Below are 171,428 nucleotides of genomic sequence, written 5' to 3'. Positions count from 1 at the left end.
CAAGCAGAAGAACGTCGGGAACGAGAGCGTCAGGAGACACAGGAACGTGAACGCCGCCAAGCAGAAGAACGTCGGGAACGAGAACGTCAGGAAACACAGGTTCGAGAACGTCGTCAAGCAGAAGAAAGAAGTACTCGAGAACGCCAGAGTACTCAGAGCAGCGGAAGTTCAGATAGACAGTCAAGTGGACGTATAAGACGATAATATATTACTAACTAAAATATTAAGATCATGAAAAAATTGTTACTATCAATTATTACTGTCCTGTTTTTGGTTACATCATGTGAAGGTCCGACAGGTCCAATGGGGCCAGAAGGTCCTCAGGGCGAGCCCGGCGAAAATGGCACAAGTTGGTTTACCCGCTCATATACTATTAAAGCCTCTGATTGGAAGCTTTCAGGTAAACAAGGAGAGCTTAACTCGTTTTATTATGCTAGTATTCCCATTTCTGAACTTACTAAGTTTATATATGAAAGTGGAACTGTGCTGGCTTATATCGAAACTGAGCCCGGAGTAAAAAATAGCTTGCCTTATGTTTCACATCGTGGAGGTGTTGATAGTCAGGGTGAATTTCTTTGGACTCAAACGTATGATTTTGATTTTCAGGTAAAAGAGATCACATTTTATCTTACTTACTCCGATTTTAATACACAGATAAAGCCGGAACAGGAAATCGTTCATGTTATATTTATGTGGTAAAGAAAAGATTTATAAAAAAATCCGATTAGATATTCTTCTTGATAAATTAAAATGAATCAGCCATAAAATACTGATGTCAAAAAGTTTGTTTAATCATAAAATTTTCTACATTGCACATGCATTTATATACACTAAAAAAACTTTACTTATGAAAAGAATTTACAAACTAACACTTGTTGCACTAATTGCATTCAGTTCAACATCATTATTTGCTCAATCTCCTGTCAAATTTGGAATCGATGCAGGGGTGAACCTATCCAATTCATCATTAGATGATAGCGGAGTTGATAAAAAAGCAAAAGTAGGTTTTCAGATTGGAGTGGTTGCTGAATATGAATTTGCTCCTGATTTCTTTTTGCAATCGGGTTTATCATTCACAACAAAGGGCTCTAAATATGAAGAGAAAGTTTCGTCTCATGATGAATCTGTGACTTTCAATCAAATGTATCTTCAATTGCCTATTTACGCGGCTTATAAGTTGGAAGTAACGCCCGATATGAAGATTGTATTCAATGCAGGACCGTACATGGCTTATGGTATTGGAGGTAAAACAAAGTGGAAGAATCCTACCATTGGAGGAGATGCTGTTTATACCGGAACCTTGAAGGAAGATACTTTTGGTGATGATGGTCTTAAGAGATTTGATTTTGGCTTGGGAGGCGGAGTCGGAGCTGAGTTTAGTCAAATATTCGTAGGTCTTAAATATGAATTGGGACTTGCTGATATAAGCCGAGGACAAGCTAGTTACCGTAACAGAAGTGCTTCTCTTACTGTTGGATACAGGTTTTAATAGTTGTTTAAAGATATAACTAGCCAGCCGCAATGGGACAACCTGTTGCGGCTCTTTTTTATTATTATTTGTGCAAATTGATGCTGTTTGTTTATATATACTATCTGGATGATTGTAATTTATTTTTGGTTTTTTCAATAAATATTTATTGTTTTTCGATAAATAATTTGTGAAATACAAAAAATATTTATTCTTTTGTCATTGTATTGAATATAACAAATAGATGTGATATGAATATATTTACTGCTCTTTATGCTATTGTAATAGTTTATGTATCTGCTTTTTTATTTGAAAACTATCAGAAGATAGAAACTGCAGCATTGGCTGTTGTTTCCGAACTGGGAGCATTGCAGATTGCCAATTTATGGGCATATGTGATGTTGGGAGTTGTTTATCTCAATATTGTTTATGTATTCTGTAAAGTTATGCTGCGCCGTGGGCAAACGGCGGATAAAGCTAAACTCGAACAGGTGTAATATTTTATCCAGCTGATCGTGCAACTCCTTTGGATTGACGATGTTTAATTGTTGTATCAGATCTAACGTTATCGGAAAGATGAATAAAAAAATACGAACTTATTGTTTTATACTTGCCATCATATATGTATTTGTGGTGATGTATACTATTTTTACGCAAATAGCCAGTTTTAAAGCCGGATTCAGAGAGGGTGTGAGAGGTGTTCCCCGTGAGATACTCCATGTGAACTTAATGCCTAAAAACGGAACGTATTCTTTTCCTGATAAAGCTTCTGATATCTCCGGACGGCAGGACGTTTTGATTGAGATGAATAATGCCAAATTGATGGTCTTGAATCCCGTGGAGCTGCCTAAGAGTATAGTTATCGGGTATTATGTCGTATTATGTTCGGCGTTTATTCTTTTAGGATGTACTATCTGGCTGCCTTTTTTGTTTTTCAGAGTTATCAGAGCTGCTTCGAAAGGTAATCTTATTGACCTTAAAGTGATCAAGCGGATACGTAAGATCGGTATTATCCTGATCCTTTTTTATATAGCTGATATCCTCGCGAATACTATTGATACATTAAAAGCCGAATATCTGGTACATTTCGAAAACTATAATTTTTTCATAGACTTTTCGGGTTTCGGAACGCTTATTCTGGGTATTGTGACGTTGCTACTGGCTGAGATACTTCATATGACTCTGAAGATGAAAGAAGAACAGGATTTAACCATCTAAGGTTTTATCCCCTTTTGTTATTTTGGGAAGTGCCGGAATAGCGATAGATGTGTAGAAAGATGCTTGTTGCAAGTTTATAGTTACTTAAAAGAACAGAAATATGTCAATTGTAGTAAATCTGGATGTAATGATGGCTAAACGGAAAATTTCATTGAATGAACTTTCCGAAAAAATAGACATTACTCCGGCAAACCTTTCGATTTTGAAAACGGGAAAAGCTAAAGCAATCCGTTTTTCTACTCTGGAGGCTATCTGTAAAGAGTTGGATTGCCAACCCGGAGATATTCTGGAGTATGTTGAAGAATAGAGGAAGGCTTGTGATTAAGCAACAGAAAGTCTTTGATGTTCATTTTAAAAGGATAACGGTTCGTTACACTTATGTTTACAAAATAAATAAAAAGGTCTGAGGCCTTGAAATTTCTATAACTTATTTATACACTGCTTATGAAAAACTTTTTCAAAATGCTGTTTGCTTCTACACTAGGGGTAATAATCGGGTCTATAGTGCTTTCGTTTTTTTCGATATTGATTTTTGTCGGAATTATTGTAGCATTGAGTTCGTCTCCCGAATATGTGTTGAAAGACAAAACGGTTTTAGTACTCGATCTTGATGGCGTCCTGAATGAAAGGTCTGCTTCGAATCCTTTCGCAAAAATATTGGGAGAGTCCGAAAGTCTTGGTCTTGACGATATTCTGGAGTCTATAAATAAGGCTGCGGACAACGATGAAGTAAAAGGTATATATTTGAAAGCCGGTAATTTTGATGCAGGTATAGCAAATGCGGAACCCATCCGTCAGGCTCTTCTTGATTTTAGAAAGACCGGTAAGTTTGTGGTTGCATACGGCGATTTTTATATGCAGAACACCTATTACCTGGCTTCGGCTGCCGATAAGGTTATTTTGAACCCGAAGGGAGGTGTTGATTTTCATGGTTTAAGCTCGAATCTGATCTTCACGAAAAATATGACGGATAAGCTGGGGATAAAGATGCAGGTGTTTAAAGTCGGAACATTCAAATCGGCAGTAGAGCCTCTTATTCAGGAAAAGATGAGTGATGCCAACCGTTTGCAGCGTACTTCTTATCTCAACGATATATGGTCGCACTGGTTGAAAGGTATTTCGGACAGTCGTAAGATCTCGGTCGAAAAACTGAATCAATATGCTGATCAGTATTTGATGTTAACCGAAGCCGATTCGCTCGTTGCTTATCATATGGTAGATACTTTGCTGTATACTCCTTCGGTAAATAAGTACTTGAAGACATTGGTTGGTATTGATGAAGATGAAGATCTGCGGTTGGCATCTATCAGTGATTTTGTAACTGTAAAATCGAAAGAAAAACATAGCAAGGACAATGAGATTGCTGTATTGTATGCCGAAGGCACGATAGTAGACGATGCTCAGAACAGTCTCTTTGGAGGTAGTAATAACATAACAGCAAAAGAATATGTAGATGAATTGAATAAATTACGTGACAACGATAAAGTTAAAGCGGTTGTGTTTCGTGTAAATTCACCCGGAGGGAGTGCTTATGCTTCGGAACAGATATGGAATGCAGTAAAAGAACTAAAAGCTAAAAAACCGATTGTCGTTTCGATGGGCGATTATGCCGCTTCGGGAGGGTATTATATATCATGTGCAGCTACGTCTATCGTGGCTGAGCCGACAACTCTGACCGGATCAATTGGTATTTTCGGGATAATTCCCGACGGAGAGGAGCTTGCCAAGAAAATCGGGTTGTCTTTTGATGAGGTTAATACAAACAAGCACAGCTCGTTTGGAGGTACTCCTTATTCTATACCGTTTTTGCTGACCGCATCTTCTAGAGGTTTTAATGACGAAGAGGCTCGTATGCTTCAGAAATACATAGAGAAAGGCTATGATTTGTTTACTGAACGTTGTGCTGATGGACGTGGCAAAACTCAGGCTCAGATAGATTCGATAGGGCAGGGGCGTGTTTGGACGGGTTCGCAGGCTGTAAAACTAGGGCTGGTTGATAAAATCGGCGACCTGAATACAGCTATTGCACTGGCAGCACAGGAAGCAAAGCTGGCCGATTATGGTACCGCTAAATATCCGGTTAAAAAAGATGCATTTACCCAATTGTTAGAAGAATCGTTAGGCAGTTCTGAGGTTAAAGTTGTCAAATTCTTTATGGGAGCCGATAGTTATACCGAGAGCGCAATTAAGCGTCGTCTTCAAACATTTGATATACAAGCTGCGATGATGGGTGAGCGAGTAGTTTATTGATAAGCTGACAGGAAACTTATATTTTACTTAACAAGTTGATAAAAAGGTCGAAAGATCTATATTTACTCTTTCTTAATAGACTTTACTAAGCAGAGCCGACCTGATCAGGTCGGCTCTGTCTTTTTTTTCTTTTGTTATCGATATCCGAAGTTATTAACAAGGTTATTGACAATAAAAATACTGTTATTAACAGCCAATATTTAGGTTATTAACAACAAAAACGATTATAGGCACAGGTTCTTTGCTTATAATGGTAAACGATCCTTTATCAGTACTTTGAAAGATTGTCATTCACAATCAATTCACAACTGATTGGGGTTTTATCAACAGGGTGTAAAGAATTATTGACAAGTTTTTGACAACTTGTTAACACGTTTATCAACATTCCACTTATTAACATTGGAATGGAGCCTGTTTACCACTGTTTGAGTTATCTTATGTTTGGAATACAGGAGGTATATGTTACATCAAATATTCCAGACAAGTATATATGCTTAAATTCCAGCGAAAACAAACGGCGTTGCATTTACCAACGATGAGGCGGCATTGCCTTTGTATGTTTCGTTATTTTCCAGATTTAGTTTTTTTACCGATGCATTTTCCGAGAAATCAATGTCTTTCAGTTCCAGCCAGAATGTGTTTGGTGTAAGAACCGATTCATAAAAATAGACCAGATTTTTATGATCCGATACTGTTCTCCATCGGGTGGAAGATATATTTGGCTGATCGGGTGTGCTGATCCCGAAAGGTACAGAACAATTTCGGATAACACTGAATACACTCGCTACACCTATTCTTGTATCGGATGTTTTAGGAATGGCGTTTGTGTAAAATGAAGCTCTTACAAAACGGTCGGCAGCCCTGTTTGTTCCCGGAAGCATAACGGTTCCTCCTATTTCTTTCCAGTATTCGTTGAGGGCTAGCTGCTTATCGAATATAGGAGAGTTGGTCATTACCTGATACGATTTGTCGTGATGAATAACGAGCTTTCCTCCGATATATTCAAAAATGGCATTGTCTCCCAATGCATCAGATATCGAAAGATGGAGTGTTGCCATACGTGATCCGTCGGGCATTTTATCAGATACGATTTCGAATGTTTGCTTTTCGAGAGCCTTTACAGCTTCATCTACAGTGGCGAAGCTGTCCAAAACATATTGAACCCATGCTGCGATGGTGAGCCCCGGTGTTTTTTGATTCCATGTTGGATATTCCGACTCCGCAAGCCATAAGAGATTAGCGACCAATCCTTTTTCGTTGATGCCGTCTGTGCTTGAAATATCATATGCCGAAGTGATGACACTTCCGTATTTCGATTTCCATTTCAAAGAGTTAGGACCGACGGCTCCATCCCTGTCCATTCCTCTGGGGAATACCCATATATTACTTTTGATGTCTTCTTTCCAGTCCATTGAGCGGGCTGTGAGGATCAAATTGTCTTCTCCCTTATAAACTACGCGTGTACATGCATTGGTTGTGAAATAGCCTATCCCTAAAATAGCTAGTAGTAAAAATGTCTTTTTCATAATCATAGATGAGTATTTTTATTCTAACAAGATAGAAGAGGAAATGTTTGCTTATTGATGTGTTATTTTTCTAAATTTGCTTTTTATCTGAATGCAACTTTTAATAAATAGAGAATGAGTTTATCAGTTAAGCGGATTAATTTGGTGATTGATTGTGAAGATGCAGGAGTGATGGCTGATTTTTATAACCGGCTGTTAGGGTGGGAAAAGACGCATCCTCATGCTAATGGATGGGCGGCACTTACATCTCCTTCGGGGGCGGTACTGGCTTTTCAGGAAGTGGAAGGGTATGAGCCTCCTGTGTGGCCTTGGGAGGGAGATAGACAGGCACAGATGCTTCACTTCGATTTGTGTGTGGATGATCTGGAGGAAGCTGTGTTATATGCCGTACAATGCGGAGCGCGAATTGCAGACACTCAATATTATAAAACATCGAGAACTCTATTTGATCCGGCAGGACATCCTTTCTGTATTGATACTGATGAATAGGAATGAGTTATTTTAGAGTTTTAACTTCATCATTATATTGCATCTGTCGTAAGCAGCATGTGAGATTGACACTTCTTCAAATCCTAATTTTCGGTATAGAATGATGGAAGCTTCGAGTTGTGTATTGCCTTCAAGAAAAATTTGTTTTATGCCTTTTGATTTTGCGTATTCTATAATGGTTTCGCCAAGTTTTCGTCCTAGTCCCAAGCCTTGAGCCGAGGGTGATACCGCCATTTTTGCCAGTTCGTATGTATCTTTTTCCGGATGATGAATGAGTGAACAGCATCCTTTTACCTGACCGTCTACGAGAGCGAAGAATACTTGTCCTCCTTGGTCGATGATATATTCCTCTACATGGTTTAGTGTATATATGTCTGAATCTTCGAGACGGAAGAAGGTGGTTATCCATTCGGTATTTAACCTGATGAAATCTTCTTTATACTCAGCTTTGTATAGTTTTATTTCGATTTGTTCCATGTCGTTTGTCTTTGTTGATAGGGGAAGTATCTTGATTACAGGATCATGGCTTGAGGAAAAGCAGAAGAAAGTCCTGTCTATAACCTGAAAAACGGAGTCATTATTACAATCATGTATATGATGCAGATAAATATTCCTGCAAATGATATGTAAGAAAGTACTCGGGCAGTTTTGATATAGCCCGAACGGGCTAAAACAACTCCCGTTATCAATGCGATAAGATTGATAACGAAGATTGTTTTAAATATATTTGCGCTTATCAGTAAAATCATATTCTCTGATTAACCTTTATATCCTTGTTGAGGGTTGCGGTTCAGCAGTCGTGTTTTAGCCATCTGCTCGTATTCTGTACCCGGGCGTCCGTAATTACAATACGGATAAATACTGATGCCTCCACGGGGGGTAAATACTCCGATCACTTCAATGTATCTCGGATCCATTAGTTTTATAAGATCTTTCATTATGATATTCACACAATCTTCATGAAATGCCCCATGATTACGGAAACTGAACAGATATAACTTTAACGCTTTACTTTCTACCATCTTTATGTCCGGCAGATAGTTGATATGTATGGTAGCAAAGTCGGGTTGACCGGTAATAGGGCAGAGGCTTGTAAATTCGGGACAATTGAAAGCTACCCAGTAGTCGTTTCCGGGATGCTTATTATCGAATGCCTCCAGTACCTCAGGTGCATAATCGTCTTTGTATTCGGTTTTTCCGCCTAAATGGCTCAGTCCTTCTATGTGATTTGTACTCATTGTTTCTTTTGGTGTATTAAGTAATAGAAAGTATTTAATGATACATTCTCAAGTTATAGTAAGCTCAAATTTTTATACTTACCAAAGTAATAACTAGGTCTGTGACCTTTTTTTTCTTTTGTATGTATACGTCCTTCGGCTGGCTTAGTCAGTAAAGCATTGAGGGCCTGCCATTCCTCCTTCGTATTTCAATACTATATTTTTCTTGTAATACTTATATTGGCATCCATCGTTATACTCTTTAATCTGTGGGACTGTGAGCATTTCGGTAGGGAAAATCAAGTAAGAATATTTACCTAAACCGCTGCGGGTGAATCCTATTTCAACGGGATTCCCGTTTTCGATCGAACAGCAGTTCGCCATCTGCATCATGTTGCGGAAATTGCTGAATGTCATTGCATCCCACTTTAATATTCTAAGTAATTGATCGAGACGTTCCGAACCGTATTCCATATCGAATTCTCCGTCTATCAGTTCAGGTTTTCCGTCTTTACCCTTTTTAGATATCATGAGGTCTATTCCCAATATCGAGCGTAAGGGATCGTTGTCTAATTCGATACTCAATGATACAGTGTATCCTTTAGGAACTGCCTTTGCAAACTCATTCTGCAAATTATTGATATCCTGTATATGAGTTTCGTAATTATCGATAGCTTCTTTCCTGCTGCTCATAGGCATAGAATAGACCCTGAGCATAATGATCTTTACGGTGTCATTCGCCGATTGATATTCTTTCAAGGCATTGTCATATGCTTCGGGGGAATATTTTTGTTTCAGCTTTTCGAATACTTCAGCTTCAGTAATCGATTGGGCTTTGGCCGTTAAGATAAAAGACAATAATCCTAAAATGAGTATAAAACGGTTCTGCATATAATGTTTAGAGTAAGCAACAGATAGTACTTCAGCTATACCTTCTGTGGTGTATGTACTTGTCTCGCCAATGAAATCAGGCTTGAGACCTTAAAAAAACAGGTTGCAAGATAATATTTTTTTCTTGTATTCGGATTTTCGAGGTCTCAGACCTTTTATTTGCCTTCCCTTATTTTTAGATATTCGTCTAATCCGTGTTTGCGAAGTTTGCACGAAGGGCATTCTCCGCAGCCATCAGCGGGGATTCCGTTGTAACAGGTGAGGGTTTCGTTGCGGATTAGGTCAAATGCTCCCAGTTCGTCGGCTAGCTGCCATACTGCTGTTTTGTCTCTCCACATCAGCGGAGTGTGTATCTGGAAGTGTTCGTCCATTGCCAGATTGATGGATGCGTTGGCTGACAATATAAATGTGTCGCGGCAATCGGGATATCCACTGTAATCGGCTTCGGATACACCTGTGACAATGTGTCGGATGCCATGGCTTCGGGCTATAACTGCCGCAAATGTAAGAAACAACAGGTTACGACCCGGTACAAAAGTGTTTGGGTAAGCATCTGCCGGTTTTTCTTTATCCATGACTACATTGCTGTCGGTGAGCGAATTGCTCGATAATTGACTGATGATAGATGCATCCAGTTTTTGAAATGGAACACCTGCACGGCTTGCTATTCCTTCGGCTATTTCTACTTCTTTGGAGTGACGTTGTCCGTAAGTAAAGCACAATGTGCGAACTGATGAAAAGTGTTTAAGTGCCCAGAAAAGGCATGTGGTGGAGTCCTGACCACCTGAAAATAGGACTAAAGCTGGTTCTTTAGAGTTCATTTTATCTCTGTTTTTTACGTGGTTAATCGAAGTTACACGGAAAGGGTTCGTTTCCCTTTTCGGGGGCAAAGGTAATTATTAGAAATAGAATTAAAGAGGAATGCTGAATATTTATGTATTTTTGCTGATGGAATTATCTGCATAATTCTTGTTATTTAATATACAAATTTACTGTATAACTAACAGAAAACATGTAATGACTTGTTCTCAGGCGATAATACTTATTGTTGCTGTTATGCTTGCAAATTAATAAATAGGTCTGCGACCTTAAATGCTTTTCTTATGAGCCGTAAGTTTCAGGATAAAATAAACTCAGACAGAGAAATCATCGATCTGAGAATGCAGTCGGAAGAATTGATTAATGCAATGGAAAGAATGACCGAAGATGAATTTCGGAAGGAGTCTCAACGTATAGCCGATGCAATAGATGCACGGATAGAGTGTTTGTTCAGGGAGTCTGAATCTTTATAGATATTACATTATTCTTATTTGTTTCGTAGCTTATATGTAACAATCTTATAGTTTCTTTGTATTAGAAAATTAAAGGAAGTGTTTGGTATAAGATTGTTTATGGGTTGTTTATTTTAGGTTGTTATCCATATATGTATAAAATATGGAATTATAGTTTGCCTTGTAAAGGGTAGACTATTTTTTTGTCATTTTCGAGATGCTCTTTTTTGTGAAAAAAATATTTCGAGAAAAAACCTTAGTAAACAGGTTTATAACTTAAGCTGTGTGAAATTTCGAGACGAAAAGGCTTTGATGTGTTTGGATGTAAAAAAATATCTACTATCTTTGCATCGCAATTAAGCATTGGGCAGTTACCAGAGTGGCCAAATGGGGCTGACTGTAACTCAGCTGACTTACGTCTTCGGTGGTTCGAATCCATCACTGCCCACACATTTTAAGTTGCGGAAGTAGCTCAGTTGATAGAGCATCAGCCTTCCAAGCTGAGGGTCGCGGGTTTGAACCCCGTCTTCCGCTCTCAATCAGAAAAGCGACCACTTTACAGTGATCGCTTTTCTTTTTTGTAATGTAATAGGGATGGATGGACGTATTTGGATCATAAGTGATCGTAATATCGGATGTTCTGTAAGATATTTGAATTACAAAGGGTTATTGTCTGTTGTGTGAACTGATATAATTAAATTATGGGTAAACAAGGTATTAATAACTTAACGGAAGGTAAAATTCTGTCGGGTTTATTGCGTTTGGCCTTGCCGCTGATGGGAACAAGTTTTCTGCAGATGGCATATACGCTGATGGCGATGTCGTGGGTAGGGCGTTTGGGCTCTGATGGACATTCTGAGGTCGCGACCCGTGCCGAAGCGGCTATCGGATCTATCGGTATGCTATTATGGCTTACTGCTTCTATAGCCTATTTAGCGATGATCGGGGCGGAAGTTGCCGTCGGGCAGTCGATCGGAGCAAAGAAGATACGTTTGGCTAAAGCTTATGCTTCACACACAACAACTGTCTCTATTTCTATAGCGGTGGTATGGGTATCTTTGCTTTTGTTTTTTGCTGAGCCCATATTGTCTTTCTTTAAACTTGATCCGGAGATTACTGCCGATGCCGCACTTTATTTGCGGATATTGACAATTTGTCTTCCATTTCAGTTTTTATCGTATAATTTCTCCGGAATTTATAATGGGGCAGGACGTAGTTTTGTTCCGTTTCGGAACAATGCTTTTGGCTTGGTGCTGAATATGATTCTCGATCCTATTCTCATGTTTACGTGTGGTTTGGGTTTGCATGGTGCGGCTATTGGTACAGCCATATCCCAACTGTTTGTATTCGGGCTGTTTTATTATCAGATCAGATATGCAAATCCGATCTTGGGATATTTCAGATTTTTGATAAAACCCCGTAAACTGTTTCTGAAACGAGTTTTTTATCTGGGTACTCCTGTATCGATAATGAATTCGCTGTATGCGGTTATTAATATGAATCTGGCTCGTGCCGCTTCTATATATGGAGGTCATATAGGGTTGATGACTCAGACTACAGGTGGTCAGATAGAAGGAGTAACATGGAATACTTCGCAGGGCTTTTCGACAGCATTGAGTGCCTTTATGGCTCAGAATTATGCAGCAGGACATATCGAACGGGGACGTAAAGCCTACATTTACGCATTGAGGATAATGATCTCTTTGGGTGTCGTGGTAAGTATTATGTTTATATTGTTCGGCGGTCAGATTTTCGGGCTTATTGTGCCTCAGGAAGATGCTATGAAAGCCGGAGCTCAGTATCTGCTGGTGATGGGTATGGTTCAGATATTTATGATGTTTGAGCTTACGACTCAAGGTATGTTTAACGGTATAGGACGTACTGTAGAGCCAGCTGTAATCAGTATTGTGTTTAATGCTCTTCGGATTCCTTTGGCTTATATTTTGGCATCGCAAATGGGTATAATCGGAGTTTGGTGGGCTATCACTATTTCCTCGATGTGTAAAGGGATAATTTTACCTATATGGTTTACTGTCTTATATAGGAAAGAACTGCGTAAGCAAAAGCGATAGGTAGAAAAGAATTAAGGATAATATAAACAACCTATCAATTGATAGGTTGTTTTTTGTTGTCGTTCAAATACCTGCCATTGTATTATCAATAGCCCTTTAAAATTGCTTGGAGCAATATTTTATTAAATACAAAATTATTGAAATATAATTTAACACAAAGGTTTTTACTGAAAAAAAGAGGAATTAACCAGTAGTCCTTCTATTCTATATATGAGGATTTGTTCTTTTAAGTAGACATAAGTACTTAATGATGTATTTTGAATCAAGAACTAGTTGTTGCTGCCATGCTTACAGTGTCAACAACAGGTCTGTGACCTTAGTATTGTCCGTCGCAGATATAATATAGGATATAATCGCCCACTGTATCAGTATCGACAAATATCCATTGGACTTTCTTTTCGTTTGTTTTTGTTTTTACGATCCTTTTATCTCCGGACGTAAAATCTTCGACTTCCAGTACTTTGAATCGCTTATTAGAGCAATCGTATATTCCGTAAGTAATGTTATAGCTGAATCCTTCCCATTTTTTTATTTTCTTATCAGCATCTTTTTTGTAGATGTTTTTTATTTTATTGATATATGCCTGACGAGAACTTTCTGTCGTGTAAGCAGTTTTAACACGGGCTGATATTTGCCCTTCATTCGAGAGCACACTTGCTGAGTCGATATATATTTCCGTGTTTTCGGTTACTGCCAGATTTTTCCAGACATTTTGAGCCACTAATGAAGACGAAGCCATTATGAAAAATAGCAAAACAGATAAATATTTCATATCGATATGTTTTTAAGTTTTCGAACTTACTTAATATAATTCTTTCTTATACAGAATTCTAAACCTAAAGTTAGCATTTAATTCGATTTTATATGTCTTGAATAGTGAAATAAAATTAAGACTAAGCTAGCCGAAAACTTGGATTTATTATAATATTATATTATTTTCGCATCCGATTTCGGGATGTAGCTCAGCCCGGTTAGAGTACACGTCTGGGGGGCGTGTGGTCGCAAGTTCGAATCTTGTCATCCCGACCATTGAGCAGAAAGCACTTGCAGCAATGTAAGTGCTTTTTTTTATACCCTTTGATAAAAACTAATAAAACGATTTATGAAACTAAATGATGCTCCTAAATCAGTATTTGGAATAATAGCTGTTGTATTCGGTATAATTGTACTGGCCTTACTTGTGTTGCTTGTTTTGTGATTTTTATTCATTATTTCGTCATTAAACCGTAACTGTATCGAAAACAAAAAAGAGTATCTTTGGATATCTTAAAAATGAAATAAAGAATGAAAAGTATTGCAGTATATTGTGGATCGAGCGAAGGCTCAGACAAAAATTTTATGATTAAGGCTCATGAACTGGGTGCTGCCATAGCAAAACAACACCTCAATCTGGTATACGGAGGTGCGCGTGTTGGTCTGATGGGAGCAGTTGCCGATGGCGCTTTGTCGGTAGGTGGAACTGTTACCGGGGTATTACCTCGTTTTCTGGCTGAAAAAGAACTTCAGCATATGTCATTGACCGAAATATTTCTTGTAGATACAATGCATCAGCGCAAAGCTATGATGAGTGAACTTGCTGACGGATTTATCACTTTACCCGGAGGATTCGGTACGATGGAAGAGTTGTTCGAAATGCTGACATGGGCGCAATTGGCGCTTCATAAGAAACCGTTGGGGTTATTGAATGTTGATGGCTATTATGATTCGCTTGTTCAATTTGTCGGAGACATGAGTAAGAATGGATTTCTGAAAAAAGAACATGCCGATTTGCTTATCGTTAGTGATGATATTGAAGACTTGCTTCGCCGTATGAAAGAATTTGTTCCGTTGAAAGACGAAAAGTGGGTGGTAAATACAAGTCGTTAAAACTGTATATAAGTCACAGTAGGTGTTTAATGTCTTGTTTTAAGGTAATAACTACCTATTGTAGTTGTATTTGGATGGTCAATAAATAGATCTGTGACCTTAATTATTTTTTCAGAATGTATTGGTATGCCGTTTTGGTGTGCCTTTTTTTATATAAAAAACGACAACCCATCAGGGTTGTCGTTTTTCTGTTTTATCAATATTCGATTGCCTGATCATAGGATGCTTCTTCCACATCTCCATCCATGTGTTTCGAAAGCCATGATGGATAACCGTTATCGGTATATTTATAAGCAAAATTAGTTGTAATATTCATATTCTCACTTGAGTGCTTAAATGATAGCTTAGTAAGGTTATTGGTATAGTTCAAAAACATAAAGTTGAGATTATATGAGTCTTCCCTAAAGATATAAAACCAGCCTGGCAATCCTGTTTTGCTCATTATTCCCGGTTTGGAGTCGTACGAATAGTTGTATGTCGTCATCAACTGGTTGGTTTTGGCATCATAGATCCTTTTTTCAATAAGATTCTTCCCTGAATCATCATACGTATATAAAATATATGTGGGAGCTGCCATAATCAGATCTTTACCCTCGGGGCCGGGTTCTTTTAAGCTTTTGTCGGAGATTTTTGCAGGTAGACCATTGTCCCCTAATTCTATCTCTTGAGTATAGGCATAGAAGCTCGGTTCTCCACTGCTTTTTGCGGTGATGATGTTGCCTTCTCGAGAAAAGGTTGTAATGCTATTTCCATCTGCTACATTTTTGTCTGTAGGAGAGTAGGTTACTTCTATTAATTCATTGCCGTTGTATTTGAAATTAGAAGTAGAGCCTTTATCTTCTTTTATCTTGATAAGCTTATCGGATTGATAATAGAAGTAAATTGATCCATTCGTTGAAGATGTTATTTTGCTGGGGCGTCCTTCTAGTTTTGTTTTTTCCCAATTGTCGTTGTCATCATCACTGCAACCTGCAAATATAGATGCAGAGATTAATAGAGCCGTGATTGTCAGTAAATTGAGGTAGCTGTATCCTTGGGAATAGTGTTCCGTGTGATGTTTTCTCATTTTCGTAAGGTTTTAATAAATTAGTTAGTGTGTGTATAAAAACATAGAATCTGAAAAGTACAAAAAAAATTGTAAACTATCTTTATGAATCAGATAATTTACAATTTTGTATGCGGCTAGAGTCTAGCGTATGTCTATCTTTTATTGAGAATTGCGTCTGCTGAAGTCTACCATTTTTAATGCTGCAATCGCACATTCATCTCCTTTATTTCCATGTTTTCCTCCTGCACGATCCAATGCCTGCTGCATATCATCGGTAGTAAGCAAGCCGAAGATAAAAGGAATTGAGTGCATAACATTCAGACGTGCTATTTCCTGAGTTACACCACCGCAAACGTAATCGAAATGGGGAGTATCACCTCTTACCACACTGCCTAGTACAATAATAGCATCCAATTCGTGTACATCGGCAAAAGTCTGCGCTCCGTATATAAGTTCAAAACTTCCCGGGACATAGTCAACCAAAATATTTTCGGGCTTAACTCCATTTTTCAAGAGAGTATTGCAAGCTCCGTCACGAAGTGCATAAGTTATATTGTCATTCCATTCGGCTACAATAATGCCGATTTTCATATCTTCGCCCGAAGGAACAGTTGCCGGGTCGTATGATGATAAATTATGATATGCTGTTGCCATAATTATATATTTGTTTTTTAATGATTATTCTGACTGTAAAGATAGAGAGATTTATTCAAAAAAATAAAGTTTTGCCATTGCTGACAAAACTTTAGGATTTGTATTTTTTGAAAGACTTGATATCTTAGTTGCCACCCTTCAGGATATTAGCTTCTGCAATGTATTTATCGGCTTCTGCTGCTTCGGGTGATGCCATATAGTTATTTTTTATTTTAGTAAATAAGTCTATAACCTTGTCATATTTTTTAAGATCGCGGTAGACGATAGCTGCTTTTTTGTAGAAAATAGGACTCAGTAAAGCATCGTCCGCATCTTTAGCTGCACTTTCGAAATACGAAATTGCATCTTCTGCTTTACCTGTATTTACAAGGCAATCGCCGATAGCTCCTTTTACAGCAGGTGTAACCATATCATCACCGCCGCTGAAATCTTTAAGATAGCTCAAAGCCTGTTCGTATTGACCTAAACGAGCATATGACAGTCCTGCATAAGCTTTCGCCAAATCTCCTGTTTTGGTAGAACCGTATTCGCTGATGATTCCGATGAATCCGATATATCCGTTGCCGTCGCCGTTAAGAGCAAGTGAATCCATTCCTGATTGGAAATATTGTTCACCTTTAAATAATGCTACTTGCGCATCTTGTGTTTTAGGCTCAACGATGAAAACTTTGTAAGCCCAGTATCCGCCAATAATGACTATTAATGCGGCTACAGCTATTATAAGTTGCTTTTGGTATTTAAAAAGGAAGTTACCCGACGATATTACAGCTTCGTCAATTTTGTTCCAGTCTTTCTCTTCATTCAACTCGCGTTCTTTTCTGCTCGACATTTTCTATAGTATATTTTTAATTTAGTATCAGTGTCAATTTCATCGAAAATAAAGGGCAGACGCCCTCATCCTAAAATTGCTGTCGCAAAAATAAACCTTTTCCTTGATATTCAAACAAAAATCTCCCTGCTTTTTTTATTTTGAGTATTCTTACCTGACACAAGAGGCGGTAATTGTTATATATTCAGGCTTTTATTTACCTTTTATGATACCAAGGGATTCCCTTGTTTTTCAAGCTTTTGTTTTTTTACTCAGCGAATACTTATTGCATTGTATATATTTGTGTATAATTTAGTATCGGTTTAATATTTGCTCTGTTCAAATTAAACCGTTGCTCAACCATAATATAAATCTGTGACCATGATTCGAATTATATTTACCATATTATTTATATGTACTGTAAGTATACACTTGTATTCTAAGAATGAGGCTGATTCGGTTTTTTCTATTTTAAATAGGGAACTCAATAATAAGGCAGTATATATAGATAAGAAAGAGCAGAAGATAAACGGACTTAAAGAACTGCTGGATACACCGAATCTGCTCAAGGCTCAGGAATACGATATCAATATGAAGTTATCGGCAGAATATAAGAAATATAAGATAGATTCTGCGATTTTTTATGTGGAAAAGAATCAGGAGATAGCAGCTATTCTGCACGATAAGGATATGATAGACGAGACCAATCTGAAACTTTCGTTGTTATATTCGGCTTCCGGAATTTATTTGGAGTCTAAGCAGATACTGAATACCATAAACAGACAGGCTTTAAGCGAAAAATTACTTCCTCTTTATTTTGAAGCTTACAGCCAGTTTTACGGGCATTATGCCCAGAGTAACAGCCGGCATACTTATTTTCAGAAGAATGAGGCTTATCGTGATTCTTTATTGACCATACTTGATCCGCATTCATTTCAGTATCGTATAGCATATGCTGAAAAGATTTTATATCAGGGGCAGTTAGAGATTGCGACCAACAGGCTCACGCTTTTACTAAAAGATGTATCGCCCGACGACCCTAATTATGCGATGGTTACTTATTTGTTGGGGACTGCTTATAAAAACAAGCATAATCTGGAGTTACAGAAACAGTATTATGCTATGTCCGCAATTTGTGATATACGGAATGCTATTAAGGATAATGCTTCGTTGCAAAGTCTGGCTTCTACTTATTATGAAGAAGGAAATATCGATCAGGCATATAAACTTACAAAATCGGCAATAGAAGATGCTGTTTTTTGTAATGTAAGATTCAGAACTATCGAAATATCCGAGTTCTTTACGATTATAAATACAGCTTATTTGGCAAAGGAATACAAGCAAAAGAGCGAACTGAAAAGATTTTTGATTTTTACCAGTATTTTGGTTTTATGTTTGGTCGTTGCTGTTATATATGTATATAAGCAAATGAAGCGGGTTTCGAGAATAAGAAAGGAACTGTATCGAGCCAACGTCAAGCTTATAGATATGAATGAAGACATGACAAATACCAATAGTCAGCTGAATGATGTGAATTTGCAGTTGTCGGAGGCCAATCATATCAAAGAAGAATATATAGCACATTTCTTTGATTTATGCTCTACCTATGTCGGAAAGCTAGAAGATTACCGGAAATCATTGAATAAAAAGGCTGCGAATAACCAGCTCGATGAGCTTTTCAAAATGCTTAAATCTACCACCATTGTAGATAATGAATTGGAGGAACTGTACAAACAGTTCGATAATATCTTCTTAAACCTTTATCCCGGGTTTGTTGAGGGCTTCAACTCTTTACTGATAAAAGAAGAACAAGTGCAGCTTAAACCGGGAGAACTGCTGAATACCGAATTGCGTATTTTTGCGCTTATACGTCTTGGTATTACCGATAGTGTGAAGATTGCCGGATTTCTCAGATACTCTTTGAGTACAATATATAACTACCGCACCAAGGCAAGGAATAAAGCCGCTGTATCGAGAGACGAATTTGAGAATCAGGTTATGAAAATAGGGATTATTCAAAAAATTAGATAAGCCTGTCTTTTTTTTAACTTTTTTTTATTGCTTTGGTTAGTAAAACAGCCAGAGCTTATCTGTGCTAAATGTATATCATTAAATGCTCTCATTTTATTTAAAGTTATTTAAATTCACTACTTTTTAGTTCTGTTTTTTTACATGTAAATATCTTATTGTTAATTGTTTAATTGTTTGTGTTTACTACTTTTTTTATTTAAGAAGAAGGAGGAGTGGTTTGTGCGGGTAATTTTGAGATATTAAGCAACGTATGCTTACCTTAAGATCTCAGACCTTTTTATTGCTTTTATAAGCATAGGTGCAACAGGAGGTCAAAATGAAATAATATATCATTAAATAGGATTTTCTACTTAGTCTATTTTAAACTCAAAAAACCAGAAAGAACATGAAATGATGAACCAGAATTAACCTTACAAGAAAAGAGGTACGGATAAGGGGATAATCTCATCCTTGATTTATGACAATCATAAAAAGGCATGAGTCCTTAAGAATAACTTACATTAAAACTAAATCATTAAAATCTAAAGAAACCATGAAGTGTAGAAGTAAACAATTCTTGTACAAGATTTGTCTCGTTGTTGCTTTGCTGCTTCCTCAGATTGTTTTTGCCCAAGGCAATATCAAAGTTGAAGGAACGGTAACTGATGCATCGTCAGGTGAAACCCTTATCGGGGTATCGGTTAGCCTGAAAGGTGGGGCTAATGCGACAATGACAGACATCGACGGAAAGTATTCACTCAATAATCTGCCGCAAAATTCTATCATTGTATTTACATATATGGGATATGAGCCTGTGGAAATACAGGCAAAACAAGGCACATTGAATATGTCTCTTAAAGAATCCTCAAAACAACTGAATGAGGTGGTTGTAATCGGGTACGGTACGCAACGTAAGGCCGACCTTACGACTTCGGTAGCAAGCGTATCTGCTGATGATTGGGCAGACCGTCCTATTATTTCGGCACAACAGGCTCTTCAGGGCAAAGCTGCCGGTGTACAGGTGGTGCAACCATCGGGCAAACCCGGAGTCGGTCTTCAGGTACGTGTGCGTGGAGCTACTTCTCTGAATGCCGGTAATGATCCGATCTATGTGGTAGACGGAATCATTACAAATGATATTACTAATGTTTCGCCAAACGATATCGAAAGTATGCAGATTCTGAAGGATGCGTCTTCAGCTGCAATATACGGTAGCCGTGCGGCAAATGGGGTAGTGCTTATTACTACCAAAAAAGGAGCAAAAGGACGTACTCAGATAGATTTATCTATGTACGCAGGCTTTTCGAATGTTGCAAAGCAAATTAAGACACTAAATACTGCGCAGTATTACGATTTGATGGATGAAGTTGGTTTCAGTATGGATCGTACCAACCAAAACTATATCAATTGGGCGAAAGAAATGTATGGAACTGGTGTGCAGCAGAATTATCAGGTTTCTCTTTCTGGTAGTACCGATAAAGTAAATTATTATGTTTCCGGTGGTTATCAGAAAGAAGATGGTATTATCAAACCTGCTACTTACGATAGGTATTCTTTCCGTACAAATTTGAGCAGCGATATCAAACCTTGGTTCAAAGTTACGTCTAATCTTAGCTTTGCACGGAATGCCCGTCGGGATGTGACCGACAATGCGAATGCCGGTCGCGGTGGTGTGATTATGTCTATCTTGAATACTCCTCCTAATATCCCGATCTGGGATCCAGATAATGAGGGGCAGTACAAAGCCGACCCAAACCAGTCGTCGCGCGAAAACCCTTATGGACAAACCGATACTTATGATATGAATAGGGAATACCGTTTTATGGGTAATCTCGAACTGGACTTTACAATTCTTGAAGGTTTACACTTCAAACCTCGTTTTTCGGTTGATTACACAGATCATTCGTGGGACAAATTTATTGATCCGGTTAAAACTCAATACGGTCGTCAGGCCAATGGTCGAGGTGAACATGCAGATGATAATTACCTGACATGGCAAAGTGAAAATATCTTATCATACAATAAGAAATTCGAAGGAAAGCATAATTTCAGTGCATTAGCCGGTATTACTATGCAAAGATACAGGCACGAAAATGCATATATGTCTCTCGAAGATTTTGTAAAAGGTACAACATACAAGACCATGACTTTAAACATGGCTAATAAAATTAATAATGCGAAAACCGAAAAGAATGGAAACTCGCTGATGTCATATCTGACCAGAGTACAATATGATTACGAGAGCCGTTATCTGTTTACTGCTAATTTCCGTGCCGATGGCTCTTCTAAGTTATATCATAAGTGGGCATATTTCCCTTCATTGTCTGCCGGATGGCGTTTCTCTAGTGAAAAGTTCTTTGAGCCTCTTACAAAAGTAGTGGATGATGCCAAACTTAGAATCGGCTGGGGACGTAATGGTAATCAGGGAGGAATCGGGGATTATGATTCTTACGATAAATACACCATTACCAGAAGGGAAGAAACCGGTCAAGGGCCTGCTGTAAAACCGGGACGACTGGGAAACCGCGATCTGAAATGGGAGATTACGACACAATACAATGCCGGATTGGATTTCACTCTCTTTAATTCGAGATTGACAGGAGAATTTGATTTGTATTATAAGAAAACGACCGACCTATTATTGTATATCACCTTGCCTGCAACAGTAGGTGTAGATCTGCCAATGAGAAATGGCGGAGAGATGGTGAACAAAGGTTTGGAATTCAATCTTAACGGACAAATACTGACCGGAGCATTCAAATGGGATGCCAGTGTGAATATGTCATTTAACCGTAATAAATTGACAAAACTAGGTCTTACCAAACAATTTACTGCAGCTAATATAGAGACCAATGGAGATGATGTTATTATGATCAGAGAAGGTCTGCCTTTAGGATCCTTTTATGGATATATAGCTCAAGGTGTTGATCCCGAAACCGGTGATATCGTTTATAAGGATTTGAATAACAATGGAGTGAATGGAGTAGATGCAAATAAAGTGGCTGATCCCGGTGACCGAACAATAATCGGTAATGCTCAACCTGATTTTACTTTCGGTATTACTCAGAATTTTTCATTCAAAAACTTCACACTGAGTGCATTCTTTAACGGATCATACGGTAACGATATCTTCAATGCTTCCCGAATAGAGTTGGAGTCGATGAGCGATTCGAAAAACCAATCGACAGCCGTATTGAACAGATGGCAGCGTCCCGGAATGATTACAGATGTACCTCGGGCTGTTGTGGGATCTTTCAATGTATTGAATTCGACACGTTTTGTTGAGGATGGTTCTTTTATCCGTTTAAAATCGTTGACATTGTCTTATGCTTTCGATCAAAAAGTACTTAATACTCTAAGATTATCGAAACTGAATATATACGGAACTGTAAATAACCTGTTTACTCTAACAAAATACAGAGGGTATGATCCCGAACTAAGCTGGACAGGAAGTAATGCGGCTCAATTAGGTATCGATTACGGTACATACCCACAGTCCCGTTCATTTATTTTCGGGCTTAATCTGACTTTTTAAGGTTTATCAATACTAAAAGAAGCTAACAATGAAATACAATATAAAATATCTACTTTGTGGAGCAGTAGCATGTCTGGCATTAAGCTCATGCAGCAGTTTCCTTGATGAATCACCCGATTCGGAACTTACCAACGAAAATTGGGGGTCGGGAGATAAAGACCATGCAACCGAGTATACAACTGCTACTCAGATGGAACAATTGTTGACCGGAGCTTACAGCGATTACGGATCGGAATTCTGGCAGCTCGACTGGTATATAATGAATGATGCTCAAGCGGATAATGCTTATGCCGGAGAACCAAAAGATCAGACTATGCAGTTTGACGAACTTCGTATCGCTGCATCTAATGGCGGAGTGAAAAGAGATTGGGGCTACATGTATTCTCAGATATCCAAAGCTAATACAATTATCGAATGGATTCCTAAAATCAAAGATTCTGCATTGACCGAAAAACGCAGAGGTGAAATCAGCGGAGATGCCCACTTTATGAGGGCGTTATGTTATTTCAATCTGGTAAGGATTTACGGAAGTGTACCTTTAATTACTCAATATATCCCTGAAATAAGCCTCGATAATATCGATGAGATATATCCGCTGCTGTATCCGGCTAAATCATCAACTGATAGTATTTATGCACAGATTGTAAGCGACCTCGAAGTTGCCGAATCGGGTGTAATGGATTATTCGACTGATAAGTTTAAGATAACCAAAGCATTTGTGCATCTGATACAGGCGCAGGTGTATGCGACTAAAGACGGTGTGGCTAATACCGACTGGAATAAAGTGAAACAATATGCTCAGGCAGTAGTGTCGGATACTCGTTATGGTTTAATGGATAATTATAATGATCTGTTTGCTGTAGCCGAAACGCCTTCGAATGGAGTATTGCCAAGTGTAAATCTTGTAAATGAACATACTAAGGAATCGATATTTGAAGTCGATTACAACAGTTGGTCTACATTGGGCAACTGGGGGGCTCAGATGTTTTATGGTATCGACTGGAAAAAGTTTAATACACCCAGTCAGGATCTTTACAGAGCTTTTACTTCGGCAAAAGATACAATACGTAGAGATGCATCAATTATGTTTGGTGATGTTACAGGTAAATGGACTGACAAGTATTGGCCGTCTAACAAATACCCTTATTGCTATAAACTGAGATCGCAGGAAGCCGGAAATATTGTGCTGTTCCGTTTGCCGGAAGCTATTTTACTATTGGCTGATGCCGAAAACGAATTAGGAAACCTGAGTGAGGCTAAAAGATTGGTAGATCTGGTACGTACACGTGTTAAGCTGCCTAATACTACAGCATCCAGCAAAGATAACATGCGTTTGGCTATCGAAAACGAGAATCGTTTCGAATTTGCATTCGAAGGTAAAAGATGGATGGATCTGAAACGCAGAGGTCGTTTTATTCAGGTGATGCAGGCTTGTACCGATCATCAGAATACATATGCTTCTCGCTTGAGTGAAAATAAACTGATATGGCCTATCCCTCAGAGTGAACTCGATCTGAATGTAAATCTTACCCAGAATCCGGGTTATTGAGGTCACAGACCTATTTATTAGATCAGTAAACTCGTTTACCGAATATCAATAAGAATAAAAAGGTCTGAGACCTTAAAAGCAAAAGATTATGAAATATATCTATAAAAATATAATATGGGGCTTATGTGCCGGAGCTTTGCTTCTGTCTTCGTGCGAAGAAGAAGATTCCCGGACTGTTTATCCTCATTCGACTCCTGTTATAGAGGATGCTGCGATCAATCCCGGAACATTTACATACGGAGATTCGGTTACTATCACAGCTAAAGTGGCAGACGAAGCAACTCCTCTTTCTACATTGGAGATGAAAATGGTTGTGAATGACGTACTCGTTGCTCAGCAAACCATCCGTACTGCAGGAAATAAAGCTGAGGTTTCTGCAAAGTTCAAAGTTGCGTATGCAGCCGAATTACCCGATAATGCCGATATTGAAGTATTACTTACTTTGACTAATGTGGAAGGTGATCAGACTCAAGGAAATATTTCGGGTCTGAAAGGCAAGAGAACCTATTACAGCAAACTGTATCTGGTATTGGATAATGGTGAGGTGTATCCATTGACGGCTCAATCCGAAAAGTCTGACAAATACGAGTCGGCGGAGGTGAAAATCAAGTCAAATAATATCCGTTACCGTATTGCCGAAAAGCTGACTGATGATAATCAGATCGACTTCTCAGGACGTGTATGGGGTTTAAAAGGCGGTGCTGTTCAGTTAGTGGACGAAACCGGTGATTATATTACGATAACATCAGAAGGCGTTGATTATATCACTCAGATAGTTTTTGATAATTATAAGTTCGCAACAACCCTTGTTGGGAGCAAATTAAATCCGAATGATCTTATTCTCGATAATTTCGGTGATGTAACAGCAAGCAATGAGGCGTTTAAAAAACTTACCCGTACATTCGAAAAGAATCAGGAAGTAACATTGTTCGATGAATTGGCTTCAACTGATGTGGTTTATAATATGGATTATTTTGAACGTACTGCTGATGATAAAGTGAAATTTACAGGCGATGCAGGCAGCTATGACTTGTATTACAGTCCTACCCGGAAAGTAATGCTTGTTGAACCTCAGGACAGAGCTTATCCTAATATCCTGCTGACATGCGGCGAAGGGTTGGGATATCCGTCTAAGGTGAAACCCGAGGCGCATACAGCATGGGATTTCAATGCTCCGCTGCAAGCGATAATATTCCGTAAAGTAGCTGCGGATACTTATCAGGCGACTGTTTATTTTGATGCATCAAAAGCAAACTTTAAACCTTTCGAGAACAGAGACTGGGCGAATGAAAAGAAATCATCCACATTTACTATGCCTGCACTCATCGCAAAAGACACCGATCTGGGTAAAAATGATGGAAACTGGTATCCTGCAGAAGGAGCTGTATCGGGGAACTATAAAATAACCATCAATCTGGCAACTAAAGTCGTTACTGCCGAAAAGGTAACTCTGCCTTGATTAACGAATCTTATAAACAATGACCGGACTACTCACCCGAAAAGTAAGTAGTTCCGGTACTTAAAGACTCAAAAGAATATGAAAAAATATTTGATTCCTATATTCTCCTTGCTTTTGGCAACCTCTTGCATCGATTATAATACCGATTCGGGATTTTCGGATGATAATGAGCAGAATCCGACCGAAAACAATGAGGTGAGAATGTGGCTTACAACACAATCTAAAATATACCTGAACAAGGAACTGTCTATTGATTATACGAATGACATAACCGATGTGGTTGTACGTATAGATCCTTCGACTAAATACCAGACCATAGATGGTTTTGGGGGTACATTAACCGGATCGTCGGCTTATCTGCTGCAACAAATGTCGGCAGAAAAGAGAGCACAGGTATTGAAAGATCTGTTCGATACAAAAGAAGGAGCCGGACTCGAAAGTATCCGTATTGCTATCGGAGCTTCAGACTTTTCGATGGATCTTTATACATATTGCGATAAGCAGGGCATTGAAAACTTTGCCATCCCTGAGATAGATAAAAGGGACTTGATTCCTGTTCTGAAAGAGATTCTGGCTATTAACCCCAATATTAAATTAATAGCCAGCCCATGGTCTCCACCTGCATGGATGAAAAGCTCGGGTAAACTCAATCTTGGTACTTTGAAAGGACCAGAAGTGTATGACGATTATGCGACTTATTTCGTAAAATACGTTCAGGCGATGAAAGCTGAAGGCATAACCATAGATGCTATTACCTTACAGAATGAGGCTGATTTCGAATCGGGTGTTCACCCTTCTATGAAAATGTCGTGGCAGGAACAGGCCGAAATTATCGGTAAGTATATCGGGCCTAAATTTAAGGCGGCAGGCATAACTACCAAAATATTGGTTCTCGATCATAATTTTGATATTTATAACTATGCCATAAATGTATTGAGTGATGCTGTGGCAAATCCTTATATCGATGGAACGGCTTTTCACGGATATGCAGGGAAACCTTCGGCTATCAATGAAGTGAAAACCGCATTTCCAACGAAGAGCATATACGAAACCGAACTATCCGGCGGTGATTGGAATACAGGAACCGAAATGGAAACTATGTTTTATTATATCTCGGATTTTATGGTTCCATGTATGCAGAACGGATCGAGCAACTTTATGATGTTTAATATTGCATTAAACTCTCAGCATGGCCCTGTAACACCCGGAGGGACTTTCTGCGAAGATTGCCGTGGTATTGTTACCATTGATGGTGATGATGCCAAAAAAGAACTGGAATATTATATGTTGAGCCATTTCAGTAAAGTATGCCGTACAGGAGCGAAAATGATTTCGACATCGTTTACCGGAGCATTTCCTGAAGGAGCTACAGCAACAGCATTCCTTAATCCTGATGGTAGCAGAGGGCTTGTTGTTGTAAACGAATCGGGAAATAATATAAATATGACAGTCAAAGATCAAACCAACGGAAAACGTATTGTGTATAGTGTGCCGAATTCGTCGGTAGCATCTTTCCTGTTGAAATAAATATAAATGCAAAGGAGACCGCATAATAAACTAATTATGCGATCTTCCTTTTTAATAAAAGCAAGTATTAATGACATATATACAGGTGTATAGAGTTCTGTCGTTTTTATACTTTGTGAATCAATAAATAGGTCTGAGACCTTCAGATAACGAGAACCTCATGAAAAAAATCTTTTATCTTGCGATAAGCTGTTCACTATTATTTGCATGTACCGAAAAGTCTGTTGTGGATATATATACCACTACTGCCGATAAAACAAAGACCATGCAAAAAGACTCGGTTATGCTTATGGCAAAATCAGATGTCGAGTCTACGGATAATATTATAACATTGCATCCTGAAGAGAAATATCAGGAAATGGATGGTTTTGGTGCTGCAATAACCGGATCAAGTTGCTATAATCTGTTGAAGATGGCTCCGGCAGATAGAACTGCCATATTAAAAGAAACTTTCGATCAGAAAGACGGATACGGATACAGTTATATTCGTATATCTCTCGGAGCGTCCGACTTTTCGTTAGATGAATACACTTATTGCGACAAACCGGGATTAGAGAATTTCGCGATTAACGAATATGATAAGCGAGACCTTTTCCCTATCCTGAAAGAAATAAAAGCAATCAATCCCGAAGTGAAAATAATGGCATCACCTTGGTCTTGTCCGAAATGGATGAAGGTAAATAACCTGAAAGAACTGAAGCCTTTCGATTCGTGGACAAGCGGGCAGCTCAATCCTAAATACTATCAGGATTATGCCGCTTACTTTGTAAAATACATTCAGGCTATGGAAAAGGAAGGTTTCAAGATTGATGCGACGACTATTCAGAATGAACCTCTCAATCGGGGTAATTCGATGTCTTTGTATATGACATGGCAGGAGCAGCGTGATTTTGTCAGAGACGCTCTGGGCCCTGCTTTCGAAAAAGCCGGTATCAAAACAAAGATTGTAGTGTATGACCATAACTACAATTATGATAACGATAAATCAGAGAATTACGACCAGGGACAATATCCGGTAAAAATATATGAAGATGCTAATGCCGCGAAATACATTGACGGAGCTGCGTACCATGCTTATGGAGGTGAAAAAGAAGAACTGCTGACTGTGCATAATGCTTATCCCGATAAGAACCTGTATTTTACCGAAATGTCTATCGGATTATGGGGTGAAGGGTATTCTTTTGCTAAAGATCTGATGTGGAATATGCGTGAGGTTTGTATAGGCAGTATCAATAACTTCAATAAAGCTGTGATCATGTGGAATTATATGCTCGATGATAACCACGGACCGGACCGTCCCGGAGGATGTGATATTTGCCTGGGTTGTATAACTATTGATTCTAATGATTATAAGACTATGGATAAGAACAGCCATTATTATACGATGGCTCATCTTTCGAAAGTTATTAAACCCGGAAGTTTCCGTATAAAATCGGAAGGAAAAACAGATGAGAAGATATATTATTCGGCGTTTGAGAATCCCGATAAAAGTTATTCTGTTGTTTTGCTGAACGAAAATCAGGAGCAAAAAACGGTAACGGTAGCACTTGGCGATAAAGCGTTCAGCTATATTGTACCTGCTCAGTCTGTTATATCTTGTATCTGGAAATAAGAATCATCCGCCTTGTGTGTTTTATGTGTAAGTTGAGAGGTTTTTGTGAGGTCGGTATGTGCTGTTGAGTACTTATATATCGGAGGTTTTATTGTATTTTTGTTTACAGATATACTACAAACCGAATACAAGAGAATCTTTTTGAGACCTCGAATAGGCATAAACTCGGTCATCAGTTTGCAATCCATGAAAAATAATCATAAATACAGATCTTATGATCTTTAATCTCAAATAACTAAATCATGCTAAATCAAGTGAAATTATTATTGAGTTTTCTCTTTATGGCTTCGGTTGCTATGCCTGTGATAGCGCAGAATTCCATTCCGGTATATCTGGATGAGAGCAAACCAATAGAACAGCGGGTAGAGGATGCTCTTTCCCGAATGACTCTGGAAGAAAAAGTGGCGATGTGTCATGCTCAGTCTAAATTCAGTTCGGCGGGTGTCCCTCGCTTGGGAATACCCGAAAACTGGATGACAGACGGCCCTCATGGTATACGTCCCGAAGTATTGTGGGACGAGTGGGATCAGGCAGGATGGACTAACGATTCTTGTATCGCTTTTCCTGCGCTTACAGCTTTGGCTGCCACATGGAATAAAGATATGTCGGCTCTGTACGGAAAATCGATAGGAGAAGAGGCCCGTTACAGAAACAAAAATGTATTACTGGGTCCCGGTGTAAACATTTACCGTACTCCATTAAACGGACGTAACTTCGAGTATATGGGAGAAGATCCGTTTTTAGCTTCAAAAATGGTTGTACCTTACATTCAGGGCGTACAGGCCAATGGTGTTGCCGCATGTGTAAAGCACTTTGCCCTGAATAATCAGGAGGTGGACCGCCACACTGTAAATGTAAATGTAGACGACCGTACTTTGTACGAAATATATCTGCCTGCTTTTAAAGCTGCTGTGCAGGAAGGAAAAGCCTGGGCTATTATGGGTGCTTATAACAAGTACAAAGGTCAGTGGGCTTGCCATAATCAATATTTGCTGAATGACATTCTTCGCGGCGAATGGGGTTTTGATGGAGTTGTTGTGTCTGACTGGGGTGGTGTAAACAGTACTCAGGAAGCAATTTATCATGGCTTGGACATGGAATTCGGTTCTTGGACAAATGGTCTGAGCGAAGGAACAAGCAACGCTTATGATAACTATTATCTGTCTAAACCATTTTTGAAATTATTGAAATCAGGCGAAGTGAAAGAGGAAGAAGTAGACAAAAAAGTCCGCAATATTCTTCGTCTTGCATTCCGTACAACAATGAATACAAAACGTCCTTGGGGATCGTTTGGTACTGATGAACATGCCTTGGCAGGACGTCATATTGCAGAAGAAGGAATTGTACTTCTTAAAAACGATAATGCAGTATTGCCTCTCGACCTCAATAAGACTAAAAAAATATTGGTTGTAGGTGAAAATGCCATCAAAGCGATGACTGTCGGCGGAGGAAGTTCTTCGTTGAAAGCCAGATACGAAGTATCTCCTTTAGACGGAATTAAAAAGCGTGTAGGATCTCAGGCTGAGGTTGTTTATGCAAGAGGATATGTAGGTGATGCCAGCGGAAATTACAATGGTGTACACTCGGGACAGGATTTGACTGAAACTCGTTCCGAATCGGAATTGATAGCCGATGCTGTAAATCAGGCTAAATCTGCTGATGTGGTTATCTTTATCGGAGGTCTTAATAAAAGTGATAATCAGGACAGCGAAGGGCATGACCGTAAGTCTTTGGGCTTACCTTATGATCAGGATAAATTGATCTCGGAACTGGTTAAAGCAAATAAGAATCTGGTAGTGGTGAATGTGTCGGGTAATGCTGTTGCAATGCCTTGGGTCAAAGAAGTACCATCTATCGTTCAGACTTGGTATAACGGAACAGAATCGGGTACAGCATTGGCTTCTATCCTGCTTGGTGATGTAAATCCTTCGGGTAAACTGCCGTTTACATTTCCTGTAAAATTGGATGATGTTGGTGCTCATAAACTGGATGCTTATCCCGGTGTAAATAAAGAAGCTGATTATAAAGAAGGTATCTTTGTCGGTTACCGTTGGGTTGATAAAGAAAAGATTAAATCATTGTTCAGTTTCGGATACGGATTGAGCTATACTACGTTTGAATACGGTAAAGTAACAGCCGATAAAAAAGAAGTTACCCGTGACGGAAAGATCTCATTTACCGTGAAAGTGAAGAATACAGGAGCAAGAGACGGAGCTGAGATTGTTCAGCTTTATATAAGTGATCTGAAAAGCTCATTGCCCCGTCCATTAAAGGAGTTGAAAGGTTTTGAAAAAGTATATCTGAAAGCAGGTGAAGAAAAAGAAGTTACGATGTCTATCGATAAATCGGCTTTAAGCTTTTTCGATGCAGCTAAGCATGAATGGGTTGCCGAAAACGGAGATTTCGAGGCTCTGATCGGTGCTTCGTCTTCGGATATAAAATCAAAAGTGAAATTTACTTTGAAATAAGGATTCTATTTTTGAAATAAGGAAAAAATCCTGTTACCCAGATTTATTCGGTAGCGGGATTTTTTTTTGAATTATTTTTATTCGGATAATCTGATATATATCAGTGTGATATTAAAAAATATCAGTTTTTCTTAAAAAAAAAACGAACACGCCGATAAACAAAATATAAGTCTTATATGTTTCCATAGTCTCGAGCTTATATCAGAAAGATCATTTCATAATCTTTTTTCTATATAAAATCGTAAAAAGAAAGATATTTTATATTGAAAGAAATCAAAGTTTTCTTCTTGGATATTTTTCTGTATATCAGTTCAATGTAGCTGATGATATATAATTAAGTGTTTGTTATAAGAATATAGAGAGTAATTATTTTAAGAAGACCTGAAGTGCTGCTATAGTTGTGTTGGCCGCTGCACTCGATGGTTCAATTCGTATTTCTAATTTATTCTGACGCTGAGATAGAAAATGAATACTTTAGATAGATTCTATTTAAATAAAAGTGGTTATCCGAGGACATAAGATCTTTGGTGTCCCCAAGAATTCCCAGAATAACTCTAACTCTACTTTCTCATTAGTCTATGGTGGGTCTATAAGGGGCTTGTTCAAGCACATTCCATTTTAATCTTAAATAAAAATACTAGGCATACCGGGAAATCAACTATTGCACGAAAGGCTTGTTGCGTGTGTGTCTATGTAAATAAAAAGGTCTGAGGCCTTTTCCCGGATCAATAAATAAAGAACATACAAAGTTATGGTAAAGGATGTTACTCTAAACTACTTAAAGGTATTGGACGATAAGTTTGGTTATGATCACGATATAATCCAGACTTTTATTGTCGACCAGGGTGAAGTTCTAGAAATTGCACCCGGTGACTCTAAAATACTTTTTATCCGAAACGGTAGAGTGAACTTCTCTATGTCGAAATATTATGAAAAAGAACTGGACAGAAACCAAATGCTGGTAATACCATTGGGTTCTAACTTTACGGGGGTCGCACAAGAGAGATCCGAAATGGTACTGCTTAAGATTCCTTATAATATCAATCTTTCGGGATGTTTTCAGGGGCAAAAATCACGGACTGTAAGTAATATGGCTTCGGCTTATTCGCATAAAGAGCTGAATGAGAAAAAGCAATCATCCGACGAATTGTCGGTGCTTGATATGAATAATCTGTTGATATTGTATGTGTCGTTATTGAGCCAGTGCAGTGATGCCGGATTATGTACACCGCAGTATATGGAAATAAAGGTGCAGGAGTTTATCTGCATAATGAATATAAGCTATACAAGCCAGCAAATCGAAAATTTCTTTAAACCGATATTATCAAGCGACAGAGTGTTTTCTGATTTTATATATAATGCGTATCGCAAAGTAAAAACCGAGCAGGATCTGGCCGATTTGGCATATTATAGTTTGTCAGGCTTCAAAAAGCGTTTCAAAAAAGTTTTTAATATGGCTCCCGCCCAATGGCTTAAAATGAAAAAGGCCGAAGATATATATTATGAGCTTAATCACGGACAAAAATCATTCAAGCAGATATGTGAAGAATACAATTTCTCATCGACATCTCATTTTAATACATTCTGTAAAAAATATTTGGGTGCAACTCCCGGAATAATACGTTCGTCGGGTGCGGTTAGATGATGAAAATGATAGAAAGAATGATCAAAGGTCTATATATGACATAAAAGTGATTATTTATGAAACAGTTGGTATTTACAAATGACCTATTTTTGTAATAGGATAAATCAATATGATAGTTAAGTGGATTTTATTGAATCATATTGTTTCGAAATGGTTAATGTAGAGTGTGTAACTAATAAAAGTAATAGATAGAGATTAAAGATTGTTTAGCGTTTTGCTATATTTTATCCTGATGCTGAGATAGGAGAGGGGTTTCAATAATTTTCTGAATAAATAAAATAAAGATCGATACAGGGTTAAAAAATTCTGGTGTCCCCAAGGTACGTCCGATCCGAACTATGTAATAGCAGTGTTTGATGAGGTGTTTCATAGTGGTAACATGCTGTTATATTTATGCTTGTCTAATTAATAAATAGGTCTGAGACCTTAATTTATAGAAAGAAGTTTATTTATCTCAAATTTTTTTGAAAGTGAAAAATACTGAAATCGTATGGCATGTAATGCGTATACCATACAACAGAGAAATGTTGTTTAAAAATCATCTGGATACGATTGATATCGAAAATTTTATTCCGATGCATTACAAGTATGTAGAGAAAAAAGGACAGAAAATCAAAGTGTTGGTTCCGGTTGTAAACAATCTTGTTTTTGTCAAGACATCAAGAGCTGTTCTGAATAAGGTAAAGACTGAGGTGGAGTTGCGTTTTCCGGTACGTTATATGATGGATAGAGTCCGCAACGAACCGATGGTAGTTCCCGAAAATCAGATGAATAATTTTTTGAGCGTAGCTAAAACTTATGACGATCAATTGATATATCTCGATTCGTCTGAAGTTCTTTTACGCCGGGGTGACAAAGTCCGTATTACCCAAGGGCCTTTAGCCGGAGTTGTCGGCGAATTTTTACGGATCAGAGGAGACAGGCGTGTTGTTGTATCTGTAGATGGTCTAATGTCTGTTGCCACAGCTTATATTTCTCCTTATCAGCTGGAGAGGCTCGAAGAACCGAGGATGTATGAACAGACGATATTGTGCGAGACAGAGGTTTAAAGTTTTCTACCTCTAATTATATACAAACTGACGATAAATTATAGAGATAATTTTCGAACCAAACGATATAAAACATGCACCTCTGGTTTTCTGAAATATACCAGAGTTCTTGAAAATTTACGGCATATGCGATAATGTTTTACTGAGAAGGGAAGTAAACCGAGTACGTGCAGCTACCGTATCCATATAACGATCTTCCCCCATTTAGTAGACCTGTGTGTACAAATTAATAATAGTGTCATATTAGAGAATATTATAACAGAGTCCAAGATACGAATCAGTGGTTGATGTAGGTATACTTGCAGACGTATTCTTTTTCCGTTCGGAAGTACGATAATCGAGATTAGAACACAAGAAAGATTGAAGGAGAGCTTATTCTTCTCCGGTTATCCTTTACAAACGGCTCGTCTGCAAGGCACACCTACTATTTTTAGTTTTTTTGAAATATCATTTTTTGATATCAGAAAATATTCACTTTTACTTAAAAGACAATAGCAACCTATCATCTAACACAAACGATACTCTTATGAATCAGTTTTTTAAACTAAACAGATTTGCAACTTTTTGGTAGCCAGTATAATCACTAGAGAAAAATGTTCTGCCAATCAGTGTTTAGTCTTAAGTTAAACATTTAAAATTTGAAAGAAAATGAATAATGCTTTAAGTAAAAGTACATACTTTAGGATTTCGACTCAATTTGTTGATCTACTAGTTCTCAATATTTGGTGTGTTGCGTTCTATTTTTTATTGGGTACGGAACGGAGAATCGAAGCCTTTGATTCTTATGTATTTCAATACTGGCTTATCTGCAATATATCGTATATCATGAGTTTGTTTATAGCCGGGGCTATATTGCAAAAGCGGATAGTACGTCCTGAGGTTATAGTATCTCATGTATCGAGAATTATTATAATAGCTTTTTTCCTGTTTTTATCGGGGCTTAGCATTGCTATGCTTCCTGCTATACATCTCAAATATGTTGTACCGTTTTATCTCGTGGCTTTTGCTTTTATTGTATTAGCACAGCTTTCGTTAAGACTTTGGATATTGAATGTTCGAAGTTATGGTAGAAACAGCAGATCTGCCGTGGTTGTGGGAGATGGTGGAAATATGCTGGAAATAATTCAAACGTTGAAACAATCCGAGATGGGATATAATCTGTTGGGAGTCTTTTCTTTTAATGAAGAATTGGAAGGTTTTCCCGAAGGTGTGTCGTGGTTGGGATATCCGGAAGATGTAGTGGGGTGGTTATCGAGCAATAAGGTAGATGATGTCTTCTGCGGATTACCTTCTAAACATAGGGATGAGATATTACCGATTATTAATTATTGCGAAAATAACCTGCTGCGTTTTTACAGTGTTCCCAATTTACGGAATTATCTGAAACGTAAAATGACGGTGGATAAATGTGGTGATGTATTAATACTTGCCATTCGCCGTGAGCCTTTGGGCAGAATAACCAATCGGGTTATAAAGCGTTTTGTAGACTTTTCGGTATCAACCGTATTCTTATGCACTGTATATCCTTTTCTGTACCTGATAATAGGAAGTATAATTAAAATATCGTCTCCGGGTCCGATTTATTTTCGTCAGCAAAGAACTGGTCTGAACGGCAAAAGCTTTGGCTGCTATAAGTTCAGAAGTATGAAGGTCAATAATGATAGCGACAAGGTACAGGCTACGCTGAATGACCCAAGAAAGACCAAAATAGGGAATTTCCTCAGAAAAACCAATCTCGATGAGCTGCCTCAGTTGATTAATGTATGGCGGGGAGAAATGAGTCTGGTGGGGCCTCGTCCGCATATGTTGAAGCATACAGAAGACTATTCGAAAATAATCAATAAATATATGGTTCGCCATTTGGTAAAACCCGGTATTACAGGCTGGGCACAGGTAAATGGCTATAGAGGAGAAACCAAGACTCTTCCTGAGATGGAAGGCCGTGTGATATATGATATCTGGTATCTTGAGAATTGGAGCTTCTGGCTTGATATCCGCATCATGGTTTATACAATAACCAATATGCTGCAAGGCGAAAAGAACGCATATTGATTATCCTTTGGATAAAAATAGATAAAATCTAATACCACTTTACAGGAGGTTGTTACATAAATTTGTAGCAACCTTTTTTTTTAGATAAGGTATTCCGATGTATTGAGATACTTATTATCCGAAAATGTTTCAACAACAATTCTGTTTAGGTATTTCTTTCGTCTGAACTCAATCGTACGCTCTGTTATCGGTTTTGTACTTAGCAGGTTACAGGACATGTAGCCATCTTGTATTTCGAATTCGAATCTGATGTCAAAAGGGTAGGGGTTTACTACTCTCAGGTCTTTATATCCGTATACTACTGTTGCATCGGCTCCCAGTGGAGTAAATCGTTCTTCTTCGGTATAAATATCCACCGTATGGTTATAACGCTCATTTATACTAAGTCCTGCTTTCAGCGCACACAGGTAAATGATGCCCGATAGCTGACACAGTCCTCCACCGTAGTCAGCCTTGAGTTTGCCATCTATCAGGTTGCGACCCATCTTAAAGCCTTTTTCTGGAGATGGGTTTCCTATTGCCCGCCAGAATGAAAAAGTTTCTCCTGAAGTTATGATAATCCTTTCTATTAGATTGGTTCCTAGTCTTATATTGTCGATCTTATTCTGATAATACTCAGACTTTCTGATCTCTTGTGTTTCTGAAATAGAATGTTCGAACGGTGATTCCGTTACTCTGAAAGAGGCGAAGATTACTCCTTTGTTCCGGTCTTCTGTATAACGTTTGATCAGTTTGTATCTCAACCGCAACGATGAGGGGATCAGCTTCTTTATTTTCATGTTCTTTCTAAAACAACGATGGTGTATGATGCGTATTTTTTCAGGCATGAGCGGCATATCCAACGGTCAAGTCGTCTGATGTATCTCCGCCATGATGATGGGAAGCGATGTATCGGAAAAAACATCAATCCGTAGGATTTTCTCAGTATCCATTTTGTAGTCATTGCTTGCACTTCCATTGACGAAAGAGAGTTGGATGCGTGCCAACCCTTTATCTTGTAATTGATGATCTGGCGACGGTATTTAGACGGAAAGTCAAAGATAAGCCGTGCACCTTGTTTTGCGACACGTGCGGTTTCTGTCAAAAACTGACGGGTATCATCTTTATCCAAATGCATAAGTAGATGGAACGAAAAAATAGTCTCGAACATATTACTTTCGAAAGGCATTTGTAAAGCACTGCCTTCAAAGAGCATACGGCTCGGATATTTTTGTTGAGCCTGTTGCAGCATCTGAGGGCTGATGTCTAATCCATAACGGGCATATCTGAGAAAACGGCCTGTTCCGCATGCAACATCCAGCGTTTTATCCTTGTTGTTGTTTAACAGTAATTTATGCAGGATCTTCTTTTCCTGATAATCGATGTATTTTCCGTACGAATTGGCGAACCTGTCGTTGTCATATTCCGAAGCCAGTTCGTCATAGTACGATTTTATAGAGTGTTGCATATATAGATTGTTTGTCTTTACCGAAAGTGTATGTGTAATAATCCCTATCGTTTTACTTTTCAATAATAATACGGTATAAAGCCGAGAACTTATGCTGAACAGCCAGCTTGTTCATTCGGTCTTTTTGGCTGAACTCTCCTGAATATCCGACTCTGTCGCAACGTCCATACCAAGGCTCTATGCAAACGAATGGGGAGTCTTTGTGCGGAGGTTCCCATAACCCGACTAACGGCGAATCAAATTGTAAGCTGATATATGGCTTACGGTTTGCGTCCAACAGCGAAACTTTGCTTATCTGGCTGTTTTCGAATATCAGCGCATCGTTGTCAAATGTGTGATTTGTTATAGGCAAAAGGTTATCGGTCAGTTGCAGATCGTATTCTTTGGTAGTATCCGCACATCCTTTTTCGGCAATAAGTATATATTTCAGATCGTTATTGCGGTCGAATGTAAAATAGCCTTTGATAGGGCTTGCTGAACTATGCTCCGGATAATTGAATGCAGGATGCGCGCCTATCTGAAAGTATAAGTCGGACTGTCCTGTATTGATAACGTCCCAAATCACAATAACGCTATTTCCTTCCAGTTTATAAGCTATCTCCAATTCGAAGGCAAATGGATATATTTGCTCCGTTTTGCTGTCATTCGTGAGTTTATACCGTATCTCGTTAGCCGATTCGTATATCAGTGAAAATTCTTCATCCCGTGCAAAACCGTGTTGAGACATGGGGTAAATCTGTCCATTATGCGTGTATTTATTATTCCATAATCCGCCTACTATGGGAAAGAGTACCGGCGAATGCCGTTTCCAATAGGCTGGATCGGCCTGCCAGAGGTATTCATGTCCATTATCGAGACTGACGATGCTGGAAAGTTCTGCTCCTAAAGGCTTTACTTTTATTGATAATTTGTCGTTGATCAGGGTTTTCATATATTGAGTACTTTATCTTATCGGTTTTTTGAAGACTTTAGTCTTTTAGTTCGGTTATTTCTTTTATTCCTTCTCTGTTGAACAGTAACCTGAATTTTCTGTAATAGAGGTTTTCATGTCCTTCGCACCTTAGTATAAAATGCAGAGCATATACTTTTTCGCTCGAGAACCGGATGTATCCGTCTTGTTCATCAGGCAGGTAAATAGGGACTTTCGGGTTATCCATTTTAAGGATATAGTGAGTGATATTGAATCGTGTTATATCATTTATTCCTATAAACTGGTATCCTTTATAATTACTTATTTTTGAAGATTCCAGATTTACCAGCTTTTTATAAAGTATTATTTGTTCGTTATATATCTGATTTTCGGCTTCAACCAATGGAGACCGCTTGCGCATATTCAGAACTTCTCCCGGAACTTTCGATTCGATAGCAAAATCAAATGCTTCTTTTGTCCATCCTATCGGGTTGCGTTGTATATCGAGTTGACGTTTGGTGTCGAAGTATTTTTTACCCAATTGTGTACTGAAGTAAAAACGCATAAGGTCTTTAATGCGGTCTTTGAATATATAGCTGATCACAAGAGCAAAAAACAAGGGAATGGTAAAATTACCGTAATGCAGTTGTGCCGAAAACGAAACAACCGTGGCGAATATCATCGAAGTACCTGCCGCTATTCCGTAATAAAATTGTTCGGCCAAGGCTCCGTCTTTTGTCTTTTTTGTGATGAGGAATAAGTCGCTTTCAATAAACTTTTTAAGTATACCCCGTCTCATTACTACCAGGTAATTGTTGCTCTCATCTTTCGTATCGAGCATCGAATAGCCTTGTTCTCTTTTATACGAATCTTCGTTTGCAACGAGTTGATACAGCTTATCTTTCACCTGTTTGTAAGGTGATCTGTTTTCGAGCCCTCTCATCAGTCGGAAAGTTTGCTGCTGCAAAATATTGCCTATAAAGTCGTCGCCAAAACCATAGTATTGCTTGTTGTCTTCCGATATCGAGTCATTATTGATAATCACCCATAAATCGCGGTAACGCTGTATAATATGCGAAACATGAAGTATATATTCATCTACCAGTTCCTCGATCAGATTATTGTCTTCTTCTTCGATAATATAGAAGGCTCTATCCCGTGATGCACTTTTGAAGATGGATGAAAGCATTCTTATCTGAAAGATGTAATTCTTTTGATATTCTTCGTTATCAGGTGATTCGGAGAGCTTTTTAGCCGCATCTTTCAATCTGCCCAAAGGACCGTTGTCTCCCATATATATTTCCTGTAAAGTATATACGGGCGTAATAAGCCTTACGTTTGATTTGGTGTCTTTGTAAAATTGATCTTTGCTGTATGTACCACGATTGATATCAATACTATTGGGGACAAACAGCCATGTATTGATGCTAAACTCATTGATGTCACTATCAACCGTTTTGCGGGTTGCTATAAATGATGTTTTGAATTCAAATGAGTAATTGTCGTGTATTTTTACCTTAATATCGATCATTCAGCCAAAGATAATGGTTTTGGGTTTAAGTAACAGTAAGTATTTAATGATATGCTACATATAGTAAAGCTGTCTACTCGTTTACTAATTTAATAAAAAGGTCTGAGACCTAGACCTTATTTCCATCCCTTATAAGGTTTTTTTATCAGTTGTGAGTTGTAATATTTCCGGTCTCCCGTCACTTCTTCTCCGAGCCAGTCGGGATGTTCGAATTCTTCGTTCTCTTCATTGAGTTCGATCTCAGCCACAGTTAATCCTTCGTTTTCTCCATAAAATTCATCGACTTCAAACGTATGGTTTCCTGCTTTTACCAGATAGCGGGTTTTATCTATTACTCCCGGATCGCAAAGTTTTAATAATTGTTCGGCATCTTCGAGAGAAATCTCTTTTTCCCATTCGAAACGGCTGATACCGTTTGGTGTTGTTCCGCCCTTGATGGTTATGTATCCTTTTCCTCCCCTGATTCGGATGCGTACACTACGGCCACCTGTATTAGATGCCATATAACCTTGTACTACTCTGTCGTGTGAAAATGACTGTGATTTGTAATCTCCTTTTACCAGAAATTTGCGCTCGATCTCGGTGTTATTATTGTTCATATGGATAAATGAAACAGGCATATAAAGGATATGCCTGCACTATTTGTTTTATATTAATGGTGTTTTGTATTTATCTAAATTATTGTATGATCTGTTTGATAGCTCCTAAGTCGGGATAAAAAATAACCTTGATAGGCTGTTTATTATTATCGAACATCTGAGGAGTAAGCACATCCTGTGTACCGAATTGCACAATATCGCAGCTTTTGCTTACCCAGTCTTTGTTGCCGAATTCAACCTCAAGAGTTGCCTTGCCCGGAACATTAAATATGATTCCTTTTGAGAATTTTTTCTCCAATTCTTTTTCTTCTTTTGGGCTGAGGATCGGTGCGTCCCTTAGGGCTTCCTTACTTGTCAGATTCAAATAAGCCGGAGCTCCCGATAAATCGTCACTGCGGACAAAACCCAAGCGGCGAGAGAAACGGAAGATAACTTGCTTTTCTATATTTTTTCTTTCGGGAACAATAGTATATTCGGAGCTTTCTATATTTTCCACACTTTCCGATCCGATGAACAATGATGTCAGGGCTTTTTCCTGTGTGTCTAATCTTTCCATTACCAGCTTATAGGCGTTTCCATCCGGAGGCATATTGTCGGCTTCGCCGGTGAGTATGCTGTTGCGGGTTTCACGCAATGTAAAGATTTGCTTGGCAATAAGATCCGCCTGTCTTGATTTAGAGCCTGCCCGCAGAGTTTCTTCCGATAAGAAAGAATTGGGATTGGGCAGCGGTTTTTCGGGTTCTGCTGATGTCGTATTGCTTGCACTGCTTACATTATCGAACTGTGCATCGGCATTGATAGCACATATAAGCCCGCTTTTGGTCAACGTGACATACGGTGCAACAGTATTACTCCTGAATTCGACCTGATAACTCTTGTCTTTATCTGGAATTCCTTGAGTTTCGGCCGAAATATCGGTAAGAGTGTATATTACTTCGTCTTGAGTTATCGGGTTTGGTATATTCAGATATTGCTGAGCGTATTCGTAAAATTCTCCGGCTTTACGTGTTGTTTTGGTTGCTTTTGCTTTTACCGTTATAGAAGTTTTGGGCAAAGAGTATACCACACCATAATCGTTGCTGCGTACAGCACTCATCTTTACAGTATTCTGAGCCGATAATCCTCCTATTATTAATATTGATAGCAGACCTGTGTATAATCGTTTCATATATTTATAGTAAAAAAGTATTTATGATATACTTTTAGTTTATAACAGGCTTTGATTGTTTGACCAGTCAAAGCGATAAATACATAGGTTTTGACCTTTGTACGAAATACAAATCTAATAAATTTTTTTAGTAGTATACAAAGTGTATAGGATAAAAGGAAAAGCCGGAAGGCTCTAATTATTAAGTAATAGAAAGTCTGATGTATTTAAAAGCAATAACACCCTGTTGCTATTATGCCTGCAAAGGCGGAAACTATGGTTTCAAACCTTAGTTTCCGCCTTCTGTCTATCACTTTTAATTTTTAGGTGAATCTAGTTCTCTCATTTTCTCAAACTTATCCATCTGATGCAGGTTTACTGTGAGCGAATCGCTGCTCGATGAACTTTCGTATATTGTCAATCCGAATACCTTTACATTATAAATAAGATGGTTGAAAACTTCGCACATGATTCGTTCAAACTCAGCCCATACCGTTGTGTTGGTAAATGCGTATACTTCTATAGGCAGTCCGTTTGAAGTAGGAGCTAATTCCCGAACCATCAATGTCATTTCCTGATGAATATTGGGGTTGTTTTTCAGGTACCAGATAGCATAGCATATAAAAAGATCGCAGTTGGTTATCTGGAAGCCATTCAATAGAGATGCAGCATCGATATTCAGATTTTTGTTGAGGATCTCATATTCCTCCTGTTTCTTCTTTATATATGGGGCTAAAGCCTCTGTTTTTTTGTATACAGCAAGTTCTTCATCAGTCAGGTTACGTATATCCGACTGTTTGATAACCAGTGACCGTTTGATACGTCGTCCACCGCTCTCCTGCATTCCACGCCAGTTTTGGAACGAATCGGATGTCAGTGAATATGTCGGGATAGTAGTTATGGTTTTGTCGAAATTACGGACTTTTACCGTTGTCAGATTTATTTCTTCGACAGTACCATCGGCTCCATATTTGTTCATGGTGATCCAGTCGCCGATCTGTACCATATTATTGGTCGAAATCTGTATACTTCCTACAAATCCCATTATCGTATCTTTAAACATTAACATCAGTACAGCCGATGCGGCTCCCATGGCGGCGAAGAAAGCGGTTGCCGATTTGCCCGTTAATATAGAGTAAATGACAACGGCTCCGAATATAAAGAATATAATCTGGATGACCTGTATATAGCTTTTCATCGGTTTGTTCTGAAAAGCCGGTTTTTCCTGTATCATATCAGCTAAGGTGCGCACCACAGACATAATAGTCCAAATGATCATGAAAACCATGTAGATATCAGTCAGTTTGATAGCTGGTTTGATCACTTTATGGTAATCGGCAAAAATGGTTGGTATTGCCGATATTATAAATGAGTAAGGTATTACCAATGCCAGAAAGTGAGGCAGGCGGTTATTCCGGGCATAACTGAATATATTAAGGTTTGTGATTTTTTCAGCTTTTTTGAATAAGAATATCAGGATCATTCGGGTTATTTTCTGAAGAAGATATACAATAATCAGGGCTGCTGCCATTACAATAATCAGGTTCAGTATTTTGATCCAGTTGTCAGCGATCCCTATGTCGGAGAGGAATGCCTGAATATGATCGGTAATAAAATTAGCTGAGGTTGTAAATTCTGTTTCTTGCATAAGTGTAGTATTTTTGATATTTTTTTGAGTGAAAACGAAAGTAAAGTTACATAAAATACATTTTCCGGTAAAGGGAAAATATTTATATTCTAAATCAATAAGCTACTTAAATAAAACCTTTGCGAAAAAAAGTATATTATAGATGTGCATATTCATCTAATTATAGTACTTTTGTAAGCTTAAAAGTTTTAAGCATTCAATTATGAAAAGCGTAAAGGTAAGAGATAAAGAATTTGAATTGTTTATCCCTGAGGCTGAGATAATTCAGGCTATAGATAGGATAGCCGAGAAAATGAATATCGATTTGGAGGGTAAAGACCCTTTGTTTGTATGTATACTTAACGGTTCTTTTATGTTTGCCGCCGAGTTGATGAAAAAGGTAACTGTAGCCAGCGAGATTTCATTCGTGCGTATGGCGTCTTACCAAGGAACAAAATCGACCGGGAAGATAAAAGAAATCTATGGTCTTGAAGAAGATATCGAAGGACGTACGATCGTGATTATCGAAGATATAGTAGATACAGGACATACAATGTCATTGATATTAGATCAGTTGGCGTGTGATAACCCGAAAGAAATAAAAGTAGCAACCTTATTGTTTAAACCCGAAGCACTGAAAACAGAAGTCAAATTAGACTATGTCGCTTTAGAAATTCCCAACGATTTTATTGTAGGTTTTGGTTTAGATTATGACGGCTACGGACGTAACTTAGCTGATATTTACAAAATAAAATCATAATATAGGATGTTGAACATTGTTATTTTTGGAGCTCCGGGCTCAGGGAAAGGTACTCAAAGCGAAAATCTTATCAAGAAGTATAATCTGGCTCATATCTCCACAGGTGATGTTTTGCGTGCCGAAAAAGCAGCAGGAACAGAATTGGGTAAATTGGCAGACAGTTTCATGTCGAAAGGGCAATTGATCCCCGATGATCTGATGATCGATATACTTGCCAGTGTTTTTGATCAGAAAATCAAAGCGGGAGACTGCAAGGGTGTAATCTTTGACGGATTTCCCCGTACAATTCCACAGGGAGTAGCGTTGTCTGAAATGTTGGAAAAACGAGGACAGGCAATCTCAGCTGTCGTAAGTCTTGATGTTCCCGAAGAAGAACTGATCGAAAGACTTATTAACAGAGGTAAACAAACCGGACGTAATGATGATAATTACGAGACTATCAAGGCTCGTTTGGATGTATATTACAATCAGACAACCCCATTGAAAGAACTTTTCGAAAAAGAAGGAAAGCTTTATTCTATCGAGGGTGTAGGTAGTGTCGAAGACATCTTCAGCCGCATATCGTCTGTTATAGATAAGGTAAAATAAAATATAAAATATGTGCAGGAAAGCTGTTGGCTGGAAAGTCAATGGCTTTTGCCGTCAATATAATAATATGCCTGCGTTGAGCCGGCTTACTAGTTAAGGTCTCAGACCTATTTTATTCAATTATATTAATCGTTTATCGCGATTTGGCAAAGTTCAAGAAACCTAGACTCTGCTCTCACTGCTTTAAACGTTGCTTTGGTAAGTAAGATAGCCAAAGCCTGTTATAAACTAAAGTATATCATAAATACTTTTTGTTATTTAAATATATGTCAGATACAAATTTTGTTGATTACGTAAAAATATACTGCCGCTCAGGAAAGGGTGGGAGAGGTTCTACTCACTTCCGTCGGGAGAAATACATCCCTAAGGGAGGGCCTGATGGTGGAGATGGTGGAGATGGTGGACACATCATACTCAGAGGAAACCGTAATTATTGGACTTTGCTGCACCTGAAATTCAAGAGGCATTTATTAGCTGATCATGGGGAAAGCGGATCAGGAAAGCTGTGTTCAGGAAAAAAAGGCGAATCTGTAATTATAGACGTGCCTTGCGGAACAGTTGCTTACGATGCCGAAACAGGTGAATACATTTGTGATGTAACGGATGACGGACAAGAGATTATCTTGTTGAAAGGCGGTAGGGGCGGACGTGGAAACAACCACTTCAAGACTCCGACTAATCAGGCTCCACGTTATGCGCAGCCTGGAGAACCTTTCGAGGAAAGGCGTATTGTTTTGGAATTGAAAGTGTTGGCTGATGTCGGTTTGGTAGGTTTTCCGAATGCCGGAAAATCGACATTGCTATCGGTGATGACTGCGGCTAAACCTAAAATCGCAAATTATGCTTTTACGACACTCGAACCCAATCTGGGAATTGTGAGCTATCGAGACCATCGGTCTTTCGTGATGGCTGATATACCGGGTATTATAGAAGGTGCAAGTGAAGGTAAGGGATTAGGATTGAGATTTTTGCGTCATATCGAACGTAACTCTTTGCTGTTGTTTCTGGTTCCGGCTGATGCAGATGATATTCATGCCGAGTACAGAGTATTGTTGAACGAATTGGCTCAGTATAACCCCGAATTGTTGGATAAACGCAGGGTGTTGGCTGTCTCTAAGTCTGACATGCTTGATGATGAACTGATTGAAGCACTTAGCAAAGATTTACCGGATATTCCTCATATATTTATTTCTTCTGTTGTAGGATTGAATATTCAGCAATTGAAAGACCTTCTGTGGAATGAATTGAATGCAGACGGAGCATACGTGAAAGCTGCCGATAATCAGATCAAGCACCGCAAACTGGATATCCGTGCTATTGAGCTTGATGATGATGACGATGACTTTATTCCGGAAGATGATTACGAAGAAGAAGATTGGGATGAGGAGGATGAAGACTTCGATCCTGACTTTTACTACGGAGAGGATGTTGAAGAGGACGATAACGAATCGAAAAAATAGAGAACTGCAATGCCTGTCGAGCTGATACATTCTCAATTGTTGGATAAGTATAAGGCGCTTTGTCATTTTACTACTACTACATATGGAGGAGTAAGTGAAGGGAATTATGCTACATTTAACTTAGGGCTGTACTCTGGCGATTCTCCTGAAAATGTGATGGAGAACCGTTCTCGATTAGTTTCTGCTATCGGCTTACCTCTTGAGAATCTATTCTTACCATACCAGACTCATGGAGATAAGGTTTATGTGATAGACAAAGAGTTCTTACAATATCCATCGACAAAGCAGGTGCAATTACTTTCGGGTGTTGATGCGGTGATAACTGATATTCCGCTGATCTGTATTGGTGTGACTACCGCCGATTGTGTGCCTGTTCTTCTTTTTGATCCCGAGAATAAAGTGTTTGCTGCTGTTCATGCCGGTTGGCGAGGTACAGTTGCAAATATTGTAGGTAAGACCATTGAAGAAATGATTCGTGTTTTTGGATCAGTACCTCAAAATTTAGTTGCCTACATTGGTCCGGCTATATCACAGGCTGTTTTCGAAGTTGGGGAAGAAGTTGTTTTAGCATTCGAGAATGCAGGTCTTGACTTGGAGCGGATAGGTAAAGTTAATGATATGACTAAAAAAACACATATTGATTTATCTTTGGCTAATCAGATTTTACTACAAAAATCGGGGCTTAATTATGAGAAAATAGATGTTTCTGGTATATGTACCTATAGAGATAGTTTATGTATGTTTTCAGCTAGAAGACAATCTGTTAAATCGGGTAGGATTGTTTCCGGAGGCTATTTGTATTGATGTGTATTCTATTGGTATAATTTAGTGGTTTTTATTTGTTTTGCTTCTTTTCCACTTGCGAAGAATGATGAATATAAGTCGGAAATTCTTCGGGATTGATTATCTTTGATAAGTTAATCAATTTAAAACTGGCTAAAGCCGAATCTTGTTTCGACAGCGTGAAGGTGAGTCAAATAGGTCTGAGACCTTTAAAATATAATTATGAGATGAAAAAAAATCTGTTTTTATTTTTGCTTATTACTTTTGCATATAATGTATCCGGACAAACTATAGCGAGTGACACTATCACATATAAAGGAGAGAAGGATTATGTGGCAAATGATACGATTCAAGATTGGAGTCTCGATTATCAGGCTTTAGAACCTCAGGTGAAAGCCGATATCGATTGGCTGAGTTATACTCCTCTTGGTGTTAATCAAGATGTGAGAGACGACAAGAATAGTTTTGTGTTGATGTGGATGTCGGGTGTTCCTTACATGAAAATGAATTTGGACGAACGTATCGTTACATTTTTAGCCGGAGAGCCTTGGCTGATTATGTCTTATATGACAGGATGGACTAAATATTTTCTTGAAAATAATTATTCTCAAAATCAGATTCAGTTGTCTATAGCCGGAGTAAAAAATGTAATAAACTTTTACCAAAGGAATAAGAGACATTTACAGAAAAATAAAGAAGTCGAATCTTATATAAAACTAGATAAGTCGGGCAAGCTGGAAGAGTATATCGCCAGTGTGCTGATGAGTAATTGATTTTTTTTAGAATATAGAATAATTTGAAAGCAGGTTTATCCTGCTTTTTTTTATCTATATAGAAAAGGAAGTATAGTCTTTCTTGTTTATAAAAACGTTCTTTCAATCGTTGGCTGGAGTTTAATCAGAAAACTTGAAAAGGTGCAATGAAGTAACAAAAGAAAGAGTGTTGTCTTGCTGTAACTTTTGTTACCTTTTTGAAAAATGACCACAAACTCCTGAAGGGGTTTTTTCGGGCGTCAGCTAAATACCTTTAGGTGACAGAGGGGAAAAGTATCACTCTAAAAACGAATGTGAAATGTGTAACTTTTGTAACCTTTTTAGTGTTCATTATTAGTTTTTTTCTTTTCGACTGTTGTTATGTTTAAAAAATCAATTAAAAGGTTTGAGACCTTAAATAGTAATGTGTAGTTTTAAAAACTGATTTCTTTTTCGGATCTTGATTTACTAAAAAACGGAATATGAAAAATATACTTAGATTTGGTATTATAGGAACCAATTTTATTGTAGATACTGTACTGGAGGCTGCCTTGTCAGATCCCAGATTTCAGGCTGCAGCCGTTTATTCCAGAAGTATAGAAACGGCGAATGTTTTTGCCGATAAACATGGTATTGCTCATAAGTTTACCTCATTAGAGGAAATGGCTCAGTCTGATTATATTGATGCCGTTTATATTGCATCGCCGACAGCTTTTCATGCAGAACAAAGCATCCTTTTTATGAAACATGGAAAGCATGTGCTTTGTGAGAAACCATTTGCTTCTAACGCTAAAGAAGTGGAAGCAATGGTTGAGGCTTCCAAGTGGCATAATGTTGCATTAATGGAGGCTATGCGGTCGACTCTTACCCCTAATTTTAAAGAGGTTATCGGTCATTTACAGGACGTAGGTGTAATAAGACGGTATTTTGGGTGTTATTGCCAGTATTCATCCCGATATGACAAACTGAAGCAGGGAGTCGTTCTTAACGCTTTCAATCCCGAGCTGTCGAATGGGGCGATTATGGATTTGGGTGTATATACTATTTATCCTATGATTGTGTTATTCGGGAAACCTCGTTCGATACAGGCATCCGGAGTGATGTTAAGTACGGGAGTAGATGGTCAGGGAGCTATTAATTTCGAATATGAAGGGATGAATGCTACTGTTATGTATTCGAAAATTTCAGATTCGCTATTGTCATCTGAAATTCAAGGCGAAGACGCTGTTATATCAATGGACAAGATCGACTTTATCTCGAATCTCAAATTGTATAAAAGAGGAGGTGAAATGGTGGATTTGACAGTTCCTAACCAGAGAAATCAATATTATTATGAGATCGCCGAATTTATTGATCTGGTGAAGCAGGGGAAGAGAGAGTCCGATATAAACAGCCATGCTAATTCTTTGGCTGTGATAGAAGTTGTTGATGAAATAAGACGGCAGTTAGGGATTGTTTTTCCTGCTGATAAATCAGAGGCTTTTTAAACTTTTTTTTACTCTCTGCATCCGATTATTTTTGTTAATTTTGTACTATAAAGGTTTCACCCCTTTTTGTGGAGTGAAAATGATCAACCAGATATTTCAACTATAAACTAATCAATATGGCAACTCCAGCATTTAAGTATCAGGAGGCTTTCCCTATGGGCAAAGATACTACCGAGTACTATTTACTATCAAAAGAGTATGTTTCTACAACTACATTCGACGGTCAGGAAATATTGAAGGTCGCACCCGAAGCTTTGACTTTATTGTCTCAGCATGCTTTCCGTGATGTCGAGTTTTTATTACGACCCGAACATCAGGAACAGGTCGCAAAGATTTTATCAGATCCTCAGGCCAGTGACAACGATAAATTTGTAGCATTGACTTTCCTGCGTAATGCCGAGATTTCGGCAAAAGGTATACTTCCTTTTTGTCAGGATACGGGTACAGCAATTATCGTGGGTAAAAAAGGTCAGGGAGTATGGACAGGTGCTAATGACGAAGAGGCTTTGTCTTTGGGCGTTTATAATACATTTACACAGGAAAACCTGCGTTATTCACAAAATGCACCTTTGAACATGTATGACGAGGTGAATACAGGTTGTAATCTTCCTGCTCAAATAGATTTGTATGCAACAAAGGGTAACGAGTACAAGTTTTTATTTATAGCAAAAGGTGGAGGTTCGGCAAATAAAACCTATTTGTATCAAGAAACAAAGGCTTTGCTTACTCCCGGTAAATTAGAGGCTTTTCTGATAGAAAAGATGAAATCTTTGGGTACAGCGGCTTGTCCTCCTTATCATATCGCTTTTGCTATTGGAGGAACATCTGCCGAAACGAATCTGAAAACTGTAAAACTGGCTTCTGCCAAATATTATGATAATCTGCCAACTAAAGGCAATGAAGGTGGTCAGGCTTTTCGTGATTTAGAAATGGAGGCTAAGCTATTGAAAGCTGCTCAGGAATTAGGTCTCGGAGCTCAGTTCGGAGGTAAATATTTTGCACATGATATACGTGTTATTCGTTTACCTCGTCACGGAGCATCATGCCCTGTAGGAATGGGCGTTTCTTGTTCTGCTGACCGTAACATCAAAGGAAAAATTAATAAAGATGGTATCTGGTTGGAAAAAATGGAAGATAATCCTGCTCGTTTAATTCCTGCTGAATACCAACAAGCCGGAGAAGCCGGAGGTGTGAAGATTGACCTGAATCGTCCGATGCCCGAAATTTTGGCTGAATTGAGTAAATATCCGGTATCGACCCGTTTGTCTCTCACCGGTACTATAATAGTGGGACGTGATATTGCTCATGCCAAATTACAGGAGCGTTTAGATAAAGGCGAAGGACTTCCTCAATATATCAAAGATCATCCGATCTATTACGCAGGCCCTGCAAAAACTCCTCAGGGATATGCAAGTGGATCTATGGGACCTACTACAGCCGGGCGTATGGATTCGTATGTGGATAATTTTCAGGCAGCAGGCGGCAGCTTAATTATGATTGCTAAGGGTAACCGCAGTCAGCAGGTAACAGATGCTTGTCATAAACATGGAGGGTTCTATTTGGGAAGTATCGGTGGCCCGGCTGCTATTTTGGCTCAAACCAATATCAAGAGTCTGGAATGTCTTGAATATCCGGAGTTGGGTATGGAAGCTATCTGGAAGATTGAAGTGGAAGATTTTCCTGCATTTATCTTAGTAGATGATAAAGGAAATGATTTCTTTAAACAGTTGAAACCGAATACAGGTTGTACTGCTTGTTGATCTGTAATGATGATAAAAAGAAATCTCTTGCTATATTTAGCAAGAGATTTCTTTTTTGTATATGTATCAATTAATTTTCACAAATGAACCTCCTGTACGGTGTGCCTCAGGAGGGAGGCCTCCATTGCCCCATGATGTAAATATATTTCCGTCAGCAGTATAGTTTGTATTGAAATATTCTAAGATGAGGTATGCTCTTAAAGCACCTGCTGTTATTTCGATCTCTTGACATAATATAATCCGATTCTCATTTCTTGCTGAGCGATTACTAACAAGAACAGGAAATGCACCTGAATATGATTCCGGATCGGAAGGATTGGAGCTGGGTTTTAAGTATCCGAATATGGCTTGTTCTGTCCCTGTTCTATTGGTTTCAACTTTTGCTCCAATTGAGATCAGATATTTTCCGGGCACGGGAAAGTCTATATACAAACCCGAGTATATGTATATACTACCGAGACCAGGAGGTATTGAAAATGTAACTTCTTTTCGTTCGTAGGGTATGATTGTGTATCCGGTGAAATCTACAGGTACCCACGAGGCGAATCCATTAGCGTCTGATGTTAATGCTCGATTTGGAGCTTCTGATCCGTCTTGTAGCCTAAATCCGGCTATGGGCAGGGTAGGATTGCTTTTACTTCGGCTGTCGATATGTAGTTTATTAGTAGGGTTCAGTATTCCTAATCCAACGTTCCCTGTATTGGTTATTACTATATCGTCCGCAATCTCTTCGTCACTGTCGGTTGTTGACGTTGTTGTGTTCTTTTTGCCATCGATATGTAAAAGTTGTAAGGGATTGTTGGTATTTATCCCTACTGATTGAGCAACTGTCAAACTTGTATATGACATCTGTGCTATTATTATGGTTGCGATAAATCTTAATGTTTTCATCCTTTTCTTTAATTTATTTTACTCTGATGTAAGTTCCATTCCATATTGTAGTCAGAGTTCCTGTTGTTGCTATAAATTGTCCCGATATTGAATATTCGAGTCGGGCTATTAAGCCTGTGGCAGCGGTAACTTCTATATTTTGATTAATGTACGCTTGATGATAAGGGGTGCTTGATATAGGAGTTGCCAATATCTGAGCCGAACCAAGATAGTCATTTGCGGTTGTTGCCGAGACAAGCTGAACCCTTATAATTGGAGTTTCATTGGCACTTCGGTTTAATATAAGCCGAGTAATTATAGAAACGGAATATGTACCGTATCGAGGGAAAGTTAGTCTAAATCCCGGATCGTATTTGTATGTATTTCCTGCAAATGTGGTTGTTGGGGATGTGACAGAAGGGATTATGGTAAATTGGCTGACTTCTGACTCTGTCCAATAAGCATTACCATTGTTGTCGGATACCAGTATATAGTTGCTTCCCTGACTTCCGTCTTGTAGAGCAAAGCCTTTGCCTATCGATGACGATACGATGTGTAACTTAGTAGTGGGGTTGAGTGTTCCTATACCCAGATTACCATTTTGAGTTACAATGATGTCATCATCAGAATTTGTATTTCCGGATGTGTTATCTTTAGCATCAATATGTAAAATACCCTGAGGATTTTTAGTATTAATACCAACTTGAGCTAATGTAGGGTAAGCAATAGCCAGAGATATTAGTATATATAATAATTTCATATTGTTTGTTTAATTGATTTTTATAAAAGAGCCCGATGTTTCATTCGACGAATCGCCATTTGGTGTGGGATTTGTAGTTGATACTCCCCACGAAAAGGTAATTAAATCGGTGGGTGAGGGGAGGCTGCCTGTCATACAGAGATAAATTGTCTTATGTGTTTCGGTGATCTCAATGGTTTGATTGAATGTGAAGTATGCACTAGTGACAGTGCCTGAGGGTGTAGATGTATATATGTATCTATTGCTTGATAAATATATTTCGTAGCCACCATCAAATCTAGGTGAAGAATCTCCCCAAACTGTACTGATATTTGAAGATATTGGCAATAATTGTGCCCAACGGACAAATGCGTTAGTTTGCTTATTTATAGAACATTTAGTTGTAATAGAGATGGAATATACACCGACCTTCGAAAAGGTATAGCTCAGACCTGTGTAGAATGCAGCACCTTGTCCAATAATATCTGATCCACTGAGTGTAATATGGCCGAAGGGAATTGTGCCGAAGTTGCTGAAAACAGCTTCGCCCCATTGACCTCTACCTGTTGCATCTTTGCACATTAGTATTTTTTTATTTCCTTGATTTCCATCCACTAATCTGAATGCCGGACTTGAATTGCTGACGATATGCAATCGAGCTTGAGGAGTAGTTGTTCCAATTCCCATATTTCCATTATAGTCAATGGAAATATCATCTTGGTATTTTAGTAAACTCGAAGATGAATTATTGCCCAGAGGATCAATATTTAATAAGGTTCCGATTGCCGGAGCATCTGTGTTGATAGCTATTTGAGCATGTATTAATCCAAAGGAGAATATTCCTATCAGTAAAAGAAATTTTTTTTTCATTGTTGTTTGATTGTTATGGTCAAAGACCTTGTTGTTTATATTTTGAAGAATTGTTTGCAACGAATGAAGCAGTAAAGTGCACTCCCTGCACTTTACTGCGTAGGTCAACCGGCTGTCGAACAAGTATATGCTTAAAGCAGATTCAGAACGACAACAAAACAACAACAAGACTGCCTTGCATAAGGTGTCGAGCCGGTTTACTAAAAAATTGATATGTATTAACTGAGGTATATATGCAAGAAAAACTACTCCGTCATTTTGACACAATAGAAATTTTGTTTTGTTGAAAAAATGATTAGTTACGCCAGGTGCGTCTCTCTCTCTCTCTCTCTCTCTCTCTCTCTCTCTCTCTCTCTCTCTCTAATATTTTACACGATATTGTCAAACCTAATTTGTTAAAATTTAGATTTGCGAATAGATTTATATCAGTGAAAGTAAAAGCCATTATATATTGCTTATTGTAATAATTTAAACTACCTATCTTTAATACTTATTCAATGATATTGGATAGAGATATATCTTATTTGACAAAGATATGTAATTATTTTTACATTTGTATAATTACCTGTGTTTGCTAGGTAAAATTTAAAGTAAGTGTTAAATACTTATTCTGATATAGATAGAGTCTTAGCCATTTTTTTTGCAAACTATATGAATAAACTATTGTTATTTAAGTCTTTTCGTTCTCTCAATATCTTCTTTGGTCAGAATAATATTTGATATTATTATTCTAAGGGGTAATTTCGTCAATGATTATCTAATTAATTACTAAAGAGATGAACAGAATATTTGTGTATATTTTTACTATTATAGGAATAACAGTTATAGGATGTCGCGAGAGTACCGTTTCTGGGTTTAAAATCAATCATACTAGATAATTAAACTCTTAAATGAATGATTACTTATCCATTAATACTAGTGAATAAAAAATTATATATGAAGGAGGTTTCTCAATATTGGGATATCTCCTTTTGGATGTTATGTCATTCTATATTCAATGTTTTACAAACCTATACAAAAAAAGAAAAGGTTGTCATCACGACAACCAATCTCCAATTGTTAACCTTAAAATCTAATACCATGAAAAAACACATTGTAAAATTAGACTTTTCGGAGTATATCTGCAAGCAATATGATATTATTAATTGTTTTTTAACAATAATGTGATAACTTGAATGTCTTTTAGGGTTTTATAAACATTACAAAAGCACAATTCTTTAAAAAGAATTAATTTTAGAGCCTTTAAGTAGCGAAATGTCTTACTTTTGTTTTTGGCAAATATTGATAATGTATGAGATTTATAGATAAAACGGTGTTAGCCAAGTATATTTTTATAACAATCGCAGTTGTACTGGCTGTTAGTTTTTTGGTAATGTCTAACAGGATGTATAATGATATGGCTAAAGAAGAACGCCAGAAAATAGAGTTATGGGCAAAAGCAGTTCAGATGGTTGCTTCGGGTGATGATAATACCGAGCTCGATCTTACATTGTCGATACTATCTGGAAATAAAACTATTCCGGTTATTCTGTGCGATGAGTCGGATATAGTGCGAATGTCTGTAAATATCGATATTCCGATACAGGATAGTGCAGCTTTTCTGAAAGAAAAAATCAACTCTTTTAAGAAAACCAATTCGCCGATAATACTTCAGAATCCGAATTTTAGGCAGGTGGTCTATTATGGAGATTCTTCTGTTTTGCAAAGGTTGCAGTATTTCCCGTTTGTCCAGATCGGAGTCTTAACCGTTTTTATTTGTGTTTCGTTCTTAGCTTTACTTAGTACAAAGAATGCAGAACAGAATAAAGTGTGGGTGGGTTTGTCGAAAGAAACGGCACATCAATTAGGAACTCCTATATCTTCGATGTTGGCATGGGTAGAATATCTCAAAACTAAAACGACAGATTCTTCCGCATTACAGGAGATGGAAAAAGATGTTGCTCGCTTGCAGGTCGTGGCGGATCGCTTTTCCAAGATAGGTTCAAAGCCGGCTCCCGAGCGTAAGGAATTTTGTACAGAAGTCCGCTTGTCGGTTAGTTATTTGCAGACTCGCATCTCTAAGAAAGTTATATTTAACTTTAACTTACCGGATAAGCCAATTCCTGTGATGATAAGTACTGCTTTATTTAGTTGGGTAATAGAGAATCTGATCAAAAATGCAGTCGATGCAATGGAAGGGCAGGGTGTTATTGATATTGTGGTAGGAGCTAAATATAATATGGCTTACCTGGATATTACCGACACAGGCAAAGGAATGCCTAAATCAATGTTTAAGCGTATATTTAGCCCAGGATATACAACTAAAACAAGAGGGTGGGGACTAGGCTTGTCTCTAACCAAACGTATCATTCAGGAATATCATAATGGTAAAATATATGTCAAGAGTTCCGAACAGAATGTCGGCACGACTTTCAGAATTGAGCTCCCGATTGCTTAACCTACCAGATACAAGAGATATATACATATAAAAACGCCCCGAGATTAAATGTATCTCGGGGCGTTTTTATATGTATGTTAAAGATTCACACCTTAATTTTTAGTTGATGTGTGTCTTTTATTCAAAAGTTCAATCACTTTATCTGTGATATTATATTTTTCCTTAGCATAAAGGACATTGTCTAAGCCTGAATTGCTGAGTATCATGTGGTAATTAGCCGTTTTGTTGAATTCTTTAATACATATTCTTACAGAATCGGCCAATTGATTGTTCACTTTTATTTGTTCCATTCTTAGTTCATCATCCAAACGGGTTGCCATTTGTTCAAGATCAGCAGTCAATTTCTGGATACGGCCATATTCTTGCTCGGCACGTTCCTGGCTTAAAAAGGCATTATTTTGCATTTTGCGGTTGAACTCTTGTTGCTCGGTAGCTACTTGCTTTTGTTTTTGAGATATCGATGCTCTGGATGATTCGGTCTTTTTTATTAAAGCATCACTGGCTTCCTTTGCGTAGTTATAATGAGTCAGTACACTGTCTATGTTGACATAGGCTATAGGCAATGTGGCTGTTGTATCATTTTCAAATTTTAAAGAAGGTGTGTCTACAGTGTCTTTTTTAGATGTAAAGAAAAGGATAAAGAGGATGATGATAGCTACAGCTAAAACGCCATTTATCGCATAGGAAAGATTTTTCATAAAAATAATATTGATGACTAAAAATAACTTTACTAAAAAATTCAATTCTTCAACAAAAATAGAACCAATTTTTAAGATTTTACTATTTCTTGACGAATAAATAAACTTTCGCCCGAAATTAGCTGTTATAACAACTAAAATCAGGACTTCGACAAAGATAGTTTTATTAGTTGATTTGCAACTTTGGCTTTCTATAAAAGATGTGAAAAAGTTTGTTTGAACTTCTTTATTTCTCTACTTTTATATAAAGAAAAGCCAAGAATATATCTGTTCTTTAAGGCTGTTTTTCTGAAGTTATCGGACGAAAGATTCTTCTTTTTTGAAGTAAATTTGTAACAACTGAATTTTATTGACTTTATACAGTAAATAAGATCAAAATGTAATTGGTTTACTTATAAATTTATTGAATTGAATATTAATAAATTAGGTCTGTGACCTTAAAATAAAAACATATGACTATAAAAGATTTGGAGCCTTCTATTGTTTGGAAATATTTTTACGAAATTACTCAGGTTCCCAGACCTTCTAAAAAAGAAGGGAAAATAATAGCTTACCTTCTTGATTTTGCTCAAAAGCATAATTTGGATGTGAAAAAAGACGATGCCGGCAATGTTTTGATTACTAAACCTGCGACAAAAGGATACGAAAACCTTCCGACAGTGATTTTACAAGGTCATGTAGATATGGTTTGTGAAAAAAACAATGGCACGGAACACGATTTTGATAATGATCCTATTGAAACCTATGTGGATGGAGATTGGTTGAAGGCAAAAGGTACTACTTTGGGAGCCGATAACGGACTGGGTGTTGCTGCTTCTCTTGCTATTTTGGCATCGGATGATATCGAACATGGAAAACTGGAATGTTTGTTTACCGTTGATGAAGAAACAGGTCTTACCGGAGCTTATGCATTAGGTAAAGACTTCTTGACCGGAGATATTCTGATCAATCTTGATACAGAAGAAGAAGGCGAATTATATATCGGTTGTGCCGGAGGTAAAGGTACTAATGCAACATTTACTTATGAGCAGACAGATGTGCCCATGAATCAGTTTTGGTTTAAACTTGAAGTAAAGGGTTTGAATGGCGGTCACTCGGGTAGTGAAATTCATAAAGGACTAGGTAATGCGAATAAAATATTGAACCGTTTTTTATGGATTCTGTCTCGTAAGATACATGTTTATCTGGCTTCTATACAAGGAGGAAACCTGCATAATGCTATTGCCCGCGAAGCATCGGCTGTAGTGGGGATACCTATTCGTGATAAAGACGAAGTTGTGGCTATGTTGAATGTTTTCATTGCTCAGATTGAAGATGAACTGAAAGTGGTAGATCCTAATGTGAAAATACAGATAGAAAGTACCGATCAGCCCGAATTTGTTTTTGACGATAAAACTACCGCAGGACTTATCAATTCGATTTGTGTATGTCCGCACGGAGTTTTGGCTATGAGCCAGGATATTCCCGGACTGGTTGAAGCGTCTACGAATCTGGCATCGGTAAAGATGAAAGAAAATAATACGATTGTTATAGGTACAAGTCAGCGCAGCTCTACCGAATCATTGAAAAATTATGCGGCAAATATGGTGAATGCTGCATTTACAATGGGTGGTGCAGTGGTTGTGCATGGCGAAGGATACCCCGGATGGAAACCAAACCCTCATTCGCCAATTCTGGAAGTAGCCAAAGAGTCTTACAAGAAGTTATACAGTGTAGAGCCGGAAGTGAAGGCTATACATGCCGGATTGGAGTGTGGTTTGTTTCTTGAAAAATATCCCCATCTTGATATGGTTTCGTGTGGTCCTACCATTACGGATGCTCACTCACCCGCCGAACAGGTAAATATTCCTTCGGTTGCTAAATGGTGGCCTTTCTTGTTGGATGTATTGAAAAGCATACCTGCTAAACAATGATCAATGAAACAGTAAACAGAAAAATGGAAAAAATGAAGATAGAGATATGGTCAGATATTGCCTGTCCGTATTGTTATATAGGAAAACGTAAGATGGAAAAGGCTCTGAGCCAATTTCCTCATGCAGACGAAATTGAATTAGTCTGGCACAGTTATGAGTTGAACCCTGCTTTACCTAAGAAGGCAGGGACAATATCATATTACGAGTATATAGCTAAGCTGCATGATTTTACTGTGGATGATGCCAAAGAAGACCTCAAAGAATTGAAGAGTCTTGCCGAAACCGTAGGGCTCGTTTACAACTTCGATAACTTGGTTGTGGCTAATACTTCGGATGCTTTGCGGTTGATCAAATTGGCTAAAAAGTTTAATCTGGCAGATCAGGCCGAAGAAGTTCTTTTCAGAACATACTTTACCGATGAAAAAGACATAAGCGACAGAGATACTTTGGTTGCATTGGGTAAAGAAATCGGACTTGCCGAAAAAGATATTAACGATTTACTTGATAGTGATGAGTTTTTATCGGAGATAGAATCGGATATACGTCATAGCGAAGACGATTTGGATTTGGAATACATCCCATTCTATTTGTTTAATAATAAGGATGTAATACAAGGATCTTTGGCTGATGAAGAGTATCTTTCGGTTCTGGATAAAGCATTTCAGGATTGGAAAGCCAATGGCGTATCGACCGAGAAAGGCGACCGCTTGAAAGGAAGAGCCTGTTCTGCTGATGGGGTATGCAGTCTGGACTAAGAAAGACGGGATATTTACGTAACAGACAACACTGAATTTTTTAAAAACTATTTATGCGTATATTGGCTTATATCTTAGTATTAACGGTTGCGATACCTTTGTTTTTCGCCTGTGATAATGATGATAAGTTTTCAGGAGACAGTAATCTTCGACTGAATTTTTCATCGGATACAGTTCGTTTCGATACAGTTTTTACGGGTATCGGCACTGCGACCAAACGGTTGAAGATTTATAACAGGAATAAAAATGCTATAACTATATCCGGTATAGAATTGATGAGTGCCGGAAAAACCGGATTCAGGATGAATGTTGACGGCGAGAGCGGCAATAAAGTATCCAATGTTGATATTTTGGGTAAAGACAGTTTGTATGTGTTGGTCGAAGTTACGGTAAATCCTTTGGATAGGAACAGTCCGTTGTTGATCGCTGATTCTATCCGTCTGAAATTCAATGGTGTTACACAGTATGTGAGGCTTGAAGCTATAGGGCAGGATGCTGTGCTGTGGAAAGCCAAAAAGATAGATAAAGATACTACTCTGACCGCAGGAAAACCGTTTCTTATATATGATTCGCTGCGAATAGAGAAAAATGCTAAGTTGACTATAGATAAAAACGTCAAACTGTATTTTCATAGTGGTGCAGGGTTGTCGGTGCAGGGTACGCTTGATGCGAGAGGTACGGTTGACGAACCGATTGTGTTTAGGGGAGACCGTACTGATAATATGCTGGATGTACCGACGTTGCCTTATGACAGAGTTCCCGGACAATGGGAAGGAATAACCGTTGCGGGAGACAGTTATGGAAATGTATTCGAGAATGTTCGAATTCGAAACAGTGTATACGGTATTCTTTTTTATCCGTCGGATACAATCCAACAAAAAGCGAGTTTCTTAAATACGATTATACAGAATACAACCAAGGAAGGTTTATGGGCTGTAAACGCAAAGGTATCCGCAAAGAATTCGTTATTTGCCAATTCGGCAGTAAATGCAATCCGTCTTCTGGGCGGGAGCTATGAATTTATTCATTGTACCATAGCGAATTATATGTATGGTGTTTTTATTACTATACGGAAACCTGCTATGGTAATAGAGAATTCAGGAACGGATATGAGCGGAAAATCTCAAACTTATGCTTTGGGAAGATGTGATGTGTTTAACTCGATAGTATCGGGCAGTACAATCAATAATAATTTGGTTTTAGAAGAAAAAGCAGATGTTCCATTCAGATACAGTTTCAGGTATTGTCTGTTGAAGGAAAAAGGAACGGATGATGCTTTTTTCGTTAATACGATCTGGAACGTTGATCCTGCATTTGAGTTCATATATTCATCCGAAACAGCATCTGATAATACCGATAAAGCATATTTTTTTAATTACGAGTTGGGCAGCAGTTCGCCGGCAATCGATTTTGCGTCGAGAGTATATGCTGCAGGCTTGCCTGAAGATATCAGAGGGGTATCCCGTAGAACGGATGGAGCTCCCGATATTGGTTGCTATGAATATCAAAAGTAAGGCTATATTAACAAATAAAACAGCTATATGTCAAAAGGGTTTCTGTATATCGAAACTCTTTTGTATTTTTATAGAGTTACATAATATTTGAAGGTTGAAGGCCTTTTTTTAATAATCTAAGGGGAATATCAGCAGATGATCATTATTTTGAGGTGTATCATTAAATAGTTTCTGTTACTTATTATGTAATTTTGTGTGTTTAAGGTCTCAGACCTTTTTATTCAATTAATACTTTATTTTACTTAGTAAGGAAGTAAACAGGTTTGATACCTTAATCGTTTTTTTTTATGGAGGCAGATAAGCAGCATTTGTTAGATATCAGATATCTTCGCATGGCGATGATTTGGGCAGAAAATTCATATTGTAAAAGACGTCAGGTAGGAGCACTTATCGTCAAAGATAAGATGATCATTTCTGATGGATATAATGGAACACCTGTCGGTTTCGAAAATGTTTGTGAAGATGAGAATAATCTTACAAAGCCATATGTGCTTCATGCCGAGGCTAATGCTATAACTAAAGTAGCCCGTTCGCACAACAGCAGTATGGGGGCTACGATGTATGCTACTACTTCGCCCTGTATAGAATGTTCTAAATTGATAATACAGGCAGGTATCCGCAGAGTGGTTTATTGTCATCGTTATCATAATATGGATGGCTGCGACTTGTTGGAAAGAGCCGGTATCGAAACTGTTTTTATTCCGTTGGAGTGAACCTGATTCGATATTTGACTTGATTTACAATAGATTAATAAAATCAATAAATAAGGTCTGGAACTTAAAATCACTAAATATTAAATATACTAACATCTGATTTCAATGAGATCATATTCAAATAAAAAGAGGTATTTCGTTTGGTTGCCTTTATGGATTGCGTTGGGGATAGTACTCGGTCTTTTCATCGGAAGTAAGTTTTCTGTATTTAATTCTACCCGAAGCCTTTTTCGCGGAGGCAGCAAAGTTGATGCTGTTTTACAGTATATCAACGAGGCGTATGTCGATAGTGTGAATACTCAGGAATTGATAGAAAAAGCATTACCGGGATTAATTGCCGAATTAGACCCTCACTCGGTATATTTTAGTGCCAAGGATATGGAACTTGTCGGTGATGAACTCGAAGGGCATTTCAGTGGTATAGGTGTACAATTTGTATTACGTAATGATACTATTACCGTGGTAAATGTTGTACCGGGAGGACCGTCTCAGGCTGCCGGAATTTTGCCCGGCGACCGTATTGTTTATGTCAATGATAGTTTATTCGCCGGTAAAGGCATGACTAATGATAAAGTCATGAGAAGCTTACGAGGTGAAAAAGGGTCGGATGTAAGATTAGGAATTAAGCGTCTGGGGAAGGCAAGTACTGTAAATATTATTGTTACACGTGGTGATATACCCGTCAATACCGTAGATATAGCATATCAGCCTGCTAAAAATATAGGAATGATAAAGGTTAATAAATTCGGAATGACTACTGTCAAGGAATTTATTACGGCTATTTCGAAATTAAAGAAACAAGGAAGTACATCATTTATAATTGATTTGCGACAAAATACAGGGGGATCTTTGACTGCTGCCATCCAGATGGTGAATGAATTTCTGGCAAAAGGTCAGCTGATTGTCTATACGGAAGGGCGTGCTTATCCCCGTGAGGATGCAGTTGCTGACGGATCGGGTACAACTAAGGCCGATCAGTTGGTTGTTTTGATGGATGAAGGCAGTGCTTCTGCCAGCGAAGTTTTTGCAGGAGCTATACAGGATAATGACCGAGGATTGATTATTGGACGTCGTTCGTTCGGAAAAGGCTTGGTTCAGAATCAGCAGGTATTTAAAGATGGGTCGGCACTTCGTTTGACTATTGCCCGTTATCATACTCCTTCGGGACGATGTGTGCAAAAACCTTATGAGTTGGGTAAATCATCTGATTACAATCAGGATCTGATGAACAGATACCTGAGAGGTGAGTTTGATTCGCAGGATAGCATTAAGCAAACAGGAGAACCTTTGTTCCATACCGTAGGAGGACGTCCTGTTTATGGCAATGGAGGTATCATGCCCGATGTATTTATACCTCGTGATACAATCGGTATCAATTCGTATTATATCAATGTAATGAACAACGGACTTGTTTACGAGAGTGCATTTTTGTATACCGATAAAAACCGTCAGAGATTAGAATCGTTCAAAACATGGGAAGAACTTGATGCTTACTTATCATATCAGCCGCTGGTGCAGAATTTGGTTAGTTTAGCAGAAAACAAAGGTATTCGTCACAGGCCGTATCTGGTTGCAGAATCTCGAACATTACTGATGTCTCAGCTGAAAGCCAATATTGTCCGTAATATGTTTGGGGATGAGGGATTCTTCTCTATAATACTGAAAGATGATATTGTATTGAGAAGAGCAATTGAATTGATCGAGCAAGGAAAAGCGAGCCCTGTTTCAATCAGGTCTCAAGCATATAAAAAGTGAGAATGTTTTTGAAGATAACAGGTTAATGCTGTTATGCTTGTAAAGTGAACGAGAACGATGAACAATCGCCGGAGAGAAGTCGAGGTAAATAGGTCTGAGACCTTAAAATATATAAGATTGAAAAGAAATATAGATTCAGAAAAAGAAAAATTAAGAAAAGAGATTGCGGATAAGAAACGCGAATTTACACAGGAAGATCTCCTCCGAATGTCGGAGGAGGTTTTTTCGGTATTGGAGATAACAGGTTCGTTCAGGGATGCGTCTACTATTTTTATCTATAATTCGATGCCCGATGAGGTTGCGACACGTGATTTTATCGAAAAATGGAAACACGAAAAGAATTTCTATTTTCCGGTTGTTGTAAATAATAATCTGGTCTTTCGTCATTTTACCGAAAATACAACATATACCAAAAGCAAGATAGGGGTAGATGAGCCCTCAGGTGTTGATTTTCTTGATTTCGGAAAGATAGATATGGTTATCGTACCCGGAGTTGCTTTTGATCGTAAGGGAAACCGTTTAGGAAGGGGAAAAGGGTATTATGACCATTTTCTTTCCGGAATAAAAGCACCTAAAGTAGGTGTTTGCTTCGATTTCCAGTTATATGATCAGATACCTGTATCTGACAACGATGTAAAGATGGACGTTATTGTTGCCGAAAACGACCTTATCTGGTAGGTGTTTCGGTTTATTTTCTAAACTTATATGAAGATGGTACATGCGGCATTTATCAAAATAAATGTTTTATCATTCTTGCTGATGCTGGCAGGAATGTACTCATGCTATCAGGCTTCCGATATTCCGCCAAGGCCTTATGGTTCTTTGCCCTCAGATGAACAATTGAGCTGGCAGAAGATGGAATACTATATGTTGGTTCATTTTGGTTTAGGTACTTTCTCCGATAATGAACAACAAACTCCACGTTTATCTGCTTTCAATCCTGTAAATGTCGATTGTCGCCAATGGGCTGCAACAGCAAAGGCTGCAGGAATGAAAGGTATAATCATAGTCGCAAAGAGTGATGATGGTTTTTGCTTGTGGCCTAGCAATTTCAGTAAATATACAGTACGAGAATCTTCGTGGTTAAACGGGCGTGGAGATATATTGAAAGAATTGTCGGATGCCTGTAAGGAGTATGATCTTAAATTCGGATTGTATCTTTCACCAATTGACAATAATCATCCTACTTATGGTACAGCCGAATACAACCAGATGTTTGCCGGAATGCTTACGGAAGTAACGAGTAATTATGGTCAGATATTTGAGCAGTCATTCAATAGAATGAAGGAGCAAAATACTCATGCCAAGTTGCAGTTGTATGATTGGGATCTTTTCCTACGTATTGTTATGCGTAATCAACCTTCGGCAGTTATAGCAAGTGATATTGGTCCCGGAGTGCGTTGGAGCGGTAGTCTACAGGGAATTGCGGGAGAAACCAACTGGTCGACTTTGAATGTCGATGGCTTTGGGCGTGGCGAAGCCGATGCTCCTTCTCTTGATACGCTAAGTCGGGGTAACCGTTTGGGGGAGAATTGGATTCCATCAGAATCGGATGTCTCTATTCGTCCGGGATGGTTTTATAGTCCCGATACCGATGACCGGATAAAATCTCTGGATGAACTGATGAATATATATTATACTTCTGTTGGTCGTAATTCTAACTTATTGCTGAATATGGCTCCGGATCGTTCGGGACGTATTCCCAAAAACGATTCTATCCGTCTTATGCAATTCCGAAGAGTTATTGATGAGGCTCTGGGTGCAGATATCATGGAAGCTGCAAAAGTAGAGGCCTCAAGTGTAAGAGGTAATTCGGATCGTTTTATCGAGCAGAATATGCTGGATGCCAACTATGACAGTTATTGGGCTACAGACGATACGGTAACTCAGGCTACTCTGGATATATCTTTTCGCAGAGATAAGACTTTCAACAGGCTGCTTTTGCAGGAATATATTCCCTTGGGACAACGAATTGAACGTTTTAGTGTCGAATATATGAAAGACGATCAGTGGAAGCCTTTGGTGTCGGGTACGACTATAGGTTATAAGCGTATATTGCGCTTTCATTCGGTAACATCCCGTCAGATAAGAATAAACATCGAAAAAGCTTTGGCCAGCCCCGTGATAAATAAGCTTTCGCTATTCTCAGCAAAGGAAAGTTTAAGTAATCCTGTCATCTCACGGGATAAAGCCGGAAAGGTTAGTATATCATGCACTACCCCTGACCCTATTATTTATTATACGACCGATGGCAGCCGTCCAAGCAATAAATCTCTCGAATACAATAGGTCGTTGTTGTTGCCTAAGGGCGGTCATATTCGTGCTATTGCAATGATCAATCAGGGTAAGGATAAAAGTAAAATTGTATCTGAGAGATATGATATTGCTCCGGTTGAATGGAAAGTCGTTTCTCCGACCTATGAAGATATGTCTGCAATAGTCGATGGAGATGAGAATTCGTTTGTGAGTATCTATAAAAATCATAGTGTATCGATCGACTTTTCGGACGAACTCATGCTCAAAGGCTTCACTTATACACCGTCTTATGACGAGAGTGCCAGTAATATTTTCAGGTATAATTTGTATACCAGCCTCGATGGGCGTAAATGGGATAAGGTGATAGACAATGCATCTTTTGCCAATATGAGAACTAAGCCTGCTAAACATCGTGTTACATTTGGAAAAACAGTAAAAGCCCGTTATCTCAAAATGATGAGTTTGGAAGCGGTTAAACGAGGTTCTAAATATTCAATTGCCGAGTTAGGTGTAATAACACGTTGAATGATTTCAATTAAAAGATAATGAAAGCGGATAAGATCAAAAATCTTATCCGCTTTTTATATGAAACGAAATATCTTCGGATATTTATTCCTGTTCCCAAACGAAACATCCGTCGAAATGATGTTTCAGATCTGTTTTTTTGTTAAAGATAGCATATACCGATGAACCCGATCCTGTCATAGAGGCATAGATAGCTCCAAGTGCATAAAGTTTCTCTTTGATATGTTCTATCATTGGGAATTTCGGGAAGATGCTCTTTTCAAAATCATTGAACATCAGATTTTTCCATTCTTCAATAGGATGTTTTACAATATCCTTTAGATTCTTTGATGGTGTGGCAGGTTTAATCGCTGAAAAGGCATCCTTGGTCGAAACAAAAATTTCGGGTTTTACCAATATCAGATAATAATTCTCGAACGAAATTTCTACTTCCTCCAATTTTTCTCCAATTCCTGATGCAAACATCGGTCTATTGTAGATAAAGAATGGACAATCTGCACCTAGCTTCGCAGCCATATCGGCTAATTCTTTAGATGATGCACCTAAAGAATATTTACTGTTTATCAGTTTTAGCATAAAGGCAGCATCGGCTGATCCTCCTCCGATACCCGCACCGAACGGTATTTTTTTCAGCAAGTGTACTTCTACGGGAGGTATTTGATATTGAGAACGTACCAGTTGCAATGCCTTCATTACTAAATTGGAGTCGGCATTTGTACCTGTTTTTATTCCCGATTCTATAAAAATATCTGTTTCAAGATTAGGTGTTTCTACTATCTCCAGAGCGTCTTTTATCATAATTGGATAAAAAATCGTTTCGAGGTTATGATAACCGTCGTTTCGTTTTGAGATAATATTCAGACCCAGATTGATCTTTGCGTTTGGAAAGCAAATCATCTTAAGATTGTTATGTTAAACTAGTTTTTTGATAAGAGCTTCTTTGTCCCCGTAAATATAATCGATAATAGGTATTTCTATCATAGTATATGCTCCGGGAGATTGACGAAGAGATGCACGTGCCGATGCTACTAATACCTGAGCGGTAAGAGCCGGATTGTTTATCTTCATATCGAATTCTAAAAGCTGGTTTTGAGTATTGCCTGATACTCCTTTGCGTACCATATTTACTCCGTGACCCATATCTTTTAATGCGTCAACCGATTCTACCTGAGTTACGTGGGTTTCATCGTGAGCAAAATAATCATCTGTTTTTATGGCTTTAGCCACATCTTCGAATTTGTGACCTTCTTCTACCTCAATATATACCATACGGCGGTGTATGCTTGTTCCCAAAGGTATTGTCATCGATAATGCGGCTTTTACGCCCTTTATAGCTTTTACGGCTACTGTATGTCCCATACTCATGCCCGGACCGAAATTAGTGTATGTTACACCTTTGGGCGCCATGAATTCGAACATAGAACGTATCATAGAATCTGTACCCGGATCCCATCCTGCCGAAATAACCGATACAGCCTTGTATTCTTTTGCTGTTTTATCAAGATTGCGGCGAAGTTCTACGATGCCTCCGTGTATGTCAAAACTGTCTACGGTGTTGATTCCTAAAGCCAGGCATTCTTTAGCATATTCTTCAACACTGCGTGTGGGTGTACAAAGTACGGCTACATCTACATCTTTCAGATCTTTGACAGATGCTACCACTTTGTAGGCCTTTAGTTCAGAGGGAATGTTATCGGGGTTGCGGCGAACAATACCTGCAACCTGAAAATCAGGGGAACTGATAATCGCTTCGAGTACATATTTTCCTATATTGCCATAACCGATGATGGCTGCGTTTATTTTTTTCATGAGGTTCTGTTTATGAGGTTCTAAGGTCGCAGACCTATTTAATATTTTTAGATGTATAAAAGCTACAACTTATTATAATTAAATATTGTTGCTCAAAGTCATTCTTTTGACTTGTATATGTATTGTTCTGCATCGATTTTCAGGAACGAGCCTACAAAAGTACATAAATTTTGTGGAAATCATTCTCTTTTTTAAGCTGAGGTATCGGCTTTCAATAAAAAAGATTTTGTTATATTCGCATTTTACTGGTCGAAAACCTTTTTTGATGGAGTTGCTAAATACTCCGGTCGATTGTATTCAGAAAAATATATGTATTTAAGTAAGGCAAGGTTTTCTGTGAATAATTATCTGTCGTTACATGATTGAGAATTAATAAACAGGTCTGAGACCTCAGTATAGCTAAGAAAAGTATAAAAATGAAATTAAACATACCCGCTTTCCCCGTTGATGAAATAGAAAATATTGTTTTTGACTTCGGTGGAGTTATAATGGATATCAATATCGGTCGTACATTAATCGCATTTAATAATCTTAAGATTGAAGGGCTTAATTCCGATGATATTATTTCAGGACATAAAAAATTCTTATTGGATCTGGAATTGGGATTGATAACTCCCTCTCAGTTTATTGATGCCGTTCATACTGAATATCCTGATGCGAAAAATGTAAACGAAAAGGAAATCTGGGATGCTTGGAATGCTTTGTTACAGCCTTATGACAGAGTGAGGATAGAAATGCTGGAGAAGATAAATAAAAATTACAGGACATATCTGTTAAGCAACACTAATTTTCCCCACCGTGTGAAATTCAAAGAAATGTACAGAAAACAGTTCGGCGAAAATTTCGATGACTTGTTTATACAATGTTTCTATTCGGACGAAATGCATTTAAGAAAACCCGACCAAGCCATTTATCGGGAAATGATGGATGCAATCAGGCTGAATCCTCAGAAGACGTTATTTATTGATGACAATGAGGCGAATATAACCGGAGCTCGTGAGTTTGGATTGCATGCTTATCATCTGACAGGTGGCGAAAGAATTACCGACCTGTTTATACCTGCAATAGAATAATAAAAGAAAAAAGGACTTTAAGTAAAGTCCTTTTTTTATGATAGAATTAAAGAATCACTCATTCTTAAAGAAATCGTACAGCCAATGTAGCGATTCGAAATCTTCGGCAATAATTTTTGCAAATTTCTCAGTGTGCACATCTTTATTTATCGGTTTTTGTTTGACAACATATACCGATTTTCGTTGAATCCAAGGTTGGAAGTATTCGGGAAGATCATTTGGTATAAGTCTTTTGTATTCTTCTCCCTGAATTGTAAAACCCCGATCCAAAACCTGTTGCGATTTCACTTTGAATTCTTCTGCATCATAAGCAATACTGTCTCTGAGGCTGTCCATCGTTTTCTTTTTCGGAGCAAATAGTCCCATGCCGTATAAATAATGATCGGCACTGAGTTCCATAAAGTATCCGGGGATATTTTCCCATTCGGTTGAAGGTGTTAGGAAACTCATCCACAAGCATGTCTTATAAGGATCTTTGTTTTTAGAGAAACGTGTATCCCTGTATATCCGCGAGAGTACCCTGTGCGGGCGTAATTCGAACTGAGAATCTATATTATACATGGTTGGAGACAATACGGCTATAAGCTCTTTGAACGGAGCTTGTACTTCTTTTACAAAGACATCTTTGTTAGCTTCGAACCATTCTTTATAATTATTTTCTTTTATATCTCTGAAAAACTGAAATGTTTCTTCTGTAAATCCTTTAAATGCCATAAGTCAATGTTATATAATTTGCTGTAAGATCTGCGATTTTTTTTCTTACGATAAAGCAAAATAAATAGGTCTGCGACCTTTATTTTCTTCCGAAGTCGGCAGGTATCTCTCCCCATTCCTTAGTTTCCCATTTTATAATACGGGTAGTGAATGTATTTTCTCGCAGCCATTTTTCGGCTCGCTCTATCATATAGAACAACGACATATTGGTTGGAGTTCGCTCCAGCTTAGTCTTGCACTTCTTATCCTTGATCCATTTGATTGCATTTACGCTATCGGAGTAAATAGGCATCGAAAGATTCTTTTGCTTCAATAAAGCCAAACCATGTACCAAAGCCAAAAATTCGCCTATATTATTAGTGCCTTGTTCGTAAGGTCCCTGATGAAAGATTTGTTCTCCGGTAAGAACATATACTCCACGGTACTCCATTAAACCGGGGTTACCGCTGCATGCAGCATCTACTGCAAGGCTTTCTTTTATAATAGCAGGATTATTTATATTGTTATTCTTTGGTGTGGCTTTAGCCTGCTTTCCTACATATAACCAAGGATTTTCATCAAAAGCTTTTTTTGCTTGATCCAAAGTCGGGAAAGACTTATATATTGCGCCGTCGTATCCCGAAACCTGAGCTTTGCATTCATCCCATGAATTATAAACACCGGGTTTGATTCCGTTCCAGACAACATAAAAATTCTTTTTAGCCATAAAAAAGTGACAATAGCAATTAAATCTTATTTTCGAGAACAAGGGTTGTCTTCCCCTTGCCGGTCGAATATTATATCATTAGACAAAGATAATATTTAATCTTGGTAAGGAGTATGCTCTATGTTTGAAGAAGTTAAAATGTTAATAAATATTCTGTATTTAGAAAATTTGACTACATTTGCACCGAACATCAATTGTTTCCTCTATTCTAATGGGATATATTTTCACACATATAAATTCTTTAGCTTATCTGAATTTTAACAATTTAGGCTTGGCTATGTCGCGTGAAATATTAGAGAGAGAGAGAGAGAGAGAGAGAGAGAGAGAGAGAGAGACGCTGTCCGTGCGTAACTAATCAAATTTTTAATATAAAAAAAATAACATTGCGTCAAAATGACGTGATGATTTTTCTCGTATACATACCTCGGGTAATATATATCAATTTTTTAGTAAACCGGCAGGACGAACTGCATAGGGCAGTTTTGTTGTTGTTTTGTTGTCGTTCTGAATCTGCTTTGAGATTATACCAGTCCGCCGGCCGGTTTTGTCATGCAGTAAAGTGCAGCGAATGCACTTTACTGTTTCTTTTACTGCTAATTAGAACTCTGAATATAAACAACAAGGTCTGTGACCACAACATTCAAACAAATAATGAAAAAGAAATTTCTTTTAATAATGGGGATATTCTCCTTCGGGATTATCCATGCGCAAGTTGGTATTAATACTCAAAATCCGTTAGGGGCATTTCATATTGATCCGAAAGCTAATACTACAGGAACTAGTATTGCTCCGGCTAATGATTCCGATGATTTTATTGTTACCGGCACTGGTGTAGGAATCGGCACAGCTGCACCTACAGCAAACCTTGATGTTAGAGGTAGTGTACGGATTGCCGATGGCACACAGGCTACAGGTAATATTTTTACTACAGACGGAACAGGTTTGGGATATTGGGATGCTACTTTTCAGTTTAAGATATTGCAATCGACAGTTTACAACGGATTATTATTACCTGTAGGCTCGTGGTTAACTGTCACTCCTGAAATAGAACTGACCGTTGGAAAATGGATGTTGATCGCCAGATTAGTAACCAAAAATACTTGTGCATCAACCTATTTTACATGGATCCGTTTGCTTGATCTCAGTACGAGTAATGCGATAAATGCTGCAGGATCTCGTCCTTCGTATGATGGAGCTTATTATGATATAGTTGAAACAACAGGAGTTATAGAAATAACCAGTGGCAGTAAGAAGGTTGTGTTGCAGGGGCAGAACTGGTCTAACTGTACTTATACCTCGCCGGATATGGGCGGGTCATATGTATATGCGATAAAATTATCATAATTAAGTAATGGCAAGTGTTTAATAATGTGTTTTAAAATGATAACCAGCTACTACTGTTATACTTGCAAAGTCTATAAATAGGTCTGAGAACTTAAACTAAATTATTATTACAATGAAATCAGTATTTATAAAAATATCTATCATATATTGTTTTATGCTGTGTGGAGGCCTGTTACAAGGTCAAGTTGTCCAGATAAGCAATATATCATCAAATATCCGTATGCAGATTGATCCATTGAGTAATTCGAGTGGAACTTCCGGTATTTCGGACGACTTGGTTATTACTCAGGATGGAAGTGTTGGCTTTGGAACAATAGCTCCTCGAGCTAAAGTAGAAGTGAATGGTAAACTGCGGATTGTAGATGGAAATCAACAGGCTGGAGCTTTTTTCGTATCCGATGCTACAGGTTTGGGTTCTTGGTATGATGCCGATCTGATTGGTCGCAAAGTATTGTTGGGCACAGTAATGTCTGCTGCTAATTTAAGCTCGTCTTATACAAATATAACTTCTGCACCTATCACTCTGAAAGGCGGATTATGGATGATTGTAGGGCGTGCCGATATCGTAGGAGGGGGGACAGGCTCTGAAGAAAGACCTCAGTTTGTCTGGCTAAAAATAGAGGAAAGGACTACTGATACCAATAGCGTGGTAACTACTAAAACAATAAGTGAAGCCGGGTCGCCCCATATGATCCGTTTGGGTGTATATACACAATATTACTGCACACCTATGGTTATGGGTTTTGTATCTGTTCCGATAGAAGGAGCATTGCAAAAGACAAGGCAATACTACATTTATGCGAAAAGTCCTTCGACAACTTATACTTCGCCCAGATTGACAGCTAACTTATCGGGTGCATATTTTTATGCAATCAAACTTCAATAAGGTCTCAGACCTTTTTTATGAGTCTTTAAGTGTAACAGCAACAGGTTATAACTGTTCTGATATACGTCATTAAATTCTTTCTTTAACTTAATAAGTTTCTAAATACTTAAACATAAGCTTGAGATATGAAACAATATATAATAATATTTATAAGCATTTTTTGCGTTAATATGGTCGGTTTAAAAGCTCAGATAGGGATTTATACTGATAACCCGAAATATTTATTTCATCTGGATGCCAAAGGTAATAATCCTTCAAGTGGAACCGTGTCAGCCGCTATGCTGAGTGACGACTTTGTTGTTGATAGTAATGGTAATGTAGGAGTAGGTGTTACACCCACTACAAAACTTGATATAAATGGGAATCTCTTTTATTCAGGAACAGGACTCAAACAAGACATGAGATTAGTGTCTGATGCTCAGGGATATGCTTCGTGGAAGGAAATTAACGATATGCTAAATCCCATTGAGAGTGTATTGAAAGGACTTCTTTATGGAAATGCTGATGGTTTGGCAGACCCAAATCAGGAAGATGCGAGCAGATCTATTACTGTACCTAAAACCTGGACTAACCTCACGAGGACTACAATTAAGGTCACACCGGGCATCTGGCTTATTTATTCATCAGTGGGAGCCAGCGGAGTTGCTAATAAAACGGGCCCTAACTTCTTTTGGATACAACTGAGAAATAAGACAAACGGACAGGTTTTGGAAACGGTTGGCAGTCTTCATGAATATGAAGGTGGATATTGGGCTAAACCCCAGTTTGTAAAACTTATAACATTCGCAGCTAACGCAGAACTGGAGGTTTGGGGTATTTCGGATGTTTCTGTAGTTATTAACAACCGTTATGGCGGAACACATTTTGGTGCGGTAAAAATATTAAGCAATTAATATACATGTACTCTTTCGGAAAAGGTCTCTTGCATTATCATAATGCAGGAGACCTTTTTATTTAGGCATACTACTTTTATTTATAATGATTATAGTTACCTTTGTTTGTTGTCCATCGAGGCATGGCTGCCATAAGTAGTTATTACTTAATTATGCGACATTAAATACTTGCTGTAACTTAAATAAAAGGAACCAGTTTTGAATCTCGAACTATTTATCGCCCGAAAAGTATATTTCGGAGAAAGTACAAAACAGAAAGTGTCGTCTCCGGCAATTAAAATTGCTGTGGCAGGTATTGCTATCGGGTTGGCTGCTATGGTATTGTCGGTATGTATAGTCGTCGGATTTAAGAAAGAGATCAGAGATAAGGTTATTGGTTTCGGGTCGCATATTCAGATTACCAGTTTTGCCAATACTGCATCTTATGATACTAAGCCAGTCAGATTATCTGATAGTTTATTATCGGTTTTGCAATCGAACCCCAATATTGAACATATCGAATCGTATGCAACTAAGCCCGGCATAATCAAAACAGATACCGATTTTCAGGGTGTGGTACTGAAAGGGGTAGGAGAGAATTACGATTGGTCTTTCTTTAAAGATAATATGATCGAAGGAGATGTGTTTCAACCTTCGGATTCGACAGTCGCTAATCAGGCCATAATATCTAAATATATAGCAGATCGTCTGCACCTGAAGTTAGGAGACTCCTTCTTTAGCTACTTTATACAAGATCCGCCTAAAGTAAGAAAATTTACAATAACGGGTATATACAGTACCAACTTCGAAGATTACGATAAGCTTTTTATGATCGTTGGTCTGAATACCGTTCAGCGGCTTAATAGCTGGGATGCAAATCAGGTGAGCGGGCTCGAACTACGTGTAAAAGATTATAGCTGCTTACAGGAAGTTAAAGATGATCTGTTTTTCCAGATGGCAGGTTCTCACGATGGTGATGGGAATGCTTTGTTTACACGATCCATAGAAGATATAAACCCCATGATATTCAGTTGGCTGTCGTTGCTTGATATGAATGTGTGGGTAATAATAATACTGATGCTTGCAGTGTCGGGATTTACCATGATTTCAGGATTACTCATTATTATTCTAGAGCGGGCAAATATGATCGGGATATTAAAGGCTTTAGGATGCCGAAATACTGATATCCGCAAAATATTTCTTTATATATCTTCATTCTTGATTATAAAAGGGATGATATGGGGAAATGTGATCGCCCTCGTTATTTGTATTCTCCAGAAAATGTTCGGGATTATAAAACTCGATCCCGCAACGTATTATGTGACAGAAATGCCTGTATATCTTAATCCTTTATATATAATTCTGATCAATATCGGAGCTTTGCTTATATCTTTGGCTATGATGATAGGCCCTTCATACCTTATTGCCCGTATTTCTCCGGCTAAGTCAATAAAATTCGAATAGTATTTTATTTCTCCAGATTTTCTCCAGAATCACATTATACATTTGTAACAAAATTAAATGTATAATTAGTGGATATTATGAGAAAATTATTAAGTATTAATTTGTTAGTGGCTTTGTTTGCTTTAGCTTTTATGGCTGTATCATGTAGTGATGATGACGACGATGTAAATATTCCGGTTGAAGCATTGCCTGAGGCGGGGAAAGCTTTTGTTGCTACACATTTCCCTAGTGCTACAATTAGCAGGCTTGAAAAAAATAAAGGGATGGACGAAGATGGAACTTTGTTTGAGGCTTATTTATCCAATGGTTTTGAGGTAGATTTTGCTCCCGATGGAACATGGACAGGTGTTGACGGTCGTTTGACTGCTGTGCCGGTGTCAGTTGTTGCTCTGTTGCCGCAAGAGTTGCAAACTTATCTAACGGCAAATTATGCAGGGGTTGCAATTGTGGAGATTGAGAAGAAGGCTTATGGCTTCAAAATTGAATTATTAAATGATTTGGATCTGATGTTTAAGTCGGATGGAACATTTATCGGAATAGATAGATAGTACCTCTTAGACGAAAAAAAAGCCAATAGTCGTGAGATACCCTTACGACTATTGGCTTTTTTTAGAATAAAAGTTTACTTTTGCCTATAACTAACTGATAAACTAAGGTCTCAGATCTGTTTTTTGACTTTGCAAGCCTAATACCTAGAGTTGGTTGTCGCTTAAAATAGTCATTGAATACGTTCTGTTGCTTAAACACACACACACACAACAATGAAAAAACAACCATTCTTATTCGTTTATATCGTATGTATTTGGGCTTTCTCTTTAGTTTCGTGCAGCGATAATGATGATACACCACCCGTAAAAACAAAGGTAGATCTACCTCTGGAAGCCCAGTCGTTTCTTTCGTATTACTTATTGGACTTTACTGATCCTGAAATCAAATTGGTGGATGATAGTGTATACACTGCTTATTATAAGGATCAGGACTTATCAGTAAATTTCGACAAGAATGGAAAATGGATGCTTGCTGAAACATCGAAAGTGCTTCCCAAAACGTTGTTGGATTGTCTACCTCAGAAAATTAGAAAAGCGACAGAAACATTTCACGAAGCAGATACTATAAAAGGGATGCAGGTGAAAGAGTATGGTTATATGCTCAAATTGCCGAAAACACAACTTGCATATAATAGTACCGGAGAGTATCTCGGTTATGATGAAGAATCTAAAGCTGACAAACTTTCCAATGTTTCCAGAAACTTTATTAAACAATATTGGGCAGAGTCAGAAGTTACTTCGGTGATATTCAATGGCGAGAATTACAGCAAAAGATATTATCTGGTATACTTATCTAATAACACTATCTTGCGCCTAGACTATAATAAAGGTACTTGGCAAAAAATTGATGGAGGTACAGAACCTTTATCAAAGGACGTTTTAGCTCTTATGCCAGAAGATATTATTATAAATGCCGAGAATGTAGGTAAAAGTCCGATAGTGTCTATGGAGATAGAGCAGGTTGGACTATATAATTTCCGGTTTGCAAATGGTTATGGCTATATTCTTATAACGGAAGACTATAAGGGAACTCCTGCTACTTCAGAAGAGGTGTATACTATCGTTAAAGAGTTCATTAATTTACATTGGAGTGAAGAGGAAGATGTTAGTATTATCGGCTTTTCGTGGGGAAGTCTGGAACCTGACGAATATAGTTACTTCTTAAGCAATGGCTTTCACTGTATTTTCAATCCATATAAAGAGTGGACTCTTATTGATGGTGGAGACCAGGAGATTCCACTGTCGATACAAAAAGAATTACCTAGTGCCGTTCTGGATTGTGTAAATGAAGGTTTTTGGGGATACAAAATAGTGAAGATCGAGAAAGTGACAGAGGAAACCACTAAACTGTATTATTACATCAGCCTCGATGCAAATAATGTTATTCTTAAAATAAACAGTAAGGGAGAATTAGTTGGCTATTGGGATCGACCATGATGAAGATAATAAATGATAGAAAAAATCCCAATGAAGAAATTCATTGGGATTTTTTTATGATGGAGTTATTCTCGGAATTACTCTACAGTAAGGATAGTTACACCCTCAAGGATAGAATCTCCTTGGTTTACATTGATCGAAACAACTTTACCGTCTTTAGGAGCATTGATGGCATTTTCCATCTTCATAGCTTCCAACACGGCTACTGTTTGTCCTTTCTTCACATCATCACCAACATTTACATTGATACCTACAATGATACCGGGTAGTGGCGATTTGATAGCTCCTGCACTGTTACCGCTTGCAGGTTTGTTAGGTGCTGCGGCTGCTACAGTTTTCTTAGGAGCAGGTGCTGCAGGTGCTGACTTAGCAACAGGATTAGCAGTAAATGTAACTTCCTCCTCGTTGTTAACTAACTCTACTTCATAGTTGCTGCCGTTTACGGCAACCTGTGCTACAGAGTTCTCTAATTTATTTACGGCAACGATATAATCTTGACCGTTAATTCTATATATGAATTGTTTCATGATAAAATTCTCTGATTTTTATTTTCTTACTGGCATTTGAAGCATCATTGCACTTCTGTCAACCCAAGGAAGATTAGCGTTAGATTCATGCTTAATGGTTAGTACATTACTTTCCACATCGTGTTGGTGCTGAAAGTCATATATAGCCATGGCAATAGCTGCTAAAACATCTGTAGGTATGTTTTTATCACTCATAATCTCAAGCTGTTTAATATTTTTATTATTCGCTTAATTATAGAGGTAAGTTATCATGCTTTTTAGCAGGATTTACCACGTTTTTAGTTCTCAACTGCTCTAGTGCACGGATTACACGGAAACGTGTATTGCGTGGTTCGATTACGTCATCAATATAACCGTAGCGTGCTGCATTGTAAGGATTGCAGAATAGTTTGTTATATTCTTCTTTCTTAGCTGCGGCTGCTTCTGCTTGTTTAACAGGATCCGGATCTGCTTTGATTTCTTTAGCATACAATACTTCTACAGCACCATCAGCACCCATAACTGCGATTTCGGCAGTTGGCCATGCGTAGTTGATGTCGCCACGAAGTTGTTTACAGCTCATTACGATGTGAGAACCTCCGTAAGATTTACGTAGAGTAACAGTCACTTTTGGTACAGTTGCTTCGCCGTAAGCATAAAGAAGTTTTGCTCCATGAACAATTACACCGCCATATTCCTGACCTGTTCCAGGAAGGAATCCCGGTACGTCTACCAATGTAACCAAAGGTATATTGAAGGCATCACAGAAACGTACAAAACGTGCAGCTTTGCGTGAAGCATTAATATCCAATACTCCGGCCATGTATTTAGGTTGGTTGGCAACGATACCGACAGATTGTCCGTTGAAACGAGCGAAACCTATAATTATATTCTTGGCATAAGCCGAATGTACTTCAAGGAATTCGCCATTATCGATAACTGCACCGATTACTTCATACATATCGTATGCTTTATTCGGATTGTCAGGTATGATATCATTCAATAAGTCATCCATTCTGGCGATAGGATCAGTACATTCTCTGCGAGGAGCTTCTTCTCTGTTGTTTGAAGGAAGGAAGCTCATCAAGTTACGAATCAAAGAAAGACCATCGTCTTCATTTTCAACTGAGAAATGAGCAACCCCAGATTTGGTGGTATGTACACTTGCACCTCCAAGTTCTTCTTGAGTAACGTCTTCACCTGTAACAGTTTTTACAACTTTAGGTCCTGTAAGGAACATATAAGAAGTGCCTTCTGTCATGATATTGAAGTCGGTCAAAGCCGGAGAGTATACAGCACCACCGGCACAAGGTCCAAAAATTCCTGAGATTTGAGGAATTACACCGGAAGCCATGATATTGCGTTGGAAAATTTCTGCATAACCGGCAAGAGCATTAACACCTTCTTGGATACGTGCGCCACCCGAGTCGTTGATACCGATACAAGGTGCACCCACCTTCATAGCCATGTCCATTACTTTACAGATTTTCATTGCTAGAGTTTCTGACAATGATCCTCCGATTACAGTAAAGTCTTGAGCGAAGATGTAAACAAGACGTCCGCCAATTGTTCCGCATCCGGTTACTACACCGTCACCAAGGAATTTGGTTTTTTCCATTCCGAAGTTTGTACAACGGTGTTCTACGAACATATCGAATTCTTCGAAGCTGCCTTCGTCCAATACCATTGATATACGTTCGCGAGCTGTGTATTTTCCTTTTGCATGTTGACCATCGATTCTTTTCTGACCACCGCCTAGGCGTGCCTTTTCACGAAGTTCAATAAGCTCTTTTACTTTTTCAAGTTGGCTCATGTTATTATTTTTTGATTCTTAAATTTTTAATTATGTGTTATCTTTCTGTTCATAACGGATAGGGCAAATATGAGAATATCTCTTATTGCGCAATGAACAATAAAAAAAGGTCAAAGACCTTTATTTTTCAGGATGTTCACAGAGTTCAGTTAACACACTGCAAGTTGATTTTGGGTGAAGGAATGCTATATTCAAACCTTCTGCACCACCACGAGGAGCTTTGTCTATCAATTGTACGCCTTTGCTTTCGGCTTCGGCCAATGATGCGGCAACGCTGTCTACTGCAAATGCAATGTGGTGTATACCTTCTCCTTTTTTCTCGATGAATTTAGCGATAGTACTATCAGGGCTGGTTGGCTCAAGAAGTTCAATTTTAGTTTGTCCTACTTTGAAGAACGCAGTTTTCACTTTTTGATCTTCTACCACTTCAATGTTATAACATTTCAAGCCTAAAACGCCTTCGTAATATGGAAGACTGTCTTCGATGCTTTTTACAGCAATGCCAAGATGTTCGATGTGCGAAATATTCATGTTTCTCTATAAAAAAGTTAGTAAATTTTTATTGTTTACAAAATTACTAATTTAATTATAATGAGAAAGAATTATTTAAGATAAAAAGAGGTTCTGTTTATCTGTGATAGGTTTTGTCGATGTTGTAAGTGCAGGGAGGTGACAAAAAGTAAAAATCTAAGTAGAACGATAATTCCATAGTTTATGCTTGTGTTGCACATGTGGTATTACTCTGATAGATAATAAGAAGCAGATATAATACCCGTATGAAAATTATAACGGTATTATATCTGCTTCTTATTTAATGCTTTATATGTGTTTCTTTTAGTACGGGTTTATACCGCTTATTGCAGCCTTTTTTATAGCCCACGATAGAGCATTTAATTCTAAAGCCGAATTATATACGTATTTGCTTGGCGCACCACTTGGTTGCGGATAGTTTCCATAAAATTTACTGGAAGGAATTCCACTGATATAACAAGAGGGATAGTCATTCTGATATCCAGTAGAGGTTCCGATGGTAGCTACGCAATCTCCAAAGTATACAAAATTTTTACTGTCGTTATACCATACTATTGAATATTCCGGATTTACCGATGGTTTTCCATAAGGATTATATGCAGAGCAAATTTGTACTGAATTGGAAGGTAGTGATGTTAAGATAATAGAATTGTTACTGTCATTATCTTCTCCCCAGTCTTTTCCGGCTATATTGCCAAAAGGTCCATTGATTATCGGATCATCGGGCAGGTTATTAATAGGGTAGGGGTTGTCGTATATGGGATTTCCTGCAATTTGATTCTGAGCTGTTTCTATTCCAAATACACCATTTAATAGAATATTGACGGCTGAGGCTGTATTATCAGAAGACCCATAAATGACACATCCTCCTTTGTTTATGTAATCAACAAGAGCATTGGTTACGGCAAGATTGGGAGATGCTCCGTATGCGAAATAAAGAACGACATCGGGGAAACTCCCATCAGAATATCCGTTTGTTAACCACGATGCCGCAGTTGTAACATTTGTTGTGGACCAAAGTTGGGTAAAGCTTTTTATTTTGACTTTACCATTTGGGCTAAAACTTCCATTACTAGAATTTAGAGCCGCAGTTCTTTCCGGAGAATCAGTAGACCAAGAGTATCTTCCATTTCCTATGACAGCAAATTTCATAGAAGGCAGTATTATTGGTATTGTCGTTGTACACTGACTATTACCTTCTGTGGTATTGGTTGTAATTGTGATTTCAAAATTTTCATTAACAGTTGGAGTACCTGTCCCCATTAGTTTTACCGATTTAGTTCCTTTACCGTCAAAAGCTCCTTCGGCTGAGAATTGTATTCCGTTTACGGAGTTTGATGTAATACTGTAAGTACCCGGATTAGAAACATTCACATTGACTGATATATAGTGAGTTGAGTTTAATTGTTCGTTTTTATAATAGTCTCCAGATACGACAATGCTCGAACAGTTAATTGTATAAGTTGCAGTGGGAGCTTTTACTATAATTTCGGGTTGACAGTTATTTAGGAGCGTTATTCCCGTTAGGTTAACATGATCGGTTTGTGCTTGATTTGGCATTCCTTGAGCGGGTACATAGATAGTTAGTGCTCCTGTCTCAAGAACAGTTCCCGATGTCGTAAAGAAGTAGCCGTTACCTGTTGTTCCGTTAATTGTATAATTTCCTGTTTTCTTTACATTAACCCTGATAACCAGGTAATTTGAAGCATCTACGCTTTTGTCCTGGATATAAATCCCCTTTACCGTAATATCATTACAATCAACAGGATCGAATTGGGCGTTTCCCAATTTTCCACAAAGACTTTTCCATTCTTTATCTTCTTTAGAGTAGTAATTGTAACAATCTTCATCGATATTATAAATAAATAATCCGTTAGCAATACTCTTATCTGTGACATCAATCTGATCTCTTAGTTTTTGAGTAATACGGGGAACCATTATACCTTTGGGTATCGTATCTGTTCCGTTTACAATGTTCTGAACATCTAATTCAGAAAGCCGATTTGGCGATTCTGTATTGATGCCTACTTGAGAATAAAGATTCTGAGTAAAGAAGACAAGGCAGCATAATACTGTAAATAATGATAATTTTTTCAGTTTAGTTTTCTTCATTGTTGTTAAAATTCTGTTGTTCGTAAAATAATATATCTTTTATTTTGATTGATTGAGTATTTATCAATTGATGCTTTATCCCTGGTCTCTTCCGAGTAATTAAAAAAAACAAAGTGTTTTATTGACACAAAAATAACGTAAAAATACGATTGTAGCAAAGTATAATATTTCTTTTTGAGTGTATGTGTGAAAAGGCAGTAAAGTGCAGAGAGTGCACTTTGCTGCCCAAAGTTGGTCTGAATGAGATGAACTGTCAGGTTCAGAGATTAAACAACAACAATGACAACAAAATATCTCTGTCTGACATGATATGCCGAGCCAACTTATTTTGAAATTGGTATATAGTTTTTTGTAATTAAGTGATAATGAAATGAGTATATGGATCTTCCCGATTCTCCATAACAAGAAGGAAACAGGCTGATCTCGTAAGGGAGATTTATAATTTGCCCGTATTTGTGAGCACTGGTGAAGAATAGATACGACAAAACCCGAAGCATAAAAAAATACCCCGTTATTTTGACTCAATAGAAAATTTTGATTATTTGTTACGCCAGATGCGTCTCTCTCTCTCTCTCTCTCTCTCTCTCTCTAATATTTCACACAATACAGCCAAATCCGAATTGTTAAAAATCCGACAAGTATTGAAGTTTTTATATGTGAAATATTTACCCATATAATGATGATTAGTGTGACAAATATAAACAATGTTTTTTTAATGCCAAAACTGCAATATTACGATTAGATTTACTTTGCTAAATATACGAATGTTAAATAACTAGTTTGTGTGAACGAAATATGTTATATAATGTTTAAATTATAGATGATCGAAAGTTTTTAAATGAAAGGCTTTCAATCAAAAAGAGCTGAGGCTCTGACCTTAAATTGATTTTTAAACTTATAGAATTATGGAAGGCAAGAAAAGACGTAAAGTTATGACCGTTTTAGGTCTGTGTTTGGTTGTTTTCTCTCTGTTTTTCTTTGTACAGATTGGTGCACAAAGAGAAGCTGCAGGAATGGAAAGAGGTAATCTTTTCATGCTTTATGGCATGGGGACTGCTATTGCTGGCATGGTGCTTTGTTTACTGGGATTCCTTAGAGGGCACAGCCATTCTGAATGAATCGAAATTCTCGTTTTTAAGGGTAATAAATCTAAGAAATTATTCGTGAGTCGGTGGTTGAATGATTTCTTAGATTTATTTTATAATTTAAGTTATAGAAGGCTCCTGTTGTTATACTTGTCGAAGTAATAAATAGGTCTGCGACCTTAGTATATTTCGAACAGGTATCCGATATTAACTCCGTAACTGTAACTTCCTCCACGTTTTCCGCTCCAGGGTTTAATGACTCCATATTGGAAACTACTGCCCAGATACAAACTGCCAACCATTACACTAAAACCAACCTGAGGGCCAAAGTTGAAACGCTTGTGTGAATCGAAGATATCAGGTTTGATTCTTCCTTCAGCAGAGTCTGTCCAGTAACTGCCGGAAAAAGCATAACGGGCAAATCCTCCAAAGTCGAAACCTACACTCACATCTTCGTCTCCACCTCTAATAGAAAACATCAAGGGTGTTTCTACTGAATAAGTTGATGCCGAATACGAAGGTTTATATTTGTCTGCTGATTTTGATCCGTCCAAAGAAAGTAAAATAGCAGGTTGGAAATACAATTTATCAGAAACGGGAGTGCTTAGCATACCCCCAACTTTGAAACCGAAGCGACTGGCAGCGTCAGCTGTTGATAGCGATGTTATTTGCCCAGAGCCTCGTAATCCTAAACGTGTTTGAGCCGAAGCCAAGTTGTATCCCAATAATATAACGAATAATAATAGTACCGATTTTTTCATGTATAAAAGTTTTTTACAAAAATAGTTTCTTTTTCAAGAAACCCAAAACAATAGGCTATTAACAACGAAAGAGACTCTAAGCAGAGTCTCTTTCGTTTATATAATCTGATTGTAAATCAGATTGATAATACTTTTAATGTATTGATCAGATCTTCATTTACAGGCTTGTTTTTCTTAATTGCCTTTGAGAATGGCACATATACGATTTTATCATTCTGTATACCGATCATAACATTTCGCTGATCGTCAAGAAGCGCATCTATAGCAGCAGCTCCCATACGGCTAGCAAGGATACGGTCGGCGGCAGTAGGAGATCCTCCTCGTTGAACGTGTCCCAGAATAGTTACACGCACATCGTATTGGGGATATTCTTTCTTTACACGTTCTGCCATAGCCATAGCTCCTCCGGTGATATCACCTTCAGTAACAAGCACCAGGCTACTGTTTTTGCTCTTTCTGAAACCGTTGGAGATAAGCTCGCCCAACTGGTCAGATTCGAATACTCGTTCGGGAATAATAGCTGCTTCTGCTCCTGTAGCCAAAGCTCCGTTTAATGCTAAGTAGCCGCATTCGCGTCCCATTACTTCGATAAAGAATAAGCGTTCGTGCGAACTTGCTGTATCTCTGATTTTATCGACAGCTTCCATGATAGTATTCAATGCAGTATCGTATCCGATAGTCATATCTGTACCATTCAGGTCATTGTCTATTGTTCCGGGAAGGCCTACAATGGGTATATTGTGCTCTTGCGCCATTATGCGGGCTCCGGTTAACGAACCGTCTCCTCCGATTACGACCAAGGCGTCAATTCCTTCGCGCTGCATAGCTTCGAAAGCTACCTGACGTCCTTCGGGAGTCATGAATTCTTTGCAACGTGCTGTTTTCAGGATAGTTCCACCCTGTTGGATAATATTACTGACGCTATTGGTTTTGAAAGGGATAATTTCATCAAAAATCAAACCTCTGTAACCTCTCATAATGCCTTTTACCTCGATATTGTTATAAATAGCAGCACGGGTTACGGCGCGAATAGCTGCGTTCATTCCAGGAGCATCGCCTCCAGAGGACAGAACGCCAATACACTTAATGTTTGCCATGATTAATTCAACTTATTTTGTTATACAGATTTCACCTTCAGAGACGAAATTTCGGCGACTTTCTTTTCTACCTCCTCCATTTGCCATTTCGGGGTTGATGTTGCACCGCATACTCCTATTGAAAGACCCTCCTTAATTACATCAGGATCGATTTCGTCGGGTGAAGATACAAAATAAGAGTTAGAATTGTACTTTTTACATTCTGAAAAAAGCACTTTTCCGTTTGAACTTTTTTTACCGGCTACGAAAAGAATTAGATCGTGTTTAGTTGCAAAATCCTTTATGTTAGGAATTCTGTTCGAAACCTGTCTGCAAATGGTATCGAAATACTCGAATTGAGCGTCGGGGCTGATTCGGGCTGATATTATGTCAATAACTTCTCTGAAGCCGTCAAGAGGCTTTGTCGTTTGCGAAAACAGGCAGATATTCTTTGTGAAATCTAGTTTTTCGAGATCTGCTTTATTTTCAATAACAATGGCGTTAGAATCCGTCTGACCCATAAGTCCGTTTACCTCGGCATGTCCGATTTCTCCGTAAATAACGATCTGTGTATCATTTTCCACTTCGTTATTATGTTTGTCTTTGATGCGTCGTTGCAAGCGTAATACTACAGGGCACGATGCATCTATAATCTCTATGTTATTGCGTTTCGCAGTTTCGTATGTGCTGGGCGGTTCGCCGTGTGCACGAAGCAATACCTTTACATTCTTTAATTGACCGAATTCTTCATGATTTATAGTCCGAAGCCCTAGTCTGGCAAGTCTTTCTACCTCTAGATTATTGTGAACAATATCTCCCAGGCAATATAAGACTCCACCTTTAGCCAATTCTTCTTCCGCTTTTTTAATGGCGTTTACCACTCCAAAGCAAAACCCTGATTTTGAATCTATTTCAACTGTGTTCATTGTGAAGTTAAATAATTGAATTTATCGAGCAGCCATTGCATTTGCTGCTCTTTTGTAAGCTGCGAATTGTCAAGAACCAAAGCGTCTTCGGCTTGTCTCAGAGGGCTTTCGTCTCTGTTTTGGTCTATATAGTCGCGTTGCTTTATATTTTCTAATACCTCTTCGAATGTTGTGTCGAAATCGTTTTTAGACCGTAGTTCATCCAGACGCCTTTGGGCTCTGATCTGAGGATCGGCTGTTACGAATATTTTCAACTCGGCATCCCGAAACACCACTGTGCCGATATCTCTGCCATCCATTACAATTCCTTTTTCAGCACCCATTTGTTGTTGTAAATGTACCATCTCTTTGCGGACAAAACCAACAGCACTGACCAAGCTAACTTTGCTCGCAACTTCCATTGTCCTGATTTCCTTTTCGACATTTACGCCGTTCAGATATACTTCGGGTAAAGAAGTTGTTTCGTTCAGTCTGAAATATATTTTTATATTCCGGATAGCTTCTTCAAGTTTCACAAGATCAAGATCATCTCCTTTAAATAAATTATTTTGTATGCAGTATAAAGTAACGGCTCTGTACATAGCTCCGCTGTCTATGTAAATGTATCCGATTTTACGGGCCAGATCTTTGGCCATTGTACTTTTACCACACGAAGAGAATCCGTCAATTGCAATTGTAATCTTTTTCATTCGAGTTATATTTACAACAATAGTGTATATAAAATGTTCGTTAATTCAGGTCTCTGACCTTTTGTATTGCTTAATTATAATAAGATGTTGCTTGTTTTTTGTGATTTAGCTATCTGTAAGCTGATGTATAGTGCTTGATCTATGAGTGATAAATATTTGTTATAATCAGCATGATAAATGATACTAAAACTTAGAGATATCCATACCTAAACTGAAATGGAATGAGGTTGCCGAAGGATGGTATTTAGCCAGAGAAAACCCGACACTGAATTTTTGTATTTTGATTCCGGCTCCGGCATTTAATCCTCCGAATTTGTTTCCTTCCTGTAATTTCAGGTCATAATGGACTTTGGGATTGAATCCGATACCTATCCAGAAATTTTGAGACGGGATAATGTCTATTCCGAATATTGCGTGCTTGAATAACGTTTTGGTAAAATTATCGCCACTGCTGTCTATTCCGTTGGCTTCATCGACTCTCGAGAATTTCCATTGTGTGAGATATACTCCTGTAATCGAAAATCGTATCGGAGCATTTCTCAATTGTTTGCTGATGCCTATATTTATGTCCCAGGGCAGGCTTACCCGTTTGTCGTTGTATGATGATAACTGGCTACCTATATTTTTTAAAACCAGACCGGCTGAAAACTCACGGTCTTCGTTGTAATAGCTTAATCCGACATCAAAGCCTATGGCTGTAGATGAATAATCTGCGTAAGATGATGATATAAACTTACCTGTTACCCCTCCTCGCAGCCTGTTGGTCAGCATATGGCTGTATATTCCGTTTACCACAATGTCTTTAGCTCCGAAACTTCCGAGCTCTTCATTGTTCTCATTTGTTTCTTTAAAATTACCATAATCGATATAGTTGACTCCGACTGCAAAAGAATTTGCATCCCGTATGGATTTTCCAAAGATGGCACTTCCGACTTTTACATCTGCAATGTACGACATGAAGTTGACGTTGGCATTCATATCCATTTCTTTACCCAATGCCGCCGGATTCTGAAAAACAAGTGAGATGTCGTTTTCTATAGCCGATACATTGGTTCCGCCCAAAGCATCAGACCTGACTGAGTTCGGTAAGTCCAGAAAACGGAATACTTTTTCCCCATCCTGAGCATTTACACCAGATACAGAGGCTATACATATGAAAGCTGTTATATACGTCTTTATTCTTTTCATGAATGTATTCTAAACAGAATGTACTGTTTAGTATTAGCCTTGCAAAGATAATATAATCTGGAACTTTATCAGAACTTTACTTCTATTTCGGCTGTAGTATTGCCGGCTTTCCACTTTGGACCATCTTTCAAGAGGCGGATAGCTTCCTGATCAAGTGATGGACAAAGACTTTTCTTTACAGTTATATTTTGGGGATGTCCACTGGTGTTAACCGAAAGTTGCAAGATTACTTTACCTGTTATCTTTTCGCATGAAGAATCAGACGGACGGACTAAATTCCGTTCGATATATTTTTGATACTCTTGCATTCCACCTATAGGTTCAGGTGTAATTTTAGAAACTTTATTTTTAGAAAAACTCTTATCATATACAGATGAAACAGAGCCTGTCATGCTGCTCTTTTTTTGAGAAGCATAGCCTGTTACTACAACTTCGCTAAGAGTTTGGTTGTCTTCTTGCATAGCCACTACTTTTGTGTTTTTCGGATCGGGTATCTCTAATTTCTCGTATCCTATGAAATTTGCAATCAGAGGTGCGGTTTCCGAATCAATGTTTAGCTTGTAGTTGCCATTTAGATCTGTAAAAGTTTTATTGTTTGTTCCTTTTTGCTCAACAGTTGCTCCGATGATAGGTTCGTTGTTATTATCTACAATTTTACCTTCGAGGGTCACTATTTTCTTAGGTGCAGGTGTATTCGGCTTAGTTGCTACCGACCGAGTTGTCATTACGCCATTTGCACTCTGAGACAGGAATATTTTGGTATTACCGATATTTTCATCCGGATCTTTAGATTCATTTGAATCGGAAATTGCAGGTTCCGATATTTTTTCGGATGCCTCATACTGTTCGGCAAGTATTGGCATATCAGCTGATAAAACCTCTTCTAATTCAGAGCGAGTTATAGTTTCTCTTTTAGGAGTCAGTTCTCTGGTTTCTCTTTGGTGCAGTTGAGCATAACTGTCGGGCAGATATACTCGTAGAGGTTCTACCGGAGCTATAATTTCGTGCAGATTACTGATATTGGCAACCGATGTGGCTATGACCTCTTTTTTCGGGTTTTCTTCCTGAATGGCCGTTAATTCTAATCGTTTTTGTTCTACGTAGTCTTCCGGAACATACAGGTCTATATATCCGCCGCCCGACTCATGAGCTGTAAGCATAGACGACTGATGATTCATCAGAATGAAGTATCCGCTGGCAACAACTATTAAACCTACAGCTGCTACAGCGACTTTCCATGCTCCATGCGGTTTTTTTCGAGCAGAACGTGCAGTTATTGCAGATCGCATACGAGCAATACGTTCGGCATGATTTCCGGGAATGGAATCATATCCTTCTATTGCATCAGCCAAAAAAGGATCCTCCATCGCATCTTTTTCGATACGGTGGGCTTCTTTTCCTTTTCTGTTGCCATGTATGTAATTAAGAAACTTCATTGTTTAATCTGCTTTCGATACATATTTTTAAATTCCGCTTACCATTCTGGATATAACTTTTTACATTTTTCATATCATATCCGGTCACTTCCACTATGTCGGCATACGACATATCTTCATAGAAGAATTTGGTTACCGATATACGTTGAGGTTCCGATAACTTAGCCATACAATAGTTCAGAGCCTCTTCTTGCTCGTTATCAACCTCTTCACCTAATAGAGTCATAACACTCTCGGATTCCATAAGGTTCGAGTCGAAATCTACTGTAATTTCACGTTTATTTTCTTTTAACTGATGAAAACAGTGGTTTTTAGCTACACTGTATATCCATGTTTTGAACACTTTTATTTCGTATCCGCATATTTTAGGTAGAAGATTTTCGAATATTTCCATAACAGCATCCTGAGACTTATCTTCATCTTGCAGGTATTTCAGACAAAGACCATATATCAGAGGAATATACCTGTTGTAGAGCTTACCGAAAAGTTCGGTATCACCTGTTTCTCTATACTGACTCAAGAGTTCTTCGTCTGTATATTCGGTTGTTTTCTCTTTATTTAATTTGAAAAATCTCAATATACGGTTTATTCTGTTTTTTTGTTAGCTCAACAAAGCTACATGATTTTACAAAAGATTGCAATACTTATAAAAAATTATCTTCTGTTTATGGAATTTCGATATATATATTCTCTATGCAAATAGAAACAATCAAATAACGAGTAATAAATAAAAAAATTGAAGCAACATGAGAACAAAAATCAACATTCTAATCATTATTATGCTGATGTGTGTATCGGCAGTTTCCGCACAAAATGTACGGATAAGCGGTGAAGTGAAGGATCCGGCAGGTGATCCTATTATAGGGGTATCTGTTGTAGTGAAGGGTACAACAACCGGAACGGTAACCGATATTGACGGTAAATACACTATAGATGTTCCACAGAAAGGAACTCTTGTTTTTGCTTTTATAGGATTTAATACTAAAGAAGTGAAAATAGGTTCGAAAACTGTAATTGATGTAGTATTGGAAGAATCGGCAGCTTTGTTAGAAGAATGTGTAGTTGTAGGATATAGTGTTCAGGAACGACGTTCCGTAACAGGATCGATAGCTAATGTTTCAACGAAGAAGGATAAAAATAAGAATATTAGAGAGACTCCGCCTTCTCCTCCAATGAGTTCACCGTCTCCATCGGTAGCGTATAATATGGGGAGTAAAGTGTCGGGGGTAGAGGTAAAACAGGCAGATAGAGCTTATGTCACTCCTGTTACTTATGGTAGCGAAGAATACGGATCATATAAAGAGAATCGGTTTATTTCTCCTTTGTCGGAAGCATTATCTACTTTTTCGATAGATGTTGATACAGAATCATATACTAATTTCCGCCGTTTTATAAATCAAGGACAGAAACCTTCGAAAGATGCGATACGTATCGAGGAGTTTATCAATTATTTCAAATATAACTACGATGAACCAACCAAGGCTGATCCGGTTAAAGTGACTACCGAAGTAGGAGAGTGTCCGTGGGATTCCCAGAATCGGCTGGTACGTATCGGTGTGAAGGCAAAAGAGATCGCAAAAGAAGACTTACCTTCCAGTAATCTGGTTTTTCTTATTGATGTATCAGGTTCAATGTCGGGAGCAACTCGTCTCGAATTGGTGAAGTCATCTATGAAAATGTTGGTAAATACACTAAGGGATAATGATCGTGTGGCGATAGTTGTATACGCCAGTGAGGTAGGTGAAAAGCTGGCTTCGACTCCGGGGAGTGATAAACAGACTATAAAGAACGCAATTGATGCCTTGAGTGCTTATGGCTCAACAAACGGAGCCGGAGGTATCCAGAAAGCATATGAAATAGCAGAGAAGAATTTTATAAAAGGTGGCAATAACCGCATTATCCTTTGTTCAGATGGCGATTTTAATGTCGGAGCATCAAGCCCTCAGGCTTTAGAGGAAATGATCGAACAGAAGCGTCAATCGGGAGTATTTCTTTCGGTATTGGGCTATGGCATGGGCAACTATAAGAGTAACCGCATGCAGGTATTAGCCGAAAAGGGTAATGGTAATGCCTTTTATATTGATAATATTCAGGAAGCCAACCGTGTATTGGTTCAGGAGTTTAGCGGTACATTGTATACAATAGCTAAAGATGTAAAACTTCAGCTTGAATTTAATCCAGCTAAGATACAGGCCTATCGATTGGTAGGGTATGAAAGCCGTTTACTCGCGAAAGAAGATTTTAATGATGATACCAAAGATGCTGGTGAAATGGGGGTCGGACATACTGTTACCGCTTTGTATGAAATTATTCCTGTTGGAGTTAAATCTAATATGTATGGAAAAGTGGATGATTTGAAATATCAGGCTCCGGCTAAACCGATATCAAATATGGGTTTGACTGATTCCCCCGAATTATTGACCGTAAAGCTGAGGTATAAGCAGCCCGATGGTGATAAAAGTGTAAAAATGGAGCTGCCGGTTGTTGATAATAGAAAAAATGAAGTATCTTCGGACATGCGTTTTGCTTCGGCTGTAGCAATGTTCGGACAACTACTGAAAGGTTCGGATTTTAAGGGTAGTGCTACTTATCAGAAGGCGATTGATCTGGCTCGTTCGGGCATCAGTAATGATAAGGACGGATACAAAGCCGAATTTGTACGTCTTGCAGAGGCCGTTAAAAACATGAATTGAGATTGAATTAGACCTTAACTCCTTAAAAGTAGAAAATAATGAAAGCTAAACTTGGTATATTTTTATTAGTATTGTGTGTTATCTCTTTCTTCTTATACGATCATAAAGGAGCAAAGAAGGATGGGAATACCGAAAAATTAATGAAAGGAGTGGTGCTGAGTGCTGTTGATAACAAGCCTGTATCGAATGTGCATATTGGTATTGCCGGCAATAATCCGGTGACCATTACCAATAGTGCCGGAGAATATATGATATTAGCTAAGCCGACAAACGAACTTATTTTCAAACGAGACGGTTATCGTTCGGTAACTTTGGTTGCCTCGGATGCTCAAACCGTAAAGATGGAGATTGTAGATTCTACTTTTATAAATAAAACAAAAGACGGATTCTCTGAAAAAGAATGACTCTTTTTTATCCTAAAAGAAACGTGCCGATTTTATTAAAAATCGGCACGTTTCTTTTATTGCAATCATTAAAGAACTATCTTAATATTAGTCAAACATTTTTCTGAAATGACTGAATATTTTTTCTTTAACAGACGGTGATGGCTGGAAATTCGGTGAGTTTTCAAGTCCGCTGAGAGTTTGTTTCTCAGTATCGCTCAATTTTTCAGGGATATATACGCTGATGTTGATCAAAAGATCACCTGTTCCATAACGGTGTACACTTGGTAATCCTTTGTTTTTCAGACGTAATACCTTACCCGGTTGGGTTCCCGGTTCTATTTTTACTTTTGCCTTGCCGTCTATCGTTGGTACTTCTACGCTGCCGCCTATCGCTGCAGTGGTAACACTCAACAGTAGATTGTAAACAACATCGTTGTCATCCCTGAATAATTCGGGATGCGGTTCTTCTTCTACCAATATAAGCAAGTCTCCATTGACACCTCCATGTCGTGGAGCATTTCCTTTTCCGCTCATCGAAAGCTGCATTCCTTCGGCAACTCCGGCAGGAATATTTAAAGTAATCACTTCTTCGTCGCGGATAATACCTTCACCCGAGCAATGAGGACATTTTTTAGTTATTGTTTTTCCTTCGCCGTTACAAGCCGAACATGTTGTTTGTGTTTGCATTCGCCCCAGCATCGTATCTACAACCCGTGTTTGTGTACCAGATCCGTTACATGTTGAACAGGTTGTGTATGCAGTTCCGTTTTCGGCTCCTGTTCCTTTGCAGTGTTGGCAGGATATGTATTTCTTTACCTTGATTTTTTTCTCTACGCCGGTCGCAATTTCTTTCAGAGATAATTTAACTTTTACACGAAGATCTGAGCCTCGGTTGACACGACGTCCACCACCGCCGCCGAAACCACCGAATCCTCCAAAACCACCACCAAAGATGTCTCCGAATTGAGAGAAAATATCATCCATCGAAAATCCTCCGCCCGAATGACCTCCGAATCCTCCGGGAGCATCGTGTCCGTAACGGTCGTATTTAGCTTTCTTTTGCTCATCACTCAATACTTCATAAGCCTCGGCAGCTTCTTTGAATTTCTCTTCAGCAGTCGGGTCTCCCGGATTTTTATCGGGGTGATATTGAATTGCTTTTTTCTTATACGCTTTTTTTATCTCTTCTACGGTGGCTGATCTTGTTATTTCCAGTACCTCGTAATAGTCTCTTTTGCTGGCCATTGTTTTATCTTTCTTTCTTATTTCGCTACGATTACTTTAGCAAACCGTATCACTTTGTCATTAAGGCTGTATCCTTTTTGGATACAATCTACTACTTTATCTTTTTGATCTTCGCTTTGGGCAGGAATTGTAGTGATAGCTTCGTGGCGTTCAGTATCAAAAGGTTCACCTATAGCATCTATTTCCTTTACTCCGTTTTGAGCAAGATACGATTTGAATTTATTGTAGATAAGTTCAACACCTTCTCTTATATCTTCAGGTATATTCGGTAATGCTCTTTCGAAGTCGTCCACAATAGGTAGTACTCCTACGATTGCTTTTTCATTGCCGCTTTTCAGTAAATCGGCTTTTTCTTTCATCGTACGTTTACGGTAGTTGTCGAATTCGGCATGCAGGCGTAAGTAAGAATCGTTCAGATCATTGAATTTCAGTTCAAGATCATCCGCCATATTGGCACTATCGTTATTTGCAGATGAATCTTCGTTGAGATCGTCTGTCAGATTATCCGTATTTATTGTTTCTTCTTTCGATTGAAAATCTTTTTCCAGATCTTTTTCTTCCATGTTTAATATATTTTTAGCTGTTTGTAATATAGGTGATTAACTCAAGATATAGTACAAATAGTCGCTGTTATTCAATATTATTTGTTATACATGCTACAAATTCTTTGCCAAACTTAAGATCCTGTCTGATTTTTACCGAATATTTTCATTAAAGGTTTTTCAAATTAATTCTTTGCTGTTTTTTTATGATTCTGTAGGGATGAAAATGAGATTTTTAATTTCAAAAGGTAACAAACGCTACACTATTTATGTACTTTTTTATTAGTAACCTTTTTTACTTCTCGAATGCCCGATCGAAATCATCAGGACAGGCTTCGTCTCTGTGGCTGCATATTTTTATTTATTCTTGCTTTTGCCATAATTTAAATGTATTTCCTATATAGATAAAATCTAGAAAGATCCTTATTTTTTGCTTCTAAAAAAATAATGTTATATTTGCCGTTGTAATCAATCTCTTAACTATTAGTTAATGTCTAACTTTTTCACATATAAAAACTTCACTGCTAGTCGGATTTTTAACAATTCGGATTTGGCTGTGTCGTGTGAAATATTAGAGAGAGAGAGAGAGAGAGAGAGAGAGAGAGACGCTGTCCATGCGTAACTAAGCAAATTTTTAATATAAAAAAAATACCATTGCGTCAAAATGACGTGATAACTTTTTTTGTATATATACCTCGGATAATATATAATATTTTTTTAGTAAATCGGCAGGACGAACTGTATAAGGCAGTCTTGTTGTTGTTTTGTTGTCGTTCTGGATCTGCTCTGAGATTATACCAGTCCGCCGGCCGGTTTTGTTATGCAGTAAAGTGCAGCGAATGCACTTTGCTGTTTTTTTCAGTTAATAGTCTGCAGTCAATAGTTTTCAATAATCATTTAAACATAAAAGATAATCGTAGGGGGATATTGCGTATGTCCAACTTTTATGATTACAACATATTTATAGACAGGCGTATCCAATACGCTCCTGCAACATGTACAACAAATGGGGCTGTGACCCTAACAACTCTGAATATAAACAACAAGGTCTATGACCGCAACATTCAAACAAATAATGAAAAAGAAATTTCTTTTGATAATGGGCATATTATCTTTCGGGATTATCCATGCGCAAGTTGGTATTAATACTCAAAATCCGTTAGGGGCATTTCATATTGATGCGAAAGGCAATACTGACGCAATCGGTTCTAGCGGTACCGATGATGATGTTATCGTAAAATCTAACGGACAGGTAGGTATAGGTACAGTATCTCCGGGAAAAACTCTAGACCTGAGAGGGAAGTTCAGATTAGTGGATGGTTCGCAATCTGATGGCTATTTTCTGACCAGCGATGCCAATGGTAATGGTTCGTGGAAAAAAACAATGCAAATGAAAGATTTTGTATATGGTGTTGTCAGCTTTCCAAATCTTACCACTACTGCAGCTAGATACACAGGTACATATATTTCGTTGCCGGCCGGTACTTGGATGATTGCTTTTACATGCACATACAGGGATTCTAGTCTGGCAAATTATATTATCTGGCGTCTTTCGACTAGTTCGTCATCATTGGTGCCCTATCAGAATAATCAAAAGAGTACAGCTTATTCGGGATCAGCACTGACTGGTTATCATACATCGGTCTCGTGTTATTTTTTAGTTACTAATACAATATCTCAAAATTATTACTTCTGGGCAGGGTTGGCTGTTGCTTCTACTACAATAGCTTATACTGGAGAGGGGCGTCTTTATGCAATCCCTTTATCTTAAATAATAGGCAGTTCAAGCCTTTTCCTGCCAGATGTATTTGTCTCAAAGGAAAACTAAGGAATGTTTATCTGTCTAAAAAAATAAATAGGTCGGAGATCTTAAAAAATATAAAGAAATGAAATTCTATTATTTTATCATATTAATATTATTGGTAAATGTATTTGCATTAAAATCGCAGGTTGGTATCAATAGCCAATCACCTCTGGGTATATTTCACGTTGACCCTAAGGGGGATACCTCAGGAACAACAAACGGATCGGATGATTTTATTATCAGTTCCGACGGGCGTGTTGGCATTGGAACCGTTAGTCCGACAGCTCGTTTAGATGTTGTGGGTAACCTTCGTATAGCGGATGGAACAGAATATGATCGTTATGTTTTGACCAGTGATGACAATGGAGTCGGATCATGGAAAAGACAAACATATACCTCTCGTGTTATTGGGACTGTTCCTGCTAGCCTTTCGAGTATAAGATCGGGAGATAACAATATCGTAAATGCTTCAAATTGGACTTATACAGGAGCTCGGATTACCTTACCGGCCGGTAGTTGGATGATCTACTTTTATTGTGTGTATAATAACAATAGCTCATCAAACTATACTGTATGGTGGGACTTGTGTACAACATCCAGTTGGGTTCCAGCTAATAGAGTTGGGCGTGTGTTGAGTTATTTTGCTCCAACAACCGGATTATCTCCTACCTATGCTTCGTATCCGGTATCACCTACTACTGCTACCACTTATTATATAATTGGTTTTGCCGGAGGAGGAGGAGGTTTAGCTGCAAATCTGACATTTACCTATAATAGTGGAGCTCGCATATGGGCAATCCCTGTATTTTAACCCAATTAAAGTATTCTGAAAATGAGAAAAAAAATATTTTTTGTAAGTATCTGTTTAGCCTTATTTGTTTTTATTAATGAAGCTTATTCACAGATTGGTATACAGACCGACAGCCCATTAGCATTATTCCATGTTGATCCGAAACGGAATACTAATTCAACAGGCACCAGTGGTACAGATGACGATGTAGTGGTGACTGTGGCTGGCAATGTAGGTATTGGAACTATCGTTCCTTCCGAGAAGTTAGACATCAGAGGTACTTTCCGGCTGAGAGATAATAATCAGGCGGCGGATAGAGTATTAGTCTCGGATGCTTTGGGCAATGCTCAGTGGAGTGATCGCCCTAAATTGGATGTGGTAGAAGTGAATAATATAAATACCCTGTTTTCAGGAAAGACGTTCACTACCTCTCCCTCTTACAGTGGTATATCCATTACTATACCTAAGGGAGCATGGCAGGTTATGTTTCAGGTGACATGTACCGCTACTAATAACATATACTGGGATTTTTGCACTTCAAATGTAAGTTATTCTCTAACCGATGCAGCAAATCGCCGGGCAATGAGTTCTGCACGCACACCGGTTTCGGTTACTGCAATTTATTTTGTCAATCAGGCGGCAACAGCAACTTATTATATCTGGGCAACCACGAGGTCTGGAACTGCGACCTATGCCGCGGGGGGGACTTTATGGGCTCTACCTATAGACTAATTATTGAAATATAGTTCTTTAATGAAAGATTAGCTGGTCATTTTTATATAATAGGGAATTATCTTCGTAAAAAGGTTAATTCCCTGTTTGTTCATTAGTTTATATCTTATTATTTCATTCTTAACGGTTCGGAAAATGAAAATTAAAACTAATTCTCACTTGGTTTAATAAAATAGTTCATTTATATTTGCCGTTATAAACAATTATTTAACTATCGGCAAATGCCAAATTATTTCACACATAAAAACTTTAATACTTGGCTGGATTTTAACAATTCGGGTTTGGATGTGTCGTGTGAAATATTAGAGAGAGAGAGAGAGAGAGAGAGAGAGAGACGCATCTAGCGTAATAATCAAAACAAAATTTCTATTGTGTCAAAATGACGGAGTGTTTTTTTATGCTTCGGGTTTTGTCGTATCTATTCTTCACGGGTGCTCACAAATACAGGCAAATTATAAATCTCCCTTACGAGAACAGCCTCTTTCCTTCTTGTTATGGAGAATCGGAGTGTCCTGCTTATTGGATTTATTATTAATTAATTACAAAGAAATATATACTAATTTCAAAATAAGTTGGCTCGGCATACAGTGTCGGGTAGAGTTGTTATATCGTTGTCGTTCAAATACCGGACAATGTAAAGAGTTGCCAGTAAGCCAACTATCATATGCATCGAGGTGCAGAGATTGCACCTTGATGTTTGTTTCCGTCAACAGTTATCCGTCAACAGCTATCATTACCGAAGATGGATGGAAACCTCATGTTTCGACAACTAATCGGATAAAAATAATTACTCAGAATATAAACAACAAGAAGGTTAGTAACCTAAAGAACAACAACAATGAAAAAGAAAATTTTATTATTGATAGGGATATTCTCTGTCGGTGTTATTAAGGCTCAAGTAGGGGTTAATACAAATACTCCCTTAGGAACATTTCATATCGATGGAAAGAAAGACAATCTGTCTGTTCCGACCACAGACCAACTGCTGAATGATTTTATCGTAACATCGGATGGAGATGTCGGTATTGGAACCATAACTCCGAGTGTGAAACTCGAGATAAATACGGGCGGAACACCTGCAAATATTATCCCCGGATTTAAATTAGTAGATGGTAATGAGGGAGAGGGGAGAACATTGGTGTCTGATGCACATGGTGTTGCAAAGTGGCAAGCCAAGCAGGATGTAGCTCTGACGTGGGATGCCAGTCATGTATTTACAATCCCTTATGCCGGAATTTATCTCATTACTCTTTATCTGGATGATAATAATACGACAAATGCTTATACTAATAAGTGGGTAAATCCAACTTTAGATAATGGCGTTTTATTTAATGGTGTTGCTTTATGGTCGATTACCCGTAATAATTATTTAATATCAAATGCTAATTCGCAGACTAATTATGGCGTATCTTGCTCCGGTACGTTGTTTCTTCTGGCAGGAGAAAGGTTGAGACCCGGGGCTTTAGCTTGGAACGGAAGCGGCACTAGAATCTTAGGTGTCGAAATTATACCTCTTTAATCTATTATATAATGAGAAATATTTTTTTATTTATAACAGTTTACTTCTCCATAAACATATGCCAATCTCAAGTTGGAATCAATACTCAGAATCCTTTAGGGATATTTCATATTGATGGAAAAAACGATAATCAAATAGTTGTTTCTAATAGTCAGATATTAAATGACTTTATTGTTTCTTCAGACGGATATGTCGGCATTGGAGCTGTTCCGGCCGTAAGATTAGAGATAAATACCGGAAATATAAAATCAGGCCTTAAATTAACTGATGGAACGGAAGGTATAGGTCGCACATTAATGAGTAATTTACAAGGAGTCGGAACATGGCGGGATATGAAGCAAACAGCTTTGACGTGGGATGCTAATCGTCGATTTACGATACCTAATACAGGTATTTATCTGATAACTATTTATCTGGATGATAATAATACAACGAATGCTTATACTAATAAATGGGTAAATCCGACTCTGGATGGAGGAACTACATATAATGGTGTTTCTTTATGGTCGAATATGCGTAATAGTTACTTGATATCAAGTTCTAATAATATAGGCACTTATGGAGTGTCCTGTTCGGGAACATTATTGCTTTTTGCCGGAGAGATTTTAACTGCTAAAGGGGTAGCCTGGCTAGGAGGTGCATCCTATATTCCTACTTTGGGTATTGAGATTATCGCTCTTTAAACAGGCCTTGTTATTTTATGGATCAGGGAGCTGCTATTTTTATAATAGAAGTTCCCTGTTTGTTTTTTCTATAAGAATAATCAATCCCTTAATAATTGTTATTAAAATAAAGAATAACTGAAAAGTAAAATAGAATATTCGAAAAAAGGATGTCATGCTGTTTCAAGACTCACTAAAGTTTTTATCTTTGTGTTACACGTAAAAATAGAAATCAGTTCTATTATTTTTTTTAGGTATTTAGGAATTATCAGCAGTGTATTTTAAATATATGCCTTACTTAATCAACTTTAACTTATGTCATTGATGCAGCTTTTTACTCCGATGAATATCACATTAATAATATTATTGGTGTCATCGATTTTCTTTATGCAGGGGAAAGTCCGTGCAGATTTAGTTGCAATTTGTGCCTTGTTGGCCTTGGTTGTAACGGGTATATTATTACCGTCCGAAGCCTTGTCGGGATTCTCTAATCCGGTTGTGATAATGATGATCGGATTGTTTGTTGTCGGAGGAGGTATCTTTCGCACTGGATTGGCAAAACTGATCAGTTCTAAAATATTAAGGCTGGCCGGAGAGAGCGAGATAAGGCTCTTTGTGCTGGTTATGCTTGTAACAGCATCTATCGGAGCTTTTGTTAGTAATACGGGTACGGTAGCAGTAATGATGCCAATTGTAGTCAGTATTGCTGTAAGTGCCAAAGTAAGTCCCAAGCGGTTTCTCATGCCATTGGCATTTGCAAGCAGTATGGGGATTCTTACGCTGATTGCTACACCTCCGAATATGATTGTAAGTAATGAACTGGAAAAAAACGGATTTGAAGCACTGTCGTTTTTTTCTTTTACTCCCGTGGGTTTAGTATGTCTGGCTGTAGGGATAGTTGTTTTGTATTTTTTGAGTAAATTCTTTTTATCGGATGAAGACGGCAAAGAGAATAATGATAAAAAATCGGGAAAATCACTTACTGATCTTACTCATGAGTATCAGTTGCATAAACTTACGCATATTGCAATATCGGATGATTCGGATATGATAGGGAAGACTTTGCGTGAATTACAGATTCCAAACCGATACAATATAAGTATTGTAACTGTAGAGAAGATAGTTGGGGGAGGACGTTTCAGAAAAAATACGAGTGAAGTGGTTGCCGGTCCTAATACGACAATAGAGAAGGGCGATGTGTTGGTATGCTACGGAAAGAAAAGCAACATAAGCCGATTTATTGACGAGAACAACTTTTCGGTATTGGAAGATGTCGAGAAAGGAACTGATATTTTTGACTTTCAGGAAATCGGTATAGCTGAGGTATTTATAATGCCTAACTCGAAGTTGGTAAACCGAACTATCATCGATGCTCACTTCAGGGATGAGTTTAATGTGAATATTCTTGGAATTCAGAGGAAGAATGAATATAAAATGAGTGATCTTCAGAATGAAAAATTACATTCAGGGGATGCTCTTCTCATACAAGGTACATGGACTGATATTGCCAATCTGGGCGATCGTCAGGAAGATCTGGTACTCGTCGGGCAACCTTTGAAAGAGGCTGCTAAAGTAACGATCAATCATAAAGCACCTGTGGCAGCTGTAATTATGGCTTTGATGGTTATTGCTATGGTAACAAATATAGTAGCTCCTGTTATAGCGGTAATGTCTGCAGCAGTGTTGATGGTGATTACAGGTTGTTTGCGAAATGTAGAGGAGGCTTATAAAAATATCAATTGGGAAAGTGTAGTTCTTATTGCCGGTATGATGCCTATGGCAGTTGCTTTTGAGAAGACAGGTGCTGCTGCCCTTATTTCTGATACGTTGGTTGGAGGATTAGGCAGTTATGGTCCGTATGCTTTGTTAGCCGGAGTGTATTTCGGAACATCTATACTTACCATGTTTATTAGTAACAGTGCTACGGCTCTGCTGTTTGCTCCTATCGGTATTCAGGCGGCCGCTAATATGGGAGTTAGTCCTTATCCGTTTATGTTTGCTGTTGCGGTAGCTGCCAGTATGTGTTTTGCTTCTCCGTTTTCAACTCCGCCTAATGCATTGGTGATGTCTGCGGGACGATATAAATTTATAGATTATATAAAAGTGGGGTTGCCATTACAGATAATTATGGGTATAGTAATGATATTGGTGTTGCCCTTATTATTTCCGTTTTAAAATTGTGATTGTATAAGAACGATAGACTAAATAAAAAAGCCAATAGATAATAACTAACTCTATTGGCTTTTTATATTTTTATAACAGTAAATATGTCACAGACCTTAGTTTACCTTCAGTTCATCTTTTTTTGGATCAGGACCATATTGATTGTCATGTCTTTCACCTTCTGTCAGAGCCAATATAAGATTATAAATTGGTATTAAAATAAACCAACCGCTTTTGCCTACATCATGCATTCTGCGTATTGATACTGCAATACCGGGAAGCAAAAGAGCCAAACTCCAGATAGAACCAAGTATCTGCATACCTATGATCATATCTATAATTCCTAGAATAATACTTGCTATCAGGTTTACTAAAAAGAAGTACCAATATTCTTTTCTACGTGCACGACCATCAAATTTGATATACTTATTTTTTACAATGTCTAGAAAATTCCCAATAATTTCGTTCATAATTTGTTGATTAACGTTGTTTATAATAAAATTTATTTATAAGCATTTGAAAAATGCAAAGATAGTGTATCAATCAAACTATACAAATTTTTTCAAAATAAGAGTAAAAGATCAGTTATTGATGAATTAAAATGTAGCACTTATAATCTGAAATATAGCGTTCTTTAAATGTAATCTATAGATGACATTATAAGTGATTATTGTGCCTTTTTTGATTATTTTATGTAACTTTGGCAAACTTTTGAGGTCTCAGACCTTTTTTTGCTTTTGTAACCAAAGAAAATCTAGGCGGTTATTAGTTTTAAGGTCTTAGACCTTTTTATTGCTATAGTCAGTATACAGCAACATAAAGTTGTATGTGAACCATGCAGGTTCCAGTGTCTGCTGTTGCTTATATGTATTATTTAAAAACTAGCTCTTACTTATTTTATGTCTGTAAGCCCCGAAGAGGTATTGGATGAGACCATTCTGCCTATCAAGAAAACCGATCTAATCTATCAGATCGAAGACCGACCTCCATTTAAAGAAGCATTGTTTGTTGCTTTTCAGCACCTTCTGGCCATATTTGTGGCAATAATAACTCCGCCGCTTATAATAGCAGCCAGTCTCGGACTCGATAAAGAGACAACCGGATTTTTGGTGTCAATGGCACTTCTGGCTTCGGGAATCTCTACATTTATTCAATGTCGGCGTTTTGGACCTATAGGTTGTGGCTTGCTCTGTATTCAAGGGACAAGCTTTTCTTTTATAGGGGCACTTACTGCCAGTTTTCATGGTATGGGATTAGTCGCTTTGCCTGCTATCTTCGGAATTTGTATTGCTGCTGCACCGGTGGAAATGATTGTCAGCCGTTTGCTAAAATATACCCAAAAGGTGATTACACCTTTGGTGTCGGGAATTGTTGTGACAATGATAGGGTTGAGCCTGATCAAAGTTGGCATAACAGCATGCGGTGGCGGCTTTTCTGCTATGGAAAACGGAACATTCGGAAGTTACCGCAATTTGGGTCTGGCGGCCATTGTCTTGGTTTCGATTTTGATATTCAACAGCTTCCGTAATAAATATATCAGGATGTGCTCCATTGTACTTGGGCTTATTCTGGGGTATCTTGTCGCTTATTTTCAGGGATTGATCGATTTCTCTCAATTAGGAAATTTAGGAGCAATTAATATTCCCACTCCTTTTAAATATGGATTGGATTTTAATCTTTCGGCATTTATTGCAATTGCGCTGATTTATTTCATAACATCTATTGAAGCTATGGGAGATATCACTGCTAATTCGATGATCGGGGGAGAACCGATCAAAGGCGAAAAATTTGTAAAACGAGTACAGGGAGGTGTTTTAGCTGATGGCTTTAATTCTATTGTTGCCGGAGTTTTCAATTCTTTTCCAAACTCAATATTTGCACAGAATAATGGATTGATACAACTTACAGGCGTAGCAAGTCGTTATGTCGGCTATTATATTGCTGCTTTTTTGGTTATATTAAGTGCGTTTCCTTTTATCGGAGGTATTTTTTCTATTATGCCCGAACCTGTTTTGGGTGGAGCTACTTTACTGATGTTTGGAACAGTTGCCGCGTCTGGTGTACGCATTATAGCATCTCAGGAGATAGATCGTAAAGCGATATTGGTTCTTGCAGTTAGCTTTGCCTGCGGATTAGGGGTGGAGTTGGCTCCGGATATTCTAGCACAGATGCCGACATGGGTAAAAGGAATTTTCTCATCAGGCATTACTACCGGAGGTTTGGTTGCTATCATAGCCAATGTTGTTATCAGGATTAAAGAATAAAACTGAAAACAATAGATTTTATATTAGTGTTTATGGAACATATTATTTCATTATATATTCTACAGTTATGAAATTGCTTAAAGACAGAATTTTAAAAGACGGAAAAAGTTTCGATGGAGGAATCTTAAAAGTGGATAGCTTCATCAATCATCAAATGGATCCTATTTTGATGAAATCGATAGGAGTAGAGTTTGTCCGTCGTTTTGGCAATTTACCTATAAATAAAGTAGTAACAATAGAGGCTAGTGGTATAGCTCCGGCTATTATGTTAGGATATTTATTGGAATTACCTGTGGTTTTTGTGAAGAAAGCGAAGCCTAAAACTATGGGGAATATGATTACTACTAAAGTATATTCTTTTACCAAGGATACAACTTACGATGTTTGCGTGAGCAGCGACTTTTTGACTCCGAATGATACTGTTGTTTTTATTGATGATTTCCTTGCTAACGGGCATGCGGCTATAGGTGTAAAAGACTTGATTGATAAATCAGGAGCAAAACTAGCTGGTATGGGATTCATTATAGAGAAAAGTTTTCAGGAAGGAGGAAAACGTTTAAGAGATCTCAATATCCATGTAGAATCTTTGGTGAGGATAAAAGGATTAGGGAATAATAAGATCGAATTTGAAGAGTGATAGTAATTTGCAAAAAGCATTTATAATGTACTTAGAGTGGAGACTATTTGTTACTACTCTGTTTGTGTAAAAAATAAAAAGGTCTGAGACTTTAATATTGCTCAATTTACAGTAGTATTGAATGGGGGATGTTCAAAATAGAAATAGCTTTGGAGGGCAACTTGTGCCTAAGCTGAAAACGATTGTTTTTGGCTTAGTTGCAGCGGTATGTTTTATATTGATATTTCTCTTAAACCGAAAATATCCTCTTTGCCTTGACGATTGGACATACTCTTTTGTTTATGGAGAAAATCCGGCTAAAAGAATATCTTCCATGTCGGATATTATCCGTTCCCAGTACAATCATTATTTTATGTGGGGAGGGAGGAGTGTTGTCCATTTTATCGCACAGTGGTTATTGATGCAGAATGAATGGGTGATGGATATTCTTAATAGTCTGGTATATACCGCATATGTATTTCTGCTCTATAAGACATGTAATTATTTTAACCGGACGAATGTTATACTTTTTATATTTATAAACGCAGCAGTTTGGTTTTTTACTCCTGTTTATTTATTTTCGACTACATGGATTGTCGGTAGTGCCAATTATTTATGGGGTGCTGCTATTCGCTTGCTCTTTATTTACCCGTATTGTGCTTATTTTTTATCGGATAATAAAATATCGAAAAAGTCTTCTTATTTTAAGTCTGCTCTGTTTTTCGTAGCGGGTATTATTGCCGGATGGACAAATGAGAATACTTCCGCTGCTATGATCTTTTTATTATTTTCGTTTCTTATTTGTTGGAAAATATCCAGACGTACTATTCCTTTCTGGTCTTTATGGGGAATTATTGGAGCTGTTATCGGTTTTGTTTTTATGGTGTTGGCTCCCGGGAACTATATAAGGACCGAGCAGGTTATGGGTGTGCATACCATAGAGTCCTCATTTTCGTTATCGGTCTTTATTTGGAGATTATATGATCTTTTAAGAGCGAATATCCTGTATTATATTATAACTTATGCTTGTTATCTGGGTTTAGTTATACTGTACACGAAGACTAAACGGTATAACAAAAAAATATTGCTGCTTTCTTTATTGTTTTTTGTTTCTGCGAATGTTGCTCTCATAGCGATGATTGCTTCTCCGGCTTTTCCGCCTACTGTTTGGTTCGGAATCTTGATGTATATTTTCATAGCCTTCGGTATTTTGTTTGCTAATATCCGCTTGCAGGCCATTGTCCAAAAGATAATGATAGGATTAGTGTTCGTTCTTTCATGTACCTTGCTGGTTGTTTATAAAAGCAGATATGATAGTGTTTCGCTCTTTTCGGATCAGCTGAATAGCAGAATAAACTATATTCGTACGGAAAAGGCTGAAGGTAACCGCAATATTAAAATAAAGGAACATATTGATGTTCCCGGAGTGTTTTCTATTGATCTGGACGTAACGCCGAATGCCGGCAGTTGGCAGAATCAATGCTATCTGGAATATTTTGATCTGGATTCCATTATATACATTCAAGAATAGGGATAGTTTTTTATATCTGTTTATGCTTATGAAAGAAAAAAGTATAGTCAATATATCTTTTGCCGGACTTATTCTTTTGGTCTTGGCTGTAATTTATCATTTAAATGTTTTATTTCCGGTTTTTGCAGATGATATAGGCTTTACATTTGTTTCAGAGATAGGAAAAGGGCTGACACGCAAAGTTTCGAATATTTATGATATTTTCGAAACTCAATATAGTCAATATCACGTATGGGGAGGACGCTGCGTTGTGCATTTTATTCTCCAGTCCTTGTTGTTATTAGGAGATGGTGTCGCAAATGTTCTTAATAGTATTGCTTATCTGGCCTTATCTCTTCTTATATATGTGTTTATAAATAAGGGAAATGAAGTAAAGCCCTTGTTGTTCCTGCTTATAAATATGGTATTGGTGTTTACCTTACCGACTTTTTCGGAGACTGTTTTGTGGATAACAGGTAGTGTCAATTATACTTGGGGGACGCTTATTATCCTATTCTTTATCTATCCGTTCTATACTTATTTTCTTAATGGAAAGGTAAATAATTCATGGATTCGCAGTATTGGAATGTTTTTCGCAGGTATTATAGCGGGATGGACAAATGAAAATACCGCTTTTTCCATGATATTAATGATCATAGCATTGCTCGTGTATCTGAAAATAACCAAGAAAGAGATTCCTGTTTGGATTATAACAGGCTTGATTGGTGCTTGCATCGGCTATTTGATTATGATTCTTGCTCCCGGTAATTATATTCGCTCTGCCGGCGTATCTCATAATTTAGGATTAGATGAGGTTTCGGCTTTTAAGTTATTTAAAATACGTTTGTATAACTTGCTTCAAGGAGGGCTTACTAGTATTCTTCTGTATTTAGCTGTATTTTTTCTATTTGCTTTTTTCTATTGGAAAAATAAAAGTCAGCTGCAAGGCGATTACAGGAAGCCATTGTATGCTTCGTTGGCTTTTATGAGTGCATCGATAATTTCTTATTGCGTTTTATTTCCAACGCCGACTTTTCCCGGGAGAGCCATGTTTGGTGTTGTTATATACGCTCTGATCGCTATTGGTATCTTGTTTGCCAATATTCCGAATAAAAATACGCTTGTAAAAGTTGTAAAGATTCTAACGGTTTTATCTGTCTGTGTGTTATTCTTTTTTGCATTTAATCGGGAATATACAGAGCTTGTCAAATTCTCGGATATCTCCAAAGTCAGAGAAAACCTTATTCAGGAGCAAAAAGAAAAGGGTATTCTGGATATTGTCTTCACAGAGAAGGAAACCATGTTACCCGATAAAGAGGTTCTAACAACAGATAGCTTGAATTTTTATAATGTGTATTTTGCTAAATATTACAATATAAATTCGATAAGACTCGAAAAAAGCCCTCATTGGTAATATCTTTTTGTTACAGATTTATTGTTACAGCAAATGCTACCGCCAGAACGAAAGCAGACATAGACGTGTACTTTAAATAAGGGTCTAATTCGGCATCTTTTTTCGTAGATAATATTTTCCCCAGAATAAGAAAGAAAGGAATGAAAAACACCATATATAGGTATTGATACCATTGTTGGTTGTACAGGCAGCTGTAAATGATAAAGCATAGAACTCCGATGATTGTTAATGCAGAGTGATATATTCGGGAGCCTTTTCGGCCGAATCGGATAGCCAGAGTCAATTTTCTCGAAACTAAATCATTCTCCATATCTCGCATATTATTAATATTCAGAACAGCAGCAGTAAATAGTCCCATCCCGATAGCTGGTAGCCACGGCTGGAATGTAAGGTGGTGTACATTCAGATAAAATGTACCGACAGTAGCTACAAGGCCGAAGAAGATAAACGAAAATATGTCCCCTAGTCCTTTATATCCGTATGGATTATCTCCGGCTGTATATTTTATAGCGGCAACAATTGACGCTCCTCCCAGAATGAAAAACGCCAAAATGTATATTGCCGGCATAAATTGCGAAGCTATATATATGAGGTATGTACCTACTATTCCAGATAATATAATGGCGATAACAATGGCTCTTTTCATTTGAGAAGGAGTGATGGCTCCGCTTTGTACTGTTCTTGTCGGGCCTACACGTCCGCCGGTGATGTCTGTTCCATGTTGGAAATCACCCAGATCATTTGCAAGATTGGATAGGAGTTGCAATAATGTTGCGGTTAACATTGTCAGAACGCATACATTTGTGCTGAAATATCCGGTGGTGTATGCAATTGCATTTCCGCAAATAGTAGTCGCTACGGCAAGAAACAATGTTCTTGGGCGGAGGGCTGAAATCCAAGTTTTTATAGAGGCCATTTTTCCTATGAAATTTTATACAAAGTAAAAGTTTTTAAGCGAGAAGTCAAACTATTTGAATGCAGCTATTTCCTGTAAATTGTATGTAAGTCTGAATCCGCAGCTTTCGTATTTCCCTTTGCTAAAAGATGCAAATCCGCCTATCCCGATCATACCCAGTATATTGATTGAATAACCCGCTTCATTGTACAGCTTCAGACCGGGTGTGTATAAAGCTTTGACATGCAGAGCTTCACTTACGGGAATACCTTGTAAAAATGGAAGTCTCTTGAGTAATATATATTTACTTCTGTAATTGATATGTCCTCCGATCCAGTACCTGTTGGTGGAGTATTTGTAATTGTCGAGGAGCATATAAGATTGATAGGGAGTTTTTCCAGATATCATTACATCAGATGTATTGAAATGCTCGAAATCTGTATAATGAACCTTTTGAGTGTTACCAAGAAATCCTCCGCCATTTAATGTATAATCCAGATTGCTGAAATAGCTCAGTTTGATGTCTTGTACTATGCTTCCGTTTAATTTTCTGAATCGTGAGTTATTAGTCTGCCAACCCGAAAAGCCCTCAGTATAATTGATCGAAAATACAGGAGAAGTCACTTTTCGATATATTTTTTTCTGATTATGGATAGAGTAATAAGCATAAGGGGCATAACTGAGCCCTATAGAGTAGGACGTTTTATCAAAACGTTCGCCAGAAAAAGGGTTTTCATGAATTTTGTCTTTACTGCCCCAAATAGCCCAGTCTGTATTATTCGATAATCCTGTTCGTTTGGCTATTTCTATTCCGGTTGACAATTTCAGTCCGTTGGCTATATCTATATTATTATTTACCGCAATAAAGTCGTTTCGGTAGAAGAAACTTTTGTTACTGCGTGTAAAAATACTACTTAATATATTATCCAGACGGGTTATGCCATTCGGATTGAAATCCTTCGAATCAGACCCTCCTTCCAGTTTGAAATTGCCCCTTTGTTTAGGCATATAGCTGATATTTAATTTACTGCCGTATATCAATTGTTTGCGTGCCGTAGTATAATATATATATGGAGAAATGGTGAATGCCGTGTGCTTTCTATCTGGTTTGTAATTGATCGTAAAGGCTTGACCAAGACTAAACCCATCGACGAAATTGTAGTCATGCAGGGCGTAAATCAATCCTTTATAATCTATCGTTATGAGTGAAGAGTCTCGACCGATCTGCCCGCCAAATAAAAGATTATCGGAGGAGTAGTTATCTTTTCGGTTCTTTTCTCTTATTGAGTCCACAAATTGTTTGATGGAATCTTTTCGCTGATAACTGATCAGTTCGAGGCTGTCGAGAGGAACTGACCGGATCTTGTCCCAATAATTCTGGTTGCGTTTGGTGGCAAGGGTATCAGATATTCTTACATATAATGGGTCTGTTTTTAATTCGAAATTACGTTTTTTCGATTTTTTGTTTTTCAGACTCGTTTCGTTGATATCCTTATTGGGTAGAATATCCAAATATTTGAGTGAAGAATAGTAGTTGAGATAACCTTTTATACCTAATATATTTATCTTGATAAAATTGGAATATGTTATGGGCAAATAGATATTTGAGCCTACTTCTTTATATGCAACCTCAAACTGTTGAGATCCGCCCATCATATTCATTTCTATATTCGTGTAAGTAACATGCCATGTATTGTCGGCTATATAAATATAGCCGTTAAGTAATTGAGGATCGTTTAGTTTGCTTTCTACTTTTATTTTATTTATCGTTACTCCATTTTCTTCGATAAATCCTTCATATTTAAATTTGTAGTATGAAAATGATTTAGGATTAAGAGGTGAGATAGAACCATTATATAGAGGTGAATAGATGGATGCACTCATTATTCCGAAAGTTTCCTTCGAATCGTAATTTTCAGGTATCGTACTCGAAAAAGCCTTGATTGTTTGTGTGTATTTATCCGGTGCGATATATTTAATTTCATTATATGACTCTTGAACGAATACTTGGTTCTGGAAATCGGACATCTTCATACCCTTGTCTGATGAAAGTTTGTTTACTAATGCCGAAATTTTTTCGAGTTCCATGTTTGCTTTTATATATGCTTCGGCTGTATATCCTTTGGCTGCATTCAAATAAAACGGGGCTTGACTTATTGCCTTGCGAATAATTGCGTATGCAGGGTCTTCTTTATTTGTAACAGTCACTTCTTTTAGGATGAAGGGAACCTCGTCTAATGCTATATTTACTACTACAGGTTGTGTTGCTAATGTAACTTTTTTCGTTACGCTTTTATATCCCAGACATCTGAATTCGAAGGTATAGTTTCCTTTGGGTAGATGTGTTTGATATTCACCGTTTTCGTTACACATTATTCCTTGTTTGGTTTCTTGTATGTATATATTGCTGCCATATAATGGCTGGTTTTTACTGTCTGTTATTTTTCCGGTGATAATACCTTGTGCTTGAATATTCAAAAGATTGATAATGATTAGTGTAGTTGAAATTAGCAGTTGTTTCATCTATGTTGTTTTATGTATTTACTTTTAGTGGTGTCGTGTAATTGATTTCTAAAATATATATATAAAAGAGAATTGAAATGGATTGAGCTTTTTATTTAACAAAAAGTAAGTTTTGGAGATTCGATTGAAAATAAAATGACAATGTGTCGTATGGTACTCTGTTAAGTAAATAAAAAGGTCTGAGAGGTTAAATTTATTGACATATGTCTTTGATGGGGATATTTTATTGCTAATTTTGCGAATAGAAATAAAGGTGTCAGCCTGATGTTTAGTTTGTTGGTCTTAAATGTCTTTCTAAAGAAAAGAATCGGATGTTTCGGACTTACATTTTATTAATAGTTAAAACTAAAAAATGCTTACAGTCGAAAAAATTGGGGGCACGTCAATGTCCCAGTTTAAAGATGTTCTGAATAATGTAATTATAGGGAAACGTACTCCGGATGAGATGTATAACCGCATATTTGTAGTATCGGCATACAACAATGTGACTAATTGGCTGCTGGAGCATAAAAAAACGGGAGAACCCGGTGTATACGTACAATTTTTGAAAAACGAAGATTACAGTATAGCCTTAGACAGTCTTGGACAAAGACTTGTCAGCATAAATAAAAACTATGAAGAAATAGGGCTGAACCTGCATGAAGCCAAAGAGTTTATAGAATATCGTATCAAGCAGGCTAAGATGATGCTTTTCAGTTTAAGCAAAGTGATGGCATCAGGTTACGTTAATACAGAAGATATCTGTTTGGCTGCCAGAGAAATATTAGCATCGGTAGGAGAGGCTCATTCTGCATGGAATTCTGTTAATATATTGAATAATAATGGTATCACAGCTCGTTTTATTGATCTTTGCGGATTTAACGACTCACTGCCATATACAATCGATGAACGTATTGCTAAAGCTTTCGATAAGATAGATTTTGAAAAGGTGCTATGTGTTGCAACGGGTTATACCAAAGGAACAGAGGGTATTATGAGAGCTTTTGACCGGGGATATACTGAAGTGACATTCAGTAAAATAGCAGTACAGGTAAAAGCCGTCGAAGCTATTATTCATAAAGAATACCATTTGTCGAGTGCCGATCCCGGGATTGTGGGGGTTGATAAGGCTGTGCCTGTAGGGTATAGTAATTATATTATTGCAGATCAGTTAGCCGATATAGGCATGGAAGCGATACATCCCAAGGCCGCTAAACCCCTCGAGTTAGCAGGGATAAATATACGGATCAAGAATACTTTTGAACCGGAGCATCCCGGTACATTGATTACCCGTGAATATGTATCACCCGAAGCTAAAGTGGAGATTGTATCCGGTACAACAAAAGTTGTAGCCATTGAGATTCATGATCCGATGATGGTCGGTGAGGTTGGTTTTGACTTGCGTATTATGACTCATTTTGCGAAATATGGTGTAAGTTATATTCTAAAATCAACCAATGCCAACTCCATAACAATGGTTGTATGGGATAAATCGAAATCAAAGGAATTGATAGAGAATCTCAAAGAAAATTTTTATCAGGTGAGAGTCGTTCCTGTCGCTATAATTTGTGTGATGGGTACAAATATCGCAATGCCCGGATTCTTATATAAAGCAGCCAAAGCGTTGTATGAAGAAAATATAAATATAGAGAGTTTCGGACAGTCTCTGCGTCAGGTAAATATGCAGTTTGTAATTAGCCGTGCTGATTATAATAAAGCTGTGATTGCTTTGAATGAGGCATTGTGTCTTCATAAATGAAATAGCCTAAAAGATTCTTTTTAATATTAAAAGCTTGCAATATTTTGTTAATTTTATGAAGAATTGGACAACGATTGTTGTCATAACAAATATATCTGCTATTTTTGTAGTAAAGTAGTTTGAGTTTTTTGAAGAGAATTTGAGAGATACATTTATTATATTGTTTAATTAGTCGTTTTGCATAGCTCATATTTAGTAGTGAAAGAGAAAAACGTTTTCGGTAAGAAAAAAGAATGTTTAGCTTGTGTTTTTATCTCGTTTTTGAGTATATATATCACAGGCGAGTTCTTTGTTCCTGCCATAAAATCGACTTTAGGATATGCTTTTTTACAATAAATGATTGTATTCAATAAATCAATTTATATATTTGTGCTGAATATAAAGCAGACATGTCAATTTGACCAATAAAATGAAATTCAAGACTTATATTTATTATAAATAAAAACAATTGAATATTACTATTAATTAAAACAAATTTATTTATTACTATTATGGAAACTAAACCACAAAAAGCAAAAGCAAGATCTAAAGGAGTATCAGCAGGATTGGTGATCATAGGTTGTGCTATTGTAGCCTTCTGTTTTTTCTTTTTCGTATGCGGTGATCCTTCAGGATTCGACGAAAAAGGACATCCACACCCAGGTAATTATTTCGCAACATTATTCCAAGGAGGATATGTAATTCCTATCGTTATCACTCTTCTTTTGACTACAATCAGTTTGTCAGTTGAAAGATTTTTTGCTTTGAACAGAGCTGCCGGAAAAGGAAGTATTCCTAAATTCGTAGCAGAAGCTAAAGCTAAGCTTGAAGCTGGTGATATTGCTGGTGCTGAAAAATTGTGTGATGCACAAAAAGGTTCTGTTGCTAATATCCTAAAAGCTGGTCTTGTTAGATATCAAGATGTAGAAAGCTATACAGATATGAACAATGATGAAAAAGCTGAAATCATTCAACACGAAATTGAAGATGCTACAACATTAGAATTACCTTACCTAGAACAAAATCTTTCTATCATTGCAACAATCTCTACTTTAGGTACACTATTCGGTCTGTTCGGAACTGTACTTGGTATGATCAAATCATTTGCTGCGATGGGACAAGAAGGTGCTCCTGACTCAACAGCTCTTGCTGTCGGTATTTCTGAAGCACTTATGAATACAGCAATGGGTATCGGTACTGGTGCTCTTTCAATTATTTTCTATAACTACTTCCAAGGTCGTGTAAAAGACACTACTGATGCGGTTAACGAAATAGCTTTCGCTATCGGACAAACTTACGTATCTAAACACGGAAGAGCATAAAAAAATCATTTTTAACAAAATGATTTGTGGAAAAACAATAAAGTTCCACTCTAATTAGAAAAATTAAAAGAAGAAATGAGCAAAGTAAAACCAAAAAAACAGGAAACATTCATCGATATGACCGCGATGAGTGACGTTACTGTTCTCTTGTTGACATTCTTCATGCTAACAGCCAACTTCGTACCAAAGGAGCCTGTACAGGTTTTGACTCCGGCTTCAGTGTCGGAAGTGAAAATTCCCGAATACGATGTAATGACTATTCTTATTGATCCGAAGGGACAGGTTTTTATGAACCTTGATAAACCTGAAGATAAAAGAAAAGTTCTTGAAAGTGTTGGTGAGCAATATGGAATTAAATTTACTCCGAAACAAATTGCTTCATTCATTAATCAAACTCACATAGGTATGCCAATCAGCCGTATGTCGGCATTTTTGGATCTACCTTTAGATGAGCAAGATGCTTTGATAAAACAATTTGGTATCCCCACAGATACAATCCTGAGTGCCAATAATCAATTGGCGGTATGGGTTAAAACTGCGAAGGAAGTAAATGAAAATTTGTCAATAGCAATCAAGGCTGACCAATCTACACCTTATACTTTGGTGAAGAATGTGATGTCTACATTGCAAGATCTGAAAGAGAACAGATACAGTTTGATAACAACTCTAAAAGCAATGCCCGAAGGGTTTTGATGTATAGAACTTAATTTTAGAAAATCGTAAGACTATGGCAGAAGTAAATACCGGTGGTGGCGAACAGAAAAAAGGCCAACCCCAGAAACTCAACCTACGTGTAGACTTTACACCGATGGTTGATATGAACATGCTTTTGATTACTTTCTTTATGTTCTGTACAACTTTGAGCAAACCTCAGACCATGGACATTGTTATGCCTACAAAAGATAAAGATCTGACCGAGGACGATAAGAACCAGGTAAAAGCTTCTAAAGCTATTACTTTGATTTTGGGAGAAGATGACAAAATTTATTATTATATGGGAGAACCCAATTATAATGATTACACATCTTTGAAAGAAACATCTTATGGAGCCGGTGGTCTTAGAGATATCTTATTGGAGCGTAACAGAGATGCTGTGGCACAGATGAGAGAGCTTAAGATTGATAGAGCTAAGAAAAAAATAACAGAAGATGTGTTTAAAGAGAAATCAAGTGAAATAAGAAATGCAAAAGACGGGCAGGTTGTAGTAATTAAACCTACTGATGGAGCTTCTTACAAAAACTTGGTGGACGCACTTGACGAAATGCAGATTTGCAGTATTGGTAAATATGCTATCGTAGAAATGGCGGATGGAGATAATTTCTTAGTCCAGAATTATAACTCTAAGGGTGCATTGTCTGCTCAATCAGGCGGTCGATAATAAAACAATCACACATTTAAAAATAAAAAAATGGGAAAAGAAATTAATTTGAATTCCTCTGAATGGCGTGATATTGTATTCGAAGGTAAGAATAAAAATTACGGAGCATACCAGTTGCGTAAGACTTCATCGAAAAGACATATTGTAGCATTTATTGCTGTTGTAATCTTTGTTGGTGTAGTAGCTGCCTTGCCTGCTTTTCTTGATGCCGTTAGACCCAATAAAGATAATTTGGGTGGTGTTGATGAGGCTTTCGAGTTATCTAATATTGCAAACGTAGAGGAACAGGTTCCGGAAGAAAATATCATACGTCAGGAAACTGCACCACCGCCCCCTCCTTTGAAAGCGACTATTCAGTTTACACCTCCGGTTATTACCGAAGACAGTAAGGTGAATGAAGATAAAGAAATGAAATCTATCGAAGAATTAAATCAAAAGAAAGATATTCAAATTTCTATCGCTACAGTAGAAGGAACAAACGATAAAAATGCAGTGGATATCGCAGAATTGAAAGAGCATAAAGTGATCGTGGAAGAAAAAGAGCCCGAAAAACCTTTTGTCAGCGTAGAACAAATGCCTCAGTTCCCCGGCGGTGATTCGGAATTGATGAAATTCATCGGTAACAATCTTAAATATCCACCTATTGCCGCAGAAAACGGTATCGAAGGACGTGTTGTTATTCGTTTCGTTGTAGGTAAAGATGGTAAAGTATCTGATGCACAAGTATTGCGTTCGTTAGACCCTTCTTGTGATAAAGAAGCTATCAGAGTAGTAAAATCAATGCCTACTTGGGTTCCAGGTATGCAAAATGGACGTAAAGTACCAGTATATTATACGCTTCCTGTATTGTTTAAACTACAGAAATAATTTGAGATGCTGTAATATGCTATTCTCAAAGAGATATAAATAGTAAAAAGAGGAGTTGATGATATATACTTTTATATATGTCACTCCTCTTTTTAAACATTATTGAGGTCGAAAGACCGTTGTTTTATAGATTGAGGCATTTTAAACGGCAGATAACCAGTTTGTTTTAGCTTGGAGAATGCATCAGTAAATATTCTATATTATTTACAATGAGTGATAATAATAATAAAATAACATTCAGAACAATATGGAGCGTGATTATGGCTATCCTTTATATCGCTATGGGATATCTTATTATGTTTACAGGATTGATTCTGAAATATAATTTTAGGGATAATGATCCACAGGTTGATGATTTCCTTATTGTTCGGTATATTTTAGGTGTTGGTATAATCGGTTATGGTTTATTCAGAGCCTATCGCGTTTATAAATTCAGAAAGTAATACATGTAAGGAGAAATGTTAGTGAAGTTTTTATTTAATTATCAAAAATTATGAGAAAAGTTGGTTTATTTTGTATTTTACTATCTTTGACAATTTTCTCAGCGTGTAACCAGAGAATTAAAGTGACACGAACAGATACTCCGACCAGTGGTGTTGCGGAAATAGCAAGCGATGATTGCTTTAGTCCTATAGTCCAAGAGGAAATAGATGTATTTGAAGCTTTAAATAAAGACGCGTCAATTATACCTATATATGGAAGTGAGGTTGATGCTATTAACTTATTATTAAAAGATAGCCTGAGACTTGTAATTGCTGCCCGTGATTTAACTGATGCAGAAAAACAAGGATTGTTGAATAAACAATTGCAACCTCGGACACAAAAAATTGCTGTCGATGGAATTGCATTGATTATAAATAACCAAAATACTGATTCTTTGATCAGTGTTCCACAAATAAAGAAGATAATGACAGGGGAAATCGATTCATGGAAACAGATCAATCCCCGATCAAAATATGATAAAATTGCAGTCGTTTTTGATAATCCAAATTCGAGTACGGTGCGTTTTATCAAAGATTCAATAAACAGAGGGGAGCCTCTGGCTGAGCATTTGAAAGCTCAGGAAAACAACAAGGCTGTACTTGATTATGTGGCAAAAACACCTAATGCAATGGGTGTGATCGGTGTAAACTGGATAAGTAATCCGACGGATACGACCAATCTCAGTTTTAATGATAAAGTACGGGTCATGTCTGTGAGTAAGGTTGAACCGGCAACTCGTCAAAGTAGTTTTCAGCCGTATGCTGCATATCTGGCTTTGGGTGAATACCCTTTGAGGCGAGACGTTTTTGTTATTACATCGGATCTAAGAGGGACTTTGCCGACAGGCTTTGTTAGCTTTCTTGTTGGGGACAGAGGACAACGTATAATTTTGAAGGCAGGTCTTATTCCTGCAACAAGACCCATGCGTTTGATAACGGTGCAGGATAGTTTTGATTAAAGTACGCTTGACAATCTTGTAATCCCGAAATGGATTTAAAGTAAAAACTATTACACTCTGAGCTCACGATCAAAACTCGAATATAATATTATACTATAAGAATTAATTAAGGATGAAAAAGAAGTATTTATTAGGAGCTTTTCTTGGCTTATTACTTAGTACTCCGATTTTTGCGCAATCAAATCTTGGTGCTGACTATTTAAAAACAGGAGAGCTGAAAGTTGCAAAAGAAATTTTTGAGAAACAAGTAAGTCAATCACCTGCTGAAGCTTATTACTATCTGGGAGAAGTTGCTTATAAAGAAGGTAAACTTGACGAAGCTAAAGCTAATTATGAAAAAGGATTAGCTGCATCAGCCGATTTTGTACTTAATAATGTTGGATTGGGTAAACTTTTGTTGAAATCTAGTCCTAAAGATGCAGAAGATCAGTTTTCTATTGCATTGAAGAAAAATAAAAAAGATGTATCTGTTCTTGTTGCAATAGCTGAAGCATATTATGCTAACAATATGGCTGATAAAGGTGCTTCAAAATTGGCAGATGCACGTAAAGCTGATAAAAAATCGCCATTGATTTATATATTGGAAGGTGACCTGAAAGCAAAATCTAATGTCGGAGAAGCTGCCGGAAGTTATGCGCAGGCTTACAATTTCGATCCTACTTGTTCTGTGGCATATATCAAATCGGCTCAGGTTTACGAAAGCGTAAATCCCACATTGGCTGTAGAAATGCTCCAAAAAGCGATTGAGATAAATCCAAATTATACATTGGCTTATAAAATGTTAGGGAGTATTTATTCTCATAACGGACAATATGCCGATGCTATTGAAGCATACAAAAAATATTTTGCACAGGGAGCATATGATGTGTCGGATTTGACTCGTTATGCTGCGGCTTTATATTTCACAAAACAGTATGATGAAGCTAAAAAACTAATAAACGAAGGTATTTCTAAAGAACCAAACAACTTTGTGTTGAATCGTTTATTGATGTATAGCTATTTACAGTCTAAAGATTATACTGCAGGCTTGACTGTTGGTGATAAGTTTTTCTCATTAGACAAAGGAGACAGTCAATACATTGTTCAGGATTATATGACCTATGGTGAATTGCTGAGCAAAAATAACCAAATGGATAAAGCTTTATTGCAATACGAAGAAGCTGTAAAACTTGACCCCTCAAAATCTTCAGTATATAAAGAGATCGCACAAGCTTGTGTTGATGCAAATCAATATGCTGACGCAGCGAAATACCTTCAGGAATATGTAGATAAATCAGACTCCAGCGTGGTTGAAGCTACAGATTTCTTCAATATCGGCCGTTACTCTTATATTGCAGGTACTGCTGCTCAGAAAGATACAGCCGATTCAGAGGCTCCTGCTAAATCTAAGGCTCTGTTAGTGCAGTCTGATAAAGCTTTTGGTACAGTGTCGGAACGCATACCTGACAGTTATCTTGGATATTTCTGGAGAGCACGTGCTAATGCGGCTCTTGATCCTCAAACTATTTTAGGTCTAGCTAAACCATATTACGAAAAAGTAATAGAGATAGTTACTTCAAAAGACGACGGAAGTAATAACAACGAGTTGGTAGAAGCATATCGTTACTTGAGTTATTATTATTATTTGTCATTTGAGAAAAGTAAAAGTGCCGAAGATAAAGAGCACGTTAGATCTTACAGTGAAAAAATTTTAGCTTTAGATCCTGAAAATGGAGTCGCTAAGCAATTGCTTGAAGCTGTGAAACAATAAATAAGAGATTATAAGAAGACCTCTTTTGGTCTTAAAAAAGATAAAGGAATAGTATTTTTTGATACTATTCCTTTTTTTTATATATAAAACTCTTACCTTTGTATCCGATTGGTGGATAGATTTGTTTGCTTGCAACCACATGAAAAAATGCTAAATGAAGTCTTTTCTCATATCTGCACGCATCTGTATAAAATCCACTCTATTAATTATTTAACGTATAACGGAATTATAATATGAGTTATTTATTTACTTCCGAATCTGTATCGGAAGGTCATCCAGACAAAGTTGCAGATCAAATTTCAGATGCATTATTAGACGAATTTTTGGCTTATGATGCTAATTCTAAAGTAGCCTGCGAAACATTGGTAACTACAGGGCAGGTTGTTCTTGCCGGCGAAGTTAAATCAAAAGCATATATTGATGTACCCGAGGTTGCCCGTACAGTAATCGAGCGAATAGGTTATACCAAAAGTGAGTATCAGTTTGAAGCTAAGTCTTGCGGGGTATTGTCTGCTATTCATGAGCAATCGGACGATATTAACCGTGGGGTAGACCAGAAAGCTGATCCAATGGATCAGGGAGCCGGAGACCAAGGGATGATGTTTGGTTATGCCACAAATGAGACTGATAATTACATGCCGCTTGCATTGGACTTATCTCACTCTTTACTGTTGGAACTAGCCGAAATTCGTAAAAATGAATTGGCATTGATGCCATACCTTCGTCCTGATGCAAAGTCACAGGTGACTATTGAATATGATGATAATGGAACACCTCTTCGTATTGATACTATTGTATTATCGACTCAGCATGATGAATTTGCATCTGATAAAGAGATGCAGGATAAGATTCGTGAAGACGTTATTAATATTCTGGTACCAAGAGTAAAGGCGAAATATACATTTAGAGACGATATTCTGAGCCTGTTTAATGATCAGATCATTTATCATGTTAATCCTACCGGAAAATTTGTTATCGGAGGACCTCATGGAGATACCGGTCTGACAGGCCGTAAAATTATAGTTGATACTTATGGCGGTAAAGGTGCTCACGGAGGTGGTGCTTTCTCAGGAAAAGACCCTTCGAAGGTAGACCGTTCGGCGGCGTACGCAAGTCGTCATATAGCTAAAAATCTTGTAGCTGCAGGTGTATCTTCTGAAGTATTGGTGCAGGTATCATATGCGATTGGTGTGGCTAAGCCTATGAATATTTATGTGAATACTTATGGGAAGTCTAATGTGAATATGACCGATGGCGAAATAGCCAAAGTTGTGGAAACATTATTTGATATGCGCCCTAAAGCTATTGAAGATCGGTTGAAGCTACGTAATCCTATATACTCAGAAACTGCAGCATACGGACACATGGGGCGTGAGTCTAAGGTGATAGAGAAAACTTTTCAGTCGAGATATAATCCCGAACCATTGAAGTTGTCTGTGGAATTATTCACTTGGGAGAAACTTGATTTTGTAGATGCTATTAAAAAGGCTTTTGCTTTATAAGTTTATTTTCTCTTATTATTTTGTGTTTAGAAGGTCTGAGACCTTAAATAAATAAAAAATAGTGATGCATCCTTGATGAAAAAATGTCAAGGATGCATTGTTATAATTATCTTTGTGCCGAAATAAAAAAATAAGTGTTTGGAACCCGATGTAAATACATATTATGTCATTGATAGTTTAGCGATATCTCAATCTCGTAAAGATTCAGCTGACTATCACTCTCTGTTTAAAATGGAGAAAGATACCAGTATGTATTTTTCGGAGGACAAGATTGAATCGCTAAAGCAGACCAAGGTGGTGCAAGCTAATTCTGTGGAGGGGCATGATGGGGTAAAAAAGGCATTTACACTGGAGAATGAGGATGGAGTGCTTATTTTATTATTAGTGTGTTTTTTGTTTTTTACCCGTATATATAAAGGTGGGATAACCTTTTTTAAAGAGAATACACGCTTGCTTTTTTCAAACCGAGAAAATTTAAGTCTATATAGTGAAACTACTATCCGTGAGTTCTGGTTCAATTTTATTTTATTGTTCCAGAATGTTTTACTGACATCTATAATCCTTTTTGATTTGTTTTTGGAGTCTGACAAGTATCCTTTGCCGAAGGATAGTTTTGTCACGATACTTGTCTTTATGACGGTTTTGGCTCTTTTCATATCGGGTAAATTGATTTTTTACCGATTTGTAGGATATATTTTCAATATAAAGGAATATATGAAAATATGGATACGGACATATATCATTGTTCTCGAAATGATGGGAATGATTGCTTTTATCCCTACTTTAATAATGGTATATTCGCAGAGTTTTCACTATATCTTATTATTCTTTTTTATAGTATTGTTCTTTGTGTCCCGTCTTATTCTTTTTTATAGGATAATTACGTTTTTTTTAAGACAACATGTTAATTTTTTGTTTTTGATTGTCTACCTTTGCACCGTAGAAATTATACCTTATATTATTTTATATCAGGTTTTGATTTATTTATATAAAGTTGATTTAATAAGTTTACTATGGCTTTGAAAATTAAGAAAGTGCTGATCTCACAACCCAAACCAGCAACAGAAAAATCACCCTATTTTGACATTGCCGAAAAATATAATTTGACAATAGATTTTCGTCCTTTTATAAAGGTTGAAGGTGTTGATGCTAAAGAATTCAGACAACAACGAATTAATATACCCGAATATACAGCAATCGTTTTTACCGCAAAAGTGGCAATCGATCATTTTTTTGCATTGTGTGAAGAAATGCGTATAGTGATGCCTGAAACAATGAAATATTTCTGTATCTCAGAATCGGTGGCTTTGTATCTTCAAAAGTATATTGTGTATCGTAAGAGAAAAATATTCTTCAGTCAGACCGGAAAAATGGATGGCTTGGCATCGTCTCTATCAAAGCACAATAAAGAGAAGTTTATAGTGCCTGTTTCGGATGTGCATAACGAAGATATAACAGCTGTTCTTGAAGACAAAAAAGTTGATTTTATCAAGGCTGTTATGTACCGGACCGTGAGTACAGAATTTGAACCGAGTGAAATTGATTCGTACGATCTTATCGTATTTTTTACACCTGCGGGAATTGCTTCTTTATTTAAGAATTATCCTGATTTCGAACAGGGTGAAAAGGCTATCGGATGTTTTGGTGCTGCCACAGCTAAGGCCGTAAAAGATGCAGGATTGCGTCTTGATTGTGAAGCTCCTCTTCCCGGTTTAACATCTATGACTGCTGCTTTGGAAGCATTCGTAAAAGAAAATCAAAAGAAGAAATAAGATAATATCAATGTTATCTTTAGATAAATATTGATAAATATATTTTGTAAAGAATTAAGCTTGACTGCCCAATAGGAAAGTCGAGCTTATTTTATTAAGTTCTAAAACTTATTTAGCTTATGCAAAGTATTGATGACAAGGAGCTGGGAATAATTCGAATTGTACGTAATGCTAGGGCGCGTAATGTGATAGCCCGTAATAAGCCCGGATATATTCAGATGACGGTTCCATCGTATTTTTCAGAGAAGGAAATCAGGGATGTGATCGAAAAAATGCGTCCTCGTTTACTGAAAGTTCCTTCTGTACCCCAAATCGAATTTACTCCCGATAGTGATTTTAAGACAGCAACATTTTCATTAAGGATAGAGTCTCGTGATGTGCGAAATTATCATGCGAAATTACATGATGGAACTTTATTTATAACCTGTCCCGGGATAACTGATTTTTCGGATGTAAAAGTGCAATCCATAATACGTAATTGCATAGAGCAGACAATGCGGCATGAGGCTCAGCGAGTATTTCCTCTGATGCTAAAGAATCTGGCGGAAAGATATAAGTTTACGTATACTTCGCTGAAAATAAATAAGAGCAGAACCCGTTGGGGTAGCTGCTCTTCTCAAAAATCTATTAATTTATCTTATTTCTGCCTTTTATTACCTCAATATCTGATAGAGTTTGTTATCTTGCATGAGTTATGCCATACTATCGAAATGAATCATGGCGATCGTTTTTGGAAGCTTCTGGATAATGTGACCGGAAATAATGCACGTAAGCTTACTCAGGAACTGAAGGTAAAAGCCGCTAAATGGTAACCATTATTCGTGGTTTACATTATCTTCAAGATTTTCTTTTCCGAACGATAATGGAAGAAGGCTTCTGATCGAATCTACTTCATAAATATGCTTTTCGCCATACATAATGATCTCAACAGGCTGGTTATATCTGTTTTCGACTTCGACCAATACCTGACGGCATGATCCGCAGGGAGAGCATACATCTTTCGTGAAAGAGCCTTTTGTGTTGGCTGCAATTGCTATTGCTTTTACGGGTACATCCGGATATTGGGCATTTGCATAGAATAAAGCGGTGCGTTCTGCACAAAGTCCTGATGGATATGCTGCGTTTTCCTGATTACTACCGGTTATGATAGTTCCATTAGCAAGGAGTACTGCTGCTCCGACCTGAAACTCAGAATAGGGTGCATATGCTGAAAGAGATGCATTTTTTGCTTTCTCTATTAGAATTTTCTTATCATTTGTATATTCTACTATGCTATAAACTCTTAATTTTGCAGAAATTTCTAAACTTTCCATATAGATTGACGTTTATTTATATTGAAATCAAAGGTAAAAAAATTTAAGATGATTCATACGATATCGACAAGAGGTTTGTTAAAGTCAGTCCTGCTATTCATATTTGCGGCTTCTGTTTCCATTTCGGCTTATGCAGGGGGGAAAGTCACCCGTAATAAGGCTTATGATGACTACATCGAAAAATATAAGGATTTGGCTATAAGCCATATGAAAAAGTATCGCATACCTGCCAGTATAACTCTTTCTCAGGGATTACTAGAATCGGGTGCGGGGAGAAGTGCTTTGACTGTAAAATCGAATAATCATTTTGGTATCAAATGCCACAACGGATGGAAAGGTGAATCGGTTATTGCTGCCGATGATACCCCGAACGATTGTTTCAGAAAATATAAAAAGTCCGAAGATTCTTATGATGACCATTCTCGTTTTTTGAGTGAAAAACCACGATATGGTAAATTATTCGATCTGGAGATTACCGATTATAAGGGGTGGGCAAGAGGTCTGCAACAAGCAGGATATGCTACCGACAGGGCTTATGCAAACAAGCTGATAAAACTGATTGAAGACTATGAATTATACGAATATGATAGAAAAGGGAAAAAAGGAAAAGTAGAGAATGATAAAATAACTGTTGTTGTTCCCGATATCCCCAATAAGCATACGGTATATAAAACTCAGGGGTTGATCTATGTGGTTGCTCAGAGGAATGATACATATGAGTCTATAGCCAAAGAATTTGGCTTTAAAATGAAAGACTTATGTGAATATAATGAAGTACCTGAAAACTTCCCGATACAAGAAGGTGACTTGATCTATTTCCAGAAAAAGAAGAAAAAGGCAGATAAACCCTATTACGAACACGTGGTTCAGGTAGGGGAATCGATGCACAGTATCGCTCAGCTATATGGTATGAGAGTTAAAAATCTCTATAAGATGAATAAGCAGGATATGGAATATGTGCCAACGGAAGGTGATATATTGAGGTTGAGATAAAAAAGGCATGAATAACATCATGCCTTTAACTGTTAGATTTGATTAAAAACTAAAAGAAGAATTTATCTTACTGTTTGGGTCACCTATTATTTCTTGCGTCATGTTGCATGATATGTTGTATGTCCAGCGTGTAAAACGATGATAACCATTTGATTCTATAGTTCTGGCGAGCACTAGACTGGAATTATAACTCAATTCGTCTGTCATATTACGTGATACATTAAATGGTCTATTTATAGAAACATTAACACCTTGAATCTCGGCAGTAATACTACCATTCAAACGGCTTGTGCATTTTCTTTTTTCGCTTGCTTCGTACCATTTTTTCTTACTTGCACCTTTTGTTATATATTCAAGTTTATTATCAAAAACTAGTTCATATATGGTATTAACCCCTATATTATTTCTATATGCGACTAATTCGTAAACATATTTAAATTCACATTTTGGGTTAGCAGTGCTAAAAAATTCAGTTTGGTTACTTGTCGATTTATCAATACCTGTATCGCCTAATGATCCTCTAGTCTTTAATATATCATCCTGTTTCAATGGTATTATTTCCTTTTCTATTTCTCCAAAAAGAAGACATTTTGAAGGATTGAGTTTATTACTAGCCGCTTCATTATCATCAGCATTCGATGATAGTAATATTAATTTTCCATTATTGTACCAAATAATAGAAGCCCCGATTTGACATTCGTTCTTAATGTTGAATAGAGCTGTAGAATAACCTCTCTCATCTTCTATATTAGGATTTTTGTATGCGTTTCGACTAAGAGAGATATTATTCAGATCAATCCATTTTATTAATTTCGGTTTAGTCATTTCACTTAATATAATCCAAGTATCGATAAAATAACTCTGGGAACTAAAATGCACTCTTTCAATATCAGAGGAATTAGAATCTTGATTGTGATTCTCTAATTCATTAGAACAAGAAAAGAATCCTAAAATAAAAGTAAATAAAATAAGATACTTTAAAATTGGTCATAATATTTTGTTTTAAAAGCATATGTTGATATTTTTTTAATCTCTTTTAGAATATGGATCACTTTATTCTAAAAGAGATTAAAAAGAAGATATGCTTGAATGTAATTAAATGTATATATGGAAAATATTATTGGGGATTTTATGTGCACAAGCTACAAATATATAAAAAGACAAGGTGTATTACACCTTGTCTTTTTATATATTTTGATTGGACTTTATTAAAAATTATATCCGAAACCGATTCCCAGAATTTCTTTGAATTGTACTTTTGGACCTTTCTTTTCGCCTTGTGTATTGATATATTTTACATCGTCATCATACTTTAAGGTTGTATTGATGCTGGCATTCAAGTATTTATTTATTTTCATGCTGATAAGGACATTCCATTCAATATCTATATTGCCAAACGAATCGTCATATGCGGTGAAGAAGTTTGCATCACTCATCAGTTTTACATTTTCCATAATGTTTTTTTCTAGAGTACCTTTTGCATAGGCTCCGAATTCAGCTTTAAATTTATCTCCCGGATCAACCCCGAAAGATCCCAGATCTGATAAATAATCGTCATTTACGAATGTAAGTTTACCTGCTGCCGGTGAAAAATACGCAGAAAAGAACGAATCCTTAGGACGGTATTCCATACCTATCGAGATATTCGAATAGGCAGGAGCCATAAACTTGGAAATATAATTTTCTTTATTCGGATAGTTATAACCTTTGTAGAATTGAGATTTGAAATCAGCCATTGCCGTATAGTACCATTTATTGTCGGTAGTATATCCTAACTGAGTAGCCAATTCCATTTTATCGGTCGATTTTTGAGCTCCCTGAGCTTTGGTGCTTGTAATACCATACTCGAGAGCTAAAGTATTTATCCATGCCCAGTTGCCTTTTTTATGTTCGAGCTTTCCGTTGAGATAGAGATTACCTGCAAAAGCATCGTCACCACCTCCCGACCAGTTTGACAGGGATGTCTGAGATAGGTTTAATCCGGTTGAGCCCGAATGCTTCCATGTTCCTATCTTAGTAGAGTCTGCTTCTTGCGCCGATATGGCAGTTATTGACATCAGTAATAATGTGAATAGAAATATACGTTTCATATAAAAATAATATTGGTTTGTAACAGGCTTATTTTGTTCGATTTATTATTGTGTTAGATTACTGTAATTGTAGCGTATTTATTGAATATTTTCATTTTTTTTATAAATTGAATTTATTAAACTCTAACACATAATGCCTTTATTTGTTCACAAGGCTGTTACAAACAAATTTATCTATAAGAGAAACAATGTGCAAATATGAAGACTAGCCAGTGTGATAATAAAGAGAAAAAGGTAACTGAAGAAAATGAGCATAAAAAGAGTAACCTTTGTAACCTTTTTTAATCTGCTAATATTTTGCAGCCTCAAACAAGACAATTCGCATATAGTATAATATTTGCTATATTTGCAAATCTGAAATTTTGAAATAAAAATGCATCATTAAATACTTTCTGTTACTTATACAATATAAATATGTCTACAGACGATAAGAAAATTATATTCTCGATGATAGGAGTGAATAAAGTATTTCCTCCTCAAAAACAAGTGTTGAAGAATATCTATTTGTCCTTTTATTATGGGGCGAAGATCGGAATTATCGGTTTAAATGGTTCCGGTAAATCAACATTATTGAAAATAATAGCCGGAATCGAAAAGGAATATCAGGGCGAAATCGTTTCTGATAAAGGTTATTCGGTAGGATATCTTGAGCAAGATCCGAAACTGGATCCTACAAAAACTGTAAAAGAAATTGTACAGGAAGGTGTACAACCTATAATGGATCTTTTGGCTGAATACGAATCGATAAATGAAAAATTCGGATTGCCCGAATATTATGAAGATTCGGATAAAATGGATGTGCTGTTTGCTCGTCAGGCAGAGCTACAGGATAAAATAGATGCCACAGATGCATGGAACTTAGATAATAAGCTGGAGAGAGCAATGGATGCATTGCGTTGTCCACCCGAAGACGAATTGACAGAACATTTATCGGGAGGGGAAAAACGCCGTGTTGCCCTTTGCCGCTTGTTGTTACAAGAGCCCGATGTATTGCTTCTTGATGAGCCGACCAACCATTTGGATGCTGAATCTATTGATTGGCTGGAGCAGCACTTACAACAATATGCCGGAACGGTTATCTGCATTACGCACGACCGTTATTTCCTTGATCATGTTGCAGGATGGATTCTTGAGCTCGATCGTGGGGAAGGTATTCCATGGAAGGGCAATTATACTTCGTGGCTGGAGCAAAAGACTAAGCGAATGGAGCAGGAGGAAAAGCAAGCCAGCAAACGCCGAAAGACTCTCGAACGTGAGTTAGACTGGGTGCGTATGGCTCCAAAAGCCCGTCAGGCAAAAGGGAAAGCCCGTTTGAATGAATATGAAAAACTATTGAATGCCGACCAAAAGGAAAGAGAAGAAAAACTTGAGATATTTATACCTAACGGACCACGATTAGGTAATAAGGTGATTGAAGCACAGGGAGTTGCTAAAGCATATGGCGATAAACTGCTTTTCGATAATCTGAATTTTATGTTGCCTCCCAATGGTATTGTTGGTGTTATTGGACCTAACGGAGCCGGTAAGACAACATTATTTCGATTAATACAAGGTTTGGAATCCTCAGATAAAGGAACTTTCGAAGTCGGAGAAACTGTTAAGACGGCTTATGTCGATCAGGCTCATGAGGCTATTGATCCGAATAAAACTGTTTATCAGGTTGTTTCCGGAGGGTCGGAATTTGTTAGGGTCGGAGGTAAGGAGATAAATTCCCGAGCTTATCTGTCTCGATTCAATTTTGCGGGAGGAGATCAGGAAAAACTTTGCGGGGTACTTTCCGGAGGAGAGCGAAACCGCCTCCATTTGGCTTTAACATTGAAAGCCGAAGCGAATGTATTGTTACTTGATGAGCCGACCAATGATATTGATGTTAATACATTGCGGGCATTGGAAGAAGGTTTGGAAAATTTTGCGGGATGCGCTGTTGTTATTTCTCACGACCGTTGGTTTTTAGATCGTATCTGTACTCATATATTGGCATTCGAAGGTAATTCGGAAGTATTTTACTTCGAAGGTTCATATAGTGAGTATGAAGACAACAAAAAAGCCAGACTTGGTAATGTTGAGCCTAAACGGGTTCGTTACCGCAAGTTGATGAACTAAGGTTTTATCTGTGAAGGATATTAAAAAAAGGTATTATGCCTTTTGCCAGCTTTGGTAAATGAAACAACCAAAGCTGGTTACAGATATAAAATATATCGATAATTTATTATATGCAAAGGGTCGATAATATCGACCCTATTTGTATCTTTGGGATATTTAGTATTAAGTAAAGGTTTATTTTGATGAAACCATCAAGTAAAAAGAGATTAGGTATACTCCGTTCATTCATTGTTTCTTTATTTATTATACTTACTGCAAATTTGTATTCGCAAACAACAGTAGTTCATGGTGTTGTTCGGGATTCGGTCACAAATCAGCCTGTTGAATATGCAACAGTCCGGTTTGACGGAACAAGTATTGGTAAGTTAACCGACGATGATGGGAAGTTTACAATTAGCAATACCTCGGGAACCCAGACTCTTATTATATCTCTGATGGGATATGATACTAAGACAATACGCATTCCTGCCAGACAAACATCTAAGATAGAAGTTAAATTGAAGGCTTCAGGTGTACAATTAGGGGAAGTTGTTGTCCGCAAAACAAAAGAGAGATATTCTAAAAAAGATAATCCTGCAGTCGAACTTATAAAAAAGGTGATCGGGCATAAATACGATTATTTGGTTACCAGCCGAAGTTATTATACGAATAATGAGTATGACCGTATTCTGTTTGCATTGAATGAATATGACTCCGCAAAAGGTTTACTCAAGAAGATGAAATTCTTTTCGAAATATGCTGATAGTTCTTTGATTGACAGTAAAGCTATTCTGCCGTTTTCGGTCAGAGAAACGATGTCTGATGTTTATTACCGGAAGGAGCCTAAAGGTACCCGCCGTGTAGTTACGGCTTATCAGAATGAGGGGATTGATCAGGAAATGAATACCGAGTCGATAGATGCTATCGTGGCCGAGGTCTTTAAGGAAGTTGACATTACAGAAAATAACATCAATTTACTTTTGCATGATTTTGTTGGCCCTTTAAGTTCCACATCTTCTGTTAATTTTTATAAGTGGTACATTATAGATACAGTGACGATAGATCAGAAAAAGTATGTAAATCTTGGATTTATTCCTTTTAATACCCGGGATGTGGGTTTTATCGGTAATATTTATGTCCAGCCAGATGCTCCTTATGCCATCAGGAAAGTTTCTTTCAGAGTTCCTTCCCGTATTAATGTCAATTATATAGATAATATGTTGGTTACTCAGGAGTTCGAAGAAAAATCTCCGGATTTGTGGGTTCCTGTCAAGTTCACAACAGCTATTGATCTATCGATGTATAATATGGCGAAGTTTTATGTGCAGAAAGAACGTATGTTCAGCAATTTTATGTTTGATCTGCCTGTGGATGCTGCTTTTTCGGGTTCAGCTCCGGTTATTTATCTGTCGGATTATAAAAAGCATAAATCCGAATTCTGGAATGATAACCGTCCTGAAGAACTCAATAAGGATTATCATATGGATGAGATGATGAAGGAATTTCGCCAGAACAAGTTTATAGATATAACACTCAAGACTGCCGATATCTTATCTTCTCAGTATGTGTCTACCAGCCGAGAGGAAGAGAAGAACAAATTGGATCTGGGAACTCCCCTTACATTTTATAGTTATAACCATTTGGAGGGAAACCGCATCAGATTAACTGCATCAACGACCAAATTCTTACATCCTCACTTATATCTATATGGTTATGGAGCTTATGGTACCAGGGATGGGAAATGGAAGTATTATGGAGAAGCAACCTGGGCATTCAACCGTAAAGAATACCACAAAGACGAATTTCCTCGACATAATTTATCTATAGCATATAAATATGATGTGAATCCTTTAGGTCAGCGTTTTTTGCAAGCCGAGCGAGATAATATCCTGCTTTCCTTGAATGCTAAGAAGTATAACAATATGACGTATGACCGTATGGCCGAAATCAACTATGTGCATGAGTACTATAATGGGTTTTCGTATAGTGTATTCGGTAGAACTCATAACGAAGATGCAGCCGGAAATCTTAAGTTTGAAAGACGTAACGAGAATCATATATTGGAGGAAATGGGTAATCTCAAAACCACAGAGGTTGGATTGAATCTGAGATATGCTCATAACGAAAAATTCTTTCAGCAGAGACGGCGGAGACGCAGTTTGCCATCCAAGGGCGTGATTGTTTCACTTTCGCATACAATCGGATTGAAAGACGTTTTTAATGGACAGTACAATTATAATAAAAGTGCATTGTCTTTAGATAAAGAGTTTTGGGTGGCTCCATATGGCCGTTTAGGTGTAACGGTGAAAGGTGAAAAGGTTTGGGGGGAAGTTCCATTTCCTTTACTCTTGTCAGCAAATGCCAATAGTTCGGTTACAATACAGAGAGGTTCGTTCTATATGTTGCGGGCAATGGAATTTTTGAATGATTCGCAATTGACATGGGATATAAACTACCGTATGGGCGGATGGTTATTTAACCGCATTCCTCTATTGAAATCGTTTAAGTGGAGAGAGGTTGCAAGTTTCAGAGGTTTTTGGGGAAAGCTCAGTAACCGAAATAATCCGGAGTATAATCGGAATCTTATGATATTCCCTGAGGACTCCCATGTTATGGGAAATAAACCTTATATGGAATATAGTGTCGGCATAGAAAATATATTTCAATTTTTCAGGATTGATTATGTAAGGCGTCTCAGTTATCTGGATAATCCCGGAATAGAAAAGTCGGGATTTAGAATCAGCTTTGATGTATCATTTTGATATAGAATCTTTGATATTCGAATAAGTATTCATTATATGAAGGCAGAGTACATACAAAGTCTAAAATATCTCTGTATGTAGGAACTTCTGAACATTATATTATAGACATATTCTGTAATTTAATACCTTTGCATTCTACATTAATAATGAAATATGAGCGATAAGCAATCTGAAATAAATAGATCCGGAGATGGTATTACAGCTAAAAGATTTGCTGATTTGATATTAGATATCGGAACATTTTTACTGGCTTCAGGGGCTCATAGTGGACGTGTGAACAGTAACATCAAGCGTATAGCTCTGACATGGGGGTTTAATGTCAATCTTCATCCGTCTTTTAAAGGTTTATTAGTAACAGTACAGAATACACGCGATGAGCATGACTCTATTACTTTGTTTAAAGAATCTCCTGCTCATGTAGTGCATCTTGAAGTGTTAACCAGAGTAAGTCATCTTTCCTGGAAGGTTTACGAACAAGGACTTACTATTGATGAAACAGAGCAGGCTTTTTGTGAGATAAAAGAAATGCCGCATTACAATCCATGGCTTGTGTCTCTGGTAGTGGGTTTTTCCTGTGCAGGTTTGTGTTTATTCGCAATGGGTGATTGGCTGAATGCTATAGTGGTTTGGCTTGCAGCCTTTGTTGGATCTTTGATCAGATTCAAGGTTGCAGCAATGAACTTCAATTCAATGATATCTATTGGTTTGGCCGCATTTGTTACTACTATCATTACCGGATTGGGTTCGATAAATGGAATTGGTGGTCATCCCGAAGCGGCAATGGCTACTGCTGTGCTTTATCTCATACCCGGTGTGCCTTTGATAAATAGTGTAATAGACCTGATAGAAGGATATTTGACTTCAGCTGTAAACCGTTGTTTGTTTGCCGGTTTTATATTGCTTTGTATTGCTGCGGGCATGATGTTGAGTATTACATTATTAGGTATCGATAATTTTAACTTATAACGACCATGGACGCTGCTGATATTATATTGAATATTATACGGGACTTTTGTATTGCTTTTGTTGTAGGATTCTGCTGGGGTATCCTATTCGGAACGCCTAAGCGTATTCTTGTTATAGCCGGTTTATTAGGTGGGCTCGGACATTGTATCCGGTTCATTTTGCTACAACTCGATTTCGGGTTAATTTCGGCAACACTAGCCGGTTCGGTATTTATAGGTCTGTTTGGAATTTTTATGGCACATAGGGTGGATAATCCTCCGGTAGTTTTCACGATGCCTGCATGTATAACAATGATTCCCGGTATGTATGCCTATAAAACGATGCTAGCCGGAATGAAGATTACCGATTCGACTACTCTTGATGCCGATCCTACTTTACTATCTACAATGGCGCACAACCTGATGCTTACAATGTCTTTGCTGTTTACTCTGGCAATTGGAATTTGTATTGCTGCGTTGTTTTTCAGGGCGACCAGTGTTAAGGAAATCGAGTTTGCTAAGAAGCTGGAGCGCATGACTCATTTCTAATAAGATCTAAAAAACGGGTTTAGTAATAAACCCGTTTTTTATTTAATCAAAAGCTTTGTGTTCTTAGTTCATATAATCCCACATTGGCAGTTGGATTGGTTTTTGTTTCAGGCTTTCGATAGCTTTGCTGTCAAGATATTTTCGGTGTATAACAATTCTGAACATATATTCGGAAAACCAGTTATCTGTAAAAGTAAGATATCCTTTATTGCCGGCGGTTGTACCCCAGCTATTTTCAAACTCCCATTTTACCGGAGTATCGTTATTATCGGTATCGCATCCGATAAGAGTCATAGCATGGCTTGATCCACTCTGACGAGTCAAAATACGTGCTTTTTTGTCCATGTCCAATTTGACACCCAACAATGATTCGTAATCATACATCTTCGGATCCATGATGCCTGTTGTTCTATTGTGCTGTTTACCTACATCACAAGAAGCATACATGGCTTCATTATTTTTGATAGAAGCTAGAGCCGCTTTCTTGATGTCGTCATTCGGCAAGTTAAGGTATATCCAATTAATCCCTTCTATTGTATTTTTATAATTCTGTATTTCATATACTTTGTAATAATCACGTGTAGGATCGTTCATGATCATAACAAAGTTTTCGGGAGTATAATCGGCCGGTACAATTTCTTTGTAGAATTGCAGCGGAGTATACTCTTTTTCTACTATTTTTCCCGATTTGTCTTTAAATCGCCAAGTAAACTGTGTCGGAGGTTCACCCAAACATAGTGATAACATACGATATACATCTTTCAAGACAGTCTGTTTTTCAAGACGAAGATCTTTCTCCTTTTTGCCACTTTCGACAGCTTGCCTGATATGATACCCTCCCGTGCGGAGTTTTTCGTTGATAAGGGATATCATTTGGCTTGTATTATTCGAATGAGCCGTTTCGGGCATAACTATATCAGGTACTACGCCATATTTTTCGGCGGCATTGTAAAATAGATTCCATACACCACCGTCACCAACCGGAGATTTAAAATATTCGACTACTTCACGGTCATCCATCGGTTTGCTTGCAGTGGAGATGATATTCTCCAGAAATAAGTTCGACTTTTCGAAAATGTCCCAGAAATACAGGTAGTTATGAGAAAAGTCAAACTGGTCGGTATTGTATTTAGTCATAATCGACGGACGTAAAACATTCATAGATGTAAACATCCAGCAGCGTCCTGAGCTCTGTTGATTGGTTATGCCTTTTACATCAACCCTGTATTTGAACAAGTGGTCTATTTTTGTTTCCAGATCGTGATTAAGAGCATTGCTCTTAATATCCTTATTCGTTGTAAGGATGTTTTGTATTGCAGTCGTTGCTGCATCTTTCTTAAAGCTGCCCCGTATATCCTGTAACTCTTTGTCTGTTATTGTCTGGGCAATAACAGAAGAGGTTGCAAGCAGCAGTCCGCATGTAAATAAACCAAACTTCATAATTCTATTCTATTTTGAGGTCTGAGACCCATTTGTAAAATTCTTATAAAAGTCAATAACAAGGTCTGCGACCTTTATAATCCCGTAATTCCCATTTTTTTCATAAGAAAACAGGCATTCATGTTTTGCGCTACACCCTCTCTGATCTTATATGAGAAAGTGAGGTTATCATTCGTTATGTCAGCCTCGAAGCGGTAATCTTTTACATTGTCAGGATATTCACTTTCGAGATTCCCTAAAACAAGGTCGTGTGTTGCTATGATACCGTTCCCGTTCAGAGCGATAAGTTGTTTCATTAATGCCAGAGAACCTTTTTGTTTATCTTCCGAATTGGTTCCTTTCAGTATTTCATCTAGAATAATAAATAGTTCTTCGCCTGATTGCAATCTGTCAATAATCATTTTCAACCGTTTTAATTCAGCAAAGAAGTAGGATTCATTATCAGCAAGGGAGTCGGCGGTTCGCAGGTTGGTAACTAAACGTCCCGGATAGAAAGTCAATTGTTCGGCGCAAACCGGAGCTCCTGCACATGCCAATGTGTGATTAATACCGATAGTACGCAAATATGTACTTTTTCCTGCCATATTGGCTCCCGTAATGACAAGAAAGAACGGACTTTTGGATATATTCACATCGTTTCTGACACAAATATCACGGTGAATCATCGGATGCCCCAAAGCCTGTCCTTCAAATATAAATTGATCGGCAGGGGTAGGATAGGTGTAGTCGGGATGATTAAACGCAAATACAGAGAATGACATCAAAGCATCAAATTCGGCTAAAGCTCCGAACCACTTGCCTATATTGTTTTTATTTGCTTCTGTCCAGTCTTCTACTTTGATAGAGTATCTCACAGCCCAGACCAGATAAGGATTGAATATCAAGGCTACCGGAAATGTCTTGGAGACCGTAAGATTGTTATAAAACGATTGTAATCGTTTTATAGATTTGGATGCTGATGTGATACCCGATAGTTCGGCTTGTAGCGATTTGAGGCGGGGAGAGTTGAACGTTTCTTGCTCTATAATTGTCATCAGGTCGGAGTAAGTCCCCAGAACTTTCGATTTGCTGTCGAATGTATCCATAATCAAGCTGACCTTTCCGAGTGGAATGCCTGTGATGATAAGGGTTGCAATATAGACGATAGAGTAATATCCGCCCGGCATGATGTCTGTATATATCAATATTGCAGATATGATATGGATAAGCGGAACTATATACAACATACTTTTCCAGAACAAACTGTTTGCAAGCAGCGGAGCTTTAGAGAATGATTGAGAAAAGTCTCGGGTATTCAGTTTATCCATCTCGGTCATTTGCCCTATTGCCCTGAAATGCGCTAATAGTTCGGGATTGGAAGAGAGTTCTCTTATAGCATCCTGTTGGAGTAATATGTTCTCTTTTTGTTCAAAAGGGTGTATGAGTGTATCTGCCAGCTTGTCTTTTCCGAAAGATGTTACGGTGCGATTGAGTGATTGAAAGAACGATCGTTTGCCGAAAATATCCAGATCGAGACTGAAGCTATGTTCAGCGTCTATTTTATCAGCACCGTTGTCAAATGCAGAGAAATCGTAATCAATGGCTTTTAATTCATCTTTTGCATTTTTTATTTGCTCATCGCTGTAGTGCTTTTTTTTGTATAGAGAATTATGATATTGCATCAATACAAGAAAAGCGATAATGCCGATAGATGCATTTACTAAAACTACAGAGGTTTGTCCCCAATAGTAATAGATAGCTATACAGGATGCTATAAATATAATGAGACGTACTGATCCGATTCTGAAAATTATCTTTTTCAACTCATTGGATCTCTCTTGATATTTATTAATAATGTTAGTGTAATGTATTTTCAGATTGTCGATATTCATATTTTAAATTGTAACTTTCTCTTATTTATGTTACCCTTTTTCTGTTTATTGTTTATCAGATGTTTATCTGGTAAAAGGTTACAAAGGTTACACGCTTTATGCTCGTTTTTGGAGTGATACTTTTACCTCTCTGTCCCCCTTAAAAGGGATTTAGCTGACGCTCGAAAAAGCCCCTTCAGGCGGGTTGGGTCATTTTTCAAAAAGGTAACAAAGGTTACTCTGGATTTGTCCATTTTTCGTTGTTACTTTATTATACATTATTTTAAATCTCCTTATAAACAAGAGAGGCTGAGCCCCTTTCTCTTATAGATAAAATTCATAATTACTAAAAGTCTGTGACCTTAAAATAATTCATGCAGGATATCCAGAGATTTTAGAGTCTGGAAATCATGTAAATGTATACGATAATACTCGAGCATGCGATTGATGATATTCAGGCGGTCTTGGCGGGAGAATACAAAGTGATGCATGTTCTCGAATGATATCCGAGATAACAAAGATAATGCTTTGCTGTCAATTTTGTTTATATAATGATGATGAAGTGGTTGATTTGATACAAAAATACCATTAAGCATGTCAAAATAATCGTTTTCGTGATAGTCTTCTAGATTTGGGTAAAATCCCATGAATCGAGTTAATTTCAACATAAATACCAAATGGAAATTAGCAAGTCCATACTCTGTTTCTTCCAGCACTTGTATAGATTGACTCAGGTAATTGTATATTATTTGAAACTCGTCTGTATCTTTCAGTATCCGGCTGAGGAATTCCGACAGGAAAAATACAATAGATGTTTTTACCATATTGCCTTGTATAGAGTGGAGTGGATATAACAGATGGGCCTCTCTTATACGTTGTATATCCCGTTTGACCTGGTGTTCGGCCTCCATATCTAATATAGACAGCGGTGCGAACATCGATTTTTGCACCTTTCCTGTTTTACTTTTCGATTTTGGAATCATATAAGTAACTCTGCCAAATTCGCTTGTATACAGCGATGCCAGAAGATACTTATCATTATAGTTGATTGTATTTAATACTATGGCTTGGGTTTTATACAGCATTTATTTGATTGATCAGCAAAATAAACTCAATTTCTTGTATACAAAATTACTGAATTTGAAGCATAAAAAATCCCGGACAATTAATTTATCCGGGATTTTTATACATTATCGGTTTTTATATCTTATTTACCTTGTTGTGCGTCTTTTAGCATTTTTTCGTTAGGAAGGATATATACCTCAACTCTACGGTTTTGAGAACGTCCGGTAGCCGAACTGTTGTCTGCAACAGGTTGTGTTGATCCCATTCCGGTAGAAGTCATACGACCTCCGGTTACACCCTTCTGCAGAAGGAAATTGTATACCGATTGAGCACGTTTTTCAGACAATGGGTTATTAACGGCATCAGAACCTGTATTGTCTGTATGTCCGATTATTTGGATATCTGTGTCCGGATTGTTCTTCAATGAAGTAGCAAACTGAGTTAAAGCACTCTGTGAAGCGGTACTCAATGAGCTGGAGTTCGTCGCAAAAAGAATACCTGATTCGAATGTAACTTTGATAGCTTGTCCGTCATTGATACTTTCTACCTGAGCTCCGTTTATCTGTTCAAGTTCTGCTTTTTGTTTATCCATTTTATTTCCGACTACAGCACCTGCTGTACCTCCTAATACGGCTCCGATACCTGCGCCCCAGGCTGCACCTTTGCCGCCTCCGGCTATCGCACCAATACCTGCGCCAAGTGCAGCACCTGCACCAGCACCTATTCCTCCTCCTTTAACAGTATTGCTTGCGCCGCAGCTAGATAATAATAAAGCTGCACTGAGAGCTAATGCTCCAAATGATGTCTTTTTCATATAATTGTTGTAAAATAATAGTGTCCTATTCAGTTTTTTTTCAAAAACGTATCTGAAAATTTAGTATTACTACAAATCTTCGATACAATATCAGTATGTAACTTTCAGTACAATATACTTAAATAACATAACGGCTGTGTGCGTTATTCAAAAATATTCAGAGACTCGCAGTATGCCAGCTCTCCTTGTACAATAAAGGTTATTTCTTCAGAAGTGAAACTAGCCAGTTTGTCTTTTTGGGTATTCTTTAAAACAAACTGAATCAATTCTTCTTCATCAATGTCTATGACATCTTCATCAGAAGTGTTTTCGTCGAGCAAGCCTTTGTCTTCATAGAATTCGTAAACTATGTCTATCACATAATTTATTTCATCGTTTGAAAATTTTCCCTTTAAATCCTGCGGTAAATGATTTTGAATATACTTTACAGCTTCGTCTTCATCATAACCTATTGGATCGAGTTCCGTACTCATAATTTTCTTTTTTAGGTATTATAACTATTATATTAACAACTATAGGCTTTGTATGTTCAGTTGAATAAGGAGATGCCAAATAATGGGTAATCTGTAAGTGACTGACAGAATACAGGATACCCTTAAATAGATCAGGAACTTTATTTCTCCGACTTTTTAGTCGACTTTCCTTTTTTCTCTGAACTGGCTTTGGTTGTTTTCTTTTCTGTTTTTGAAGTCTTCTTCGATTTAGAAGATGTACTTTCTGTATTTTTTATAATTTCTTTGCACTGTTCTTCAGTCAAAGTTGCTGCATCGGTTCCTTTAGGTATCTTGTAATTCCCTTTCTGATAGGTAATATAGGGGCCGTATCTGCCGTTTAATACCTGAATTTCTTCGTCACCTTCTCCGAATATGCTGATTGTTTTTTCACTGTCTTTTTTCCGTTTTTCTTCGATCAGCTGTACAGCTTCCTCTTCGGTCACGGCATACGGATCGAGTCCGCGCGGAAGTGATATGAATTTGCCGTCATGACGGATATATGGTCCAAATCGTCCGACTGCCACCTGCATATCTTTACCTTCGTATTCGCCGACCGAACGTGGAAGGTCGAATAGTTTCAAAGCTTCTTCGAGTGTGATAGTCGTCAATGACTGGTTCTTCTGTAAAGAGGCAAAAGTTGGTTTCTCCTCATCGTCCTGCGTGCCTATCTGTACCATGGGGCCGAACCGTCCGATTTTAACGGATACCTGTTTGCCCGTTTTAGGATCGGATCCGAGTATCCGTTCTCCGATCTTATGGTCGGTATGGCTGTTCATCACTTCATCCACAACCGGATGAAAACTTTTATAGAACGTATCAATCAGGTGAGTCCATTCTTCTTGTCCTTCGGCGATGTTATCAAATTGTTTTTCGACTTTAGCTGTGAAGTTATAGTCGAGGATAGATGGGAATGATTGTGTAAGAAAATCATTCACGACTATACCTATGTCAGTAGGCTTTAATTTATTTTTATCAGCTCCTGTGATTTCTGTTTTTATAGAATCGGTGATTTTACTTTTTTTCAGTTGGAGTACATTGTACTTTCTTTCAACACCTTCTATATTACTTTTCTCTACATATTCTCTGTTTTGAATGGTAGATATAGTCGGAGCGTATGTTGATGGACGTCCGATACCCAGCTCTTCCAATTTTCGAACCAGTGAAGCTTCAGTGTATCGTGGCGGACGCTGAGTAAAACGCTCTGTGGCGGTTGTTTCCTGTAAATCCAGTTTTTCATTCAGATGCAGAGGCGGAAGCAGTGATGCTTCATCGGTGTCGGCGGGTTCATCGTCGGTATCTTCGAGATATACACGAAGAAATCCGTCAAATTTCAGCACTTCTCCTGTCGATACAAATTTCAGGTCATTATCCTTCGGTAGGTCTATGGTGACAGTCGTGCGCTCCAGTTCAGCATCAGACATCTGTGATGCAATTGTGCGCTTCCATATCAGGTCATATAACTTTTGCTCTTGAGAAGATCCTGATACTTTAGACTCATTCATGTATGTTGGTCTGATGGCCTCGTGAGCTTCCTGTGCACCTTTAGCTTTAGTCGAAAATTGTCGGGTTTTGGAATATTCTTTACCGTATACCGTTTCGATTTCTGTTCGAGATGTATTGATTGCCAATGACGAGAGGTTTACCGAGTCGGTACGCATGTATGTGATTTTTCCTGACTCATATAATTTCTGAGCGACGGACATGGTCTGAGATACTGAAAATCCAAGCTTACGGGCGGCTTCTTGCTGCAACGTAGAAGTTGTAAAAGGTGCTGCCGGAGACTTTTTGACCGGTTTGGTTTGTATATCATTTATCGCAAAGGCACTCTCGTTTTTCAGTTGTTCGAGAAGAGCCATTGCTTCTTCTTTCGTTTTCAGCCGTTTATTTAATTCGGCTTTCAGTTCGTATTTTGTTCCGTTTTCTTCTTTGATAAAAACAGCCTGAATTCTGTATGCCGCTTCGGTGTTGAAATTTTGTATTTCACGTTCGCGTTCTACTATTAAACGTACAGCTACAGATTGAACCCTTCCGGCGGAAAGAGCTGGTTTTACTTTTTTCCATAAGACAGGAGATACTTCAAATCCCACAATCCGGTCTAAAACACGACGTGCTTGTTGCGCATCCACCAGATTTTTGTCTATCTCCCGGGGATTTTCTATTGCATGTAGTATTGCATTTTTTGTAATTTCGTGAAATGCAATTCGTTTCGAATTCTTATCTTTCAGATCGAGAGCTTCGTATAAGTGCCATGATATGGCTTCTCCTTCACGGTCTTCATCGGAAGCCAGCCATACGACATCAGCATCTTTTGCAGCAGATTTCAGTTCCGAAACCAATTTTTTCTTATCGGCCGGAATTTCATATAATGGTTTATAGTTATGGGCCAGGTCTACACCAAGATCTTTTTTCTTGAGGTCGCGTATATGTCCGTAACTGGACATAACCTTGTAGTCCTTCCCCAAGAATTTTTCGATTGTCTTAGCTTTAGCCGGAGACTCTACTATAACTAAATTTTTCTGCATACTGTTGTCGTTTTTCAATTAAAATAAACGGTAAATGTACTCAAATTGTTTACCGGTTGTGTTGTTTTTAATTTTTATGAGTAATTAAAGAGCATATTGTTTCTGTTAAATTATAACATGCCGTTGTGGCTATGATTGTTAAAAAAGCTCTTCTTCTATTTTATAATTATTTCGTTCTGTTGAATTTCTGGATATTAACTCCCCTATAAACCCCGCAAGAAAAAGCTGCGTGCCGAGGATCATTGCTGTCAGAGAAATAAAGAAGTACGGAGAATCTGTTACCAGACGATAAGGCATGCCATGTGTCATAGCATATATCTTAGATACCCCGACTCCAATAACGGATATTAATCCAAGAAAAAACATCATACTACCCAACAATCCGAAAAAGTGCATCGGCTTTCGACCAAATGCCGATAAAAACCAGAGTGTCAGCAAATCCAGATAGCCATTAAAAAAACGACTGATACCGAATTTACTGCTCCCATATTTACGAGCCTGATGGTGTACTGCTTTTTCTCCGATCTTATTGAATCCTGCTATTTTTGCTAAGTAGGGTATATAACGGTGCATATCGTTATATACTTCGATGTTTTTGATTACATCTTTGCGGTATGCTTTTAATCCACAGTTAAAATCATGGAGTTTGATTCCTGATACCTTTCGGGCGGTAGCATTGAATAGCTTTGTGGGTAAGGTTTTGCTTAAAGGGTCGTATCGCTTTTGTTTCCATCCCGATACAAGATCGTATTTCTCATTGATGATCATATTATACAGTTCGGGTATTTCGTCGGGACTGTCTTGCAGATCGGCGTCCATAGTTATAATCACATCACCCTGAGCTACTTCAAAAGCACAGTGCAAAGCCGGAGACTTGCCATAGTTCCGTCTGAATTTGATGCCTTTTATCGAAGGGGATTCATCCCGAAGTTTACAGATTGTCTGCCATGAATGGTCGGTACTACCATCGTCTACGAAGATAACTTCGTAGGAATAGTTGTGTGCATCCATTACTTTACTGATCCATGCTGATAGCTCGGGTAAAGATTCTTCTTCGTTATATAATGGTATGACAACTGAAATGTCCATATTTATTAATCGTTTTGTGTTGGGTTTGGACTTTTTATTGAAACAAAATAACCTAAGATCAAAGATAGGCAAAATCCTATTATTACATTTCCGATAACGTTAGATGCTGTATAGTATAATGCTCCGTATGATGATAGAAATGATTTTGTCTGATCGTAAGCTGCGCTGTTGATATTAACCATTTTCATTTTGTCCATTAAATCGAATACCAGCCTGTTTTGTTCGGCTACAATTTCAGGATTGATTATCAATAAATGAAGACTCATTATAACAGCCTCAGGAATTGAAGCAAAAATGAATAGCAGCAAAGAGAATAAGATACATTGTCCGTATAATATTTTACCGCCTAACGCTACATCGCGATACCTGCACAGCAGGACATAAAATACAACAGGAGTACCAATACTCAATAGTTGGAATATATACTTGAAAATGTCGTGATAACTACCTCCAATAGCAAAAAGGTACTTAAATACCCAAAATAACCCCAAAGGTAAGGCATAGTTCATTGCCACCGAGAGGATATTATTATTTTTGTCGCTCATAACTTTTATACCTATCATTCGAATGATAGTGCGAAAGTAGCAAAAATTCTAAAGAAACAGAAAACTAATCCTATCATTAGGCTTTTTTCGGGCAAATTGGTATGTATACTTCTGTTAATAGTTTGTCTTTTTCCGTATTATCGGGATTGTTAAGATATTTCTCGAAAATTATACCCTTGCGGAATAAGTAACGGCTCTGAGGAAGCCATATAAACCAGATGCTTTTGTATAAGTCCGGTAGATTGGTGTAATCGCCATGATGGGTGAATACCGCATATATGCCGTCTTCGGTACTTGTACACGAAATATGCTTATTGGAAAGAACCGGATACTCGATACTCAGGCTGGCGCGAAATTCAGGATTCAGCTCTTTATCTAAGCATCCGAAATCAAAACATGCTCCTATTGACTCCGATCCTTCGTATAACAGTTTGCTGAATATGCTGAAAGAATAAAGTTTTCGCCATATGTCAGGATAAGTCATAGAACTTTCTATTGTATTCAGATAGATCAGGTGTTTCGGATATATTTTACATATTCGTGGGAATAATTGGTCGGCTCGCTGTATTGTCCATTTGTTAGGTGTTTGTTTATAGATACTGGGAGGAATTTCAAATCGCTTTTTGAATGCTTTAGATAGAGATTGAGTACTTTGATATCCGGTTGCTTCGGCTAATATTTCGAGTGATTCTGATGATGTTTGGAGCTGATGTGCAACATACTCGAGCCGTAACCGTTGAATGTATTGAGAGATATTTTCTCCTATGACAGCCTTAAATATGCGGTGAAAATGATACGGTGATATATTGGTGATACCTGCTAATGTTTCGAGTGTGATGGTTTCGTTCAGATGATTGTTGATATAATCGAGAGCTTTATTTACCGATTTATAATATTCAGCCTGCGTATCTTCTTTCTGTGCCCACCGTTTTAGTGTCGGATAAAGAATTTGCATGTTTTTGATGTATTCCTCTTTTAGCCCGCCTTGTGATTCTACATATTTGCTGCAAAGTTTGATCATCTCGTTCATCGTGACGTCTGATGTGAACTGCCCGTCTTGATAACAATAAAGACAATAATCCTCGATAGCTGCACCCTTACTGTCAGTCCCGAACATTTCGGGCTTATATAAAGGCATTCCGCAACTTTGGCAAACATGATTCCCCATAAAATGTTGTTCTATATGCTTGTAACTAAAGTTTCTGATTTTAGAAACAATGTCTCAAAGAAGTCAAGAGCACCTCTTTGAGACATTGTATACTATTGAGGCAGGCAGTTATTGCTGCCAGCGTTGCAATTTCGGAAAATACTGTTTCATTTGAGCAATGGCTTCTTCTTTAGTAAATTTCTGTTCCGAATCTTTATTAAATTCATCAAGATACTGAACACATTGGTTTATCATTTCATCCATTGTTACATCGGATGTGAATTCTCCATCTTTATAACAGTAACTGCAATAAGTCGTATTTTGTGTTCCATCCTGATTCTTGCTGAAATGCTCCTCCGTTAAAGGCATTCCGCAACTTTGGCAAAAATTTTGTTCCATAATCTTAGTTGTTTTTAATGATATGTACAAATATATGACCTTTCGCGATAAGGGAGGTTGTCCGATTTTGCTAAAATCAGGATTTAACGGTTGCTTACAATGATCTGCCTTTGAAAACAGAAGATTCTTCCGGTAGATATAATTTACCTGAGAATGTAATCCTTTGACTGTTGAAATTCGGAGTAACGGTGGCTGTGCAGCTATTGGTTCCATAGGGCATGTTAAAAAAGACCTGAGCTGAAAGTCCGGTTCCCATTATAGACATGCTGAATGTTATATTACCTTTTTTATCAGTATCTTTCTTTACATTCGAGACATTTCCTTCGACTGTAATACCACCTATTCCGTTCGGGCCGGCATAAGGTCCGTTAAATGCTAACTGGATAGTACCTCGTCCATCCTTTACCGAGATAAAGTTGGTATTGGTATCCACGTATACAAAGCTGCCGTTTTTAAAGGTTACCCGGTCTGCTTGTAAAACAAAAGATAAACTGTCGATAGCTTGTACTGCATTTTCATAAGCCAAACGGGCTTCGGCTTCTTGTATAGCCGCTTTTTCAGGATTTTGCTGTGTTTTACATCCTGCAAGAATTAATGTTGCAGTAAGTAACAAAAATGTTATTCGTTTCATAGCTTTATTGTTTTCTGAGTTAAACAAACTATAGAGTAAAAAGGTTTTTTAACGTCTCAGTCCTATTTGGAGACTTTGCAAGTATAACAACAACAGTCTGTTATTCTCAAAAGTACATTGTTAAATATCTTTTGTTACTTATAATCGAAAAAGAGCAACGCTGTATGGTTGCTCTCCTCGAATTATTTACATTTATTTTAGATAACAGAAAGCGTTTTATATCATACTTTTTAAGTGACAACTATCTGTTGCAGCTATGTCTGCAAGGCGAATGAGAAGGTTTGAGGCCTTACTTCACTTCTTTTTCTTCTTTTACATGAAGATCAATCGGGTGTTTTACTTTTTCTTTCAGTAATGCCACTTCGAGAACTTCACTTATGTCTGAAACATAATGGAATTTTAGTCCTTTCAGATATAGTTCTTTTATTTCTTCTATATCTTTTTTATTATCCTTGCAAAGTATAATCTCTTTGATGCCTGCGCGTTTTGCCGCAAGTATTTTTTCACGAATTCCTCCAACGGGGAGTACCTTACCCCGAAGGGTTATTTCGCCGGTCATAGCCAGATTTGCTTTTACCTTGCGTTGGGTAAATGCCGAAGCTAGCGAAGTGACCATTGTAATACCTGCCGATGGTCCGTCTTTAGGGATGGCACCTTCGGGAACATGCACGTGTACATTCCAGTTGTCTATAACATCACTGTCTATACCAAGCTGCTGGTTGTGTGAACGGATGTATTCCATTGCCAGCATAGCCGACTCTTTCATTACATCGCCCAGATTTCCTGTTAATGTCAGTTTACCAGCCTTGCCCTTGCTCAGGGATGTTTCGATAAATAATATTTCTCCTCCTACCGAAGTCCATGCAAGTCCGGTTACAACTCCTGCATATTCATTTCCTTGATACTCATCTTTAGAGAATCGCTCAGCTCCCAGATAATCGGTAAGATCAGCTATTTCGAGAGTTTTATTGAATTCGGTTTTAGTTGCCACTTTCAGTGCTACTTTCCGCATGATCTGAGCCAGTGTCTTATCCAAAGCTCTTACACCCGATTCTCGAGTATAGCTCTCGATAATCTTTTCTATTGTCTTTTTCGGAATGTCTATAGCGTCCTTATCCAATCCATGATTTTCTAATTGTTTAGGTATCAGGTGGCGTCGTGCTATTTCTATTTTTTCTTCAATGATGTATCCACTTATATCTATCAACTCCATACGGTCGAGTAGAGGCTGCGATATATTTGATATATTATTGGCTGTTGCAATAAATAAGACTTTTGACAGGTCATAATCTATATTCAGATAATTGTCATGAAATGTCGAATTTTGTTCCGGATCCAGCACTTCCAGCAAGGCCGAAGCAGGATCACCACGGAAATCGTTTCCGATCTTATCTATTTCATCCAAAACAAATACGGGGTTCGATGATCCGGCTTTTTGTATATTTTGGATGATACGTCCGGGCATTGCTCCAATATATGTCCGGCGGTGTCCTCGTATTTCCGATTCGTCATGTAATCCTCCGAACGATACACGTACGTACTTACGGTTCAATGCTTCCGCTATGGATTTTCCCAGAGAAGTTTTTCCTACTCCCGGAGGGCCGTACAAACAAATGATCGGTGACTTAAGGTCTCCTTTCAGCTTCAATACTGCCAGATGTTCTACGATACGTTCTTTTACTTTTTCCAATCCAAAATGATCATGGTCAAGTACTTTTTGAGCATGTTTCAGATTGAAATTGTCTTTCGTATATTCATTCCACGGCAAATCCAAAATAGTTTGGAGGTATGTAACCTGTGTCGAATAGTCAGGCGATTGAGGATGCAACCGCTCCAGTTTTTTTATTTCTTTATCAACGGCTTCTTCAACTTTTGCGTCCCATTTCTTTTTGCTGATTTTTTCTTTCAGCTCATCAACATCCGCTTGCTGAGGGTTGCCTCCAAGCTCGTCTTGTATGGTACGTATCTGTTGTTGTAGGAAATATTCTTTTTGCTGTTGATTAAGTTCTTCGCGGGTCTTCATCTGGATATTCATTTTCATTTCCAGCATTTGAGTTTCGCGGTTGAGGATCATCAACAGGCGGTAAGCTCGGTTTTTATCGTCGTCGATAGCCAGCAATTCTTGCTTTTCGTTACCCTGTACAGGTAAATTTGTACAGCAGTAATTTACCAGAAGAGGTGATTTTGCGCTTTCGTTTAGTTTGTTGATCAACTCTTTGGGAGGATCTCCATACATTCTCAGCATATGAATGGTTAAATCTCGGATCGAATCCAGAAGAACCTCATATTCTTTGTCATCTTCGGTTGCAGCCGTATGTTCTTTTACTGTATATCGTGCCTTAAGGTATGGTTCGGTTTGTGTAATCTGATCCAATCTGAACCTTTTCTTCCCTTGCAGAATAACAGTTACGTTGGGGTCGTTCGGTATTTCTATTACCCGGATGATTTCTCCTAAAACTCCTATATCGTACAGATCGTTTTGTTCGGGATCTTCGGTATTGGCATCTTTTTGGCATACCAATCCTATAATACCTTTTTTGCCCTGAAGGGTTTTCAGAGCTTTAAGCGATTTGGTTCGTGCTACAGTTATCGGCAGGTTCGTACCCGGAAATATAATTGTATTGCGTAATGCAAGAATCGGAATTTCTTCCTTTAGATATTTTTCGTCAATATCAAAATCAAGATCACCCAATTCGTCTGTCACAATTGAGATTATCGGTTCCGAACTTCCATCGTTAAACAAGTCTCTTTCTTTTCTATCAAACATTTTATTCTGTTATATTTTTTAGGCGTCAAAACCTTATGATCATTTTGTGAAAGTTGAAAAAATAGCTATATCTATTCTCCAACCGACAAAAGTACAATATTATATTAGTACTTTAGCCTTTTGTTTTATTACAAATACTATGCCATATGCAGAGATATGGCATTAGTGCTATTTTTGGAAAACAAATATATGTCAAATTCTTATTTTAAGTTTAAACATTTTACAGTCTATCAGGATAAATGTGCCATGAAAGTAGGGACGGATGGCGTATTGCTGGGTGCTTGGGCTAGTATTTCCGGTGTAAATTCTATTTTGGATATTGGTACAGGAACAGGGCTTATCTCTCTGATGCTGTCGCAGCGCAGCAATCACTCATTGCCTATTGATGCGATAGATATTGATAAGGATGCGGTTGTACAGGCTCAGGAGAATGTGTCTCAATCCGGCTTTTTGAATATATCGTGTAATTCGGTTTCATTGGCAGAGTACGAGCAGAATACTTCAAAGAAATACGATTTAATCATTTCTAACCCTCCGTATTTTATAAGCTCTCTTCTGTCGCCCGATAAACAACGAACAATAGCGCGCCATACCGAATCGTTGCCTGTTGATGACTTATTTCGTTTGTCTGCATCTCTGTTGGATACGGGTGGACGGCTTGCTTTGATTTTTCCATATCAGGATAAAGACTTACTGCTTAGTCTGGCTCAGAAGTCAGGATTGTTTACAGTTCGTATAACTAATGTAAGGCCTACTATGGCTTCGCAATATAAACGTGTTTTAATGGAATTTTCGAATATTGAATCTATGGTTGTTGAAAATGAGTTGACTATAGAGCTGGAACGGCATGTTTATACACCCGGATTCAAAGAAATGCTGAAAGACTTTTACCTGAAATTTTAGTATTTTATTTATATTTGTATAGAATCGTGTAAAATATATTCACTCAAATGAAACATTTTAATTTTTTATTATTGGCTTTTTGTACACTTTCATTGACTGTACAAGGGCAGCAAAAAAATTCTCCGGCTAAAATTGATGCGTCAAAAATTATCAGGATGAGTAATAGCGTGATTGACCTGAGTAACGATGCCGTGCAGACTATCAGCAGTTACCGGAGTGTTGTATCTACAGCTGAAGATAATGTGACAAGATTAAAGTCAAATCCAAACCAGCCGGCTTTTTTTGTTAATTATAAGTTATATGTACCAAATCAAAGAAAGAATGCGGAATACGAGCAGTCGTCTAAATTGGCTCCGGCTTTTGATGAAAAGGCAGGGCTGGTGTCTGCAATGAACAGTGCTAATGCTGATATGGCCGGTATGGTGAAGGCTACAGAGGTTTTGAGTAACTATTTTTCGAATAAAGAATATCAATCGGATACGGATTTTTCAAGATATCCGGCATTGAGAGACAGTGTTGTTTCTGTTATCGGAAGAGCCTATGATTCGTGGAGAACAGCCTCTCAGTTGGCTGCGGTAGCCGGAGACAAGGCGGAGTTGTTATTGTTGAAAGACAGCCGGATTGCTGAGTTTGTAATTCCGATGAAAACCGACCTGATCGCTCTTAAGGCTGTCTTAGTGAAGATCGGTGACCAGCAGTCGGATTTGACATTATTGAGTACCGATCTGGAGACTCTTAAAGCGTCTGTTGATAAAAATAAAGATATATCAGGAAAAGATATTAAAAAACTGTCAGATCTGTATTATAAAGAAGTATATGAAACTTTCTATCGTAAATGTTCTCAGTCTGTCGAAACTTCTGCAAAGCTAGTCGAAATATTGAAGGGTGGGGAAAAGGATGAGACCCGTTTATCAAGCTTCTTTAATAATGCCCGTTCTACATATAGCGATGCTGTTGATCAATATAATACTTTTGTGAGTCAATAACGATTTCCTTTCTTTAATATATATAGGCACGATTATCGAATTAGATAATCGTGCTTTTTTTTGTTATTGCCATGATGGAGTGCTATTTTGTGATAAAAAGTGTTTTTCTTACGGTTAATTTATTATTTTTATACAGTGAAAGAAGCCTTAGATTTTAAGAGTATTAATTATGAATAAAATAATTGTTGGGTTAGGAGAGATTTTATGGGATGTATTTCCCGAAAGGAAAGTGTTGGGCGGTGCTCCTGCTAATTTTGCATATCATGTTTCTCAATTTGGGTTTGATGGCTATGCTGTAAGTGCTATCGGGGACGATGAATTAGGGCAGGATATTCTGATGAGCCTTGAAGATAAAGGTTTAAAGTACTTGCTTGAAAAAACGGGCTTTCCAACCGGAACCGTGGATGTAAAAGTCAACAAAAGAGGGATTCCCGAATATAATATCCATAAGAATGTAGCTTGGGATAATATCCCTTTCTCGGAAAAGACGGGCGAACTAGCCCGGATAACCGAAGCTGTAAGTTTTGGGTCGTTGGCACAGCGAAGTCTGGTTTCACGTAAATCTATCAAACAGTTTTTGGGGGCAATGCCGCAAGGAAGCCTTAAGATATTCGATATAAACCTGCGTCAGAATTTTTATACTAAGGAGGTGATACACGAATCTTTAGAATGGGCTAATATGCTTAAAATAAATGATGAAGAAGTAGTTGTTTTGGCTGATCTTTATGGATGGAAAGGGCATAATGAACAAGATATTTGTAAGGAAATACTGGCTCAGTATAAGTTAGATATCGTTATTTTGACTAAAGGTATAGAAGGTAGTTTTGTCTTTACCCGTAAGGAAGCCTCATTTCAGCATACACCAAAAGTGCATGTTGCCGATACTGTCGGGGCAGGCGATTCGTTTACGGCAGCCTTTGTGTCGTCTTATCTTAACGGAGATCGTATTGTGGATGCACATCAACTGGCTGTAGAGGTTTCGGCTTATGTATGTACTCAGCATGGTGCAATGCCTCTTTTGCCGGATGCTTATCGAGAGCTTTTTAATAAATAATAAAAAGGTTTAGAGCATAATTTAGATTAAAGGTAAGTGACATATATTCAGGGGTATATGGCTTAATAGTGTGTTGCCGATACCTTTCGGTATTCCATTTGTTTTATAAGATGTTAAAATATCAGGGAAATCTGTCATTATTATCTATTAAATAGCTAATTTAGTAGGACGTAATGGAAAGATACTGTTTTTTACAAACAGCAACGTTGATTTATTGCGACTTGCTGTTTTTTGTGTTTTTGCAATATCTTGTTTTAGCTGGAACTGTTGCGTTTAGATATTCGTTTTATGTAGAAAAAGTATTTAATGATATATTCAGGGGGGATTGTTTGTTTTTATTATGCTCAATGTATAAATAAACGGAGAACTCTTGTATAATCAGGGAGTAAAAAGAAGACTATATATGAAAAAGATTGCATTAATAACAGGGGCGACATCAGGAATCGGAAAAGCTGCTGCTGAACGTTTGGCAAAAGAAGGTTACAATCTGATTATAACAGGTCGCAGACAACGGGAATTGGATGAACTTCAAACATCATTACAGACCCAATATGGAGTGGATATATGGGCATTGTGTTTTGATGTCAGAAGGTATGAGGATGTGGTAGATAATCTGGGTAGTTTGCCCGAACGCTGGAAGGATGTAGATGTGCTTATAAACAATGCAGGGCTGGCTGTTGGTCTGAATCCTATCCATATCGGAGTGGTTGATGATTGGGAGAGAATGATAGATACAAACATAAAAGGGCTTCTGTATGTTACCAGAACTATAGTACCCCGAATGGTTGAACGTCGTTCGGGACACATTGTCAATCTGGGGTCTATTGCCGGAAAAGAGGCTTATCTGAACGGTAATGTTTATTGTGCCACAAAACATGCTGTAGATGCTTTGTCGAAAGGAATGCGCCTTGATCTGCTTCCTTATGGCATAAAGGTGACTCAGATATGTCCAGGCGCTGTTGAAACCGAGTTTTCGGTCGTTCGTTTTAAAGGGGATAAGAATAGGGCCGATCAGGTTTATTTGGGCTTTGCTCCTTTAGCAGCAGAAGATATTGCTGATGCTATTGCTTTTGCGGTAACTGCTCCCGATCATGTGAATATTCAGGACATGCTCATTATGCCTAAAGCGCAGGCTAGTGGAACAATCTTTCATAAGGAATAAATTTTCTTTATTCATCTGAAATTAAATGACCAAAAGTATTAATGACATATCTTAAAGTGATAATCTGTTGTTGTTCTGTTTGTGGAGTCAATAAACAGGTCTGATCCTTTGGGGTAAAATTAGTTTTGTTTATGTTGAAGTTATTTGATGCTCAGCAGATAAAGGCTATGGATACTTGTACGGTTGAGAAACAAGATATTCAATCTGTAGATTTAATGGAAAGAGCCAGTTTGGCTCTTTTCGAGTCTTTATGTCATTTGTTGGACGAAGACAGCCATATTGTCATATTTGCCGGGTCGGGAAATAATGGCGGAGATGCATTGGCTTTGGCTCGTATGCTGTTGACTAAGCATTTTTCTGTGGATGTTTATCTGATCAATCCCAATGGTATTTTATCGGCAGACTGTGCTGCTAATAAAGCGAGACTCGAGCGTTTACTCTATGTAAATGAGATACGGAGTGATAAGGATATTCCTCAAATAGGAAAAGGCTCTGTTGTGATAGATGGCATTTTCGGATCGGGATTGAATCGTCCTTTGTCGGATATCTATTTGCAGATAGTTTCTGTTATTAATAATTCGAGTAGTATAGTGTATTCGATAGATATACCATCAGGTTTGTTTGTTGAAGATAATTCGATGAATAATCCCGATGGAATCGTGAAAGCAGACCGGGTTTTTAGTTTTCAGTTTCCAAAGCTATCGCTTTTATTACCTGAAAATGCTGATTATTGTTCCCATTTGACCATTCTTGATATTGGGCTTTGCAGCGAGTGTATAGATGAACAGTTCTCTGATTATTTCTATATAGAACGCCGGGATATTGAGCCTATGCTAAAAAAACGGAATACCTTTGCTCATAAAGGAGTATTTGGGCATGCATTGATTTTTGCCGGATCGTTTGGTAAAATAGGGGCAGCTGTTCTTTCTGCGAGGGCTTGTCTGAGAGCTGGTGTCGGTTTGTTGACCATGCGTATTCCTTCTTGCGGTGTTGAAATATTACAGACTGCTGTTCCCGAGGCTATGGTTTCTGCCGAAGAAGAAAAGGAGTGGTTGAGTGGAGTAGGGGGGATTTCGGATAAAATGACAATTGGTATTGGCCCCGGGATTGGTCTTTGTCAGGTTACCGGAGATTTACTGAAGACATTACTAACTGTATCATCTAAGCCTATGGTGATAGATGCTGACGCTTTGAATCTGATAGCGAAAGATGAGTCTCTTAAGTTGCTGATTCCGAAAGAAAGTATTCTTACGCCTCATCCTGTAGAATTAGACCGGTTGATTGGATGTCGCTGTTTATCGGGTTATGAGCGTTTACAAAAAGCAAGAGAGTTTGCCGAGACATATTCTGTTTATGTCGTGCTTAAAGGTGCCTATACAGCTACCATTACACCTGAGAAAAAAGTATTTTTTAATTCGACCGGAAATCCGGGAATGGCAACGGCGGGAAGCGGTGATGTGCTGACCGGAATAATAACCTCTTTGCTTGCACAGAACTATTCGCCTTTCGAATCTGCTGTTTTGGGGGTTTATCTACATGGTTCGGCTGGTGATTTTGCTGCAAAATCAAAATCTGTTTACAGTCTTTTAGCTTCCGATATAATAGGCTATTTGGGAAAAGCGTATCAAAGCATAGAAAAAAGATAAAAAAAGTCGAAAATTATAGTGTTGATAGCTAATTTATTAACGAATATAGGTAAAAATATTTTGAAAAAAATGCCAAGAATGTTTGCAGGAAACAAAATAACACTTACCTTTGCATCCGCAATCGAGAGATAAAGCAACTGAAAAATAAGCAGAATGCAACTCTAAGATGGCCCATTCGTCTATCGGTTAGGACGCAAGATTTTCATTCTTGAAAGAGGGGTTCGACTCCCCTATGGGCTACAAGTAATAAAATATAAAAAAAATAAAGATTAGTCGTCATTATGGCAAATCATAAATCATCAATAAAAAGAATCAGACAAGCTGATGTAAAGCGTTTGAGAAATAGGTATGTAGCTAAAACTACTCGTAATTCTGTTAAAAAGCTTCGTGCAATTACAGATAAAGAAGAAGCTAAAAAACTTTATCCATCAATCGCATCAATGTTAGATAAATTAGCAAAGAAGAATGTTATTCACAAGAACAAAGCAGCTAATTTGAAATCTAAGCTTGCTCATCATGTAAATTCTCTATAAGAAATTATTTTCTTTATAATATAAAAGAGCCAGACTTTTTGAGTTTGGCTCTTCTTCTATGTATTTGTATGTCTTATTTAGACTATAATCAACCTTTGATCATTGTAAGTGCCGTAATCACTTGTAGGACGTGCGTAACATTGGCCGGCATGATTATTGATTCTCCTGTTTTTACGATATTAGATTTTCCTCCTATTATTATTTCCGCTTCTCCATCAAGAATCTGAATCATCGCGTCAAAAGGTATTGTATGCTCGCTTAAGCCTTGTCCTTTGTCAAAAGAGAAAAGTGTGATGTTTCCGGATGGATTCTTGAGAACTTGTTTACTGATGACTCGACCTATTGAGTATTTTATCATTTCTGATAAATTAAAAGTCTTTCCTTTTCTGAATATGTCCTGCATATCTGGTTTATTTTATGTTTATGAATAAGGTTTGAATATGGTGCAAATTCAGAAGCGATATAGTTGTGTCTAAATAAAAAATGCGATCCTTCAGCCGAAGGATCGCATTTTTTATTTAGAGGGTGTTATTTATTCCTCAATATTTTCATCGTATTTCTGAAATAAAAAATCGTTGTAAGGGTAGCGTGCGATATGAATCTCCTTTACTTTATCATAGATCATTTCTTTTAGCTCATCTATATTCGTTTTATTTTTGGCGGAGATAAATATACAATTGTTTTGCATTTTTGCCATCCATGTTTTGCGCAGATCATCAAGAGATAGATTTTCTTTGGTTGGCGGAGTCAGATCAAACTCATCTTTCTCGATATATGAAAAGGCATCAATTTTATTAAAGACTAATATTGTCGGCTTTTCTTCTCCATCTATTTCCAATAAAGTTTTTTCAACAACCTCTATTTGTTCTGCAAAGTTGGGGTGGGAGATATCTACTACATGAATAAGCAGATCAGCTTCACGTACTTCATCTAATGTTGATTTAAAAGATTCAACCAGATGAGTAGGCAATTTTCGTATAAACCCGACTGTGTCTGATAATAAAAAAGGAAGATTATCTATAATGACTTTCCGTACAGTAGTGTCGAGTGTTGCAAAGAGCTTATTCTCGGCAAAAACTTCCGATTTGCTAAGCATATTCATTGTAGTTGATTTTCCAACATTGGTATATCCGACGAGAGCTACACGTACCATTTTGCCTCTGTTCTTACGCTGAACGACCATTTGTTTATCAATAGATTTAAGTTGGTCTTTGAGGTCTGCTATTTTATCGAGGACAATACGGCGGTCAGTTTCGAGCTGGGTTTCTCCGACACCACGCATCATAGCTCCACCTCCACGTTGTCTATCTAAGTGAGTCCACATCCGGGTTAATCGAGGTAGTAGATATTGATATTGAGCAAGCTCTACTTGAGTTTTTGCATAAGCGGTTTGTGCTCGCATTGCAAATATGTCTAGAATAAGACTTGTTCTATCTAAGATTTTTACTTCCAGTTCTTTTTCAATGTTTCGGATTTGTTTTGAAGATAACTCATCATCGAATATTACTAATCCTATTTCCTGGTCCTCCATATATTGGCGTATCTCACTTAATTTTCCTGCTCCGACGAAGGTTACAGGATTGGGATGTTCTAGCTTTTGAGTGAAATACTTAACTGGTTCTGCACCTGCAGTATCTGCTAGGAATGCAAGTTCGTCAAGGTATTCTTTGACTTGCTCTTCTGTTTGTTGTTGGGTTATGAGACCAACTAGTATAGCCTTTTGATTCTTTACGGTAGATATAATTGAATCGATCATATATTCTTTTCTTATTTTATGAGATTAATTGACTAATGAAAACGACAATTGTCGTATGAGCTGTGTAGCGACAAGATTCCCATCTTATCCTTTTATAAATCTAGAGTGATTTGTAATTCTACTTTTTGTGTTTAATTAAGGTGCATGTCAATTATTTTATATGAATATCAAATACAAATGTAATAAAAAAGGATCTCATCTATATTCTATTTTGTAGAAAGCTACAGATTAGAAAGATATTTAATATGATTAATTTATTTTATAAGAACTGAATTAAATATAAAGTGCTGTTTCTGTATTGTTTATGTTTTTATTATGAATTTTATGATTAAACTTTCATGTTATAATCTTGTGAATAACCAAAAATATCTTAACTTTGCACTCGCTTTCGAGCAATAAGGTGAGGTCCGGTAGCTCAGCTGGATAGAGCAACAGCCTTCTAAGCTGTGGGTCACAGGTTCGAATCCTGTTCGGATCACTTTAAGATCAGAAAGTTGGAGACAACATACTGACATAAAAAGACAAAGACTTCTAAATGTATCATTTAGAGGTCTTTTTTATTTCTTCCCCATGACAACGATAGCCATTAAAAAGTAACCTGAAGCCAGTAAATCGTTACCCAATTCGTTACCATTTTAAACTATTTCATTTTTGGTAACGATTTAGCAAGTAACTGATTGATTTGTAGAAGATTGGTAGTACAATGTCTTCCGAAGAGTTGGAGTTAATTAATAGTTTTACCAACAAAAAAGAGAAGATTATGAAATCAACTTTTACTATTCTATTTTATCTGAGAAAGAATAGAGTAAATGAAAATGGAGAGGCTCCTATCATGAGCTGTATTACCATCAACGGAGAAAAAGCACAATTCAGTACAAAATTGCAGACCCACCCCCACACTTTGGGAACAAAAAACAGGAAGATGCGTCGGACGTTCATCTGAAGTTGCCAAGATAAACCGCCTGTTGGATGGCATACGAGTTAGAGCCACCGATTTATACCATAAACATCTGCATGAATATGGCTATGCTTTGCCCGAGAAAATTAAAAACAATATCCTTGGGATTGAAACCGATAAAAAGAAGATGCTTTTTGAATATTTTGATGAGCATAACGAATTTTATTTACTTAAGATCGGGCATGATACTTCACAAATAACTTATGGCAGATATCTGTTGACTCAAAACAGATTAAAGGAGTATCTAAAAGAAGAATACAATTTATCGGATATTCCCGTAATAGAATTGACACCGGTATTTATAGAGAAATTCTTTTTGTATATCCAGAACAAGCACCATTGCAGTAATAATACAGCACTCAAATTTATTCAACGCTTCAGAACCGTATTTAATTACATAAAAAATACAGGTGCGGATATTAAAGCAGACCCATTTGCATGTTTCCGTTTCAAAACAAAAAAGGTTGTCAGGGAAATACTCACTCAGGAAGAAATTGATGCGATCTACAAAAAAGAATTTCTAACCAAAAGGCTCAGTCAGGTACGGGATATTTTTATTTTCTGTTGTTACACCGGTCTATCATTCATCGATATCTGTTCATTAAAAAGTGAAGATATAAAGGTTGGTCCAGATAAAAAGTTATGGATTATGATATTGAGACAAAAGACAGGTCTGGAGTCAAATATCCCTTTATTGAAAATTCCTCTTGAGATTATAAAAAATATGAAGAAGAAAATTCTTCTAATAAAAATTTATTTTCTATAAAGAGTAATCAAAAAACCAATGAATATTTGAAGGAAATTGCCGATTTATGTAATATCAAGAAAAATGTAACTTTTCACACAGCAAGACATAACAAAATGCCTTATCGATTACTAACCAGTATATTACATGCTTTTTGTTTTTAAATAGCTAACGATTTCGAAACTAGCTTGGTTATTAGATCTCCTTAATTTTCTCACGACATTAAAAGAGCGACTTATACTTCGCAAGATACAGAATCTTCCGATTCCTAATATCTCATTTTTACGATGGATTGTTGTCAGATAAATACATCATGTATCAATTATTAATAAAGATTTAGGTCTGTGTAAATCTTATCTTTGCCAAAGTAACAAAATCAGACTTACCATTGAAGAATCAAAGCGATGACAACGATTAAAATTTTACGGCGTACGAGCCGTGGACGAGATTATCTGGGTAGCCTATATGTTCGTGTAATCCATGAACGACGGGTTAGTACTCTAACCCTTCCCATTCGCCTATACGGCAATGAGTGGGACTCCAGAAACGAATGCGTCAGCTATCAAGGTAGCGACACTTACCGCCAGCGCGAGTTGACGATGGTGTCCACTCAGCTACGGCAGGTTCGTGAGCAATTTTCAGATATTCTTAACAAGCTGGAATCCTCGGGAGCTTATCATAGTAGAGATTTAATCCGCCTATACCGTTGGCGTAGCAATAAAAAAAGCCTGTGGAATTTCACAGAAAGACTCTACGAGGAGCTTTCGGAACGAGGGCAGGAACGTACAGCCCGTGCTTATCGAACAGTCAGCCGAGGACTGATCGATTTCAGTTCAGCTCCGGAATTGCACCTTAGTGAGCTTACTTCTGGACTTATAAAACGCTTCGAAACTCACCTCAAGAATCTGGGGCGTGCAGCTAATACCATCTCTTATTATATGCGCAACCTCAGAGCTATCTATCACCGTGCTATTGATTCCGGTCTTTTAAGGGGAGATACCGATCACCCTTTCCATGGAGTTTACACCGGGGTACAAGTTACACGCAAGCGAGCCTTAAGCCGTGAAGGTATTCGCCGGCTATACAAGCTGGATCCGGGAGCAGCCTGTGCAGACAAAGAGGAATGCTCTAAATTATTGGATGCCCAACGTCTGTTTTTCTTCAGTTTCCATGCCCGTGGAATGAGTTTTGTGGACATGGCTTATCTTCGTAAAAACAACATCCGTTCGGGTGTACTGTCCTATTTTAGAAAGAAAACAGGCCAGCTTATAGAAATCAAAGTGACGGCCTATATGCAAAGTATACTGAACTACTTCAGCCAGAGCAATAAAAACTCGGTCTATGTCTTTCCAATTATACGAGACGGAGGTGGATCGGAGCGTCTTCAGTACGAAAGCGGTCTTCGAGGACAGAATAAACGCCTTCAACGTCTGGCTTTATTGGCAGGTTTGAAAGAACATGTCTCCACACATGTTGCCAGGCACAGTTGGGCGACGATGGCTAAGAGAGAGAATCTGCCCTTATGGGTCATCAGCGAAGGGTTAGGTCATAGTAACGAAAAGACCACATATACATACCTGGCTTCTTTTGAACGTTCGGTTTTGGACCTTGCCGGAGAACGTATCTCCACGTTGCTTGCGGGACAGCGGGGATACAACTGTCACTAAACAGTCAGTATTTACTCTTTCCTATTTTTATCAGGAAAACTTCTTTTCTCCGGATCTTGTTTCTTTCGGAGCAAACTTTGCAATGTCTATAAATGAGATTTTTGTTTGTTTAGAGAAAGGTTTCAGAAAAAATGAGATGAAATGAAATAAAATTACTTTAAAATATAATTTCCTCTCAGAAAAATGTAAATATTTCTATAATATGCTTATTTTTGTTTTTGTATTATAGTTTTCTATATTGCAATATTCGTGTCAGCCTGTTCCGACACTTTTCAAGTGTCAGTCAGTAAAAAGAAGCTCAGTATAGTAGGCTTATTCTGTGGAAGTTAAAGAATTAATAGAGTGTAATAAAAAGAAGCTCTGAGCAGCGGGATTAAAACAAACCCTTCAAAGTGCGAAGAAAAACAGAATAAATAATATATCTAACTTATTATATATAAACACAATACATTGAACAAAACTCTTGTTTATTTACGGAGGTATTATACAAACAAGAGTTAAACAGACTTAATAATAAGACCTTATGAAAGAAATACAAAGTCTGCAAATAGAAGATATAGCTCAGGCTTCTATCCAGCAATACCAATTGCAACCGACAGAGCAATTGCAGTCTCGGAGCAATAGTAACTGCATCGCTTTTGTCTTAGTCGGAAGCATACTGCTAGACCTGGACAGCCACACACTCCCCATAATGAGTTCCAAACAAATGCTCTTTATAAAGGCATTAACTCCCTATAGAATAAGGGCGCAAGATAAAACTGTGTTGATGCTTATTGATACCGGAAGCTTCAGTCTGCCCTATCAGGTGCTATTTATGGATAAACCGCCTTTGGATAGGGGAAATATGGGTGAACCGATACTGAAGTTTACTCCCTTAATCACTCATTTTGCGGCGACTCTTAAAGCCGCAATGGTACATGATTTCTCTAATACGGATTATATAAATATAAAGGTCAATGAACTATTTTTCCTTATCAATAGCTCCTATACAGCTCGTCAAAGAAGTAATTTCTTTTGGGGAGGTCAGTCCTCGGACAGGATATTTTTTTCCTTTGTCATTCATACATATAAAAAAGCAGGTAATGTGAAGACTCTAGCCAAAATGGCTTCTTATAGTCTGTCGGGATTTGAGAAGAGGTTTAAAAAAGTATTTAACACTTCTCCCGCACAGTGGTTTAAGGACCGTAAAGCCTCTGATATTTATATGGAAGTGTGTGATGCTGTCAAGTCTTTCAAGGAGATAAGCGTGGAATACGGCTTCTGTTCACCAGCACATTTCAATGTTTTTTGTAAGGCTCGGCTGGGTGATACTCCCGGAAAACTACGCCAAGAAGTATTATTGGGACTACATCTGGCCCAAAAGGAGAAGTAGAACCTAAAATGCTCCAGAATTAAGGGGATAACGTCTCATAAAAGAGTGGACTTACGCAATAGAATAGCCGAATTTGACTGTACTTTTACAACTAACATAAAAGAGATAAAAAAGTAATTGCTTAGTAGAAGCTGACACTTGAAAAGTGTCGGAACGGTAAAACAGAATAAAAAAAGGATATAAATCGATGGATATAAACACATTGGAGCACACCTGTGTGTTCGATGACTGCATTTCACCTAAGCTCTGCTGCGGACAGATTCTAGAGAAGTCTACTTTGCAGCGGGAGGGCTGTTACATTTTAACTTTGAAGTTAAGAATTGATGCCGGCGGGCTTCCGCCCGACCACTCTTTACGCCTGATTCCTGTTTTGAAAGCAGCAGGCTCTCATCTAGAATTACCCTGTATCTTGATCAATGGGCGGCTACGCCATCGCACATACCGGGGTTTGTTCGGACTATTGGGTTTTTTCAGCAAGAAAAAGGTTAGTGACAGTTACCAAATCTATCGGGCTATACGCTCGGGTGATGATCTGCAACTGGATTATCGGGTAAGTGTACCTTATCAGAGATGGATGGATAACAGCTCGATTTTACTTAGAGAGGATTGACCAAATTATATCCTTCGAAACTTACTTTATGATAGGTTTTGAAATAGCTTGGCTGTTGGACGATAGAACGGACTATATGCGTTTTATTTATACTACTATTTAATTTGATACTCTACCTCTCTATTAAAAATAAGAATGTATTAATGAGGGAATTGCCAATAAATGCATATACTCCTTTTATTTTAAACAACATAAATCAATCTTGGCTGATTATATTGATTTCTGATAAAAGATGCTTAGAGTATGAATATTTCTCGAGGAGAAATAGAATGAGTGAAATGTTTACACTTATATTTTTACTATTATTCATATCATAACGATAATCGGATGCAACTCCATCTGCAAGTCTGTCAAAGTTCAGCCCGACCAAGTATCCTTTATCGTTTAATACCGAGCTACCCGAGTTTCCTCCCGATGTATGAATATTGGCAAGAAAATTAACCACTGAATTCCCATTATTCCGATATTTCCCTAAATCTTTCTCATCATATAACTTTCTCAACTTAGCAGGAATATAATAGACCGATTCAGGTGACTCTTGTTCCCATTTAGCCATCATCTCAGATAAATAGGTCTGTCCGGATTCATGTTTATTGGCAGTATATCCTATTCCTTTTGCTCCATATGCAATTCTCAAAGTTTTATTTGCATCAGTCAACAACTTACCTTTATTCATAACTAGCTGTCCTTGCAAATATTTTTGAAAATAGATAAGCAATTCTGATTGTAATTTCCTTTTTATGGGTATTATTTTACTGACATTTATTCTATAAAACCCTAAAGACGATTGATATAACAAATCATTTTTCAAAAGCCCCGTACCTTGCTCATTAATATTCTTAAGAAAAGACAATAGTTTAGTCTCATCAGTTAATATTGATGTGTTATAGTTATCCTTTAGAAATGAGTCAATATTATCATTATACTTATTCAGAGCCTATGTCGCTTCATATGGAAAGAATGCTTTTGGCATATTATCTCTATACTCCTCTAACATTGCCTTATAAGTTAAACGATCGGTTTCTAAATCCCAATTAGGAAAGAATCCTTTTGTCAAGGTAATGATAGTAACTGGCATGCAGGAAATAAAGCTTAGTAATACCGAAAAACAACAACGCTAGAAATGGGAACGCATACAGGTGAAGTTATTTAAGATAAATATCAAAGGACTTGCAGTAGGACAGTACTAGTTGCATTATTGGTCAGTTATCAGGACCTGTAGGACAAATAATAGGCTTTGTACAGGCAGCTCAAGATGCGAAAATAAGCCTCGAACGTCTAAATGAAATCGACAATAAGGAAGATGGAGAGTAAACTTTCGGATCAAAGATAAACGAGTTGCCTGTAAATATGTCCCTCCATGTAGAGGATCTATATTTTAGTTATGATTGATTAGACCGGATTATGAGCTGAATGGAATAAACCTGTCTATATCCGAAAACAAGGTAACTGCTATAGTGGGGACCAGTGGAAGCGGTAAGACTACATTGATAAAAACTGCTTTTAGTTTTTTATCAGCCCAACAAGGAGTAAATCAAAATAAAAGATATTCCGCTTGACGACATCAATCTCCATTTGTGGCATCAAAAATTAGTAGCCGTGATGCAGGACGGATTTATATTTTCCGATACAATACCCAACAACATTGCTGTAGGAGAAGATATCATCGACAAGCAAAAACTGCTTCATGCCGTAGAGAAGGTAAACATAAAAAATTTATCAAGTCCTTACCTTTAAAATATAATACAAAAATAGGAATGGAGGGTAACGGTATCAGCCAGGGACGATGCCAACGCCTACGCCTACTCATAGCCAGAGCCGTATATAAGAATCCTGACTTCCTTTTTTGACGAAGCCACCAGCTCTTTAGTGCCAGCAATGAAAAGATAATATTGGATATCCTAAACAGTTTCTACAAGGGAAAAACGGTTATTATAGTCGCTCATCGTCTGAGTATAGTACAACGCACAGATAATATTCTGGTCATGGACAATAGTAAAACAATAGAAGAATGTACACATAAAGAACTGACAGATAAAAGAGGAGCCTACTATACATTAGTCAGGAATCAGTTGGAACTAGGAGTGTAAGTCTGTGAATGAAGATGTCAAAATCACAGAAACAGAAATTTAATCCTGAAATAAACTAAAATAGATACAGACAAACAAATCGAGCTTCGCAGCAAAGAGTTCCAGAAGTGCTAGGTAGTGTACCTTCGCGGATACTTCGGGTATAACTCTTATCTCTCTGAAAGTTCTTGTACTTCTTGTGGGCAGTGGCGTCTTCAATTATCCTGATATAATAACTACTTCTATGACACTTACAGGAAATATATTAGCTGTACCGACCGTAGTCAGAGCTTCCGGAAAAATACAAGAATTGAATATAACTGATAAACAAGATGTAAAAGAGGAAAATTGTTTAGCAGTCATAGAAAACCCCTCCAATACCAATGATATAAGAATATTAAAACTCCTATACAGAATGAGTTCCATATATGGATACTGATGTATTACTTTGCTGAAGATCTAAAAGTTTTGTTTTTAAAGAACTAATTTAAATTCAAATAAACAAACTAAAATTAGATAGATTGAGCTCGATTCAATATCGAACTCAATCCATAACTTAAAATATTATTAATCCATCTAACCTTAGTTATTTACTTCATCATATTATAAAAAAGCTTTTTTCATATTAGGATCAAATTTGTTTTTTTTTTCAGTTTTCGAATTCGAATTCGGATGTGTTTTTCATTCCAGTAACATTGAAATAAGTTGCAGCATCTCCTTTTATTTTTATTTTTTTTCCTAGAATATCCGCTTTGTTTTTAAGGCCTAAATCAGGTCTTAAAGCCTTTGGTAATTGAACAGGGACACATTTAGTAACATCTTTTTCTGTTGGTGAAGCAGCGATCAGAATATTTGTTTCACTGGTAAAAGGTGCCGCAAATTCGGCCTCTTCTAATTTAGCACTTGGTACATCTCCCACGATATAAGCTTCAACCCAAATACCTGTGGTGCCGTTTTTTGCTGCAAATTCGCTGATGTTGAATGGCTTTTCCTTAGTGCCGTCATTATCTCCCGGAGTTACACTTCCTCCTACGATTTCATAATCAGACGTAGATTTCATTGCAGCTACATTGAAATATGTAGTTAAATCCCCGAGCAGTTTAACTTCTTTACCCAGCATTTCAGGATGATCTCCTAAATTTAAATTAATGCGAGGTTCTGTTTTTGTCACCAACTGAATTGGGAAGCATTTTGAAGGATCTGTTTCACTTGTACTTGCCGCAACTAATATATTTGAGTAGCTGGTAAAAGGAGCTGTAAACTGAGCTTCCTCTAATTTAGCCCCCGGTACAGCACCGACAATGTATGCTTTGATCCATTTACCTGTTTCTCCTTGTTTAGCAATTGCATTTTTAATGTCGTACGGATCTTCTTTCGTTCCGGTACCCACACCTTCTTCTGGGGTTGTAGAGCCTCCTTCTAATACATAGTCGGAGGTTTCTTTCATCGCAGCAACACCGAAGTAAGTAGTCAAGCTTCCTTTCAATATAACTTCTTTCCCTTTATTTCCTGGATTTTCATTCAGGTTAATCTTACGAGGTTCTGTATTATATACCAACTGAATTGGAAAACATTTACTAGGGTCTTTCTCGTCAGCACTAGCAGCGATCAGAATATTTGAGCTACTTGTAAATGGTGCTGTAAATTCGGCTTCAGTTAATTTTGCAGAAGGTACAGATCCGACAATATATCCTTTTACCCATACGTCTGTTTCATTTTGTTTAGCAATTGCATTTGTAATATCGTACGGATCTTCTTTCGTTCCTGTGCCTTTTCCTTCTGGAGAGGAAGGTGTTTCACCATTAAAATTCTTGACGTCAGATTTGCTTCTGATTGTAAATTGCCAGTTTCCGTTGTAACGTCCAAGAACACCGACCAGAGTTCCTGTTCCAACTGGTAGAAGATCATTTGCAAAGTTAGAGTATGAACTTGTTCTCACATCAATAGAGTTACCGTCTTTATCTTTCAAGGTCTGGCTGGTCGTTGTTTCGTTTACCGCAAATGTTGATTTTCCTCCATTTACAAAGTAGACACTGTCTAGCTGTACTACAGTATTGTTCATATCTACTTTTAGATCTTTTATTGCAACAATTTTTGGAGCAACCAATGTCGAATCAGGCCATTGGTTGAGATGAGCCTGAGCTTTGAAATTTGCCCAAGGAATGCGGTTTGCCTGAGTAGTTCCATAACCGATCTGAAGTTCTCCTCCATAGTTTACTATATAAAGGTTCTTAAGGTCAATGAAAACTTCTTGACCTACCCGGTAAGTTGTATAAATACTATTCTGATCTACACCTATAGAGATACCTCCTGTTTCGTCCTGTATGATCAATTGTTTGTATATATTACCGGAAATATCATTACCGCCTACTCTTGCCTTCAAAATCAATGATTCTTCAATCAATTGTGGAGTGTTGGATGTTACGGCTGCAAACTTTTCTTTCAATCCCGATATAGTTATGTTCGGAGCATCTCCTGTGTATTCGGGCATATTTAAAGGTGGAGCATCATAATCTCGCTCACATGATGTTGCGAGTATTGCAATTAACAGCAAATAAGATAATCTTTTTAAAGTCTTCATATTGTGTCTTTTTTATTATTTTTTTCTTTTAAGGTCTCAGACCCTTTTTCTGATTTTCTGATGAATTGTATTGCAGTTATTTAGAATTTATAACTTGTATTTAAGAAACAATTAAATCCCTGCATATAATAATATTTAGAACCAAACTTATACGGACTGCTTATGTCCAAACGTCCTTGTTCGTATCCGCCTGTCCGAATATTCTTTCTGTTTAAAATATTATTGAATGAGAAATTAAAATTAATAGAATGCTTATTCGGTAGATATAAAATCTTGCCAATAGATAAATCTAAAGTAGCCGCACTTCCGTATCTTTCCTGACTAGTCAAGTGTTTATATGCATCATATTCGGGTGTGCCTGGAGCAACCCCATCGTAGTTTGAAGACAATCTTCTAATAGGTGCAATGTCTATATAATTCTGCGCAAATCCATTCAGATTCAGATTGAAGAACCAGAAGTCATAAAAGTAAGAAAGTCCTATTGTTCCCGCAATCTGAGGAGTGCTTCCTATATAATAGTCGTTCAGATATACTTTTTCATTTACATCTTCTTTCTTTCCATTTTCGTAACTGATTGTTCCATCTGGATTATTGCTATAGTAATACTGAGCAACTGTTCCTGCGAAATTAACACCCCAGTTATTATCAATCTTGTAGTTAACACCCAGCTCAACACCTCGATGTACCTGATTCATACCTGTCAGTATATGATTTACAAATGTACGTTCGCTATCATGATAATAACTAACCCGTTTCATCTGATCATAAAAGTTGGTTTGGAATACTGCGATACGACCTGTTAATGAAGGCAAAGAGAATATATAGTTTATATCCATAGACAAAACTTTTCCACTTTCGAGGTCTACAGTATTATCTGTAATACGAGGAGATATGTAAGCTACATTTGGTAGAGGAGCTTCTGTTTGATAACTAAAGTTACCTGTGATAAAATGACGTCCTGAGATTTTGTAGGTAAAACCTGCTTTCAGACCATAATCTATAAATGTGTGAGTTTTACCTTTACCATATGATGATGTTGGATAACGACCATTTTTCATACGTCCGTCTCTATAAAAATCGGTATACGAAAGTTTTGTTCCATAATAGAAGTCTACTTTACGTGTTGTGTATTGATTCTGTACCCAAACATTCGCAGAATTTATATTCAACCTAAAATCATATCCGAAAACATCCCCTTCTACAGCTTTCTTATTAGGGTTGTTCAAATCGTTTTGTACTGTTTGATTATCTCCGGGGAAATCTCTCTCTGCAAATTTATCGATATCCAAAACGTATTCGGCACCTAACAAATCGTCTACTGTTTTGTACTGTTTCGAGCGAGAATGACGAAGTCCTATACCTGCTGTCAATTTCTGATTTTTTCCGATAACGGTATTCAATACCGAGTTTAAAGATGTTTCGAAAAGATCGCTTCTTCTTTCTTCAACCATGTATATAGCAGACTTTTGACCTTGCATAGCTGCTAATTCATTGATATGATACAAGTCATCCCAATTTATTTGAGTTACTGATTTGTCTTTGCTTCTCCATGATTCGGTATATTGATTAAATATATCTTCCGAATCTGCATAATAAGACGGTAGATAACGGTAGTAATCTGGTCGAGGATCCGGTCCGTTATACCAGTTAAGAGCGGTGCCACCGTATCTTCCATAATGAGTTCCGATTCCGGTTGTAAGATCTGTTTTATCATTAATTTTCCAGATATGAGACAGTACTACCGTTGGATCATAAGCTTTTACTACGCGTGAGTTTCGCTTTTTTCCATTCTGATATCCCCAGTTAGGATTGTACAGATTATCCCCAATCAGATTATACGCTTCCTGATAGGAAGCTCCTTGTTGACCTCTCTGAACCGGAGATCCGAAAGTTGTTAGAGATAAACTGTGCTTACCGTTTTCAAACTGTTTTTCAATAGCCAATGCGTATGAAACATTCCGATAAAATGTACCTTTTATATTACCTTCATCCGAATAACGTCCTCCGACAGCACCTGTTACAGCCCAACCGTTATCCATTAATCCGGTTGAATAGCTCGCCATTCCCCTCAGATAATAGTTACGGTTGGCATAAGATAAAGTGACTTTACCTCCTTTTACATAGTTGCCTGCACGCATATTTATATCGGTTGTTCCTCCAATAGATCCGAATGTGAAGTCGTTCGCATTATTATAGTTAACAACATTACCGTTGCGTGTAAGGTCATTAAGTGCTCCGATGGCTGCGTAATTAAATACTCCTCGGTTTTGATCGTTAAAAGATACTCCGTTTATATAAGTTTGCTCATAAATCGAACTATATCCTCTAGCCCTGAAACGCCCCGGAGATAATTGATATGCAACCTGCTTCAAATAAATGTCATTTGATAAGATTACTGTAGAGCTGATTTCCTGCGATGCATCATCGTCATCTCCCAAAATGTCATCATTTATGACACCTATAAGCGAAGTATTGTCTGATTCTATAACATCAACACTTATTTCTCCAATCTCATTCGTATTATTCGCCAAGATTTTTATTCCCTGAACTTTTGCTTTAATATCAGGAGAATTAAAGACCAGAATGTCATCACCTGCCGCAATAGACTGAAACAAAAACTCACCTCTAGCATCGGTTGTTACCGACCGGTTTTGTCCTTGTAGAATAACCTCTACTCCTATCACGGGATCGTTTGTTACTGAATTTATAACATAACCTTTCAGCCCCGTCTGCGCATAACCAGATAAGGATAGAAGAAATGCTATAAAGAATACTAATTTTTCTTTCATACTTAAATTTATTATTTCATAAAGGCCAATTTTTAGGCATATAGTTTATTAGTTAGAATTTCTGTCAAAATACATTTCTAGTCAACTTCTTTGATCATATATATTAGGGTTGGGAAGTGGTCGCTGTAACCATTCAGAAAGGTATCCCCTGAGAATGTACGTAATGGATAACCTTTGTTCTTTCCTTCTTTTTGAATAAGAAAATCGCGATTGAATATCTCTGCTTTCCAGAATTTCAAGGACGAACGGTCATCACCTAATAAACTTTCTGATATAATAATCTGATCAAACAGGTTCCATTTGTTTTGATAAACCAATGAGCCTATTCCTTTATCATAAAAACCCCACATTGTGTTGTATAAGCCTCCAGGTTTCACATCTTTTCGGTTTCGTTTGGCATCTAGTACAATTCGAGTGCTTTTATCAACAGGATCGTCGTTCAGGTCTCCCATTATGACGATTTTAGCTGAAGAATCGGCTTGGTAAATAGAATCTGCAATGTGTTTGGTTATGGATGCCGCAAACTCTCTTAGTTGACTTGATTTAGACCCGTATCTGGAAGGCCAGTGGCTGACTATTACATGAAAGGAATCTCCCGCTAGTGTTCCGCTGACCAATAGTTGATCTCTGGTTTTAAAGTCGGGATTTTCGGGTAAATTATAAGCGTAAACTTTCGATGATGTAACTTTAAATATAGATGGATTGTAGAGTAGTCCGACATCTACACCTCTTCTATCGGGAGAATCATAATGGACAATTTGATATCCCATGCCAGACATTTCCCTGGTTTTGAGCAGATCTTCAAGAACCCCTCTGTTCTCTATTTCAGCCACACCTATCAAAGCAGGACCTCCCGGACAATATTCCCGAGCTAATTTACTCATCACCGATGCTATGTTATTTAGCTTTTTATTATACTTGTCTGCAGTCCAAGCCTTATTTCCTGAAGGTGTAAACTCTTCATCATTTACACCTTCGTCATTATTTGTGTCAAAAAGATTTTCGACATTATAAAATGCGGCTGAATAGACATTGTATTTTTTCTGCCCGAATGTGACTGCGGAAAGTGATAAAGCACAAAAAAACAAGATTAGCTTATTCCTCTTCATAATTTTTAGGAGTGTGTTAGAAGAAATAAAAATCAAGTCCTTAGTCTCAATGTAAAAGAGCATAAAGGTTGATAGATATTTCTATGTATTTCACCTTTAGTTTAATTTTTCTTAAAGTTAAAGCTTTTTAATTAAAATAAAACTTTCCAGATAAAAAAGAATTAATAAAAAGCAATATTTATTACCTTTATAGTCTCGATACCATTTTATGAATTCAAAAATAACAACAATGATCGACCAATTTTGTGGCAAAAAGATATCTTTATATATATTATATAGTGCTTTTGTTGCTCTAATGATAAATACTGGATGTTCAAGTGATAATAACGATGCAACCTTTTATCCCTTGAAAGTGTCAACTGACAAAAATTGGGTTGATGCGCAAGAATCCATCATCACATTAAACATTGAGAGTGAAAGCTCTATTTCATGGGAAGTTTTAGTACCAGATAACGATAAATTATGGGTTAGTGTCGATAAATCAAAAGGAATCGGTAGCGCAACATTAAAAATTACTCTCTCGGAGAATAAAGAAAATAAAGAACGTTTTCTTAAACTCGTAGTATTAAATTCTAATGAGCAAAAACCTGTATATATTACTCAAGCTGCATCAAAAGGTTCGGCTCCAGATATAAATAATGCTGAATGGATGGAACTACCTTCTAAAAACAGCTTGATTAATACTATATTAGTAGGACATAACCTTCCGGATAATGATAGGATAAGAAATTATTCTATGCTTTATGATACAATAAATAAAATAGCGTATTGGGTGGCATACCCTATGCATTCAGCTTATTTGGGCTCAGCATCTAGAACGGATGATTGGCAATATGACCCGGCAATAAAAAATCAATACCAACCCCAACTATTCAAAGGCTTCGGAGTGTCAGGTATTGACAGGGGACATCAGTTACCAAGTGCAGATAGGACTGTTAATTCGGCAGCAAATAGGACAACTTTTTATTTTTCCAATATGACAGCACAAAACTCTACTTTAAATCAGGGAATCTGGGCTGATCTCGAAGCTCGAGTTCGTGTTTGGACTAAACAATGCGATACCTTATATGTTGTTACAGGGGCTATGATTCGGTCTGCAAATAATTCAACGATAGAACACGTAAAGGACAACGGAGGGGTATCGGTAGCGAAACCTAAGTATTATTATAAAGCGCTGGCAAAAAAGATGGGGAACACTTACTATACTATAGCCTATAAAATGGATAACATGACTCCTTCTTCTTCAACATACAGTAATTACAAGCTTACAATAAGCCAACTGGAAAAAGAAACAGGTTTTACTTTTTTTCCTAAATTATCTTCAGATGATAAAAGTAAGATTGTAGAGGATCAATGGAAATAAAAGTTTATAGAATATTAGTAGTAATGTCGTAAGTTATAAGAAGATGTTTTTTGTTATTAATCAATTAATTACAGGTTGTTTATTTCTCGACAGGTAACGATTTTGTAATGGTTCTTTCGACACGCGATATCAATTTTAAAGTAAATTTTCAGTAAAAATACATCAAAGATTAAAATAGATGAAATGGTTATAAATAAATTATTTTAGCTATTTATATGTTATTTTTGATGATGAGGTAAAGTGCAGTAAAAAGCGAGGTTTGGAAAAAGTAAGGTTACTAAAACGTTACTTTTAAAAACAGGAACCAATTATTTATTTAAAAATTCTGTATTACAGGCTTCTTAATGTTTTCCATATTGTTCCCTAGCTCACATAAGTTTAATTTTATCATTAAGAATTTGTTAGTATGGAAACGACAAAAAAAAATCAACAGATGCACCTCCTCTGACTCTTAATCCTTTCACTTCTCCGTTTTTACAACTTTGAGTCATTGCGGGTAATAGTTCTATGTAGCCAGAATGGCTTTGGACAAGCATTTCCATTATACCTGCTGAACCTCCGAAATT

At 37.6% G+C, this 171,428-nt stretch carries 153 protein-coding genes and 5 tRNA genes; 94 read left to right on the top strand and 64 right to left on the bottom strand.

Annotated elements, in window-relative coordinates:
- From K322_RS20995 to sppA, 7 genes are all read left to right on the top strand, one after another.
- Nucleotides 1–204 (top strand): hypothetical protein (locus K322_RS20995; protein ID WP_185095091.1); only part of this gene is annotated, 204 nt, incomplete at its 5' end.
- Between the two features lie 27 nt (nucleotides 205–231).
- Entirely contained in the window at nucleotides 232–699 is a 468-nt protein-coding gene (locus K322_RS0115675; protein WP_026627723.1) for a collagen-like triple helix repeat-containing protein, read from the top strand.
- A gap of 148 nt (nucleotides 700–847) precedes the next feature.
- On the top strand, nucleotides 848–1,489 hold the full coding sequence (locus K322_RS0115670; RefSeq protein WP_026627722.1) for a porin family protein: 642 nt from the start codon (nucleotides 848–850) through the stop codon (nucleotides 1,487–1,489).
- Nucleotides 1,490–1,719: 230 nt separating this feature from the next.
- Entirely contained in the window at nucleotides 1,720–1,965 is a 246-nt protein-coding gene (locus K322_RS0115665) for a hypothetical protein (RefSeq protein ID WP_026627721.1), read from the top strand.
- A gap of 79 nt (nucleotides 1,966–2,044) precedes the next feature.
- Nucleotides 2,045–2,686 (top strand): DUF2975 domain-containing protein, encoded by a 642-nt coding sequence (locus K322_RS0115660; RefSeq protein WP_084158597.1) that lies wholly within the window; start codon nucleotides 2,045–2,047, stop codon nucleotides 2,684–2,686.
- Nucleotides 2,687–2,786: 100 nt separating this feature from the next.
- Nucleotides 2,787–2,993 (top strand): helix-turn-helix domain-containing protein, encoded by a 207-nt coding sequence (locus K322_RS0115655; RefSeq protein WP_026627719.1) that lies wholly within the window; start codon nucleotides 2,787–2,789, stop codon nucleotides 2,991–2,993.
- A gap of 137 nt (nucleotides 2,994–3,130) precedes the next feature.
- A complete protein-coding gene (gene sppA, locus K322_RS0115650; RefSeq protein WP_026627718.1) occupies nucleotides 3,131–4,936 on the top strand; it encodes a signal peptide peptidase SppA in 1,806 nt (601 codons plus the stop codon).
- A 494-nt stretch (nucleotides 4,937–5,430) separates the two neighbouring features.
- On the opposite strand, the gene K322_RS0115645 is transcribed toward sppA, so the two are convergent.
- Nucleotides 5,431–6,462: a linear amide C-N hydrolase gene (locus K322_RS0115645; protein WP_026627717.1), complete on the bottom strand. Its 1,032-nt coding sequence runs from the start codon at nucleotides 6,460–6,462 to the stop codon at nucleotides 5,431–5,433.
- Nucleotides 6,463–6,576: 114 nt separating this feature from the next.
- On the opposite strand from K322_RS0115645, the gene K322_RS0115640 reads away from it, so the two are divergent.
- Nucleotides 6,577–6,951, top strand: coding sequence for a VOC family protein (locus K322_RS0115640; RefSeq protein WP_026627716.1), 375 nt, complete (start codon nucleotides 6,577–6,579; stop codon nucleotides 6,949–6,951).
- Between the two features lie 12 nt (nucleotides 6,952–6,963).
- Here the strand turns inward: K322_RS0115640 and K322_RS0115635 are convergent, their stop codons facing one another.
- The 5 genes from K322_RS0115635 to queC form a co-directional block, all read right to left on the bottom strand.
- Nucleotides 6,964–7,428, bottom strand: coding sequence for a GNAT family N-acetyltransferase (locus K322_RS0115635; RefSeq protein WP_026627715.1), 465 nt, complete (start codon nucleotides 7,426–7,428; stop codon nucleotides 6,964–6,966).
- Between the two features lie 77 nt (nucleotides 7,429–7,505).
- Complete coding sequence (locus K322_RS0115625; RefSeq protein ID WP_026627714.1) at nucleotides 7,506–7,700, bottom strand: hypothetical protein; 195 nt, start codon at nucleotides 7,698–7,700, stop codon at nucleotides 7,506–7,508.
- Nucleotides 7,701–7,709: 9 nt separating this feature from the next.
- Complete coding sequence (gene queF / locus K322_RS0115620; RefSeq protein WP_026627713.1) at nucleotides 7,710–8,189, bottom strand: preQ(1) synthase; 480 nt, start codon at nucleotides 8,187–8,189, stop codon at nucleotides 7,710–7,712.
- 144 nt (nucleotides 8,190–8,333) lie between these two features.
- A complete protein-coding gene (locus K322_RS0115615; RefSeq protein WP_026627712.1) occupies nucleotides 8,334–9,059 on the bottom strand; it encodes a hypothetical protein in 726 nt (241 codons plus the stop codon).
- Nucleotides 9,060–9,214: 155 nt separating this feature from the next.
- A complete protein-coding gene (gene queC / locus K322_RS0115610) occupies nucleotides 9,215–9,880 on the bottom strand; it encodes a 7-cyano-7-deazaguanine synthase QueC (RefSeq protein WP_026627711.1) in 666 nt (221 codons plus the stop codon).
- Nucleotides 9,881–10,162: 282 nt separating this feature from the next.
- Between queC and K322_RS0115605 the strand changes: the two genes are divergently transcribed.
- The 4 genes from K322_RS0115605 to K322_RS0115590 all read left to right on the top strand — a co-directional run bounded on the left by K322_RS0115605 (nucleotide 10,163) and on the right by K322_RS0115590 (nucleotide 12,402).
- On the top strand, nucleotides 10,163–10,351 hold the full coding sequence (locus K322_RS0115605) for a hypothetical protein (RefSeq protein WP_026627710.1): 189 nt from the start codon (nucleotides 10,163–10,165) through the stop codon (nucleotides 10,349–10,351).
- A 344-nt stretch (nucleotides 10,352–10,695) separates the two neighbouring features.
- Nucleotides 10,696–10,778 (top strand) — tRNA-Tyr (locus K322_RS0115600).
- 13 nt (nucleotides 10,779–10,791) lie between these two features.
- Nucleotides 10,792–10,864: transfer RNA gene (locus tag K322_RS0115595), tRNA-Gly, on the top strand.
- A 167-nt stretch (nucleotides 10,865–11,031) separates the two neighbouring features.
- Nucleotides 11,032–12,402 carry an MATE family efflux transporter gene (locus K322_RS0115590; RefSeq protein ID WP_035332257.1) on the top strand — a complete coding sequence of 457 codons (1,371 nt, stop codon included), beginning with the start codon at nucleotides 11,032–11,034 and terminating at the stop codon, nucleotides 12,400–12,402.
- Nucleotides 12,403–12,718: 316 nt separating this feature from the next.
- Here K322_RS0115590 and K322_RS0115585 read toward each other — a convergent pair whose 3' ends face one another.
- The gene (locus K322_RS0115585; RefSeq protein WP_035332255.1) at nucleotides 12,719–13,174 is read right to left on the bottom strand and encodes a surface-adhesin E family protein; all 456 of its coding nucleotides are present in this window, start codon (nucleotides 13,172–13,174) and stop codon (nucleotides 12,719–12,721) included.
- 179 nt (nucleotides 13,175–13,353) lie between these two features.
- Between K322_RS0115585 and K322_RS0115580 the strand changes: the two genes are divergently transcribed.
- Both K322_RS0115580 and K322_RS0115570 read left to right on the top strand, forming a co-directional pair.
- Nucleotides 13,354–13,431: transfer RNA gene (locus K322_RS0115580), tRNA-Pro, on the top strand.
- Nucleotides 13,432–13,686: 255 nt separating this feature from the next.
- The gene (locus K322_RS0115570; RefSeq protein ID WP_026627707.1) at nucleotides 13,687–14,268 is read left to right on the top strand and encodes an LOG family protein; all 582 of its coding nucleotides are present in this window, start codon (nucleotides 13,687–13,689) and stop codon (nucleotides 14,266–14,268) included.
- A 196-nt stretch (nucleotides 14,269–14,464) separates the two neighbouring features.
- Here the strand turns inward: K322_RS0115570 and K322_RS0115565 are convergent, their stop codons facing one another.
- The 3 genes from K322_RS0115565 to K322_RS0115555 all read right to left on the bottom strand — a co-directional run bounded on the left by K322_RS0115565 (nucleotide 14,465) and on the right by K322_RS0115555 (nucleotide 16,799).
- Entirely contained in the window at nucleotides 14,465–15,334 is an 870-nt protein-coding gene (locus tag K322_RS0115565; protein WP_026627706.1) for a hypothetical protein, read from the bottom strand.
- Nucleotides 15,335–15,475: 141 nt separating this feature from the next.
- On the bottom strand, nucleotides 15,476–15,970 hold the full coding sequence (gene ribH / locus K322_RS0115560) for a 6,7-dimethyl-8-ribityllumazine synthase (protein ID WP_026627705.1): 495 nt from the start codon (nucleotides 15,968–15,970) through the stop codon (nucleotides 15,476–15,478).
- Nucleotides 15,971–16,094: 124 nt separating this feature from the next.
- Nucleotides 16,095–16,799: a tetratricopeptide repeat protein gene (locus tag K322_RS0115555; protein ID WP_035332252.1), complete on the bottom strand. Its 705-nt coding sequence runs from the start codon at nucleotides 16,797–16,799 to the stop codon at nucleotides 16,095–16,097.
- Nucleotides 16,800–17,159: 360 nt separating this feature from the next.
- Here K322_RS0115555 and K322_RS0115550 point away from each other — a divergent pair, with 360 nt between their 5' ends.
- The 10 genes from K322_RS0115550 (at nucleotide 17,160) to K322_RS19735 (ending at nucleotide 35,684) form a co-directional block, all read left to right on the top strand.
- The gene (locus tag K322_RS0115550) at nucleotides 17,160–18,809 is read left to right on the top strand and encodes a DUF6377 domain-containing protein (protein ID WP_260204001.1); all 1,650 of its coding nucleotides are present in this window, start codon (nucleotides 17,160–17,162) and stop codon (nucleotides 18,807–18,809) included.
- A 532-nt stretch (nucleotides 18,810–19,341) separates the two neighbouring features.
- Nucleotides 19,342–22,323: a SusC/RagA family TonB-linked outer membrane protein gene (locus K322_RS0115540; RefSeq protein WP_035332250.1), complete on the top strand. Its 2,982-nt coding sequence runs from the start codon at nucleotides 19,342–19,344 to the stop codon at nucleotides 22,321–22,323.
- Nucleotides 22,324–22,351: 28 nt separating this feature from the next.
- Complete coding sequence (locus tag K322_RS0115535) at nucleotides 22,352–23,872, top strand: RagB/SusD family nutrient uptake outer membrane protein (RefSeq protein ID WP_026627701.1); 1,521 nt, start codon at nucleotides 22,352–22,354, stop codon at nucleotides 23,870–23,872.
- Nucleotides 23,873–23,960: 88 nt separating this feature from the next.
- A complete protein-coding gene (locus tag K322_RS0115530) occupies nucleotides 23,961–25,331 on the top strand; it encodes a DUF5016 domain-containing protein (RefSeq protein ID WP_026627700.1) in 1,371 nt (456 codons plus the stop codon).
- A gap of 78 nt (nucleotides 25,332–25,409) precedes the next feature.
- On the top strand, nucleotides 25,410–26,858 hold the full coding sequence (locus tag K322_RS0115525; protein WP_026627699.1) for a glycoside hydrolase family 30 protein: 1,449 nt from the start codon (nucleotides 25,410–25,412) through the stop codon (nucleotides 26,856–26,858).
- A gap of 160 nt (nucleotides 26,859–27,018) precedes the next feature.
- Entirely contained in the window at nucleotides 27,019–28,470 is a 1,452-nt protein-coding gene (locus K322_RS0115520; protein ID WP_026627698.1) for a glycoside hydrolase family 30 protein, read from the top strand.
- Between the two features lie 242 nt (nucleotides 28,471–28,712).
- Nucleotides 28,713–30,938 carry a glycoside hydrolase family 3 C-terminal domain-containing protein gene (locus K322_RS0115510; RefSeq protein WP_026627696.1) on the top strand — a complete coding sequence of 742 codons (2,226 nt, stop codon included), beginning with the start codon at nucleotides 28,713–28,715 and terminating at the stop codon, nucleotides 30,936–30,938.
- Nucleotides 30,939–31,689: 751 nt separating this feature from the next.
- On the top strand, nucleotides 31,690–32,583 hold the full coding sequence (locus K322_RS20445) for a helix-turn-helix transcriptional regulator (protein ID WP_026627695.1): 894 nt from the start codon (nucleotides 31,690–31,692) through the stop codon (nucleotides 32,581–32,583).
- 470 nt (nucleotides 32,584–33,053) lie between these two features.
- Nucleotides 33,054–33,632 carry a UpxY family transcription antiterminator gene (locus K322_RS0115500; protein ID WP_246037415.1) on the top strand — a complete coding sequence of 193 codons (579 nt, stop codon included), beginning with the start codon at nucleotides 33,054–33,056 and terminating at the stop codon, nucleotides 33,630–33,632.
- A 648-nt stretch (nucleotides 33,633–34,280) separates the two neighbouring features.
- Nucleotides 34,281–35,684, top strand: a complete 1,404-nt coding sequence (locus K322_RS19735; RefSeq protein ID WP_051290858.1) for an undecaprenyl-phosphate glucose phosphotransferase — start codon at nucleotides 34,281–34,283, stop codon at nucleotides 35,682–35,684.
- An 80-nt stretch (nucleotides 35,685–35,764) separates the two neighbouring features.
- Here K322_RS19735 and K322_RS0115490 read toward each other — a convergent pair whose 3' ends face one another.
- From K322_RS0115490 to K322_RS19730, 7 genes are all read right to left on the bottom strand, one after another.
- Nucleotides 35,765–36,463, bottom strand: a complete 699-nt coding sequence (locus tag K322_RS0115490) for a VanW family protein (RefSeq protein ID WP_051290857.1) — start codon at nucleotides 36,461–36,463, stop codon at nucleotides 35,765–35,767.
- On the bottom strand, nucleotides 36,460–37,131 hold the full coding sequence (locus K322_RS0115485) for a class I SAM-dependent methyltransferase (protein WP_026627692.1): 672 nt from the start codon (nucleotides 37,129–37,131) through the stop codon (nucleotides 36,460–36,462). The genes K322_RS0115490 and K322_RS0115485 overlap by 4 nt, the downstream gene beginning before the upstream one ends.
- A 52-nt stretch (nucleotides 37,132–37,183) precedes the next feature.
- Nucleotides 37,184–38,062, bottom strand: coding sequence for an aldose 1-epimerase family protein (locus tag K322_RS0115480; RefSeq protein WP_026627691.1), 879 nt, complete (start codon nucleotides 38,060–38,062; stop codon nucleotides 37,184–37,186).
- A 37-nt stretch (nucleotides 38,063–38,099) separates the two neighbouring features.
- Nucleotides 38,100–39,572 carry a hypothetical protein gene (locus K322_RS0115475; protein WP_026627690.1) on the bottom strand — a complete coding sequence of 491 codons (1,473 nt, stop codon included), beginning with the start codon at nucleotides 39,570–39,572 and terminating at the stop codon, nucleotides 38,100–38,102.
- Between the two features lie 116 nt (nucleotides 39,573–39,688).
- Complete coding sequence (locus K322_RS0115470) at nucleotides 39,689–40,171, bottom strand: CYTH domain-containing protein (protein ID WP_035332436.1); 483 nt, start codon at nucleotides 40,169–40,171, stop codon at nucleotides 39,689–39,691.
- Between the two features lie 79 nt (nucleotides 40,172–40,250).
- On the bottom strand, nucleotides 40,251–41,339 hold the full coding sequence (locus K322_RS0115465; protein ID WP_026627688.1) for a DUF4831 family protein: 1,089 nt from the start codon (nucleotides 41,337–41,339) through the stop codon (nucleotides 40,251–40,253).
- Between the two features lie 295 nt (nucleotides 41,340–41,634).
- The gene (locus K322_RS19730; RefSeq protein WP_051290856.1) at nucleotides 41,635–42,966 is read right to left on the bottom strand and encodes a mechanosensitive ion channel family protein; all 1,332 of its coding nucleotides are present in this window, start codon (nucleotides 42,964–42,966) and stop codon (nucleotides 41,635–41,637) included.
- Between the two features lie 202 nt (nucleotides 42,967–43,168).
- On the opposite strand from K322_RS19730, the gene hpt reads away from it, so the two are divergent.
- From hpt to K322_RS0115425, 7 genes are all read left to right on the top strand, one after another.
- On the top strand, nucleotides 43,169–43,705 hold the full coding sequence (gene hpt, locus K322_RS0115455; RefSeq protein ID WP_026627687.1) for a hypoxanthine phosphoribosyltransferase: 537 nt from the start codon (nucleotides 43,169–43,171) through the stop codon (nucleotides 43,703–43,705).
- 6 nt (nucleotides 43,706–43,711) lie between these two features.
- On the top strand, nucleotides 43,712–44,293 hold the full coding sequence (locus K322_RS0115450; RefSeq protein ID WP_026627686.1) for an adenylate kinase: 582 nt from the start codon (nucleotides 43,712–43,714) through the stop codon (nucleotides 44,291–44,293).
- Nucleotides 44,294–44,559: 266 nt separating this feature from the next.
- Nucleotides 44,560–45,753, top strand: a complete 1,194-nt coding sequence (obgE, locus tag K322_RS0115445; protein ID WP_026627685.1) for a GTPase ObgE — start codon at nucleotides 44,560–44,562, stop codon at nucleotides 45,751–45,753.
- 9 nt (nucleotides 45,754–45,762) lie between these two features.
- On the top strand, nucleotides 45,763–46,557 hold the full coding sequence (gene pgeF / locus K322_RS0115440) for a peptidoglycan editing factor PgeF (RefSeq protein WP_051290855.1): 795 nt from the start codon (nucleotides 45,763–45,765) through the stop codon (nucleotides 46,555–46,557).
- A gap of 206 nt (nucleotides 46,558–46,763) precedes the next feature.
- Nucleotides 46,764–47,309 carry a hypothetical protein gene (locus tag K322_RS19725; protein WP_051290854.1) on the top strand — a complete coding sequence of 182 codons (546 nt, stop codon included), beginning with the start codon at nucleotides 46,764–46,766 and terminating at the stop codon, nucleotides 47,307–47,309.
- Between the two features lie 461 nt (nucleotides 47,310–47,770).
- A complete protein-coding gene (locus K322_RS0115430; RefSeq protein WP_026627683.1) occupies nucleotides 47,771–48,775 on the top strand; it encodes a Gfo/Idh/MocA family protein in 1,005 nt (334 codons plus the stop codon).
- A gap of 116 nt (nucleotides 48,776–48,891) precedes the next feature.
- Nucleotides 48,892–50,535 carry a fumarate hydratase gene (locus tag K322_RS0115425; protein WP_026627682.1) on the top strand — a complete coding sequence of 548 codons (1,644 nt, stop codon included), beginning with the start codon at nucleotides 48,892–48,894 and terminating at the stop codon, nucleotides 50,533–50,535.
- Nucleotides 50,536–50,601: 66 nt separating this feature from the next.
- Here K322_RS0115425 and K322_RS20440 read toward each other — a convergent pair whose 3' ends face one another.
- The 3 genes from K322_RS20440 to K322_RS0115410 are packed head-to-tail and all read right to left on the bottom strand — an operon-like array spanning nucleotide 50,602 to nucleotide 53,014.
- Nucleotides 50,602–51,426, bottom strand: coding sequence for a hypothetical protein (locus K322_RS20440; RefSeq protein WP_051290853.1), 825 nt, complete (start codon nucleotides 51,424–51,426; stop codon nucleotides 50,602–50,604).
- 13 nt (nucleotides 51,427–51,439) lie between these two features.
- A complete protein-coding gene (locus tag K322_RS20435; protein ID WP_051290852.1) occupies nucleotides 51,440–52,165 on the bottom strand; it encodes a hypothetical protein in 726 nt (241 codons plus the stop codon).
- A 9-nt stretch (nucleotides 52,166–52,174) separates the two neighbouring features.
- The gene (locus K322_RS0115410; protein ID WP_026627681.1) at nucleotides 52,175–53,014 is read right to left on the bottom strand and encodes a hypothetical protein; all 840 of its coding nucleotides are present in this window, start codon (nucleotides 53,012–53,014) and stop codon (nucleotides 52,175–52,177) included.
- A 1,291-nt stretch (nucleotides 53,015–54,305) separates the two neighbouring features.
- Between K322_RS0115410 and K322_RS0115400 the strand changes: the two genes are divergently transcribed.
- The gene (locus K322_RS0115400) at nucleotides 54,306–55,451 is read left to right on the top strand and encodes a sensor histidine kinase (RefSeq protein WP_035332241.1); all 1,146 of its coding nucleotides are present in this window, start codon (nucleotides 54,306–54,308) and stop codon (nucleotides 55,449–55,451) included.
- 92 nt (nucleotides 55,452–55,543) lie between these two features.
- Here the strand turns inward: K322_RS0115400 and K322_RS0115395 are convergent, their stop codons facing one another.
- Nucleotides 55,544–56,149, bottom strand: coding sequence for an OmpH family outer membrane protein (locus K322_RS0115395; RefSeq protein WP_026627678.1), 606 nt, complete (start codon nucleotides 56,147–56,149; stop codon nucleotides 55,544–55,546).
- A 452-nt stretch (nucleotides 56,150–56,601) separates the two neighbouring features.
- Here K322_RS0115395 and K322_RS0115390 point away from each other — a divergent pair, with 452 nt between their 5' ends.
- The 7 genes from K322_RS0115390 to K322_RS0115360 all read left to right on the top strand — a co-directional run bounded on the left by K322_RS0115390 (nucleotide 56,602) and on the right by K322_RS0115360 (nucleotide 65,580).
- On the top strand, nucleotides 56,602–58,062 hold the full coding sequence (locus tag K322_RS0115390; protein ID WP_026627677.1) for an aminoacyl-histidine dipeptidase: 1,461 nt from the start codon (nucleotides 56,602–56,604) through the stop codon (nucleotides 58,060–58,062).
- Between the two features lie 32 nt (nucleotides 58,063–58,094).
- Entirely contained in the window at nucleotides 58,095–58,817 is a 723-nt protein-coding gene (locus K322_RS0115385; protein ID WP_260203989.1) for a DsbA family oxidoreductase, read from the top strand.
- A gap of 53 nt (nucleotides 58,818–58,870) precedes the next feature.
- A complete protein-coding gene (locus K322_RS0115380) occupies nucleotides 58,871–60,331 on the top strand; it encodes a choice-of-anchor Q domain-containing protein (protein WP_026627675.1) in 1,461 nt (486 codons plus the stop codon).
- Nucleotides 60,332–60,618: 287 nt separating this feature from the next.
- Nucleotides 60,619–61,044, top strand: a complete 426-nt coding sequence (locus K322_RS0115375; RefSeq protein WP_026627674.1) for a dCMP deaminase family protein — start codon at nucleotides 60,619–60,621, stop codon at nucleotides 61,042–61,044.
- A gap of 105 nt (nucleotides 61,045–61,149) precedes the next feature.
- Nucleotides 61,150–62,799: a S41 family peptidase gene (locus K322_RS0115370; RefSeq protein ID WP_035332238.1), complete on the top strand. Its 1,650-nt coding sequence runs from the start codon at nucleotides 61,150–61,152 to the stop codon at nucleotides 62,797–62,799.
- 117 nt (nucleotides 62,800–62,916) lie between these two features.
- Nucleotides 62,917–63,477, top strand: coding sequence for a 5-formyltetrahydrofolate cyclo-ligase (locus K322_RS0115365; protein WP_035332425.1), 561 nt, complete (start codon nucleotides 62,917–62,919; stop codon nucleotides 63,475–63,477).
- Between the two features lie 27 nt (nucleotides 63,478–63,504).
- Nucleotides 63,505–65,580 (top strand): alpha-L-fucosidase, encoded by a 2,076-nt coding sequence (locus K322_RS0115360; RefSeq protein WP_084158594.1) that lies wholly within the window; start codon nucleotides 63,505–63,507, stop codon nucleotides 65,578–65,580.
- A gap of 84 nt (nucleotides 65,581–65,664) precedes the next feature.
- Here the strand turns inward: K322_RS0115360 and ispE are convergent, their stop codons facing one another.
- Both ispE and K322_RS0115350 read right to left on the bottom strand, forming a co-directional pair.
- Nucleotides 65,665–66,477, bottom strand: a complete 813-nt coding sequence (gene ispE / locus K322_RS0115355; protein ID WP_026627670.1) for a 4-(cytidine 5'-diphospho)-2-C-methyl-D-erythritol kinase — start codon at nucleotides 66,475–66,477, stop codon at nucleotides 65,665–65,667.
- Nucleotides 66,478–66,492: 15 nt separating this feature from the next.
- Entirely contained in the window at nucleotides 66,493–67,389 is an 897-nt protein-coding gene (locus K322_RS0115350) for a diaminopimelate dehydrogenase (RefSeq protein WP_026627669.1), read from the bottom strand.
- Nucleotides 67,390–67,805: 416 nt separating this feature from the next.
- Between K322_RS0115350 and K322_RS0115345 the strand changes: the two genes are divergently transcribed.
- On the top strand, nucleotides 67,806–68,462 hold the full coding sequence (locus K322_RS0115345; protein ID WP_026627668.1) for an HAD family hydrolase: 657 nt from the start codon (nucleotides 67,806–67,808) through the stop codon (nucleotides 68,460–68,462).
- Nucleotides 68,463–68,516: 54 nt separating this feature from the next.
- Here the strand turns inward: K322_RS0115345 and K322_RS0115340 are convergent, their stop codons facing one another.
- On the bottom strand, nucleotides 68,517–69,176 hold the full coding sequence (locus K322_RS0115340; RefSeq protein WP_026627667.1) for a DUF2461 domain-containing protein: 660 nt from the start codon (nucleotides 69,174–69,176) through the stop codon (nucleotides 68,517–68,519).
- 79 nt (nucleotides 69,177–69,255) lie between these two features.
- Entirely contained in the window at nucleotides 69,256–69,882 is a 627-nt protein-coding gene (locus K322_RS0115335) for a ribonuclease H1 domain-containing protein (RefSeq protein ID WP_026627666.1), read from the bottom strand.
- Between the two features lie 651 nt (nucleotides 69,883–70,533).
- Here K322_RS0115335 and K322_RS20430 point away from each other — a divergent pair.
- The 6 genes from K322_RS20430 to K322_RS0115305 all read left to right on the top strand — a co-directional run bounded on the left by K322_RS20430 (nucleotide 70,534) and on the right by K322_RS0115305 (nucleotide 76,433).
- A complete protein-coding gene (locus K322_RS20430; protein ID WP_026627665.1) occupies nucleotides 70,534–71,226 on the top strand; it encodes a hypothetical protein in 693 nt (230 codons plus the stop codon).
- Nucleotides 71,227–71,338: 112 nt separating this feature from the next.
- The gene (locus tag K322_RS0115325) at nucleotides 71,339–72,112 is read left to right on the top strand and encodes a hypothetical protein (RefSeq protein WP_026627664.1); all 774 of its coding nucleotides are present in this window, start codon (nucleotides 71,339–71,341) and stop codon (nucleotides 72,110–72,112) included.
- 125 nt (nucleotides 72,113–72,237) lie between these two features.
- Entirely contained in the window at nucleotides 72,238–73,005 is a 768-nt protein-coding gene (locus tag K322_RS0115320; RefSeq protein WP_026627663.1) for a hypothetical protein, read from the top strand.
- Between the two features lie 198 nt (nucleotides 73,006–73,203).
- Nucleotides 73,204–74,448: an ABC transporter permease gene (locus K322_RS0115315; protein WP_026627662.1), complete on the top strand. Its 1,245-nt coding sequence runs from the start codon at nucleotides 73,204–73,206 to the stop codon at nucleotides 74,446–74,448.
- A 77-nt stretch (nucleotides 74,449–74,525) separates the two neighbouring features.
- On the top strand, nucleotides 74,526–74,996 hold the full coding sequence (locus K322_RS0115310) for a PepSY-like domain-containing protein (RefSeq protein WP_026627661.1): 471 nt from the start codon (nucleotides 74,526–74,528) through the stop codon (nucleotides 74,994–74,996).
- A gap of 213 nt (nucleotides 74,997–75,209) precedes the next feature.
- Entirely contained in the window at nucleotides 75,210–76,433 is a 1,224-nt protein-coding gene (locus K322_RS0115305; RefSeq protein WP_026627660.1) for a PepSY-like domain-containing protein, read from the top strand.
- A 77-nt stretch (nucleotides 76,434–76,510) separates the two neighbouring features.
- Here K322_RS0115305 and K322_RS0115300 read toward each other — a convergent pair whose 3' ends face one another.
- The 5 genes from K322_RS0115300 to K322_RS19705 form a co-directional block, all read right to left on the bottom strand.
- A complete protein-coding gene (locus K322_RS0115300; RefSeq protein ID WP_026627659.1) occupies nucleotides 76,511–76,960 on the bottom strand; it encodes a DUF2118 domain-containing protein in 450 nt (149 codons plus the stop codon).
- An 18-nt stretch (nucleotides 76,961–76,978) separates the two neighbouring features.
- Entirely contained in the window at nucleotides 76,979–77,155 is a 177-nt protein-coding gene (locus tag K322_RS20990; RefSeq protein ID WP_166786283.1) for a hypothetical protein, read from the bottom strand.
- A 37-nt stretch (nucleotides 77,156–77,192) separates the two neighbouring features.
- Nucleotides 77,193–78,752: an acyl-CoA carboxylase subunit beta gene (locus K322_RS0115290; RefSeq protein WP_026627658.1), complete on the bottom strand. Its 1,560-nt coding sequence runs from the start codon at nucleotides 78,750–78,752 to the stop codon at nucleotides 77,193–77,195.
- Nucleotides 78,753–78,872: 120 nt separating this feature from the next.
- On the bottom strand, nucleotides 78,873–79,283 hold the full coding sequence (gene mce / locus K322_RS0115285; protein ID WP_026627657.1) for a methylmalonyl-CoA epimerase: 411 nt from the start codon (nucleotides 79,281–79,283) through the stop codon (nucleotides 78,873–78,875).
- 303 nt (nucleotides 79,284–79,586) lie between these two features.
- The gene (locus K322_RS19705; RefSeq protein WP_051290850.1) at nucleotides 79,587–81,395 is read right to left on the bottom strand and encodes a hypothetical protein; all 1,809 of its coding nucleotides are present in this window, start codon (nucleotides 81,393–81,395) and stop codon (nucleotides 79,587–79,589) included.
- A gap of 905 nt (nucleotides 81,396–82,300) precedes the next feature.
- Here K322_RS19705 and K322_RS0115275 point away from each other — a divergent pair.
- Entirely contained in the window at nucleotides 82,301–82,513 is a 213-nt protein-coding gene (locus K322_RS0115275) for a hypothetical protein (RefSeq protein WP_026627656.1), read from the top strand.
- Nucleotides 82,514–82,659: 146 nt separating this feature from the next.
- Here K322_RS0115275 and K322_RS0115270 read toward each other — a convergent pair whose 3' ends face one another.
- The 7 genes from K322_RS0115270 to K322_RS0115240 all read right to left on the bottom strand — a co-directional run bounded on the left by K322_RS0115270 (nucleotide 82,660) and on the right by K322_RS0115240 (nucleotide 89,133).
- Entirely contained in the window at nucleotides 82,660–83,241 is a 582-nt protein-coding gene (locus tag K322_RS0115270) for an outer membrane beta-barrel protein (RefSeq protein WP_026627655.1), read from the bottom strand.
- 116 nt (nucleotides 83,242–83,357) lie between these two features.
- The gene (gene pfkA / locus K322_RS0115265; protein WP_026627654.1) at nucleotides 83,358–84,338 is read right to left on the bottom strand and encodes a 6-phosphofructokinase; all 981 of its coding nucleotides are present in this window, start codon (nucleotides 84,336–84,338) and stop codon (nucleotides 83,358–83,360) included.
- Between the two features lie 20 nt (nucleotides 84,339–84,358).
- On the bottom strand, nucleotides 84,359–85,243 hold the full coding sequence (locus K322_RS0115260) for a 4-hydroxy-3-methylbut-2-enyl diphosphate reductase (RefSeq protein WP_026627653.1): 885 nt from the start codon (nucleotides 85,241–85,243) through the stop codon (nucleotides 84,359–84,361).
- Complete coding sequence (gene cmk / locus K322_RS0115255) at nucleotides 85,240–85,932, bottom strand: (d)CMP kinase (RefSeq protein ID WP_026627652.1); 693 nt, start codon at nucleotides 85,930–85,932, stop codon at nucleotides 85,240–85,242. Before cmk ends, K322_RS0115260 begins: the two co-directional genes overlap by 4 nt.
- Nucleotides 85,933–86,115: 183 nt before the next feature.
- Nucleotides 86,116–87,120, bottom strand: coding sequence for a type IX secretion system protein PorQ (porQ, locus tag K322_RS0115250; RefSeq protein ID WP_051290849.1), 1,005 nt, complete (start codon nucleotides 87,118–87,120; stop codon nucleotides 86,116–86,118).
- Between the two features lie 68 nt (nucleotides 87,121–87,188).
- A complete protein-coding gene (locus K322_RS0115245; protein WP_026627650.1) occupies nucleotides 87,189–88,556 on the bottom strand; it encodes an energy transducer TonB in 1,368 nt (455 codons plus the stop codon).
- Nucleotides 88,543–89,133 carry an RNA polymerase sigma factor gene (locus tag K322_RS0115240; protein WP_026627649.1) on the bottom strand — a complete coding sequence of 197 codons (591 nt, stop codon included), beginning with the start codon at nucleotides 89,131–89,133 and terminating at the stop codon, nucleotides 88,543–88,545. The genes K322_RS0115245 and K322_RS0115240 overlap by 14 nt, the downstream gene beginning before the upstream one ends.
- A 208-nt stretch (nucleotides 89,134–89,341) precedes the next feature.
- On the opposite strand from K322_RS0115240, the gene K322_RS0115235 reads away from it, so the two are divergent.
- Nucleotides 89,342–91,249, top strand: coding sequence for a vWA domain-containing protein (locus K322_RS0115235; RefSeq protein WP_407716365.1), 1,908 nt, complete (start codon nucleotides 89,342–89,344; stop codon nucleotides 91,247–91,249).
- Between the two features lie 38 nt (nucleotides 91,250–91,287).
- Entirely contained in the window at nucleotides 91,288–91,653 is a 366-nt protein-coding gene (locus K322_RS0115230; protein WP_026627647.1) for a peptidase associated/transthyretin-like domain-containing protein, read from the top strand.
- An 87-nt stretch (nucleotides 91,654–91,740) separates the two neighbouring features.
- Here K322_RS0115230 and dnaJ read toward each other — a convergent pair whose 3' ends face one another.
- Nucleotides 91,741–92,880: a molecular chaperone DnaJ gene (dnaJ, locus tag K322_RS0115225; RefSeq protein WP_026627646.1), complete on the bottom strand. Its 1,140-nt coding sequence runs from the start codon at nucleotides 92,878–92,880 to the stop codon at nucleotides 91,741–91,743.
- Nucleotides 92,881–92,897: 17 nt separating this feature from the next.
- Nucleotides 92,898–93,443: a nucleotide exchange factor GrpE gene (locus K322_RS0115220; RefSeq protein ID WP_026627645.1), complete on the bottom strand. Its 546-nt coding sequence runs from the start codon at nucleotides 93,441–93,443 to the stop codon at nucleotides 92,898–92,900.
- A gap of 1,054 nt (nucleotides 93,444–94,497) precedes the next feature.
- On the opposite strand from K322_RS0115220, the gene K322_RS20425 reads away from it, so the two are divergent.
- The 6 genes from K322_RS20425 (at nucleotide 94,498) to K322_RS0115190 (ending at nucleotide 101,104) form a co-directional block, all read left to right on the top strand.
- Nucleotides 94,498–95,193, top strand: a complete 696-nt coding sequence (locus K322_RS20425; RefSeq protein WP_134435505.1) for a hypothetical protein — start codon at nucleotides 94,498–94,500, stop codon at nucleotides 95,191–95,193.
- 115 nt (nucleotides 95,194–95,308) lie between these two features.
- Nucleotides 95,309–96,037, top strand: coding sequence for a hypothetical protein (locus K322_RS20420; RefSeq protein ID WP_026627643.1), 729 nt, complete (start codon nucleotides 95,309–95,311; stop codon nucleotides 96,035–96,037).
- Nucleotides 96,038–96,058: 21 nt separating this feature from the next.
- The gene (locus K322_RS20415) at nucleotides 96,059–96,748 is read left to right on the top strand and encodes a hypothetical protein (protein WP_051290848.1); all 690 of its coding nucleotides are present in this window, start codon (nucleotides 96,059–96,061) and stop codon (nucleotides 96,746–96,748) included.
- Between the two features lie 838 nt (nucleotides 96,749–97,586).
- Nucleotides 97,587–98,267: a hypothetical protein gene (locus tag K322_RS20410; RefSeq protein WP_026627642.1), complete on the top strand. Its 681-nt coding sequence runs from the start codon at nucleotides 97,587–97,589 to the stop codon at nucleotides 98,265–98,267.
- 11 nt (nucleotides 98,268–98,278) lie between these two features.
- Complete coding sequence (locus tag K322_RS20405) at nucleotides 98,279–98,950, top strand: hypothetical protein (protein ID WP_026627641.1); 672 nt, start codon at nucleotides 98,279–98,281, stop codon at nucleotides 98,948–98,950.
- Between the two features lie 321 nt (nucleotides 98,951–99,271).
- On the top strand, nucleotides 99,272–101,104 hold the full coding sequence (locus tag K322_RS0115190) for an SLC13 family permease (protein ID WP_026627640.1): 1,833 nt from the start codon (nucleotides 99,272–99,274) through the stop codon (nucleotides 101,102–101,104).
- A gap of 104 nt (nucleotides 101,105–101,208) precedes the next feature.
- Here the strand turns inward: K322_RS0115190 and K322_RS0115185 are convergent, their stop codons facing one another.
- Nucleotides 101,209–101,562 (bottom strand): DUF805 domain-containing protein, encoded by a 354-nt coding sequence (locus tag K322_RS0115185; RefSeq protein WP_035332236.1) that lies wholly within the window; start codon nucleotides 101,560–101,562, stop codon nucleotides 101,209–101,211.
- A 429-nt stretch (nucleotides 101,563–101,991) separates the two neighbouring features.
- Between K322_RS0115185 and K322_RS0115180 the strand changes: the two genes are divergently transcribed.
- The 4 genes from K322_RS0115180 to K322_RS0115165 all read left to right on the top strand — a co-directional run bounded on the left by K322_RS0115180 (nucleotide 101,992) and on the right by K322_RS0115165 (nucleotide 106,896).
- Nucleotides 101,992–103,356, top strand: coding sequence for a nucleobase:cation symporter-2 family protein (locus K322_RS0115180; RefSeq protein WP_026627638.1), 1,365 nt, complete (start codon nucleotides 101,992–101,994; stop codon nucleotides 103,354–103,356).
- 67 nt (nucleotides 103,357–103,423) lie between these two features.
- Nucleotides 103,424–103,993, top strand: a complete 570-nt coding sequence (gene xpt, locus K322_RS0115175; protein ID WP_026627637.1) for a xanthine phosphoribosyltransferase — start codon at nucleotides 103,424–103,426, stop codon at nucleotides 103,991–103,993.
- A 121-nt stretch (nucleotides 103,994–104,114) separates the two neighbouring features.
- Complete coding sequence (locus tag K322_RS19675) at nucleotides 104,115–105,503, top strand: DUF3329 domain-containing protein (protein ID WP_051290847.1); 1,389 nt, start codon at nucleotides 104,115–104,117, stop codon at nucleotides 105,501–105,503.
- Nucleotides 105,504–105,531: 28 nt separating this feature from the next.
- Nucleotides 105,532–106,896, top strand: a complete 1,365-nt coding sequence (locus tag K322_RS0115165; protein ID WP_026627636.1) for a DUF3329 domain-containing protein — start codon at nucleotides 105,532–105,534, stop codon at nucleotides 106,894–106,896.
- 10 nt (nucleotides 106,897–106,906) lie between these two features.
- Here K322_RS0115165 and menA read toward each other — a convergent pair whose 3' ends face one another.
- Both menA and K322_RS0115155 read right to left on the bottom strand, forming a co-directional pair.
- Nucleotides 106,907–107,812, bottom strand: coding sequence for a 1,4-dihydroxy-2-naphthoate octaprenyltransferase (gene menA / locus K322_RS0115160; protein WP_026627635.1), 906 nt, complete (start codon nucleotides 107,810–107,812; stop codon nucleotides 106,907–106,909).
- Between the two features lie 51 nt (nucleotides 107,813–107,863).
- Nucleotides 107,864–110,314: a DUF5686 and carboxypeptidase regulatory-like domain-containing protein gene (locus tag K322_RS0115155; RefSeq protein WP_026627634.1), complete on the bottom strand. Its 2,451-nt coding sequence runs from the start codon at nucleotides 110,312–110,314 to the stop codon at nucleotides 107,864–107,866.
- A 352-nt stretch (nucleotides 110,315–110,666) separates the two neighbouring features.
- On the opposite strand from K322_RS0115155, the gene K322_RS0115150 reads away from it, so the two are divergent.
- The 12 genes from K322_RS0115150 to K322_RS0115095 all read left to right on the top strand — a co-directional run bounded on the left by K322_RS0115150 (nucleotide 110,667) and on the right by K322_RS0115095 (nucleotide 122,875).
- Complete coding sequence (locus K322_RS0115150; RefSeq protein ID WP_026627633.1) at nucleotides 110,667–112,052, top strand: aspartate kinase; 1,386 nt, start codon at nucleotides 110,667–110,669, stop codon at nucleotides 112,050–112,052.
- Between the two features lie 491 nt (nucleotides 112,053–112,543).
- Nucleotides 112,544–113,353 (top strand): MotA/TolQ/ExbB proton channel family protein, encoded by an 810-nt coding sequence (locus K322_RS0115145; protein ID WP_026627632.1) that lies wholly within the window; start codon nucleotides 112,544–112,546, stop codon nucleotides 113,351–113,353.
- 75 nt (nucleotides 113,354–113,428) lie between these two features.
- Nucleotides 113,429–114,046 carry an ExbD/TolR family protein gene (locus K322_RS0115140; RefSeq protein WP_026627631.1) on the top strand — a complete coding sequence of 206 codons (618 nt, stop codon included), beginning with the start codon at nucleotides 113,429–113,431 and terminating at the stop codon, nucleotides 114,044–114,046.
- 34 nt (nucleotides 114,047–114,080) lie between these two features.
- On the top strand, nucleotides 114,081–114,731 hold the full coding sequence (locus tag K322_RS0115135) for an ExbD/TolR family protein (protein ID WP_026627630.1): 651 nt from the start codon (nucleotides 114,081–114,083) through the stop codon (nucleotides 114,729–114,731).
- Between the two features lie 30 nt (nucleotides 114,732–114,761).
- The gene (locus tag K322_RS0115130; protein WP_026627629.1) at nucleotides 114,762–115,598 is read left to right on the top strand and encodes an energy transducer TonB; all 837 of its coding nucleotides are present in this window, start codon (nucleotides 114,762–114,764) and stop codon (nucleotides 115,596–115,598) included.
- A 209-nt stretch (nucleotides 115,599–115,807) separates the two neighbouring features.
- A complete protein-coding gene (locus K322_RS0115125) occupies nucleotides 115,808–116,041 on the top strand; it encodes a hypothetical protein (RefSeq protein WP_026627628.1) in 234 nt (77 codons plus the stop codon).
- 50 nt (nucleotides 116,042–116,091) lie between these two features.
- Entirely contained in the window at nucleotides 116,092–117,039 is a 948-nt protein-coding gene (locus K322_RS0115120; RefSeq protein WP_026627627.1) for a PstS family phosphate ABC transporter substrate-binding protein, read from the top strand.
- Between the two features lie 112 nt (nucleotides 117,040–117,151).
- Entirely contained in the window at nucleotides 117,152–118,789 is a 1,638-nt protein-coding gene (locus K322_RS0115115; RefSeq protein WP_026627626.1) for a tetratricopeptide repeat protein, read from the top strand.
- 233 nt (nucleotides 118,790–119,022) lie between these two features.
- Nucleotides 119,023–120,291: a methionine adenosyltransferase gene (metK, locus tag K322_RS0115110; protein ID WP_026627625.1), complete on the top strand. Its 1,269-nt coding sequence runs from the start codon at nucleotides 119,023–119,025 to the stop codon at nucleotides 120,289–120,291.
- A gap of 231 nt (nucleotides 120,292–120,522) precedes the next feature.
- Nucleotides 120,523–121,314: a DUF4271 domain-containing protein gene (locus K322_RS21415; RefSeq protein WP_353867179.1), complete on the top strand. Its 792-nt coding sequence runs from the start codon at nucleotides 120,523–120,525 to the stop codon at nucleotides 121,312–121,314.
- Nucleotides 121,311–122,063, top strand: a complete 753-nt coding sequence (locus K322_RS0115100) for a uroporphyrinogen-III synthase (protein ID WP_026627624.1) — start codon at nucleotides 121,311–121,313, stop codon at nucleotides 122,061–122,063. Before K322_RS21415 ends, K322_RS0115100 begins: the two co-directional genes overlap by 4 nt.
- 119 nt (nucleotides 122,064–122,182) lie before the next feature.
- Nucleotides 122,183–122,875, top strand: a complete 693-nt coding sequence (locus tag K322_RS0115095; RefSeq protein ID WP_026627623.1) for a M48 family metallopeptidase — start codon at nucleotides 122,183–122,185, stop codon at nucleotides 122,873–122,875.
- Nucleotides 122,876–122,878: 3 nt separating this feature from the next.
- On the opposite strand, the gene cdd is transcribed toward K322_RS0115095, so the two are convergent.
- Complete coding sequence (gene cdd, locus K322_RS0115090) at nucleotides 122,879–123,376, bottom strand: cytidine deaminase (protein WP_026627622.1); 498 nt, start codon at nucleotides 123,374–123,376, stop codon at nucleotides 122,879–122,881.
- A gap of 48 nt (nucleotides 123,377–123,424) precedes the next feature.
- Between cdd and K322_RS0115085 the strand changes: the two genes are divergently transcribed.
- Nucleotides 123,425–124,369: a glucosaminidase domain-containing protein gene (locus K322_RS0115085; RefSeq protein WP_035332230.1), complete on the top strand. Its 945-nt coding sequence runs from the start codon at nucleotides 123,425–123,427 to the stop codon at nucleotides 124,367–124,369.
- A 42-nt stretch (nucleotides 124,370–124,411) separates the two neighbouring features.
- Here K322_RS0115085 and K322_RS0115080 read toward each other — a convergent pair whose 3' ends face one another.
- A complete protein-coding gene (locus K322_RS0115080; RefSeq protein WP_026627620.1) occupies nucleotides 124,412–125,194 on the bottom strand; it encodes a hypothetical protein in 783 nt (260 codons plus the stop codon).
- 383 nt (nucleotides 125,195–125,577) lie between these two features.
- Complete coding sequence (locus tag K322_RS0115075; protein ID WP_026627619.1) at nucleotides 125,578–126,459, bottom strand: DUF3078 domain-containing protein; 882 nt, start codon at nucleotides 126,457–126,459, stop codon at nucleotides 125,578–125,580.
- A gap of 414 nt (nucleotides 126,460–126,873) precedes the next feature.
- On the opposite strand from K322_RS0115075, the gene ettA reads away from it, so the two are divergent.
- From ettA to K322_RS0115055, 4 genes are all read left to right on the top strand, one after another.
- Nucleotides 126,874–128,562, top strand: coding sequence for an energy-dependent translational throttle protein EttA (ettA, locus tag K322_RS0115070; RefSeq protein ID WP_026627618.1), 1,689 nt, complete (start codon nucleotides 126,874–126,876; stop codon nucleotides 128,560–128,562).
- Between the two features lie 182 nt (nucleotides 128,563–128,744).
- Entirely contained in the window at nucleotides 128,745–131,303 is a 2,559-nt protein-coding gene (locus K322_RS0115065; RefSeq protein ID WP_051290845.1) for a DUF5686 and carboxypeptidase-like regulatory domain-containing protein, read from the top strand.
- 153 nt (nucleotides 131,304–131,456) lie between these two features.
- Nucleotides 131,457–132,269 (top strand): threonine/serine exporter family protein, encoded by an 813-nt coding sequence (locus K322_RS0115060; protein WP_026627616.1) that lies wholly within the window; start codon nucleotides 131,457–131,459, stop codon nucleotides 132,267–132,269.
- A gap of 5 nt (nucleotides 132,270–132,274) precedes the next feature.
- Nucleotides 132,275–132,796 carry a threonine/serine exporter family protein gene (locus tag K322_RS0115055; RefSeq protein WP_026627615.1) on the top strand — a complete coding sequence of 174 codons (522 nt, stop codon included), beginning with the start codon at nucleotides 132,275–132,277 and terminating at the stop codon, nucleotides 132,794–132,796.
- A 63-nt stretch (nucleotides 132,797–132,859) separates the two neighbouring features.
- Here the strand turns inward: K322_RS0115055 and K322_RS0115050 are convergent, their stop codons facing one another.
- The 12 genes from K322_RS0115050 to lon form a co-directional block, all read right to left on the bottom strand.
- Nucleotides 132,860–134,236 (bottom strand): C1 family peptidase, encoded by a 1,377-nt coding sequence (locus K322_RS0115050; RefSeq protein WP_026627614.1) that lies wholly within the window; start codon nucleotides 134,234–134,236, stop codon nucleotides 132,860–132,862.
- Nucleotides 134,237–134,310: 74 nt separating this feature from the next.
- Nucleotides 134,311–136,107 (bottom strand): MutS-related protein, encoded by a 1,797-nt coding sequence (locus K322_RS0115045; RefSeq protein WP_035332227.1) that lies wholly within the window; start codon nucleotides 136,105–136,107, stop codon nucleotides 134,311–134,313.
- A gap of 341 nt (nucleotides 136,108–136,448) precedes the next feature.
- Nucleotides 136,449–137,171: a DNA repair protein RecO gene (recO, locus tag K322_RS0115040; RefSeq protein ID WP_026627612.1), complete on the bottom strand. Its 723-nt coding sequence runs from the start codon at nucleotides 137,169–137,171 to the stop codon at nucleotides 136,449–136,451.
- Between the two features lie 122 nt (nucleotides 137,172–137,293).
- Nucleotides 137,294–137,965, bottom strand: a complete 672-nt coding sequence (locus K322_RS0115035) for an OmpA family protein (RefSeq protein ID WP_026627611.1) — start codon at nucleotides 137,963–137,965, stop codon at nucleotides 137,294–137,296.
- Between the two features lie 143 nt (nucleotides 137,966–138,108).
- Nucleotides 138,109–138,438, bottom strand: a complete 330-nt coding sequence (locus K322_RS0115030; RefSeq protein ID WP_026627610.1) for a hypothetical protein — start codon at nucleotides 138,436–138,438, stop codon at nucleotides 138,109–138,111.
- A gap of 140 nt (nucleotides 138,439–138,578) precedes the next feature.
- Complete coding sequence (gene topA / locus K322_RS0115025; RefSeq protein ID WP_026627609.1) at nucleotides 138,579–140,981, bottom strand: type I DNA topoisomerase; 2,403 nt, start codon at nucleotides 140,979–140,981, stop codon at nucleotides 138,579–138,581.
- Between the two features lie 138 nt (nucleotides 140,982–141,119).
- Entirely contained in the window at nucleotides 141,120–142,070 is a 951-nt protein-coding gene (locus K322_RS0115020) for a glycosyltransferase family 2 protein (RefSeq protein WP_026627608.1), read from the bottom strand.
- A 5-nt stretch (nucleotides 142,071–142,075) separates the two neighbouring features.
- Complete coding sequence (locus K322_RS0115015) at nucleotides 142,076–142,615, bottom strand: DUF4199 domain-containing protein (RefSeq protein WP_157279482.1); 540 nt, start codon at nucleotides 142,613–142,615, stop codon at nucleotides 142,076–142,078.
- A 76-nt stretch (nucleotides 142,616–142,691) separates the two neighbouring features.
- Complete coding sequence (locus tag K322_RS0115010) at nucleotides 142,692–143,783, bottom strand: zinc ribbon domain-containing protein (protein ID WP_051290844.1); 1,092 nt, start codon at nucleotides 143,781–143,783, stop codon at nucleotides 142,692–142,694.
- A 108-nt stretch (nucleotides 143,784–143,891) separates the two neighbouring features.
- On the bottom strand, nucleotides 143,892–144,374 hold the full coding sequence (locus K322_RS21410) for a zinc ribbon domain-containing protein (RefSeq protein WP_320973672.1): 483 nt from the start codon (nucleotides 144,372–144,374) through the stop codon (nucleotides 143,892–143,894).
- A complete protein-coding gene (locus K322_RS0115000) occupies nucleotides 144,256–144,792 on the bottom strand; it encodes a DUF4251 domain-containing protein (protein ID WP_026627604.1) in 537 nt (178 codons plus the stop codon). The genes K322_RS21410 and K322_RS0115000 overlap by 119 nt, the downstream gene beginning before the upstream one ends.
- Before the next feature lie 289 nt (nucleotides 144,793–145,081).
- Nucleotides 145,082–147,559: an endopeptidase La gene (gene lon / locus K322_RS0114995; RefSeq protein ID WP_026627603.1), complete on the bottom strand. Its 2,478-nt coding sequence runs from the start codon at nucleotides 147,557–147,559 to the stop codon at nucleotides 145,082–145,084.
- 189 nt (nucleotides 147,560–147,748) lie between these two features.
- Between lon and K322_RS0114990 the strand changes: the two genes are divergently transcribed.
- The 7 genes from K322_RS0114990 (at nucleotide 147,749) to rpsT (ending at nucleotide 153,843) form a co-directional block, all read left to right on the top strand.
- On the top strand, nucleotides 147,749–148,462 hold the full coding sequence (locus K322_RS0114990) for a tRNA1(Val) (adenine(37)-N6)-methyltransferase (RefSeq protein ID WP_026627602.1): 714 nt from the start codon (nucleotides 147,749–147,751) through the stop codon (nucleotides 148,460–148,462).
- Nucleotides 148,463–148,509: 47 nt separating this feature from the next.
- Entirely contained in the window at nucleotides 148,510–149,448 is a 939-nt protein-coding gene (locus tag K322_RS0114985; RefSeq protein ID WP_026627601.1) for a hypothetical protein, read from the top strand.
- Nucleotides 149,449–149,617: 169 nt separating this feature from the next.
- The gene (locus tag K322_RS0114980) at nucleotides 149,618–150,502 is read left to right on the top strand and encodes a carbohydrate kinase family protein (protein ID WP_026627600.1); all 885 of its coding nucleotides are present in this window, start codon (nucleotides 149,618–149,620) and stop codon (nucleotides 150,500–150,502) included.
- 403 nt (nucleotides 150,503–150,905) lie between these two features.
- Nucleotides 150,906–151,664, top strand: a complete 759-nt coding sequence (locus tag K322_RS0114975; protein ID WP_026627599.1) for an SDR family NAD(P)-dependent oxidoreductase — start codon at nucleotides 150,906–150,908, stop codon at nucleotides 151,662–151,664.
- 131 nt (nucleotides 151,665–151,795) lie between these two features.
- The gene (locus K322_RS0114970; protein ID WP_051290843.1) at nucleotides 151,796–153,310 is read left to right on the top strand and encodes a bifunctional ADP-dependent NAD(P)H-hydrate dehydratase/NAD(P)H-hydrate epimerase; all 1,515 of its coding nucleotides are present in this window, start codon (nucleotides 151,796–151,798) and stop codon (nucleotides 153,308–153,310) included.
- A 168-nt stretch (nucleotides 153,311–153,478) separates the two neighbouring features.
- Nucleotides 153,479–153,550 (top strand) — tRNA-Glu (locus tag K322_RS0114965).
- Between the two features lie 41 nt (nucleotides 153,551–153,591).
- A complete protein-coding gene (rpsT, locus tag K322_RS0114960; protein ID WP_026627597.1) occupies nucleotides 153,592–153,843 on the top strand; it encodes a 30S ribosomal protein S20 in 252 nt (83 codons plus the stop codon).
- Between the two features lie 88 nt (nucleotides 153,844–153,931).
- Here the strand turns inward: rpsT and K322_RS0114955 are convergent, their stop codons facing one another.
- On the bottom strand, nucleotides 153,932–154,246 hold the full coding sequence (locus K322_RS0114955; protein WP_026627596.1) for a cupin domain-containing protein: 315 nt from the start codon (nucleotides 154,244–154,246) through the stop codon (nucleotides 153,932–153,934).
- A gap of 129 nt (nucleotides 154,247–154,375) precedes the next feature.
- On the bottom strand, nucleotides 154,376–155,599 hold the full coding sequence (gene hflX, locus K322_RS0114950; protein ID WP_026627595.1) for a GTPase HflX: 1,224 nt from the start codon (nucleotides 155,597–155,599) through the stop codon (nucleotides 154,376–154,378).
- 404 nt (nucleotides 155,600–156,003) lie between these two features.
- Here hflX and K322_RS0114945 point away from each other — a divergent pair.
- From K322_RS0114945 to K322_RS19650, 6 genes are all read left to right on the top strand, one after another.
- Nucleotides 156,004–156,077, top strand: a tRNA-Arg gene (locus tag K322_RS0114945).
- Nucleotides 156,078–156,359: 282 nt separating this feature from the next.
- Nucleotides 156,360–156,542, top strand: coding sequence for an Arm DNA-binding domain-containing protein (locus K322_RS20400; protein ID WP_157279479.1), 183 nt, complete (start codon nucleotides 156,360–156,362; stop codon nucleotides 156,540–156,542).
- 22 nt (nucleotides 156,543–156,564) lie between these two features.
- Nucleotides 156,565–157,323 (top strand): tyrosine-type recombinase/integrase, encoded by a 759-nt coding sequence (locus K322_RS19665; RefSeq protein ID WP_051290841.1) that lies wholly within the window; start codon nucleotides 156,565–156,567, stop codon nucleotides 157,321–157,323.
- A 383-nt stretch (nucleotides 157,324–157,706) separates the two neighbouring features.
- Nucleotides 157,707–158,969 carry a site-specific integrase gene (locus tag K322_RS19660; protein WP_084158593.1) on the top strand — a complete coding sequence of 421 codons (1,263 nt, stop codon included), beginning with the start codon at nucleotides 157,707–157,709 and terminating at the stop codon, nucleotides 158,967–158,969.
- Between the two features lie 523 nt (nucleotides 158,970–159,492).
- The gene (locus K322_RS20395) at nucleotides 159,493–160,341 is read left to right on the top strand and encodes a helix-turn-helix domain-containing protein (RefSeq protein ID WP_051290839.1); all 849 of its coding nucleotides are present in this window, start codon (nucleotides 159,493–159,495) and stop codon (nucleotides 160,339–160,341) included.
- Between the two features lie 307 nt (nucleotides 160,342–160,648).
- Nucleotides 160,649–160,951 carry a hypothetical protein gene (locus K322_RS19650; protein ID WP_026627594.1) on the top strand — a complete coding sequence of 101 codons (303 nt, stop codon included), beginning with the start codon at nucleotides 160,649–160,651 and terminating at the stop codon, nucleotides 160,949–160,951.
- Nucleotides 160,952–161,147: 196 nt separating this feature from the next.
- On the opposite strand, the gene K322_RS0114920 is transcribed toward K322_RS19650, so the two are convergent.
- Nucleotides 161,148–161,885, bottom strand: a complete 738-nt coding sequence (locus K322_RS0114920; RefSeq protein ID WP_084158592.1) for a S46 family peptidase — start codon at nucleotides 161,883–161,885, stop codon at nucleotides 161,148–161,150.
- A gap of 454 nt (nucleotides 161,886–162,339) precedes the next feature.
- Between K322_RS0114920 and K322_RS21405 the strand changes: the two genes are divergently transcribed.
- The 4 genes from K322_RS21405 to K322_RS0114905 all read left to right on the top strand — a co-directional run bounded on the left by K322_RS21405 (nucleotide 162,340) and on the right by K322_RS0114905 (nucleotide 163,459).
- Nucleotides 162,340–162,510, top strand: a complete 171-nt coding sequence (locus K322_RS21405) for an ATP-binding cassette domain-containing protein (protein WP_134436122.1) — start codon at nucleotides 162,340–162,342, stop codon at nucleotides 162,508–162,510.
- 43 nt (nucleotides 162,511–162,553) lie between these two features.
- On the top strand, nucleotides 162,554–162,688 hold the full coding sequence (locus tag K322_RS21400; RefSeq protein ID WP_260203960.1) for a hypothetical protein: 135 nt from the start codon (nucleotides 162,554–162,556) through the stop codon (nucleotides 162,686–162,688).
- A gap of 155 nt (nucleotides 162,689–162,843) precedes the next feature.
- Entirely contained in the window at nucleotides 162,844–163,041 is a 198-nt protein-coding gene (locus K322_RS21395; protein WP_134436121.1) for a hypothetical protein, read from the top strand.
- Between the two features lie 223 nt (nucleotides 163,042–163,264).
- A complete protein-coding gene (locus K322_RS0114905) occupies nucleotides 163,265–163,459 on the top strand; it encodes a hypothetical protein (RefSeq protein ID WP_026627592.1) in 195 nt (64 codons plus the stop codon).
- 210 nt (nucleotides 163,460–163,669) lie between these two features.
- Here the strand turns inward: K322_RS0114905 and K322_RS20390 are convergent, their stop codons facing one another.
- From K322_RS20390 to K322_RS0114890, 3 genes are all read right to left on the bottom strand, one after another.
- A complete protein-coding gene (locus tag K322_RS20390) occupies nucleotides 163,670–165,601 on the bottom strand; it encodes a DUF6359 domain-containing protein (protein ID WP_051290838.1) in 1,932 nt (643 codons plus the stop codon).
- 80 nt (nucleotides 165,602–165,681) lie between these two features.
- The gene (locus tag K322_RS0114895; RefSeq protein ID WP_026627591.1) at nucleotides 165,682–168,390 is read right to left on the bottom strand and encodes a TonB-dependent receptor; all 2,709 of its coding nucleotides are present in this window, start codon (nucleotides 168,388–168,390) and stop codon (nucleotides 165,682–165,684) included.
- A gap of 77 nt (nucleotides 168,391–168,467) precedes the next feature.
- Nucleotides 168,468–169,499 carry an endonuclease/exonuclease/phosphatase family protein gene (locus K322_RS0114890; RefSeq protein ID WP_026627590.1) on the bottom strand — a complete coding sequence of 344 codons (1,032 nt, stop codon included), beginning with the start codon at nucleotides 169,497–169,499 and terminating at the stop codon, nucleotides 168,468–168,470.
- A 208-nt stretch (nucleotides 169,500–169,707) separates the two neighbouring features.
- Here K322_RS0114890 and K322_RS20385 point away from each other — a divergent pair, with 208 nt between their 5' ends.
- Entirely contained in the window at nucleotides 169,708–170,862 is a 1,155-nt protein-coding gene (locus tag K322_RS20385) for a DNA/RNA non-specific endonuclease (protein ID WP_084158591.1), read from the top strand.
- 401 nt (nucleotides 170,863–171,263) lie between these two features.
- On the opposite strand, the gene K322_RS21390 is transcribed toward K322_RS20385, so the two are convergent.
- On the bottom strand, nucleotides 171,264–171,398 hold the full coding sequence (locus tag K322_RS21390) for a glycoside hydrolase family 95-like protein (protein WP_395847424.1): 135 nt from the start codon (nucleotides 171,396–171,398) through the stop codon (nucleotides 171,264–171,266).
- Between the last annotated feature and the right edge of the window lie 30 nt (nucleotides 171,399–171,428).

Origin of the sequence: Indolivaga capnocytophagoides DSM 22835, assembly GCF_000426485.1 — a bacterium.
In the GTDB taxonomy this organism is placed as follows: domain Bacteria; phylum Bacteroidota; class Bacteroidia; order Bacteroidales; family Dysgonomonadaceae; genus Dysgonomonas_A; species Dysgonomonas_A capnocytophagoides.
The sequence above is the reverse complement of the archived record's forward strand: the minus strand, read 5'-3'. Positions and strand labels throughout refer to the sequence as shown.

Coding starts and splice junctions, on each gene's coding strand:
- K322_RS0115675 (WP_026627723.1), top strand. CDS start 232: ATGAAAAAATTGTTACTATCAATTATTACTGTCCTGTTTTTGGTTACA.
- K322_RS0115670 (WP_026627722.1), top strand. CDS start 848: ATGAAAAGAATTTACAAACTAACACTTGTTGCACTAATTGCATTCAGT.
- K322_RS0115665 (WP_026627721.1), top strand. CDS start 1,720: ATGAATATATTTACTGCTCTTTATGCTATTGTAATAGTTTATGTATCT.
- K322_RS0115660 (WP_084158597.1), top strand. CDS start 2,045: ATGAATAAAAAAATACGAACTTATTGTTTTATACTTGCCATCATATAT.
- K322_RS0115655 (WP_026627719.1), top strand. CDS start 2,787: ATGTCAATTGTAGTAAATCTGGATGTAATGATGGCTAAACGGAAAATT.
- sppA (WP_026627718.1), top strand. CDS start 3,131: ATGAAAAACTTTTTCAAAATGCTGTTTGCTTCTACACTAGGGGTAATA.
- K322_RS0115645 (WP_026627717.1), bottom strand. CDS start 6,462: ATGAAAAAGACATTTTTACTACTAGCTATTTTAGGGATAGGCTATTTC.
- K322_RS0115640 (WP_026627716.1), top strand. CDS start 6,577: ATGAGTTTATCAGTTAAGCGGATTAATTTGGTGATTGATTGTGAAGAT.
- K322_RS0115635 (WP_026627715.1), bottom strand. CDS start 7,428: ATGGAACAAATCGAAATAAAACTATACAAAGCTGAGTATAAAGAAGAT.
- K322_RS0115625 (WP_026627714.1), bottom strand. CDS start 7,700: ATGATTTTACTGATAAGCGCAAATATATTTAAAACAATCTTCGTTATC.
- queF (WP_026627713.1), bottom strand. CDS start 8,189: ATGAGTACAAATCACATAGAAGGACTGAGCCATTTAGGCGGAAAAACC.
- K322_RS0115615 (WP_026627712.1), bottom strand. CDS start 9,059: ATGCAGAACCGTTTTATACTCATTTTAGGATTATTGTCTTTTATCTTA.
- queC (WP_026627711.1), bottom strand. CDS start 9,880: ATGAACTCTAAAGAACCAGCTTTAGTCCTATTTTCAGGTGGTCAGGAC.
- K322_RS0115605 (WP_026627710.1), top strand. CDS start 10,163: ATGAGCCGTAAGTTTCAGGATAAAATAAACTCAGACAGAGAAATCATC.
- K322_RS0115590 (WP_035332257.1), top strand. CDS start 11,032: ATGGGTAAACAAGGTATTAATAACTTAACGGAAGGTAAAATTCTGTCG.
- K322_RS0115585 (WP_035332255.1), bottom strand. CDS start 13,174: ATGAAATATTTATCTGTTTTGCTATTTTTCATAATGGCTTCGTCTTCA.
- K322_RS0115570 (WP_026627707.1), top strand. CDS start 13,687: ATGAAAAGTATTGCAGTATATTGTGGATCGAGCGAAGGCTCAGACAAA.
- K322_RS0115565 (WP_026627706.1), bottom strand. CDS start 15,334: ATGAGAAAACATCACACGGAACACTATTCCCAAGGATACAGCTACCTC.
- ribH (WP_026627705.1), bottom strand. CDS start 15,970: ATGGCAACAGCATATCATAATTTATCATCATACGACCCGGCAACTGTT.
- K322_RS0115555 (WP_035332252.1), bottom strand. CDS start 16,799: ATGTCGAGCAGAAAAGAACGCGAGTTGAATGAAGAGAAAGACTGGAAC.
- K322_RS0115550 (WP_260204001.1), top strand. CDS start 17,160: ATGATTCGAATTATATTTACCATATTATTTATATGTACTGTAAGTATA.
- K322_RS0115540 (WP_035332250.1), top strand. CDS start 19,342: ATGAAGTGTAGAAGTAAACAATTCTTGTACAAGATTTGTCTCGTTGTT.
- K322_RS0115535 (WP_026627701.1), top strand. CDS start 22,352: ATGAAATACAATATAAAATATCTACTTTGTGGAGCAGTAGCATGTCTG.
- K322_RS0115530 (WP_026627700.1), top strand. CDS start 23,961: ATGAAATATATCTATAAAAATATAATATGGGGCTTATGTGCCGGAGCT.
- K322_RS0115525 (WP_026627699.1), top strand. CDS start 25,410: ATGAAAAAATATTTGATTCCTATATTCTCCTTGCTTTTGGCAACCTCT.
- K322_RS0115520 (WP_026627698.1), top strand. CDS start 27,019: ATGAAAAAAATCTTTTATCTTGCGATAAGCTGTTCACTATTATTTGCA.
- K322_RS0115510 (WP_026627696.1), top strand. CDS start 28,713: ATGCTAAATCAAGTGAAATTATTATTGAGTTTTCTCTTTATGGCTTCG.
- K322_RS20445 (WP_026627695.1), top strand. CDS start 31,690: ATGGTAAAGGATGTTACTCTAAACTACTTAAAGGTATTGGACGATAAG.
- K322_RS19735 (WP_051290858.1), top strand. CDS start 34,281: ATGAATAATGCTTTAAGTAAAAGTACATACTTTAGGATTTCGACTCAA.
- K322_RS0115490 (WP_051290857.1), bottom strand. CDS start 36,463: ATGAAAATAAAGAAGCTGATCCCCTCATCGTTGCGGTTGAGATACAAA.
- K322_RS0115485 (WP_026627692.1), bottom strand. CDS start 37,131: ATGCAACACTCTATAAAATCGTACTATGACGAACTGGCTTCGGAATAT.
- K322_RS0115480 (WP_026627691.1), bottom strand. CDS start 38,062: ATGAAAACCCTGATCAACGACAAATTATCAATAAAAGTAAAGCCTTTA.
- K322_RS0115475 (WP_026627690.1), bottom strand. CDS start 39,572: ATGATCGATATTAAGGTAAAAATACACGACAATTACTCATTTGAATTC.
- K322_RS0115470 (WP_035332436.1), bottom strand. CDS start 40,171: ATGAACAATAATAACACCGAGATCGAGCGCAAATTTCTGGTAAAAGGA.
- K322_RS0115465 (WP_026627688.1), bottom strand. CDS start 41,339: ATGAAACGATTATACACAGGTCTGCTATCAATATTAATAATAGGAGGA.
- K322_RS19730 (WP_051290856.1), bottom strand. CDS start 42,966: ATGCAAGAAACAGAATTTACAACCTCAGCTAATTTTATTACCGATCAT.
- hpt (WP_026627687.1), top strand. CDS start 43,169: ATGAAAAGCGTAAAGGTAAGAGATAAAGAATTTGAATTGTTTATCCCT.
- K322_RS0115450 (WP_026627686.1), top strand. CDS start 43,712: ATGTTGAACATTGTTATTTTTGGAGCTCCGGGCTCAGGGAAAGGTACT.
- obgE (WP_026627685.1), top strand. CDS start 44,560: ATGTCAGATACAAATTTTGTTGATTACGTAAAAATATACTGCCGCTCA.
- pgeF (WP_051290855.1), top strand. CDS start 45,763: ATGCCTGTCGAGCTGATACATTCTCAATTGTTGGATAAGTATAAGGCG.
- K322_RS19725 (WP_051290854.1), top strand. CDS start 46,764: ATGAAAAAAAATCTGTTTTTATTTTTGCTTATTACTTTTGCATATAAT.
- K322_RS0115430 (WP_026627683.1), top strand. CDS start 47,771: ATGAAAAATATACTTAGATTTGGTATTATAGGAACCAATTTTATTGTA.
- K322_RS0115425 (WP_026627682.1), top strand. CDS start 48,892: ATGGCAACTCCAGCATTTAAGTATCAGGAGGCTTTCCCTATGGGCAAA.
- K322_RS20440 (WP_051290853.1), bottom strand. CDS start 51,426: ATGAAAACATTAAGATTTATCGCAACCATAATAATAGCACAGATGTCA.
- K322_RS20435 (WP_051290852.1), bottom strand. CDS start 52,165: ATGAAATTATTATATATACTAATATCTCTGGCTATTGCTTACCCTACA.
- K322_RS0115410 (WP_026627681.1), bottom strand. CDS start 53,014: ATGAAAAAAAAATTTCTTTTACTGATAGGAATATTCTCCTTTGGATTA.
- K322_RS0115400 (WP_035332241.1), top strand. CDS start 54,306: ATGAGATTTATAGATAAAACGGTGTTAGCCAAGTATATTTTTATAACA.
- K322_RS0115395 (WP_026627678.1), bottom strand. CDS start 56,149: ATGAAAAATCTTTCCTATGCGATAAATGGCGTTTTAGCTGTAGCTATC.
- K322_RS0115390 (WP_026627677.1), top strand. CDS start 56,602: ATGACTATAAAAGATTTGGAGCCTTCTATTGTTTGGAAATATTTTTAC.
- K322_RS0115385 (WP_260203989.1), top strand. CDS start 58,095: ATGAAGATAGAGATATGGTCAGATATTGCCTGTCCGTATTGTTATATA.
- K322_RS0115380 (WP_026627675.1), top strand. CDS start 58,871: ATGCGTATATTGGCTTATATCTTAGTATTAACGGTTGCGATACCTTTG.
- K322_RS0115375 (WP_026627674.1), top strand. CDS start 60,619: ATGGAGGCAGATAAGCAGCATTTGTTAGATATCAGATATCTTCGCATG.
- K322_RS0115370 (WP_035332238.1), top strand. CDS start 61,150: ATGAGATCATATTCAAATAAAAAGAGGTATTTCGTTTGGTTGCCTTTA.
- K322_RS0115360 (WP_084158594.1), top strand. CDS start 63,505: ATGAAGATGGTACATGCGGCATTTATCAAAATAAATGTTTTATCATTC.
- ispE (WP_026627670.1), bottom strand. CDS start 66,477: ATGATTTGCTTTCCAAACGCAAAGATCAATCTGGGTCTGAATATTATC.
- K322_RS0115350 (WP_026627669.1), bottom strand. CDS start 67,389: ATGAAAAAAATAAACGCAGCCATCATCGGTTATGGCAATATAGGAAAA.
- K322_RS0115345 (WP_026627668.1), top strand. CDS start 67,806: ATGAAATTAAACATACCCGCTTTCCCCGTTGATGAAATAGAAAATATT.
- K322_RS0115340 (WP_026627667.1), bottom strand. CDS start 69,176: ATGGCATTTAAAGGATTTACAGAAGAAACATTTCAGTTTTTCAGAGAT.
- K322_RS0115335 (WP_026627666.1), bottom strand. CDS start 69,882: ATGGCTAAAAAGAATTTTTATGTTGTCTGGAACGGAATCAAACCCGGT.
- K322_RS20430 (WP_026627665.1), top strand. CDS start 70,534: ATGAAAAAGAAATTTCTTTTAATAATGGGGATATTCTCCTTCGGGATT.
- K322_RS0115325 (WP_026627664.1), top strand. CDS start 71,339: ATGAAATCAGTATTTATAAAAATATCTATCATATATTGTTTTATGCTG.
- K322_RS0115320 (WP_026627663.1), top strand. CDS start 72,238: ATGAAACAATATATAATAATATTTATAAGCATTTTTTGCGTTAATATG.
- K322_RS0115310 (WP_026627661.1), top strand. CDS start 74,526: ATGAGAAAATTATTAAGTATTAATTTGTTAGTGGCTTTGTTTGCTTTA.
- K322_RS0115305 (WP_026627660.1), top strand. CDS start 75,210: ATGAAAAAACAACCATTCTTATTCGTTTATATCGTATGTATTTGGGCT.
- K322_RS0115300 (WP_026627659.1), bottom strand. CDS start 76,960: ATGAAACAATTCATATATAGAATTAACGGTCAAGATTATATCGTTGCC.
- K322_RS20990 (WP_166786283.1), bottom strand. CDS start 77,155: ATGAGTGATAAAAACATACCTACAGATGTTTTAGCAGCTATTGCCATG.
- K322_RS0115290 (WP_026627658.1), bottom strand. CDS start 78,752: ATGAGCCAACTTGAAAAAGTAAAAGAGCTTATTGAACTTCGTGAAAAG.
- mce (WP_026627657.1), bottom strand. CDS start 79,283: ATGAATATTTCGCACATCGAACATCTTGGCATTGCTGTAAAAAGCATC.
- K322_RS19705 (WP_051290850.1), bottom strand. CDS start 81,395: ATGAAGAAAACTAAACTGAAAAAATTATCATTATTTACAGTATTATGC.
- K322_RS0115275 (WP_026627656.1), top strand. CDS start 82,301: ATGGAAGGCAAGAAAAGACGTAAAGTTATGACCGTTTTAGGTCTGTGT.
- K322_RS0115270 (WP_026627655.1), bottom strand. CDS start 83,241: ATGAAAAAATCGGTACTATTATTATTCGTTATATTATTGGGATACAAC.
- pfkA (WP_026627654.1), bottom strand. CDS start 84,338: ATGGCAAACATTAAGTGTATTGGCGTTCTGTCCTCTGGAGGCGATGCT.
- K322_RS0115260 (WP_026627653.1), bottom strand. CDS start 85,243: ATGAACACAGTTGAAATAGATTCAAAATCAGGGTTTTGCTTTGGAGTG.
- cmk (WP_026627652.1), bottom strand. CDS start 85,932: ATGAAAAAGATTACAATTGCAATTGACGGATTCTCTTCGTGTGGTAAA.
- porQ (WP_051290849.1), bottom strand. CDS start 87,120: ATGAAAAGAATAAAGACGTATATAACAGCTTTCATATGTATAGCCTCT.
- K322_RS0115245 (WP_026627650.1), bottom strand. CDS start 88,556: ATGAAGTTTCTTAATTACATACATGGCAACAGAAAAGGAAAAGAAGCC.
- K322_RS0115235 (WP_407716365.1), top strand. CDS start 89,342: ATGTGTGTATCGGCAGTTTCCGCACAAAATGTACGGATAAGCGGTGAA.
- K322_RS0115230 (WP_026627647.1), top strand. CDS start 91,288: ATGAAAGCTAAACTTGGTATATTTTTATTAGTATTGTGTGTTATCTCT.
- dnaJ (WP_026627646.1), bottom strand. CDS start 92,880: ATGGCCAGCAAAAGAGACTATTACGAGGTACTGGAAATAACAAGATCA.
- K322_RS0115220 (WP_026627645.1), bottom strand. CDS start 93,443: ATGGAAGAAAAAGATCTGGAAAAAGATTTTCAATCGAAAGAAGAAACA.
- K322_RS20425 (WP_134435505.1), top strand. CDS start 94,498: ATGAAAAAGAAATTTCTTTTGATAATGGGCATATTATCTTTCGGGATT.
- K322_RS20420 (WP_026627643.1), top strand. CDS start 95,309: ATGAAATTCTATTATTTTATCATATTAATATTATTGGTAAATGTATTT.
- K322_RS20415 (WP_051290848.1), top strand. CDS start 96,059: ATGAGAAAAAAAATATTTTTTGTAAGTATCTGTTTAGCCTTATTTGTT.
- K322_RS20410 (WP_026627642.1), top strand. CDS start 97,587: ATGAAAAAGAAAATTTTATTATTGATAGGGATATTCTCTGTCGGTGTT.
- K322_RS20405 (WP_026627641.1), top strand. CDS start 98,279: ATGAGAAATATTTTTTTATTTATAACAGTTTACTTCTCCATAAACATA.
- K322_RS0115190 (WP_026627640.1), top strand. CDS start 99,272: ATGAATATCACATTAATAATATTATTGGTGTCATCGATTTTCTTTATG.
- K322_RS0115185 (WP_035332236.1), bottom strand. CDS start 101,562: ATGAACGAAATTATTGGGAATTTTCTAGACATTGTAAAAAATAAGTAT.
- K322_RS0115180 (WP_026627638.1), top strand. CDS start 101,992: ATGTCTGTAAGCCCCGAAGAGGTATTGGATGAGACCATTCTGCCTATC.
- xpt (WP_026627637.1), top strand. CDS start 103,424: ATGAAATTGCTTAAAGACAGAATTTTAAAAGACGGAAAAAGTTTCGAT.
- K322_RS19675 (WP_051290847.1), top strand. CDS start 104,115: ATGGGGGATGTTCAAAATAGAAATAGCTTTGGAGGGCAACTTGTGCCT.
- K322_RS0115165 (WP_026627636.1), top strand. CDS start 105,532: ATGAAAGAAAAAAGTATAGTCAATATATCTTTTGCCGGACTTATTCTT.
- menA (WP_026627635.1), bottom strand. CDS start 107,812: ATGGCCTCTATAAAAACTTGGATTTCAGCCCTCCGCCCAAGAACATTG.
- K322_RS0115155 (WP_026627634.1), bottom strand. CDS start 110,314: ATGAAACAACTGCTAATTTCAACTACACTAATCATTATCAATCTTTTG.
- K322_RS0115150 (WP_026627633.1), top strand. CDS start 110,667: ATGCTTACAGTCGAAAAAATTGGGGGCACGTCAATGTCCCAGTTTAAA.
- K322_RS0115145 (WP_026627632.1), top strand. CDS start 112,544: ATGGAAACTAAACCACAAAAAGCAAAAGCAAGATCTAAAGGAGTATCA.
- K322_RS0115140 (WP_026627631.1), top strand. CDS start 113,429: ATGAGCAAAGTAAAACCAAAAAAACAGGAAACATTCATCGATATGACC.
- K322_RS0115135 (WP_026627630.1), top strand. CDS start 114,081: ATGGCAGAAGTAAATACCGGTGGTGGCGAACAGAAAAAAGGCCAACCC.
- K322_RS0115130 (WP_026627629.1), top strand. CDS start 114,762: ATGGGAAAAGAAATTAATTTGAATTCCTCTGAATGGCGTGATATTGTA.
- K322_RS0115125 (WP_026627628.1), top strand. CDS start 115,808: ATGAGTGATAATAATAATAAAATAACATTCAGAACAATATGGAGCGTG.
- K322_RS0115120 (WP_026627627.1), top strand. CDS start 116,092: ATGAGAAAAGTTGGTTTATTTTGTATTTTACTATCTTTGACAATTTTC.
- K322_RS0115115 (WP_026627626.1), top strand. CDS start 117,152: ATGAAAAAGAAGTATTTATTAGGAGCTTTTCTTGGCTTATTACTTAGT.
- metK (WP_026627625.1), top strand. CDS start 119,023: ATGAGTTATTTATTTACTTCCGAATCTGTATCGGAAGGTCATCCAGAC.
- K322_RS21415 (WP_353867179.1), top strand. CDS start 120,523: ATGGAGAAAGATACCAGTATGTATTTTTCGGAGGACAAGATTGAATCG.
- K322_RS0115095 (WP_026627623.1), top strand. CDS start 122,183: ATGCAAAGTATTGATGACAAGGAGCTGGGAATAATTCGAATTGTACGT.
- cdd (WP_026627622.1), bottom strand. CDS start 123,376: ATGGAAAGTTTAGAAATTTCTGCAAAATTAAGAGTTTATAGCATAGTA.
- K322_RS0115085 (WP_035332230.1), top strand. CDS start 123,425: ATGATTCATACGATATCGACAAGAGGTTTGTTAAAGTCAGTCCTGCTA.
- K322_RS0115080 (WP_026627620.1), bottom strand. CDS start 125,194: ATGACTAAACCGAAATTAATAAAATGGATTGATCTGAATAATATCTCT.
- K322_RS0115075 (WP_026627619.1), bottom strand. CDS start 126,459: ATGAAACGTATATTTCTATTCACATTATTACTGATGTCAATAACTGCC.
- ettA (WP_026627618.1), top strand. CDS start 126,874: ATGTCTACAGACGATAAGAAAATTATATTCTCGATGATAGGAGTGAAT.
- K322_RS0115065 (WP_051290845.1), top strand. CDS start 128,745: ATGAAACCATCAAGTAAAAAGAGATTAGGTATACTCCGTTCATTCATT.
- K322_RS0115060 (WP_026627616.1), top strand. CDS start 131,457: ATGAGCGATAAGCAATCTGAAATAAATAGATCCGGAGATGGTATTACA.
- K322_RS0115055 (WP_026627615.1), top strand. CDS start 132,275: ATGGACGCTGCTGATATTATATTGAATATTATACGGGACTTTTGTATT.
- K322_RS0115050 (WP_026627614.1), bottom strand. CDS start 134,236: ATGAAGTTTGGTTTATTTACATGCGGACTGCTGCTTGCAACCTCTTCT.
- K322_RS0115045 (WP_035332227.1), bottom strand. CDS start 136,107: ATGAATATCGACAATCTGAAAATACATTACACTAACATTATTAATAAA.
- recO (WP_026627612.1), bottom strand. CDS start 137,171: ATGCTGTATAAAACCCAAGCCATAGTATTAAATACAATCAACTATAAT.
- K322_RS0115035 (WP_026627611.1), bottom strand. CDS start 137,965: ATGAAAAAGACATCATTTGGAGCATTAGCTCTCAGTGCAGCTTTATTA.
- K322_RS0115030 (WP_026627610.1), bottom strand. CDS start 138,438: ATGAGTACGGAACTCGATCCAATAGGTTATGATGAAGACGAAGCTGTA.
- topA (WP_026627609.1), bottom strand. CDS start 140,981: ATGCAGAAAAATTTAGTTATAGTAGAGTCTCCGGCTAAAGCTAAGACA.
- K322_RS0115020 (WP_026627608.1), bottom strand. CDS start 142,070: ATGGACATTTCAGTTGTCATACCATTATATAACGAAGAAGAATCTTTA.
- K322_RS0115015 (WP_157279482.1), bottom strand. CDS start 142,615: ATGAGCGACAAAAATAATAATATCCTCTCGGTGGCAATGAACTATGCC.
- K322_RS0115010 (WP_051290844.1), bottom strand. CDS start 143,783: ATGGGGAATCATGTTTGCCAAAGTTGCGGAATGCCTTTATATAAGCCC.
- K322_RS21410 (WP_320973672.1), bottom strand. CDS start 144,374: ATGGAACCAATAGCTGCACAGCCACCGTTACTCCGAATTTCAACAGTC.
- K322_RS0115000 (WP_026627604.1), bottom strand. CDS start 144,792: ATGAAACGAATAACATTTTTGTTACTTACTGCAACATTAATTCTTGCA.
- lon (WP_026627603.1), bottom strand. CDS start 147,559: ATGTTTGATAGAAAAGAAAGAGACTTGTTTAACGATGGAAGTTCGGAA.
- K322_RS0114990 (WP_026627602.1), top strand. CDS start 147,749: ATGTCAAATTCTTATTTTAAGTTTAAACATTTTACAGTCTATCAGGAT.
- K322_RS0114985 (WP_026627601.1), top strand. CDS start 148,510: ATGAAACATTTTAATTTTTTATTATTGGCTTTTTGTACACTTTCATTG.
- K322_RS0114980 (WP_026627600.1), top strand. CDS start 149,618: ATGAATAAAATAATTGTTGGGTTAGGAGAGATTTTATGGGATGTATTT.
- K322_RS0114975 (WP_026627599.1), top strand. CDS start 150,906: ATGAAAAAGATTGCATTAATAACAGGGGCGACATCAGGAATCGGAAAA.
- K322_RS0114970 (WP_051290843.1), top strand. CDS start 151,796: ATGTTGAAGTTATTTGATGCTCAGCAGATAAAGGCTATGGATACTTGT.
- rpsT (WP_026627597.1), top strand. CDS start 153,592: ATGGCAAATCATAAATCATCAATAAAAAGAATCAGACAAGCTGATGTA.
- K322_RS0114955 (WP_026627596.1), bottom strand. CDS start 154,246: ATGCAGGACATATTCAGAAAAGGAAAGACTTTTAATTTATCAGAAATG.
- hflX (WP_026627595.1), bottom strand. CDS start 155,599: ATGATCGATTCAATTATATCTACCGTAAAGAATCAAAAGGCTATACTA.
- K322_RS20400 (WP_157279479.1), top strand. CDS start 156,360: ATGAAATCAACTTTTACTATTCTATTTTATCTGAGAAAGAATAGAGTA.
- K322_RS19660 (WP_084158593.1), top strand. CDS start 157,707: ATGACAACGATTAAAATTTTACGGCGTACGAGCCGTGGACGAGATTAT.
- K322_RS20395 (WP_051290839.1), top strand. CDS start 159,493: ATGAAAGAAATACAAAGTCTGCAAATAGAAGATATAGCTCAGGCTTCT.
- K322_RS21400 (WP_260203960.1), top strand. CDS start 162,554: ATGCAGGACGGATTTATATTTTCCGATACAATACCCAACAACATTGCT.
- K322_RS0114905 (WP_026627592.1), top strand. CDS start 163,265: ATGACACTTACAGGAAATATATTAGCTGTACCGACCGTAGTCAGAGCT.
- K322_RS20390 (WP_051290838.1), bottom strand. CDS start 165,601: ATGAAGACTTTAAAAAGATTATCTTATTTGCTGTTAATTGCAATACTC.
- K322_RS0114895 (WP_026627591.1), bottom strand. CDS start 168,390: ATGAAAGAAAAATTAGTATTCTTTATAGCATTTCTTCTATCCTTATCT.
- K322_RS0114890 (WP_026627590.1), bottom strand. CDS start 169,499: ATGAAGAGGAATAAGCTAATCTTGTTTTTTTGTGCTTTATCACTTTCC.
- K322_RS20385 (WP_084158591.1), top strand. CDS start 169,708: ATGAATTCAAAAATAACAACAATGATCGACCAATTTTGTGGCAAAAAG.
- K322_RS21390 (WP_395847424.1), bottom strand. CDS start 171,398: ATGCTTGTCCAAAGCCATTCTGGCTACATAGAACTATTACCCGCAATG.